Raw genomic sequence first — 202,790 nt, 5'->3', positions numbered from 1 at the left:
CTCCACCACCACCCCCTTCGGCCGGCCCGTCGACCCCGAGGTGTAGATCACATAGGCCGCACGTTCCGGCGGCAGCGGGCGCAACTGCTCACCGGCGGTGATGTTCCCCGCCTCGCGGGCCTGGCACTCGGCCTCGAGGGCGGGCGAGTCCAGCTCCACCGAAGGCGCGTTCCCCGGCATCCGGTCCACCAGATCGGCGCAGGTGAGGGTCACGGCCGGCCGTGCGTCGTCGAGGATGTGCGCGATGCGCTCGGCCGGATACTCCGGATCGATCGGCACGTACGCCGCGCCGGCCTTCCACACCGCCAGCAGCGCGACCAGCAGCTCCGCGGAACGCGGCAGCAAGACGGCGACGAAGTCCTCGGCACCGACGCCCCGGTCGATCAGTACGCGCGCCAGCCGGTTCGCCCGGGCGTTCAGCTCGTCGTACCGCAGCGCGGTGGACCCATCGGCCACCGCCATGGCGTGGCCGTTCGCGGCCGCCTGGTCCTCGAACCAGTCGAGGGCCGTTCCGTCGGGCAGCTTCGCGGCGGTGTCGTTCCACTCCACCACCACCTGGTGGCGGGTGCCCTCGTCGAGCAGCTCGACCTCGCCGAGCGTCCGCCCCGGTACCTCGAAGAGCTGGACGAGCATGCGGCGCAGCCCCTGCTGCCACTGCCGGACGTCCTCGGCGGTGTGCGTCCGGGCGTTGGCGTGCACGGTCACGTAGAGGTCGCCGCCCTTGTCGGGGGTGCCGTACACGTCGATCGCCACGTCGTGCACCTGGCCGTTCGCCAGCTGGTGCAGGATCGCCGGCGTGGTGCCGAACCGCACTTGGTGGTCGAACGGCATCAGGTTCACGGACAGGTGCCCCCGCGCGCCGCCCACGCCGAGCTCGCGGTACAGCTCCTCGCCGCGGAACCGCTGGTGCCGGAGCGTCGGCGCCAGTCCCCGGGACACCTGTTCCATGAGGGCGGGCAGGTCCGTGTCGCGTTCCACCGCCAGCCGCAGCGGCAGCACGTTCGACATCATGCCGGGCGTCGTCAGCGCGGCCCGGGTCGTGCGAGCGATCAGTGGCAGGTCGATCACGAGTGCGTCATCGCCCTGCCGCCGCTGGGCACAGGCCGCCACGACGCTCAGCATCACCACGCTCCAGCGCGAGCCGTGTGCCCGCGCGTACGCGCACACCGCGTCGGCAAGTTCCCGCGGCAGCCGCACCGTGTCCCGGAGCACCTGGTCGGAGGCCGCCGCCGCACCACCTCCCTGCCCCTCGGCGAGGAACCGGGCGGCGTTTCGCCAGTACGACCGGTCCTCGGTGAATCTGTCGGAGTCCTCGTAGTGCCGTTCCTCGTCCAGCAGGCGGTCCAGGCCACCGAACGGGCTGCCGCCCGGCTCGACAGCGGCGGCCAGAGCCGTGTAGAGGTCGGCCACCCGGCTCAGGTACAGGGTCTGTCCGAAACCGTCGAGCGTGATGTGGTGGTAACGGAAATAGAGGAAGGACCGCCGCTCGCCGACTCGGAACAGCACGTGCCGATAGCTTCGGTCGCGCCGCAGGTCCACCGGCTCGGCCAGGTCCGCGTCCATCCACTGCCGTGCCGCAGCGACCGGGTCGCCCGCGTCGCGCACGTCGACCGTCGTCACGGAATCGGCGGGTGCCGGCTGAATGATCTGGGTGATCTCGCCGTCCTGTTCGACGAACCGCGCACGCAGCGCCTCCGTCTCGTCCAGGGCCCGAGCCACCGCGCGGTGGAGAACGGCGGCGTCGAGGGCCTCGCCGATGTCCAGGAAGACGCCGCAGTTGAACCGAGGGCTGAGCGGTTGCAGTTGCTGTGCCACCCACACCTCACGCTGCGCGGCCAGCACACCACGACGCATCGAATGCCCTTCAGCCATCACACACTCCAAACGTTGCTGTGCCGACGCAGGCCTTACCGGCCGGCACCCGACACGGACATCGGCTTGACGGACCTCGACGGACCGGGGCGGGGATCCCTGCTCAGCCCGTCTTCGCCGGGACGCTTCCCGAGCTCGTGGGTCATGATCAGTCCTGGGCCGTGGCACGAGCCCAGGACGGGAAACACGGCGGCGACACTGTCGCCGCGCAGCCGGATCCCGCCGGGCGGATCGCAGCTCACCGGAGCCCGCTCGGGCCGCCGGGGTGGCATCTCGGTGACCTCGTGCTCCTCAAGCGTCCCGGCGCGGAATCCGGCGGGGCGAAGCGGACGGGGAACGGTGCCGGAGCGGCGGTCGTCCCGGCATGAGGGCAGGCCGGGAGTCCGGCCACGGATCCGGGTGGAGAAGCAGGTGACTGCCGCCCGCCCTGGAGTTCTTCGGTAACCGCAGTGACACGGCGACAGCGCGGCTCAGGTCGTGATCAGTGGACGTCCTGTATTCCAGCGAGGAACTGGCGTGAGGATGGAGGAACATGTCGCGCACCGGTCCCGCGGACGCGCGGTGGCGCAGAGATTCGGTTGATCTCCGCGCATCACTGACCCTTTCCATTCCTCCGGTCCTCCGCCTCACAGAAACAGTCCACGCATTGCCATCTCCCATGCACCACAAGATGACCGAAAAAACCGGACTTGAATTTGACGATTCAGACTCGAGCACTCATGAGCCTTTAACGGAATACTCGAAATAACTGCCGGATCGGAGGTTAGTCAAATTGATGATCACATGTCAACCCCTACCCCAGCCCGCAAGTTGGCAGCCTGAGATGGGGTTGACCCATGATCGTCGACCATGTGTCAACCCCTATTTCCGGCTGGCAAGTCGGCGTCCCGAGTGAGTGTTGACTACCGGCAACAGGCCAGGTAATTTGCGTTGCTGCACATCCACGACCCACTTTTCCGACTGCCGAAGCCGGCAGTGTAGAAGTGAACCCGCACCATCGTAATTACGGGCAGTCCGCGACTCATCGGGGAAATCCGATGCGTCGCCAGGCGTTAACGGAAGGCACTTCTGTGAGTAATCCGTTCGATGATGAAAACGGTCGTTTTCTGGTCCTGGCCAACGATGAAGGGCAGCACTCCCTGTGGCCCTCCTTCGTCGATGTCCCCAACGGTTGGACGATTGTTCATCAGGAGGGCACGCGCGAGGCGTGCCTCGAGTACGTCGAGAAGAACTGGACCGACATGCGGCCCAAGAGTCTGATCGACGCGATGAGTCAGCAGAACGCGTGAGCGCGGGTGCACGTCCGGCCCGCGGCGGCTTCAGCGAGTCGGCGCGGGCGCCGGGGCTCCGTCGGGAGCGCGCGCGAGCCGGAAGGACCCGGCCGTGAGCGAGGTGACGATCAGCACGCGGGGCCTCAGCAAGAGGTTCGGTGAGGTGACGGCGCTCGACGCCGTGGACATCGAAGCGCGCGCCGGGGCGGTCCTCGGCCTGCTCGGACACAACGGTGCGGGGAAGACGACCCTGGTCCACATTCTCTCGACGCTGTCACAACCCTCCGCGGGAAGTGCGACCGTCGCGGGGTTCGACGTCAGGACGCAGGGCGCGGAGATCCGCAGACGGATCGGTGTGACCGCACAGCACACGGCCGTGGACAACCGGCTTTCGGGTACGGCGAACCTGGTGTTGGTCGCGCGCTTGCTGGGCGCGCGGCCGAAGGCGGCACGGAACAGGGCGACGCAGCTCATCGAGGCGTTCGACCTCACAGCCGGCGCGAACCGACCGGCCAGTACCTACTCCGGCGGCATGCGCCGCCGCCTCGACCTGGCCATGAGCCTCGTGGCCGACCCCGTCGTGCTCTTCCTCGACGAGCCGACCACCGGGCTCGACCCGGTGAGCCGCGTCAACCTGTGGGAGATCGTGGAGGGCCTGGTGCGGCAGGGCACCGCCGTACTGCTCACCACCCAGGACCTCAACGAGGCCGACCGGTTGGCGGACCGGATCACCGTGCTCAGCAAGGGAAGGGTCGTGGCCTCCGGCACCACGGCCGAGCTCAAGGCGGAAACGGGTCGTCGTTCGGTGCACGTCTCGGTCGAACGGGACAGGCTCGCACGGGCGGCCTCGGCGCTACGGCAACACGGGTACCCGCCCACGGTCGAACAGCAGGGCCCGACCCTGGTGATCGGCGTGGACGCCTCGGCCGAGCTGGCGCGAATGGTGCAGATCCTGGTCGCCGCGGAGGTTCCGATCGACGGCCTGGCGCTGTCGGAACCAACGCTGGACGACGTGTACCTCGCGCTGACCTCGGCGGCCTCGGCGACAGCGACGGAATCGGGCTCCTCACCGCACACGCCGGTGGGTGTGTCATGACACGGGTACGGGTACGACCAGGAAACGAACGCCTCATGAGCGAGCACGGCGGCCGGTTCTCCCCGGCTACGGCACAGCCGCGCGAGCTGGCCCAACTGTGGACGTTGGCCGCACGGCAACTCCGGGTGATCTGCGGCGACGTGCGCATCGTGGCACTGTCGATCGTGCAGCCGCTCGTCATGCTGCTGCTCTTCACGCAGATATTCGGCCGGATGGCGAACCCCGACCTGTTCCCCGACGGCATCAGCTACACCGAATACCTGGTGCCGGCGCTGCTCATCACGACGGGGATCGGCACGGCCCAGGTCGCGGGTGTCGGATTCGTCCGGGATGCCGAGTCCGGCATCGAGCAGCGCTTCCGCTTCCTGCCCGTGCGTCCCCTGTACGTGCTCATCGCGCGTTCGGTGGGCGATCTCGCCCGGGTGGCGATCCAGCTGATGGCGCTGTTGCTGTGCGCCTGCTTCGGACTCGGCTTCGCCCCGGCCGGCGGCTTCTGGGGGATGGCGGCGGCGTTCCTGCTGTCGGTGTTCGTGTGCTGGTCGTTGGTCTGGGTCTTCCTGGCGCTGGCCGCGTGGCTGCGGAGCGTCGAGGTGCTGGGGAGCATCGGCTTCTTCGTGTTGTCCCCGCTGATGTTCGCCTCCAGCGCCTTCGTGCCACTCGAGGCGCTGCCCGGCTGGGTACGCCTCATCGCCGTGGTGAACCCGCTGACCTACGCCGTCGATGCGTCGCGGAACCTCGCACTCGGTTGGGAGGCGGGAGACTCGATCATCGGTGCGCTGCTCAGCGGTGCCGCTCTCAGCGCGCTGATGTGCCTGATCGCGCTCCGCGGATTCAGGCGTCCTCCGAACGAAACGAGAAGACCCCTATTCCGGCGATCGCGCGGCACTCCGTCGTCGGCGGAAGAGAAGGAGCAGGCCGGTGACCGTGACCAGGCAGACCAACACCCCCCAGCCGACCCGGCTGATGACCGCGCCGATCTCGTCGACAGAAGCGCGAACCAGCGCTCCTGACACCACGTAGAGCGTCGACCACAAGGCCGCTCCCGCCAGTGACGCCGGAAGGAACCTGCTGTAACGGACACCGGCCGCCCCCGCTGTCGCCGGGGTGAGCGTACGTACGACGGGCAGGAGCCTGGTCAGGAAGACGGACCACGCACCGTACCGGTTGAACGACCTCATGGCCCGGTCCCAGTGGTCCGTGCTCATCCTGCGCACCACGGGGAGGTCACGCAGCCGGTCTCCGTACCGCCTGCCGAGGACGTAGCCGACATGGTCGCCGGCGCTACTGGCGAACGTCACGGTCACGAAAAGACCTATGAGCGCCGCCGGGCTGTCCAGCGACGCCGCGAGCACGAGTACGACCGTCTCACCCGGGACGGCGATCCCTATGCCGAGACCCGACTCCGCGGCGGCGAACGCCCCGGACAAGGCCAATGTGACCGGAAGCGGGGCGGAGGACGACACCTCCAGAAAATCCTTCAGCCAGGACATCGCTTGCATGCACCCCCATCGAATGCGCCCGCCGGATGTGACGGCACGGGCGTGCCCGACCGTAACAGAAATTCCTGAAACGCCTCGGCGGTCGCATCGGCGCTCGTGTGCGGTCCGCTCCCGGCGCACGGCGCTCCGCGGAGAATTCCGACATGCAGGTCTCCGACCGGACTTCGGGAAGTTCCGCAAAAGCCGGTACCCCGAACGGGCAACCCCATGGGGCGAAGCCGGCTCCCCCTGCCGAATCGGATACGGATCGGCGCGTGTGGACAAATCGTCGCACTGCCGGGCGGTTCGGCCCCGCGCCGTCCGAAAGACCCGGGCGGATCAATTGCTCGCCGACAACGAAACCGGTCGGCAGAACGAGAAGGAACGCACTGTGAAAGGCACGACAGCTGGACGGCGCGGAATTTGCTCATGGCTGCCGGACAGTTTCGTTCACATGCTTGGTAATAGGTGCAACGGGAGGCAAGGAAAGTGACCGCTCCGAATATGCGCAGGCAATCTTCGTGGCTCAGGGCCTGCAACCGGGTGGCCCGGCCGCGGTGCCGACTGGTGTGCGCGCCGCACGCGGGTGGCACCGCTCACGCCTACCGGTCCTGGCCTGCGGCCCTGCCCGATGACGTCGAGGTGCTCGCGGTGCAGTACCCCGGCCGCCAGGACAGGCTGGCGGAGTTGGCCGCCGTCACGATGGACGACCTGATCCGGCCCATCGCCGACGCGTTGGAGCCCTTCGTCCTCGAACCGCTCGCGCTGTTCGGCCACAGCATGGGCGCCGCCGTGGCCTACGAGGTCACCCTGGAACTCGAGCGGCGGCACGGGCAGGTCGTCGACCTGCTGACCGTGTCCGGATCACGCGCTCCGCACCACCGCGAGGAGGAGGACCGCTACGCGCTGAGCGACGCCGACCTCGTCGAGGAACTGCGCCGCCTCGACGACTCCTTCGGCGACCTGCTCGCCACCCCCGAACTCCTCGACCTCGTCCTGCCTGCGATCCGCGCGGACTTCCGGCTCGTCTCACGTTATCTACGGACGCCGGCCCTGCCCGTGCGCGCCCCGCTGCTCGTCTTCGGCGGTACCGACGATCCGGACGTCAGCCCCGACGAGCTGAGCCGGTGGCGCACCTGCGCAGGCGGCGCCTTCGACACCCGGACGTTCCCCGGCGGTCACTTCTACCTCACCGAGGAACGGCGCGTCCTCGACGCCCTGGTCCCCTGGCTGCCCGGCCGGCACCCTGCCGGCCGACACGCTTCGTGACCCCGCCGGGCGAATCCCCGGCCCCGTGATTCCCACTCGACAGCGAGGCGCAGGCGACCACGAACCGTTCAGCGATCATCCGTCCGTCCCGGGACGGGTCCACCGGGAACATACCCGATATGGCCGCCGGCACTTGCAGCGACCACTACGGCCTGAATGTGATGAAGGCGGATGCGACGAGGAGGCGCGAAGCAATTGACCCAACAAGTCGTCATGCGGTCGCGGCATGCGACAAAAAGACTCGACCGGGCTATCTGAAATAAGGCATTGACATCGCATGGAGTGCCTGGCTACGCTTTCGGCGACCGCTGTCGACTGGTCCTTTTCCAAGTAATGAGGGCCCGTTCAAGGCATATTGGCGACAGGTATGCTGCGTGGCTCCTGGAGAGGTCCGTTCACTGGCATGACTGACGCGGCAAAAGTCCTTCTTCTTACGTGGACCAAAAGGCTGTACTGAGCTTTTTGCGACCTTGGCGCGGACTGTCCGGAATTCGGCCCGACCCGCTTTTCGTCGCGCGCTCGGTAATCCAATAGCTCATTTTCTGAACACCCGGCGCACCAGGCCATGAGACGGGTCTCCTGGATTTCGCGCGGGGAACTTTTCCAGCGGGGCCCGCTCGAGAAGCCCTGTCCGCCCGCTGGCGAGGGATTTCTGTCGAATCTCATTCCCGTCACCTGGAGGCTCGGATTCGTATGGTCGACATCAGTGAAGCGCGGAGTGTCCCTGAACTCCTGCGGCATCACGCGAGTTCGGAACCGGACCGCGAGGCGCTTCGCTACCTGCGCGACACGACGGGGACCGACGGGAGTCCGCTCACCTATGGGGAACTGGACCGCGCTGCCGCCGCCGTGGCGCGGCGCCTCTCCCGGAGCTTCGACACGGGCGACCGGTTGCTGCTCCTTCATTCCTTCGGCCCGGACTTCATCGTCGGCTTCCTCGCCTGCCTCTACGCCGGCATGGTCGCCGTTCCGGCGCCGCTTCCCGGTAGATACCGCCATGAGCGCAGACGGGTGCTGAGCATCGCCCACGACAGTGGCGCCGTCGCGGTGCTCACCGACGAGGCGAGCTCCACGGAGATCGACGAGTGGATGCGCGAGGAGGGCCTGGACGGCCTCTTCCTCATCCCCACGGACTGGTCCGCCGAGGAGCCCGGCCCTTTCACGCCGCCCGCAGGCCTCGGACACGAGACGCTCGCGATGCTCCAGTACACCTCCGGCTCCACGGGCGAGCCGAAGGGGGTGATGGTGACGCACGGGAATCTGCTGCGGAACGTCGGCGCGCTGAGCCGTGCTTTCGGCCTCGACGAACACACGAACTTCGGCGGCTGGATCCCTCATTTCCATGACATGGGCCTGATAGGGCTGCTGCTGCCCTCCCTCTTCCTGCGCGGCAAGTGCGTCCTGATGAGTCCGTCCTCCTTCATCCGGCGACCGCACACCTGGCTGAAGATGATCGACGACTTCGACATCATGTGGTCGGCGGCTCCCGATTTCGCCTACGAACTGTGCTGCCGACGGGTCACCGACGAGCAGCTCGGCGAGCTCGACCTCTCGTGCTGGCGCTACGCGGGCAACGGTTCGGAACCCATCCACGCCGGCACCATCACCGCTTTCGCCGAGCGATTCGCCGCTGCCGGGTTCCGGACCGAGGCCCTGGCTCCCTGCTACGGCCTCGCCGAGTCGACGGTCTACGTCTCCGGTACCCCTTCCGCCCGGATCACGGCGGTCGACGCCCAGTCGCTGGAGGACCACAAGATCGCCGAGGCCGCACCGGAGCGGCCCCACCGTTCCCTGGTGAGCTGCGGCGCGCCCGGAGACGTCGACCTCCGGATCGTCGACCCGCGGACCGGGAACCAGCTTCCGGCCGGCGCGGTCGGAGAGATCTGGTTGCGGGGAGACAGCGTCGCGGCCGGCTACTGGGACAACCCCTCGGCGACCGATGCGACCTTCGGCGGCGTCATCAACGGGGTGGAGGGCCGCTATCTGCGGACCGGTGACCTCGGCGCGCTGCACGAGGGAGAGTTGTACGTCACCGGCCGGATCAAGGAAATGATCACCGTGCACGGAAGAAACGTCTATCCGCAGGACGTCGAGCAGGAGCTGCGCGCCGCTCACCGTGAACTCACCGGCTGCGTCGGTGCCGTGTTCGCCCTCTCGGACACGGGTCCCGACCCGTCACTGATCGTGACCCACGAGGTCAAGGCAGGCATCGGCGCAGACCAACTAGAAGCGCTGGCCCGGGACATGAAGCAGACTGTGGCTCGCGAGATGGGCATGACCGCGTCGTGCATCGTCCTCCTGCGCCGCGGAACGGTACGCCGTACGACGAGCGGCAAGATCCAGCGCGACACGATGCGGACGCTGTTCCAGGACGGTGAACTGAAGCCCCTTCACACGCACTGGCACATGCCGAGGCAGCGCACCGAGGTCCGCGGGAGCGGATCGGCGCAGCGCCTGGCCGAGGAGTCCACGGTATGAGTCCCGAGACGACGGCGCCGCACCGCCTGCTCGGGGCGCTGCTGGACGAGCAGGCGCGTCCGGGCGGCCCCTTCTGGCCCGCCGCGCTTCGCGAACTGGACCAGGACGAAGCCTTTCCCGCAGAGGCGTGCCGGGTCCTCGACGAGTTCGGGCTGGCCGATCACTACGTGCCCGCCGCGTACGACGGGAAGCTCACCGACTTCAGCGAACTGATCCGGCTCATCCGCAGCGTCGCGCGCCACGACCTCACGGTCGCCGTCGCCCATGCGAAGACCCTCCTCGGCGCCGTCTCGGTCTGGGTGGCCGGGGACCGGGAACAGGCCGGCCGCCTCGCCCGACAGGTCCGCGAGGGGCACGTGGTGTCCTGGGCGCTGACCGAACGGGGACATGGCGCGGATCTCCTCGCCGGCGAGGTCACCGCGGAGCGAACCCCGGAAGGCTGGACGCTGAACGGGGAGAAGTGGCTGATCAACAATGCCACTCGCGCCCATCAGATCTGCCTGCTGGCCCGTACCGGCGAGGCCGGGGACGCACGCGGATTCAACCTTTTCCTGGTGGACAAGGACCGGCTCTCACCCGGCGGTTACACACACCTGCCGAAGATCCCGACGCACGGCATTCGAGGCGCGGACATCAGCGGCATCGGATTCACCGACGCGGCCGTCCCGGCATCCGCCCAGGTGGGTGCTGACGGCGCCGGTCTGGAGATCGTGCTGAAGGCGCTTCAGCTCACCCGGACCGTGTGTGCGGGGCTGTCACTCGGCGCCTGCGACCACGCGCTGCGGCTCACCACCGCGTTCGTGCAGGAACGCAGGCTTTACGGGAAGCTGCTCGTGGAACTTCCCCGCATTCGCCGGCTCCTCGCCGATGCGGTCGCGGACCTGCTGCTCATGGAGTCGGTGTCCATGCTTGCCGGGCGTGCCGTCCATGCGCTGACTCCGGAGATGAACGTGGTCTCCCCGGTGACCAAGGCGTTCGTTCCGAGCGCGGGCGACGCGATGATCGCGGAGCTCGGCGAGATCCTCGGAGTACGCGCCTTCTTCACCGACACCCACGCGGAGGGCATGTTCGCCAAGCTGGAGCGTGATCACCGGATCGCCGCGATATTCGACGGCAGCACGGCGGTGAACCGACATGCGCTCATCAAGCAGTTCCCGCTGCTGGCCAGGGCGAGCGCGCGCGGTGGCCACGCCGTGAAGGGCCTCGCGGCCGCCGCCACGCTCGACGTTCCGCTGGACCCGCTCGATCCCGGGGAACTCGTCCTCGCCCAGCACGGCGGCTGTTCGGTACTGGGAGGTCTGCCCGATGCTGTCGAGCGGATCCGTTCCCTGGTCCGCGCGGGCGCGGCGCCCGTCGGACTCGAGCAGCTCGCGGGGACGCTTCTTGCCGCAACGGCGGCGCTGCAAGAGCAACTCGCCACGCACCGGCCCGCGGCAGGCGCCGGGTCGGCAGCCGACTTCGACCTGGCCCGGCGCTACGAGCTCTGCTTCGCGGGAGCCTGCGCGATTCACCTTTGGTCACACAACGAGGCCGCGATGGGGGACAGTTCGCCGGTGTGGGCCGACGCCCGCTGGGTCCGGGCATGCCTGAACCGTGTCCTGCGGGCACTGGGCCGGCCCGTGGATCGGGAACCCGATGTGACCGACGCCCTGGTGGAGGAACTGGTACGCACGGAAGGACGCGGCATGACGTTGCTGTCGGGCATATGAGCGGCGAGAAGCTCGCGGTGGGGGACAGCCCGCAGAGCACCTCTTCGGCCGACGAGCTGGAGCGCCTGTTCGGCGACCCCTACGACGAGGGGAACCCGGTCGGCTACGCACCGGTCCTCGAAGCCGACGCCCACGCCGAGATGTTCGGTGACGGAGAGGCGCTGCTGGACGACTTCCGCCTGAACGCCGAGTTCGTTCCGGTCGAGTACGGCGGCCTCTTGTCCCGGCTCGACGATCTCGTCGAGGTCATGCGCGCGGTGTACCGGCGCGATCCCAGTCTCGGCCTCGGCTACGGGGCGAGCTCCCTGATCTCGTCGGTGAACGTCTGGACCGCCGGGAACCACGAGCAGCGCCGTCAGGTGGCGGACCTGTTGCTGCGGAACGGCAGGATCGCCGCGGCCTACCACGAGCTCGCTCACGGCAACGACATGGCGGGCACCGAGATGAACGCCGTGCCCACTGCCAAAGGCTGGTCCCTGAACGGCCGCAAGGAGATCGTCACCAACATCCGGCGCGCGGACGCCATGGTGCTGTTCACCCGGACCGGCCCGGGCAACGGAAGCCGGAACCACTCCCAGGTCTTCGTCGACAAGTCACACGTTCCGGCCGGGCACATCGACTATCTGCCCCGGTACAGGACCGTCGGAATGCGTGGTGTCCAGCTGGGCGGCGCGGTCTTCCACGACTGCCCTGTGGAATCGGGCGCTCTGATCGGGCGACAGGGGCAGGGGCTGGAGACAGCCATGAGGTCCTTCCAGATCACCCGGGCCACGCTGCCTGCGATGATGACGGGCATCCTCGACTCCGCCCTGCGCGCCACCATGCTTCACGTCATGGGCCGCACGCTGTACGGCAGAAGGGCCGGCGACCTTCCGCACGTCCGCTCGGTCGTCACCGGGGCGTTCACCGACCTGTTGATCTGCGAGGCGTTCAGCCTGGTGGCGGTCAGGGCGATCCATCTGCTGCCCTCGGCGTCCAGCCTCTACTCCGCAGCGGCCAAGTACGCGGTCGCGGGGGCTCTGCTCCGTGCCACGGACCGGCTGGCCTCCGTGATGGGCGCGGAGTTCTTCCGCCGCGACGGCCGGCAGGCGATTTTCCAGAAGCTTCTGCGGGACCTGAAACCCGCCGGCTTCGGCCATGCCGCGCGCGCCGCCTGCCAGACGACGATCCTGCCGCAGCTGGGCATTCTGTCCCGCCGCCCCGGCTCGCCGACCACCCCACCCGCCGCTCTGTTCCGGATCGACGCGGACCTTCCGCCCCCCGCCTTCGACGCGCTCGCGGTCAGTTCCCGGGGCAGGGACCCGTTGGCGTCATCGCTCGACGAGCTCTCGGACGCGCTGGCCGGGGAGGGCGGTGATCGGGTGGTGAGCGAACACGTGGCCCACCTGCGCGCCGAACTCCAGGAGATCCGGAAGAAGGCGGGCGGCCTCGCACCGCACGAACTCACCTTCACCGCGGACGCGGATTCGTACGACCTTGTCGAGCGCTATGTCAACGTTCTGGTCGCCGTCGGCTGCCTGCAGGTGTGGCGGCACAACCGGGGCGGTGACGACGGGTTTCTCGCAGAACCGCTCTGGCTGCACGCGGCGCTGAGCCGACTGCGAACCGGCTGGAACCAGCATGTTGTGGCCTCTCCATCGGTGGAGGACGGCCTGTTCGAGCAGATGTTGACGCGATTGACGGAAAACCGCAGCTTCGGCCTGCTGGGCCGTCGCCTGTACGGGGCGTGACCGGCGCGTCCCGCTTCAACTGGAACCAGGAGACCATCATGGAAGCAGCAGAGACTCCCCGAACGGCCACCGAACTCGGCGACTGGCTCACCCGCACGGTGGCCGACTACGTCAGGTGCGATCCGGCAGAGATCGATCCGGACGTGCCGCTCTCCGATTACGGCCTCGACTCGATCTCGGCGACCACGGTGTGTGCCGACATCGAGGACAACTTCGGTCTCCCCGTCGAAGTGACGCTGATCTGGGACCACCCCACGATAGGCAAGCTGTCGCATGCACTGGCCGAGGAGCTCGAAACCGCCGTCCGCTGACACCGTCAGAGTCCACGCGTATGCCCCGCCGATCCGGGGATCAGCCCCGGATCGGCGGGGAACTGGGTCGGGAATCCGCGTAAGGGGGACGAGGGGAGGCTCGCTGACACTCGACGAGTCTCCCCGACCGACTCGTAGCAGGTCGGGCCGGGCAACCGAGAGACCCCCCGCGCGCCCGTGGCCGCTCCGGCTGCCCGGTGCCCCGCAGCGGTCGTACGATGTGTCGGCTGTGAACGACAGATCGGGCCGACCGGCCGGCTGCCGGATCGCCGCCCCCTTCCGATGTGGAGTCGCTCATGACCACAGCGCGGGACCTGATGATCGTCGCCATCGACACACCGTCCACTCCTCCCGTGGGACGAGGCAACCTGTCGCTCACTCTCGCGGGAGCAGAGCTGATCGACCTTATTGACGCCGAGGCCCTCACCCTGGACGGCCACCGCGTCCTGCCGGGCCTGCCGCCTCACATCGATGACCGTCTGCTGCGTGAGGCCGCGTCCTCACTCGTCCGGCAGGTGCCCTACGAATCCGTCGAGGACTGGCTGTGGCGCCGGGGCCGCGACCTGGCAGCCGCGTATCTCGCCGCCCTGGAGGCGGAGACGCTGGTCACCCGGCCGCACGCCCACCGGGCGTTCCGGGAGGGGCGGCCGGCTGTGGCCGACTCGGCGGCCCGTCGACGGGCGGCGGATCGCTGGACGTCACGCGAACCGGTTCTGGCCGGCCTCGCGGCCGCCGCGGGCATCGGGGAACAGCCCGCCGACGACCTGGTCGACGAACTCGCCGACGACCAGGTCGTCACCGTACTGGCCGCGGTCAACGATGCTGTCATGGAGCTGGAGGCCGTACGACAGCGCAGAGCGATCGAAGATGCGGCCTTCGACAACATCTGGCGAGGTGGGTGACGCCTTCTCGGCAGGGGCCGGACATCTGACCCCGCCCCTGGTCGCCGCACAGACGGCACAGACGGCAATCGGGCAGGCGCCATGCGTAACGCCGACCCGCCCGGGACGGCAGCACCGTCTTTTCCGGCGCTGTCACGTGTGGAGTGCGTGGGTCTGTGACGGTGTGGCGGGGCCGGGTACGGTGCGGCGGGGCCGGGTGGCCGGTGAGAGCCGACGAGGCCCCTCCGTGCTGAACGGCCGTGCCCTCGAAGCCGGCCGACGGCCCCTCATACGCCGTCACATGTGGCCCGCCAGGTCAAGATCGTTACGGGCCTCGCTCGCCGTGGTGAACAGGTGCGCGGCGAACTCGGTGGCGTCGGACCGGCTGCAACGGGCGATGGGCATGGCGATGCTCAGCGCTGTCCGTTCCCCGTCGATCAGCCCGATCGACACCGCGAACGCAGCGACCCCGCTCTCGCTCTCTTCGAAGTTCGTACCGATTCCCCGGCGCCGGGTCCGTTCCAACTCCTCGTGGAGACGGCCGAGATCGACCCGCAGCTCGCGGCCTCGAGGTCCGGAGAGCGCGATGTGGTAGCGCGCGTCGACGTCGTCAGCCGGCAGGTCCGCGAGCAGGGCTTTGCCCGCCGAGGTCTCATGCGCGGGAAGCGTGACTCCGGTTCGCAGGCCGAAACGCAGTGCGTGGTTCGCTGCTTCAATGCCGTCGAGGTGATGAATCTCCGTTCCGACCAGTGTCGCGACATGCACCGTCTCACCGACACGCTCGAACAGCCGCTCCAAGTGCGGTCGCAACCTCTCACGCACCGACGGGATCCTCCGCAGTGCGCCGGGACGTAGGAACTCTGGGCCCGGGGCATACCGTTTCCCGGTTCCCTGCACAGCGAAACCGTCACCGACGAGAGTGACGAGCAGCCTCTGCGCCGTGGACGGGTTCACCTCCAGCGCGGTAGCGGCTTCGGTGACGCTCAGAGAGCCCTCCTCCGCCATGAGTTTGAGCAGCACCAGTGCTCTGTGAACGGACTCAACCCTACCCTGACCTGCTGTTTTGCTTAGCACGCAATTATGCTAGCAACTATTGCGTTGAGCGCAAAGGGTCGTTAGGTTTCCTACTCATGAGCGGGACGCAACATCCGTCTCCCGCACCGAAGTGCCGCACGCGTTCCGCACCACGAACCCGTCGGACACGCAAACCGGTCAACCCCACGCACCCCGGACGGCTCCACCAACGCCTATCTCCACTTGAACCGCGTGACGAAGGAGTCGCGATGAGTCAGCTCTCCGCCGGCGGGGCCAGACGCCCCCTGCGCCCCACGACCCCAGCTCCGCGGCAAGCCAAAAGGGCGGTCACCAGCGGAACATTCGGTTCCGCCCTGGAGTGGTTCGACTTCGCCGTGTACGGCGCGATGTCCGCCACCGTGTTCCCCGCGCTCTTCTTCAACGAGCTGGACCCCTCCATGGGACTGCTCGCATCGTTCGCCACCTTTGGTGTCGGGTTCTTCGCCCGGCCACTGGGTGGCGTGGTCTTCGGCCATCTCGGTGACCGGATCGGACGCCGCAACGTCCTGCTGACGACGTTCATTGCGATGGGTGTCGCCTCACTCATCATCGGCCTTCTGCCGCCGTACGCCGATATCGGGGCCGCGGCGCCGCTGTTGCTGGTCGTGATGCGTTTCATCCAGGGGTTCGCCCTGGGCGGCGAGGCAACCGGATCCCAGTTGATGGCGATGGAGCACGCGCCGGGCGACAGGCGGGCCTTCTACGGTGCGCTCATGGGAATGGGCTCACCGATCAGTCAGGTCGCCGCCAACCTGATCCTCGTGATCCTTTCCTCCACTCTCAGCGATCAGGCGTTCCTGTCCTGGGGCTGGCGTGTCCCGTTCCTCCTGAGCATTCTGCTCGTCACGGTTGGCATCTACATCCGTACCAAGGTCGAGGAGACGCCGGTCTTCGCCGAGGGGGCCAAGGAAGAGGCGGCGGGAAGCACCGGTCCCGTCGCGGTCGTCCGCACTCATGGGTGGACGATCCTGAGGCTGATCCTGGCCTACTCGCCGATCGTGGTGACCTTCTACGTCGTCAGCGTTTTCGGTCTGAGTTATCTGACCGGCCTGGGGCACACCCGCAGCGACACCTTCACGATCGTCATGATCTCGAATCTCCTGTCGGTGGTCGCCATCTGGTGGGGCGGTCGGCTCGCCGATGTGTTCGGGCGCCGAAGGATCCTCATGATCGGTTGCGCGGGCACGCTCGTGGCCGCCCTGATCTTCTTCCCGGTCGTCGACATGGGGAGCTTCCCGATCACCCTCGCCATGGTCGCGTTCGCCCTTGTCAGCGCGCAGTTCGGTAATGCGGGCCAGGGCGCGCTCTTCGCGGAGGCGTTCCCCACCAAGATGCGCTACACCGGTTCGGCACTGGCGTTGACCGGCGCGAACCTGATCTTCGCTGCGCCGGCCCCTTTCCTCGCCTCCTGGCTGACCGACCTCAGCGGGGGAAGGACGATCAGCATCACGATCTTCTGGGTGGTCACCGTAGTCGCCGCCCTCGTGAACCTGGCGCTGATGAGCGACTTCAGGACGCTCGAAGGCGATCGGCACCACTTCGACAAGACAGTCGCGGCAACGCCCGGAGGTGAACCGGTGGCTGTCACGCCCGCACAGAACCGGAACGGAGTGGCGCCGTGATCGTGGAAGAGCGTACGTACGTCCTGCACACCGGCGCGAAGCTCAGCGAGTACCTCGAGGCCTACGAGAACATCGGTCTCCCCGCGCAGAAGCCGATACTCGGAGGTTTCCTCGGCTACTTCGTGACGGAGTTCGGCACCCAGAACGAGCTGAACCACTTCTGGGCCTACAGCGATCTCGAGGACCGCAGGAGTCGCCGGGCGCGGCTCGCCGGGAACGAGCAGTGGCAGGAGTGCCTGTCGGTCATCCGCCCGATGATCATGACGATGTCGAACAAGATCATGTACCCGACCTCGTTCTCGCCCATTCGCTCATTGCCCGTCAGCAGCGACGACCCACACACCGCGTTCAACGAGAACTAGGAGAGGACGATGACCACCACCATTTCCCGAGCGGCGGCACATGGGAACAGCCGGCCGCCGGTACAGACGAGGACCGCCGTGGTCACCGGGGGCGCCGGCGGGATCGGCAGCGCGATCAGCCGCCGCCTCGCTGAGCGCGGCTACGGCGTGGTCGTCGCCGACATCGACGGGGCGGCGGCCGACTCCACCGCGCGCGCCCTGCCCGGGGTCGACGGTGCTGAACACCGCGGTTTCGGCGGCGATCTGACGTCCTCTTCGGTGAACCGGGAGCTTGCCGAGTTCGCGGCGGGGATCGCTCCGATCGGGGCCCTGGTCAACGCCGTCGGCATCTCACCCAAGAGGAACGGCTCGAAGATCCATTTCCATGAGCTCACCGACAGCGAGTGGCACGCGATCATGGCGGTCAACGTCACCGCGCCGTTCTTCCTGATCCGGGAGGCGTTCCCCCACATGCCGACCGACGGGACAGCCTGTGTCGTGAACCTGTTGTCCATCACCGCCAAGCTCGGCACCGGGAGTCCGGAGGGCGACAGCTGTCCGCCGTTCCTGCCGACGACCGCGGCCTACGGCGCGAGCAAGGCGGCGCTCCAGAACCTCACCGCGAGTCTCTCGCGCGAGCTCGCACCACGTCGGATCAGGGTCAACGGAGTGGCTCCCGGATTCGTGCGGACCCCGATGATGGGCGACGTCCCGGTGGACGAACGCCTCCTCTCGCAGGTGCCGATGAGGCGGTTCGCCCAGCCCGAGGAGGTCGCCGACGCGGTGGAGTTCCTCGTGAGTGACAGGGCCTCCTACATCAACGGCGCGAGCATCGACGTCAACGGCGGATGGGTCACGTGCTGACCTCCCCCGTCCCGGGGGCGGCACGGACCGCCCGCACAGCAGCAACCGGATCGTCGTCACACACGGAAGGGTGCATGGGATGACCGCGCCTGAAGAAGTATTCGACCTGGTGGTCGTGGGCTCCGGCATCGCCGGCCAGGCGACGGCCACCGCCGCGGCCGAGGCCGGTCTGTCGGTCGTCCTGCTCGAGAAGACCGACACGCTGGGCGGGTCGTCCGCCATGAGCGGAGGCTGGTTCGCCTTCACCGGAACCGACGAGCAGTCCGCGAAGGGCATCGAGGACTCGCCCGAGCTGTTCCTGAAGGACATGCTCGGCCTCGGCCGGAATCTCAACGACCCTGCTCTGCTGGAGGCGTACCTCGCTCACCAGGAAGCCACGTACCGCTGGCTGAAGGCTCACGGGGTGGTCTTCCGCGAGGTGGAGATCAGTTCCGGCCAGTCGGCACGCCGCAGTCACAACTCCGTCATCAAGGACGTCCTCGCCCTGCTGCGCGACGCCTGCACCGAGGCCGGCGGACAGACACGGCTCGAGCATCGCGCCATCCGCCTGACAACGGACACCTCCGGACGAGTGACCGGCGTGGTGACGCGGACACCGGCGGGCGAGGTCGTCTTCACCGGCCGTGCCGGCGTCGTGCTCGCCACCGGCGGTTTCAGCCGCGGCACGCAGCTGCTCAAGATCTTCGCACCCGAGCAGCTCGCGGCGATCCCCTACGGCGGCAAGGGCAACACCGGCGACGGACTGCGCATGGCGTGGAAGCTCGGAGCCGGTATGGCGGACATGTCCTTCGTCTCGGGAACCTACGGATCGCACCCGGAGACCGGCGAGGACTTCCACGAGTTGCTGACCGCGTACTACATGGGCGCGATCATCGTGAACAAGGACGGACGCCGCTTCACGGACGAGTCGCAGGACTACAAGACGCTCGGCCGCGTGGTCCTGGACCAGCCCGACGGCCTCGGGTTCGAGGTCTTCGACGCCAAGGTCCGCGCGCAGTCCCACCCGGGCATTCCACTCAAGGACATCGACATGGTGGAGGAACTCGGCCACCTCTACAGGGCCGACACCCTCCATGACCTCGCTGAAGCCGCCGGACTCGACCCTGCCGCGCTGCGGGAGACGGTCGACCGCTACAACGCCGCGGCCGCCGGTGCGGCCGAGGACGAGATCGGCCGCACCAGCCTGTGCAACGGCGTGGGCGAGCTGCTTCCGATCGACACCCCGCCGTACTACGCCTACCCGGCCAAGTCACTGATGACCACCACGTACTGCGGTACCACGATCAATGCCAACGGCCAGGTCGTGGACGTCGACGGCGACGTCATCGAGGGCCTGTATGCCGCCGGCGAAGTGACCGGTGGATTCCACGGTGCGGCCTACATGACCGGCACGTCGCTGGGCAAGGGCGCCGTCTTCGGCCGCATCATCGCCGCCCACGCGGCGGCCCGCACGGCCGAGGGGCGTCCGACCGATCGTTCGATGCGCGAGCATGCCCGCGCCAGCTGAAGGGACTGACAACATGATGAATGTCCACGACGTCCGCCGGTTCGACGTCGTCGTCGTCGGGTCAGGTGTGTCGGGGTCGGCCGCCGCCATGTCCGCCGCGCGCGCAGGGGCGCGAGTCGCCCTGCTCGAGAAGCTCGACACCTTCGGAGGATCCGCGGCGTTGTCGGCTGGCATGTTCTGGACCGCACCCGATCTGGATGCCTATCAAAAACGCATCCCGCTGGGCGATGTCCGGCTCGGTGCCCGGCTGATCGAGGACTTCCCGGAGGCTCTGGCCGAGCTGCGTGCCTCAGGCGCGCACGTGGCCGCCGAGCCCCAGCTCGACATCATGTCCTTCGGAATCGGCTACTCCACCGACATCAAGGCGATCCTCTCCTGGTGCCGGGACGAGGTCGTGGCCGTGGGCGGCGAGACGCGCGCCGGCGCCTCGGTCGTGGATCTCGTCCACGAGGGTCCACGGGTCGCCGGTGTCCTTGTCCGCGAGAACGACGGCCGGCTGGTCCGGTACGACGCCGACGCCGTCGTGCTGACCACGGGAGGATTCCAGGGAGCGAGCGACGAACTCACCCGGTACATCGGCCCGAACGCCGACCGGCTCCTCCTGCGCTCCAACCCCGGGAGCGTCGGCGACGGCCTGCGGCTGGCCCGCGGGGCCGGGGCCGGCGGGACGAAGGCGATGAGCACCTTCTACGGGCACCTCATCGGCTACCCGGTCAAGAGGTTCGAGCCCGAGGACTACCTACCCCTCTCGCAGTACTACTCCGGGTCCACGGTTCTCGTGAACCTTCGAGGTGAGCGTTTCGTCGACGAGACCCAGGGCGACGAACTGCTGAATCAAGCACTCACGTTCCAGCCCGACGCCCGGGGCATCCTCCTCTTCGACCACCGTGTCCGCAGCACCGAGGGCACCGAGGAGCCGTTCCCGGGGCTGGGCGTGACCGACCGTTACGCCAACGCGGTCGAGGCCGGTGCGACGCATGCCGAAGCAGGCACGCTCACCGAGCTGATCGATGCCGTGGCGGCATGGGGCATCGACGGTGAGAATCTCGCCGCAACCCTCGACCGGTACGAAGCGGCTGTCGCCTCGGGCGGAGGAGTCGCACGCGGAGTCCTGGTCGCCCCGACAGCGCGGGCACCGCAGACAGGCCCGTTCTACGCCCTGATGGTCCAGCCCTCCATCACGTTCACCTTCGGCGGCATCCGCACCGACGAACGGGGCCAGGCGCTCGACGCCGACGGCCGTCCCGTCCCCGGTCTCTACGCCGCCGGTGCCGATGTCGGAGGTCTGTCCAACTACGGCTATGCGGGCGGAATCGCGCCTGGCTACATCACTGGGCGATGGGCTGGGGCTTCCGCCGCCCGCACGACGGGCTACGAGGGCTCCGCGGCTGCCGCGGCCCTTTCGGCAGGCTGACGGTCGCGTCGCGTGACGGCGAGGAACTCCGCCGCCCCGGGTGCGGATCGGGCGTCGTGAAGGGGTCGGGGTACGGCCTGGTCATCCACGGCCGGCGGGTGGATTCGTTGGGCCGCACGGCCGTCATCCGGGCGCGTCGCCCGACGCGCCCGGATGAGATGGACGACAGAACCTGTCCTCGCATCCCAAAAGCAGAGGCCCTTCATGATCGTCAAGAAGCTGCACGAATCCGGCATCCGTGCCGAGCACGCCTACACCGCCGGCTTCATCTCCATCGGGATGTCCGTCATCACCTGGTGCGCTTCCCTGAGTCTGGAGAAGAAGGGCGAAGAACGCGCCGACCGCTTGGGCATCTTCGTCGGTGAGTGGGCCCCCACGTTCTTCGCCCTCGGTCTGGCCTTGTCCACCTATGAAAAGTGACGGCAGACATCGCACAGCGGCTTTGCAGGCCGTCGTGCAGTCGGTGTGACGGCGCCCCGCATGCCGACAGCGGTGTCCACCCCTACCGTGAGGGGAGGGGGAACGCCGCCGCGGGAGAGGAACCGTTCCATGCCGGTCACCGAGAGCCCGCTGCACGGACGGACAGCTGTCGTGACCGGAGCGGCACGCGGTCTGGGGGCGGCGATGGCCCGGGATCTGGCCGGCCGGGGGGCGAAGGTGGCGCTGCTCGGGCGTGAGGAGAGAACGCTGGCCCGGATCAGGGATTCCCTGCCGGGTATGTCCGAGTGCTGGGAAGTCGATGTCACGGACGACCGGAGCATGGCCCGGGCCGGGGCGGAAATCCGTGCGCGGCTCGGGCCTCCTTCCATCGTGGTCGCCAACGCGGGAGTGGCCGAGGGCGGCCCGTTCGCCGAGTCCGATCCCGCGGTCTGGCGCCGGGTGATCGAGGTGAACCTGATCGGCAGCGCCGTCACGGCCCGGACGCTCCTCACGTACCTGTTCGAGACCCAGGGCTACTTTCTGCAGGTCGCGTCGCTCGCGTCCATCGGTGCGGCGCCGATGATGAGCGCGTACTGCGCGTCGAAGGCGGGGGTCGAATCGTTCGCCCACTCGCTGCGGGCGGAGGTGGCCCACCGGCGTGTGGGCGTCGGGATCGCCTACATCAACTGGACGGACACCGACATGATCCGCGACGCCGACGAGTACGCGGTGCTGCGAGAGCTCCGTGGCCACATGCCGTCGCCGGCGCGCAAGGTGTACCCCGTCGAGTACGTGGCCGGCCGGCTGGTCACCGCGATCGAACGGCGCCGTCCGTCCGTCTACGTGCCCCGCTGGCTACGGTCGGCCCAGCTCGTGCGCGCCGCGATGCCTCCTGTGGTGACGATGCTGTCCCGGCGTGAACTGCCTCGTCTCGCCGCCGAGGAGCCGTTCGAGGCCACGGGTCTGCTCGGCGCCGGCGGCCGGGCCGACCAGGCCGGTTCCCCGCACCGTTAGAGCCTCCCGTTCGGATCATGCCGGGCTCACGGGCGCGGTCGGCTGAGAGCGGCAGGGCCACCGACGTGACCGTCGGGATCAGCGCCGGCGACCTCGTGTCGCGGGCCGGCACCGCCCGCCCGGTGCGCCGGACGGACCGGCTCACCGACATCGCACCGGTGCGTCGTCAGGAGCGCGCCCGAGGCGACATACCGCCATAGCACCCACGCCGCTGGGCCAGGGGAGTGACTGTCCTCCGGGACAGCCCCCATAACGGGCAGGAATCAGCGCATCCGCACAAGGGCACCCGGCAGAAGCACTGGTGTGCAGGTGACCGAGAGTGAGAAGAGGTTGTGTATGTGGGGACTCGGGCCCACCGTGGCCGAACCGATCGGGCCCGTCGACGGTCCGCTCACGGCCCTCGACGCCGTCCGCGCCGTCGAGGCGGAGCTCGGGCACGTCCTCGACGTGGGACTGTGCCGGGCCCGTGACGTGGACCCGCTGTTCGCGCGGGACGTCGCCGGCCGGGTCACCGCGTTCGTCCGGCGGGGCGGGAAACGGCTGCGCACGGCGTTCGCGTGGTGCGGCTGGCGGGCGGCGGGCGGCTCGGGCGACGCCACGGCGCTCCTGCGGACGGGAGTCGCGCTCGAGCTGGTGCAGGCGTGCGCTCTCATCCACGACGACGTCATGGACGGTTCGCCGCTGCGCCGGGGCGCGCCCGCGGTGCATGTCGACCTCGCCCGCATGCACCGCGCCGCGCGGATGACGGGTCCGCCCGAAGCGTTCGCGACATCCGTCGCGGTGCTCGCCGGCGACCTGGCCCTGGTCTGGGCGGACGATCTGCTGGCCGAGACGGCACTCGGCTCGCCGTGCGGCCCGCAGCTGTACCGCGAGTGGCGGGCGATGCGCGGCGAGATGGTCGCGGGGCAGTACCGGGACATCCACGCGCAGGCGGCCGGGTCGTCCGGCGTCGACGAGGCGGTGAGCATCGCCACGCTCAAGAGCGCCCTGTACACGGTCGAGCGCCCGCTGGCGCTGGGCGCGTCCCTGGCCGGCGCCGACGCGCGGACCCTGGAGGCGCTGCGCTCCGCCGGACGGTGTGCGGGGCTGGCCTTCCAGCTCCGCGACGACCTCCTCGGCGCCTTCGGCAACCCGGACCTGACGGGCAAACCGGCCGGTGACGACCTGCGGACACGCAAGCTGACCTACCTGCTCGCCGTCGGCCTCCGGCTCGCGGCCGCCTCCGGGGACGAGGAGGCGGCCGACGCGCTCGGCCCGCACGCCTGCGCCCGGTCGGACGACACCGTGGAGCGGATGAGGGCGGCACTGGAGCGGACCGGTGCGTGGACGGTCGTGGAAGCCAAGATCGCGGAGTTGGCGGCGACGAGCCTGCGGCACTTCGCGGGGGCCAGTGCGGACCCCGCCGTACGGCGGGAGTTCGCCGCGCTGGTCGAACGGGCGTCGGGCGTTGCTCCGGAGCGGACCGGGGAGGCCGCGTGAGAACGGTACCGGGGGCGACGGATCACGTCGTCGTGGTGGGTGCCGGGCTGTCCGGCCTCGCGTGTGCCCTGCATCTGCTGGGCGCCGGCCGCCGGGTGACGGTCGTCGAGCGGGATGCCGGTCCGGGCGGCCGGTCCGGCCGCGTGCGCCTCGGCGGCTACGAGATGGACACCGGTCCCACGGTGCTGACCATGCCGCACCTCGCCGACGATGCCTTCGCCGCCGTCGGCGACAGCCTCGCCCGGCACGTCGAGCTGACGGCCCTGCACCCGGCCTACCGGGCGTGCTTCGCGGACGGGACCTCCCTCGACGTCCACACCGACGGTGAGGCCATGGAGGCGGAGGTGCGACGGTTCGCCGGACCGGCCGAGGCGGCGGGCTACCGCGGGCTGCGGGAATGGCTGGAGCGGCTGTACCGGGCGCAGATGCGCCGGTTCATCGACACGAACTTCGACTCGCCCTTCCAGCTCCTGCACCCGGACCTGGCCCGTCTGGCGGGGCTCGGCGGCTTCGGACGGCTGGACCGCCGTATCGGCCACTTCCTCTCCGACCCCCGGCTGCGGCGCGTCTTCTCGTTCCAGGCGCTGTACGCCGGAGTCGCCCCGGCCAGGGCCCTCGCGGCCTATGCGGTGATCGCCTACATGGACACCGTGGCCGGTGTCTGGTTCCCCAAGGGCGGCATGCACGCGCTGCCCCGCGGCATGGCGGACGCGGCGGCCGACGCGGGCGCCGACTTCCGCTGGTCGTCCGAGGCGACCGCGCTGGAACGCTCGGCCGGCCGGGTGCGTGCCGTACGTCTGGCCTCGGGCGAGCGGATCCCCTGCGACGCGGTGGTGCTGACCTGCGAGCTGTCCGCGGCGCACCGGCTGCTGGGGCGGGCCCCGCGGCGCCCGGTGCGGCTGCGTCACTCGCCGTCCGCCGTGGTCCTGCACGCGGGGACCGACCGGACCTGGCCCGGTCTCGCCCACCACACCCTCTCCTTCGGCGCGGCCTGGGAGCGCACCTTCGACGAGCTGACCCGTTCGGGCCGGCTGATGAGCGACCCGTCCCTGCTGATCACCCGGCCGACGGCGCACGATCCCGCACTGGCCCCGCCGGGCAGGCACCTCCACTACGTGCTGGCCCCGTGCCCGAACACCGCCGTCGGGCCCTCCGCCGCCGCCTGGCGGGATCTGGGTCCGCGCTACCGCGACAGCCTGGTCGCCGAGCTGGAGCGCCGGGGCCTGGACGGGTTCGCGGACAGCGTCCAGGAGGAACTGCTGGTGACACCGCTGGACTGGACCGCGCAGGGGCATGCGGCGGGCAGCCCGTTCTCGGTCTCCCACACGTTCGCCCAGACGGGCCCGTTCCGCCCGCGCAATCTGGTGCGCGGCCTCGAGAACGTCGTGCTGGCCGGCTGCGGGACCACCCCCGGCGTGGGCGTGCCGACGGTGCTCATCAGCGGCAGGCTCGCCGCCGCGCGCGTCACCGGCGGCGTCCGCGGCAGTTCCGTCCGCACGGTCCGCACCCGTCCGGCACCGCGCGTCGCCCGTGCCGCCGCGGCCCCGGCCGAGGAAGGCCCCCATGACCCGTCGTGAACTGGACGCCGCCGGGATCATCGATCCCGCGCTGCGCGCCGCCTACACCCGCTGCAGACGGCTCAACGCCCGCCACGGCAGAACCTACTTCCTGGCCACCCGGCTGCTCCCGGTGGAACGCCGCTCCGCCGTGCACGCCCTGTACGGCTTCGCCCGCTGGGCGGACGACATCGTGGACGACCTCGACCGGCCCCGGGCGCCGGAGGAACGGGACCTGCTGCTACGGCGCCTGGAGAGCGACCTCGCCCACGGGCTGCGTACCGGCGGCGGGAACGAGCCCGTGGTCCGGGCCGTGGCCGACACCTCCGCCCGGTACGACATCGAGCACACGCTGTTCGCCGACTTCCTGGCCTCGATGCGCAGTGACCTGCACGTCACCGACTATCCGACCTACGCCGACCTGCGGACCTACATGCACGGCTCGGCCGCGGTGATCGGACTGCAGATGCTGCCCGTGCTCGGCACGGTCACCTCACGCGAGGAGGCGGCACCGCACGCGGCGGACCTCGGCGTCGCCTTCCAGCTCACCAACTTCCTGCGCGACGTCGGGGAGGACCTGGACCGGGGCCGCGTCTATCTGCCGGCGGACCTGCTCGCCGCCCACGGCGTGGACCGGCCCCTGCTGGAGTGGAGCCGCCGCACAGGGCGCCGCGACTCGAGGATTCGCGAGGCGCTCGTCGCCGCCGAGGCCATGACCAGGAAGGTGTACCGGGCGGCGGAGCCGGGCATCGCCATGCTCGACCCGCGGGTGCGCCCCTGCATCCGCACCGCGTTCACCCTCTACCGCGGCATCCTCGACGCGATCGCGGACCAGGGGTACACGGTGCTGCACCGCCGCGCGGTGGTGTCGCGCGGGCGCCGTGCGGCCACGGCCGCCGCGGGAGTCGTCCACATCATGCGTGCGCGGCGGCGCGCACGCGCCGCGGACCGGGCGCCCCGTGCGTCCCGCGCGGCACTCCAGGAGAAAGGACCCGTGCGGTGAGGGACCGAGCGAACCGGATCGGCTGGACACCGCCGTTGCGACGGCGGCGCCGGTCCGGCTGGGCGACGCAGACGCCGACCTGGCGGGAGGCGCGCCCCGCGCTGATCGCCGACGTCCTCAAGCGGGCGTCCGCCCGTCCGTCCGGAAACTGGTTCGTCGTCGGTGCCTCCCGGGACGTACGGGCCGGTGACCACCCGTACGGCAGGACGGTGGGCGGAGTCGAGGTCGTGCTGTGGCGGTCGGACACGGGCGAGCTGCGCGCCGGCCCGGGGGCCTGCCCGCACCTCGGCGCGCCCCTGCGCGACAGCCGGGTGGTGTGCGGCACGCTGGTGTGCCACTGGCACGGACTGACCCTGGACGGCGGCTCGTTCGCCGGCTGGGATCCGTACCCCGTTCACGACGACGGCGTACTGGTGTGGGTCCGGCTGGACTCGGTCGGCGGCGAGGAGCCGTCGGAGCGTCCCGTGGTGCCGGTGCGGCCGGCCGCGGGCAGCGTAGTGGACGCCGTGTTCACGGCGGTGGGACGGTGCGAGCCGCAGGACGTGGTCGCCAACCGACTGGACCCGTGGCACGGCTCGTGGTTCCACCCCTACTCGTTCGTCGACCTGACGGTGGTCCGGCCGCCGCGGGGCGAGGAGGACGACGCCTTCGTCGTCGACGTCTCCTTCCGGGTGACCGGCGGACTGGTGGTGCCGGTCCGGGCGGAGTTCACCGCTCCCGGCCCGCGTACGGTCGTCATGCGCATCACCGAGGGCGAGGGGGCCACGTCCGTGGTCGAGACCCATGCCACGCCGCTGACCGGCGAGGCCGACGAGCGGCCGCGGACCGCCGTGATCGAGGCGGTCGTCGCGGCCTCGGACCGGCGGGGTTTCGCACTGGCACGGGCCGCCGCGCCCGCGCTGCGCCCGTTGATGCGCCGGACGGCCGGCCGGCTGTGGCGCGACGACCTGGCGTACGCGGAGCGGCGCTGGGCGCTGCGCGGCACCGGACGGTTTCCGGGCTGAGCGCACGGCGGGAGGGCGGGCGGCGCCGCCCGCCCTCCCGCCGTGCGCTCGCGCGCCCCGGTTCCGGCCCCGGTCCCGGTCCCGGGAAGCCTCGTCGAGAGACGCGACCTCAGCGTCCGGCGAGGGCGCCGAGCGCCCGCAGCGCGGGTGAGCGGCCCGCCCGGGGAACCGTCCACAGCACCTGGCCCCGGACGCCCCGGTCGGCGAGCAGGGTGTTGGCGGCCAGGAAGCCGGTGGTGGCGGCGCGTTCCATCAGGGCCACGGGCAGGTCGCAGCGGATGGCGTCGCCGGCCAGTGTGACCCGGGGGTGCGGGGTGCGGACGGTGGGCCTGCGGGAGTAGGTGCCGACCGGGAAGAGCGGGCAGTCGGCGCGCCGTTCGTGGCGGGCGTCCACGATCCGTGCCCGCCGGGTCTCCGGGTAGACCTGGTGCAGGCTGTCGATCAGTCGGGTCTGCACCGTTTCGGGCTCCGCGTCGGCGGCGTAGGCGTGCAGTTCCACGACCGAGCCGCCGGTGCGGGCGGCCCAGCGGGCGGCCTCTCCCTCGTAGCGTTCCAGGACGCTGATGTTGTCGAGGCCGTTGTAGCCGCTGGTGCCGAGGAACCCGGCACGGTCGGCGCGGACCGGCCGGTCGAGCCAGAGCCGGGAGACGGTGAAGGGCGGGGCGGTGCGCAGGGCGGCGATGTCCTCGCGCCAGGCGGGGGTGCCCAGACCGGGTGACGCCGCGACGACGCCGCGCAGGGCCCCGGGGTCGAGGGCGAGCACCGCCGCCTCGTGACGGTCCGCGGTGGTGCCGGTCCGCACCTCCACTCCCCCACCGTCGCGCGGGTGGACGCCGTGCACGGGCGTGCCGGTGCGCACGGCCGTCCCGAGGCGCTGGAGGTACTCGCCGAGCGGTTCCCACAGTGCCTGGGGGAAGGGTTCGTCCGGCACGTCGAAGAGCAGGCCCTCGGCGGAGCCGAGGAAGTAGATGTGGAACATCAGCAGGAGTTCCGCGGCGGACAGTTCGCGCGGGTCGGCGAAGAAGCTGCGCGAGAACACCTCGAACGCCAGATGGTGCGCGGCTTCGGGGAAGCGGACGCGTTCCAGGAAGCGGGTCGCGCTGACCGAGTCGAAGCGCTCGTAGACCTCGGGCACGCGGACGTCCAGGAGGGGCAGCGCGGCCCGTGCGTCCATGGCGGCGAGGTCGCGCCAGCCGAAGGTGGGGCTCAGGGCGACGAACCCGAGGGCGCTGAACGGTGGTGTGCGCGGAACACGGGCGAAGCTGTCGGTCAGCCCTCCGCTGTGCCGTAGCGGGTAGTCGGGCAGCGGGCTGAGACGGTCGAGCGCGGGATCGGTACGCCGCAGGAGGCCGCGCAGGTTGTAGTACTGACGGAAGAAGGCGTGGAAGCCGCGGCTCATGGTCGCCTCGCTGCCGTCGGCGAGGCGGGTGCGCCATCCCGCGAGACGTCCGCCGAGCGACTCCTCGCGTTCGTAGAGCGTCACGCGGGCTCCTCGTTCGGCCAGGAGGGTGGCCGCCGCGAGACCCGCGATCCCCGCGCCGATCACGGCGACGCTCGGCGCGTCCGCGCGTGCGAACCGGTTCCGGCCGGGCGTGGGCATCAGGACTTCGGCCTTGCGGTCCCGGCCCCGCCGGGCGGTGGCGGTGGCGGTACGGTGCGGGGCGCTCATCGGGCGTGCTCCCCTGTCGCGGCAGAGCCGTTGCGGGCGAGGAAGGTGTGCACGATCCCGGTCTGCCGTCCGGCGACGGGGACGACCCGCACGTCCGTGAACCCGGCCCTCTCGAGACGATCGGCGAAGTCGGGGGCCGGGTCGAAGTCGAGGACGCTGCGCCACAGGTGGCGGCAGAGAGCACGGGCACCGCCGAGGGCGCCCGCGGGGACGATCACCCCTCGGCCCACGGCCGTCCACGGGGCGCGGTGGGCGGCCGAACCGCTGAGGCTGTACTCGTGGACGGCGAGGCGTCCGCCCGGTCGCAGCAGACTCCGGACGGTGGTCAGGACACCGTCCGGGCCGGTGACGTTGCGGAACAGGTGGGCGGCGAACACCGCGTCGTACGGTCCCTCCCCGGTGGTGGCCACTTCTTCGGCGGTCAGGTGCTGGAAACGGACGCGTGCCGGCCACGGTCTGGCCAGTGCGCGCCCGAGCATTCCCGACGAGGCGTCGACGGCCGTGATCCGGGCGTGGGGCGCGGCCCGCAGGAGGGCCAGGATGGAGGCACCCGTCCCGCACCCGAGGTCGAGGATGTGCGGCCCGGCTCCGGCCCGGGGCAGCCGGAACCGTCGCGCCGAACGCAGGAGACCGGTGCGGTAGCCGGGGTCGAGGGCTGTGAGGCGGTCGCAGGTGTGCGACGCGTGATCGAGGGCGCGTGCCAGGTCGCGGTCGCGCAGCAGTGTCATCGCCGGCTCTCTCCGATGCGTGAGGCGGGGTGGGTACGACGGGGCAGGAAAGGGACTTCGACGGCGGTCCGGAGCATGGGGCCGATGGGGGTGCGCAGGCCGATGCCCCACTCCTCCCGGGGTGAGGTGCCGCCGTCGAGGAAACGCAGCAGGCGTTCCGGCGGAACGCGGCGGAACAGGCCGGTGAAGAAGCCGGGGCCGTCGATCCGCCCGGTGTCCAGGGCCCGCAGCAGGACCGCGTCCATGGCCAGTGCCCGCCGCCCGTACGGTCGGGGCGCGGTCGCGCGGCCGTCGCGCAGGGCGGCGGCGATGGCCCGGCTCTGCCGTTGCACGGCGGAGAAGGTGTAGCCGGTCGCCGGGCGGGTGGCGCCGCCGGCGGCCCCGATGCGGAAGACGGCGTTCCCGGTGCGGCGGGGGAAGCGGGCGTCGGTCATCGGGATGACGCCCTGCTCCGCCGTTTCGACGGTGTACGTACCGAGCTTGAGGATGTCCCGGCTGTAGTGGCCCAGTGCCGCCTCGTACGCCGTCGTGGTCAGGGGGGTCCGGGAGAACTCGGTGTACTCGACGAGCGCCCTGTCGGGCGCCAGCGGCAGGACGTAGCCGAAGGCGAGCCCGTGGCGCGGCTGCGGCACGCGGAAGTCCATCAGGTCGGCGATCCCGGGATCGAACCGGTCGGTGTCCGTGCGCACGAACCAGCCGCGGAAGTGCTGGAGGAGGTGCGTCCGGGCCGGTGGCAGGGCGCGCAGCGGGCGGGAGTCGAACACGTGGCGGGCGCGGAGGGCCAGCGTCCGGCCGTCGGGTGCCGTGCACCGGACTTCCGCTCCGTCGGCCGTGTCGCACACCGCGTCCGCCGTCACGCGCAGGACGCGCGCGCCGGGCGAGCGGGCCAGCCGGGCGTGCGCCAGACGCTCGAACGCCGTGGAGCGGAGCATGCGGTAGCGCAGCGGGGACGGGTCCACGGTGATGCGGTCGCCGTCGGTGTCGTGGATCCGCAGCCGGGACCAGGAGGCTGCGACCGCTTCGTCGAAGTCACCGGTGCCGTCGTCCCAGTAGCACCAGGTCCGTTCGGGCGGCCGCCATGGACCGTCCGGTGGTTCCACCAGGGTCACGGTGGTGGAGCCGGTCGCCGTCAGGCACTGCGCGAGGCTGAGTCCGGACGCCCCTCCGCCGACGATGACGACATCGGACACCTCGTCGGGGACGTCGCGGCGGCGGCTCACCGGGCACGCCGTTCGACGACGGGTGTGCCGTCCGGGGCGGTGCGCAGCAGTTCGGCTTCCGCCGCCATCGCGTCGGCGACGGCGGCGACGATCCGGCGGTGGTCGCCTCCCTGGGGCATGGGCGGGGCGGTGCCCACGACGGGCCGGTCGGCGAAGCCGGTGTCCAGGTGTCCGGGCCGGATGTCCAGGACCCGGATGCCGGCGGTCCGTGCCTCGCGGCGTGCGGCAAAGAGCCAGGCGCTCAGCGCGGCTTTGGAGGCGCTGTAGTCGGCCATCCCCGCCTGCGGGCGCTCGGCGACCACGCCGGTGAAGGCGGCGATCAGGGAACCGGGTGCCATGAGGGCGAGCGCGGCGCGGAAGAAGGCGGCGGGTGCGAGGACGTTGATCGCCGTCAGATGCTCCGCGACCTCGTCCCCGACCTCCGCGACCCGGCCGAAGGCGACCGTTCCGAAGGCCGTCACGACCGCGTCCAGTCCGCCCAGAGCGTCGGCCGCGCCCTGCACGGCGCGGGCACAGGAGGCGGGGTCGTACGCGTCGAACAGGAGGGTCGGAGCATCCGCGTACGCCTGGGCGGCCTCGGCGAGGCGGGCCGGGTCCCGTCCCGCGAGCGCCGGGCGCGCTCCGCGGCCTGCCAGTTCCGCGGTGAGGGCACTACCCAGGACGCCGGTGGCTCCGGCCACCAGCACGCGCGCGCCGTTGATGTCCACGTCTCACTCCGGGTCGCAGGGGCAGGTCGGCGGCGTTCTGCGCCGCGCTGTTGATTCCATGGGCCGGACGCCGGTGGATGCGCCGGACGCGGTCCGACCCGGGTCAACCGGGCGGCAGGTCGTTCAGCACCTCCCGGGCGGCCCGCGTGCCGGACGCCAGCGCGCCCTGCACGGATCCGGTCGCCCGGTGGTCCCCGCACACGTACCGGCCCGTGGCGAAGCATGTCGTGCGGCTCAGCGGCCAGGGCGGCTCCATCGCGGGCAGTGCCCCGGCCACGGTGTACGCGCCGACCTGCTGCCAGTCGCTCGTGTCGGTGCCGTAGAGCTCGGACAGGCGCCGGCGCACCGCCCCGTCGGCCCCGGGCCGGTCGGCGCCCAGGACGGAGCTGGAGATCAGCGCGGTACCGGGCGGGGCGTAGGTGGGTGCCACCTCGGTGAGGACGCAGGTGTTCAGCACCGCACCGGTGCTGTCCACCTGCAGGGTCGGCTCGGCCAGGGGGGTGTGCGCGGCGGCGTGGTAGTACGTGGTGACCGTACGGCCGTCGGGCACGGCCAGGCCGGGCAGCAGACGGGCCGCGGTGGCGGCGTCCGTCGCCACCACGACGGATGTGGCCGGCAGCTCGCGGCCGTCCCTCAGGAGAACCCCCGACGCGGTGAGCGCGGTGACCGGTGTCTCCAGCCGCAGGACGCCGTCGGGCAGACCGTCGGCCAGCTGGGCGGGGACGGCGCCGATGCCGTCGGCGGGCAGGCAGAGCGTTCCCCTGACCATGCTGCGCCAGACCAGGTGGAAGAAGCGGGCGGAGGTCTCCAGCCGGTCCTCCAGGAACACGCCGGACAGGAACGGCCGCAGGATCTCCGTCACCGCCCCGGCCGACAGACCGGCGCGGAACAGGGCGGCGGCGGTCGAGCTGTCCGGACGCCGGGTGAGGAGTTTGGCGGGCAGGAGGGCGTCCCGCGCGGTGAGTGCCGCCATCGCGGCCAGGTCGCGGGCCGACAGGACCCGTCCGGGCAGCAGTGTCCCCGCCGACCTCGGCCGCCGGGTCGGATCGGCGAGGTGGACGGGGCCCGTCGAGGTGTGCGCGGTGATGCCCGGTGTGAAGGGCCTCAACCGCAGACTCCGCAGGTCGAGGCGCCGCTTCACCTGGGGATAGGAGGTGTTGAACACCTGGAATCCGCGGTCGAGTCGGAATCCGTCCCGCCGGTCGGTGCGCATCCGGCCGCCCACGCCGTCGGACGCCTCCAGCAGTGCCACCCGTCGCCCGGCGCGGCACAGGTCCAGGGCGCAGGCCAGGCCGGCGAGACCCGCTCCGACGACGACGGTGTCCACCATCCCGTGGTGCCGAGTGTTCATGTTCCTCTTCCTTCGCCGCGAACCCTCTGTGCGTCGAGGGCTGGGACGCGTCCTTCGGCCGCGTGCCCTTCAGCACGCCCCGCCGCACCCGCCTCGCCACGCCACGCTGCGGAACGCGTCGTCGGCGGGGCGTCGCGAGCGGTGGCGGGACCGGTCCGTCACCACGTCCGCACCCACCACGTCCACCCGAGCACGTTGCGTCCGGCAAGGCCAGGCGCCACCACGACCCGGTACCCGCCGAGCCCGCCGGATCACCTGAGCGCGACCGGCTCCACCGCCGTGACCGCCTCCGCGAGCCCCGGCGGACGCGGCAGCCCCGGCACGGTCTGCCCGGCCCAGCCGGGTCCGAGCGTCAGGACGACCGGTTTCCTGCGCGCAGCAGCGGCGAGAACACTTCGGCCGTGGACATGGCCGGATCCTGTAGCCCGCGCCGTTCGGGCGGCAACCGAATTACGATACGGAATGGGTGGTTCCCAGCCGGATCCCGCAGGTCCCCGATCTGGCCGAACTTCATGTCGTGCCCTAGGTGCCCCGGGCATCTAATGAAGATCGGCACGACGCATCCTTCGTCTGCGAGGTCTTCCATGACAGACCTGACCGAACTGTCCGAGCCCGTCTCCTTCCCCCAGGACCGAGCCTGCCCCTATCACCCGCCCATCGGGTACGAACCGCTGCGCACCGCCCGGCCACTGGCCCGCATCCAGCTCTACGACGGCCGCCTGGCCTGGCTCGTGACCGGCCACGCCGTCGCCCGCGACCTGCTGGTGGACCCCCGGCTGTCCACGGACCGCACACGCTCGGGCTTCCCCGTCACCACGCCCCGCTTCGCCGCCATCCGCGACCGCAAGCCGGCACTTCTGGGCGTCGACGACCCCGAGCACCGCACCCAGCGGCGGATGATGATCCCGAGCTTCACCCTCAAGCGCGCCACCGAGCTGAGGCCGCGCATCCAGGAGATCGTCGACGAACTGCTGGACGCGATGATCGCGCAGGGGCCGCCCGTCGACCTGGTGCGCGCCTTCGCGCTGCCGGTTCCGTCCATGGTGATCTGCGCCCTGCTCGGCGTGCCCTACGCCGACCACGAGTTCTTCGAGGAGCAGTCGAGGCGGCTGCTGCGGGGACCGACGGCCGAGGAGACGCAGGACGCCCGGGACCGGCTGGCGGCGTACCTGGAGGAACTGATCGACCACAAGCAGCGGCAGCCCGGCGAGGGCCTGCTGGACGAACTCGTCCAGCAGCGGCTGCGCGAGGGCGAGCTGGACCGCGAGGAGCTGACCGCGCTGGCGATGATCCTCCTGGTCGCGGGCCACGAGACCACGGCCAACATGATCTCCCTCGGCACCTACACGCTCTTGCTGCACCCCGACCGGCTGGCTGAACTACACGCCGACCCCTCGCTGCTGCCGGACGCGATCGAGGAACTCATGCGGATGCTGTCCATCGCGGACGGGCTGCTGCGGCTGGCCACCGAGGACATCGAGATCGCCGGGACCACGATCAGGGCCGGGGACGGCGTGGTCTTCTCCACCTCCGTCATCAACCGCGACGCGGACGTCTATCCGGCGCCCGACACGCTCGACTTCCACCGCTCGACCCGTCACCACGTCGCCTTCGGCTTCGGCATCCACCAGTGCCTCGGCCAGAACCTCGCCCGCACCGAGCTGGAGATCGCCCTGCGCACACTCCTCGAACGGCTGCCCGGGCTCCGGCTCGCCGCCCCGCCGGAGGAGATCCCCTTCAAACCCGGCAACACCATCCAGGGGATGCTGGAACTCCCCGTCAGCTGGTAAGAGGCTGCCGTCATGCACATCGAGATCGACAAGGACCGCTGCATCGGCGCCGGACAGTGCGCCCTGACCGCGCCGGGAGTGTTCACCCAGGACGACGACGGCTTCAGCGCCCTGCTGCCCGGCCGGGAGGACGGCGCCGGCGACCCGCTGGTCCGGGAGGCCGCCCGCGCCTGCCCCGTGGGCGCCATCACGCTGTCCGAGGACAAGTAGCGGGTCACGCCGACCGCCGGTCCGCTGGTCTGTTCTCGGCCCGGTTGTTCAGGCCCTTGTGCGAGCGGTGCTCGACCGACGACATCAGCCCGCGGTGCGCGACGCCGTGGCTCTTCAGCTTGTCGGTGACCAGCACCCGGGGCACCCGGCACTGCTTCTTCATGAGCTTGGCCAGGAAGCGCTTCGCGGCCTTTGCGCCCCGCCGGGACTGGAGCAGGATGTCGAGCACGGTACCGTCCTGGTCCACGGCCCTGCGGGTGCCGAATAATCATCCGCCCTGGTCAAGCGGCGTGTCGGTATGCGCGGAGGGTTCCGCCGAGTCGGTCTCGTCGGCGGATCTTCAGGTGTGTGATCTGTCCTGGTTCGGTGATCGGTTCGGGCAGTGAGCGGAGCGGGGCGGCTTGGCCCAGGGCCCGGTGAGGCCGGTACCTGCCTGATGCTGCCGGCCGTGACCGCCTTCATGGTCGCCGACGCGGTGAGATGACATGACATGGCCCACGGATCAGGCCAGCGACAGGAAGAGCTTCTCCAGCCGCGCCCGCATCTGGTCCCGGTCACCGGCAGCCTGGCCACCCTCGGCCATGCAGTGCTGCAACCCCGTCGCGATGATCGCGAACCCGGCCCGGTCCAGCGCCCGGGACACCGCCGCGAGCTGCGTGATCACCTCCTCGCAGTCCCGGCCCTCCTCGATCATCCTGATGATCCCCGCGATCTGCCCCTGCGCCCGCCGCAGCCGGTTGAGCACGCTCTTGAGCTCGTCGGCCGCCATCTCCAGCTCCACACTTCCTCCTCCATGGATACCCCCTACGGTATTCTAGTCCCGGCGCGCTTCCGGACAGAGATACGAAAGGCGACACCCCCGTATGAGCACCCTCGTCTCCATCCAGCCCGGCCAGGCCGCCGAGCGCCTGAGCACCTACACGGTCATCGACGTGCGCACTCCCGGCGAGTATGCCGCCGGCCACCTTCCCGGCGCCCACAACGTTCCCCTCGACCACCTGCAGACCGCCCTGCCCGCCCTCAAGGCCGCGGCCACCCGCGGCGAGCTGCTGCTGGTCTGCGCCTCCGGCAACCGCTCTGCCACCGCCTGCGAGCGGCTCACCGCGGTCGACATACCCGCCGCCACCCTCACCGGCGGCACCACCGCCTGGACCGCCCAGGGCCACCCCGTCGCACGCGACGAGGCCACGAAGGCTGCCTGGCCCATGGAACGCCAGGTCCGTCTCGCCGCCGGATCCCTCGTCGTCGCGGGCCTCGTACTCGGCTCCCGTTACCAGCCCGCCCGCTGGCTGTCCGCCGCCATCGGGAGCGGCCTGATCTTCTCCGCCGTCACCGACACCTGCGGCATGGCCGCCCTGCTGAGCAGACTCCCCCACAACCAGCCCCGCACCGACGACCTCGACGCCACTCTGCGGGCCCTCGGAGGCTGAGCGGATCTCCTCCTGCTCGACCGCGTCAGCGACAAGCCGGAAGCACCTCTCCGCAAGGCGGGACGGGCACAGTCCAGGTCCTCTGGACTCCCCCGACATGAATTTCGATCAACTCTTCGGCCACGGACGAGATGGGCCATGGTGTCGCGGCCGAACCGGCGGAACTTCAAGGTCTGCTGGAGACCGCGACACCTGGACAGGCCCGCAAGGCCGTCCGGGAGCTGGCGCTGATCGCCGACAAGGGCACGGCGATGCAACCGGCCGCCCGGTTCAGTCCCGTCGCGGACCTCGCTTCGGAGGAACTGCTGCGGCTCCGACCGAAAGCGGCCGACCCGGACGGCTTCAGCACGGCACACCGGCACCGGCCTTTCAGTGGGAAGGCCGGACCGAGCTGCGACTGCGTCTCATGACGTCACTGTCAGGTCTGCGGCATCTGACCATGCTCCGCACGCTGCACGTTGCCTAGGACGACGTGCAACGGCCCCACCGAGGCGACTCCAACCGGCCCCATTTCGTGGATGATCAGTGGAGATCAGACGTGCTGTGCCGGCTCCGGGGGCGGCTGGATTGGGACCGCTCCGTTGATGGGGCTCGTTGAATCCCTCACCGCAGGGTGCTCGGGCGACGGACGGGCCGGGCTCGCCCGAACACCTCACTCAGCAACTCGCGGGAGAAGCAACCGCCGGCAAACCGACGGTATTCACGATGCGGAGGTCGTCCTGGCCGGAACCTGCTGGATCCCGATCGAGGCCAAGATGAGGAAGGCGCCGAGGATCTGGGCCCCTCCCAGCAGCTTCGTCCCTACAAGGGTAGGCGCAAGGCCGGTTCTCGTGTGGGTTGCTGTGTCATGCCGTGGAGGTGAAGTGCCTCCTTCCACCTCGTGATGTCCGCGCGTCCAGCTCGTGATCGGCAAGGGGCCGGGTCCCGGCGCATGGCCCAGGGGCCCGTTGAAGGGACTCGGCGCTGGACGACGGGGAAAGCCCAGCCTGGGCGAATCCCGCATCCGGCGGCACAGCCGGCATGCCGCCCGCCCGTGCCTACGTCTCCGCCAACGGGTTGGGGACCGGCCGATAGCGGGCCGCCGCTCCGTCGGCTTTGGTCCAGCGCAGGAGGAGGTTGGTCTTGGCGGGGAGGGTGGGGGTGGTGAGGAGGGCCCGGGCCTCCGGGAAGGGGTGGCGGGAGAGTTCCCGGCGGGCTGCGGACCAGGGGGCGAAGCCCGGGTGGTGTTCGGTCAGGGCTGCGGCGATCTCCGTCAGGTGGTTGACGACCAGGCAGTACACCAGCCGTTCCCAGCCCGCCTCCCTGGTCACCTCCGGCAGGAGTTTCACGCCCTCGGCGTCCCGGTACAGGGCCTGTACGGGCATGCCGTCGGTGTCGACGGCGATCAGGGTGTTCTGCAGGTGGGCCTCGACCACGACTCCGTGCCGGGCGAAGGCCTTCAGCACCGGGGGGACGACCTGGGCCAGGTAGGCCTCCCACCAGGCGTCGGGGGCGGTGGTGGTGGCGAGCGGGTTGCCCTCGTAGTCCTCGACCAGGGCTGCGGCGAGGTGCGGGGTCGTGCCGGGCAGCAGGTGGCGGTGCAGGCCGTCGCGGACCAGTACGGCCAGTTCCTCGAAGGCGAAGTCCGCGGTGCGGTACCCGCGGTCGCTCAGCCAGGCCGCGGGGGCGTCAGGAGTGGCCGAGGCGGCGAACGCCTCGCTCGTGGCCCGGTCGGTTCTGATCAGCTTCAGCAGGTCGTGGCGCCACAGGCGGCGGATGTCGTTGGTGATGCGCACGTCCAGGCTGAACTTCAGGAACAGGTCGTGTGCGGGCGTGTACACGGTGCGGATCGCGGCCGTGGGCCATACCGGGAACGCGGTCGTGCCGAGCCTGATCAGGCGGCCGTCGGCGAACGCGGGGGCCAGGCTCCGGGCCGTCAGCTCCACCTGCCAGGGGTGGGCCGGCAGGAGGCGGTAGCCGGGCGGGACGGTGCCCAGCCGGTCCAGGGACGAGGTGTCGCCCTCCTCCACCACCGCGTCCTCGCGCAGTCCCAGCAGCGTCAGGGGGAAGCGGGCGTACGCCTCCGGCGCGTACGGCAGCCAGCTCGCCACGGGGCCGGTGCCGCGCGCCTTGGGGGCGGGGTGGTGGGGGTGGCCGGTGAGCAGGGATTGTTCGGAGCGCAGGTAGGGGTCGGTGGGTGGGGTGGCGCCTGCCCGTGCGGCGAGCAGCGCGGCCACCGCGTCGCGGCTGTCGGTCATCTCGGTCGGCAGTTCCTGGTTGGGCACGCCGGTGTACCGGCGCAACTCCTCGGCGACGAGTCTCACCAGTTCCGGGTGGCCGAGGCGACGCCACGTGCCGTCCTCCGCGCGTACCTCGGGTGCGGTGGGGCGCCGGGTGCCGTGGACCCGTAGCAGTCGGTCGGTGCCGGGCAGGCGGTAGGTGCCAAGGGCTCGCCCGTCCCGGTCCCGCTCCGCGTGCGGCACCGGTTGCGCGACCTCGCGCAGCAGGCAGTTCAGCAGCGGGGCCGCCGCGTACGCGTCGGCCTGGGTGGCCGGTCGGGCGGTTTCGTGGGCGCGGGGTGCCGCGTCGTCGTCTGCGGGTGGGGGCATGAGGTCCACGCGTTCCACTGTTTCCCTACGGTCTGTCCGGACGGGGACGATCAGTATGTCCGCGTGTCCGCCACGGCCCGACTGTTCGTTCCGCAGCACCTTTCGTACCCGAGGAGCCCGCCTGTGCACCGTCCCCCCACCGTCGAGACCGAAATCGCCGACGAGCTGACCGCCGTACGGCCCGCGCTGGTGCCCCGGTACGCGGCAGCGCTGCCGGGGGCCCGCGCGGCCGTGCTGACCCGGCTCTGGCGTGGTCTCGCGCACGATCCTCTGCCGTGGGTCGTGCGCCGGGAGCCGGACCGTGACGGGCTCACGCTGCGGCTGACGGACGGTCGTCGGCTGCGCGGCCCGCGCCCGGATCCGTATGCGACCGCCGGGTACGTCACCGCCGTACGGCTGGACGAGGTGGCGTACGGCGATCCCGCGCGGTTGATGGGGGGACTCGCCGTACCGCACTCGGCTGAATTCGCCGCCGAACTCGCGCACAGTGTGGCCTCGTTGGCGCTGTCCCGGGCAAACGTCCCGGAGGAGGGGAGGGAGGATGACGCGGGCGGGCGGGGCCGGGGTTCGGACTGGGAGTGGGAGCAGCGGGTGGTCGACGGGCATCCGTTCCATCCCAGCTGCCGTTCCCGGCCCGGGTTCTCGGTGGCCGAACAGCTGGCGTACGGGCCCGAGCACCGGCCCCTCGTGGAGTTGGGGCTGATCCCGGTGCCGGCCGGGGACTGTCTGGTGACGGGGGTCTGGCCGCAGTGGCTGCGGGACGGGGAGCAGGTGGTGATCCCGGTGCATCCCTGGCAGGCGGCTCATGTGCTCGAGCGGGAGCCCGCGGGGCGGATGGCGGCACATCCGCTGATGGCGCTGCGCACCCTCGCGCTGCCCGACGGGCCGCATGTGAAGACGGCGTTGAGTACGCGGCTGACGTCGTCGGTGCGGGACATCTCGCTCGGTTCGGTCGCCGCGTCCGCGGTGCTGTCGGAGTTCGGGGAGTCGATGGCGGCGCGGACCGGCGGGCTGTTGCACATCACCCGCACCCTGGGCGCCGCGGCGGCCGGTTCCCCCGATCTGGCGGCCGTGGTGCGCGAGTCGCCGCAGGAGTACGCGGCGGCCGGGGAGCGGGTGGTGCCGGTGGCGGCCCTGGCGGCGACCGGGCCGCCCCGTTCCCCCGCCTGGACGGCCCGGTTCGCGCGGCTCGCCCTGACGGTCGGGCTGCGACTGCTCGAACTGGGCGTGGCGTTGGAGGCGCACGGCCAGAACCTCCTGGTGGTGCTGTCGCCGGACGGGGAGCCGGTGCGGCTCGTCTACCGTGATCTGGCCGACCTGCGGATCAGCCCCGCGCGGCTCGCACAACACGGCATCCCCATGCCCGAATTGCCCGCCCGGATGGTGACGGATGACGAACGGGCCCTGCGGCGCAAGGTGTTCGGCTCTCTGGTGGCGGGTGCGCTGGCCGGTACGACGGGTTCCGGCCCGGCGCTGCGGGCCGCGCTGGAGAGCGTCGTACGGGATCTGCCGCGCACCCCGGACCTGGCGGCGCTGTGCGGCGAGCCGCTGCCCGCGAAGGCGCTGACGTTGATGCGGCTTTCGCCGCGGGCGGCCGGGGACGAATGGGCGGAACTGCCCAATCCCCTTCAAGACGAGCCTCTGTAGGGCCGGTCCTGGAGCCCCGCTTTTGGAGCAAGGCGTCCCTGGTCAATAGGATCCGCCGATGATCAGAAGAAAATGGCCGGCAGCGGGCGTCGGTGTCCTGCTCGCCGTTCTGACGGCAGGGCTCGCCTTCCCGTCCGCGGCGGCCGCCGGTGAACCCACGGGCCAGGACGCACCCCAGGTCGACCTCGTCCTCGATGTGAGCGGCTCGATGCGGACCCGGGACATCGACGGGCAGTCCCGGATGGCCGCGGCGAAGCAGGCGTTCAACGAGGTGCTGGACGCGACGCCGGAGGAGGTCGAGCTGGGGATCCGCACCCTCGGTGCCAACTACCCCGGCGACGACAAGAAGGAGGGCTGCAAGGACACCGCGCAGCTCTATCCGGTCGGCCCGCTGGACCGCACGGAGGCCAAGACGGCGGTGGCCACGCTGAACCCGACCGGCTGGACCCCGATCGGCCCCGCCCTGCTGAAGGCGGCCGATGACTTCAAGGGCGGCAACGGTTCCAAGCGGATCGTGCTGATCAGTGACGGCGAGGACACCTGCGCCCCGCTCGACCCGTGCGAGGTGGCCCGGGAAATCGCGGCCAAGGGCATCGGCCTGATCATCGACACCCTGGGCCTGGTGCCGAACGCCAAGCTGAGCCGGCAGCTCAGCTGCATCGCCGAGGCGACCGGCGGCACCTACACCTCGGTCGAGCACCAGGACGAACTCACCGACCGTGTCAATGAGTTGGTGGACCGCGCGGCCGAGCCGGTGGTGACGCCGGTCGTGACCGAGGGTGCCGCGTCCTGTGCGAAGGCGCCGACGCTGGAGTCGGGTCTCTACACGGACCGCGAGGAGTTCGGGCAGCAGCGCTGGTACCGCGTGGACGTACCGGCGGGCCAGGAACTGCGCGCGTCGGTGAGTGTGGCGGCGGACCGGGCGGTGAACCCGGACTACGGCGTGCTGCTGCGGGCCGTCACGGTGCACAACCGGGAGATCGTCCGTGGCGAGGCCGCGGGCAACGGCCGCACGGACGTACTGTCCACCGGCCTGCGCTACCCGAAGCCCGAACGGGACGACGACGACAGCGACAAGCCGGCCGTCGAGACGGTGTGCCTGGCGGTGACCAACTCGTTCTCGCCGGGCTCCGGTGTGAAGACCACGCCCGGCCTGCCGCTGGAACTGACCATCGATGTCGTGGAGGGCCCGGACGGGTCGAGCGACGTGGCCGCCTTCGGCCTGGGCCGAGGTTGGTGGCTGCTCGGCGCGCTGGTCCTCACGGGCTTCCTCGCCGGTCTCGTCTGGGGCTGGCTGTCACGCTGGCGGCTCGCGGTCTGGAGGACCAGCTGATGCGTATCACCCGCTTGTTGGGCGCCGCCCTGCTGACGTTCGGGCTGGCGGCTGCTGCCGCGGCCCCCGCCGCGGCCGACTCCACCCCCTCCCCCGGCGCGTCGTCCGAGGACGGCGCCGGACCGACCCGTGCGGGCACCTCGTTCCGTACCGCGACGGAGTTCGAGCAGGGGCGGACGGCCACGGCGCGTGCGTCCGTGGGCGACTACCTGTACTGGTCGTTCCCGGCGAGTACGGGGCAACGTCCCACCGTCGAGGCGTCGGTGAAGCTGCCCGAGACGCACGCCGCCGAGACCTGGCGGATCGACGTGTACGACGGTCTGCGCCGCCGGCAGGCCTGCCAGTACGGCGCCCAGACCCGCTCCGCGGCGGCCGACGCGGCCTCCGTAGAGCTGAAGTGCGTGCTGCGCACGGTCCGCGCCTGGTCGGAGCCGTGGGCCAACGACCCGCTGCCGGGCACGTACTACATCCGGCTCACAGCGGTGAACCTCTCGGCGTCCGACCTGGGCCAGTCGGTGGACGTCGAAGTCCGGGCGAACTCCAAGGAGATGGGCGGTGCGGCGGCGGTCGACGGCTCGCTCGCGGAGCCGCTGGTGCCGGGTATCGCGCTGCAGAACGCCGCGGACGACCAGGACGGCGACGGCGGCGAGAACGACTCGCCGACCGCCGTACTGGCCGACCTCAAGCCCGAGGACGGCTGGACCTCGGGCTGGTGGTCCAGCCGTTGGGTGTGGACCGCGGTGGGCGGTGTGCTGGCCGCGCTGGCCGGAGTCGCCGGCTACCGGCTGACGCGGGGAACGGGACGGCCGTCCCGGGTGCCGCCGGGCGTGTGACACCCAGCGGGACGTCCAGGAGGACGCCCAGCACGTGACGCTCCCAGGAGGCCCGCCCTGTGCGGGCCTCCTCCCGTTCCCGGCCTGGCTTCCCGTCCCCGGCCTGCCCCGTCCCCGGCCTGGTCTCCCGTTCCGGCCGTACCTCCCGTCACACCTCCCTGAGCGCCCTGGCGAGCGTGCCCTCGCCGCTCACCGCGACCCGCCCGTCGCGTACCGCGTCGGCGACGGTCGACTCCCCGCGGCTGATCGCCGTACAGGTGCCGGTGTCGAGGACCAGTACGGCGTCGGGTTCGCCGGGGGCGGGTCCGTCACCGTAGACCGGCCCGTCCTCGGCACCGACGCGCAGGTGGAACCGCCCCTCCTCCAGCCTGACTTCGACCAGGCCGCCCCCTCCCACGCCCTCACCCTCACCCGCACCCACGCCGTCCAGGGCGCGCAGCAGAGGCAGCGCGAACCAGTGCGCCCGCACCGCGTCGGTGGGCCGCCGCTCTCCCAGCGCCGCCTGCCCCCACGCGCCGAGCGCTTGCAGCACGGGCAGCAACGCGCGCCCCCGGCCGGTGAGTTCGTACACGTAGGCCGCACCGGGCGGGGGGAGCCTGCGCCGGGTGGTCAGCCCTTCGCGTTCCATGTCCTTCAGCCGCGAGGCCAGTACGTCCGTGCTGACGCCGGGGAGGTCCGCGTGCAGGTCGGTGTAGCGCCGCGGGCCGGCGAGGAGCTCGCGGACGATCAGCAGGGTCCAGCGGTCGCCGACGGCGTCGAGCGCGCGGGCGGCGGAACAGTACTGGTCGTAGCTTCGGCGAGGTGACATGCGACGCAGTGTAGACAAGTCGTTGGACTTTCCAAGCAGTCACTTGGTAAAACCAAGCAGGCAACACCGGATACCTGAGGGGAAGCGGCGCATGGAGTTCCGGCAGTCGAGCAAGCTCAGCGAGGTCTGTTACGAGATCCGCGGCCCGGTCATCGAGCACGCGAACGCGCTGGAGGAGGCGGGGCACAGTGTGCTGCGCCTGAACACCGGGAATCCGGCCCTGTTCGGCTTCGAGGCGCCGGAGGAGATCCTCCAGGACATGATCAGGATGCTGCCGCAGGCGCACGGCTACACCGACTCGCGGGGCGTCCTCTCCGCCCGCCGCGCGGTGGCCCAGCGCTACCAGACGCTGGGCGTGGAGGTCGACGTCGACGACGTCTTCCTCGGCAACGGCGTATCCGAACTGGTGTCGATGGCCGTCACGGCGCTGCTGGAGGACGGTGACGAGGTCCTTATCCCCGCCCCCGACTTCCCCCTCTGGACGGCGGTGACCACCCTCGCGGGCGGCAAGGCGGTCCACTACCTGTGCGACGAACAGGCCGACTGGTACCCGGACCTGGACGACATGGCGTCGAAGATCACGGACCGTACGAAGGCCGTGGTCATCATCAACCCCAACAACCCGACCGGCGCGGTCTATCCGAAGGAGATCGTCGAGGGCATCCTCGATCTGGCCCGCCGGCACGGCCTGATGGTCCTCGCCGACGAGATCTACGACCAGATCCTCTACGACGACGCCGTGCACCACTCGGCCGCCGCGCTCGCCCCCGACCTGGTCGTCCTCACCTTCTGCGGGCTGTCGAAGACGTACCGCGTGGCGGGCTTCCGCTCCGGCTGGCTGGTGGTCACGGGCCCGAAGCAGCACGCGAAGAACTACCTGGAGGGCCTGACCATGCTGGCCTCCATGCGCCTGTGCGCCAACGCACCCGCCCAGTACGCCATCCAGGCCGCGCTCGGCGGCCGCCAGTCCATCCGTGAGCTGACCGCCCCCGGCGGCCGTCTGCACGAACAGCGGGACGTGGCCTGGCGCATGCTCAACGACATCCCCGGCGTGAGTTGCGTCAAGCCCAAGGGTGCCCTGTACGCGTTCCCGCGCATCGATCCGGCGGTTCACAAGATCCACGACGACGAGAAGTTCGTCCTCGACCTGCTCCTGCGGGAGAAGATCCAGGTGGTCCAGGGCACCGGCTTCAACTGGCCCGCCTCCGACCACTTCCGCATCCTGACCCTCCCCCACGCGGACGTCCTGGAGACGGCGATCGGCCGGATCGGGCGCTTCCTGAGCGGCTATCGCCAGTAGCGGCCGGTCAGCCACGCCCCGGCCGTACACAGGTTTCCTGTACGGGGCCCGCCGGACCGCCGCCGGTGACTCCTCCAGTGACTCCTCGCCCCCACATGAGGACGCCCCGCCTCCTGCTGGAGACGGGGCGTCGGGTGTCGCGGCGGAGGCTTCAGGCCCGGCGGTCCGGGATGGCGAGGAGGGCTGCGGCGCTCAGGGCGGCGGCTGCGGCGAAGACGTAGAAGACCGTGGTCGGGCCGAGAGAGGCCGTCAGGATCCAGCCGCCGAGCAGCGGCGCCACGATCGCGCCGCCGCGCCCGAAGCCCGAGACGTAGCCGAGTGCCGTGGCCCGGATCGAGGCCGGGTAGCTGGACGCCACCCAGTCGTTGAGCACGGTCAGGGACGAATGGGCACCGACACCGGCGAGCGCGGTCAGACAGAGGACCACGACGGTGTTGCCGCCCAACGACAGGCCGACGACGGCGACCGCGGAGAGCGCCGCACTGCCGATGGTGACGAAGCGCGGGCCGATCCGGTCGGCGACGGCGGCGATGGCGAACGAGCCGATCACGGCGCCCAGATTGAGCACGAGCGTGAACTGCAGCGCCGAGCCGAGCGGGTAGTCCATCTCGCGCATCAGCTGGGTCAGCCAGGTGTTCAGGCCGTACCAGGCCAGGAGCACCGCGAAGTTGGCGACGACGAACAGCACGGTGGTGCGGGCGCGGCCGTCCGACAGCACGGAGCGGGCCGGTGAGGGGTTCTTCGCCTCGGCCGTCGGTCCGCCGGACGCGAGGCCTCCGCCGGACTCGGGGCTGCCGGCGGACTCGGGGCTGCCGGCGGACACCGTCGGGGGAGTGGCTCGGGGGTCGGGGGCATCGGCCGCTCCGGGCCGCGAGTCCGGCAGCAGGGCGTACACGCCGGCGAACACCAGCGTCGACAGCGCCGCGCCGGCACCGAACAGGCCGCGCCAGCCGAGGGAATCGCCCCACGCGGCGGCGGTGAGCGCGGCGAGCACACCGCCGACCGGAACGCCCGCGAGGACGATGGTCGCCACCAGCGCGGAGCGGCCGCGCGGTGCGTACTCCTTCGCGAGGGCCACACAGGACGGCATCACACCGCCCATGCCGATGCCGGCGAGCAGCCGGAAGAGGCCGAACTGCCAGGGCGTGGCGGCGACGGCACAGCCGACGGTGAACAGAGTGAAGATCACTCCCGACGCCAGCACGAGACGACGCCTGCCGAGACGGTCGGCGAGGGGCCCGCAGACGATGGCGCCGATGAGCATGCCCAGATAGACGAGGCTGCCGAGAGTTCCGGCGAGGGACTTGTCGAAGCCCAGGTTCGAGTCGGCGAGCATCGACGGCATCGCCACGCCGTAGACGATGAGGTCGAACCCCTCGACCGTGATCGCCGCCGTGCACAGGGCGACGACCGCACGGGTCAGGGCGCGGGTGCGCCGGTCCGTCGGGTCCGGAGCGGGGGGCCGGGCGGGAGCGGGTGCTTGAACATCAGTGGTCATGCGGCCACGTCCTGTCGCGGAGAGGTGGGGGGGGGAAGGGAGCCGGGCGGGCCGCGATGCGGAGCGCCGACACGGTGGGCGGCTCCGCAGACCCCGGTGTCCTTCCGGCGACAAACGAATGACCCATCGATGACCAGAATGGAAGCAGCCCTGTTACGCAGAGAGCAACAAAACTGTCCAATAGTTCCGCTCTGCGGTACAGAGGGAAGCATTTTTTTGCGCCACGGGCCTGCCGCCGTATCCTGCTCCCCGCTTCGGCCGTGTGCGTACGAGGACGCCGGCCGCCGGCCGCCGGCTCAGAGTGCCGCCTCCATGCGGCGCACCGCTTCCCCGAGCACAGCGGCCGCATCACCGAGGCGGGCGCGGGTGAAGCGCAGCGAAGGGGCCGAGACGATCATCGCCGCCACGGCGCGGCCGCCCGGCTCCCGCACGGCGGCGCCCACCGCGGAGATGCCGCGTTCGGTACCTCCGATATTGACGGCGTAGCCCCGCCTGCGGACGGTCTCGAGCGTGCGGTGCAGTGTCTCGGGATCGGTGTCCGCCTGTGCGGTGCGCCGGGTGCCGTAGATGTCGGCGAGTTCGGAGACGCCCAGGTCGGCGAGGAGCGCCTTGCCGCCGGCGGAGAGGTGCGCGGGCAGGCTCACGCCCGTGCGGCTGCCGACGCGCAGTGCGTGCGTTCCCTCGATGCTGTGCAGGATGCGCGCCTCGGCCCCGGTCCGGACCGCCAGGTGCACCGTCTCACCGAGCTGTCCGTTGAGCCACAGCAGGTGCGGCCGGGCGGTTTCCACGAGGTCGTACTCGGAGCGCTGGGACATCCCCAGGCGGTAGAGCGTGGGGCCGGGCCGGTACACCTTGTCGGCGCCCTGCACCGCGAAGCCGCGGCCGCGCAGGGTGGAGAGCAGACGATGAGCCGTGGACCTGGCCACACCCAGCTCGTCGGCAGCCTCGCTCAGCCGCACGCGCCCCTGCTTGCGGAGCAGGAGCAGCAGGGAGAGGGCGTTCTCCACGGATTCCAGGCCTTGCGCGGGCTTGCCGCCCGCGCTCCGCGGTTCCGCTCCGGGCCGCGACGTACGATCTGAGTTCTCCACAGCGGAATTCTACAACCGACTCATGGAGCGGCACGCATCGCGCCGAGGCTCCGGACGCCGGGAGTGTCAGTGTTCGGTCGTAGTCTTCGAAAGGGCCGGAAAGGCCGGCCGGGCGGTCGGGGACCGGGGGTGGGTGCGGTGACGAGAGCTTTGGGCGCGGGGCTGCGGCGGGTGGTGGAGGCGGCCGACCCGGTCAGTGGGCGGGTCAAGGGGACCGAGGCCCAGCTTGCGGGGCTGGTCAAGCGGGGGCTGGCGTTCCGGCACCCCCGTGCGCCGCACGATCACTTCCTGACGCCGGCGGGGCACCGGATACGAGAAGGGGAGGACGGCGCAGAGGGGCAGAGCGGCGCGGAGCCGGAGGGCAGGGCCTCCGGCAGTGGAGCCTCCGGCGGGGTGTTCGCCGCTCGGGCCGGCGGGGAGAAGGGTGCGGCCGAGGGCGGGGCCGCGCGCGTGCGTGAGGTGCGGAGTGCGTGGCAGGGGCTGCTGGAGTTGCGGCGCATGTCGCACACGGACGGTGCCACCGACCGGCCCTGCGGCTGGGAGCGCGGCCATCTGGTGCAGGCCGCCGCACTCGCCCTGGAGGCCGCCGGGCACCGTCCCGCCGGAGAGGACACCGAGGCGGGCGGGTACCGGGTGCGGGAGACACCGCAGCCGGAGGCCGTCGCCGTGTACGAGGCGGACGGCGAGGCGCTGCGGGCCTGCGCGGCCACTCTGGAGAAGGCCGGCTGGCAGGTCGGGGAGTACACGGAGCCCAGGACGCGGGCGCGTTATGTGCTGGCCTCCCCGCGACGTGTGTGAGGGCGCGTGCCAGGATCGGTGGTGAGTGCAGCGAATCGAGCAGGTGCGAAGGGGACGCAGTGAGCGAGCCGTTTTCCGTCCGGGTGACCGTGCGCGGATACGAGACCGATGTGCAGGGTCACCTCAACCAGGCCGTATACCTCAATTACGCGGAGCACGCGCGCTGGGCGCTGCTCCATGAAGCGGGGATCACGCAGTCCGTGCTCGCCGCGCGGGGCGTGGGACCGGTCGCCCTGGAGACGACCATCCGCTACAAGCGCGAGCTGCTCGCCGGCGACGAGGTCGACGTGAGCTGCGCCTTCACCTGGAGCGCCAGCAAGACGTTCCGCATCGAGCAGGTCATCACCAGAACGGACGGCACCGTCTCGGCCGAGATCTCGGCCGTCGGCGGCGTGCTGGACCTCAAGCTGCGCAAGCTGGTGCCGAGCCCGCAGGACCTCTTCCGGAAGCTGGCCAAGGAGCCGAGCCTGTTCGGGCTGTGAGCAGCTTTGGTAATATCGACGACTCTGCTGCTCAATTCGCCAGCCTCTTAGGAACAGCCACTCGGAGCGCCGGGCATGGCCGCGTCGCCGCAGGTCGCGGAGTGCGGTCCTGCGGCCCCGAGGAATTGTGCAGCAGAGTCATCGACGCGCGCCGCGAAGAGCTCCCGCAGTACGGTCTGACGATGGACGATCAATGGCCGTCGGCACTCGACCTCATGGCCCGGCTCGCAGGGCTGCGACCGCGCGAGCGGGGGGGGACGCGGGAAGTCCTCGCGAGCGAGAGCCGTCAGCATGCCTCGGTCTGGGAGAAACCCGCCGGCTGACCACGCATCGGCCGCCCTCTCCGCCGATGCCGAGCCAGGTTGTCGTCACTCGCGCCCGATCAGGAACACCTGGGGGTCGCTGTCCCCGTTCCCGGCGGTCGTCGGGTCCGCGCAGGCTTCCACCACGGCCGCCGCGCCCTTCTCGTCGGCGTCGCCGTGGATGCCGACGCACATCCCGTCGCCCGTCTCGGGGCGCAGCCGCCAGCCGTCGGTGCCCTCGGCTCGCTCGATGCCGAACCGCTGGGAATCGGCCGCACAGTCGTTCCAGGGTTCGAGCATGCTCTTGAAGGTTCCGTCGCGCAGGACGGTGAGGCAGCCCTTGTCGTTCCGGGGGTGATCCCACTGGATGCGGTAGAGGCCGTCGTCCTCCCGCAGGAGGTCGGTACGCGGGGGAACGGCCTGATCACAGGGCCGCTGGACCGCCACCACCTTGGCCTCGTCCCGCCTGCGCACCTCCCCTTCGGTCAGACACAGTTCCGGCGCCCGTGCGGGTCGTATGCGTGTCGGGCCCGGCGCGGGACCTGAAAGTACGGGGGTGGCCACCGGGTTCGTGAACGTCTCCGACGGCTCCTTGCCCTTGTCGTCGGCGGCCGGCGTGCCTCCGTCCTGCGGCAGCAGCACCAGGGCGCCGACCACGAGGAGGGCGACCGTGCCGAGAGAGGCGACGGCGGCGAGGCGGGCCGTACGGAAGCGGCTGCCGCCACCGGTCGGCGGATGCCCGTTCCGGCCGTCGGCCGTGGCGGCGCCGGACACTTCCCGGCCGTGCCGACCTGAGACGGAGGCGGACTGGGACCCGAGCCGGACGAGGGACTCGGAGCCGGACTCGGCGGCGGGCGCGGGCTGGGACGCGATCCGTTCCCGTGCCTCCAGCCATGCGGCCACGTCCTGTCCGGCACCGCACGCCCGTACCAGCGCCGCGGCGACCTCCGCGCGGGGCAGCGTGTCCCGTCGCAATATGTCCGCCACGGTGCTGCGCGCCAACACGTCTCCGTGCTCGGCAGCCCGCTGCTCCAGCCGGCGGAAGGTCAGTCCGCTGTGCTCCTTGAGCCGGCGCAACAGGGCGACGTCTCGGCCCTGGTCCGCGCCGCCCCGGGATCCAACTCCCCCATGATCGCCATGTGGCCATTTTGATCCCGGCCTTCACCGACGACAACCCCCGTCCCGGCCACACCGTACGCCCCGGCCGGAAGATCCGGACAAGCCGCTGACCAGCCCGGACACCCGTACGGCTGTCCGGGACACCGAAAGCCATTGCCGGAAGGGAACCCGTCCCCCAGGCTCGGTTGCTGTCGCGGCGCCCGGCCTCACGGCGGGGGAGGAGGACCGGCCGTCGTGCCCGGCCACCCCACCCGACCGTCGGACAGGAGTCGTCCCATGCCCACGCCCACGCCCACACCCATATCCATGCACCGCCCGCGTGCCCGTCGGCTCGTACCGGTCGCCGCCCTCGCCACCACCATCGGCACCGCGCTGCTGCTCGCCGGCATGGCCGAGCCGAGCTGGGGTGCCACCGCCGCCAAGTACCCGGGGCAGGTCAAGTGCCCCAAGGGCGACTACCAGTTGTGCATCAACGGCGGCCCGGGCGGCTTCACCGTCAGCGGCAGAACGTTCTCCGGCCACGCCAACGCGATCCTGCTGAGGAACGTCTCGAACGTCACGGTCAGCGGAAACACGTTCAAGAACCTCAGCGGCTCCACCGGATACGCCGGCGTCCATGTGAAGAACTCATCCGGCATCGTGATCCGGAAGAACACCTTCTCCGGGCTGCGCAACAGCGGGAAGATGCACGGCGTCTACCTGGTGCAGACCTCGGGCAGCAGTGTCACCGGCAACAAGTTCTCGTCGATCACCGGCGACCCCGTACGGATCAGGGACGGCAGCCGGAACAACACCGTGAGCGGGAACACCTTCACCAAGTCCGGCCAGTACGCCATGTTCAGCGAGTGGGGCCGGCTGGAGAAGGGCGAGGCCTGCGGTCGCGGCAACGTCTTCAAGAGCAACAAGTACGGAACCGGCTACTCCGGCAAGCGGCTCCCGCTGATCAAGTGGGGTGGCAGGGGCGGCGGCAGCACCGGCCTCAAACTCACCTGGAACAACTGCAAGAAGGCAAGCATCGTCAACAAGGGCGGCAACACCAAGCTTTAGAACCGATGTTGACGGCGTGCGTACGATGGAGAGGAAACGCGTCAACGCCCCGCCCCAGGCTGTGCGCCGGGTGGGCCGGACGGGGGAAGAAAGGTGCGTGCCCGATGACGGTCGGGCTCCTCTCCACAATTGCTGCCGCGTTCTACGGGGGCACGGTCTCGGTCCTCGCTCTCACTGCCACCTTTGCCCGGCGCCGCACGCTGCGGCATGAAGCGCGCCGCACCCTGGCCGTCCTGGTGCCGGGGAGGCCGGTGGAGCCGCCGCACGCAGGCGAGGTGACGGCAGACCCGAACGGCTGAGAGACGCGGAGGGCCACCAGGTTCTGGGAATCACCGGCCGTCGAGGCGGCGGCGCCACGGCGAACGCACTCCCGCTGGGTGGCCCTCGCCGTCCTGTGCGCCGGGACGCTGATGACGCCCCTGGACGGCAATCTCGACGGCCCCGGAAAGACCGGAACGAACGGGCCGTACCTGAAGTAGGCGGCACTGGGGCCTGGCGGGCCCGCCCGGAACAACTCGGGCGGGCCCGCTCGCCGTTCAGGATCTGCGCTCAGCCCTGCGCCACGATCGCGGCCAGCCGCTGGGCCTGCGCGCGGGTGGTGCGGGCGATCTCGTCCTCGTCGGCCGTGCGCAGCCGGCTGCCCTCCACGATCTGGCGGCCGTTGACGAACGACGCCGTGACCGGCGCCGCCGCACCGAGGACCAGCGCGGCCACCGGGTCGGCGATGGAGGCGTGGGCGAGGGTGTCCATCCGCCACAGCACCAGGTCGGCGAGCTTGCCCGGCTCCAGTGAGCCGATCTCCGCCGCCCGGCCCAGGACCTGGGCGCCTCCGTAGGTTCCCAGACGCAGTGCCTGACGTGCCGTCAGGGCGGTCTCGCGGTGCGGGCCGAGGCGGTTGACGAGCAGGGCGTTGCGCAGTTCGGTGTGCAGTTCGCCGGACTCGTTGGACGCGGTGCCGTCCACGCCGAGGCCGACCGGAACACCGGCCGCCAGCAGGTCGGGGACGCGGGCGATCCCGGCGCCGAGGCGGGCGTTGGAGGAGGGGCAGTGGGCGACGCCCGTCCTCGTACGGGCGAAGGCGGCGATGTCGGAGTCGTTCATGTGGACGCAGTGCGCCATCCACACGTCCTCGCCGAGCCAGCCGGTGGACTCGAAGTAGTCGGTCGGGCCCATCCCGAACAGTTCGTGGCAGAACTTCTCCTCCTCCACCGTCTCCGACCCGTGCGTGTGCAGTCGTACGCCGAGACTGCGCGCCAACCGCGCTCCCTGTCGCATCAGTTCGGTGGAGACGGAGAACGGGGAGCAGGGTGCCACGGCGACCTGGGTCATGGCGTCGAAGGAGGTGTCGTGGTGCTGTCGGACGGTCTCCTCGGTCGCGGCGAGGGCGCCTTCGAGCGTCTCCACTGCGAAGTCCGGGGGCAGTCCGCCGTCCTTCTCACCGCGGTCCATCGAACCGCGGGCCAGGGTGAAGCGCACGCCCATGTCGCGGGCGGCGCGGATGACGGCGCCGGACAGGTCCCCGGAGCCGCGCGGGAACACGTAGTGGTGGTCCATGGCGGTGGTGACACCGCCGCGGGCCATCATCGCGAGGGAGCCCCGGGCCGCGGCGTGCACCATGGGCTCGTCGATGCGCGCCCAGGTCGGGTACAGCGCGACGAGCCAGTCGAACAGGTTGTGGTCGGTGGCCAGGCCCCGGGTGATCCACTGGTAGAAGTGGTGGTGGGTGTTGACCAGGCCGGGCGTCGCCAGATGTCCGGTGGCGTCGATGCGGCGGACGACGTTTCCCAGGCCCTCGGGGGCCCTGCCCGCGCCGAGCGACTCGATGCGGTGGCCGGCGAGGACGAGGTACCCGGAGGCGTACTCGGTGTCCTTCGCGTCGACGGTCGCGATCGCGCAGTTCTCGATGACGATGCGCTGGACTGCTTCCATGGGTTCGTCTTTCTACGTCGTTCTTGTTCTCAGAGGTGGGTCTCAGAGGTTGGTGAGGTCCGCCGGTATGAGCGCCTCGCAGCCGTCGCGCAGGATCGTGGCCTCTATCAGGCCGTAGGGGCGGTCGGCGGCGAAGTACACGGCGCCGTCCGCACTCTCGTTGTCGAGTCCGAAGGGTTCCAGGTCCACCTGGAAGTGGTGGCGGTTGGGGAGGGAGAAGCGCACCTCGTCTATTTCCTCACGGTGCTCGATGATCTGCGCGCCCATCCGGTACATCGTCTGCTGGAGGGACAGGGAGTAGGTCTCGGCGAAGGCCTGGAGCAGGTGCTGCTTCGTCCGCTCGTAGGACGTCTCCCAGTCGGGCATCGGCCGCTCGTCGTCGGTCCAGTTGAACCGCCATCGGGCGGCGACCGAGGTGGCGAGGAAGCGGTCCCGGGTCTCCTTCAGGGTCGTGTACCTGTCCTTGACGAAGCCGTGGAACTCGGAGTCGGTGGAGTTCAGTACCGTCAGGTCCTTCAGGCCCGAGACGACCTCCCACCGCTCGCCGTCGTAGGTGACCTGCGTCAGCCGGGTCTCCTGGCCCTTGCGGACGAAGGAGTGCTCGCCGTGCTCCCGCTGGTGGGCGGGGGAGGTCGCGATCCTGTCCCAGGCGTACTCCTCGACGCGGATGCGGGCCCGGTGGATGGGCTCCTGGGAGGTGACGAAGTGCCGGGCGAGATGGATGCCGAACTGCTCGGCGGACTCGATGCCGTGCTCCTTGGCGAAGGCGAACACGGTGTTCTTGGTGGTGTCGGTCGGCAGGACGTTGGCGTTGGAGCCGGAGTAGTGGACGTCCTCCATGTCGCCGGACAGGGCGACGGAGACGTTCAGGTCCTTGATGTGGTGGGTGGCGCCGTCCCGCGTGATCCTGACGACGCGGTTCTCCGCCTTGCCGTACTGGTTCCGGCCGAGAATCGTGGGCATGTCTGCTAGCTCCCTCGGTATACGGAGTAGCCGAACGGGTTGAGCAGCAGCGGTACGTGGTAGTGCTCGCCCGGTACGACGGCGAACGTGATCGCCACCTCCGGGAAGAACACTCCGGTGCCGCTGTCCCGATGCGCGGGGGCGTCCTGCTGTGCCTCGGCTTGCCTGTCGGTGAAGTGCGGGGTGAAGTACGGCTCCACGTCGAAGTCGAGCCGTACGCGGGTGGTGCCCTCCGGCAGCGCCGGGAGGTCCTTGCATCGCCCGTCCGCGTCGGTCGCGGAGCCGCCGAGCGCCTGCCAGTGCGCCTCCCGGCCCGAGCGGGCGGAGAGCTGGACAGCGATGCCCCGAGCGGGGCGGCCGACGCTGGTGTCCAGGATGTGCGTGGAGACGGAAGCGGTGGTCTCGGTGCTCATACGGGCACTGCTCCTAGGGACGTCGGGGCTGCCGGTCCGCTTCGACGAGCCGGGCCAGGCGGATGCGGTTGATCTTCCCCAGCTCGGTGCGGACGGTCTCGCGTTCCCGTTCCGGTGTGTTGCCGAGGCGTTCCCTGGCCTCGTCGCGCATCTGCTCGCCGGTCCGGCCGGTGGCGCAGATGAGGAACACATGGCCGAACTTCTCCTGGTGGGCGAGGTTCAGCTCGAGCATCTCCGCCTTGAGCCGGTCCGGCGCGCAGGCCATGCCGCTCTGCTCCCGCGTCGAGTCCGGGTCACCGGGCCGGGGTCTGCCGATCGGCGGGTGCCCGGCCATCGCCTCGTCGAGGTCCGCCGCGGTCAGCCCGCTCATGGCGGCGTCGGCGGCGGCGTACAGATCGTCGACGGTCGTGTACGGGCGGTCGGCGAGCAGCCGCCGGGCCCACGCCGTGGAGGCGCACACCTCGTGGAGGGCGGCGAGGGCCGCGCTCTCCTCCAGGGCGTTGAAGCGGGCCAGGCCCTGCGGCGTGGAAGTGGACGTCACACAAACCTCCCCTGCCGGGAACGGCCGTCCTGCGGAACGGGCGTGCCGACAGCTAACGCCGCCCCGGACCGCCACGTCAACACTTTGTTGAAAGACGGGAGGGCCGGGCCACCCCTCGAAGACCTGCCGAAGACCTGCCGAAGACCTGCCGAAGCCCGTCAGAAGCCCTTCACGAACCCTTCTCCCGATTGAGGTAGTTGTAGACGGTGAAGCGGCTGACGCCGAGCGCGCCCGCCACCGTCTCGACACCGTGCCGGACGGTGAAGGCGCCGCGCGCCTCCAGGCTCCGTACGATCTCCTGCTTGGCCCTGCGGTCCAGGTCGGCAAGGGGTCTGCCGTGCCGGCGCTCCAGCGCGGCGAGGATGTGACCGAGGGAGTCGGCGAGCTGGGGCAGGCGCACGGCGACGGCGTCGGTGCCCTCCCAGGCGAGGACGACGTCGTCGGGACCGGCCTCGTCGGGCGGGAGCAGCTGCCCGCCCATGGCGTCGACGAGCGGCTTGACGGCGGCGATGAACGGCTCGTCCGCCACGCCGCTCATCCCTCGGCCTCCGCGATCACGTTGACCTGGAGCGAGACCCGGGTCGCGCCGGCCTCCAGGCTGCGGCGCAGCAGGGCGTCCACGGCGGCGAGGACCACGTCGGCGCCGCCCTCCGCGGTGTTCCCGAACGGCCCGACGTCCACCGAGTCCAGCGCGGCCCCCTCCACGACCTCCCGGGCCACCACCGCATGCGCGGGCGCCTCGTCCAGATCGAAGGGCTCGGTCGTGAACTCCACTCTCAATCGCACTGCGCCCCCACGGCATCGGCTCTGACCTGTGTGTTCCTGTCATCCCTCCGGCCGAGAGGGCCCATCCGGGGCGCATTCTCCCCGCAGAACACCGAACGCCCGGTCCACCGCTGCCCTGGTCCGTTTCCCCGGCTCGGAGGGAAGGTGGCTGTAGACGGTAAGGATCACCGCAGCGCCGGTGTGCCCCAGCCGCTCCGACACGACCTTAACGGACCACCTGCGGCGGTCGGCAGGGATGCGCAGGCATGCCGTAGGGCTGGGCGTCCGGTGCCCCCGGGGAAGTCGCCGTTGGGCTGAGCCGAGCCGGCCACCGCCGAGTGCACCTACTGGTACAACCACACCCGGTTCCACGGTGGGACAGGGCACATCCCGTCTGCCGAGTACGAAGCCGACCGCTACCTCAGCACCACAAAATCCCAGGTCACAACCAACATCTGAGATCTCTGTCAAACCCGGGACGGTTCATCGGGCGGAGCAGGGGGACGGTCACGTCGCCCGTGTGGTCAGTTCGGATCGGGGGTGTCCGGTGGGGGGTGGACAGTGATGTGCCGGATCGTGTTGGGGGGCTCGCCGCGGCGGACGGACCCGGGGGCGCGGGCGATCGGCCGCTTGGCGTGGGCGGCGGAGGACAGCTGCCAGGGGACACTGGTCACGGTGACGCCGGGGGTGAAGAGCAGACGGCTCTTGAGCCAGAGGGCGGACTGGTTGTGGAGGAAGTTCTCCCACCAGTAGCCGACGACGTATTCGGGGATGAAGACGGCGACGACGTCGTGGGAGCCGGCGCGGCGGATGGAGCGTACGTACTCCACCGCCGGTCTGGTGATCTCGCGGTAGGGGGACCGGAGGACCTTCAACGGCACCTGGATGTCGAAGTCGTCCCACTGCTTGCGCAGGGCGGCCAGTGACTCCTGGTCGACCGCGACGGTGACTGCTTCCAGACTGTCGGGCCGGAAAGCGCGAGCGTAGGCAAGGGCGCGCAGCGTCGGCTTGTGGAGGGTGGCGACGAGCACGATCGCCAGGACCCGGGACGGCGGCGTGCTCTCCTGGCGCGGGTCGGTCACCGCGAGTTCCGCGGCAGTCCGGTCGTACTGGCGGCGGATGCCGCGCATCATCAGCCACAGCAGGACCGCCGCGAGGACGGCCAGCCAGGCGCCCTGGGTGAATTTGGTGACCAGCACGATCACCAGGACCAGGCCGGTGACGGCGGCGCCGGTGGTGTTGATGGTGCGGGCCACTTGGTGGCGGCGGCGCGACGCGGGGTCGGTCTCGGTGCGCAGTGCGCGGTTCCAGTGCCGGATCATGCCGGTCTGGGAGAGGGTGAAGGAGGTGAAGACACCGAGGATGTAGAGGTGGATCAGGCTGGTGACGTTCGCCTTGAACCCGTAGAGCAGGAGTCCGGCGACGACGGCCAGGGCGAGGATGCCGTTGGAGAAGACGAGCCGGTCGCCGCGGTTGTGCAGCTGGTGGGGAAGGTAGCGGTGCTGGGCGAGAATCGAGGAGAGCAGCGGGAAGCCGTTGAAGGCGGTGTTCGCGGCGAGGATCAGGATCAGGGCCGTGGCCGCCTGGATGTAGTAGAACCCGAAGCTGCTGTTCCCGCCGAAGACAGCCGCGGCGAGCTGCGCGATGACGGTGCGCTGGGTGTGTGCGCCGCAGTCGGCCAGTCCGGTGAGCCGGCAGGGGTCGTCGGTGATGTGCACCTTGGCGACGATCGCGAGGGTGGTGACGCCGACGAACATGACGACGGCGATGGTGCCCATGGCGGCCAGTGTGCTCGCGGCGTTCTTCGACTTGGGCTTGCGGAAGGCCGGCACTCCGTTGGAGATCGCCTCCACGCCCGTCAGCGCCGTACAGCCGCTGGAGAACGCGCGCAGCACCAGCATGATCAGAGCCAGCCCCGCCAGGTCCGTGTCGCCGGGGTCGGGGGTGATGCCGTAGCGGGCGCTCTCGGCGACGGGGGCATCGCCCAGCACGTAGCGGAGCAGCCCCGTGCCGACCATGATCAGCACTCCGCCGATGAACAGGTACGTGGGGGCGGCGAACAACCGGCCGGACTCGCGCACGCCCCGCAGGTTCATCGCCGTCAGCAGGGCCACGAAGCCCAGCGCCATCAGGACGCGGTGGTCGGCCAGCGACGGCAGCGCCGAGATGATGTTGTCCACTCCGGAGGCGACCGAGACAGCCACGGTCATCACGTAGTCGACCAGCAGCGCGGCCCCTACCACCAGACCCGCCGAGGGGCCGAGATTGGTCGAGACGACCGTGTATGAGCCACCCCCGCCCGGATAGGCGTTGACGACCTGGCGGTATGAGAGCACCACCACCGTCATCAGCGCGACGACCGCGGCCCCGATCCACGGCGTGAAGTGCAGATAGGCCAGCCCACCGAGGGTGAGGACCAGCAGGATCTCCTGCGTGGCATAGGCCACGGAGGACAACGGGTCGGACGCGAAGATCGGCAGAGCGAGCCGCTTGGGCAGCAGCGTCTCGCTCAACTCCTCACTGCGCATGGCCCGCCCGATGACCAGGCGCTTCAGCATTTCGGTCACCCTCGGCACAGCGCGATCGTAGACCGGTCGCGCCGACATCGGCCCTGCCGACGCGCAGTCGGCGTACGCCACGTCGTATCCCCTGCGCGAGGGCCTCCCCCGATCATGGGTGCGGGGGCGGCGGGGTCTGCTGCCGATGGCGGAATCGCTTCTGCTGTTCTGCGCACAGCCTGGCGAGGAGAGGGAGGGCCGTGGGCGAGGTGCACCCTTGACAGCCACCGAGATCCCCGGACAGTCTTCCATCAAGCAGAAAAAAGATTTCTCGATACGGAATATCTCCACGGAAGCAAACGGAAGTGAAGGGAGCGCGGCCCCGATGCCAGGTGTCGAGTGGAGTACAGCCGCAGACCAGCGCTTCAACGTCAACCTGTCGATCCTCTTCACCGAACTCCCGCTCCTGGAGCGCCCCGCGGCGGCCGCCGCGGCCGGCTTCACCGCGGTCGAACTGTGGTGGCCCTGGGCCGACTCGCCGACACCGGCGCGGTCCGAGCTCGACGGGCTGAGCAAGGCGATCGAGGACGCCGGCGTCCGCCTCACGGGCCTGAACTTCTACGCCGGGCAGCTCCCGGGCCCCGACCGCGGCGCTCTGTCGTTGCCGGGTGAGGAGTCGGAGCGGTTCCGTGCCCATGTCGAGGTGGCCGCGGGCTTCGCCGAGTCCCTCGGCTGTACGGCCCTCAACGCGCTGTACGGCAACCGCGTCGACGGCGTGGACCCGGCCGAGCAGGACGCGCTCGCCCTGGAGAACCTCGCCCTCGCCGCCCGCGCAGCCGACCGGATCGGCGCGATCCTGCTGGTCGAGGCGTTGAACCGGACCGAGTCGCCGCTGTACCCGCTGGTGTCGGCGCCGGCTGCGGTGGAGGTCGTCGACCGGGTGAACGCGGCCACGGGGCTGGGCAACGCCCGGTTCCTGATGGACCTCTACCACCTGGCCATGAACGGCGAGGACCTGCCTGCGGTGATCGAGCGGTACGCCGCGAGGACCGGCCATGTGCAGATCGCCGACAGCCCCGGCCGCGGCGCCCCCGGCACGGGCTCGCTCCCGCTGGCGGATCTCCTCGGCCGCCTGCGCAAGGCCGGTTACGCGGGCTGGGTCGGCCTGGAGTACAAGCCCGGCGACCGGCCGAGCACGGAGGCCTTCGACTGGCTGCCCCGCGAGGCCCGTGCGGCCCGCGCCGCCCGCTGATCACCCTCGTACAGACTTGTGCAGAGAGGCACTCCCACCATGAGCGACACCCCCGACACCCTTCCCAGGATCGCCTGGATCGGCCTCGGCATCATGGGCTCCCCCATGTCCGAGAACCTGATCAAGGCGGGCTACGACGTCACCGGCCACACCCTGGAGCGGGAGAAGCTGGACCGGCTGGCCGCCGCGGGCGGCACCCCGGCCTCCTCCCTCGCCGAGGCGGTCCGGAACGCGGACGTGATCATCACGATGGTGCCCGCGTCCCCGCAGGTCGAGGCCATCGCGTACGGGCCCGACGGCATCCTCGAGAACGCGCGGCCCGGCGCCCTGCTGATCGACATGTCCTCGATCACCCCGCAGACGTCCGTCGACCTGGCCGCCGCTGCGAAGGACAAGCACGTCCGTGTGCTCGACGCCCCGGTGTCCGGCGGTGAGGCGGGCGCCGTCGAGGCGGTGCTGTCCATCATGGTCGGCGGTGAACAGGCCGACTTCGACGCCGCGAAACCACTGTTCGAGGTGCTCGGCAGGACCGTCGTCCGGTGCGGCCCGCACGGCTCCGGGCAGACCGTGAAGGCCGCCAACCAGCTGATCGTCGCCGTCAACATCCAGGCGTGCGCCGAGGCCGTGGTCTTCCTCGAGAAGTCCGGCGTGGACCTGGCGGCCGCGCTGGACGTCCTGAACGGCGGCCTCGCGGGCTCGACCGTACTGACCCGCAAGAAGGACAACTTCCTCGGCCGGAACTTCGAGCCCGGCTTCCGGATCGACCTGCATCACAAGGACATGGGCATCGTCACCGACGCCGCCCGCACCGTCGGCGCGGCCCTGCCCGTCGGCGCCGTGGTCGCGCAACTCGTCGCGAGCCTGCGCGCGCAGGGCGACGGCGGACTGGACCACTCCGCGCTGCTGCGCGCGGTGGAGCGCCTGTCCGGTACCCGGGTCTGACTGCCCCGAGACCTCCGGGGGCGCCGGCGCCGACATCTGTCCTGTCGCGCCCGGGACACCGGCACCACCCGGAACCCCAGAACCGGAACAGGCTCGCGTACGGCCCTTGGCAGGAGGTCGGTGCCGTACGCGGAGCCCGCGGTGGACTGCGCGCGACCCGGGACGAGGGTGCCCGCACGGGCCCCCGCGGGCAGGGCGAGGGCGCCGTGGCAGCGGGCGAGCCAGTGCGATGGTGAAGGCCGCCGGCGCTTCCCCTTCGACCGGAGGGGAGCAGCGCCCGGGGCCGTCGCACCTGCCACGGCCCCGATTCCGGTCCCCCGATCCCGTCCGGGGTGCGGATCCGCCCGGCGGGCAGCAGCCTGGAGACATGGCAGATCCCGCGGAGCATCCGCACATCGTGGTGCATTCCCCGGCGTTGGACGGCTCGCGCCGGGTCACCTCCGGCGACGAGACGCTGGGCGTCGCCTCGCACATCGACGACGTGGGCGAGATCCTGCGGCTCGCCGACCTCTACGTCACCGACGTCGAGGAGGCGGACCTCATCGAGTGGCAGGGTGGCGGCCCCGAGGACTGGCCGGGCCTGTCGGAGGAGCACCACGAGGCCTGAGCGAGCGTGCTTATACCTGAGCGAGCGTGTTGATCCACGTACGCATGCGCGAGGGTGCCATGGCGGCTGACCGGAGTGCGACCACGACCGCTCCACGGAAGCGGCCGTACGGTGGGGGTGCAGCGCATCGCGCAGGAGTCGCGGCGGGAGATCCGCTCGGTGGTGCGCGGCTACCGCACCACCGACCCGCACCCCGAACTCGCCGGTCAGGCCTTCAGCGTCCTGATGGATGTCGGCGCGTGCCACGGTTCCGTGGCGGTCTCCTCGAACTCGACGACGTTCCCTATGTCGTTGGTGGTCGACATGGCGATGTTGGTGACCCGCTCGAGGATGGCCTCGACGACGACCGGCACCCTGTGTTCCGCGGCGAGCTCCTTCGCCCGCTCCAGGGCCGCGCCCAGCTCACCGGGGTCGGTCACCCGGATCGCCTTGCAGCCGAGGCCCTCGGCGACCCGGACGTGGTCGACGCCGTAGACGCCCAGTTCGGGCGCGTTGATGTTCTCGAACTCCAGGCTGACCTGGAAGTCGATGTCGAACGCCCGCTGCGCCTGCCGGATGAGGCCGAGGTAGGAATTGTTGACCAGCACATGGATGTACGGGATCTTGTGCTGCGCCCCGACGGCCAGCTCTTCGAGCATGAACTGGAAGTCGTAGTCGCCGGACAGGGCGACGACCTGGGCTCTGGGGTCGGCCCTGGCCACGCCGAGTGCCGCCGGGACGGTCCAGCCCAGGGGGCCGGCCTGGCCGCAGTTGATCCAGTGCCGCGGGCGGTGGACGTGGAGCATCTGGGCGCCGGCGATCTGGGAGAGGCCGATGGTCGAGACGTACCGGGTCCCGGGGCCGAAGGCCCGGTTCATCTCCTCGTAGACGCGCTGCGGTTTGATCGGGATGTCGTCGAAGTGCGTACGCCGCTGGAGTGTGGCCCGCTTCTCCTGGGCCGCCGCCGCCCAGGCGGAACGGTCGGGCAGCCTGCCCTCGGCCCTGTGTTCCTTCGCGACCTGGACGAACAGCTCCAGCGCGGCGCGCGCATCGGAGGCGATGCCGTAGTCGGGGGCGAAGATCCGCCCGATCTGGGTGGGTTCGATGTCGACGTGGACGAACGTCCGGCCGGCCGTGTAGACGTCGAGCCGGCCGGTGTGGCGGTTGGCCCAGCGGTTGCCGATACCGAGGACGAAGTCGGCTTCCAGGAAGGTCGCGTTGCCGTAACGGTGCGAGGTCTGGAGGCCGACCATCCCGGCGTTCAGCTCGTGGTCGTCCGGGAGGACGCCCCAGCCCATCAGGGTGGGTACGACCGGTGTGCCGGTCAACTCCGCGAACTGCACCAACAGTTCGGGCGCGTCGGCGTTGATGACTCCGCCGCCCGCGACGATCAGGGGGCGCTCGGCGGCGTTCAGCATGCCGAGCGCCTTCTCGATCTGGGCGCGGCTCGCGGCGGGCTTGTAGACCGGCAGCGGCTCGTACGTGTCGGGGTCGAACTCGATCTCCCTCTGCTGCACGTCGATCGGCAGGTCGATCAGGACGGGTCCCGGCCGGCCGGAGCGCATGAGATGGAAGGCCTGCTGGAAAACGCCGGGAACCTGCGCGGCCTCGAGGACCGTCACCGCCATCTTGGTGACCGGCCCCGCGATGGCGGCGATGTCGACGGCCTGGAAGTCCTCCTTGTGGATCACCGCGGTCGGGGCCTGGCCGGTGATGCACAGGATCGGGACGGAGTCGCCGGTCGCGGAGTACAGGCCGGTGATCATGTCGGTCCCGGCCGGACCGGAGGTGCCGACGCAGACGCCGATGTTGCCCGGCCGGGTGCGGGTGTAGCCCTCGGCCATGTGCGAGGCGCCCTCGACATGGCGGGCGAGGGTGTGGGTGATGCCGCCGGAGCCCTTGAGCGCCGCGTAGAACGGGTTGATCGCCGCGCCGGGGACACCGAACGCGTCGGTGACGCCCTCGCGCTTGAGAATCTCAACTGCCGCTCGGGCAGCGGTCATTCGAGCCATGGAGTACTCCTGCTTCGACTGTCGGATGCGCACTCCCGTCGCGCCCCGCGGTGAGTGCCTCCCGCATCACCTTCCGCACCATCTTCCGCATTACGGAAAAGAAATTCTGCTATCTGGAAGAAATGTAGGCGGGTACGACGGAGGCCGTCAAGGGAGCGGTGTGCGTGCGGTCCGCGTGCCGGATACGTGCGTCACGAGAACGGCAACTGCCGGACAGGCCGGGGGCCCTGGGAGGACGATGGGGGCGCCGGCCTGAACTGATGACGTCGTCCGGGAACGGAAGTGGTGGGCCATGCCCGAGAGCGTGTCCGTGCGCTGTCCGGCCTGTCGGAGCGAGCACCGCTACACGGCGCCGCCGTACCCCTGCGCGTGCGGCGCCCCGGCCGACGCGCTGGACGCCACCCACTCCTGAGAAGCCCGAAAACCCGGGGACGCTCCCACCCCCGCCGTCCGATACTCGGCGCATGCGTACACACATCCGGCCCGCCGCCCCCGACGAGTTGTCCGCCCTCCAGGACATCGAACGGGCCGCCGGCGCCCCCTTCCGGGCCCTGGGCATGCCGGAGATCGCCGACGACCAACCGCCCGCCCTCGACACCCTCGACCACTACCGGCGGGCGGGCCGCTGCTGGGTCGCCGCCGACGAACGGGACCGGCCCGCCGCCTATCTGACCGCCGAACCGGTGGACGACGCGTTCCACCTCGAGCAGGTCTCGGTGCACCCGCGCGCCGCCCGCCGGGGCGTGGGCCGGTCCCTGATCGACCACGCCGCCGAGCAGGCCCGCGCGCAGGGCCTGAGCGCCCTGACCCTGACCACCTTCGCCGACGTCCCGTGGAACGCCCCGTACTACGCCCGCCTCGGCTTTCGCACGCTGGCCGAGGCCGAACTCACACCCGGTCTGCGCCGGATCCGCGCCCAGGAGGGCGAGCACGGGCTCGACCGGTGGCCGCGCGTGTGCATGCGCGGAAGCGTCCGAACGCTCCGCCGCCGGGGACGGACTCCTGAGGGCCTGCCCGGATCACGATCAGAGTGCTGACCGGATCGGCCGCTCCCCACCGCCCCACCGTTCAGCGCCGGGGACGTTCAGCTCGGCGATGAACATCGTCGGGGCGTCGTGGAGCGAGGTGCGGCACTCCTGCTGGACCGCCTCCGAAGTGACCCGCAGGTTGCCCATGACCATGCTGAACTGCCTGCACAGGTCAGGGGTCACCGGAAGTCCGCCTCTCGGTACTCGGCGTCGGAGCCCGCCGCCGTGGCTTCGCGCAGTTCGATGCGGCGGATCTTGCCGGAGACGGTCTTGGGCAGCTCGCCGAACTCCAGCCGGCGGATCCGTTTGTAGGGGGCGAGCACCTTGCGGGAGTGCTCGAAGAGCTCCCTCGCGGTGTCCGGGCCGGGCCGGTGGCCCTCCGCGAGCACGATGTACGCCTTGGGCACGGCCAGGCGCAGCTCGTCCGGGGCGGGCACGACGGCGGCCTCGGCGACCGCCTCGTGCTCCAGCAGGGCGCTTTCCAGCTCGAAGGGGGAGATCTTGTAGTCGGAGGCCTTGAACACCTCGTCGGCGCGCCCCACGTAGGTCAGGTAGCCGTCGGTGTCGCGGGAGCCGATGTCGCCGGTGCGGTAGTAGCCGCCCGCCATGGCCTGTGCGGTGCGGTCGGGGTCGCCGTGGTAGCCGGTCATCAGGCCCACCGGGCGGTTCGACAGGTCGAGGGCGATCTCTCCCTCGGTGGCGCCGGGCGCGCCGGAGACGGGGTCGAGGAGCTCGACCCGGTAGCCGGGCCCCGGGCGGCCCATGGAGCCGGTCCGCAGGGGCTGGCCGGGGCTGTTGGCGACCTGGACGGCGGTCTCGGTCTGGCCGAAGCCGTCGCGGATGGTGACGCCCCAGGCGCGCCGGATCTGTTCGATGACCTCGGGGTTGAGCGGTTCACCGGCGGCGACGGCCTCGCGCGGCGAGGTCTTCAGCCGGGACAGGTCGGACTGGATGAGCATGCGCCACACGGTGGGCGGGGCGCAGAAGGTGGTGACGCCCGCGCGGTCCATCTCGGTCATGAGCCGGGCGGCGTCGAACCGCGCGTAGTTGTGCAGGAAGACGGTCGCCTCGGCGTTCCACGGGGCGAAGAGGTTGGACCATGCGTGCTTGGCCCAGCCGGGTGAGGAGATGTTCAGGTGCACGTCGCCGGGTTTGAGCCCGATCCAGTACATGGTCGCCAGGTGCCCGACGGGGTACGAGGTGTGGGTGTGCTCGACGAGCTTGGGCTGTGCGGTGGTGCCCGAGGTGAAGTACAGCATCAGCGGGTCGTCGGCGAGGGTGGGGCCGTCGGGCGCGTAGTGCTCGGCGGCGCCGTAGGCGTCCTCGTAGGGCAGCCAGGCGTCGCCGGCGCCTCCGCCGACGGCGATCCGGGTGTAGTCGCCGGGCACCTCGTCGAACTTCGAGGTGTCGGCGGCGCGCGTGATCACGTGCCGGACGCGGCCCCGGTCGACGCGGTCACGCAGGTCGGCGGGGCCGAGCAGCGGGGTGGCGGGGATGACCACGGCCCGCAGTTTCATCGCGGCGAGCGCGGTCTCCCAGAGTTCGGCCTGGTTGCCGAGCATGACGAGCACCCGGTCCTCGGCGCGTACGCCCTGCTGCCGGAGCCAGTTGGCGGCCTGGTCGGAGCGGCGGGCGAGTTCGGCGAAGGAGAGCCTGGTCTGCTCGCCGTCCTCCTCGACGAGGTGCAGGGCGGTGCGGTCGTTGCCGTCCGCGATCACGTCGAACCAGTCGAGCGCCCAGTTGAAGCGGTCGGGGCGCGGCCAGCGGAAGCCCTCGTAGGCCGTGGTGTAGTCGTCGCGGTGTGCCAGCAGGAAGTCCCGGGCCCCGCGGAACTCCTCCGTCGCCGTCGCCGTTGTCATGTGTTCCCTTCCGTCGCCGTCGTCATGGGTGCTCCGTCCTCCTCGGTCCCGGACCTTGCCGGGCGGCTCTGTGTCATCGTCTAATCCGTGACGCAGGTCTCACTACCCCGAAAGGGGGTGTGGGCTCACTCGGGAGCCGTGACGGAGGGGCGAACAGGTGGCAGCCGAGCCGGGCGGGGAGGACCAACGCGGTGGCGGCCGAGCGGCTGGGAGTGACGGCCGGGACCGTGAAGGCGTCTCTGCGCTCGGCGATGCGCAAGCTGGGGGCGCGGACGCGTGGGGAGGCGGTGGTCTCCGCACGCGGGGCGGGGTGGTTGCCGTAGGTTTGCGGTGTTCTCGTGGGGTCGGCATTACCGGCGGTCCGGGGTTTTCGGCCGGTGTGCCGGGACTTTGGATTTCATCCGCGCGTCCGCTGTTAAATGCCTCACGACGTCGCCCCTCCGAATTCAACTGGCCCGATGCCTAATATTGGCCAGAACACGCCACAGGAGGGAGCGGTGACCGTGCGCCGGGACTTCAAGGATCCTGCCAGGTGCCGTCCCGACCTGGTCATCGGCAGGGAGGAGCCGTTCGCCGAAGCGCGCGAGCAGCTGGCCCGAGGGGGCAGCGTGCTGCTGCACGGGCCGGCCGGAATAGGTAAATCGACCGTGCTGCGGGCACTTGCGGCGGAAAACGCGGGCGGGGCGCCCACGGTGTTGCGCTGCTCCGCCACGGAGTCCGAATCCCACCTTCCGTTCCTGGCGCTGGCGGATCTGTTCGGTCTGGTCCTCGAGAGGGTCTCCGGTGCGCTGCCCGCCGCGCAGCGCACCGCTCTGGAGTCGGCGCTCACCGGACGCGGCGAGTCCACGCTCCAGCGGGACGGGCTCGCGCTGCGTCTGGCGGTGCTGTCCACCCTGCGGGCGCTGGCCGCCGAGGGGCCCGTCCTGCTCGTCGCCGACGATCTTCAGTGGCTGGACTCGGCCAGCGCGGAACTGCTGGGCTTCGCCGCCCGGCGCCTCGGCGACGCGCCGGTGCAGATGCTGTGCGCGGTGCGGACCGAGGGCACGGAGGGGCAGGAGTACGACCGTCATCTGCGGGCCTGCCCGCCGGACACGCGCGTGGTCCGGCTGGGCCCGTTCTCCCGTGCCCAGGTGTCCGCCCTGCTCGACCACCGCGGTTACACGAGTCTGTCCCGCACCACGGTCCGCGACATCCACCGCACCAGCGACGGCAACCCGCTGTTCGCGCTCGAACTGGGCCGTGCTCTGGCCGAGAGCACGGCCCGGCCGCGCCCCGGTGAGCCGCTGCCGGTGCCGACCTCGCTGCGTGCCCTGGTGCTCAGCCGGCTGGAGATGCTGTCGGACGACGCGCGCCGCACCCTGCTGGTGGCCAGTGCCGGTGCCCGCCCGACGCCGGCGCTGCTGCACGCGGCCGGCCGGGAACACGCCGAGGAGGAGACGGCCCAGGCCGCCGCGCTGGGGCTGCTGGCGACGGACCCGGAGGAGCCGGCGCTGCGGTTCGCGCATCCGCTGATCTCCGCCGCGCTGTACGCGGAGGCCCCCGCGCACGAGCGGCGGGCCGCGCACGCCGCGCTGTCCACGGCGGCCTCCGACCCCATCGAGCGGGCCCGGCATCTGGCCCTCGCCACGACCGGCACCGACCCGGAGGTGGCGGCCCGGCTCGCCGAGGCCGCCGCGCTGGCCCGCGACCGCGGGGCTCCCTCGGTCGCCGCCTCGCTGGGGCTGCTGGCCGCCCGCCGCACCCCGGCCGACAGTACGCCGGGCCCCGACGAGCGGCGGCTGCAAGCCGCCGAGGACGCCATCACCGCGGGCGAGGCGGATCTCGCCCGGGACATCGCGCGCGAGGTGCTGACCCGGGCCACGGTGCCCGCGGAGCGGGTCCGGGCGTGGATGGTGGTCATCGAGGCGGCCGGGCAGGCGCTCGGCGATGTCGACGCGGTCTTCCCGCAGGTGCTGGCCGACGCGGGCGACGACCCGCGGCTGCTCGCGCTGGTCCACTACCAGCTGGCCTGGCGGGAACTGGTGGTCGACGGCGACTTCGACAAGGCCCGGCGGGAGGCCGCGCACGCGGCGGACCTGGCGGCCCGGGGCGCGGACCGGCGCACCGAGCTGATGGCCCTGGCCTTCCAGTCGTCCACCGAGACCCTGATGGGCCACCCGGACGCCCCGACCACCATCAAGCGGGCCCTGAGGGAACCCCAGGACCCCTACGTGGCCTGCCACCACAACGGTGCGGGCACGGCCAGGTTCCGCTGGCTGCTCATGAGTGACCAGCTGCCCGAGGCCCGCAAGAGCATCACCGGGCTGCTGCGGGAGGCGCGGCGACGCGGCATGGTCGAGAGCGAGGTGCACTTCCTGCGCTTCCTCGCCGACACGGAGCTGCGTTCCGGGCACTGCGGCCGCGCCCTGGACCTGGCACGGGAGAGCCTGCGGCTGGCCCGGGACTCCGGAATCGGGGAGGGTGCCTCGGCGATGCTCGCCTCGCTCGCGGAGGCGTCCGGCGGGGACGTGGAGCGGGCGCTGGCGCTGGCGCGGGAGGCCGCCGACCACGCCGAGGTGGACGGCGACCAGATGTACCTCTCGCGCGCCCTGGCCGCCTTCGGCTATGCCCAGTCGGTCGCCGGGGACGCGGCGGGTGCGGTCCGTTCGCTGCGCCGGGTGCGGGAGCTGGAGCAGGGTATGGGCATCACCGACCCGGCGCGGGGCCGCTGGCACGGCGATCTCGCCGAGGCGCTGGTCCGGATCGGTGAGCCCGGCGAGGCGCAGGAACTCATCAACCTCACCCGGGGGCACGCGCTGCGGCTGGACCGCGCGGGCGTCCTCGCCGTACTGGACCGCGCGGAGGCCCTGGTGCGGGCGGCCCGCGGGGAGCACGAGGGCGCGCAGAAGCAGTTGACGTCGGCGCAGGACCGGCTGGGCCGGCTGGGGTACGGGCTGGAGGAGGCGCGGGCCGCGTTCGCGCTGGCCCCGCTGCGCGCCCGGCGCCCGGGGGCGGCCCCGGGTCGTGCCCCCTACGACGAGGCCGCCCGGCTGTTCCGGCGCTGCCGCGCGCTGCCCTGGCTGCGTCAGGTGGACGCGGCCGTGGCCGCCGGTCCGGTGGAGCCGGAGACGGTGCCCGCGGCCACCTCGGCGGCGCTGGACGGCCTCGCCTCGATGGAACGGCAGGTCGCCTCGCTGGTGATGGAGGGCGCCACCAACCGGGAGATCGCCGCCCGGCTGTTCATCAGCGTCAAGACGGTCGAGGCAACGCTCACCCGGGTGTACCGGAAACTGGGCATCCGGTCGCGGGTGGACATCGTCCGCCTGGCCGCGGGGCGCCGCACGAAGTGACCCCGGGGAGCGGGGTACGGCGGGCGCGGGGCGGCAGGGGTGCGATGACCTGGGTCGGGGTACGCGGGGTGGGTCTGCTCGGGGTCAGCGATGAGCACGGTGCCGGGCAGTACGGGGCGGGCGGGCGGGACCGAGGGTTTTCCCTGCCCAACTCCCTTAGGGGCTTCCCTCATTGGAGGCGCGCGCTCCGGCTCGTAGCGTAAGGGTGTGCCGCTCGCCGGGCACACGGGGACCGGTAGCCCGGCCCTCGTGCTGATCCCCCCACCCCGCGCGCCCCCACCGGCAACCGATGAGGAGACCGATGTACGGGCTCACCCGCAGTACGAAGGCCGCCGCGACCACCGCCGTGATCGCCGCCACCTGAATTCCTGAGTACCCCTCAGGTGATTGCCAGGGGGCGTTGCGGGCTTCCACGAGCAGCCCGCAACGCCCCCTATCCATGCCCCCCGTCACGTCATTGGCGTACTGCTCCGAAGCGGATGCCGTACGACGTGTCCGGGTGCATCACCCGGAGCATCCGCTCCCCCTCGGCGGTGATCTCGTCCCGCCGGGCCCTGGTGAGCGGACCGAAGGGCTCGACCACGAGGGCGTGTTCGTCCAGCCGCCACACCGTTCCTAGGCGGTGAGCAGGAGTGAGTCCTGACTCTCCGGCACGCCCCGAACGGTCTTGGGCGCACTGGTCCTCCGCTTTCGCGTCCTGGGCGGCGACACATATCACGTATGCGGTCCGTCTCAGGTGGGCGGAATCCCTACGACCCGGCCATGTGGGGGTGGCCAGAGGCGACGGGGAGGCCCCGAACCATCTCTCCGGTAGAACGGGGGCCCCGACTGCTGACGCCACACCCGGCGTCCCAGATCGCGCCGAGTACGTTACGCGCACCCAGTCAGGCACACCCACGAAACGTCGCGCCGTTCACTCAATCGTGCCCATGTGCACCAAAACGAGGTACTGGACCAGCAGTTGTGCACCCCCGCGAGGAAGCCGTCGACGAGCAGGGTGCGGTAGGAGATGTTTCCCCGAGCAGGGCTTCGCGCAGCTGCTTCATGGTGCGCGGTTCGGCCTCGACGAGGTCCCGGGCGAGGGCGGTCAGCCGGTCCAGGTCGACCCCGGTCAACCCCTTGCGGAAGGAGGCGAGTTCGCGGTCACGGGCGGGCTGCACCAGGGGACGCAGGGTGAGGCAGTCCTGGGCCGTGTGGGTGTGGATGGTCGAGCGCAGGGTGACGATGCGGACCACCGCGCGGTCGGCCATCGGCCGGGACAGCGCCTCGGGCGTGAAGCCGTCGAGCCGGGCGGCGAGCGCGTAGTACGGCGGCTTGACGTTCTGTGCCTGGAGCCCGACCAGATGCTCGACGGCCGCCTCCGCGGACAGCGGTGAGCGCCGCAGGAGCAACTGCCGGGCGAGGGTGGCCCGGTTCAGGGCCCGGGTGCCGAGCACGGTGGCCGGATCCTGCACCGGGGTGACGCTCCGCTTCGTCTTCGTCATATCCGCACGCTACCGAGGCTTGCGGCCACTTCCTGTCCGCAAGGTCCGGAACACCGCTACGAACACGACAGCTGATTCAGGACATTCCTTCGGGACGTGTAACACCGCGACGGGCACCGGACGCTGAGTTCTACGGGGCACGAGAAGCGGCCCCTTTTTTCATGCGTAGGCCAGTACCAGGAACAACCCCACAAGCGAAGGGCCTCCTCAGTGACTTCCCATCCCACCGGCACCGATCGCACCGATGGATCCGCCGGACCCGGACACGGTGTCGGCCCCGGAGACGGTTCCGGGCACGGAGCCGCATCCGGACACGTTCGTCTCCCCGTCTACGAAGGCCTGGTGCGCGAACTCGGGGACGTCCTGGCGGAGACCCGCGAGGTGGCCGAGCGCACGGCGCACCAGATGCGCCAGGTACTGCCGATACGCCCCCACACCCGGCCCGCGCCCGCGCCCGCGCCCTCGCCGGCCCCCCGGTGAACCCCGCGCCGACTGGACCGGACGGGTGACGCGCCCCCGGCGGGGCCGTCGGCCTGCCCTGATTCTCTAAGATCCCCCCGTGGCCACCTTCCATCTCCAGCGCACGGCACCCCTCCCGCTCGACGAGGCCTGGCGTCGGCTCACGGAGTGGCCCCGTCACGGGGCGGCGGTCCCGCTCACCCGGGTCACCGTGACCACTCCCCCGCCCACCGGTGAGGGCACGGTGTTCGTCGCCCGCTCGGGCCTCGGCCCGCTCGCCTTCGACGACCCGATGGAGGTGACCGTCTGGCAGCCCCCGGTCGACGGCTCCCCCGGCCTGTGCCGGCTGGAGAAGCGGGGACGCCTGGTCAGGGGCTGGGCGGAGATCGAGGTCCGCCCGGGACCGGGCGGCCGGACCCGCGTGCTGTGGCACGAGGACCTGCGGGTCCGCTTCCTGCCCGGCTTCTGCGACCCGGCCCTGCGGGCCGTCTCGCGCAGGGTGTTCGGCCGGGCGGTGAACACCCTGCTGCGGCAGCCGTGACGGAGGTGTCACCAGGAGGTGTCACCTGCTCTGCCGCGCCCGTGCCGATGCCCTTCTGTCACACCATCGAACCGATTCCGCCGGTGGACCCGGAGGCGTGATCGGGTTCGCGGTCGCGGTGGATCGGGGTGCGGGCGCCGGTGAGGGGGCCTCGGTATCGGTATCGGTATTGGCATCGGCCAGGGCCTGCCCGTCCCGGGCGGGTGCCCGGCGGCGGTGGGTGCGTCACACGGTTTTGGTGAGGTGTTCCGGGCGGACCGGTGTGCGGTTCAGCTCCAGGCCGGTCGCGTCCCGGAGGGCCGCGAGGACCGCCGGGGTGGACGACAGGGTGGGGGCCTCGCCGACGCCGCGCAGCCCGTACGGCGCGTGGTCGTCGGCGAGTTCGAGCATGTCGACGGGGATGACCGGCGTGTCGAGGATGGTGGGGATGAGGTAGTCGGTGAAGGAGGGGTTTCGCACCTTCGCCGTCTTCGGGTCGACGAGGATCTCCTCCATGACCGCCACGCCCAGACCCTGGGTGGTGCCCCCCTGGATCTGGCCGATGACGGACAGCGGGTTGAGCGCCTTGCCGACGTCCTGTGCGCAGGCCAGTTCGATCACCTTGACCAGGCCGAGTCCGGTGTCGACCTCGACGACGGCCCGGTGTGCGGCGAAGGTGTACTGGACATGGCCGTTGCCCTGGCCGGTGCGCGGGTCGAAGGGTTCGGTCGGCCGGTGCCGCCACTCCTCCTCCACCTCGACGGCCTCGTCCCCGAGGACGTCCACCAGATCGGCCAGTACCTCACCGCCGTGGGTGACGACCTTGCCGTCCTCCAGCAGCAGTTCGGCCGTCGTCCACGCCGGGTGGTACGAGCCGAACTTGCGCCGGCCCCGCTCCAGGACCTGCTCCCGGACCAGCTCGCAGGCATTCCTGACCGCCCCTCCGGTGACGTACGTCTGCCGGGAGGCGGAGGTCGAACCGGCCGAGCCCACCTGGGTGTTGGCGGGGTGGATGGTCACCTGGCCGATGCCCAGCTCGGTGCGGGCGATCTGGGCGTGGACGGTGACTCCGCCCTGCCCGACCTCCGCCATCGCGGTGTGCACGGTGGCCACGGGCTGCCCGCCGGCCACCTCCATCCGGACGCGTGCGGTGGAGTAGTCGTCGAAGCCCTCGGAGAAGCCGACGTTCTTGATGCCGACCGCGTAGCCGACGCCGCGCACGACGTCTTCACCGTGGGTGGTGTTGGACAGGCCGCCGGGCAGTTGGCGTACGTCGGCGCCCTCGCTGCTCTCCCACTGCCGCTCGGGCGGCATCGGCATCGCCTTGACCCGGCGCAGGAGTTCGGCGACCGGCGCCGGGGAGTCGACGACCTGCCCGGTGGGCATGACCGTGCCCTGTTCCATGGCGTTGAGCCGTCTGAACTCCACCGGGTCCATGTCCAGTCGTTCGGCCAGCTTGTCCATCTGGGCCTCGTAGGCGAAGCACGCCTGGACCGCGCCGAAGCCGCGCATGGCGCCGCAGGGCGGGTTGTTGGTGTAGAGGGCGAGGGCCTCGATCTCGACGTCGTCCACGACGTACGGCCCGACACCGAGGGAGGAGGCGTTGCCGACCACGGCCGGGGAGGCGGAGGCGTACGCTCCGCCGTCGAGCACGATGCGGCACTTGACGTGGGTCAGCTTGCCGTCCCGGGTGGCGCCGTGCTCGTAGTACAGCTTGGCCGGGTGGCGGTGGACGTGGCCGAAGAAGGACTCGAAGCGGTTGTAGACGATCTTGACGGGCTTGCCGGTGCGCAGGGCGAGCAGGCAGGCGTGGATCTGCATGGACAGGTCCTCACGGCCGCCGAACGCGCCGCCGACGCCGGCCAGGGTCATTCGTACCTTGTCCTCGGGCAGACCGAGCACGGGCGCCATCTGGCGCCGGTCGGAGTGGAGCCACTGGGTGGCGATGTAGAGGTGGACACCGCCGTCCTCCTCGGGGACGGCGAGCCCCGACTCGGGGCCGAGGAAGGCCTGGTCCTGCATGCCGAAGGTGTACTCGCCCTCGACGACGACATCGGCGCGCCCGCGGGCCCGTGCCACGTCTCCGCGCACGATCGGCTGGCGGTGGACGATGTTGGGGTGGGCGACGTGGCGGCTGTGGTCGTCGTCGCGGTGCTCGTGGACGAGGGGCGCGTCGGGGGCGAGCGCGGAGGCCTCGTCGGTGACGACGGGCAGGTCCCGGTACTCGACCCTGATCTTCGCGGCGGCGCGGCGCGCGGTCTCGGGGTGGTCGGCGGCGACGACGGCGACCGGCTCGCCGTGGTGGCGGACCTTGCCGTGGGCGAGGACGGGGGTGTCCTGGATCTCCAGGCCGTAGTGGCGCACCTCGGTCGGCAGGTCGTCGTAGGTGAGGACGGCGTACACGCCCGGCAGGGCGAGGGCCTCGGAGGTGTCGATCGAGACGATGTCGGCGTGCGCGACCGTGGAGCGCAGGATCTGGCCCCAGAGCATGTCCTCGTGCCACAGGTCGGAGGAGTACGCGAACTCGCCGGTGACCTTGAGGGTGCCGTCGGGGCGGAGGGTGGACTCCCCGATTCCGCCGCTGGCCGGGGCCCCCTGGGTGAGGGTGGAGGGCGCGCCGAGGGGGGTTCCGGCGGGTCCGGGTCCGGTGGCGTCCCGGGTCGGGGTGCGGGAGGGCCCGGAGCTGTGCTCGGTCATGGTCAGGTCCCCTCGGACTGGCGGGCGGCCGCGAGGCGGACCGCGTCCATGATCTTCTCGTAGCCCGTGCAGCGGCACAGGTTGCCCGACAGCGCCTCGCGGATGTCGGCGTCGCTCGGGCTGGGGTTGTGCTCCAGCATCTCGTCGGCGGCGACCAGCAGGCCCGGGGTGCAGAAACCGCACTGGACGGCGCCGGCTTCGATGAACGCCTGCTGGATCGGGGCGAGTTCGGCTCCCTCGCCGGTCTGCGATCCGGTGCCGTGGGCGCCGCCGGCTCCCTGGGCCCCGTGGGCCTGCCACCGCTGGGCCGCGTCGAGCGGGGTGCCGGTGGCGTCCGGGGCTGCCGTACCGCCCTGCGCACCGCCCCCGGCGGCGCGGGAGCGCTGCCGGGCGAAGTCGGCCAGCCCTTCGACCGTGACGATCTCACGGCCCTCGGCCTGTCCGGCCGCGACGAGGCAGGAGCACACCGGGACGCCGTCGAGGCGCACCGTGCAGGAGCCGCACTCGCCCTGCTCGCAGGCGTTCTTGGAGCCGGGCAGGCCGAGCCGTTCGCGCAGCACGTACAGCAGGGATTCGCCCTCCCACACGTCGTCGGTCTCCTGGGGCCGGCCGTTGACCGTGAAGTGGACACGCATCACACGGCTCCCTCGGTGGCGCGGCGGGTGCCGCGGTACGACTCCCAGGTCCAGGTCAGCGTGCGGCGGGCCATGACGCCGACCGCGTGCCGGCGGTAGCTCGCGGTGCCGCGGACGTCGTCGATCGGGTTGCAGGCGGCGGAGCACAGGTCGGCGAACTGCTTGGCCACCGACGGCGGGACGATCTTCCCGTTGTCCCAGAGGCCGCCCTCGTCGAGCGCCGCGTTCAGGAACTCCTCGGCGGTGGTGGCCCGTACGGGGGTGGGCGCCGCCGAGCCGATGCCGGTGCGGACCGTGCGGGTCTCGGGGTGCAGGGCCAGGCCGAACGCGCACACGGCGATGACCATGGCGTTGCGGGTGCCGACCTTCGAGAACTGCTGCGGTCCGTCCGCCTTCTTGATGTGGACGGCGCGGATCAGCTCGTCGGGCGCCAGCGCGTTGCGCTTCACGCCCGTGTAGAAGGCGTCGATCGGGATGCGGCGGGACCCGCGCACCGATTCGGCCTCGACCTCGGCACCGGCGGCGAGCAGCGCCGGGTGGGCGTCGCCGGCCGGGGAGGCGGTGCCGAGGTTGCCGCCGACCCCGCCGCGGTTGCGGATCTGCGGGGAGGCGACGGTGTGGGAGGCGAGGGCGAGGCCCGGCAGTTCGGCCCGCAGGTGTTCCATGATCCTCGTGTACGGGACGGAGGCGCCGAGCCGTACGGTGTCCTCGCCGACCTCCCACTCGGTGAGGTCGGCGATGCGGTTGAGGTCCATGAGGTACTCGGGCCTGCGGTGGTCGAAGTTGATCTCGACCATCACGTCGGTGCCACCCGCGATCGGCACAGCGGTGGGGTGCTCGGCCTTCGCGGCGAGCGCCTCCTCCCAGCCGGCGGGGCGGAGGAAGTCCATGACCGGCTCTCTTCTTCGTCTCGTGGATCGTACGGATCGAGCCAATCCGTGTGCGGCGGGCCCGGCTCGTTCATCGTTCATGAGGGGGGATTCACGCGGAGTGGGCTCAGTACACCGCCCGCTGCTCCACTCGGGTCAGTCACGAAAGACCTGAAGGAGTTGGCTGGCCAGCGGGGGCATCTTGTAGATTCATATGAAAAGAGGGTCTCAGTAGCCTCCTTGTTTTCCTCCGGAAACAACGGACACGTCCTCCGGGAACAACGGACACGGAAGACACGGAGTACACAGTCCGGGAGACGGCCGACCGTGCTGGATCGGCCACTCACCCGGGCGCTGCGCGGAAGGCCACCCGGGTGCCGTGCGGCAGGCCCTCCACGGGCCCTTCCACGGCCCATCGTAGACATCGGTACACATCGAGACAGGAAACGGCGGCGACGAGAATGCGGCTGCGCGCACTGCTGGAGACCGACGCGCTGGGGCTCGCGCTGCTCGGCGGCGAGGACGAGCTGGACCGCACCGTGCACGGGGTGATGACCACCGACCTGAGGGACCCCAGCCGCTACCTCTCCGGCGGGGAACTCGTGCTCAGCGGCCTGGCCTGGCGGCGGGACGCCGCCGACTCCGAGCCGTTCGTACGGCGTCTGGTACAGGCGGGGGTCGTCGCGCTGGCGGCCGGCGAGGCGGAACTGGGCGCTGTCCCGGACGACCTGGTCGTGGCCTGTGCGCGGCACCGGCTGCCGCTGTTCGCGGTGCACGAGTCGGTGGCCTTCGCGACGGTCACCGAACATGTCGTACGACAGGTGTCCGGCGAGCGGGCCGGGGACCTCGCGGCCGTGGTGGACCGGCACCGGCGGCTGATGACGTCCGGGCCGGCGGGCGGGGGCCCCGACGTGGTGCTCGACCTGCTCGGCACCGACCTGGACCTGCGGGCGTGGGTGCTCTCGCCCACCGGGCGGCTGATCGCCGGTTCGAAGACGGGGCCGCGGCTGCCCGACGACGTGTGCGTGCGGATCGCGGCGGAGCAGCTGGCGGCCGCCCGCAGCGGCCGTCCCGGACCGCACCGGGTGACCCTGGACGACCGGACGACGTACAGCCTCTTCCCGGTGCACGGCGGCGGGCCCACGGCCCGGACGGTGGCGGCCGCCGCGCAAGCCGCGCAGCCCGCACACGGCGGGCACGGCACACACGGCGGGCACGGCACACCGGTCTCCCCGGAGGTACGGGACAGCCGGGACGGCCGGGAGACGGTGCTGTCGGACTGGCTGCTGGTGGTCGAGGCGGACGCCGGGGACTGGGCCGAGGAGCGGCTGGACCTGCTGTACGGGGTCACCCAGCTGATCGTGGCCGAGCGGGACCGCCGGAACGCGGCGCGCACGGTACGGCGCCGGCTCGCGCAGGAGGTGCTGGAGCTGGTGCAGGCGGGCGCCGCGCCGACCGAGGTCGCGGCCCGGCTGCGCGTGGCGGCGCCGGTCCTGGTGCCCGGTCTCGGGGCCGCGCCGCACTGGCAGGTGGTCGTCGCGCGGGTCGACTGGGACGGCGGCGGGGCCGAGGGCGGCGCGGCGGCGCAGGCGCTGCTCGAGGAGATCCTGGTCGACCCGGCGTCGACGGGGTCCGAGCACTCCGACCGGATCGCGGTGGCGCACACCGGGGACGAGGCGGTCGCGCTCGTCCCGCTGCCCGCGGTGGCGAGCGAGCACGACGGGGCCGACGGGCGGGGACTTCTCGCCGACGCCCTGCTGGAGTCCATACGGGAGCCGCTGACGGCCGGTCTGGACGGCGACGGACGTCTCACCCTCGGGGTCAGCGCGGCCGTGCGCTCGGCGGAGGGGCTGCGCGGGGCCCTGGAGGAGGCGCGGCACGCGCGGCGCGTGGCCGCGGCCCGACCGGGCCGGGTCTGCGCGGCCGGCCACCACGAGCTGGCCTCGCACGTCCTGCTGCTCCCCTTCGTCCCCGACGACGTACGCCGGGCCTTCACCGCCCGTCTCCTGGACCCGCTGCGGGACTACGACCGGCGCCACCGCGCCGAGCTGATCCCCACCCTGGAGGCCTTCCTGGACTGCGACGGCTCCTGGACCCGCTGCGCCGCCCGGCTGCACCTGCATGTCAACACCCTGCGGTACCGGGTGGGCCGCATCGAGCAGCTGACGGGCCGTGACCTGTCCCGTCTGGAGGACAAGCTGGACTTCTTCCTGGCCCTCCGCATGAGCTGACGGCCCGGCGGGCACATGGCGGGGGTGGTGGGGGCGTGTGGCGGGGGTGGGGGCGCATGGCGGGGGTGGTGCGGTGGGGGGCGCGTGGCGGGGGTGGCGTGCGCTGAGAGTGTGCGCCGGTGAGGAGTCGCGGGCGCCGTCGGGCACTCCACCGTTCGTGCCCGTTGATCCACGACTTTGTGAAATCCTTCACCTACCCTCTTGGCCCGACCCCGTTGTTCGTGCTGAGATGCGGCCACCACTCAACAGCTCGATGGCGTGCTCGGGGAGGGCAACGTGGCGCACACCGCCATGTCTGGTAACGGAACGACCGCTGGTGACGATCCCCTCCAGACCGCGGTATGGCGGCTGCGCTCACGCGCCTGCTGGGCCGACGCCGCCGCCCTGCTCACCCCGGACACCGCGGCCGCCGCGCTGCAGCGGTCGTCGCTCCTGGTGGAGCGGTGCCTGTACACCGAGACGGGCTGGGCCGAGGCCGAGGACGCGCTGCGTACGGCCGAGGCGCTGGCCGACACCGACGACGAACGGGGCGCCGCCGCTTGTGAACGCGGGTACTTGGCCTACGCCGCCACCCTGTTCGCGGTGCGCGACCGGGCCGACGAGGCGCGCGCCGCGCTCGGGCGCGCGGCGGCGCTGATCCCTCCGGGGGCCCCGGCGCGGGCGCTGCTGGACTTCCGGCGCGGGCTGATCGCCGAGAACCTGGCCCACTCCCCGCAGTCGGCGCGTGCCGCGTACCGCCGCGCCCACGCGGGCGCCACCGCGCACGCCGACCCGTTGCTGCTCTCCGGCACTTGGCGTCACCTCGCCGGACTTGCCCTGCGGGAAGGCGAGTTGGTGGAGGCGCGGCACGGCTTCGCCGAATCTCTGCGGATCCGGGAGGAGTTGGGCTATCTGGTCGGCACGGCCCCGGCCCTGGTCTCCCTCGCCGACACGGAGACCGAGCCGGAGGCGTCCCGCCTGCGCGAGGAGGCCCGCCGACTGCTGCGTCTGCTCGGCGGCGTCCCCACCTGGCTGTCCCGCCAACTGGCCCCGCCGGCCCCGGGAGCGGCGACGGCGTAGGGACGCCCGCGGCTTCGGACCCCGTACCGCGTGTCGAGTGCGGCGGGGCGGGCCGGCGTTCAGACCGCGCCGGTGAAGTGCTCCCCCAGCAGTGACCGCACCGCGTCCTGGTCGCCCGCGATCAACGCGTCCAGCAGGGCCGTGTGCTGGTGGGCGTCGGTCACCAGTCCCACCCGGCCGAGAGGGCCGGGGGTGGTGCCGACCAGGGGCCACTGGGCGCGGCGGTGGAGGTCCTCGGCGATCCGGACCAGCTGTTCGTTGCCGGCGAGGGCGAGCACCGCGCGGTGGAAGACGCGGTCGGAATCGGCGTACGTGGCCCGGCAGCCGGAGGAGGCGGCGCGGATCGTGGCCTCGGCGAGGGGGCGCAGTTCGGCCCAGCGTTCGGCGGGCACCGTACGGGCCAGCCGCAGCACCACCGGGACCTCGATCAGCGCCCGGACCTCGGCCAGTTCGGCCAGTTCCCGGTCGCCCCGCTCGACGACCCTGAAGCCCCGGTTCGGCACGACCTCGATCGCGCCCTCCAGGGTGAGTTGCTGCATGGCCTCCCGGACGGGTGTCGCGGAGACCCCGAACCGCTCGGCCAGCACCGGCGCGGAGTACACCACGCCGGGCCGCAGGTCACCCGTCACCAGCGCGGTGCGCAGTGCGGCGAGGACCTGCCCGCGCACGGAGGACCGCTGGACGGGCGTCCGGGGCCGGGGAAGGACGGCGGCCGGTTCGCTGTGGGTGTGCTCGCCGCGTACGGCGTCGTCCCGACCGGGTGCGGTGTCGCCTTCCTGGCCCCGTACGCCGGACTGGGCGGGCAACCCGACCCTGCCCGCACCCGCGCCCGTGCGCGCGTTCACGCCCGCACCTGCGCCCATGCCCGTGCCGCCCTGTCCGGTCCCGGTGTCACCCGCCCCTGCGAAGCCCTTCGTGCCCTGCCTCACGGGGTCCTCCTCCGGACGTTTCGGTACTTGAGGTCATTACGGCGGCTTGTCAGTCGCTCGTCAAGCACCTTACGGGCACGGAGCCCGCGGTTCACATCTCAACGATCTTGGGTAAGGTGAGGCTTACCTTTGCCGGTTCGGCGTCGGGTCGGTTCGGCGAGACGTGAAGGGGTGGTCCCATGACAGTGCCCGGTTCGGCCGTCGCGGACGCGTACGCCCGCCTGGCGGAGGCCTTCCCGGCACTCGCCGTCACGGAACTCGCCGCCGACGAGGAGACACCCCGGGGCGGCACCTGGGTGTCCGCCGACGCTCTCGCCGAGGGGGACAGCGGTTCCGCCCTCGGCGCCTTCCTGTCCTGGGACGACAGCCAGGTGCTGCGGGACTACGGACAACAGGCCCGCCCCGACGTGGTCGCCAGCTTCGGCCTGCACCGCTACGCCTGGCCCGCCTGCCTGCTGATCACCGTGCCGTGGTTCCTGCACCGCCGCGTGCCCCGCTACCCCGTGACCCACGTCTCCTTCGACCGCACCGCCGCCGGACTCGCCGTGGGCCGCATGGCCGTACGCCCCGACACGTTCGCCTGCCTTCCCGACGACCCGGCGGCCGCGCTGCCCGGCGCCCGCGTGGTGGTGGACGAGGAGGCCCTGCGGGCCGAGGTGCGCGCCTCCGTCGCCGAGCACCTCGAACCCGTCCTGGCGGGCTTCGGCCCGAGGATGCGCCGTCGCGGCCGCGCCCTGTGGGGCATGGCGACCGACGAGGTCGTGGAGAGCCTGCGGTACATCGGCCGGCTGCTGGGCGAGGAGGAGCGGGCCCTGCGCGAGCTGGAGTTGCTGCTGCCGGGCGCCACCAAGCCGTACGTCGGCGCTGCGGGTTTCCGCCCGGTCACCGGGCCGGGCGGCGAAGCCACGCACACCCGGGACCGGATCAGCTGCTGCATGTTCTACACCCTGCGCCCCGACGACATCTGCGCCAACTGCCCGCGCACCTGCGGTGTCGGACAGGCGGGCGGCAGGGCGGCCACCGGAAAGGTCATCAGCATGACCACCGGCGACGCCATCATGCCGGTGGCGAAGGCGAGTTGACGCCACGTCGGGCGTCGGCACACCCGCGCGTCCGCTGAGCCGCGCCCGGCCCTGAAGCACCGCGAAGGTCACAGAGATTTCACGATTCCCTCACCTGTCGCAAGGTGTATTCACGGAACCACCCGTACGGGTAGTCTCATTCGAACCCAACCTCCGTCCCTCATGCGTCAGTTCGAGCAGAACGCCGCCTTGGGTACCCCCTCGCACTTCAATGGCGGCCACTTGCCCCGAAATCCCCTGAAGGACGGCGGGATTGGGCCACTATGGCGGGCGTTACGCCCTATCCCAATGCAAGGGACCCCTGGATGAGACTGACCGACATATCGCTGAATTGGCTGCTTCCGGGCGCCGTGCTGCTCCTGGGCATGCTGGCGGCGGTGGCGGTGCTCGCGCGCGGCAAGCGCTCCTCGGTCAAGGACACGAGCGCGGACGACTCGTGGGAGCGCAGCGAGGAGCGCCGCAGGCGCAAGGAGGCTCTGTACGGCACCGTCTCCTACATCCTGCTGTTCTGCTGTGCCGCGGTGGCGGCCGCGCTCTCCTTCCACGGTCTGGTCGGCTTCGGTGAGCAGAACCTCGGCCTGTCCGACGGCTGGCAGTACCTCGTGCCCTTCGGTCTGGACGGCGCGGCGATGTTCTGCTCGGTGCTCGCCGTGCGCGAGGCCAGCCACGGTGACGCGGCGCTCGGCTCCCGCATACTCGTGTGGACGTTCGCGTTCGCCGCGGCCTGGTTCAACTGGGTGCACGCTCCCCGGGGCATGGGGCACGCGGGCGCTCCGCACTTCTTCGCGGGTATGTCCCTGTCGGCGGCCGTGCTGTTCGACCGCGCACTGAAGCAGACCCGCCGGGCCGCCCTGCGCGAACAGGGCCTGGTGCCACGTCCGTTGCCGCAGATCCGCATCGTCCGCTGGCTGCGGGCTCCCCGGGAGACGTACCGCGCCTGGTCGCTGATGCTGCTGGAGGGCGTACGCAGCCTCGACGAGGCGGTCGAGGAGGTCCGCGAGGACCAGCGCCAGAAGGACGAGACGCGTCGGCGCCGGCGCGGCCAGGAGCGAGTGGAGCGGGCGCGGCTGAAAGCCATCAGCCGGGGCCACCGCGCCCTCGTGGGCGGCGGTGGCCACCCCATGGAGGCCCCGACGGTGGAGCGGGCGGACGACGTGGTGACCACGGAGCCTGCCATAGCGGCGCCGGAGGCCGTCCTGCCCGTACGCTCGCGTCCCTCCCTGCAGCCGGTACGCGGTGGTTCCGATCCGATGACCGTCGACCTCACCGCGGAGGACGACACCCAGGCGCTGCCGCGCCTGGACTCCCTCGAGCGCAAGCTCAAGGACCTGGAGCAGCAGTTCGGCTGACGTCGGCGGGGCGGGAGAGGGACACTGAACGGGACGGGGTGCGGCCGCACAGGCCGCGCCCCGTCCCGTTCAGCACGTCGGCGCCGGTGCTGGTGCCGGTGCACGCGTCAGGCGGCGTCCGCGTCGAGTTCGAACCAGACCGCCTTGCCCACCCCGTGTGCCCTGATCCCCCACGCGTCGGCGAGGGACTCGACCAGGACCAGTCCACGGCCGTGCGTACCGTCGTCGGTGTCCGGTACCCGCGGCCGGGGCTCGTGGTTCACGAAGTCCCTTACCTCGACCCGTAATCCCCGGGGTCCGACGGTGGCGGTGAGGACCGCCGCCCGGTCGGTGTGGACCAGCGCGTTGGTGACGAGCTCGGTGGCGAGCAGCTCGGCCGTCTCCGACTGTCCGGGCCTTCCCCAGTTCCTGAGCAGTTGTCGTAGGTCGTGGCGGGACTCGGGCACCGCCCGCAGGTCCGCGCGCCCCAGCCGGCGTCTCAGCTGTGCCTCCGGCGCCTGTTCCCCGCCCCCGTCGGCCGTCCCTTCCACGGTCGTCACCGAGCCGGTCCCGGCCGTGCCCGGGCACCCCCCTTGTGCCTGCCTTCTCATGGCCCCCGCCCGCGTTCCGATGTCGATTCCCCCTGCGGCTCGAACACGTCCCTGGGAATCCATGCCCCGTCACCCACGCGCCAGTCATGCGGCATCGTCAAGGCCGGTTATTGGCCGAACTTCAACGGCCACACACGTGTGCGAGGCCGTCCTCCCGACCCCCGTGGCGAGAGGACGACCCCGGCTTCGCGGTGGTCGTGCGGTCCGTTGCGGACCATGCCCTTCCGGGCGGTTTCTTCCGGACAGTGCCCTTTCCGGACAGTGGCCTTCCGGCGTCAGTACAGCTTGTTGACGGCCTTGGTCGTCGTCTTCTTGAAGGCGGCCACCGGGGCGTTGCCGAAGTCGCCCATCTGCCCCCAGCTCACGAGGGTGACCGTCCTGCCGTCCCGTCCCACCGACAGCAGGTGGATGTCGGTGGCGCCCCAGGAGGCGTGGGTGTGCAGCCCGTGGACCTGCGCGCCTTCCTCGACCGGCAGCGAGCCGTAGTACCGGCCCTCGGCCTCGAGTTCCGGGTCGGACTGCTCGATGCGGTCCGCGCAGGAACGGATCTTCTTGTTGATCAGGGCGGCCAGCGCCTTGCCCTTGGCGGCCGAGCCCGTCACGACCGTGGCCTGCACGGCGCCCGCGTCCAGCTCGGTGTGGAAGACCCGGTGCCGGTAGTCGTAGGCCGGGATACCGTCTTCGCCCAGACAGTAGGCGAGCTCGATCGGGAAACCGTCGGTGACGGGTCCCGCCGTCCACTCGGACGACGGGTGCGGCGGCAGCTGGGACGCCGAGAGGAACCTGGGCGTGGCGGCCTTCGCCTTCGGAGCAGCACCCGTGGCCGGCGCGGCTCCGGCCGGCCCGGTGAGCGGCGTGACGGCGGCGACGGTGATGATGGAGAGCGCGGCGGCCCGGGTGCGCATGGGCATGGGTGTCCCCCGTGAGGAGTGCGTGGTGGGATGCGGGTGCTGCCGGGATGGCCCGGATGGTCCGTCCGGTCCGGCCGGTGGCCGTCGGGGCGGCACCAGGAGCATCTGCCGTCCCGGGCGGCCGGCGCAAGCGTCGGTCGCCGGGAACGACGCCGGTACGCCGATCCCGGCGGTCCGCATGCCCTACCGGGTCTCCGCGAAGGACCCGGAGGTGCTGGAGGTGACCGCCACGACCGCGGGCTGCGACTGCCGCTGGTACCTGGAGCTGGACTGGTCCTCGGGCGGCCGCTCCGGCACCGTCCGGATCGACGACGACGGCCGTCCGTTCCGCACCAGCGGCATCAAGGGGCTGCCCCGCTACGAGTACGACACCTCCCACCGCCGCTGGACACCCCGCACGGGCTGAACGCCCACGCTTTCGGTCGACGCCGTTACGGGCGCGGAACATTCCGCAGGTTGGACCGTGCCATCTGCATCATCCGGCCGACTCCTCCGTCCAGCACGATCTTGGAGGCGGACAGGGCGAAGCCGGTCACCATCTCCTTGCTGATCTTCGGCGGGATGGACAGCGCGTTGGGGTCGGTGACGATGTCGACGAGGGCCGGCCCCTTGTGCTTGAACGCGGCCTTCAGCGCCCCGGCGAGCTCCTTCGGTTTCTCCACGCGCACCCCGTGGGCGCCGCAGGCGCGGGCGACGGCGGCGAAGTCGGGGTTCTTCAGGGCGGTGCCGTGCGAGGGCAGCCCGGCGACCAGCATCTCCAACTCGACCATGCTCAGGGAGGAGTTGTTGAACAGGACCACCTTCACCGGCAGGTCGTACTGGACCAGGGTGAGGAAGTCCCCCATCAGCATGGAGAATCCGCCGTCGCCGGACATCGACACGACCTGCCGTCCGCGGTCGGTGAACTGCGCCCCGATCGCCATGGGCAGCGCGTTCGCCATCGAGCCGTGGGAGAACGAACCGATGACCCGGCGGCGGCCGTTGGGCGAGATGTAGCGGGCGGCCCAGACGTTGCACATCCCGGTGTCGACGGTGAACACCGCGTCTTCGTCGGCGATTTCGTCCAGAACGGCGGCCACGTACTCGGGGTGGATCGGCACGTGCTTCTCCACCTTGCGCGTGTACGCCTTCACCACCCCCTCCAGCGCGTCCGCGTGCTTCTTCAGCATCCGGTCGAGGAACTTCCGGTTGTCCTTGGCCCGGACCCGTGGGAGCAGGCACCGCAGCGTCTCCCGCGCGTCGCCCCACACCGCCAGGTCCAGCTTCGAACGCCGGCCCAGGTGCTCGGGCCGCACGTCGACCTGGACGATCTTCACGTCGTCGGGGAGGAAGGCGTTGTACGGGAAGTCGGTACCGAGCAGGATCAGCAGGTCGCACTCGTGGGTGGCCTCGTAGGCGGCGCCGTAACCGAGCAGCCCGCTCATGCCGACGTCGTACGGGTTGTCGTACTGGATCCACTCCTTGCCGCGCAGCGCGTGCCCGACCGGGGACTTGATCTTCTGGGCGAACTCCATGACCTCGGCGTGCGCGCCCCTCGTGCCGGCGCCGCAGAACAAGGTGACCTTCTCGGCCTCGTCGATCATGTCGACCAGGCGGTCGATCTCGGCGTCGCCGGGGCGGACCGTGGGCCGGGAGGTGACGAGGGCGGTCTCGGCGGCCTTCTCGGGGGCGGCCTGGTCGGCGATGTCACCGGGGAGGGTGACGACGCTGACACCGGAGCGGCCGACCGCGTGCTGGATGGCGGTGTCCAGCAGCCGGGGCATCTGCTTCGGACTGGAGATCATTTCGCTGTAGTGGCTGCACTCGCTGAACAGCCGGTCGGGGTGGGTCTCCTGGAAGTAGCCGAGGCCGATCTCGCTGGACGGGATGTGCGAGGCGAGGGCGAGGACCGGGGCCATGGACCGGTGGGCGTCGTACAGCCCGTTGATGAGGTGGAGGTTGCCGGGCCCGCAGGAGCCGGCGCAGGCGGCGAGTCTGCCGGTGATCTGCGCTTCGGCGCCGGCGGCGAAGGCGGCGGTCTCCTCGTGCCGGACGTGGACCCAGTCGATGGCGGAGTTGCGGCGCACCGCGTCGACGACGGGGTTGAGGCTGTCGCCGACGACGCCGTAGAGGCGCTTGACTCCCGCGCGGGTCAGGATGTCGACGAACTGTTCCGCGACGTTCTGTTTGGCCATGGTTCCCAGGTGCCCCTTCGGTGTCCGTGAATCCCTGGATCTCCGTTCGGGTTCCATGGAGTCACACCCGGCGCGCTCACGCCTCCCAGACGGCGGCGGCCGTGCGGTCGTCCGCGTATCCCTTGACCCGTACCTGGGTGTCGGCGAGGAACGCGGCGAGGCCGGGCGGTTCGGGACGGGACCACCGCGTGGCCAGGTGGGCGCCGAGTTCGTCCTCGCCGCGCAGCGGGTCGGCGAGGCCCGGACTGCACAGCAGGAGGGTGTCGCCCCGGCGGGCGACGGACGTACGGAAGCGGAAGGGTTCCCGCGGAGGTTCGGGGGCGGGCTCGTAGGGGCTCGGGGGTGTCGGTATGCCGAGGTCCATGGTGAGCCGGTCGCCCTCGGGGGTCTCGGAGGGCGGCGAGCCGAAGCCGAGGACGGCCCCGCCCCTGGCCTCGGCGGCCTTCGGTTCGATGTCCTGCCATGCCCCGTCCCGCAGCCGGAACAGTCCGCCGTCGCCGACGCCGAAGAAGACGCGGGTCCGGCATTCGGGGTCCGCGGGCAGCAGCAGGCAGCGCAGGGTGGCCGCGTACGCCTCGGGTTCGAGGCCCTGCTCGGCGGCGCCCGCCCGGAGCCTGCCGAGGGTGCGGTCGGTGAGGCGGTGCAGCCCCGACTTGAGGTCGCCGCGCCGGCCGGCCCTGATGTCCTCGGCGAGGCGGGCGTGGCTGAGGCCCACCGCCTTGCCGATCCACCGACAGGCCTCGGCGGCCGCGCGGTGTGCCCCGGCGGCGCCCCGTACGCCGGTGGCGACCGCCACCAGCACCAGGGCCCGGTCCCCACTGCCGAACCGGGCGGTCAGCAGGGCGTCCCGCCGCAGTTCGCCCCGGTACCGCGCGGAGTCGCCACGTACGGAGGCGGCCCGCAGGGTGCAGGCTCCGTACCGGGCACCGTCGAGCACGGTGTCCGGGACCAGATCGTCCAGTTCGTGGGGGTCGGCGGCGGGCAGCGTGGTGGGCTCGGCGTCGTAGGTGGGCGGCCGGGAGCCCACATGGCCGCGCGGCGAGGGCGGCGGCTCCACGGGCTGGACGGGGCGCGGGGCGCGGGGGTCGGCGGGAGCGTCGGTGAACGTGGGGGCGTGGTCGGGTGGGGCGGGAAAGCCGGTCGCCGAGGTCGTACGGCCCAGCGGGGGCCAGGCCGGCGGTGGCCCTTCCCGCAGGCGGGGCGTCCGGCCACCGGGCTGCTGTGTGCCGGAGTGCTGTGTGCCGGGCGGCCGCACGGAAGGCGTCCCCTCACCGGGCACCGGCCTCGGAGCGGGTAACGGGGCGCCGGAGGAGCCCCCCGCGGAGGGCTCCACGTCCGCCGGGCCGTCCGCTGGGCCGCCGACCGCCTCGTTCACCGTGCCGGCCGCCGAGTCGAAGCGGTCGTCCAGGGAATCGGGTGCGGAGCCCGTGTCATCGGTGGCGCCGTCGTACAACTGCCCCCACCAGTCGTCCTCGTGACCGGTGGGCCTGCCTCCCTGCTCGCTCATACCTTGGATTGTCCACCGCGCGGGCCCGATGAAAACGGAGCATCGGGAAATCCGTTCCCGGCACCGCGCGGCACACGGCACACCCGCCACTGGAACACACGGAGGCACATCCGTTCGATGCGAGGGGGCGGTGCGAGTCCTCCGCACCTGATCTGCGTCTCCGGCCGTCCTCCGGCACCCTGGACAGATGGGAGCGTGGGACCTCCTGCTGACCGGACTGGTGATCCTGTTCGGTCTGTGCGGAGTACTGCTGCCCGGGGTGCCGGGGTCGTGGCTGGTGTGGGCCGCGATCATGTGGTGGGCGCTGAAGGACCCGCGGCCCGTGGCGTGGGGGGTGCTCGTCGGGGCGACGGCCGTCCTGTTCCTCTCCCAGGTGGTCCGCTGGACCCTGCCACCCCGCCGGCTGCGGGCCGGCGGCATCGACGGCCGGGTGCTGGCGTACGCGGGCGCGGGGTCGTTCCTGGGCTTCGTGCTGGTGCCCGTGCTGGGCGCGGTCCCGGGTTTCGTGGCCGGGGTCTACGCCTGCGAGCGGATCCGCCTGGGCCGCCACGGCGAAGCCGTGGCGGCGACGCGTACGACGATGCGCTCGGGCGGCTGGAGCGTACTGACCGAACTGTTCACCTGCCTGCTGATCACGGCGGCATGGCTCGGCGCGGTCATCCGGGGATGACCCGCCGGCCGACTGGTCGGCCGATCCACTGGTCCGCGCCTACGACCGGAGCGCTCCTTCGTGGGTGAGCAGGTGGACCTTGCGGTCCAGACCGCCCGCGTATCCGGTCAGTGACCCGTCGGCGCCGATCACCCGGTGGCAGGGGCGCACGATCAGCAGCGGGTTCGCGCCGATCGCCCCGCCGACAGCCCGTACGGCGGCCCTGGAGGCGCCGACCCGCGCGGCGATCTCGCCGTAGGACACGGTCGCCCCGTAGGGGACGTCGTCGAGCGCGGCCCAGACCTTCTCCCGGAAGGGAGTGCCGGCGGTGAGCAGCGGCAGCCGGAAGTCCTTGAGCTCACCGGCGAAGTACGCGGCGAGCTGCTCCTCGGCCGCGCGGAACGGCCCCGGGTCCTGCCGCCAGGCCTCCCGCACGCTGCGCCCGCCCTTCTGACCGGGCACGGAGAGCGAGGTCAGCGCCCCGTCCGGGCCGGCGGTGAGCAGCAGCGCCCCGAGGGGGCTGTCGACACTGGTCCAGTAGGTGTCCACGGCAGCCGCGCCGCCGGTCATCGTGCTCGTCGTCGTCATCGTGCTCGTCGTGGTGTGTGTCGTGGTGTTCATCAGTACTCCAACTCCCCTGCCGCGCGCAGGTGGTTCAGGGCGTATGAGCGCCAGGGGCGCCAGCTGTCGGGCAGGTCGGGGCCGGGCGGGGCCACGTCCGGATCGCCGAGGGCACGGGTGCGGATCCCGGCGATGGTACGGGCGTCCAGACCCGGAATGCCGCGCAGGGCGTCCGCGGCCGCGTCCCGGTCGGCGCCGGGGTCGAGCCGTACGGCGCCGTCGGCGAGGGCGGCGGTGAGTGCGCCCAGGGCGCCTTGGGGTTCGGTGCCGGCGAGGGCGGCCGGTTCGGGGAAGAGGTGGGTGAGGGTGCCGCAGGGGGCGTCGAGCGACTTGCCGCACCGCTGGACCAGCCGTGCGGCCTCGTCGCGGCCCACCAGGGCCCGTACCGCGAGTTCGTCGGGGTCGGCGGTGCCCGGCGAGCGCAGCCCCGGCCGGGCGGCGACCAGCGGGGCGAGCCGCGTGTCGGCGCCGAGCCGTTCGTCGACGGCGTAGGGGTCCGCGTCCAGGTCGAGGAGGCGGCGCAGCCGCTGTACGGCGGTGGTCAGGTCGCGGAGGTCGGTGAGGTGGATCCGGGCGTCGAGCCAGCCGCCGGGGTGGGCGCCGGAGCCGGTGCGCGCGGTGCCGGGGTGTTCGTCGACGGCGGTGATGCCGGTGCCGTACGGGAGCCTCAGGGTGCGCCGGTAGGTGCGGGTGCCCGGGGTGCCGGTGACGTCCTCGACGCCCTCGACGGCCTCGCGTTCCAGCAGGTCGAAGACGGGGCCGGGCTGGTACGGGCCGCGGTGGGCGAGGCGCAGGGGGATGCCTGCGGTGGGGGTGGCGGTGCGGCGGTCGGCCCGGCCGCCGCGGGGCGCGGCGGCCCGCAGCTCACTGGGAGTGGCGGCGTACACGGCGCGGACGGTGTCGTTGAACTGCCGCACGCTGGCGAACCCGGCGGCGAAGGCGATCTCGGTGACCGGGAACCCGGTGGTCTGCAGGAGTACGCGCGCGGTGTGTGCGCGCTGCGCCCGTGCGAGCGCGACGGGCCCGGCGCCGAGTTCGCCGGTGAGCTGGCGCTGCACCTGGCGGGCGCTGTAGCCGAGCCGTGCGGCCAGTCCGGCGACGCCTTCGCGGTCGACGACGCCGTCGGCGATCAGCCGCATGGCCCGGCCCACGACGTCGGCGCGGACGTTCCACTCGGCGGAGCCGGGGACGGCGTCCGGGCGGCACCGCCGACAGGCCCGGAACCCTGCGCCCTGCGCGGCGGCGGCGGTCGGGAAGAACCGCACGTTGCGCCGCTTGGGCGTGACCGCGGGGCAGCTGGGACGGCAGTAGATCCCGGTCGTCCCGACGGCGAAGAAGAACGCCCCGTCGAACCGTCCGTCCCGGCTGCGCACCGCCTCGTACCTGCTGTCCTCGTCCGTCACACCGTCCAGTCTCCGCCGGCCGGAGGGCCCCGGCTGGCGGAAAACGGACATGAAGGCGAGCGGCCGGCGGACAGGCCACGGACGGACGTGCGCCGCCGGAGCCGGAACCTGCCGGGGCGGACGCTAGAACTGCCTGCCACCGCCCCTCTTCGCCTCCATGGCGGCCCTGCCCACCGCCCCCTTGCGCTTCCAGTCCTTGCGGATCTCCGCGCGGAGGCGTGCGTCGGTCTTGGCGACGATGCGCCGGTTCTCCCGGAGCAGCTTGCGGTAGCTCTCCAGCCGGCGTTCCGGAAGGGCGCCGGTCTCGATGGCCTCGAGGACCGCGCAGCCCGGCTCGCTCTCGTGGGCGCAGTCGTGGAAGCGGCAGCCCTCGGCGAACTCCTCGATCTCGGAGAACACCTGGCCGACACCGCTGCCCGCGTCCCAGAGGCCGACGCCCCGCAGGCCCGGGGTGTCGATGAGGACTCCCCCGCCGGGCAGGGCGAGCAGGTTGCGGGTGGTGGTGGTGTGGCGGCCCTTGCCGTCGATGTCGCGGGTGACCCGTACGTCCATCACGTCCTCGCCGAGGAGCGCGTTGGCGAGGGTGGACTTGCCGGCGCCGGACTGGCCGATCAGTACGGACGTGCCACCGGCGGCGACCGCGGTGAGGACATCGAGCCCGGACCCCTCCTGCGCGCTGACGGCGAGCACCGGCACGCCGGGCGCGCTGGTCTCCACGTCCTGGACCAGGTGCCCCAGCGTCACCGGGTCCGGCACGAGGTCGGCCTTGGTGAGCACGACCACCGGCTGCGCCCCGGACTCCCAGGCGAGCGCGAGGAACCGCTCGATCCGGGCCAGGTCCAGTTCGCCGGCGAGTGAGACGGCGATGACAGCGTGGTCGACGTTGGCGGCGAGGATCTGCCCCTCGGACCGCTTGGAGGAGGTGGAACGCACGAAGGCGGTACGCCGCGGAAGGTACGCCCGCACATACCTCGGCGTACTCCCGGCCGGGTCGACGGCGACCCAGTCCCCGGTGCACACGACCCGCAGGGGGTCGTGCGGGGTGACGAACGCGGTGTCGGCCCGCACGGTCCCGCCCGCGGTGACGACATCGCACTGACCGCGGTCGACGCGCACCACGCGGCCGGGCAGCAGCCCTTGCGCGCCGTACGAGGAGAACACGGCCTCCCACTCCTCGTCCCAGCCGAGGGGAGCGAGAGGATGCGAGGAAGCCGACAGAGAAGAGGAGAAACTCAAGGGAAACCCTTCGAAGGGCGGCCCCGGCACCGCGCGTTACAGGCGCGGCAGGAGAAAAAGTGTCAGCCGAGGGCCACGGAGGTGGGATGAACGAACGTCCGGATGCGGGCAGCACCCATCACGGAGACAGTCATCGGTCACACCTCCCTTTCACCACACACCAACAACAGCAGCGGCCAACGGCCCTGCTCACTTCCGCGCCACAGCCTAGAGGCCCGATCACCCGGACGGCCAACCCTTTTCCAGCACCCGTCCTCGACCCACCACCCGGTGCGGGTACGCGCCTCACCGGACCCACGCCGCCCCTGCCACCCGCGGCACAGGATTCTCGCGATGAGACCTGAACCGCCCCGAGCTGATGCGCGGCGGCATGCGCCACCCCACGTAGCAGCGGCACACACTCCACATCCACCGGCCGACCTTCCGCAGATGAACGGGGGCTGTGGAGGTCGGCAGACATGGTGGGAGCCCCAGGTGCCCGAGGGCCGGCCGTATCGGCGATGGTGAGGGCGCGCCGCACGCCCGGCCCCGCCCGGCGAGTGCCGCCGGGCCCCGTCACCCGGTCGTGCAGGAGCTGCCGTTGAGGGTGATGTCGGTGGGCGGGGAGTTCTTTCCGGTCCAGGAGGCGAGGAAGCCGAAGGTGAGCTTTCCGCCGGCGGGGACCGTCCTGTTGTAGTCGGCGGCGGTGGCGGTGACGCGGGAGTCCTTCTGGCTCGCTTCGGCGTCCCACATCTGGGTCACGCGCTGGCCGTCCCGGAAGGTGAAGGCGACGTGCCAGGAGTCGAGGGGCGCTGTCGTGGTGACGGTCACGGTGGCCTGGAAGCCGTCGGGCCACTGGTTGCCCAGGTCGTACGTGGCATGGCAGACGGCCGGCTCCGGCTTGCCGGGCGCGGTGGTCCGGGGAGGGGAGGCCGTGGCGGAGGTGCTGCCCTGGGGGTCGGGGCCGGGACCGCGGTCAACGTCGTTGCCGGGGGCCGATCGGTCCGGGGTGCGGTCGTCCGGAGCGCCGTCGGCAGGTGGTTTCCCGGCGTCGGGGGGAGCGGTGTCCGAGGCCGAGGCGGGTGGGGCGCCGGGGCCCGCGGGCGGGTACAGGTCCGGGTCGGCCACCGCCTGGCGGTCGGCGTCGGGGCGGGTCGCGCTGTCGGCCTCCGCGCCGCCGAACTGCAGGAGGGAGACCGTGAGCGCGAGCCCCGACACCAGGACGGCGGCGACCATCAGTCCGTTGCGCGCGACCCGCGCCCGGTCCGATCCGCCGGCCGGGGCGCCGCCCGCGTCGGGGCCCTCTGGGCGGCCGGGGCCGAGGCGCGCCTCGGTCGCGCGGCGGCGGCGCTCCAGGTAGGCGAGGCCGCCCCAGCCGATGACCCCGCCGGTGAGCGCGACGGGCAGTCCGCCGCCGTGCAGCCGGAGGCAGGCCGCCGCCTCCGCGCACTGCACGCAGGTGGCGAGGTGCCGGGACAGGTCGTCGGGGGTGTCGATGGCGGGCGAGCGGGTGACGGCGTCCAGCAGCCGGGCGTAGCTGCGGCACTCCGCGTCCATCGGGGAGTCGAGGTGGTTGCGGTGGCAGCGGTCCCGGAACAGGCGGCGGACCTGGGCGAGTTCGTCGGCTACGGTGGCGGGGTCGAGGCCGAGCCGGCGGGCCACCAGGGACAGTGGCAGGGACTCCGCCTCGGCCAGCCAGAGCAGTTCGGCGTCGGCCTGCTGCAGATCGCGCAGCCCGCGCAGGGCGACCGGGCGGCTCAGCGGCGGGCCGGTGTAACGGGCGGCCTTGTCGGAGTGGAGCCACAGCCGCAGGTCGGGATCGAGCCGGTGTCCCTGGCCGGTGTCCTCCCAGTCCGCCGCGGTGGCGCGAACGGCAGCCAGCAGCAGGGGTATTCGGGGCAGCCGGGACGATCGGCGGCCGGTGCCGCGCACGGTGCTCGCCTCCGCCTCGCGCACCTCCCGTATGCCTTGTGCGAACGCTTCCCGCGCGAGTTGCGCGGCGGCGGTGGAGCCGGCCGTGCAGAGATCGGCGTACGAGAGCACCGCGTCCCAGCACTCCGAGAACAGTGCCGTCTCGGTGGCGTCCTGGGGGGCCGGCAGGTCGGGCATGAGTCTCCTGCATCCACGAACGAGGTCAACTCGCCACATTCGCGGCGCAGTTGGGGAACCCTCGGGGCGATGGACGAGCTTTTCACGGTCTCGACACAACTGACAAGCGCTGTCTCCGCTTTGGGCGGCACGGCGCTCGCGTACGCCCCTCGCGTACGCCCCTCGCCGGAGAATCCGCAAGGAAGGCCGGAACGTCCCGGTTCCGGCCTTCCTTGTTTCCCTCTGCTTCTCCGCTTCTTCCTCTTGAGCCGTCTCAGGCCCTCGCAACCCTCTCGGCGGCCCGCTCAGGTCTCACGCCTCGACGGGCTCCTGCGCCGGGAGGCTGTCCATGAAGGAGCTGACGGAGAACACCGCGCGACCCGGTCCGGGCTCACCGTAGCCGGGGGGTGAGGACAGGCCGAAGTCGTCCATCGTCGCGCGGTACGCCTCGAGCAGCCGGATGTGGTACTCCAGCGGCGCGCCCTGCGGGTTGGCCTTGCCGAGCGGGGTCGTCGGCTCGGGGCACCAGGTGGTGAAGCGGGGCGTGATGCCGTGCGACATGAAGAAACGCAGGCCCTCGGTGGTCGAGGCGATGGCCTCGTCGACGGTGGTGAAGCCGAACGGCTCGGCCATCTCCACGCCCGCCACGAAGTTGGGGATCACATTGCGCGCGCCGAAGATGTCCGCGGAGTCCAGGATGCGCTTGTGCCACTCGTCGCGGCCGACGTAGCGCTCCTTGCCGGGGCAGTACAGCTCGAACAGGCGGCGGTCCCACACCTCGTAGTTGGGGTGGTAGATCTGCACGCCGTAGTCCTTGAAGCGCTGCACATCGTCCCTGGGCAGCGCCTGGGCGACGACCTTGCCGATCCAGCGGCCGGGGAAGCGCTCCTCGATGGCCTTGGCGTAGTGCCCGTAGAAGTCGGCCTCGTCACGACCGGCGAGCGTCTTGGTGATCGCGCCGCCGGTCAGCGTGTAGGCGGTGGACACCTTCGCCGTGTCGTACCGGTCGATGATCTCCAGCGCCTCGAGGACCTCCTCGACGTCCTTGACCCCGGTGTAGGGGCGGCCGGCCGCCTTGTGCTGGCGCCAGTTGTGGTTGATGTCGCAGTACTGGCACTCCTCCTTGGCGCCGAAGTACTGGCAGACCCGGAAGACGGTCAGGTAGATCAGGTAACCCCACTGGATGGTCGGGGCCACCTCCATGACCGACTTCCCGCTGGCGAGGGTGTGCCGGTAGTACTCGGGCATCGGCGGCACGCCGACGTCCGAGATGCGCTTCCCGTCGAGGTAGAGCCCGAGCACGCCGTCCTCGTTCGCGGCGACCCGGTACGGGGAGGAGGGGTTCACCCGGACGGAGACGACGGTGCGGCGCAGGTCGTAGGGGCCGCCGGTGAGGATGATCTCCTCGGGCGGACGCCGGAGCGCGGCCTCACCCAGCTCGGGCAGGGTGCCGTGGTCGAAGGAGAAGATGAAGTACGACTTCGGTTTGACGTCACCGCTCTCGTTGTCGCTGAGGGCGGACGGATCGAAGGCGACCCCGCCCCGGAGCAGGTCCTCCTTGAAAACGGCCTCGCGCGGCACATGCGGGAACCGCTCCATCAGATCCTCGACCAGCGCGGTACGGCTGCCGCTGCCCATCCCGTGTCTCCTTCCGGCTCGGACGTACGACTCCCGGCTCGGACGTACGACTCCTCACGGTATGCCCCCGCCCCCCGGTCCGTGGTGCCGGGGCCCCGACGTGACCTGGGGCACTTCCCCGGACCCGCGAAAACAGTACGTTTTGCGGGCGTCTGCCGGCTTCGGTGTCGTGCGGGTCCCGGGCCGGTCCTCGCGGGAGGTGGCCGGGCGACACGTACCCCCGGCCCCGCGATAAATTCCGGCGGGGACCTTTCCGGTCCCGCACCTCGGGGAAGGACAACGGATGACCGGGACCGTGACCAACTGGGCGGGCAACATCACGTACGCCGCCAAGGAGCTGCACCGCCCGCACACCCTGGACACGCTGCGCGCGCTGGTCGCCGGGAGCAGCCGGGTGCGGGCCCTGGGCAGCGGGCACTCCTTCAACGAGATCGCCGAGCCGGGCGAGGCCGGCGTCCTGCTCTCGCTCGACGGCCTGCCCGCCCGGGTCGAAGTGGACACGACGGCCCGGACGGTACGGGTGGGCGGCGGCGTGCGGTACGCGGAGCTGGCCCGCCGGGTGCACGAGCGAGGGCTCGCGCTGCCGAACATGGCGTCGCTGCCGCACATCTCGGTGGCCGGTTCGGTCGCCACCGGCACGCATGGCTCCGGGGTCGGCAACGGCCCGCTCTCCTCGGTGGTACGCGAGGTGGAGCTGATCACGGCGGACGGTTCGGCGCTACGGATCGGCCGTGAGGACGAGGCCCGGTTCGGCGGTGCGGTCACCTCGCTCGGGGCGCTCGGTGTCGTCACGGCACTCACCCTGGATCTGGAGCCGGCGTTCGACGTCGAGCAGCACCTCTTCACCGAACTGCCGCTTGACGGGTTGGACCTCGCCGCCTTCGAGACGGTGATGTCGGCCGCGTACAGCGTGAGCCTGTTCACCGACTGGGCGGCGCCGGGCTTCCGGCAGGTGTGGGTGAAGCGGCGTACGGACCAGCCGCTGCCGGACTTCCCCTGGGCGGCGCCCGCGACCGAGAAGCTGCACCCCGTCCCGGGCATGCCGGCGATCAACTGCACGGAGCAGTTCGGCGTGCCGGGACCCTGGCACGAGCGGCTGCCGCACTTCCGCGCGGAGTTCACCCCGAGCAGCGGGGCGGAGCTGCAGTCGGAGTATCTGCTGCCGCGCCGATTCGCCGTCGACATGCTGCACGCGATCGACGGCATCCGGGAGACGGTCGCCCCCGTGCTGCAGACCTGCGAGGTGCGGACCGTGGCCGCCGACGGCCAGTGGCTCAGCCCTTCCTACGACCGGGACACCGTGGCCGCCCACTTCACCTGGGTGGCGGACACGCCCGCGGTGCTGCCCGTGGTCCGGCGGCTGGAGGAGGCGCTGGCACCCTTCGACGCGCGGCCGCACTGGGGGAAGGTGTTCACCACCCCGGCGGCCGGGCTCCGTGCCCGCTACCCGCGGCTGGGCGACTTCCGGGCCCTGGCCCGGTCGCTGGATCCGGAGGGCAAGTTCAGCAACGCGTTCGTGCGGGACGTCCTGGGCGACTGACCGTCCGACCGGCCCCGCCCCCTTCGTACAGCCCCTTTCCAAACCCCTTGTCGAACGTCGGCACCGGCCATAGCCTTGCCGCGCGCCGGTGCCGACACCGCCCGGCACAGCAGGGATGGGGGCACCTCCGGTGAAGCGCACCTCACGGGACATCCGTACCGCCAACCGCTACGAGGTGCTGCGCCAGATCATCGCCGAGTCCCCCGCCTCACGGCAGGAGCTGGCGGCCGCCACCGAGCTCAGTCTCGCGACGGTCGCCACCCTCGTCGGCGAGCTGCTCGACCTCGGCATGATCACCGAGGTCGGCTTCGAGGACTCGGCCGGCGGCCGGCCGCGCGGTCTGGTGGCCGTCGACGCGGCGGGTGGCGCCCTGATCGGCGTCGACCTCGCCGAGACGTACGTCCGGGTCGAGCTGTTCGACCTGGCGCTGAACGTGCTGGCCCGCGCCGACGAGAAGATGCGCCCCGGCGAGAACCGGCCCGAGCAGGTCGTGAACCATGTGGCCTCGGCGGTCGGCTCGGTGGTGGAGCGGGCCGGCATCGAGTCCGCCCGGGTGCTCGGGGCCGGGGTGAGTGTGCCGGGCCAGGTGGACCGCGCCACGGGCGTCTGCGAGTACGCGCCGAACTGGGACTGGCACGACGTGCCGCTGCAGGACCTCCTCGCCGAGCGGATCTCCCACCCGCTGTACCTGGACAACCCGTTGCGCGCCTGCGCGGTGGCCGAGCTGTGGTTCGGGGCGGCGCGCGGGCGCGGTGACGCGGTGGTGGTCAACCTCGGGACCGGGGTGGGCGCCGGGCTGGTCCTGGGCGGCGGGGTGCACCGGGGGGTCAGCAACAGCGCCGGCGAGTGGGGGCACACCACGCTCGTGCTGGACGGGCGCCCGTGCCACTGCGGCAATCGCGGCTGCGTCGAGACGTACACCGGTGCGCCGGGGATCATGCTGAACCTGCGGGAGGTGAGCCCGCACAGCCCGCTGCTGCGCCCCGACGACCAGACGGCCACGGTCGACGCCCTGGCACGAGGGGTGGCCTCGGGCGACCCGGTGGCGGTCGAGGTCCTTGAGAGCACCGCCCGTTACGTCGGTGCCGGGATCGCCGACCTGATCAATCTGTTCAACCCGGAGGTGGTCGTGCTCAGCAGCTGGGTCGCGGCCGCGTTCGGCGAGCCCCTGCTCGACGCGGTGCGCGAGGCCGTCACCCGGCACACGCTGCGCCGCCCGCTGGCCGCCACCCGGATCGTGCTCTCCCCGATTCCCACCGATCCGGTCTGCCTGGGCGCGGCGACGTTCGCGTTGGAGGGCGCGTTGCAGGCGGCGCGCAAGAGCAAGGGCACACGCGCCACCACACCCGCGCGGACCCGCGGCTCCGGCTCCGGCAGCGGCAGCGGCAGCGGCAGCGGCAGGCCGTAGCGTCCCTCGCACCACCCGCGTCCCGAACCTCAACGCCCCTGCCCCGTCGGCCTGTTCGTCATCCCGAACGGCGCGCAACGCTTCGTACGGGCTTTGTCCAACCCCTTGCCGAAGCCTTAGCCGAAGGTTAACGTCCGGCACCGCAGGCGTTTCCGCGCCCTCCGCCGCACCCTCGCCGGAAGCCGTTCACCGCAGATCCCGCTGCTCCGCGTGCACCGCCCCGCACCGCCCGTACCGCCGGCGCCTCCCGTACCGCCGGCGCCGCCCGCACTTTCCCGCACCCTCCTCGGTCACCCGCTCCGCCCGCCCCGCCTGCCTTTCGAGCCGTACTCGAGACAAGGACATCGACATGTCGGCATGGAGTACTCATTACTGGGACCGCCGTTCCGCACTGCGGGCGGCCATGGGTCTGGCTGCCGCCGGCGGGCTCGCCGCGTGCGGCGGCAACACCGGCCGGGACGGCGGGTCGGGGTCGGGCAAGCGCCTGGTCCAGTACTTCCACGCGTACGGCGAGGCCGGCACCGAACAGGCCGTCAGGCGCTACGCCAAGGCCTACAAGGAGGCCGATGTGGCCACGCAGTGGATCACGGGCTCCAACTTCGAGAGCAAACTGTTCGCCTCCCTGCTCACCGACAAGGCCCCGGACGTCTTCGAGTTCCATCCGCAGATCCAGCTCGTCAAGAGCGGCCAGGTGGCGGACCTGAGCGACCTGGTCGAGCCGGTCAAGGACGACTTCAACCCGGCGGACATCCGGTCGCACACGGTCGACGGGAAGATCTACGGCGTCCGGATGATCGACGACCCGCAGTTCTTCTTCTACCGCAAGTCGATGTTCGAGAAGGCGGGTGTCGGCGTCCCCACCACGCTCGACGAACTCCTCGCGACAGCTGCCGAGCTGACCACGGACAAGGTCAAGGGCATCTACCTGGGCAACACCCTGCACCCGATCGTCAACCCGATGATCTGGGCGTCCGGCGCCGACACCCTCGACGAGAAGAACGAGATCGCTTACCACACGGACGGAGTGGTCGGGGGCTTCCGTACCCTGCGCAAGCTCTTCACCAGCGGTGATCTGCTGCTCGACGCGCCGACCGACTTCTGGGACCCCTCCGCGCTCAACCAGGGGCTCACCGCCATCCAGTGGTGCGGCATGTGGGCGATGCCGCAGATGCAGCAGGCGCTCGGCGACGATCTCGGGATCTTCCCCTTCCCGAAGGTCACCGGCGCGGGCAAGCAGGCGGTCACCAACGGCGGCTGGTCGATGTTCGTCAACGCGAAGGGCAAGAACGTCGAGGCGGCCAAGGAGTACGTGAAGTGGCTGTGGATCGACCAGAAGGAATACCAGGAGGACTGGTCGCTCTCCTACGGCTTCCACATCCCGCCGCGCACCTCGATCGCCCGGTCCGCCGACAAGCTCAAGTCGGGCCTGCCGGCCGAGGGCGTCAGGCTGTTCAACGAGTTCGGGCACTTCGACAACATCGGCTGGACCCAGGCCATGATCACCGCCCTGGAGGACGTCCTCGCCGACTGCGTCCGCAAGGGCGGTGACCCTCAGAGCGCGCTCGACAAGGCCGACGCGACGGTCGACCGCGAGCTGCAGAAACTGTTCGGATAGACCGCGGACGGGCAGCGACGAGATGTCGACCACCACCGCGCGCGGTGCCGCCCGACCCGCCCCGGCCAAGGGCTCCCCCCGGCCGCGGCGGCCGCTGCGGACCAGCAGCACCTTCAACTTCTGGCTGTTCACCGGGCCCTTCCTCCTCGGCCTGCTGATCTTCGTCTACGTGCCGATCCTGTGGAGCGCGTGGCTGTCCTTCTTCGAGGCCCGGTTCACCGTCACGCCCAGCGTGTTCACCGGCTTCGAGAACTACCGGGTCATGCTGACGGACGACCAATTCATGGGCTCCCTCGGTACCTTCACGGTGTTCGCGGCGCTCATCGTCCCGACCACCTGGGCGCTGTCGCTGGCGCTCGCGCTCGCGGTGAACCGGCTGCGGTTCATGCGGGCCTTCTTCCGCTCGGTCTTCTTCCTGCCGACGGCGGTGAGTTATGTCGCCGCCTCGCTCATCTGGAAGATGTCCATTTTCAACGGGGTCCGCTTCGGTCTGGCGAACACCGTGCTCGGCATGTTCGGCGTGGACAACACCGCGTGGCTGGCCGACCCGAATCCGCCCTGGTACTGGCTGGTCATCGTGACCGTACGGCTGTGGCTCCAGGCCGGTTTCTACATGATCCTGTTCCTGGCCGCGCTGCAGAACATCCCGCGTGAGTTGTACGAGGCGGCCGCCATCGACGGGGCCGGGCCCAGCTGGCAGACGTTCCGGTACGTCACACTGCCGCAGTTGCGCGCGACCTCGACGGCCGTGATCCTGCTGCTGCTCGTGGCCGCCTACCAGGCCTTCGACGAGTTCTTCAACCTGCTGAACAAGACCACGTGGGGACGCCCGCCGCTGGTCGAGCTGTACTACAAGGCCCTGGGCGACAACCAGGACTACGGCGCGGGCAGCGCGGGCGCGCTGATCCTCACGCTGCTGATCTGCCTGGTGACGCTGTTGCAGGGCCGGTTCATGGGGTTCGGCCGGGGGGAGGACGCCAGGTGAGCGCCAGTGCGCCAAGGACGGCCGGCCCCGGGACGGGCAGGTCGTCCCGGTCCGAAGGGTCCGCGGGCAGCGGGCCGCGTCGGGGCGTTCACAGCGGGCGGTCGGGCAGGCGTGGCCGCCGGCGCGGCAGCGTGCTCGGGTCCGCGGGCCTGTACACCGCGACCTGCCTCGCCGCGCTCCTCTTCCTCGTCCCCTTCTACCTGATCGTCCGCAACTCCCTGTCCACCGATCCCGAGATCACCGGTGAGGAGTGGAGGTTCTTCCCGTCCGACATCCAGTGGGGCAACATCACCGAGCCGTTCGACGACCCGACGGTCGACTTCGCCCGGTCGCTCTGGAACTCGGCGGTCGTCGGGATCCTGCATACCGTCGGCACCCTGCTGGTCTGCTCGCTCGCCGGGTACGGGCTGGCCCGCATCCCGTACCGGCATGCCAACAAGGTCTTCTACGCCGTGCTGGGGACCCTGATGGTGCCGACGGCGGTCACCTTCGTGCCCAGTTTCGTGCTCGTGTCGTCCCTCGGCTGGGTGGACAGCTACCGGGGCCTGATCATCCCGGGCCTCTTCAGCGGTTTCACCTGCTTCCTTTTCCGGCAGTACTTCCTGGGTTTCCCCAGAGAGCTGGAGGAGGCGGCGCGGGTGGACGGGCTCGGCCACTGGGGCGCGTACTGGCGTGTCGTCGTCCCGAACTCGCTGAACTTCTTCGCCGCCATCGCGACGATCACCTTCATCAGCGGCTGGAACTCCTTCCTGTGGCCGCTTGTCATCGGCCAGGACCCGAGCGCCTGGACCGTCCAGGTCGCCCTCTCCTCCTACATGACCAACCAGACCGTCAACTTCCATCTGATCTTCATGGCCACGGCCATATCCATCCTGCCCCTGGTCTGCGTCTTCCTGTTCCTCCAGCGCTGGCTCGTCCAGGGCATCGCACAGACCGGCATCAAGGGCTGAGTCAGGAGACCGATGTCTTTGCGCACGACGGCGACCGACTACGTCGAGGACGTCTCCCCCGGCCGCGGGACCCTTCCCCCACGCGCCCGGTACGCGTCCTCGGACGCGGTGTCCCTTTCGTTGAACGGCAGTTGGCGGCTGCGTCTGTCGGCGACCGCGGACGCCGAGGACGACGCGTTCACCGCTCCCGGATATGACGCCGGCGACTGGGCGGAGGTGACCGTCCCCGGTCACTGGGTCCTCCAGGGCGACGGCGTCTTCGGGGCCCCCGCCTACACGAACCACCTCTACCCGTTCCCCGTCGATCCGCCGTACGTCCCCACCGAGAACCCGACCGGCGACCATTTGCGCGTCTTCGACCTGCCTCAGGACTGGCCCGCCCCGGCCGAGGGCGACGACGCCGTGCTGCGCTTCGACGGGGTCGAGTCCTGTGCCCGGGTGTGGCTGAACGGCACGGACATCGGGGAGTTCAAGGGGTCGCGGCTGCCGCACGAGTTCGCGGTCGGGGCGTTGCTGAAACCCGCCGGGAACGTTCTCGCGGTCCGCGTGCACCAGTGGTCGGCCGGTTCGTATCTGGAGGACCAGGACCAGTGGTGGCTGCCCGGCATCTTCCGTGACGTGACGCTGCTGCACCGGCCGGCGGGCTGCGCCGGCGACTTCTTCGTGCACGCCTCCTACGACCATGTCACCGGGGAGGGCACCCTGCGCGTCGACTCCGACACCGACGGGCGGGTGACCGTACCGGAGTTGGGCATCGATGTCGCGACCGGGGAGCCGGTGACGCTGCCGGTCGATCCCTGGTCGGCGGAGAGGCCCCGCCTCTACAGCGGGGTGCTCGCCACGGCCGGTGAACGCGTCCCGCTGCGGGTCGGGTTCCGCACCGTCGCCCTGGAGGACGGCCTGATCAAGGCCAACGGGAAGGCGGTCCTCTTCAAGGGAGTCAACCGGCACGAGTGGCATCCCGAGCGGGGCCGCGCGCTCGACGCGGACACCATGCGCGAGGACGTGCTGCTGATGAAGCGGCACAACATCAACGCCGTCCGCACCTCCCACTACCCGCCGCATCCCGCCTTCCTCGACCTCTGCGACGAGTACGGGCTGTGGGTCGTCGACGAGTGCGACCTGGAGACCCACGGCTTCGTCGAGCAGGACTGGCGCGACAACCCCACCGACGACGACCGCTGGACCCCCGCCCTGCTCGACCGTGCCGCGCGCATGGTCGAGCGGGACAAGAACCACCCGTCGGTCGTGATGTGGTCGCTCGGCAACGAGGCGGGCACCGGCCGCGGTCTGACCGCGATGGCCGACTGGATCCGCTCCCGGGACCCGGCCCGTCCGGTGCACTACGAAGGCGACTTCGACTGCCGTGACACGGACGTCTATTCACGGATGTATCTGCCGCACACCGATGTGGAGCGTGCCGCCCGCGGGCTCGACGGCGGCTCCCGGCGAAGGCGCCGGCTCCCGCTCATCCTCTGCGAGTACGCGCACGCCATGGGCAACGGCCCCGGCGGACTCGCCGACTACCAGGCCCTGTTCGAGCGGTACGACCGGCTTCAGGGCGGCTTCGTCTGGGAGTGGATCGACCACGGCGTCCGGCACCCCGAGCTCGGCTACGCCTACGGCGGCGACTTCGGCGAGGAGCTGCACGACGGCAACTTCGTGTGCGACGGGCTGCTGTTCCCGGACCGTACGCCGTCGCCGGGGCTGATCGAGTACAAGAAGGTGATCGAGCCGGTCCGGATCGAGGCCGGTGACGTGGCCGGCACCGTGCGGGTGACCAGCCGGTACGACGTCGCCGACCTGTCCGCCCTGGAGTTCACGTGCTCCCACCAGGTGGACGGGCAGCCGGCCGACACCCACCGGCTCTCCGTGCCACCGCTCGCCCCCGGGGAGTCGGCGGAGGTCAAGCTGCCCGAGGCGCCGGACGGCAGGGGCGCGGAGGTCCATTGGACGGTACGCGCCCTGCTCGCCGACGACACGCCCTGGGCGGACGCGGGCCACGAAGTGGCCTGGGGGCAGGGGACGGTGGCCCACCGGACAGCCGTGCCCGCCGTGGGGTCCGGGTCCGGCGTACGGCCCGTCGCCGACGACGACCGGATCACGCTGGGCCCCGCCTCCTTCGACGCCCGTACCGGCGCGGTGCACACGATCGCCGGTGTCGCGGTGGACGGGCTGCGCCTCGACGTGTGGCGGGCGACGACCGACAACGACGACGGCGCGCCCTGGCAGCCGGACACCCGGTACGGGCTGCTCTGGCGGGAGTGGGGACTGCACCGCCTGCGGCACCGGACGGTCGCCGTCGAGACGGGCAGTGGCAGTGCCGGTGGAGGCGACGGTGGAAGTGACGGTGAGGCGCTGGTCGTGCGGACACGAGTGGCCCCGGCCGGACGTGAGCCGGGGCTGCGGGTGGCGTACCGCTGGACCTCCGACGGCACCCTCGTACGGCTGGCCGTGTCGGTCGTACCGGAGGGCGACTGGACGGTGCCGCTGCCCCGGCTCGGGATCCGCTTCGGGCTGGAGGCCTCGGTCACCGAGAGCGCCCGCTGGTTCGGCGGCGGTCCCGGCGAGGCGTATCCGGACACCTCGGCGGCGTCGCGGCTGGGCCGGTGGGAGGCCGGCCTGTCGGACCTGCAGACGCCCTATGTCCGCCCGCAGGAGAACGGGGCGCGGGCCGACGTACGCCGGGTGGAGCTCGGCGGGCTCCGGATCGAGGGCGACCCCGAGTTCTGGTTCACCGCCCGCCCCTGGACGAGCGAGCAGCTCGACGCGGCCCGGCACCTCACCGACCTGGTCCCCGGTGACACGGTGTGGGTGAACCTCGACCACGCCCAGCACGGCATCGGCTCGCAGTCCTGCGGTCCGGGCCCGCTCCCGCAGTACGCGCTGAGGGCCGAGCCCGCGGAGTTCTCGTTCGTCTTCTCCGCGCGGCAAAGTTCCGGCTGAGGCAGGCGAGCGACTCACGCCGGGCGCGGGAACGCCTGCGCCCGGCGGTTGTCGTCCGTCCCGAGGTCCGGCCGGGCGAACAGCGCTTCCAGCAGGGGGTCCATGCCCGTCTCCGCGAAACTGCTGCCGCCCCCGGAGCCGGCAGCGCCGGCACCCTCCCCAGCGGTGTCCTCGTCGCTGTCCCCGCCCGTGCCGACATGATCGTCCAGCCAGGCCAGGGTCCAGGCGGCAGCCCGCCCGGCCGCCGCCGGGGTGAGGTCCGGCAGCCGCAGGAGGGCTTCGAGTACGAAGCGGGCCCGCCACTCGGACGCATGGTGTTCCAGCCAGGTCAGCGACCGGGCGACCGCCGCCGCGCGTTGTCCGCCGTGCGGCCGGGGAACGAGACGTGGGCGGCCAGGGCCCGTCCCGCCCTGCCGTCGGCGCCGTGGAAGCCGAGCCACCAAACGGCGAGGGCGGTGGCGTCGAGCGCACCCGTCGTGGGGCCCGGCTCGCTCACCGGCGTGACGGGGATGCGGCGGGCCTTCGGGGCCTGCCCGAGCCATGCCTGAAGGTCCGTCGGAGTCCGCTTGTCGCCGTCGCTCCGGATACGGATGCGCATGCCCGCTGCCTCTCCCCCGTGGATGCCCTGCCGCAAAGATCCGATGCCGGTCGAGCTGATCGCCTTCAGGGAGTGTCCTGTGCAGGAGGGGGCGGGCGGGCCGCCGCACGGCGTGTCCTGCCCGCGTACCGGCCCGCACGCCCCCGTGCCGGCCCGGCGGTGCGGGGCCGCCACGGGGGCGGGGGTGTGCGGGCCTTCGGGCCGGGGGGTGCGTCGGTCAGTGGTCCGCGCAACAGGGCGTGGGATCCGGGGACTCGAAGGGGACGAGGGTGCCGCCCCTCGCCGGCGTGGCGGCGAGGACGAGCTCGCCCTGCTGCCACTGCGGGCGGACGTGGTCCCGTGTCACCATCCGGGTTCCGGGGTCGGGCACGCCCGGTGCGCCGAGGACGGTCACGTGGTCGATCGCGGACCCCGCGACCAGTTCCGCGACCGCCATCGTGCCGGTGAGCACCGACGCCCCCGGGTAGACCACAGCCCGGCCGAACGCGTCGGGCAGGCCGGCCGACAGTTCTACGTGCCCGCCCGCCGCGAGCCGCTCCCACGCGGTGCGCAGGTACGGCTCCGACGGCAGGGACAGGGAGACGGCGACACGCGGGCGGTCTCCGCGCACCAGGTGCGTACAGCCGAACACCCCCTCCGGCAACTCCAGTTCAGCTGCCAGCTGTTGGAGGAGACGGTCGGCGCTCCGCAGGTCCCGGATGCCCGCGTCGACGGTGAGGGCGTGGGCGTGGGCGTGGGGTGTCACGCGGGCAGGACCCATACCGGGTTGGAGTAGAACCACAGGTCGCGCCAGGGGTCGGCGTCGCCGACGACGTCGATGGCGGGGCCCGCCGGGTCGACCTTGGCGCCCATCGCGCCGACGGCGGACCGGTTGCCGTCGGAGCCGCGCAGCCGGACGTACAGCGGGCGGTCGACGCGGCCGAGGTCGTACGTGACGCGGACCGTACCGGCCGTCCTGTCGATGTCGTACGAGCGGGTGACCTTCGCGGTGGGCGCGGTGAAGGTGTCCTTGTCGGCGACGGGGCCGGTGACGTCGCCCTGGATGACGTCCACGCGGGCCAGCTTCGGTATGAAGCCCGCCCAGTTGGTGCCGCCCGCGAGCGTCACGTCGGCGGTCAGGGTGACCTTGGTGCCCTTGCGGACGTGCAGCGCGCCGCCGAGGGTGGCCCAGCGGTCGCTGCCGGAGACCCGGACGTCGAGGCCGCTGACGAGCTGACCGTGGTCGACCCAGATGCGGCCGGCGCGGATGCCGTCCATGACGGCGGCGTAGGAGAAGCCGTCGGCGCCGACGTGGGTGCGGCTGTACTGGCCGGGCCAGTAGTCGCCCTGGGTGACGTCGATCTGCCCGTTGTACACGGGATCCGGGTAGCGGCCGTCGGTGGCGAAGTCGCCGCCGGTGCCGCGTGCGCCGGTGTCGGCGTAGACCTGGTGGGAGTCGGAGTTGGCGGTGATCCACCAGGGGCGGCCCTCGGCGAGGAGGCTGTCCCACAGGCCGCCGACGGTGGCGGTCATCCAGTCGAAGCCGCCCCAGGTGCGGTAGCTCTCCAGCGGGTAGCCGGCGAAGGAGTTGGCGCCGGGGTTGTTGTCGTAGATGCCGCGGGCGCGGCCCATGCCGAGGGGCTTGGGCAGACCGGCGGCCTGGTGGCCGGGGGCGCCCTCGAAGCCGACGGCGATCCGGTGGTTCTTCGGGGTGGCGTCGCGCCAGGCGCGGATCTCGTGCGGGGAGTCGACACCGCGCCGCGCCGGGTGGTTGGCGAGCATCAGGGCGTCGTCGATCGTGCGCCGTCTCACCTGCTCGGCGAGGAACTCCAGGCCCGCGACGGCGAGCGCCTCGTTGGCGGGGGTGGAGTCGGAGGTGCCCTGCACGCTGCCGTCGTAGTCGTTCTCGAACTGCTTGAGGACGGCGACCTCGTTGCGTCCGGGGTGGACGAAGACGGTGCCGTGCTCGGCGGCCGGGATGTTCCATTCCAGGCCCTGGAAGACCAGCGTGTCCTCGTGGGCGGCGCGGGCCTCCTTGATGTCCGGGTTCACCTTCTCCACGCCGATCCTGGCGTGCGTTTCGCTGCCGTGATCGGTGATGACCAGCCAGTCCATGCCGTGCTTGGCGCCCTGGCGGACCTGGTCGACGACGCGGTACTTGCCGTCGCTGCTGTACTGGGTGTGGATGTGGTGGTCACCGGCCAGCCACAGGAAGCCCTTGCCCTTGCCCCGGCCGCTGCCGCGGCTGTTCCCGCCGGACTGGGCGGGTGCGGCGGCCGCGGTGCTCGAGGACAGCACGCTGCCGGCCGCGAGGCCCGCGCCGAGCAGCCCGGCCCGGCGCAGGAGGGTGCGGCGCGACTTCTGCTCCGGGGAGAGGGCCTCGTCGGGCACGGAGGTGTCGAAGGCGGCGGGCAGCGGCGCCGTCGCCTCGTGCCGGTGGTCGTCTCCGTGGTGGTGATGGTGCGGCCCGTGCGCGTGACCGTGGCCGTGCGTGTGCCCGTGTCCCATATGAGTGCCTCCTGGGTGCCACCGGTGGGGGCGGCTGTCTCCGCGGCGCGATCACCCCGCGTGTGGAGGATCGGGGTACCGCGTGAACGTCGTACGACGTGGGGGTGAGCGGCACATGCCCCTGGTGCGGCGGCTCACCGCACCCGCCCGTCCGGTCGCACCGGGCCGCGGTCCGAACACCGCGGATCGCACACCACAAATGCCGTGTGGCGCACGGGAGTTTCCGTGCCCCGCGCCGGAGATGCGGTGCCGCGCACCGGCACAAGACAGGCGACAAGCACCCCCGTCACGCCCCCTCACGCACCGCCGTCACGCACCGCCGTCACGCATCGGGCGGCCGTGCCGGGTGTGAGACGGCGAAAACAGCGGTACGGACGTTGAGCAGGAGCCGTTTTCCTAAGATGGAACGAACGCGGACGTCATATGCCGTCCAACGGAAGGGGGATGAAGCACGCCTTGTCCCCACAGCAGCTCGGCCGCGGCCCGTTGCGGCCCACTCCCCCGGACGATCCCACTCCTTCCGGCCCGGACGACGGGACGTCCCGGCCGACCCGGTTCGTGGGCTGGCTGGGCGGGCTCGGATGCGCGGCGGCCGGATACGCCGTGTTCCAGTTCCTGTTCGAGGTGCTGCCCGACTCCGTCGACGGGGAGGCCGCGAAGTACCTGATCGCCTCGGTGAGCGGCCTCGGCACCGCGCTCTCCGCATGGCTCGCGGCGGCACTGCTGCGGGCCCGCACGACAGCGCCGGCACCGCGACCGCTGCCGCAGCCCGCGACCGGGACCACGCCCTCGGCCGGCAGCCAGGTTCCCGGCCCGCTTCCTCAGCTCTTCGCGGCCACCTACGACACGCTCGTCGGGGAGGTGTCGGTCGTCGAGGATCCGGAGCGCGGGTGGCTCGTCGGCTGGTCGCACTCACTGGGCGAGAGCTCCCCGTCCCGCCCCACCTCGGTCGGGACGGCGTACGGGATGCAGACCATGCTGGATCTGGGGACGACCGACGGACGCCTCTCCACGGGCGAACTCGCCGACACGCTCTGGCGGTTGCGGCTGCCGGACGGCGGCTGGTCGGCCCGGTCGCAGGGCGCACGGGCCCGGCCCGAGGTGACCGCGCTGGTGCTGGGCGCGCTGGCCCGCGCGGGGGCGTCCCGGGGCGGACGGCTGGCGCGCGAGGTGGACCTCTGCACGGCGGCCTTCACCCATGACACCGACCGCGCGGGACGCGAGTCGACCCACGTGATGACGACGGTGCTGCGCGGGCTGCTGCGCGCCGCGCCCGACTGCGACGCCCTGCCGGTACTGCGCGAGGCGCTCGTCGACGGGGCGGTGAGCGATCCGCACCGGAACCGTCTGCGCTGCTGGGGTTACCGGCTCGATCCACCGCCCCCGCACCCGTCACCGGTGCACACCGCCCAGGCGGTGCTCGCGCTCGACCGGGCGGCACGCGTCCTGGGCGAGAGCCCGGCCATGCGGGCCGCCCGAGAGGACGGTGTGCGCTGGCTGCTGTCCTGCCCCGACGCGGCGCACCACAACTGCCGGGACCTGGAGAACGGCCGCGACGAGGTGCGCCGTCCCCGCCCCGAGGACCCGGCACGCCACGAGGTGCTGAACGTACGGCACTTCACCGCGTCCTGGGTCGTGCGCGCCCTGCTGTGCCGGGGCTCGCTGGAGGTGGCCCGGCAGGACGGTCGGGAGGAGACCTGGCGGGAACTGCTGGACGGCGCGGCCGCCTGCGTACGCGCGGGGCAGCAGGACGGCATCTGGTCCTGGGCGCAGAGCGAGAACACGGAGCTGCGGCGCCCGCTGTGGATGACGTATCAAGGTGTGTCGGCACTGCGTGCCCACGCGGTGTGGACCTATCGCCCGGACGAGGCCGCTCCCGCCCATTGACGCGGTACGGGCTGCGCGTCAACGGGCGGGAGCCGGAAGAAACGGAGTGCGCATGGGTGGTCGGCAGGTCCTGGCGGCACGGCGGTTACTGGCCGAAACGCTGGACGGTACGTTGCCCGAGCGGGACCACGTGGCCGCTGCCTACGCGGTCGTCGACGAACTCGGCTCGCCGGACAGGCTCTTGGAGTTGATCGTCGAACTCGCCTGTGGCGAGGGCGATCCCGAGGCGGCGGCCCGGCTGTCGTACCGGCACGTCCTCGGCTTCGACAAGCTGCTGCTGGTCGACGCCGGCCCGCAGCACATGCTGCGCGCCCATGTGTGGCACGCGGGCGTGGGCGGCGCGGGCCGGGAGGACATCCACAACCACCGCTCGACGCTGGCCTCGCACGTCGTACGGGGCCGGCTGTGGACGGAGCTGTACGAAGAAGTGCCCGAAGGACGGGACGAGGAGCGGGCCGGTGCGCGGGGCGGCGGCATCGCGGCGGCTCGCTTCGAGGAGTCGCTGGCCGAGGGGTCGGCGGACTGGCTGCTGGCACCGGCGGGTCCGGCACGGCTGCGGCTGACGCACCTGGGCCAGTACGCGGCGGGCAGCACGTACGCCCTGCCGGCGCACACCCTGCACCGCGCCTGGTGCGACACGGAGGGCCCGACGGTGACCCTGTTCCTCGAGACGGGCAGTCAACGGCGCCGGCACACCGATGTGTTCACCCCGGGCGGGTCGCACGCGGGGGCGGTGCTGAAGGTGCCGATGGACGTACCGGGCTATCTGGAGTCGCTGAGCTCCCTGGCGGACCTGCTCAGGAGTCCGTGAACGCCTGCTGGACGATGTCCAGGTTGTAGTCGTCGATGTCGACGCCGGTCAGCTCGGACGGGCGGAGCCAGGCATGGTCCTGGTCCGGACTGGGCAGCGTGACGTCCTGGGACAGCGGGCGGACCAGGAAGTTCTCCTGCCAGTTCTTGATCTCGCGCCCGGCGTACTCGCTCAGGAAGGACGATTCGCCGACCTTGCGCACGATCTCACCGAGCAGGCCGGTCTCTTCCTTGAGCTCGCGCAGCGCACCGTCCGGGGCGCTCTCACCCGGTTCGAGCTTGCCGCACGGGACGCCCCACACCCGGGGCAGGAATCTCTCGTGCTCACTGCGGCGCACCAGAAGCACGCGCCCCTCGTCGTCCCTCACGACCGCTGCCGCAAGCCGTTTGTCGCCGGGGATGTCCATGCCCATGGTTCCTCGGTCCCTCGGTCTCTCGCCGGAGATGAGTACAAAGGTTCTGATACCCGCGAAAGCGTCAACCGTACCAGGGCCACCCGAGGGACGCAGTGGCGTCGGCCACGCCCCGTACGGAGTCCCTGCTCAGCGCCTGGATCTCCGCGTAGGCGGGTACGGTGCCGGTGGGCGCGCGGCCCTCCCGGACGGCGGTCGCGGCCTCCACCGCGGCACCCAGCGCCCGCCGGTACAGCAGGGACCCGAGGCTGATCCGGCGCACGCCGAGGCCGGCGAGCTGCGGAACGGAGGGGCCGGTGGGCGAGTAGAGGATGTTGAGCGGCGCGTCGAGCCGGCGCACCAGACCGGCGATCTCGCGGGGATCGGTGAGACCGGGCACGAACACACCCTGGGCACCGGCCTGTTGATAGGCGTCGAGCCGACGGAAGGTGTCCTCCCGCCTGCTGCCTCCGTCCGTGTCGGGACCGGCGGCCCAGTAGGTGTCGGTGCGGGCGTTGACGAAGAGTCCGGGGGCCGCCGCCCGCACCGCGGCGATCTTCGCGGCGTGCCGGTCCATGGGCCCGAGCCCGTCCTCCAGGTTGATCCCGACAGCACCGACGGCGTACAACTCGCTTGCGAAGGAGGCGACTTCGCCGGGGTCTTCACTGAATCCGTCCTCCGCGTCGACGGACAGCCAGTACGGTCCCGAGCCGAGGGTGAGGGCGAGCAGCAGCGTCTGCTCACGCGTCGCCGCCGCCCCGTCGGGCAGCCCGGCCGCCGCGGCGACGGCCAGGCTGGTGGTGCCGATCGCCCGGAACCCCTGCGCGGCGAGAGCGGCGGCGGAGGCGTGGTCCCAGGCGTTGGGCAGCAGCAGGGGTTCGTCGGCATGGTGCAGTCCGGCGAACCCGTTGACGGCGTTCCGTGCGCTCTCACTCATGCCGGAACGCTAGCCGCGGAATGCTTCGGCATCCGCCGAAGTGTGGGGGCACTCGTGAGGCGTGAGGGAGGCCTGGGACGCTCCGGTTCCGGTCGGAACGTCCCAGGGGCTTCATCCCCTCCTGACCCGGTCCTCGGGCACCAGATGCCCGAGGACGAGTTCGTCGCGGACCAGAGCCGCGTACCGTGTGGCGCCGTACTCCGAGGTATGGGTGTTGTCGCGTTTCTCGTCGTAGAGGTAAAGCGCCTTGGAGCCCTCCACGCCGAGGGATTCCACCAGCGCCTTGGTCCTGGCGGTGAGGTCGATCAGCGGTACGCCGGTTGCCGACGCGACGGCGCGGACGACCGCCGGGTGGTCGACGCCGAGCCCGTTGACGAGGAGGGCGGTGTCGTTGTTCAGGGTGCCGTCGGTGTTGAACCAGCGCCGCACGACGGGCGTTACGAGGACCGGTTCGCCGCCCTCGGCCCGCACGCCCGCCACCATGGTCTCGAGGTTGGCCCGGTAGGTCGCCTCGTCGGTGGTCTTGTCGTGTGGGCGGCCGGGGTGACCCGGATGTCGGCGAGCGCGGGGGCGCTGCCGCCGAGGGTGAGGTCGAGCCCGGGACTGCCGTCGGGGCCGGTGGGCTCGCCCTCGGGAGTGCGGACGTCGACGGTGAAACCCCGGGTGACCCGCTGCCCGGCCCCGGCGGGGGTCTCCGCGAGGAGCGTGCGTCGGGTCTCGCCGCCGATGGCGGTACGGGAGGCGGCCTCACCGCCGAGGCGGACCCGCACGTCGTAGGTACCGGGCGGGAGGTCGAAGTGGCAGGCGGTGGCGGTGCAGTTCTCGATACCGAGGGCCGGCCGGTGGTCCCGCGTATGAGCGGCGGCCGGGACGGACGACAGCCCGAGCCCTCCGGCGATCGTCGCGGCGGCCACCGCGCCTGCGGCGAAAGCCCCGGCCGGCCCTCTCCGACGCGTACTCATGTCCCGCGTGTCCACTGCTGGTTGTTCCCTCCGTTGCAGGTGTACGTGATGAGGGCGGCCGAGTTGGCGGTCGCGCCGCCGGACACGTCGAGGCATTCGCCGGTCGCCCGGGACACGAGGGACACGTAGGAGCCGGTGGTGGAGACCGACCACTGCTGGGCGGTGGCCGCGGTGGAGGCGGAGCAGTTCTCCTGTGTGACGGTGCTCGCGTTCTCCTGGAGGCACAACGAACTGTTGCGCACGACGAGTTGGTGGTATCCGTTGCCGACCGGCTTGAACCAGAACCGCTGGTTGCCGCCGCCGTTGCAGTCGTACTGCTTGATCTGGGCGCCCTGCCACAGCGACTGGCTCGTCACGTCGGCGCACTTCCCGCTGTGCCGGGCGATGAGCGTGTGGTACGTGGCGGAGGTCCCGGTGACCGTTCCGGCAGCCGTGTCGACGGTGATCTCGGGCGACCAGGACAGGGACATCGAGGTGGAGGACGGGAAGGTCAACGGCAGCCACACGTACCGGGAGTCGTTGACCCTGCCGCCGAAGGAGTTGCCCCAGCGGTCCCCGAGGTACAGGTAGGATGTGCTCAAGGATCCCTGTACCGGCAGGACGAACGCGGTCTGCGATCCGTAGGCGGTCGCGTCCCCCACGGTGCGCATCGACGACCAGGGACCGGCGAGGCTGGTGGCGGTGGCGTACTGCTGCTGGTTGGGGTTCCAGCCGGTGGCGCCGGAGGTCAGCATGAAGTACACGCCGCCCCGCTTGAACAGGGCCGGCGCCTCGCGGTGGCCGCCGGGCCACGGGTTGGCGACCAGGCTCGCGATGCCGGTGTGGTCGGCGGTCAGCCGGTAGACGTGCAGGTCGTAGTTCTCGCGGGCGGCCGAGATCATGTAGCCGGTGCCGTCGGTGTCGGTGAAGACGGTGATGTCGCGGGACATGTGCTGCCCCAGCGGGCGGAAGCTGCCCCGCCAGGTGTAGTTGCCGTCCACGGTGTCGGAGACGGCGACGGCGGCGCGGGCCTCGCCGTAGTCGGAGCCGTTCTCCTTGTGCATCCACATCACGAACGTGCCGGTGGCGGCGTTGTACATGACCTTGGGCCGCTCGATGTTGGCGGTGGCGAGTTCCGGGTCACTGGCCTGGGTGAGGACGTGGTTGCGGAACTCCCAGTTCTTCAGGTCGGTGGAGCGGTAGGCGTCGACGTACCGGAAGGTGTTGTCGTCGTTGCGGTGCTCGCCGAACCAGTAGTAGTACGCGCCGACCTTGATGATCCCGCCGCCGTGGGCGTGCACGGGTTTGCCTGTGACGTCGGTGAACTGGACGCCGTTGCCGATCGATTGCGGGGCGGCCTGCGCGGGCCCGGCGGTGACGAGGGCACCGGCGAGGGCGAGGCAGAAGGTGAGCAGAACCGCGTACAGGCGTCTCATGTCACACCCCCGTGCCCCTGGTCGTTCCGGTTCCGTCGGCCACGGGGATGCCGAAGTCCGGGGTGCCGTCCGGCTTCCAGCCGAGGGTCTGGATCCGGGTGTGGCGGTTCGGGTCGTGGAGCGGGTCCCCGTTGATCTCCTTGTACTGCCGGGCGTGGTAGACGAGGACGTCGCTGCGGCCGTCCTCGGCCACGGTGAAGCAGCTGTGTCCGGGGCCGTACTGCCGGGTCGTGTCGTTGCTGGTGAAGACGGGGACGGGCGACTTGGACCAGCTCGCGCTGTCCATGAGGTCACTGTCGTCGGGGGCGCTCAGCAGGCCCATGCAGTAGTTGGCGTCGGTGGCGCTGGCCGAGTACGTCATGAACACCCGGCCGTGACGCTGAATCACGTACGGCCCCTCGTTGACCCGGAAGCCGATGCGCTCCCAGGCGTACTCCGGTGTGGAGAGCCGCACTTGGGGCCCGGTCAGGGTCCAGGGGTCGGCCATCTCGGAGAGCCAGATGGCGGTGTTGTTGTCCATGCCGGGTTCGTGCTGGGCCCAGGCGAGGTAGTAAGTGCCGCGGTGGGTGAAGGTGGTGGCGTCCAGGGAGAAGGTCTCCCAGGCGGTCCTGATCCGCCCCTTCTCGACCCAGGTGCCCCGGAGGGGGTTGGGGTGGGCGTTCTCCAACACCCAGATGCGGATGGCCCACACGTCCTCGGCGGGCGCGGCGGCGAAGTAGATGTACCACTTGCCGGCGACCCGGTGCATCTCCGGCGCCCAGATGTGGGCGCCCATGTCACCGGTGGGGTGCGCCCGCCAGATGACGGACTCGGCGGCGCTTCCGAGCCCGTTCAGCGTGCGGGAGCGGCGCAGGATGATCCGGTCGTACTCGGGGGCGGTGGCGGTGAAGTAGTAGGAGCCGTCGGTGTGCCGGGTGATGTGCGGGTCGGCGCGGTTGCGGACGAGGGGGTTCGCGTAGGGAGCGGCCTTCGGTCTGTCTGCGGGGGCGGCCGCGTGGGCGCCACCGTGGGGGTGGTGGCGGCCAGGGCGCTTGCGGCGAGGGCGCCCTTCAGTAACAGCCTGCGGGCGGGGGGCGGTGACGAGCGGGACAGGTCGGGCAGGTCGTCGGCGGCGCGGCTCATGCGGTCTGCCTCTCACGGTGGGAGGATGCTCGCGATCACGGAATTGTTCGATATCACGAACAAGATCTGACATGGCGAACGTCGACAAAGTAAGGGTGTGTCACGGACAGGTCAACGGATCGCGCGGAACGAAGTCGTCCGCCCCCTCTCACCGGGGCCCGCTCCCCTACGCCGCCCGAGGGGCGAAGTGGCGCATCACGTCGCCTTCGGGCTGGACGATGCCGTATCTGCCCTCGGGGACCTCGTTCCAGGCGCCGGGCAGGTCCCCGAGCGGCTCCGACACGATGAGGCGGGTCTCCTCGGACACCTCACGCAGGAACGCCACGTCCGGATGGAGAGAGCGCAGCGTCTCCACCCGAGTGCTGTAGAAGAGCGAACGGGACGCCTTCCGGGTCGAGTAGCGGAACGCCCAGAGCCGTTGACCGTCGGTCACCGCGACCGTCATCTGCAGCGGGTACTCCACACCGTGCTCCCACCCGACCCGCTCCACCAGGCCCGCCATCCGGGCGACCGCCCCCGGCGGGTCCTGCTCCAGACCGAAGGTGAGCGCCAGGTAGAACATCAGCTCGGAATCCGTCGTCCCCTCGATGGAGAGGAAGAGTTCCGGATCGACCGCCAGGGCGAGGTCGCGCCGGATGCGGTCGAAACCCTCGATAGCGCCGTTGTGCATCCACATCCAGCGGCCGTACCGGAACGGGTGGCAGTTGGTCTCCTGTACCGACGAGCCGGTCGACGCCCGGATGTGGGCGAAGAACAGGGGCGAGCGGACATGGCCGGCGATCTCCCGCAGATTGCGGTTGCTCCAGGCCGGACCGATATCCCGGACGACCGCCGGAGTGTCGGCTTGGGGCCCGTACCAACCCACCCCGAACCCGTCGCCGTTGGTCGTCTCGACGCCCAGTTTGGAGTGCAGGCTCTGGTCGATCAGCGAGTGCTTCGGCCGGTAGAGGATGCTGCCGAGCAGGATGGGGGTGCCCGAGTAGGCGAGCCACCGGCACATCGTCCACCGCCTTCCTGACCGCGGATCGTCTCTCTTCAGGATCCCAGCCCTCCCGCACGGGCGCGCTGCGAGAGCTGCGAGAGCTACGAGGCAGGCGGGCGGACGGCATGCCCCGGCCTCCGGTTCGACTACCGTCGACGGTATGCGCGGTACCCCGTCCCTCACCGACGCCCTCGCGGAGGGCACGGTCGTCCTCGACGGCGGCATGTCCAACCAGCTCGCGGCGGCCGGGCACGACCTGAGCGACGAGCTGTGGTCGGCACGGCTGCTCGCCGAGGCCCCCGAGGCGATCACCGAGGCGCACCTCGCCTACTTCCAGGCGGGCGCGGACGTGGCGATCACCGCCAGTTACCAGGCCACCTTCGAGGGCTTCGCGCGACGCGGCATCGACCACGGCCGGGCCACCGCCCTGCTCGCCCTGAGCGTCGAGGCGGCCCGCACGGCGGCCCGGCGAGCCAGGGCGTCCCGTCCCCTGTGGGTGGCGGCGTCCGTCGGCCCGTACGGCGCGATGCTCGCCGACGGCTCCGAGTACCGGGGCCGGTACGGCCTGACCGTGGCCGAGCTGGAGCGCTTCCACCGCCCCCGCATGGAGGCCCTGGCCGCCGCGGAGCCCGACGTCCTCGCCCTGGAGACGATCCCGGACACCGACGAGGCCGAGGCCCTGCTGCGGATCCTGCCTGGTCTCGGCATCCCGGCCTGGCTGTCCTACTCGGCGACGGGTGACCGCACCCGCGCGGGCCAGCCCTTGTCCGACGCCTTCGCGCTCGCCGCCGACGTGGACGAGGTGATCGCCGTCGGTGTCAATTGCTGCACCCCCGAGGACGCCGACCAGGCGGTCGCCCTCGCGGCCCGTGTCACCGGCAAGCCGGTCGTCGTGTACCCCAACAGCGGGGAGACCTGGGACGCCGGGGCACGCGCCTGGACGGGCCGCGCCACGTTCACTGCCGAGCAGGTCACGGGCTGGCAGGAGTCCGGGGCTCGACTGATCGGTGGATGTTGCCGGGTGGGCCCGAGGACGATCTCGGCGATCGCTGCGACGCTACGGCATCCGGTGTAGCGAACTCGCACCAGACGACCTTCCCGGGGTCCCGCTCCCCCACTCCCCACTTGTCCGCCAACTCCCCCACCAGCAACAGCCCGCGCCCGCCCTCCCCCGGCTCCGACGCCTCCCCGGCCTCCGGTACGGCCGGCACGCCGCCCCCGCTGTCGTGCACCTCGACCCGCACACCACGGTCACCGGCGCCCTCGCCGTACGGCACCATCCGCAGCAGAAAGCCACGGCCCGGCGGCACACCGTGCACCAGCGCGTTGGTGGCGAGTTCGCTGACGCACAGCAGCACATCGTCCTCGCGCCCGCGCATGCCCCACTCCGCAAGCACCCGGCGCGCGAACGCCCGCGCGTCGGGCACGGACCGACGCTCACGCCGAAAGAACCGCTCAAGCGGGAGGGGAGCTTGCGACAAGGGTGAAGTTTCCTGATTCACAGGACGAGAGTCACGCTACGTGCCCATCCTGAAACAGTCCGCGCACCCGTACGTCCTGCATGTACGCCTGCGCGACAGTGAACGTACGCGCGCGGGTGGGGAGTTCGACCCTATGAGCACCACGGCAAGACCACGGTCCCGGTCACGCAGGAACGCGTCCGCGATGAAGATGGTGGGCGCCCTGCTCGCCACCTTCCGCGAGGCGGCGGGCCACACACAGCGCTCCCTGGGCGAACACTTCGTCGTGAGCGAGCAGCAGATCGCGTCGATCGAACAGGGCAGACGCCCCCTGAAGCCGGACCTCGCAGACCAACTGGACGACCTCCTCGATACCAAGGGCGCGTTGACGGCTGCGCTGGCTCACATGCCGGAGGTGGACCTGATTCCACTATGGGCGGAGGAGTATCTGGACAGGGAGCGGGAGGCCATCGCGATCTCTTGGTACGAGGGTTTCGCGGTGCCCGGCCTACTCCAGACTGAGACATACGCACGTGCCGTCTTCCACAGCCGCGTGCCGGTATACGACGAGGACGAGAGCGAGCAACTGGTGATCGCCCGCATCGAACGACAGGAGATCCTTCATCGCAGGTTGCCACCCACCACAAGCTTTGTCATCTGGGAAGCGGCGCTGCGCGACCAGTTGGGCGGGACAGCCGTACAGGTAGAGCAGTTGAGGAAGCTGCGTGAGTACGCCGATGTTCCAGCGGTCACCCTGCAGATCCTGCCACTTGGCCGCACTTCACATGCCGGGCTCGACGGTCCGTTCATTCTCCTGGAGACCCCCGAACACCAGCGGTTGGCCTACATGGAGACCCAGCGTGGCAGCCAACTGATTGCTGACCCCGAGGGGGTAGGGATCCTGACGCAGAAGTATGCGATGCTGCGGACGCAGGCCCTCAACACGGAGGACACGAGAGCCATGTTGGACCGTCTCCTGGGAGAGCAATGAGCGGCACCGCACTTGAGTGGTTCAAGTCCAGTTACAGCGGCAGCGAGGGCGGCGCCTGTCTGGAAGTCGCCTTCCACTGGCGCAAGTCAAGCTTCAGCGGCAGCGATGGCGGCAACTGCCTCGAAGTAGCCGCCCACCCCACCGCCATCCACATCCGCGACTCCAAGACCCCGGACGCCCCCCACCTCACCGTCACCCCTGGAGCCTGGACGGCGTTCCTGCCCTGACCGGTAATGAAAGCTGGCGCAGCGTAACTGTCAACTGCCCGACGAGCGGGTGAGCGCGCTCGAGGACGGACGCAGCACAGGCGTAAGCAACTGGTACGCGAGGTGTCCGGCAAGCTGGCGCACCTGCAACATGTCACCCTCAGCCCGAGCCGAATAGGCGACATCGCCCGCGCCGTCCTCGTCCTCAACGGCCAGTGGAAATGATCTCCGTTGAGAGAACCTCACTGGCCGGCCCGTTCTCCCCAGGGCTCGGCGCACGAGCCGGCTAACGCGCCACGCGGTAGCGGAGGTAGACGACTCTCGAGCTGAAGGCGCGGGTCTCGACCAGTTCGAGATCCACCCGGCGCTCGTGCTGGGGGAAGAACGGAATGCCGCCGCCGACCAGCACCGGGTAGACCCTGGCCCGGTACTCGTCGATCAGGCCCGACGCGGCCGCCTCGGCGGCGAGAGTCGCACCGCCGATCGCGATGTCGCCGTCCCCCGGCTCGGCTCGCAATCGCTCGATCTCCTCCGCCAGGCCGCCGGAGGCCAGGCGGGCATTGCCCTGCACCGCCGACAGCGTGGTGGAGAACACCACCTTGGGGAGCGCCTTCCAGACCGCGGCAAACTCGAGCGTTGAGAAGTCGAGCGATGGAATCTGGTCGACGGTCTCCCAGTACAGCATCGTCTCGTACAGCCGTCGTCCCAACAGGTGGACACCGGCCTTGCGCACCTCGTCGGTAGCGAAGCGAAAGACCTCCTCGTCGGGCGGCGTCCAGTCGAAGCCGCCGTCCGGCCCGACGACGTAGCCGTCCAGTGAGACGCCCATCGAATACGTCACGCTGCGCATCAGAAGTCCTCCTCGGTAACGGGTTCGACAGTACGACCGCCGGACGCCGCAGAACTCATCGCGACGCGCGGGATCCACTGGGTCGAGTCACCTCACGAGATCATTTCGTTGAGAAAACCTCAGTCAGCAGGCGAATGACACTTGAGTGCTCAGGTGAGCAGCGCAGGGACAGGAAGGGCTGAAGTGCTCACGCTTCTGGGTAGGTGTGTCACTTCTGGGGGCGCAGGCGCTCTTGGTGATCCGAAGAAGTGACCGCCGGGTTCGGGCTGCTCGGTGTTCTGGCGGATGACGGGCGGACGGCCTCCCGGACGGTCGGGGCGGCATAATCCGGGCGTGACTCTCACCGTGCGACAGCTCGCCCTGGCCACTCTGGACCGTCAGCTCCTGCTCGAACGCCGGCGCCTCGATGTGGCGGAGGCGGTCCGCCGGGTCGGCGCTCTGCAGGCGCAGACACCGGCGTCGCCGTACCTGGCGCTGTGGAACCGTGTGCGGGACTTCGCGCCCGAAGATCTCGACGCGGCGTTCGCGGACCGCCGGATCGTCAAGGCGACCCTCATGCGGATCACGTTGCACGCCGTCCACGCCGAGGACTACGCGTACTACCACGCCGCCATGCTGGGCACTCTGCGGGCGTCGCGGCTGCACGACCGCCGCTTCACCTCCACAGGGCTGACCCCCACCGACGCCGACGCGCTGCTGCCGAAGCTTGCCGGGTTCCTGGCGCGGGCCCGCACCGGCGCCGAGGTGGAGGAGGAGGTCACGCGGCGGTTCGGCGAGCACGCGCACCGCGTGTGGTGGGCGCTGCGGACGTACGCGCCGATACATCACGCGCCGACCGGCGGCCCGTGGTCGTTCACCCAGCCGAACGCCTACCTCGCAGCTCCCGGGGCCGCGTCTCGGGACACGGCAGCCGGGGTGCGGCGGCTGTTGCTCGCCCATATACGGGCGTTCGGGCCCGCGTCGGCCCAGGACTTCGCCCGGTTCACCCTGCTGGGGCGCCCAGCGATCACCCGGGCACTGCAGGAGCTCGGCGACCAGGTGGTGCGGGTGGCAGGTCCGGGCCGCGCCGCGCTGTTCGACCTGGCGGACGCCACGGTGCCCGCCGAGGACACCCCGGCGCCGCCGAGGCTGCTGCCGATGTGGGACGGCACGATGCTGGCCCACGCCGTCCCCGGCCGGGTCCTGCCCCAGGAATACCGGCCGTTGGTCGTACGGCGCAACGGCGACATGCTGCCCTGCCTGCTCGTCGACGGGCAGGTCGCCGGAGTGTGGCGCGCGGCTGACGGCGGGCTGGAACTGACCGCCTTCCGCACGCTCACCAAGGCCGAGTGGCACGGTCTGACCGAGGAGGCGGAGAAATTGTCCGCGCTGCTCGCCGACCGTGATCCCGCCGTCTACCGGCGCTACGGACACTGGTGGGACAAGGGGCTTCCCGGTGTCGAGAGCAGGATCGTCAAGGGCTGACCGATCAGAGGAACCCGGTGCGGGGAGCCGTGACCTCGATGGTGTCCTTCACCAGGGCGAGCGCGGCGCCCAGGGGACTCGAGCGTCCCCCGCTCACGATCACGTCGCCGGCATCGGGGCAGCCGAACACCACGGCCTTCTCCGGTCCGACGAGTGCGTGCAGGGGGTCGCCGGGCTCCGTCTCCTCCAGCCGGACACGGACAAGGTGAGGTTCGTCCAGGGAGGCGCTTGCCACGGCCCGCAGGCGGCGCGCCCAGGAGACCGCGTCCAGCGCCGCCCGGGAAGTTCCCTCGTCCACCGGCTCCGCCCGCACCTGTACGGACGCCGGGTCCCATCCCCAGGCCAGCGCTGCCAGCAGCCGCACCTTCGTGGCGGCATCCGCGCCGGACAGGTCGGACGACGGATCCGCCTCCGCGGTGCCACGACGCTGAGCCTCCCGGATCGCCTCACCCAACGAGTCGCCCTCGGCGAGGCGATCGAGGACGAACGTGGCGGTGCCGTTCGGGCAGGCCCGAATCGTCGTGCAGCCCAACCCGCGCAACGAGGTCCTGGCCAGGTCCCCCGCAGGCAGAGCGGCTCCCGTCGCCCCGGAGATCCTGATCATGCTGCCGGCCGCGCGGGCCGCTTCGTCGAGGTCCCGCCAGTGGCTGAGCAGGTGGCTCTTGGTGGCCGTGACCACATGGACCCCTCTGCGCAGGGCGATGAGAGCCTCCTCCGCGGCGTGCAGCCGGAGTTCGGGCGAGGACGGGATCGCTTGGACGAACACGCGGGCAGCGGTCCGGTCGAGCGTCTCCTCCAGCGAGACCGGCGGAGTCCACACCGAGCGGGGCGGCACCGGCTCGCCCTCGCGGAGCCGGCACTGCGCGGAACTCGCCCGTACGGCACCCACGCTCACCCGTACGCCGTGCCGGCGAGCAAGCTCGTCCCCCTGCCGCGCCAGGTACTCGACGAAGGCCCGGCCGACCGGACCGTATCCGGAGAGCACCACATCGGCCCGGCTCACTTCACCCATGCTTCCCTGCTCCTCTTCGACACCCCGTGCGGGAGACCAAGCCTCGCATTCCCCCGTGAGGTCACCGGGGAAGAACCGACCTCGCCGGGCGGCTTGGACCAACTCGGCAGCCATACCGGAGGTGGATGACCTCGGTTTGCTGGAATCCCGCCCCCTCAGCGCCCCCTCAGCGCCGCCTGAGCGCACCGTTGCGGCGCAACCGTCTGATGACGGAGCGGAGTTCCGAGGAAGTGGTGGGCGGGGGGTCTTCGGCGGCGTCAGCGGTGTCGGTGGTCCACAGGGCGAGTTCGCGGTCTCGTGGGCCGTATGCGGTGTGCGGCGTGCCGTTGCCGAACCTCCGCACCGGGTGCCCGGCATCCCAACGTTCCCACCCCGGCTCCCCGTCGGAGACGAACCGCACCCATGCGCCGTGCATCGCGTCGGACAGGGCCTGGGGTGCGCCCTCGCCCGCGAGTTTGCGTGCGTCGGGCTCGTCGCCGCTGTCGAAGACGAAGCCGAGTTCCAGGGCGTGGCAGGCGTCCATGCCGGGGCGGTGGGAGGGCCAGGCGAACTCGTAGACGTAGGAGGGGGCTTCGCGGCCGTCGGCGAGCCGGTGGAGCGGGATGCGCAGGAGGTGGTCGGTGACGAGTTGGCCGACGATCTCGGCGGTGCCGGCGTCCGGGCGCAGGGCGCGGTAGCCGCGCGGGACCTCGCTGCCGCAGTGGCAGCGGGCCATCGCACCGGCCAGGGCGACCGGGCCGAGCCGGTCCACTCGCTCCACGAGCCCGCCCGGTACCAGCCACAGCCGGTACTCGTCGCCGGTCCAGCCGGTGAGCAGGTCGACGCCGGGGGCGGCGCCGCCCTCGGTGAGTGCCTCCAGGGGGCCGCGCGGGACGAGGTCGCCGTCGGTGACGATGCCGAAGGCGGGTCCGCCGAGCACCGGGCTGCTGAGGCGTCCCACCTCGGCCTGGGTGCGCAGCAGCAGGTCGCGGTCGACGGCGGTGAAGGCTTCGGCCGTGGCGGGGACCTTCAGGCGGCCGGCCATGCGGCGCACCACCCGCCGTACCCTGTCGCGGTCGGACGCCTCGGGGGGCCCGCTCTGCAGGATCGCCCGCCGCACCAGGCCCTGGGCCTGCGGGGCGGCTATGAGCGCGCCGGCGCTGATCGCCCCGGCGGACTGGCCGCCGAGGGTGATGCGGCCGGGGTCGCCGCCGAAGGCCGCGATCGACGCGTGGACCCAGCGCAGGGCGGCAAGCTGGTCGCGCAGGCCCAGGTTGGCGGGGGCGTCCGGGAACAGGCCGTAGCCCTCGACGCCGAGCCGGTGGTTGACCGACACGAACACCACGCCGTCGCGGGCGAAGGTCTGCCCGTCGTACACCGGTACCGCCGAGGAACCCCTGGTCAGGGCCCCGCCGTGGAGCCACACCAGCACCGGCAGCCGGACCGGCGGAGCCGGGTCGGGAGTCCACACGTTCAGGTTGAGGCAGTCGTCGCCGGCCACGGACGGGTCGGACAGGTACTGGGCGAAGGCATCGGAATACGGTGGTTTCGGGGCCGTCGGGCCGAAGGCCCCGGCGTCGCGCACTCCGTCCCAGGGCTCCGGCGGGACCGGCGGCCGGAACCGGTGCGGGCCGAAGGGAGGTGCCGCGTACGGAATGCCCCGGAACACGGCGGTCCCGCGCTCCCACCGGCCGCGTACTACCCCGTACGGCGTCCTGACCACGGGGTTCGCCTGGCCTGCCGCCATCTGCGCACCAGCCCTTCGCCACGAGCCACGTCCACGCACCGGCACGGTCCGCCGGTTTCCCGAAGAGCACCACGTCGCTCCTCGGTATTCCTGCGCACGGTGACTCCTCCCCGGCGTGAACGCCGGAGCATCCTCGCAAGAGACAGGTGAAGGTTCTTCCCGCCGGGATGCCCCAGACCTACAGTAGGAAGCGCTTTCTATACGGTGGCCCTCGGCTGGGCCGGAGAGGTGAGGTCCCGATGGTCCGTGCGGGAGGTGCGGGAGGTGCGGGACGGACGAGCGTGGCGGCCGGGCCGACGCTGGCGGTCGTGGCCCGCGAGGCGGGGGTGTCGGTACCGACCGCGTCCAAAGTGGTCAACGGGCGTGAGGACGTCGCCCCGGACACCCGTCGCCGCGTCACGGAGGCCCTGGACCGGCTCGGCTATGTGCGACGGCCCAGGTTCGACGGGGCCAGGGCGCCTCGCATGGTGGACCTCGTGATGGCCTCGCTGGAGAGTTCGGGGTCCGGCGCGGTCCTCCACGGCGCGGAGGAGGCGGCGCACGACGCGGGCCTGGAGATCGTGGTGTCGGCGGCGCTGACCCGCAGCCGGTCCGGGCGCCCCGAGCGGGGCTGGCTGGACAAGCTGGTGACCCGCGGGTCGTCGGGGGTCCTGTTCAATCTGGCCGAGCTGGGCGCGCCCCAGTACGCCTGGCTGGATCAGCACCGCATCCCGTTCGTGATGATCGACCCGGTACTCGAACCCCCGCCGGGCGTCGTGTCGGTGGGCGCGGCGAACTGGCAGGGCGGGGTGACGGCGACCGAGCACCTGCTGTCCCTCGGCCATGAGCGGATCGCCGTCGTCGCGGGCCACCGGCACACCCTGTCCAGCGGTGCCCGCGTCGCCGGCTACCGCTCGGCCCTCGCCACGGCGGGCGTCCGGCACCGCGCGGAGCACGTGTGCCACGCCGGGTTCGACGAGGCCACCGCCCGCCGCCGTACGCACGAACTCCTCGATCTGCCCGAGCCTCCCACGGCCGTCTTCGTCTGCTCCGACCGGATGGCGCTCGGGGTGTACGAGGCCCTGGCCGAGCGGGGCCTGCGCGTGCCGGACGACATGAGCGTGATCGGCTTCGACGACCTCCCCGAGGCCCGCTGGCTCACCCCACCGCTGACGACGGTCCGCCAGCCCTTGTCCGAGATGGCGGCGACGGCCCTGCTCCTCCTGCTCCGCATCATGGACGGCCACCGCCCGGAGAGCACCCGCACCGAGCTGTCCACCCGCCTGGTCGAACGCGCGAGCACGGCACAGCCCCGCGACCCGTAGGCAATGGTCTCGGACGAGATGGCAGGCCGTCACTCACTCCATAGCACACCGGAACACGACCATGGGGCGCATCGCGGCACACTCAACCACCTTTCCGGCAAATCCTGTTATGTCGATCCACATGCCCTTATGTTGCTTGCGTGATGAACGACGCGGCGAGCTCCACGCCAAGTGCGTCGCCGGATACGAGCCCCCGGAGTGACGCCGATCCACCACGTCTCGCGTGGCTGAGGCGCGCGGCCCTGCGGGTTCGCGACGCTTCCGCAGGCGCCCGGGTGCTCACCTTGCTGCTCCTGACCGATCTCATGACCGTTCTGGGAGCGAGTGCCGTCTGGCTGGCGCTCGGTGGAGAACCTGCAGTGGTCGGTGTGGCGGCCGGGGCTCTGCTGGCTTTCGCCGCCGCCATGCTGCCACTCATCGGACGTCCGGGGCCGGACGGGACACCGCCGTTGTGGCCGCCCTTCGTCCTCGCGGTGATTCCGCTGGCCGTACTGGCCGTGGGGCTGCCGGCCTGGGGCACGTGGGCGCTGCTCGAGAACCGTCCCGTGGACGTCACGCATCGTGTCAGGCTCGACTCCGCACCTCCCCTGGTGCACGGCGACACCGTCATCGCCTCCGTGCACACCGACGCCCCGAAGCCTCGACTCATCATCACCTTCGACGTGGCCGCGCACGATCCTGCCGCTCCGGTGTGCACGCCCGGCAGCGAGCTGACCGTGACCTTCGCAGCGGGCGCCGGGAAGAACCAGGTCCGGACCGGAGCCCCCGGCACGGAGTTCACCTTCGCCCTGGGCCGAGGAATGACGGATATCAAGCTGTCCGTCCTGCTCCATGCGGAGCAGGACTGCAAACTGAACCTGTCCGTCACCTCGGCTCAACTGGATGTTTAGGAAAGCCACCCCAGTGACAGCCATGACACGCCCTCCGCATCGCCCGCACTCCCTCCGCTCCTTCGGCCACCGGTGCGTGAGGGTCACGGCAGCCGCCCTGCTGTTCACCGTCGCGGCCTGCGGGTGGACGGCGGACGGGTCGGACGAGGGCTCCTCCCTCACCGGCACCATCTACATCGGCGGCAAGAGCGACCAGCCGGGATTCAACCTCCACAGTGGACACACCGACCGAGGCTTCGAGGTCGACCTGGCCGCCTACCTCGGGAAGCAGATCGGTTTCACACCGAGGTTCCACGACGTGGTGTCCGCCAAGCGGGAGCAGGAACTCGTCGACAAGTCGTCGGCGCTGGTCATCGGCACCTACTCGATCACCCCGAAGCGGGACGAGCAAGTGGACTTCGTAGGGCCCTACTTCGCCACCAAACAGGGCTTCCTGGTCCGCGAGGACTACCAGGACATCAAGGCCGAGCAGGACGTGGCGAACAAGGTGATCTGCACGGTCGAGGGCTCGACGTCGGCCATCGCGGCGCTGCCCGGTGGCACCACACCGCACAGAGAGAGCGACTACTCGACCTGCGTGCGCAAGGTCCAGCAGGGCGATGTCGACGCGGTGTTCACCGATGAGGCACTGCTCTACGGGTTCGTGGAGCAGCAGAAGAACAGCAAGGTGCCGGTCAAGGTCGTTCCCGACGTCTCGTTCGGGAACATCAACAGGTACGGCATCGCGCTGCAGGAGGACCGTCCGGGAGACTGCCACAAGCTGCGGGACGCCCTGCGCGACTACCTCACCGAGGAGTGGGCCAGCGATGTCAAGGCCCAACTGCCCGCGCTGATCGCCGCCTATCCCGGTGACTGGGAGAACCGCTTCCGCCCCGACCCTCAGGACGTGAACACGTACTCCTCTTGCAAGCAGTGATCACCGGGCAGCCCAGGTGATGCCGCCGAGCAGGCGGGTGCGGAAGTCGCACCCCTCGCCGTTGGACTCCCGGACGGGCTCATCGACCGCTGGGGCCGGGTCACCCCTGGAGGAATTCGAGGTGAAAGTACGCAGCGGCCTGCCACCGATCGTGACAGCCCGGACGGCGCGCGGGATCGCGGGGCGTCCGGGGCTGTCCGATTCCTTCAAGACCGGGGGCCGGAACGTACCTACGGTGGCCCCATGAGTGCACGATTTGATGCCATCGGGTTGGTCGTCTCCGACATGGGCGCCTCGGTCGCCTTCTATCGGCGGCTCGGGTTCGCGTTTCCCGAGGGGGCCGAGAAGCAGGGGCACGTCGAGGCGGAACTGCCGGGCGGTCTGCGGTTGTTGATGGACACCGAGGAAGTTGTCCGGTCGTTCCACGCGGAGTGGGAGCCGCCTTCGGGCGGGGGGCGGACCTCGCTCGCCCTGCGGTGCGACAGTCCCGCCGAAGTGGACTCCATTCACGAGGAGTTGGTGGCGAGCGGCTGCCGGAGCGAGCTCAAGCCGTGGGACGCGGTGTGGGGGCAGCGGTACGCCACCGTACTCGATCCGGACGGCAACGGGGTCGATCTGTTCGCGCCGCTGGACGGATGATCCCGGGGTGGACACCGGGGCCGCAGCCGGCCGACCCCTGGCCCCACCCACTGCCGCCGCCATCTCGTCCCGGCAGCACCCGCAGGCCGTAGCGCGTTCACGAAGACGTCGGAAGTGCGGTACGGACACGCGGGTTTCACCTCGCATCCACCTCATGATTGACGCACCATCATATCCCCCCCACCTTGATCACCATAAAATGATCAAGGAAACGGCAAGGCCGTCCGCGCACCCGCTCCACGGATCGGGGCACGGAACGGCATGAATTGTCATGACCATGGGAGGAATCAATGAAGTTCGGACTCGACAAAAGACGCGTGGGTGCCGTCGTCGGTCTTGCGGCAGCGACCGTACTGGCGTCCAGCGCCAACGCCTGGGCCAACTGGCAGAGTTACATCGTGTCCTGGACCGACGGCAACAAGTCCAGCTCCTGGGATGACGAGAGCTACACCGAGGTTCGTTTCAAGAACTGCTTTGCCCAGTACTCGACCAACGACAAGGTCGTCGTCAAGGTGCAGCGCTACATAGCAGGTGTGCCGTACACCAGCTATGGCACGCACACCTTCACCAACTGCTTCACCGGCACCAACAAGGTGAGCGCCGGCGAGTGGACCGGTCTTGCCTCGGGCTCCTACAAGTTCGAGACCACTCAGGTCGCCCAGGGCAACAGCTGCTGCCTCCTCAACGTCGGCGTGGTCTACGTGGACACCACCAAGGCCGACAGCTGAGCGCGACCGTCATCGATCGGGCAGAGCTCCCCCGGGAGCTCTGCCCTCGTCACCCCCCTCACTCCAAGGTCCGCACTTGAGACTCCGCACCTCCCTGCGCAGCAGCAGCGCCCTGTGGGCTCTGCCCTTCGTCATCGCGCTCACCGTCCTGTACTACGTGATCTTCACGCGTGTCGTCATCGGCGACAGCACCTACGGCTATGCGCCGGCACTGGTCAGCAGCGCCCTGCGGCCGATCTACGCATTCACCTACGCGACGGCGGCGTGCCTCGGCGCATGGGAGGCCGGCCGACTGCGGCAGGCGGCTGTATGGGACCTGGCCCCCGCGCGCTCCCGCTTCCGGATCGCCGCGCTGGCACTCGTCCCTGTACTGGGCATCGTGTGGCTGATGCTGCTGCTCCCCGTCACTGTCGCACTCGTACGCAATGCCTCGCTGCCCACCGCGGCGAGCCTGGCCCCCCTCGCCATGGGCCTGTCCGTGAGCGCGGCCTACACGGTGATCGGATTCGCGGTGGGGCAGTTGCTGCGGCCACTGTTCGCCGCGCCGCTGACCGCCCTCGGCGTCTACCTGCTGGTCGGGTTCTCCGCCTCCACCGACAGCTTCTGGGTCCGGCACATCCTCGGCCAGTACCCGGAGATGATGACGTACGGGGAGCAGATCGTGCTCAGCACGCTGATTCCCCATCTCCTGCCCGCCTGCGGTGTGGCGCTGGCGCTGGCGCTGCTCTGGGTCTCGTGGGGGCACTGGACACTGCGATCACTCGTGGCCTGTGTCCTGGTGGCGGCGACCACGGGCAGTGCCTACAACTGGGTGAAGGACTGGAACTACAACCCGCCCATCTCCGCCGGCAACGTGACCTGGAGCTGCCAGGGCGAGTCGCCGAAGGTGTGCATGCCCGCCGACACCGCGAGCAGACTGCCGGCGGTCAGACGTGACGTGACGGCCGCTCTCACAGCCCTGGAGTCGGCAGACATCATCGCCGCGCCCCGCACCGTCGTCGACAGCATCGCCGACGGCCGTTACGGCCGCCGTTCCACCGACAGCACCTGGCGGATCCCCCTGACGGAGGGTGCGGACCACGGAAGGATCACCTACCTCATCACGCGCGCCGCCGTCCGCTATCCCTGCGCGGAACCCGACACCACGATCGCCAGGCAGGTCTACTACTGGGCCGCGACGAAGACCGGCACGGAGGACGCCTACATACAACGCCTGGAAACCGAGGGTGACTTCACCAGCGACAAGAAAAAGCAGTTGCAGAGCCAGGTCGGCGAGGTCCTCGCCCTGGGCAGGACCGTCCAGAACGACTGGTACGAACAAAACCTCGCGGCGGCCTGCGCGGGGCAGGCATGATCTGGTGGTTCAAGGCGAGGCAGGCCCACGTCTGTCTGCCCCTCGCCGTGCTCGCGCTGCTCGTCCTGGTCATGACTGTTCAGGACCTGCACATCGTCCTGCCCAGCTTCAGTCTGACCGGTGAGAACAAGCTGCCCCTCATGCTGTTCGTGCCGATACCGCTGCTGGCTGGTCTGATGATGTGTCTGGAGTCCAGGCTCCTGGCCGCCGAGCTGACCGGAGCGCGCAGGATCGCTGTCCTCGACCTCACCCTCAGCGTCGGCACCGTGGCCGTGGCACAGGTCGCCGGAGCGGCCGTCGGCCACTGGTACGACACAGTGCATCCCGAACAGCTCGGCCGCAACACGGCCTTCCTCGTCGGCCTGATGCTGTGCGGCCGGGCCCTGTGGGGCCAGCCTGCAGCCATGCTCCCCGTCCTGTGGGCCGCGGCCGTCACCATGGTCGGTTTCCGGAGTCCCCAGGACCCGTACCCCTGGACCGTCATCCCCGAAGCCTCCGGCACCTGGTACGCCACGACCGGTGCCGCTCTGCTGTTCCTCGTCGGCCTTGCCGCCCAGTTCTTCACCGCACGGAGAGTGTCATGACCCTGGAGCTGGTCTCCTGCACCTACGGCTACGGCCGCCGCAGGCCCCCCATCCTGAAAGACTTCAGCTACCGCCTGCCGGACGGCCTGACCGTCCTACTCGGCCCCAACGGAGCAGGCAAATCGACGCTGCTGAAGCTGGCAGCGTCGGTGACACGGCCCCGCAGGGGCACGGTGACCTTCGACGGACTGGACGCGGGCAGCACGCAGTACCGGCAGGCCGTGGCCTGGATGCCGCAGAACATCACCCCCATGCGCTCGCTCACCGCCCGCGAGTACGTCGCCTACGTCGGCTGGCTCAAGGGCATGAACCGGCGCGATGCCTGGGAGCAAGCGCCGCAGGCCCTCGCCAGGGTCGAACTGTCCGGTCAGGCCGATACGAGGACGAGCCGGCTCTCCGGGGGACAGCTGCGCCGGGTCGGCGTCGCCTGCGCCCTCGTCCACGGAGCCCGCGTCCTGCTCCTGGACGAGCCGACCGCGGGCATGGACCCGCGCCAACGCCGCGTCTTCCGGGACATCCTCGCCGAACTCACGCCGACGGTCAGGGTGCTGATGTCCACTCACGACGTCGCCGACCTCGCCGAGGAGGCGGACCAGGTCACCGTGCTGTACGGGGGCCGCATCGTGCACACCGGCGAGACCCGGGACTTCCTGGCCCACACCCCGCCCGACGCCGTTCCCGGCCGCGCTGCCGAGGCCGCCTACACCGCGATCCTGGAAGGCGACCTGGTACCCCGATTCGATGGATGAGCATGCGATGTCAAGGCCGTCCTGTGCGGCCTCTTCGTGTGTGCGGCGGCAATCAGTGCCTGCCCTAACTGCTAGCGGCGAGTAGTTCGCCCAGCGGCAGGCCCGTCAAGTCCCGTACCTCTCGGGTCAGATGGGCCTGGTCCGCGTAGCCGGTGCGGGTGGCCGTCTCCGCGTACGGGGTGCCCTTGCGGGCGAGGGCTCGGTGGAGGCGGAGGATGCGGGCCAGGGTCTTGGGGCCGTAGCCGAAGGCCGTCAAGGAGCGGCGGTGCAACTGGCGTGCGCTCAGGCCGAGTTCGTCGGCGGTCCCGGCGACCGGGCGGCCCGCGTCCAGGGCGGCCACGACACGTCGCAGTACCGGGTCGGGTGGGGTGGCGGCCTCGGCGGCCCGGCGCAGGGCCAGGTCCTCCAGGCCGCGTGCCGGGTCGGCCGCCGCGTTCACCCGGGCGGTCGCCCGGCGTACCTCCGCCGCCGGCCAGAGGTCCGTCAGGTCCGGCCGCCGGTCGCGCAGTTCGTGCGCGGGGACGCCCAGCAGGGCGGGGGCGGTCCCGGGGTGGAAGCGGATGCCCGCCCAGGGACTCGACGCGCTGCCCTCGGTGAGGTGGGCGTGGGTGTCGGGGCCCGCGACCAGCAGGCGTCCGTCGTGCCAGAGCAGGTCCATGCAGCCGTCGGGGAGCACCCGGCCCGCTCCGGTACCGGTCGGGGTGTTGGTCCACACGACCGCGTCCGGCAGCCGTGACGCCCGTTCGCTGTACACGTCGCCCAGGCTACGCGGCCCGGGTCCGCCACTCCTGCGGGCTGACGCCGTACGCCCGTTTGAAGGCCGTCGACAGGGCGAAGGCGCTGCCGTAGCCGACGTGGCGGGCGATCGCGCCGAGGGTGTCGTCCGTGTCGCGGAGGCGGTCCGCGGCGAGGGCGAGGCGCCAGCCGGTGAGGTACGTCATCGGGGGTTCGCCCACCCGTTCCGTGAAGCGGCGGGCCAGGGCGGCGCGCGAGACGCCGGCCTTCGCGGCGAGCGCGGCGACCGTCCAGGGGTGGGCGGGGTCGTCCTGGACCAGGCGCAGCACCGGGCCGACGACGGGGTCCCCCAGCGCCTCGTACCAGGCGGGCGGTGCCGCCTCGGGGCGGGCGAACCAGGCCCGCAGCGCGGCGATGACCAGCAGGTCGAGCAGCCGGTCGAGGACGACCTCCTGGCCGGGTGCGTCCCGCACGATCTCCGCCACGAGGACCGGGGTGAGCGGGCAGTCCCAGTCGTCGGCGGTGAGGAGGAGCAGGGGCGGCAGCGCGTCGAGCAGGCGGCCGCCGATCTCGCCCCGCATCCGGTAGGTGCCGATGAGCATGACCGTGGCACCGTCGGTGCTGTCGCCCCAGGTGCGGACGCCGAGGTCCATGACACCGTTCAGGGGGCGTCCGTCGGGGTAGTGGCACTCCCCGCCCGGCAGGATCAGCGCCTGCGGCGGGGTGCTGGGGTCGTCGGCGCAGGTGTACGGGTCGGGGCCGCGCGCGAGGGCGAGGTCTCCGGGGCGCAGCAGCCGCCGGTCGCCGCTGTCCGGCACCAGCCATGCCTCGCCGCGGACGAGGAGCATCACGGTCAGCGGGGCGCGATCCTCGATCCGGACCGACCAGGGCGGGTCGAAACAGGCCCGGATCATGAACGCACCACGGGCGCGGGGGCCTTCCAGCAGGCCGGTGAGAGCGTCCATGAGGCCAGCGTAGACGCGGGGCGGGCCGTGCCCCGGCCCGCTTACTTCTCGTCGTCCGGTGGTCCCGTCGACTCCGTACGGGAAGTGCGAGTGTGGCGGCCGGGCCGACGCCGGCGGTCGTGGCCCGCGCGACAGGAGTGGCGGTGCCGGCCGCGCCCCACCACGCCACACGCGTCCGCCACTTCCGTGGGCCGACCCCCGCGCGCCCGCTCGACGTCCCGCACCGGTCAGGCGGTTGCTGCGGGGCCGTCCCCGCCCGCCACGCACCCGTTGCCGTCCCGCTGGGGGAGGTGGAGGGTCGCCGTGCCGGTGACGGCCGGGCTCACCGGATCGCCGGGCCGGTGAGCGACCGGCCCGGGAACACGGACGTGCACCGGTGAGTCCAGTCCGGTCACCGCCACCGTCACCAGGGTGTCCGGTCCGTGGAAGGAGACGTCCGCCACCGTGCCGTGGGGAGCCCGGCCGGACGGTGCACCGAGGGTGAGCTGTTCGGGGCGCAGCACGACCGTTCCGGCAGCGCCGTCCACCGGGGTCTCCAACGGGATGCGGCCCAGGGCGGTGTCCGCGGTCGTGCCCCTGCCGGTGCCCGGAAGCATGACGACGCCACCGACGAAAGCAGCCACCCAGGGGTCGTCCGGCCTGCGGTAGACGTCCTGCGGAGTTCCGCACTGGGCCACTCTGCCCGCCCTGACGACCGCCACGAGGTCTGCCGTGGAGAGTGCCTCCTGCTGGTCGTGGGTGATGAGGACGCCCGTCGCCCCGGTGGACCTGAGCGCCGCGCGTACATCAGCCCGTACGCCTGCTCGCAGTCCGCTGTCGAGCGCGTTGAACGGTTCGTCGAGCAGGACGATCGCGGGTTCCGGGGCGAGCGCCCGCGCCAGCGAGACGCGTTGCTGCTGGCCGCCGGACAGTTCGTGGGGCATCCGGTCCCCGTAGCCGTGCAGGCCGACGAGATCGAGCATGTCCCCGGTGCGCCGACGGCGTTCGGCCGGGGAGGAGCCCGCCAGCCCGAACGCGACATTGCGCGCCACGCTCAGGTGCGGGAACAAGGCACCCTCCTGCGGCACGATGCCGATACGCCGTCGTTCCGGGGACAGGTGGGTGCCGGGTCCGGTGACGATCCGCCCGCCGATCTCGACCGTCCCCGCGTCCGCCCGCAGAAAGCCTGCCACGATGCGCAGCATGGTCGTCTTGCCGCAGCCCGAAGGCCCGAGGACGGCGGCCAGCCGCCCTGCGGGGACGGAGAGGTCGATCCCGTTCAGGACGGGGGCGCCGGGTCCGTAGGACTTGGTGAGCCCGGTGATCCGCAGGTCGGTCATGCGCGGTGCCTTCCGAGGAGGTACGAGGGAACGGCGGCGATCAGGATGAGGACGGCCGCGTACGGAGCGGCGGCGGCGTACGAGCCGGTTCCGGTCTCGGTCCACAGACGGGTCGCGAGGGTGTCCATACCGGTGGGCCGAAGCAGCAGGGTCGCCGGGAGTTCCTTCATGCAGACCACGAAGGTCAGGGCGGCGCCCGCGGCGATACCGGGAGCGGCGAGCGGAACCGTGACCTCACGCAGGACGCCCAGAGGCCCTCGTCCGAGAGAACGCGCGACGTCCTCCAGCACGGGCGGTGACTGAAGGACCGCTGCCCGGGTGGCGCCCACGGCGATCGGTAGGAACAGCACCGCGTAGGCGGCGACGAGCAGGGGCAGCTCCTGGTACAGCGGATAGGCGAACCGCACCGCGAGGAAGACCATCGCAAGGCCCACGGTGATCCCGGGCACGGCATGGCCCGCGTACGCGGCCTGCTCCAGCAGATGCGCGGCGCGGCCCCGATGGCGGGCGGCGAGCACGCCGACGGGAAGCGCCAGACACGTGGTGAGCGCGGCGCCGAGGGCCGCCACGAGCAGCGTGATCCCCCCGGTCTCCAGCAGCCCCCGCGGATCCCAGGTACGGGAGTTGCCGACCGCCAGCCAGTACCCGAGGGTCCCGGCCGGGAAGGCGACCCCGGCCGCGGCGACGGCCGAGCACCAGCCGAGTGCGGGCCACTTCAGTCGGCCGAGCGGGGCCGGGGACGCGGGCCTGGCCGTGCCACCGCCGGTCCGGGCATGGCCCGCACGGCCGCGGGTGCGCGCCTCGGCGGCGACCAGCAGCACGGTCATCAGGACGAGCACCACGCTGAGGGCGGCTGCGGGCGTACGGTCGAAACTCGCCTTGTACGACGTGTGGATGGCCCGGGTGAAGGTCTCGTAGCGCATGATCGACACGGCCCCGAAATCGGAGAGGACGTACAGCGCCACGAGCAGCCCGCCACCGGCCGCGGCCGGGCGGAGCTGCGGCAGGGTGACCCGACGGAACGTGCTCCAGGGCCCGTGGCCCAGGGCGCGCGCCGCTTCCTCCTGTGCGGGGTCGATACCGCGCAGCGCGGCAGCCACCGGCAGATACACGTACGGGTAGCTGACCAGGGTGAGCGCGAAGGCGGCCCCGCTGAATCCGGCGAGGTCGGGGCGCGCCGAGATCCAGGCGAAGGCCGCGACATAGCTGGGCACGGCGAGCGGCAGCGTGGCGAGCACCGACCACGCGCGCCGGCCGGGCAGCGCGGTGCGGACGGTCAGCCAGGCGAGGGAGACGCCCAGGACGAGGCAGGCGGCCACCACCACGGCGGCCAGACCGACGCTCCGGGCGAGCAGTTCCAGTGTGCGGTCGGTCGCGACGACGTTCCACGCGTACCCGGGACCTCGCTCCATGGCCCGTACGGCCAGGTAGACCAGCGGGAGCAGGGCCAGGGCCGCGGCTGCCGAAGCCAGGGCCAGCAGGAGGAGCGGCGGTCTGCGCCCGGCACGTCCGGGCCTGGACGGTGCGGGGGCGTCGTCCGGGCCCGGAGCGGAACGGGCGGGTGCCGGCGGGGCCTGGTGGCCTCGGGTACCCGAACTCTTCATACCGATCAGACCATCCCGGCTTCCTGGAGCATCTCCAGCGTCACCTGGAGGGACTCCAGCCGGCTCAGGTCGATCTCCGGCGCGTCGATGGACTCGAGCGGCGGAAGGTCGTCCTGGCTGGTGACTCCGGCGGCCAGCGGGTACTCGTGGGTCTCGTCGGCGAAGTAGGTCTGTGCCTCCTTCGCCAGGAAGAAGTCGACGGCCTTCTGCGCCACGGCGCTCTGGTCGCTGCCCTTGATGACCCCGACGCCCGCGACGTTGACGAGCGCGCCCGGGTCGCCCTTGGTCGGGAAGTGCAGCTTGGCCTTGAGTTTGTCCGCGCCCGCCTCGGCGGCCTTCTCGTACCAGTAGTAGTGGTTGATCAGACCGAGTTCGGCCTTGCCGTCGTCGACGGCGTCGAGGACCGCGCCGTTCTTCTCGTACACCTGAGGGTCGTTGGCCTGGAAGTCCTTCAGCCACTTGCGCGTGGCGTCGTCTCCCTCGAGGACCCGCATGCCGGTCACGAACGCCTGGAACGAGGCGTTGGTGGGCGCGTAGCCGACCTTCCCCTTCCATTCCGGCTTGGTCAGTTCGTGCACGCTGTCCGGTGCCTCGGCGACCTTGTCGCCGTGGTAGGCGATGACACGGACCCGCCCCGACACACCGACCCAGTCGCCGTTCTCCGCGCGGAACGCCTTGTCGACGGCGTCGAGGGACTTCTGCGGCAGCGCCGCGAGACGGCCCTCCTTGCCCAGGGCGCCGAGTGCGCCGGCGTCCTGCGAGAAGAAGAGGTCCGCGTCGGTCCTGTCACCCTCTTCGAGAAGCTGGGCGGCGAGTTCGGCACTGTCCCCGTAACGCACCTCGGCCTTGGCGCCGGTGGCCTTCTCCAGTTTCTCGATGAGCGGCGCGACGAGTTCCTCACTGCGGCCGGAGTAGACGACGAGCGTCCCTCCCTCGTTCTTCCCCCCGGCCTCGGTACCGGAGCCGGTTTCCCTGCCGTCCGAACCGCAGGCGGCCATCAGGGGGACGAGCAGGGCTGAGGCGGCGAGGGCCCCCACCGTGCGGAGGGAGGGATGTCTCATGTCGAAGCCTTTCCAAAGCATGGGTCATGATTATTTAAGGTTAGGCTTGCCTAATGAGGCAACTCTGTCCCGCTCTCCGTAACCGAACTGGGATCTGGTGCGTCCTGGTGGGATTTGTGAGAGCGGAGTCGTCTCCACCGCGCAGGGGTGAGCCGGCGAGCGGTTCCGGGCACGGGCAGCAGCCGCGACGCCGCCGAGCGGGTCAGTGCCCGCGGACAGGTCTCGGGCGCGGGGCGGGGCGGACGTGCGGCCTCACTTCTCCTCGTCCTCGGAGCCCTCACCGGTCCTCGGGTGGTGATGGCTGTTCTTCACGTGGGTGCGCAGGCGGGCCGCGACGTCCTCGGGGGGCAGGAAGCGGGACCAGCGTTCGGGGAACTCGGCGGGCATGTCGGGGTCGGCCTCGTCGTCGTCCACCGGGGCGGTGCGGGCGACGTACTCGGCGACCTGCGCCTGCCGCAGCCGTTCGTTCGCCTCGCGGGCGGTGGCGGTCGCGGCGGCCGGCCAGACCCGGTCGATCGCGGCGTTGACCGCGGCCCCGACGAGCACGGCGAAGGCGGACACGCCGATCCACAGCAGTACGGCGACGGGGGCGGCGAGGGAGCCGTAGATGGTGGGGCCCTCGATGGTGTTGGTCAGGTAGATCCGCAGCAGGAAGCTGCCGAACACCCACATGGCGAGGGCGACCAGCGCGCCGGGCACGTCCTCGATCCACGGGGACCGTACGGGCACGGAGACGTGGTAGAGCGTGGTCAGGAAGGCGACCGACAGCAGGATCACCACGGGCCAGTAGAGGATCTGTACGAGCGTCGTCGACCAGGGGACGACACTGACCACGGCGTCGGGGCCGGCCACCATGAGGGGCAGCGCGACCGAGCCGATCAGCAGGGCCACGATGAACAGCAGGAAGGCCATCAGCCGGGTCTTGACGATGCCGCGCACACCGTCGAGGCCGTACATGACGGTGATGGTGTCGATGAAGACGTTCACCGCGCGGGAGCCCGACCAGACGGCGAAGAGGAAGCCGATGGAGATGACGTCGGGCCGGCCGCCCTTCATCACGTCGTCCAGGATCGGCTCGGCGATCTGGCGCACGCCCCGGTCGGACAGCACGGTGCGGGAGGCCTCGAGGAGGTTGGTCCGCAGGCTCTGGGTGGTCTCGGCGCCGGTCCAGGTGTCGACGTAGCCGAGCAGGCCGATCATGCTGAGCAGCAGCGGGGGCACCGACAGCAGGGTGAAGAAGGCGGCCTCAGCGGCCAGGCCCAGGATCCGGTACTCCATGCAGGAATTGACGGTGTCCTTGAGCAGCAGCCAGACGGTCCTGCGTTTGGAGACATTGCGGTACAGGGCTCGGGCCCGGTGAAGTCGGCCGGAGGGCTCGTCGGGGGATTCGCTTGCTGGCTGCACAAACCAAAGGTATCCGTCGTGCCTGGTCGGCCTCACCCGAAGGGTCGCGAGGTGGTCGCGGGGTGATGCGGAGGGCTGCGCCGGGTAGGTTCGTGTTCATGGCAGGTACCACGCACACCGTGACCAACCAGGCGCCGCCGCTGGCGCAGTACGACGTGTTCACCGCCGACCGGGCGCTGACGGAGGCCGTCGAACGGCATCTGGACCCGTCGCTGCTGGCCGAGGGCCTGTCCGATCTGTCGGCGCTCGGACGCGCCTCCGGCTCCGCCCAGGTACAGGAATGGGGGGTGCAGGCCAATGAGAACCCGCCCCGGCTGCGCACCCACGACCGGTACGGGCACCGGATCGACGAGGTCGATTTCCATCCTGCCTGGCACCGGTTGCTCGGCAAGGGCGTCTCGGCGGGTCTGACGGGCGCGTGGGCGCGGCCGGGCGGGCATGTGCGGCGGGCGGCGGGGTTCGTGGTGTGGTCGCAGGTCGAGGCCGGGAACGGCTGCCCGCTGTCGATGACGCACGCGGCCGTGCCCGCCCTGCGCGCGGATCCGGCGCTCGCCGCCGAGTGGGAGCCGCGGCTGACGTCGGCGGTGTACGACCGGGCGCTGCGGCCCGCCCACGAGAAGCCCGGTGTGCTCTTCGGGATGGGCATGACGGAGAAGCAGGGCGGCAGCGACGTACGGGCGAACACGACGTCCGCGCGGCCGCTGGCCGAGGACGGGACGTACGAGCTGACCGGGCACAAGTGGTTCTGCTCGGCGCCGATGTCGGACGCGTTCCTGGTGCTGGCGCAGGCGCCCGGAGGGCTCACCTGTTTCCTGGTGCCGCGCGTGCTCGAGGACGGCTCGCGCAACGTGTTCCTGATCCAGCGGCTCAAGGACAAGCTGGGCAACCGGTCCAACGCGTCCTCGGAGGTCGAGTTCGCGGGGACGTGGGCGCGGCGGGTCGGGGACGAGGGGCGTGGCGTGCGCACCATCATCGGGATGGTGGCGGCGACCCGGCTGGACTGCGTCCTGGGCTCGGCGGGACTGATGCGGCAGGCCGTGGCGCAGGCGGTGCACCACTGCACGTACCGGGAGGCGTTCGGCGGCAAGCTGATCGACAAGCCGCTGATGCGCAACGTACTGGCCGATCTCGCCCTGGAGTCGGAGGCGGCCACCACGCTGGCGCTGCGGCTCGCCGCGGCCTACGACGACGGGAGCGAGCGGGAGCGGGCACTGCTGCGGATCGCGGTGCCGGCCGCCAAGTACTGGGTGACCAAGCGGTGCGCGCCCCTCGCGGTGGAGGCGGCGGAGTGCCTGGGCGGCAACGGGTACGTGGAGGAGTCGGGGATGCCCCGGCTGGTGCGCGAGTCCCCGCTGAACTCGGTGTGGGAGGGCGCGGGCAACGTCCAGGCGCTGGACGTGCTGCGCGCGCTGAGCCGGGATCCGCAGGTGCTGGACGCCTACCTCGGCGAGGTCGGGCAGGCACGCGGGGCCGATCACCGGCTGGACGCCGCGATCAAGGACCTGCTGACCGAACTGGCCGACCTGGAGGGTGCCGAGGGGCGCGCGCGGCGGCTCGTGGAGCGGCTCGCGCTGGTGCTCCAGGGCTCGCTGCTCGTGCGGTACGCGCCGCCGCAGGTCGCCGACGCGTTCTGCGCGGCACGGCTGGGCGGTGACGGGGGCATGGCCTTCGGGACACTGCCGCACACCCTCGACCTCGCGGCGGTGGTGGAACGGGCCCGGCCGCAGGTGTGAGACGACGAAGGGCTGCCCCGACGGCGGCTCGAGCGGGGCAACCCGGCCAGGACAAGCCGGTTTTGACGTCCCTGGCACGCCCACCCGGGTGTGACGCGGGGGTGGTGCTGCGCCGACACGGCACCACCCCCGCCGCACAGGCCCCTTGGAGCCGTGGACGCCGCTCGGGACGGCGTCGCTCAATTTTCAAGCAGTGCGGGGCGGTTCACCAGAGTTGCAGGGGGTTGCAACTTTCTGCTGTCTGTGTCCGCACTGAACGACCTCGCCGGGGGCGCACGGCACTATGGGACCGACGACCGCCAGAACGGATGAGGACATGTTCGGGGGCCCGGCCCGTGCCGTGACGGTGCGCGCCGAGATATCCAGGGTGCGGCGCTATCTGGGCGGTCTGCTGGAACACCGGCCGTACCGGTTCGCGCAGGGCGCCGAGGTCGACGTCCTGCTCCCGGACGACCCGCGTGACCTGCTGCCGCACTCGACGGCCCCGGCACTGGGCGGCCGCGAGCACCGGCCCACCACCGGCCTCTGAGGTCTGAGCCATCGGCCCTGACGCCCGAGCACAACACAGCACAGCACAGCACAGCAGCGCCCCTCGGGCCGAGTGTTCTGCGGATTTGCAGGGTCTTCGTCCCTCTGGGGGGTCGTCTGCCGTAGCATCGCTCCCCGGGCCACCCTCACCTGCTCCACGGTCGGACGGTCGGATCGCCGGACGCAGTTGGCCCGCCTCGGGAGGACGGTATGAAGCATCGCGGCAGACATCGTCGGCACCAGCGGGGCAAGGTGCTGCGGGCGACGCTGGCCGGGACCGCGCTCGCGCTCACCGCGGCGGCCACCCTGATCAGCACGTCGCAGGCCACCGACGCCGACGACCCCGGGGCGCTGAAGCCGCTCACCGCGCCCGCCGAGACCGCGCCGCTGCGGCTGTCCGAGGACCATGTGCCGCCGGAATGGCTCGACCGGCTCTCCTCCGAGATGGGCCGGCCCGTCGGCGTCCGGGCCGTGCTCGACGACACCGACGGTTCCCTGCGCGACGCGGGGTCCTGTACGGACGACGACAAGCGCGCGCTGCCCGTCGAACCCGCCGCCACGCGCGCGTACTGCTGGGACGGCGCCGACGTCGAGGGCTGGCGTCCCGGCGCCGTCACCACGTCCGGGGACGCGGACGACGACGGCCACTGGGGCCCCAGCCGGGTGGTGCTCTCCGCCTGGAGCCAGGGCGGCACCACGGCGGACGGTATCGCCGCGCAGGACCCTGCCGTGGTGGGTACCGGCGCGGGGCAGGGGCTCGCCCGGGTCGCGTTCATCGACGCCGGTGACCCCGCCGACCTCCGCTACACCTGGGCGCAGCTCGCCGTCCCGGTCGCCGAGGGACAGGACTACCGCGGACTGGTCTCCCCCGTGACGGGCATGGTCTGGTACCAGGACAAGCTGCTGGTCACCGCCGGGCGGGGGGACGGAAGAGCGCTGTACGTGTACGACGTGGACCGCGTCCAGCGGGCCACCGTGGACGGCTCGACGGTCGGGCGGGTGCCCGGTGGCTGGTCGGCGGCCGGGGCTCGGTATGTCCTGCCCGCCGTCGCCGCGTACCGGACGGCCGGCGCGGACGCCCCGCAGCCGGGCGGTATCTCCCTGGACCGCAGCACGGCGCCGGACAGCCTGGTCGCGCACGAGGCGGTCACCGAGGACCACGACGGGCCGACCCGCCTGTGGCGGTACGCGTTCGACGACGACAGGGCCCGCGCGGGGCTGCTGGCCACGGACCCGCTGCTGAAGGTGGACCCTGTCTCGGCGTACGAGACGAAGCTGACCCATGTGCGCAGTGTGCTGTCGTACGGGTCGGGCTGGTACCTGGGCCGGATGACCGGGACGCCGGACGAGCGCGGGACGCTGTGGCGGCAGGACACGGAGGGGGCCCGGCCCACCCGGTGCGGGGCGGACGAGACGCACCGCTGCTGGAGCGGCGCGTCGGCGTCCCTGTCCTACTGGCAGGAGACCGGCGAGGTGTGGTCCCAGTCCGGCCGCATGCTCTTCGCCCTGCCCCTGACCTCCGTCGACGGCTCTCTGGACTAGGGCCTGTCCGGTGGAACACGCCGGAGACGCGGGGTCCGGCACGCCCTCCCCCCAGCTCTTCGAGCAGGGGGTGCCCCCAGCCGTGTTGTCGTCGCTCTCCCCCACTCTCGGCTTTGCTCGAGCGGGAGGGGCCCCCGTCGCTCCGCATCGGCTCCCTCCTTCGACTTGATCCGCCGGACAGACCCCAGGTCCTGCACTCTCCGCGATACACAAACCGGGCATTCGACAGACGTCCGCGCCGGATGGTTCCCTTTCCGGCATGACGACCATCGCCGTGACCACATGGTCCCTGGAGCAGACCGCGCCCACCGATCTCCTGCCGGCCGCCGTGCCACAGGGGGACGTACGGGTCGTCCGCTCCGAGGTGCCGTCCCCGGAGTTCAGCCGCTTCCTGTACGCGTCGGTCGGTGGTGACATCCGCTGGACCGACCGACTGGGCTGGACGTACGCGCAGTGGCTGGAGCACCTCGACCGGCCCGGCGTGGAGACCTGGGTGGCGTACGACCGGGGGACGCCCGCGGGATACGTGGAGCTGGAAGCGCAGGACGACGGGGTCGTGGAGATCGTCTACTTCGGGCTGGTCCCGGCCTTCCGGGGCCGGCGCATCGGCGGGCACCTGCTGTCGTACGGCGTCGCGCGGGCCTGGGATCTGGCGGAGCGGTGGCCGGGCCGGAAGCCGACCAGGCGGGTCTGGCTGCACACGTGCAGCAAGGACGGCGAGCACGCCATGGACAACTACCGTCGCCGGGGCTTCCGGCTGTTCGACACCAAGGTCGAGGAAGAGCCCGAGATCGCCACCCCGGGCCCGTGGCCGGGAGCCCACCCGGCCTGAGCCCCGCGCACGCCCCGCATACGGGCCGCATACGGGCCGCGTACGAGCCGCGTATGAGCCGCGTATGAGCCGCACGACGTCCACCCCTCCTGAGCGGCGCGGACAGAACCGCCCGCGCCGCCTGTGGCCAAGTCCGCCCCTGTCTCTCATAACGAGACGAAGGTGCCCGCATATTGGACGAAGCTGGACTGAGTCCAGATCTCCGTGCCACGCTTCCGTCATGCCTGGAACGGGAATCGCCTTGGTGAGTCGGCGGCACGTCGACCTCGGCCGCATGTCCAGCGCCATCTGTCCGGCGCGCTGAGAGCACGTTCAGCAGCACCCGACAGCTCCTCTCCGGTCCGCCTCCGCTCGGTACCGCCCGGTTCCACTTCGCTTCACGAACTCCCGCGCGATGACCCGCATGGATGCCCATGCACCGTCATGCGCAGGTCAGAGCCGCATCCCCGTCTGTCCCGAAGGACGTATCAACCATGGCCGCCAGCCCGCAGAACCCTGCCGACGCGACCCCCCGCCGCAAGGTGAGCCGTCACCGCGGAGAGGGCCAGTGGGCCGCGGGACACTTCACACCGCTCAACGGCAACGAGCAGTTCAAGAAGGACGACGACGGTCTCAACGTCCGGACACGCGTGGAGACGATCTACTCGAAGCGGGGCTTCGACTCGATCGACCCCAACGATCTGCGCGGCCGCCTGCGTTGGTGGGGCCTGTACACGCAGCGCCGCCCTGGGATCGACGGCGGCCGTACCGGTGTGCTGGAGCCCGAGGAGCTCGAGGACGAGTACTTCATGATGCGGGTCCGCATCACCGGCGGACGGCTCACCACGGAGCAACTGCGCGCGATCGGCGAGATCGCCGAGACCTACGCCCGCGGCACCGCCGACATCACCGACCGGCAGAACATCCAGTACCACTGGATCCGCATCGAGGACGTGCCCGCGATCTGGGAGCGGCTCGAGTCGGTCGGCCTGTCCACCACGGAGGCCTGCGGCGACACCCCGCGCGGCATGCTCGGCTCCCCCGTCGCCGGTGTCGCCGAGGACGAGATCATCGACGGCTCGGCGGCGCTGGACGAGATCGCCCGCCGCTACCTCGGCGACCCGCGCTTCTCCAACCTCCCGCGCAAGTTCAAGACGGCCGTCTCCGGCTCCCCGCTGCTGGACGTCGCCCACGAGATCAACGACGTGTCCTTCGTCGGCGTCGTCCACCCCGAGCACGGTCCCGGCTTCGACCTGTGGGTCGGCGGCGGTCTGTCGACCAACCCCAAGTTCGGGGTGCGGCTGGGAGCCTGGGTGCCCGAGGCGGACGTGCCCGACGTGTGGGAAGGCGTCATCTCCATCTTCCGCGACCACGGCTACCGGCGGCTGCGCAACAGGGCGCGGCTGAAGTTCCTGGTCGCCGACTGGGGGCCGGAGAAGTTCCGCCAGGTCCTGGAGGACGACTACCTGGGCCGCAAGCTGATCGACGGTCCGGCGCCCGAGATGCCCGCGCAGCAGTGGCGCGACCACATCGGGGTGCACCGCCAGAAGGACGGCCGGTTCTACGTCGGCTTCGCGCCGCGGGTGGGCCGGATGGACGGCTCGCTGCTCACCAAGGTCGCCGCGCTGGCCGAGGACCACGGCTCGGGGCGGGTCTCCACCACGGCCGAGCAGAAGATGATCGTCCTGGATGTGCCGCAGGACCGGGTGGACTCACTCGTCGACGCCCTGGAGGCGCTGGACCTGCGGGTCGAGCCGTCGCCCTTCCGGCGCGGCACGATGGCCTGCACGGGCATCGAGTTCTGCAAGCTCGCCATCGTGGAGACCAAGGAGCGCGGCAGCGACCTCATCGACGAGCTGGAGCGCCGGCTGCCCGACTTCGGCGAGCCGCTCACCATCAATCTCAACGGCTGCCCGAACGCCTGCGCCCGTATCCAGACCGCGGACATCGGTCTCAAGGGGCAGCTGGTCACCGACGCCGAGGGCCGGCAGGTCAGCGGCTACCAGGTGCACCTGGGCGGCGCGCTCGGCCTGGACCCGGCCTTCGGCCGCAAGGTGCGTGGCCTGAAGGTCACCTCGGACGAACTGCCGGACTACATCGAGCGGGTCCTGAAGCGCTTCGAGGCGGAGCGCGAGGACGGCGAGCGGTTCGCCACCTGGGCGGCCCGCGCGGACGCGGAGGCCCTGTCGTGACGGCGGCGAAGACGGACCGGGAAGCCCTGTCGTGAGCGAGCGGGCCGCGCCGTTCTACTGCCCGTACTGCGGCGACGAGGACCTGCGTCCCAGCGAAGAAGGGCACGGTGCCTGGGAATGCGGGGCGTGCAACCGGGCCTTCCGGCTGAAGTTCCTCGGGCTGCTCGCCCAGGGGCTCGACCGGCCGGACACCGGACCTGAAACGGGAGAGGACCGAATATGACGGCGGTTCAGGAAGAGCGCACCACCGATGAGTTGAAGGCGCTGGCCGAGCGGGCGGGCCGCGACCTGGAGGACGCCTCCGCCCTGGAGATCCTCCAGTGGGCCGCCGAAACCTTCGGCCGACGGTTCTGCGTGACCTCGTCGATGGAGGACGCGGTGGTCGCCCACCTCGCCTCCCGCGCCCTGCCCGGCGTGGACGTGGTGTTCCTCGACACCGGCTACCACTTCGAGGAGACCATCGGCACCCGGGACGCCGTGGAGGCCGTGATGGACGTCAACCTCATCACGCTCACCCCGCGCCGGACCGTCGCCGAGCAGGACGCCGAGTACGGGCCGAAACTGCACGACCGTGACCCCGACCTGTGCTGCGAGCTGCGCAAGGTGCGGCCGCTGGAGGAGGGCCTGCGGGGGTACGTGGCCTGGGCGACCGGGCTGCGCCGCGACGAGTCCCCGACCCGGGCGAACACCCCGGTCGTCGGCTGGGACGAGAAGCGACGGAAGGTGAAGGTCTCCCCCATCGCCCGCTGGACCCAGGACGACGTGGACGCCTACGTCGCCGAACACGGCGTGCTCACCAACCCGCTGCTGACGGACGGTTACGCCTCGGTGGGCTGCGCCCCCTGCACCCGCCGCGTGCTGGAGGGCGAGGACGCCCGCGCCGGACGCTGGGCGGGCCGCGGCAAGACCGAGTGCGGACTGCACGGCTGACATGACCGAGCCCCCCACGCCCACCCGGCCCCTCACCCGGCCCCCCGCGCCCTCGGCGCCCCCCACGCCCTCTACGAACCAGGAGACCGACGTGACGACCGGAGCCACCGTCTGGCTCACGGGTCTGCCGAGCGCCGGCAAGACCACCATCGCCCACGAACTGGCCGGCCGGCTGCGCGAGCGGGGCCGCCGGGTCGAGCTGCTCGACGGCGACGAGATCCGCGAGTTCCTCTCCGCGGGTCTCGGCTTCAGCCGCGAGGACCGGCACACCAATGTGCAGCGCATCGGATTCATCGCCGAACTGCTCGCCCGCAACGGCGTCACCGCGCTCGTCCCGGTCATCGCGCCGTACGCGGACAGCCGGGACGCGGTCCGTGAGCGGCACGAGACGAACGGCACGTCGTACGTCGAGGTGCATGTGGCGACCCCGGTCGAGGTGTGCTCCGTACGCGACGTGAAGGGGCTGTACGCCAAGCAGGCCGCGGGTGAACTCACCGGGCTGACCGGTGTGGACGACCCGTACGAGGCTCCCGTCTCTCCCGATCTGCGCATCGAGGCGCAGCACCGGACCGTCCAGGAATCCGCCGCGGCGGTGCACGCCCTGCTGAGCGAAAGGGGACTGGCATGACAACCGTGGCCACGGTCGCGACCGGCGACGAGGGCACCGGCGGTGCGGCCGGCCCGTACGCCCTCTCCCACCTCGACGCCCTCGAGTCGGAGGCGGTGCACATCTTCCGCGAGGTCGCGGGCGAGTTCGAGAACCCGGTGATCCTGTTCTCCGGCGGCAAGGACTCCATCCTGATGCTGCACCTGGCCCTGAAGGCCTTCGCCCCGGCGCCGGTCCCGTTCTCGCTGCTGCACGTCGACACCGGGCACAACTTCCCCGAGGTCCTCGACTACCGCGACCGCGCGGTCGCCCGGCACGGGCTGCGGCTGCACGTCGCCTCGGTGCAGGACTACATCGACCGCGGTGTGCTGCGCGAGCGCCCCGACGGCACCCGCAACCCGCTGCAGACGGTGCCGCTCACCGAGAAGATCGCCGCCGAGAAGTTCGACGCCGTGTTCGGCGGCGGCCGGCGGGACGAGGAGAAGGCCCGCGCCAAGGAGCGGGTGTTCTCGCTGCGCGACGAGTTCTCCCAGTGGAACCCCCGCCGCCAGCGGCCCGAGCTGTGGAACCTCTACAACGGCAGGCACGCGCCCGGTGAGCACGTCCGGGTCTTCCCGCTGTCCAACTGGACCGAGCTGGACGTGTGGCAGTACATCGCCCGCGAGAACATCGAACTGCCGGAGATCTACTACGCCCACCACCGCGAGGTGTTCCAGCGGGGCGGCATGTGGCTGACCGCCGGCGAGTGGGGCGGCCCGAAGGACGGCGAGAGCGTCGAGAAGCGGCTCGTCCGCTACCGGACGGTGGGCGACATGTCCTGCACCGGCGCGGTCGACTCCGAGGCCGACACCATCGAGAAGGTCATCACCGAGATCGCCGCCTCGCGCCTCACCGAGCGCGGGGCCACCCGCGCCGACGACAAGCTCTCCGAGGCCGCGATGGAAGACCGCAAGCGCGAGGGGTACTTCTAACCATGAGCACGATCACGAGCGAGGCGCTCTCGGAGACCACCCTGCTGCGGTTCGCCACCGCCGGTTCCGTCGACGACGGCAAGTCCACCCTGGTGGGCCGGCTGCTGCACGACTCCAAGTCGGTCCTCACCGACCAGCTGGAGGCCGTGGAGCGGGCGTCGCTCAGCCGGGGCCAGGAGGCTCCCGACCTCGCCCTGCTCACCGACGGGCTGCGGGCCGAGCGGGAACAGGGCATCACCATCGACGTGGCGTACCGCTACTTCGCCACGCCGCGGCGCCGGTTCATCCTCGCCGACACGCCGGGCCATGTGCAGTACACCCGCAACATGGTCACCGGTGCCTCCACCGCGGAGCTGACCGTCATCCTCGTCGACGCCCGCAACGGCGTGGTCGAGCAGACCCGGCGGCACGCCGCCATCGCCGCCCTGCTGCGCGTGCCCCATGTCGTGCTCGCCGTCAACAAGATGGACCTGGTGGACTACGAGGAGGCCGTGTTCGCGCGGATCGCCGAGGAGTTCACGGCGTACGCGACGGAGCTGGGCGTCCCGGCGGTCACCGCGGTCCCGATCTCGGCGCTCGTCGGCGACAACGTCGTGGAGCCGTCCGCGCACATGGACTGGTACGGCGGGCCGACGGTGCTGGAGCACCTGGAGACGGTGCCGGTCAGCCACGACCTGGCGCACTGCCACGCCCGGCTGCCGGTGCAGTACGTGATCCGGCCGCAGAGCGCCGAGCACCCCGACTACCGGGGGTACGCCGGCCAGATCGCCGCGGGCACGTTCCGTACGGGCGACGAGGTGACCGTGCTGCCGTCCGGCCGGACCACGACGATCACCGGGATCGACCTGCTGGGCACGCCCGTCGAGGCCGCCTGGACGCCGCAGTCGGTGACGCTGCTGCTGGCGGACGACATCGACATCTCCCGCGGCGACCTGCTCGTCCCGAGCAAGGACGCGCCGGCCACCACGCAGGACGTCGAGGCCACCGTCTGCCACGTCGCCGACCAGCCGCTCACCGTCGGCCACCGGGTGCTGCTCAAGCACGGCACCCGGACGGTCAAGGCGATCGTGAAGGACATCCCGGCCCGGCTCACGCTGGACGACCTGTCGCTGCACCCGCACCCCGGCACGCTCGTCGCCAACGACATCGGCCGGGTGAAGATCCGTACCGCCGAGCCGCTGCCGGCCGACTCGTACGCGGACTCGCGGCGCACCGGTTCGTTCATCCTGATCGACCCGAACGACGGCACCACGCTCACCGCGGGCATGGCCGGCGAGTCCTTCGCCGCGCCGGACCCGGTCAAGGACGCGGCCGAGGACGACGGATGGGACTTCTGACCATGGAACTCCCCGCGCCTGAAATGTCTGCGACGGGACTGCCGATGACGTCGACGGGACTGCCGCCGGCGCGTCCCCTCGACGTCTTCGCCACCTTCGCCATAGAAGGCGGCCGGATCGGCGGCGGGCGTACGGGAAGCGGGCAGGGCGGGGTCGCACGATGTGCGTGACGTTCCCGGCGCACCGGGGACGCGCGTGCCGTTCGCGTGCCCTGGTCCCGCGCCGCCACCGCCGAGAACCCGCCGATCCCCCGGCCACGACCAGCTGAGTACGTGAGCGCCGGGCCCCCGAGAGGAACACCTCCCGTGCCTGCCACCCCCGCCGCCCCGCGCCGCGCGTTCGCCGTGACGGCCGCGCTGGTCCTGCTCGCCCTGGCCGGGTGCGGCTACGGCTCCCGGGCCAAGGAGAGCGCCGGCGCCGATATCGCGGCCGAGGGCGCACCCGCCGTCGACGACGCCGGTCTCGGCGCCAACTGATCCCGGAACCCCGAAGAAATGTCCCAGGAGGTGACGACCATGGCCACGACCCTCGTCCAGGCCGCCGACGGCACCGAGGCGGCCGCCCATGCCGCCCGGATCGAGCATGTCTCGAAGTCGTATCCGGGCCCGACCGGGCAGCAGCTCGTACTGGACGACATCACGCTCGATGTCGCACCCGGCGAGTTCGTCACCCTGCTGGGTGCCTCGGGCTGCGGCAAGTCCACGCTGCTCAACCTGGTCGCGGGCCTCGACGCGCCCAGCGTCGGCGCGATCAGCACGGACGGCCGCCCGGCGCTGATGTTCCAGGAGCACGCGCTGTTCCCGTGGCTGACGGCGGGCAAGAACATCGAACTCGCCCTGAAGCTGCGGGGCGTGCCGAAGGCCGAGCGGCGCGACCGGGCCGAGGAGCTGCTGGAGCTGGTCCGGCTGGGGGGCGCCCACGGCAAGCGGGTGCACGAGCTGTCCGGCGGTATGCGCCAGCGCGTCGCGCTGGCGCGCGCGCTCGCGCAGGAGAGCAGGCTGCTGCTGATGGACGAGCCGTTCGCGGCGCTGGACGCCATCACCCGGGACGTGCTGCACGACGAGCTGACCCGGATCTGGCACGAGACCCGGGTGTCCGTCCTGTTCGTCACGCACAACGTGCGCGAGGCCGTCCGGCTCGCGCAGCGGGTGGTGCTGCTGTCGTCGAGGCCGGGCCGGATCGCCCGCGAGTGGACGGTGGACATCGAGCACCCGCGCCGTATCGAGGACACCGCGGTCGCGGAACTGTCCGTCGAGATCACCGAAGAACTCCGTGGGGAGATCCGCCGACATGGCCAGCACTGACACGACCGCGAAGGGCGCGACCGCGAAGGACGCGAACGACCTCGCCGGTCTCGAGGCGGGGCTCGACGCGCTGGAGACGAGGCAGCAGGCCCGCAGGCCGTGGCGCCAGACCTTCGTCCAGAAGATCCTGCCGCCCGTCCTCGCCGTCGCCCTGGTGCTGGCCGTGTGGCAGGCGCTGGTCTCCTTCAAGATCGTCGACGATCCGTCCAAGCTGCCCTCGCCGGGCGCCGTGTGGAGCGTCGTACAGGACGCGTGGCTCGAGGGCGAGCTGCTCGGCTACATCTGGACCAGCGTCTCGCGCGGTCTGCTCGGCTTCTTCTTCGCGCTGCTGATCGGTACGCCGCTGGGGCTGCTGGTGGCGCGGGTGAAGTTCGTGCGCGCGGCGCTCGGCCCGATCCTGTCCGGGCTGCAGTCCCTGCCGTCGGTGGCGTGGGTGCCGCCGGCCGTGATCTGGCTGGGCCTGAACAACCAGATGATGTACGCGGTGATCCTGCTCGGCGCGGTCCCCTCGATCGCCAACGGCCTGGTCTCCGGCGTCGATCAGGTGCCGCCGTTGTTCCTGCGGGCCGGCCGCACGCTGGGCGCGACGGGGCTGAAGGGCACCTGGCACATCGTGCTGCCGGCCGCGCTGCCCGGCTATGTGGCGGGGCTGAAGCAGGGCTGGGCGTTCTCCTGGCGCTCGCTGATGGCCGCGGAGATCATCGCGTCGTTCCCGGATCTCGGCATCGGTCTCGGGCAGCTGCTGGAGAACGGGCGCAACGCGAGCGACATGGCCATGGTGTTCGAGGCGATCCTGCTGATCCTGACCGTCGGTATCGCCATCGACCTGCTGATCTTCAGTCCGCTGGAACGGTGGGTGCTGCGCAGCCGCGGCCTGCTGGTGAAGGACTGATCCGCTCATGCGCCCTCCGGTTCTTCTCGTCATCGCCCACGGCAGCCGCGATCCGCGGCACGCGGCGACCGTGCACGCCCTGGTGCGGCGGGTGCGGTCGCTGCGACCGGAGCTGCGCGTGGAAACCGGCTTCCTCGATTTCGACATCCCCTCCGTACAAGGGGTGCTGGACTCCCTCGCGGCGGAGGGCGTGCGTGACGTGGTGGCCCTCCCACTGCTGCTGACCCGCGCCTTCCACGCCAAGGCGGACATCCCGGCGGTCCTCGCGGACGCGGATCCGCGGCTGCGCATCCGCCAGGCGGACGTCCTGGGCCCGTCCCCCCTGCTCCTCGCCGCGCTGGAGCGCCGGCTGTACGAGGCGGGCCTCGCCCCCGCCGACAAGTCCTCGACCGGGGTCGTCCTGGCCTCGGCGGGGTCCACCGACCCGGAGGCGATCGCAGTGATCGCAGCAATCGCGCGGGAGTGGCGGCACACCGGTTGGTGCGCCGTGCGGCCTGCGTTCGCCTCCGCCGGTTCTCCCGGGGGGTTCCCCCGCACCGAGGAGGCGGTACGGGAGCTGCGTGCCCTCGGCTGCGAACGCGTCGCCGTGGCCCCGTACATCCTGGCCCCCGGCTTCCTCCCGGACCGCATCGTGCGGGGCGCGGCCCAGGCGGACGTCCTGGCGGACGTCCTCGGCCCGGCGCCGGAGGTGGCGCGGGTGCTGCTGGAGCGGTACGACGCGGCACGGGTGCCGGCGTTGTCGGCGGTGGGGGCCTGAGGCCGCCGGAGTGGCGGGGGCGGCTCAGCCGCCGGTCACCGCGTCCGAGTGGAACAGCGTCCCCTGGTGAAAGTAGAGCAGCCAGTCCCGGCCGGTGCGGCGCCACAGGGAGCTGCGGTGGGCGCGTCGGCCGTTGTGGTCCGTGTCGAAGGTGAGATGGACGGTGTCGGGCGCGAGCTGCGCGGCCTTCATCCGGGAGACGGTGCCGGTGGGGTCCCCCGCATCGTGTTCGCCGGCGAGCAGGGCGATGATCGCGTCGCGGTCCCAGACCCGTCCGGACGCGCCGACCTCCACGAACTCCGGATGCAGCAGTTCCCCGACGCGTTGGGGCGAGCGGCGCACCTCGGGGTCCAGCAGTTTCAGTTCGGCCTCGATGGCGGCGTCGGCGGCGGTGTACGGGTCAGGCACGGGTGAGCTCCATGAGCTTGACGACGGTGTTCCAGTTGCGGGTGGTGGCGAGGACGCCCTTGATGGTCCGGGGCCTGGCCAGGCGCTCGGCGAGCCGGGAGCGGCCCAGGCCGTCCGGGGCGTACAGGTACAGGGCGCGGTCGCCGAGGCGGAACTCCTCGGGCAGGTGGGCGGCCCGGTCGACGTCCGCGAAGCGGTCGGCGTCGACGGCGGCCGAGAAGTAGGTGACGTGGAGCTGCTTGGGCGCCAACTCGGCGGCCGGGAAAGGGCAGTCGTCGACGATCGCCCGCAGATAGGCGTGGTCTCGCACGATCACGTCGACGGCGAAGCCGAAGTGCCGCTCGATGGCCTCGGCGAGTTCGGCGGCCAGCGCGTCCTCGGCCGTCTCCCCGGCCGTGTCCGCGCCCGCGTCCTTGTCCCCCGGGCTGTCGCTCCCGGTGGTGAACACGGCCTGGCCGCTCTGGAGATGAGTGCGCACGGCGTCGTGGCCGAGGCCCTCCATCAGGGTGCGGAGTTCGGCCATGGGGACCTTTCTGCTGCCTCCCACGTTGATGCCGCGCAGCAGTGCCGCGTATGTCGTCGCCATCCGCACACGATAGGACGGCCGCCGTGCCCCGTGGGGGTGGGCACGACGGCCGTGTCCGCGCGGAGTGCGACAGCGCGGGCATCCTCGTGGCCGCCCCGCATATGGCCGCCCCGCATATGGCCGCCGCACACATGGGCGCCCCGCACCCTGATCATGCACCGGCGGGTAACCCCAATTAGATGTAGGGGTCCCCTCCTCCCCAGTGGGGAGGGGAGGAGGTCCGAGGGGATGAGTTCCGCGCCCGGAGCTTCACCGGTCAGCACGACGAGACGGTCTTATCCGGCCCATACCTTCGAACATGGAAGGCGGCGGCACAGGTCGCTGTCGTGCACGAGGGAGCGAGCCCGTCATGGGAAACGGAGATTCGCGGGTCAGGGGCTTCGCCGCCCGTGCCGGCGGCTGGAGCGCCCGGCACCGATGGGCGGCCGTCGGTATCTGGGTGCTGTTCGTGGTGCTGGCGATGGGGCTGGGTTCGGCGGCCGGCCGGGTCGACGTCGGCAACAGCGACCAGCTCAAGGGGGAGACGCAGACCGCCGCCCGGATCGTCGAGGACGCCGGGATCGAGGAGCCGGCCAGTGAGACCGTACTGGTGCAGGCCAAGGACGACGGCCTGACGGCCACGGACGACGAGTTCCGCGCCGCGGTCACCGCGGTCGTCGCGGCCGTCGAGAAGACCGGTCGGGTCACGGACGTGACCACGCCGTACGAGAGCGACACGATCTCGAAGGACGGGCGCAGCGCACTGGTCCAGTTCGACATGCGCGGCGACTCCGACACCGCCGGCGAGCGGGTCGAGCCGGTGCTGAAGGCCGTGGAGGAGGTCCAGAAGGACCACGACACGCTGCGGATCGAGGAGATCGGCGGCGCCAGCATGATGAAGACGTTCAACGACGCGTTCGGCGACGACTTCAAGAAGGCCGAGTACTCGGCGGTCCCGGTGGCCCTCGGCATCCTGCTGATCGCCTTCGGCGCGCTGGTGGCGGCGCTGCTGCCGGTGGCGCTGGCGATCACCGCGATCATGGCGACGATGGGTCTGATGGGCCTGGTCAGCCATCTGCAGCCGATGAGCGAGACCGCCAACTCCGTGATGCTGCTGGTGGGCCTGGCCGTGGGCGTCGACTACTGCCTGTTCTACCTGCGCCGCGAGCGCGAGGAACGGGCCGCCGGCCACGACGCGCAGACGGCGCTGCGGATCGCCGCCGCGACCAGTGGCCGGGCGATCGTCGTCTCCGGTGTGACGGTCTGTGTGGCCATGGCGGGCATGCTGTTCACCGGGATCGCCGAGTTCGAGGCGATGGGCCTGGCCTCGCTGATGGTCGTGGCGGTCGCCATGGTGGGCTCCGTGACCGTGCTGCCCGCGCTGATGTCGCTGCTGGGCGACCGGGTCGAGAAGGGCCGTCTGCCGTTCCTGCGCCGGCGCACCTCGGGCAGCGGCAACGACAGCCGGATCTGGACGGCCGTACTGCGCCGCGTCCTCGCCAAGCCGCTGCTCGCCGCCGCGGTGGCGACCGGCGCGCTGCTGGCGGTGGCCGCCCCCGCGGTCGGCATGAAGACCCAGAACCTCACGCTGGACCAGGAGTTCGGGGACTCGCTGCCCATCGTGGAGACGTACAACCGGGTCAACGAGGCGTTCCCGGGCGGCGCGGAGCCGGCCGAGGTGGTCGTCAGGGCGGACGACATCACCTCCCCGGAGGTACGGGCCGCGCTGGCCGACTTCCGTGAGCAGGCGGTGAGTTCGGGCGCCTCGCGCGGCCCGGTCGAGACGAAGGTGCACGAGGGGCAGAACGTCGCCTTCGTGTACGTTCCGCTGGTGGGCGGCTCCGACCAGGACAGGGCGGCCAAGAGCCTGCACACGCTGCGCGACGAGGTACGGCCCGCCACGCTGGGCACGGTGGACGGCCTCGAGGCGCCGGTCACCGGGCAGGTCGCGGGCTCCGAGGACTTCAACGACCAACTGGTCGGCTCGGTGGTCCCGGTCTTCGTCTTCGTGGTGGTCTTCGCCTTCCTGCTGATGCTGCTGTCGTTCCGCTCGCTGACGATCGCGATCACCTCGATCGTGCTCAACCTGCTGTCGGTGGGCGCGGCCTACGGCATCCTGGTCGCCGTCTTCCAGCACGGCTGGGGCGCGTCCCTGGTGGGCGCCGAGGGGGTCGGCGCGATCATCACCTGGCTGCCGCTGTTCCTCTTCGTCATCCTGTTCGGCCTGTCGATGGACTACCACGTGTTCGTGGTCTCCCGGATCCGCGAGGCCCGCCTGCGGGGCCGTACGACGCGGGACGCGATCCAGCACGGTGTGGTCACCACGGCCGGTGTCATCACCAGCGCCGCGGTCATCATGGTCGCCGTGTTCGGGATCTTCGGGACGCTGTCCATGCAGTCCATGAAGCAGATGGGGGTGGGCCTGGCGGCGGCGGTGCTCATCGACGCGACGATCATCCGGGGCGTGCTGCTCCCGTCGGTGATGGCGCTGCTCGGCGAGCGCAACTGGTACCTGCCGAAGTGGCTGCACCGGATGCCCGACCTGACGCACGACGAGTCGCCGGTGGCGAAGGGTGGCGTGGACCAGGCCTCGGGCCGGGACACGGGCAGGGACCACGGCGCGGACGAGGGCGAGCGGGTGCGTGTCTGATCCCTCGGCCGCGGTGAGAGCGTGAGAAGGGGCACGGCATTCCAGCCGTGCCCCTTCCCCCGTTCTCGCTAGCTCCGCTGCGGCAGCTCCGCCTCGATGAGGTCGGCCGCCCTGCGGGTGCCGCCCTCCTGGGCCATCCCGGCCCGGACCTCCTTCAGCCGGCGGGCGGCCTCCGGGTCGCCGACGAGGTCGAGGGCCGCAGTGCGCAGGGCCTCGGCAGTGGCCTCGGCCGTCGGAACGTGCCGGGCGACGCCGAGGTCCTGGAGCATGTCCGCGTTGCCGAACTGGTCCACGGCCTGCGGTACGGCGATCATCGGCGTGGCCGTGGCCAGCCCTTCCTGGCTGCCGCCGGCGCCCGCGTGGGTGACGAACAGGTCGGCCTGCTTCAGGATCGCGAGCTGCGGCACCCAGGACCGCACCTCGACGTTCGCCGGTACGTCGCCCAGCCCGGCGGGGTCGACGTGCTTGCCGATCTGGAGCACCAGGTGCCACCCGGGCAGGTCGCCGAAGGCCTTGACGCATTCCCGGTAGAAGCCGGGCTGCTTGGTGAACGACGATCCGAGCGACACCAGGGCGACCTTCTGCGCGCCGGCCGGCCGCTGCCACTCGCCCTCCGCCGAGCGGTCGCCCTGGCAGGCGCCGACGAAGCTGTACACGCTCTCGTCGACCCGGTCGGCGTTCGGCTGGAGCGCCTTCGGGATCAGGACGAGGGACCGGGCCGGACGGCCCACGAACGGGTCGGGATGTTCGGTGATCCCGTTCTCCTCCAGCCAGGCGTGGAAGCGGGCGTAGTAGGCCTGGCCGCGCTCGGTCCTGAGCGGTTCCTCCCACATCGGCTCGCCGACCTCCTTCTCGTATCCCTCCCAGGCGACGAGGTTCGGCGAGAGGGAGACCACGGGCACACCCCAGCGGTGGCCGAGCACGCGCGCCGGATACGAGGTGATGTCGTGCAGCACCAGGTCGGGGGTGTCCCCCTCGTACGCCTTGATCAGCTGCGGGAGTGCCTGGACGGCGTCCTCGAGGAACGGCTCCACGTTGTCCAGCAGCGTGCTGCCCCAGGCCTCCGGGTCGTCGTCGGGCCCGGGGAGGATGGAGTTCCAGAGCTTTGGCTCGGCCCCGGTGCCGGCGACCTTGTCCGCGAAGACCGGGGGGATCGCGTACGTCACCCGATGGCCGCGTGCCACGAGCTCGCGGATCACCTCGAGGCTCGGGTTCACGTGGCCGTGGGCGGCGATGGAGAACATGGCGATGTGAGCGGGACTGGTCATGCCCCGAACCTTAGGCGAGACGATACGTCTCGTGCAATCGAATATGGGTGCTCCCCGCACCGGTGCGCCAGGACGTGACTCCGCCGTCGCCTTCCCGCCCGCAGCTCGCCGCCGGCGGGCACCGCGCACGTCGTCGACCTGTGCGAATGGGAGACTGGCCGATGGGCCGGACACGGTCGGGTGAGCGGCACGGAGCGGGTGAGGACCCGGAGGCGGGCCGGATCCGGACCGGAACAGGCACGGGCACGGACACAGGCACGGACACAGCCACGGAGGCGGGCGGATGGACGAGGTACGGGCGCGGGACGTCCTGGCGGCGGCGGGCGTGCTGCCGGGGCGCGCGGCCGCCGGGGACGCACGCCTGCTCGCCCTGGGCGAGAACGCGGTGTTCGCCGCCGGTGACCTGGTCGTCAAGGTCGGCCGCGACAGCGGCCTGCTGGAGCGCGCCCGCCGGGAGCTGGCGATCGCGCTGTGGCTCGCCGAGGAGGGCGCTCCGGCGGTGCGGGCGGCCGAGTCGCGGGCCCTGCTCGTCGACGGCCACCCGGTGACGGTCTGGCACCGGCTGCCCGAACCGGTGCGGCCCGCCGAACCCGGGGACCTGGCCGCGCTGCTGCGGGTGGTCCACGCCCTTCCCGCTCCCGCCTTCGGGCTGCCGCCCCGCGAGCTGCTGGGCGGTGTGGAACGCTGGCTGCGGCTCGCGGGCGAGGTGATCGCCCCGCAGGACGCGGCGTATCTGCGTGAGCGGCGGGACGGTTTCGCGGCGGCCGCCGCGGCCCTGACACCCCACCTGCCGCCGGGCCCGATCCACGGGGACGCGCTGCCCCGGAACGTGCACATCGGACCGGACGGGCCGGTCCTGGTCGACCTGGAGACCTTCTCCACGGATCTGCGCGAGCACGACCTGGTGGTCATGGCCCTCTCCCACGACCGCTACGGGCTGCCGGCACAGGCGTACACGTCCTTCACCGAGATCTACGGCTGGGACGTGCGTGAGTGGGAGGGCTGCGCGGTGCTGCGCGGCGCGCGGGAGACGGCCAGCTGCGCCTGGGTCGCCCAGCACGCCCCGAGCAACCCGAAGGCCCTGGCCGAGTTCGAGCGCCGCGTGGCATCCCTGCGCGACGGCGACCCGACGGTCCGCTGGTACCCCTTCTGATCCGGTTCGCCACGCGGAGTCCGGTCGGCAGGTGCCCGTCCGCGGCAACCGCGCGGTGGGGGCGGTGGGGAAAGCCGCCGGCAGAGGCGGCTCCGCGCTCTCCCTAAGACGCTTGCCCGGGTGCGGTCCTGGACAGCGGCGCGGCCACCCGGTCGCCGGGCTCTCGCTCACGGAGGGCCTCGGCCGGCCCGGGTTGCCGGCTCCGCGGGATGACCGGCCAAGCCGACTCGACGACTGCCGTCGGGTTCGTGGTCCGCCGCAGATACGCCTGCAGAGAGGCCGACTGCTCGGCCGCCGCGCGCACCTGGAGCTCATGCAGGTCCGTCAAGGACATCATCCCGACGTGCCGGTGCTTCTCGCCCATGCGTCGCACCACACGGGCGGCAGCCACCGCGTCCGCCCTCGCGTCGTGCGCGTCGTCGAGCGAGACGCCGTAGTGCGCGCACAACGCGTGCAGGGCGCGCTTCCCCTTCCGATACTTGTCGACGTGCTTGTCGAGCACCAGGGGGTCGATGACCGGCGAGGGCACGCCGCCCAGTCGCTCAGTGATCGACTCCAGCCCGTACCGCCGGCACTCACGGTCCAGCAAGGACAGGTCGTAGCGCGCGTTCATCACGACCAGGGGTGTCCCCGAGCGCAGGACCTCGGCGACGGCCCGGGTGATGTCCTCGACCGCGGACGACGGCGGGACTCCGTGCTCGCGGGCATGGTCCGTCGAGATGCCGTGGATCGCCGAAGCCTGTTCGGGTATCGCCACCCCGGGATCGAGCAGCCAGGTCCGCTCCGCCGAGATGGTCCCGTCCGGCTCCAGTCGCACGACCGCCGCGGTGACGATGCGATCGGTCTCGACGTCCGTACCCGTGGTCTCCAGGTCGAAGGCCACCAAGGGCCCGGTGATCCAGCTCATCACACGGCCCCCGCCCCGGCGTGGGCAGGAACCCGGCATCCTGCCGGCGGACGAGACGCCTGGGGCAGGACTGAGGCGCGCGGATGAGACACGGCGCTGTGGACGACGGCCGGCACGCCCGCGCTCCGGTGACCGGTGAGGACGCCGGCGGTCGTGTCGGCGACCTGGTCGGCGGGGCCGCCCTCGGCCGACCGCCCCCTGCGCCCTTGCGGCACTCCGTCCCTGACCTCGATCACGACTCCCGTGACGATGCGTGCCTCGCGCGGGTCGGTGCCCGTCGCCTCCAGGCCGAAGCCGATCAGCGGCTCCCGGTGCCAGCCCATGGGTGGCCCCCCTTCTGTGTGGTGCGTTCCCCCAGTGGTTCCTACCTTCGCACGCACCACTGACAACCCGAGGGCCGCATTCCGTTTGTGATCACGGACAGTTCACGACACCGGGCGCGAATCCACCCACATCTGCTCGAACTCCTCGCGGTACGTGGGAAACAGTCCGCCTTCTTCGACCTCGTCCGGTTTGACCACCTTGCTGCCGTTGCGCAGTACCAGCACCGGTGCTTCCATCCCCCGGGCCCGGCGCAGATGGTTCTGCACCACGCCGACGCCGTCGGCGCCGTCCCCGTCGACGAGGTACGCCGTACAGCGGGGTGTCTCGTCGTACACGTGGATCTCGAAGGCACCCGGGTCGCGCAGCCGGGACCGCACCCGGCGCATGTGGAGGATGTTCATCTCGACCGCGCGGCCCAGCTCCCCGCGTTTGAGACCGAGTTCGCGCTCGCGGCGCTTGACCGCGCTGGAGGCCGGGTTCAGGAACAGCAGCCGCACCCGGCAGCCGGCCTCGGCGAGCCGCACCAGGCGGCGCCCGGAGAAGTTCTGCACCAGCAGGTTGAGGCCTATACCGAGGGCGTCCAGGCGGCGGGCACCGCCGAAGATGTCCTCGGCCGGGAACTGGCGCAGCAGTCGCACCCGGTCGGGGTGGACGGCGACCACGTCCGCGTACCGGTCGCCGACCAGGTCCTCCACCGCATCGACGGGCAGCCGGCGTGCGGACGGCACGTCCCCGTCCGCGCCGAGCATCTCCAGCAGCCGCGCGGAGGCCCGCTCGGCCTGGTTCAGCACCGCTTCGGACAGCGCCCGGTTGCGGGAGACGACATTGCGGGTCACCTCGAGCTCGTCCAGGGCGAGCTCGACGTCCCGGCGGTCGTCGAAGTACGGCTCGAAACAGGGCCAGTGCTGGACCATCAGCTCGCGCAGCTGTGGAAGCGTGAGGAAGGAGAGGACGTTGTCGTCTGCCGGGTCGAGCAGATAGCCCTTGCGGCGGCTGACCTCGCGCACCGCGACCGCGCGCTGCACCCACTCCTGCCCGGCGGGTCCTGCTGCGGCGACCACCCAGTCGTCGCCGTGGACGGGCTCGTAGACGGGCCGCAGCACGGCGGCCACGACCGAGCGCAGCCGCTGCTCGACGAGGTTCAGCCATATGTAGGCGCGGCCGGCCCGCTGGGCACGGGTCCGCACCTCGCGCCAGGCGTCGACGTCCCAGTCCAGGTCCGGCCCGATCGAGCCCGCATCCATCGGCCGCGCCAGGGACACCGCACCGGGCGGGACGTCCGTGGAGTTCCCCTCATGACCCTGGTCACCAGGGGGCAGCTCCAGCCCTCCCGAGCCCACCCGCGCACCGCCTTCCACTCCCCCGAGCACTCCCAGCCCCAACGATCAAGGAGAGTACTCCGCTTGCGGTGTGCGGTGCAGCCTGATGGCAGTGTCGTTTCTCAACTTCCGCCTTCCACACCACTGTTCTGGTATGCCCGTCTGCGGCGAGTGCACGAAGTCACAACACGCACACGGAGGTTGCGGCCGGGGCACCTGCGTGGAGATCCGCGAGGCCACGGAGAGACCACGTTGCACCGGCCTGCCCTTCTCCGACACGAAGGCGGCCCCACAGCGGCACGACAGCAGACCCGACAGCGGTATGACGACAACACGGCGACGGGACGACACGGCAACACTCCGGGCCAAGGCGCCCCACCGGCGCCGTACACCTGAAAGAGTCGTGTCCATGCAGGTCTGGCCTGGCGAGGCGTATCCCCTCGGTGCCACGTACGACGGCGCCGGCACGAATTTCGCGGTCTTCACGGAGGCCGCGGACCGAGCAGAGCTGTGTCTGTTGCACGACGACGGCTCCGAGACGGCGGTCGAACTGCGCGAGAGCGACGCGTTCGTACGGCACGCGTACCTGCCCGGCATCATGCCGGGACAGCGGTACGGCTTCCGTGTCCACGGGCCGTACGCCCCCGAACGGGGGCTGCGCTGCAACTCGGCGAAGCTGCTGCTCGACCCGTACGCGCGTGCGATCAGCGGGTCGGTCCGGTGGGGCGAGGAGGTGTACGGCTACCACTTCGACGCGCCCGACCGGCGCAACGACCTGGACTCCGCACCGCACACCATGACGTCGGTCGTGGTCAACCCGTACTTCGACTGGGGCGACGACCGGCGGCCCCGGACGGAGTACCACCACACGGTGATCTACGAGGCGCACGTCAAGGGTCTCACCATGCGCCATCCGGGACTGCCGGAGGAGCTGCGCGGCACTTACGCGGGCCTCGCGCACCCGGCGACGATCGAGCACCTGACCGAACTCGGCGTGACGGCACTGGAGCTGATGCCGGTTCACCAGTTCGTCAACGACCACCGCCTGGTGGACATGGGCCTGAACAACTACTGGGGCTACAACACCATCGGATTCTTCGCCCCGCACAACGCCTACGCGTCCTGGGGCGACCGCGGTCAGCAGGTGCTGGAGTTCAAGTCGGCGGTGAAGGCGCTGCACGAGGCCGGGATCGAGGTCATCCTCGACGTCGTCTACAACCACACCGCCGAGGGCAACCACCTGGGTCCGACGCTGTCTTTCAAGGGCATCGACAACCCCTCGTACTACCGGCTGGCCGACGACCCCCGCTATTACATGGACACGACGGGCACCGGGAACTCCCTGCTCATGCGGTCCCCGCACGTCCTCCAGATGATCATGGACTCGCTGCGGTACTGGGTCACCGAGATGCACGTCGACGGGTTCCGCTTCGACCTCGCGGCGACCCTGGCGCGGCAGTTCCACGAGGTGGACCGGCTGTCGTCGTTCTTCGACCTGGTGCAGCAGGACCCGGTGGTCTCCCAGGTGAAGCTGATCGCCGAGCCGTGGGACGTGGGCGAGGGCGGCTACCAGGTGGGCAACTTCCCGCCGCTGTGGACCGAGTGGAACGGCAAGTACCGGGACACCGTGCGGGACCTGTGGCGGGGCGAGCCGCGCGCGCTCGCCGAGTTCGCCTCCCGGCTGACCGGCTCGTCCGACCTGTACCAGGACGACGGGCGGCGCCCGCTGGCCTCGATCAACTTCGTGACCTGCCACGACGGCTTCACCCTGCACGACCTGGTCTCGTACAACGACAAGCACAACACCGCCAACGGCGAGGACAACCGGGACGGCGAGAGCCACAACCGCTCCTGGAACAGCGGCACCGAGGGTGACACCGACGACCCGGACGTGCTGCGGCTGCGCGCCCGTCAGATGCGGAACTTCATCGCGACGCTGATGCTCTCCCAGGGCGTGCCGATGATCAGTCACGGCGACGAGGTCGCCCGCACCCAGGGCGGCAACAACAACGCCTACTGCCAGGACAACGAGCTGGCCTGGCTCGACTGGCCCTCGGAGCGGGAGGGGCAGCGGCGCCGGAAGGGCCGGGACGAGCGGGAGAAGCACGGCGGCGACACCGGCGGGGAGGGCAGCGCGGACTGCGGCACGGACGGCAGTGACGACGTCCGCCTGCGGATGCTGGCCTTCACGCGCGCGATGGTGTGGCTGCGCAAGAACCACCCGGTCTTCCGCAGGCGCCGTTTCTTCCACGGACGGCCGGTCGCGGGCACCCACGACGACCTGTCCGACATCGCCTGGTTCACCCCCGAGGGGATGGAGATGACCCAGCGGGACTGGGACCGGGCGCGCGCCTCGGCGCTGACGGTGTTCCTCAACGGCAACGCGATCTCGGAGCCCGGCCGGCGCGGGGAGCGGATCACGGACGACTCGTTCCTGCTGATGTTCAACGCCTCCCCCGGCCCGCTGGAGTTCGTGGTGCCCGTCGACCACGGCCGGCAGTGGCAGGTGGTCGTCGACACCGCCCGCGAGGACGTGGTCCCACCGGGCACCGGCCCGAAGGTGCGGGCCGGCGCCCGGCTGTCCCTGACCGACCGGAGCCTGACGGTGCTCCAGCGGCCGGCGTGACGGACAGCGGCGTGGAGGGGGCGTGGAGGGGTGGCGCGGCCGGTGGCGCAGCAGCGGAGGGACTGTTGACAGGAAAGGCGGCAGGGCGGGTACTTAGATCTGCATGACCCCTGAGCGACCTGAGCCCGCGGTGCCCACCGCCACGTACCGGCTGCAGTTGCAGCCCGACTTCCCCTTCGCCGCCGCGGCGGCCGCCGTGCCGTACCTGGCCTCGCTCGGAGTGTCCCATCTGCATCTGTCGCCGGTCCTGGAGGCGGTGCCGGGCTCGCGGCACGGCTACGACGTGGTGGACCACGCGCGCGTGCGCGGGGAACTGGGCGGCGAGCAGGCGCTGCGGAGCCTGTCGCGCACCGCGCGGGAGCACGGTCTCGGCCTGGTCGTGGACATCGTCCCGAACCACATGGCGATGTCCCCGCGCCACAACCGGGTCCTGTGGGAGGTGCTGCGCGAGGGGCCCTCGTCGCGCCACGCGCGGTGGTTCGACATCGACTGGGAGGCGCAGGGCGGCCAGGTGCTGCTGCCGGTGCTGGGCGGACCGCTCGGCGCGGAGCTCGGCCGGCTGAAGGTGGACGGCGATGTGCTGCGCTACCACGACCACGCGTTCCCGCTGCGCGAGGGCACCGCCCACCTGCCGCTGCCGCAGCTCCTGGACGCCCAGTGGTACCGCCCCGCCTGGTGGCGGCTGGCCCGCACCGAGCTCAACTACCGCCGGTTCTTCAGCATCTCCGAGCTGATCGGCGTGCGAGTGGAGGACCCCGAGGTGTTCGAGGCCACCCACGCCAAGATCCTCCAGCTGCTGCGCGAGGGAGTCGTCGACGGGCTGCGGGTCGATCACCCGGACGGGCTCGCCGACCCGGACGAGTATCTGCGGCGGCTGCACGAGTCGACCGACGGCCGCTGGACCGTGGTGGAGAAGATCCTCGCCGACGGCGAGCCGCTTCCCGCCTCCTGGCCGGTCGCGGGCACCACCGGTTACGACGCCCTGCGGCACGTGGACGGCCTGTTCACGGACCCGGCGGGGGCCGGGGAACTGCTCGGCCAGTACCGGCGGTTCGCGGCACCGCAGCCGGACCGGGGCGGCGAGTGGGAGGCTACGGCGCGTCGGACCGCGTACAAGGTGCTCACGCACGAGCTGTCGGCCGAGGTGGACCGGCTGACCCGGGTCGCCCACCGCGTGTGCGCGGCCTCGCCCGAACCCGCGCTGCGGGACCGTGCGCCCTGGGCCCTGCGCACCGCGCTCGAGGAACTGCTGGTGCGGCTCGAGGTGTACCGCCCCTATGCCTCCGTGGACCCGGCCGGCGTGGTCACCGAGGAGGCCGCGGCCGGCGCCCGGCGCGCCTTCGCCGTCCCCGAGGAGGCCGGGGTGGTCGATGTCGTACGGGATCTGGTGCTCGGGCGGTACGGCGACGGGCCGGGGCAGGTGGAGTTCCGTACGCGGTTCGCGCAGACCGCGTCGGCGCTGCGGGCCAAGTCGGTGGAGGACACGGCGTTCTACCGCTACGTGCCGCTGCTGTCGGCGACGGAGGTGGGCCAGAACCCTGGCTCTCCGGCGCTGTCCCCGGAGCGGTTCCACGCGTACTGCGCGCGCGTGCAGCGCGACTGGCCGGCGACCGGGACCGTCGTCTCCACGCACGACACCAAGCGCAGCGCCGATGTGCGGGCCGCACTCCATGTGCTCACCGAGTGTGCCGGACGGTGGGCGGACGTCCTGACCGAGGTGACCCACGTCGGCGAGGGCGTACCGGACCCGCAGCTGGCGTGGGCGGCCTGGCAGACGGTGTTCGGACTGGGGCCGGCGGACCCGGAGCGGGTGACGGGTGCGCTGCTCAAGCATGTGCGCGAGGCGGGCCTGCACACGAGCTGGACGGAGCAGGAACCGGCGTACGAGGAGGCGGTGGCCCGGTTCGTGGCGGCGGGGCCGTGCGGGGCCACGGGCGAACGGGTCGCGCAGTTCCGGGCCTCACTGGAGCCGTACATCCACGCGAACGTGCTGGGCGCCGCCCTGGTCCATCTGACGATGCCGGGCGTGCCCGACGTCTACCAGGGCACCGAGTCCGAGTACCGGGCCCTGGTGGACCCGGACAACCGGCGCGCGGTGGACTTCCCGGCCGGGGCGGTGGGAGGCGACGACGGCGAGGACGCGGTCGGCAGCGGCAAGGCGGCGGTGACACGGGCCGCGCTGCGCTTGCGGGGGCGTCGGCCGGAAGTGTTCGGTGACACGGCGTCGTACGAGCCGCTGGCCGCCGAGGGGCCCGGGGCGGCGCACTGCGTGGCGTTCGTGCGGTCCGGTGTGGTGCTGACCGCCGTGACCCGGCTGTCGCTGCGGCTGACGGAGGCAGGTGGCTGGCGGGAGACTCGGCTGGCGCTGCCACCGGGCCGGTGGGCCGACGTGCTGGAGCCCGGACGGGAGTTCACCGGGCACGCGCGCGTGGCGGAGCTGTTCGAGCGGTCACCGGTGGCACTGCTGGAGCGCGCCGGAGAGCCGGGCGTGGCGTAGGACCCCGCCCGGGTGGAACACGGCGGTGCGGGTGCCGGTCATGTGCGCCGCGTGCGCCCCCTGGAGCCTCCCCCGTCGCACTCTTGACACCGGTCCGTGACCGTGGGGTACTGCGATGTGCGACGACGGGTGGTGGACGGGGGGTGGGTCTCCTGCCGGAGCTGCGCTACCCGACGGTGGCCGAACTCGTTTCCTCCTCCCGCGCACTGACGGTCCGACGGCCCGGCCTGTGCGTCCTGCGGCAGGTGGGACTCTCCCGCGCGGGGCGGCCGCTGTACCTGCTGTCCGTGGGCCACGCCCGGCGTGCCGTGCTGGTGGTCGCGGGTGCCCATGCCAACGAGCCGGCCGGCGGGGGCACACTGCTCGCGCTGGCCCGGCGGGTCGTGGCGGAACGGGAGCTGCGGGACGACACGTCCTGGCACTTCCTGCTGTGCGCGGACCCCGACGGGGCGAGCCTCCATACGGCGACGGAGCCGGACAACCTGTACGACTATCACTTGGGCTTCTTCCGTCCCGCCGGCCGGGAACAGCCGGAGTGGGCCCCGTCGGTACTGCCACCCGACCGGCTGCCGCCCGAGACCCTGGCCCTGACCGGGGTCATCGACGAGCTGCGGCCCTACCTCCAGGTGTCGCTGCACGGGACCGATCTGGGCGGCAGCTGGGTCCAGTTGACGAGGAACGTGCCGGGGCTCGCCGAGCCGTTCGGCAAGTCCGCCGCGGAGCTGCACATCCCGGTGGAGACGGGCGCCTCGGACGCGGCGGGCTGGCCGGCGTCCGGTCCCGGGGTGCGGGTGATGCCCCCGGCGGAGGCCGGGCCGGTGTATCCGAGCCTGCCGGACGACGCGCGGCACAGCACCTGGTACCGCACACACCGGTACGGCGGTCTGACGGCGGTCGTCGAGGTACCGATGTGGGCCGGTGGCCTGGTGGACGATCCGGAGCCGCATCCGGCTCCGGCCGAGGCGCTGCGGCATCTCGCGGACCGGCTGCTGCGGGACGCGCGCGAGGTGCGGCAGGTGCTGGAGGAGGCCCGGCCCGGGGCCATGGAGGGCGCCGGTACCGCCGGTGGTCCGCTGCTGCGGGCGGCCACCTGGGGGCTGGAGCTGGTCCCGGGGCTGGCCGGAGACCTGGTCCGTACCCGGCCGCCCGACGGCACCAGGGCGTACGTGGCCAGCGTGGACGCGTTCACGCGCCGGGTGCCGCTGCGGGCGGCGGCGATGCTACGGCGGGAGCTGCGGGAGAGCGACACGCACGCGGCGGCGCGTCTCGAGCGCCTGGTCGCCTTGTGGAGCGACTCGTTCGCCGTGCACTTCCGGGCCCGCCGGGTGCCCGTGGCACACCAGGTGGAGCATCAGGTCCGCACCGTCGTGGCGGCGGCGCTGCACGCCCGCGCGGGTACGGGTGCGGGAACGGGCTGAAGCCGCCCGCTCCCCCACCTCATGAGGGCTGCGGCCCGTCCAGGGCGAACACGGAGCCGGTCCGGGCCTCCATCGCGCACCGGTTCGAGAAGGTCTCCGTGTACTCGACCGGCTGTCCCCGCCACTGCCCGCGCGCGTGCGCGGTCACCGGGGCGTAGACCATCGGACAGTACGTGTCCCGGGCCGGGATGCCGGTGATACGCCCGTTCACCGCGGCGAGTTCCGCGCAGGCGTCGGCCGCGCGCGGGTGGCCCTGGGGCGGGTCGCAGAGGAGCAGGCGGCCGGGTACCGTGCCGGTCCGGGTCTCGCCCTGGTCGACGCCGAGGACGAGCCAGCTGTCGGAGGTGTCGGCGCCCCGGGGGCCCGGGTCCGCCTGCGCGGGGGTGGGTGCAAGGCAGGCGAGGAGGGCGGTCGCCGCCAGCAGCGCGCCCCGCACCGCTTTCAGTGAGGTGTACGTCATTCCAGATGCATCGGCACGACGGTGCCGGAACCCCAGCCCGGCTCACCCGAACGGGAAGGTGTGCCGGGGTGCCGCGCGGCCGGCTCGAACACGGCGACCACGACCCGCGCCTGGTACTCGACCTGACGTGCGACCGGGATCCAGCGTGTCTCGCAGGTGTCGCGGTGGTCGGCGCACCGCGCGTCGATGAGCCGGTCCAGTTCCGGCAGTACCCCGGCCGGATCGCGGCCGGCGGTCGTGACCAGCTGGTGCAGCAGTCCCGCGGGGCGCAGCGCCGGCCGACGGCCGGCGCTGGTGAGCGCCGTCAGCCGGGCGGTGTTCATGGGCGGGAGCGGGCGGACACCGCTGACGCCGGTGCCGGGGTCCCCCGTGCCGTGCCCGGCGCCAAGGAACCCGGTGCCACGGACTGTCCGGCCGTGCTCGGACGGTCAGTCCGCCGTGAGCCGGTACGTCATCCGCCCGAAGCCGATCTGGTCGCCCTCCCGGACGACGGCCGCGCCGACCACCCGACGCCCGTTCACTGTCGTGCCGTTGGTGGAACCGAGGTCCCGCAGCACCCACAGGCCGCCCTGCTGACGGAGTTCCGCGTGCGCGCGGGAGACCGTCTCGTGGTTGAGCCTCAGCCCGTTGGCGGGGTCGCGCCCTATGCGCAACGGGTGGGCGGTCGCCGGATGGGGCAGCAGCAGCTTCGGCAGCCGCTCGGCCCGCCATGCCCCGCGCAGCCGTACCGTGAACCCGGAGACCGCCTCCACGGAGGAGAACACCAGGCGCGAGAAGCGGCCCTCGGTGGGCAGGTCGGCGGTGAGCGGGACGAGTTCGTCGGAGCGCTGGGCCGCGAGCGCCAGCTCCATGCGCCGGATGAACGTGTCGTGGGACAGCCGCCCCACCGCGACGCCGTCCCGCAGTACCTTCAGCGCCTTGTCGCGCTCCATGTCGGAGAGCCGCGCGGGGTACGTATTGAACTCGAATGACGACGTCACGTTGCTGATTGTCGGCCAGCACGGGCCGGACTGTCCAGGAGACGACAGAAGCACCGCACGGCCGCCCCCACTCCTGAGGCGGCGACACCCGCCGCAAAGGGAACATTCACCGGCGGATCGATCTCCGATGCAGCACGATGTACGAGCTACGTCACGGTGAGCAGACGAAGGGGAACCGTCCGTGCAGTTCGAGGTGTGGGCACCGCAGGCCGGCGACGTGACGCTCCAGTGCGACGGCGTCACGCGCGCGTTGACGCGCGATCCGGAACGGGAGGGATGGTGGCGGGGTGAGGCGGACGCGCGGGACGGCTCCCGGTACGGCTTCGCCCTGGACGGTGGGCCGGTACTGCCCGATCCGCGCTCGCGCCGGCAGCCGGACGGGCCGGACGGGGAGAGCGCCGTCGTCGACCACGACGCGTTCGCCTGGCGCGCGGCCTGGGACGGGCGCCCGCTGCCCGGCGCCGTCCTGTACGAGCTGCATGTGGGCACGTACACGCGCGAGGGCACGTTCGACGCCGCCGCCGAGCGGCTGGAGCATCTCGCCGGGCTGGGCGTCACCCATGTGGAGCTGATGCCGGTGTGTCCCTTCCCCGGCCGTCACGGGTGGGGGTACGAGGGGGTCTCGCTATGGGCGGTGCACGAACCGTATGGGGGACCCGAGGCGCTGAAGCGCTTCGTCGACCGGGCGCACGCCCTGGGTCTGGGCGTCGTCCTCGACGTGGTGCACAACCATCTGGGGCCCTCCGGGAATTATCTTCCGCGGTTCGGCCCGTACTTCACCGACACCCACCACACTCCGTGGGGCGCCGCCGTCAACCTGGACGCCCCCGGCTCGGACGAGGTGCGGGCGTTCCTCGTTCAGAGCGCGCTGGCGTGGCTGCGGGACTACCGGATCGACGGGCTGCGGCTGGACGCGGTGCACGCGCTGGCGGACACGCGCGCCTACCCCTTCCTGGAGGAGCTGGCGGCGGCCGTGGACGCCCTGTCGGCCGACACCGGCCGACCGCTGTTCCTGATCGCCGAGTCGGACCGGAACGATCCCCGGTACATCACGCCCCGCGCGGACGGCGGCCACGGACTGCACGCCCAGTGGAACGACGACTTCCACCACGCCCTGCACGCCGCGCTGACCGGTGAGGCGCAGGGCTACTACGCCGACTTCGCGCGCGCCCCGCTCGCGGCGGTCGCCAAGACGCTCTCCGGCGGCTTCTTCCACGACGGCACGTACTCCTCGTTCCGCGGCCGGCGGCACGGGCGGCCCCTGGACCGTACGCGCATCGCCGGGCACCGCCTCCTCGGCTACAGCCAGACCCACGACCAGATCGGCAACCGGGCCCGGGGCGACCGGCTGGCCGCGCTGGTCTCCCCCGGCGTGCTGGCCTGTGCGGCGGCCCTCACGCTGACCGCTCCGTTCACGCCGATGCTGTTCATGGGCGAGGAGTGGGCGGCGGGCACGCCCTGGCAGTTCTTCACCGACCACACCGACGCCGAACTCGCCGAGGCCGTGCGCGACGGCAGACGGCGGGAGTTCACGGCGCACGGCTGGGCCGCGGCGGACGTGCCCGACCCGCAGGACCCCGCCACCCGCGACCGCTCCTGCCTGGACTGGTCGGAGCCGGAACACGAGCCCCACGCGCGCATGCTGGCCTGGTACCGGCAGCTCATCGCGCTGCGTCACGCGCAGCCGGACCTCACCGACCCCGACCTCGCCGACACCAAGGTGGTCTTCGACGAGGACCGGCGCCGGCTCGCCTTCCGGCGCGGGGACGTGCTGGTGGCCGTGAACCTGGCCGGTGAACCGGCCGCGATCGCGCTGGGCGCCCCGCACGCGCACGTACTCGCCGCCTGGGAGCCCGTCGGGGCACCGGGCGCGGACGGAGTGCTGCACCTGCCCGGCGAGTCCGCGGCGGTGCTGCAGCAGCAGTGAGCGCCCGGGGCGCCGACCCGCGGCACACGGCCGGGGGCACGTCCGCGACACACGTCCGCGGCGCACGTCCGGAGACACATCCGCGGGGCACGTCCACGGCACACGTCCGGAGGCACCTCCGGAGGCACATCCGCGGCACACGTCCGCGGCGCACGTCCACGGGGCACGTCCGGCGGAGTGTTTTCGGCGGGTCACGTCCGCCGGGGCAGGCGGCTCGGGCACGTGGCTATGGCATGTCGTCGGCGCTGCGGAGGTCCGTCACCCGCTCCAGCAGGATCGCCTCCCAGGCCCGGCGCAGCCGGACGCGCAGCAGCGGCGGCGGGCCGGTGCCCCCGCGGCCCAGTGCCTCGGCGAGGTGCAGGACCGCGTCGCAGCGGGCCAGCCACAGGCCGCGCAGACAGGGGCGGGCGCCGTAGCCGGCGAGGGTGGCGGCGCGTACGGCGGCCGGGGATCCCACGGCGAGGGCCAGGCCCGCGATGTCCTCGGCGGGGTCGCCGACCACCGCCCCGGCCCAGCCGAGGACCCCGCGCACCCGGCCCTCGGCGCTGACCACGAGATGCGCGCCCGTGAGGTCGTGATGGACGAGGACCGGCGAGCCGGACTGGGCGGTGAGCTGGACGGCGGCGGAGGGGGTGAGCTGCCGCAGGCGGTGGGGGGCGAACTCGTCGGCGGCGGCCAGCCTTTCGGCGGCCTCTCCGGCGGCCCGGCGCAGGTACTCCAGGGAACGCGGGGAGACACGCGGCACGCCGAACGTCTCCGCCTGCCGCACCGGTACCTCGCGCAGCCCGGTGAGCAGCCCTGCCAGATCGGTCTCACCGACGGCGGACACCCGGTGCTCCTCCGCCGACCCGCCGGACAGCCTGGTGTCCAGGGTGCAGATCAGGCCTGGTGCCCACTCGCCGTGCGCCACGCTCGACGGCACCGCGACCGGGATGTGCCGGCGGACGAGTTCCCGCAGTCGCAGCTCGCGGCGCCGGCGTGTGCTCGTCTCCCGGTCGAGTGCGAGGCGCAGCACCTGCCGGGTGCCGACCCACCAGGTGGCGGGCTCGGCGCCCTCGCCGACGGGCCGCACCTCCGGTCCGTCGGCGGTCTCACCGTCCCCCTCGTCCTTGAGGAGGGTACGGACCAGCCGGCGGACGGTGTCCGCGGTGGGTGTCGGTGCCTGGGTCATGGTCGCGCCGCTGCCGTTCGGTGGGCGGGGAGGGGACGTCGGGGCCGCTCAGTCCACTATGACCGTCTCCCCCTCCGCACGCTCCGTACGGGTAGGAGCCGCGTCGTCGGCGGCGGTGCGGGGCGCGGTGCAGGGCTCGGCACCGGGCGTGGTGCAGGACGCGGACGTACTGCCGGTCATCCGGGCCTCCCGGGGCAGGTGCAGGGGCTATGAGCAGCATCCTGCCCGGCGGGCGGGGGCCGCGCGAGCCGGTGTGCCGTGTTCGTCCGGCGTGTCACCGCGTCCGGTGCTCCTGGGGAGCGGCTCCGCTCACACACGAGCCGGCCATGTCGCACTGACGTGCCCCTTCGGATGCGGTCCCCCGGGTCGCGCCGGCTCCGGCGATACCACTTCCCGGTGCTCAGGTGACGAGGCCGGGGACGGCCGTGAGCTGCTGGAAGCCGCCGCCGCGGTGGCGCACCGTGAGGGCCACCCCGGCACCCGGTCTCGCCCGGACGACCGCGCCCGCCAGGTCGGCGGCCGTGTCGATCCGGGTGCCGTCGAAGGCGAGGAGCACGTCGCCCCGTACCAGGCCCGCCGAGAGCCCCGGACCCGGCACCTGCACGCCGACCACCAGGGCCCCCGGCCCGTTGTCGTCCACGACCTCCACGCCAAGCCTGGCGACGACGGGCGCGGACGCCGAGGCGGGGGCGGTCCCCGCCCCCGACGCCACCGACGGCCCGGGCGACCCGGACGCCCCGGGCGATCCGGACGGCACGTCAACGTCCGCGAATCCCGCCCTGCGCTGCAACCCGGCCAGTCCGTCCGCGCCGACGACCGTGACCCCCATCGCCCCGACACCCACTCCGGACAGCACCAGGACGGTGCCGAGGAGCATCGCGAGCAGTGTGGTGCTCAGTCGCCGCCCCCGCCGCCGTGCGGCATGCGAACGCGGCCGGCCGGAACCGCACCGGGCCCCGGGCCCGCCCCCGTTCCCTTCCCCGCTCCCGTTCCGGTCCGCGCCCCCGCCCGTGTCTCCGGTGCCGGCGCCGGTCGCCCCACGGCCGGGCATCGGCTTGGGTCGCAACGCAGTCTGTTCCATGGATCGCCTCCGCCGGAGTGCTACCCGGATCGACGGGGGCCGACGAGCCACGAAAGAGTGAGACTGACTTCCCCTCAGATACGGGTAATCATGGGCGCCGCGGGTGTGCGGTCCGGGAGGAAGCCGTGGGCCCGGCCCGAGAGCCACGCGTCCTTGTAGCGGTCCACGCTGCGGTGCCAGTGCAGGATGCCCGCCATCCAGTTCTGCAGGTCCAGCACATAGTCCCGCATGATCGCGCGTGCCTCCCGGGACAGTCCGAAGTCCTCATACAGCACGGGCAGCTCATGTGCCACAACATGCTCGAACTGGTCCAGGCGACGGCTCATCAGGTCATGGACGATGCCGAGCGCCGTCGGGTAGTCGCAGCCGAAGAAGTTCTGCACGACGAGGATCGCGTTGTGGATCTCGCCCTCGAACTCGATCTCCTTCTGGTACGAGAAGACGTCGTTGAGGAGGCAGGCGTAGTCGATCGCCGCGTTCTCCAGGGAACGGACCGGGCCGCTGCGGTAGACCTCCGGCGGGACGGCGGGGCCGTGGCCCACCCGGCACAGGCCGAGGGTGAGGTCGGAGCCGAAGGTCTGCCGGCGCATCTCCAGATAGTCGACCGGGTCGGGCACTCGGTGCACGATCTGGTTGCCCAGTTCCCACAGCCAGCTCTCGGTCATGACGTTCACGGCGTTCTTCAGCGGTACCCGTTCCTCCGGTGTCATGGCCGCGGTGGTGCGGCCCCACAGGTCGGCCAGGGCCCGTTCCATGGCGTTGGCCACCGGGGGCACCGGTTCGCCGTCGACGGGCATGCAGTCGGACAGGCGTGCCGTGGTCAGCCTGGCGGTGACCAGGTCCCGGCGGTGGCCGTAGACGAGTGGGTAGTAGTCGTCGCCGTAGGTGCCGAAGGCGAGCCACTGCGCGCTGAGGTCGAGGGCCTCGGGGGTGGCGTCCGGGTCGAGCCCGGCGGAGCACAGGGCGAGGTCATAGGCCTCGAGCTTGTCCTCGTCCCACACGCCTTCGCTCAGGATGCCCGTCCGGTGGCACCACTCGACGAGGGTGCTCCGGGAGGCGTCGAGGTGCGGGCTGAGCGTGAGCGGGAACGGCATGCGGATCTCGGGGATCAGGGACGGGCCGACCTTCTGGTACGGCACATGGGTGTGCGCCCGCAGCCTCGCCGCACCCGCGGCGGCGAGCAGTCCGCGCACGTCGGCGGCCGAGAAACCCGGTCCGGTCGGGCCCGCCCACGGGGCGGTCTCCCGCGCGCCCTCGTTCATGTACCGGCTGGAGCGCATGTGCCATTCGTGGCCGCCGGACTGCCAGTCCTGCAGCCCCTTCGCGTACGCCACGACGGCCATGACCTCGTGCGGGGCGAGGCCCTTCTCCAGAGCGACCGCGGGCACTTCGGTGAACGCGGTGTGCTCGAACTGGTGCAGCCGCGAGGTGAGGATGTCGTTGACGGTGTCGGCGGCCTGCTGGGTGGTGCAGCCGAAGAAGGTCTCCAGGACGAGGACGCCGTTGCTGTTCTCGCCCTCGTCCTCGACCTCGCGCTGGTAGGAGAACAGGTCGTTGCGCAGGTGCACGGCGTCGGAGAACGTCTCCATCAGCACCCTGAGCGGCCTGGTTCCGGCAACAGCGGCGGGCACTTCGGCGGTCGCGTACTCGACGAGCCCCGCCGACCATGGGGCGCCGCCCACCTTGCGGCGCATCTCGATGTACTCGACGGGGTTGGCGATCCGCCCCTCGTTGATGTTGGACAGCTCCCACAGCGACTCGTTGAGAAGGTGCTCCGTGGCGACGGCGAACCGGGCGCGCCAGTCCTCGGACATCGCGGGCACGGTGCGCGCCCACAGGTCGGCGAGGCCCGCCTCGACCGGGTTGCGCGGCTCGGGCACCGGGATCGCCGGGTCCAGCGGCATGAACAGCGGCAGCCGGTCCAGGTGGGCCTTGCCGCCTTCGCGGTCCTGGCTGCGTTTGAACAGTTCCAGGAAGTGGTCGTCGAAGAAGAAGACCCACACGTACCAGTCGGTGATCAGGGAGAGGGCGGGCCCGTCGCAGTCGGGGTGGGTGTAGGCGCAGAGCAGGCCGTAGTCGTGCGCGTCGAGATCGGCCTGCTCCCAGACTCCGGATCCCTCCAGCATGCCCATCTCGCGCGCCCACACCGACGAGTGGGCGCGGGCCTCCTCGAGATACGGGTTCAGCCGCGCGGGGTGCGGCAGGTAGAAGTGCGGAAGTACGAACGGCTGGGTCATGGCCCGGCACTACCCGTGGGCCCGTGCCGGCATCCACCGGCCCGGACATGATCACACCATCGCGTGAACCCTCCCTGAAATGCTGAAATGCCGGAATGTGGGGGTGCCGGTGCGGGAGTGCCGGTGCGGGAGTGCCGACTGCGCGACGCCGCCGCTCCGGTACGGACGTGCGGATCGCTACCGGGTCTATTCGCAGTGCACCGGGCTTCAGTTTGGTGGTGAAGCGAATCTTTGGCCTGCTCTGACCTCAACTGTGTGCACGGATCCGCACTGTTGGCCTCGGCCTGGGTCAGAGCGGCCGGTTCTGCTGCTCGATGTACTGCTTGACGATGCTGAGCGGTGCGCCGCCGACCGACCCGAGGATGTCAAGCCCGTACTTGGATCAGCGCGTGGGTGCCACCGGTGCGCCAGCGCTGTTCCTCGGCCGCGACCAGTGCCTTCTCCGTCGCGGGAGCCAGTCCGGTGACGACGTCGGACTTCAGGGTGCGCAGAGCGGCGACCGGTCCGGGGAAATAGCCGGTGACGTCGGTGAAGGGTGTGGTGGGCGGCCAGGTCCGGTCGCCCACCAGGCGACGGTAGTTGAGGTCGCCCTTGACGAGGGTGACCGCGGCCGGGGCGAAGTCGGCGCGGAGGTCGTCGGGCATCTCCTCGTACGGCAGCGGTGAGCAGGAGAACGGGTGGGCGCGGAGGGTGAGCCGGCCGTCGGAAAGGGCGTCCCAGAGCCTGCGCCCGTAACCGGCCGCCGCTCCCTGGGCCTTGACCAGCCGGCGCAGCGCGTCGACGACGTCGGCCGTCGTGGCGTCGGAGACGTAGTACGGGTACGGCTTGACGTGCAACACCACCCGGCCGATGGTTCCGTGGTCCAGCAGGTGGGCGATGAGCAGGAGATCGGGGACGAGTTCACGTCCGGCGTTGTCGGCGACCAGGACGAGGGTGCCCGCGCGGGAGGCGTCCAGCAGCGACCACAGTCTCTCGCTGTCGTCGGCGACCAGCGCGGGGACGGCTGCCGCGAGGTCGGCCCCCTCGGCGGAGAGCCGGAAGCCGAGGTCGGCGCGGTTGCCCCACAGGGAGCCGTGCAGCAGGGCCTGTCCCTGTTCGTCCGCGGGCCGACCGGCGAGGCCGTCGAGCGCGGCGAGTTCCTCGTCCGTCGCGGACGATTCGAGTTCGGCGCGTTTGGAGGGGCGGAAGGGGTCGATGCCCTGCCAGGGTCCGGGGCCGAAGTAGCCGACTGCTTGAAGCAGTTGGCGGTAGAACCAACTCTCGGACCACAGCCAGGGCACGTCGTACCAGGACTGTCCGGCATACGCGTCCATCCCCCAGGCCGCCCAGCGCTCCCGGTCGTGGGCGTCGGCGGGGAGGGGTTCGATCGTGCCCTCGGTGCAGTTGGCCAACAGGGCGTCGAGCGCGTGCTGTTGCTCAGGTTCGTACGGGAAGGCGTCGCGCACCTGCCGGATGATCGCGGGGTGCCGCTCGGCGAGCACGCTGTGCGGGAACGAGCCGGGCCGGTTGCCGAGGATCACGGGAGCGGTGGGGGTGTCGGGCATGCGGCTCACCGTAACGCGCGGCGCCGTGTGGCGGGATCGGCCGCACCGATGGGACGGAGGGGCCGGGGGAACCGCCCCGGCCGGGGACACCGGCGGGCCTGGCGGGAGCGGCGGCCGGGTGTCAGAAGGGGGCGATCTCCCGCTCCAGCCGTGCGGCCAGGCTGAGATAGCGGGCCCTGCGGGTCACCGGGACCAGCCCCCGGATGAGGATCTGCCACATCTCCGCGGTACGGCGGGGCTGCCGGGCGACGGGTTCCCGGGAGCGGCCCACGACGCGGGTGCCGATGAAGAAGCAGACGAGAGAGTGGGCCACGACGTCGATGTCGACCTCGTGATGGACGTCGGACTCCTTGACCGCGCCGACGAGTCGGGCGGTGACGATGTCCATCCACTCGGTGAACGGGTGACTGAGCGGCGGACGCGGCCGGGTGCCCCCGGTGGCAAGACGGAGCCCGGCCCGCAGGACGGGGTCCTCGGCCGACTGGCGGGCTATGCCGAAGGTGAGGCGCATCAGCGCCTCCAGGGAGGTATGGCCCCGGATCTCGGTGTCCTTGGCCAGTTTGCGGCAGGTGGCGGACTGGAGCTCCAGAATGGCGTGGGCCAGGTCCTCCTTTGCCGCGAAGTGGAAGTACAGGGCTCCCTTGGTGACTTGGGCGTGCTCGACGATGTCGCTGAGACTGGTCGATTCATAGCCCTGTCGGTCGAACAGATCGGCGGCGGCCGTAATGATCGTCGCGCGGGTCTGCTCGGCGCGTACCTGCCTCGCCATGGACTGAACTCCTGGGCCGAAAAGGAACGGGTCATGCCGTTTGTTTTCACCGCACGTACACAATAACTCACCCTGCGACTGCGCTCATCACACCGGTTCGCCCCGTGACGCGGCATACATCCGGCACATCAACTGCGGGCGCGGAAAGAAAACAGCGCGTCCGGTATCTGAGTGTGGCAGGTGTGCGGGCGAAAGAGAACGGCGAGCGGTCCCAAGGGGAACTCGTCACAACCAAAAGGGCTGTTACGCATGGCCGGGCGTCCGGTGGGCCGGGGGAGTGGGAAGGTGCGGAGCCGCCTGGCATCCCGCGCGAGGAGGCCCGGCCGTCCGGGTGCCGCATGCCGCCCGCGCGCACCCGTGAACACCCGGAAACCCGGGGGATGTTGATCGGCACCCGGCCGTCCGGACGCCGCGGAGCCGGTTCCGTACCGTCCACGCGGTTCGATGCACAAGGGTGCCTTCCGCCCCTGTCACCTCAGAACTCACCGTTCATCACAATGCGGCAGCATCGTCTCACTTCACGTGGCTGGTCACTTGACTACCAGTAGCAAGACGCGATTGGCTCCCGTCCCAGCGGGAGTCATCCAATCGGCGTACACGCCGCGGTTCCGCCCCTGCTCACGTCCCCTGTTCTCGTCCCCTCTTCTCTCCTCCAGCTCGGCGTACAGCGAGGTCCGCTCCCTCATGAACACTCGTCCCCCGGCCCATGGTTTCCCGAGACGGCCCGTCCGCCTCGCGGCACTGACGGCAGCCGTCGTCCTGATGGCGACCGGCTGTTCCGTCTTCGACACGGCCGACGACCCCTCGGATGCGAAGAGCGCGGGTGCGGCCGGCGACGGGATGAACGTCGTGATGGTCACGCACGGCGGTGAGAGGGACATCTTCTGGGACCGGGTGAAGAAGGGCGCCGAGGCCGCCGCCGCGAAGGACGGCATCAACCTGACGTATGTGAGCGACGCGGACCCGCAGGGGCAGGCCGAGCTCGTGCGCAACGCCGTCCGCGACAAGGTGGACGGCATCGCCCTGACGCTGGCCAAGCCGCAGGCGATGAAGGGGCCGGTGGAGGAGGCACGCAAGGCGGGGATCCCCGTCGTCGGGCTCAACTCCGGTATCGATGCCTGGAAGTCGTCGGGGCTGCTGGAGTACTTCGGCCAGGACGACGGCGTCGCGGGCCAGGCCGTCGGCAACAAGCTCAACGAGCTGAAGGCCAAGAACGCCCTCTGCGTCATCCACGAGCGGGGCAATGTCGGACTGGAGGCGCGCTGCGCCGGCATGCGGAAGACGTTCGACGGCAAGTTCGAGAACCTCTACGTGGACGGCTCCGACGAGCGCGCCGTCTCCGGCATCGTCACCGCGACGCTGCGGCAGGACCCGACCATCGACGAGGTCGTCGCCAACGGCGCGCAGTACGGCCTTCTCGCGGCCGAGGCCGCCAAGAAGGCGGACACCGGGGCGCGGGTCGCCTCCTTCGACCTCACCGAGGAGCTGGTGGACGCCGTCCGCGGCGGTGACATCCAGTTCGCCGTGGACCAGCAGCCCTATCTCCAGGGCTATCTCTCCGTGGACGCGCTGTGGTTGTACCGGACCAACGGCAACATCAGCGGCGGCGGGGTGTCGCCCGTGCTCACCGGGCCGGCGTTCGTCACGAAGACCAACGCGGCCGCGGTCGCCGGGTTCGCCACCAACGGCACCCGGTGACGGATACATCCAGTGAGGACGTACCCAAAGATTCGGTTACGAACAGGCCGTACGGTCACTTGCGCGGATAGCATCCTGCGCATCACCTGTGACGTACCGGACATACGTCCTCCCTACGCGTCCGCAGCCCGTCCCCCTCCTACACTCCGCCCGTATTTCCGATGATCCGACCGCTCTAGGACGACGATGTCTCCACGGACAGGTGCCCGGCGCCGTCTCGGCTCCATACGTCTCTCGCTGGTCCTCCTGGCACTGGTGCCCACCGTCACCCTCACCGCCATGTGGGGCGTGACGACGATCCAGATGTTCTCGGAGGGGCTGCGGCTCCGTTCCCAGACGGAGCTGAGCCGGTCGACCGGCGCGATGGGCACCGACGCGACCCTGGCGTTGCAGCGGGAGCGCGGGCTGACCGCCACCTGGCTGGCCTCGCCGAAGGACTCCCGGGCCGCCCTCGACGCGCAGCGCGAGAAGACCGACGCCGCGGTGGCGAGACTGGCCGGACAGGCCGACGCGATCGCCGAGGCACCGGCCCGCGTGTCGGACCCGCTGTACTCGGTGCTGGGTTCGGTGGGCAGCCTGGAGTACTACCGGAACCAGGTGGACAAGCCGAGCGACATCACCGCCGAGCAGGCGCTCGACCACTACTCCTCGATCATCCAGGACCAGATCCACGCCTTCCAGCAGCTGTCGCAGGTCGACGACGGCGACCTGACCTCCCAGGCCGGACCGCTGGTCTCGCTGGAGCAGGCGGCGGAAGTACTCTCCCAGGAGAACGCGCACCTCACCCTGGCCTGGCCGTCCGGAGAGCTCGAGGACGAGTCCTGGGCCACCTTCGCGGAGCTGGTCACCACCCGCCGCTGGCTGGTCGAGGCCCAGATCGTGCCGTTCCTGCGCGGCAGCACCAAGACACAGGCCGAGCGAATCCTGCAGAGTCCCGAGTGGCGGACCCTGCAGGAGGTCGAGGACGAGGTACGCGACTCCCGTCCCACGGCCGAGGACCGGAAAATCAGCCTGCCGGACGCGCAGAAGCGGTGGGACGCCGCTCTGGACAAGGTCGCACCCCAGTACGCCGCCCTGATCGAGGAACAGACCGGCGCGCTGCTCACCCGCAGCGCCGACGAGGCTCGCGGCATGCTGCTGACCGCGGCCTCGCTCAGCGCCGGCGGACTGATCGCCCTGCTGCTCAGCGTCGGCATGTCGTGGCGGATCACCCGCTCCCTGTCCCTCAGACTGCGCGGGCTGCGCATGGCCACCCTCAGCCTGGCCGAGGAGCGGCTGCCCGACGTGGTGGCGCGGCTGGAACGGGGCGAGAAGGTCGACGCCGAGTCGGCGATCACGCCCCTCGACTACGGCCACGACGAACTCGGCCAGGTCGCCCAGGCGTTCAACACGGCGCAGCGCACCGCGGTGCACACGGCGGTCGAACTCGCCGACACCCGGCGCGGTTTCCAGAAGGTCATCCTGGGCATCGCCCGCCAGAGCCAGAACCTGGTCAACCTCCAGCTCAGCAAGCTCGACCTGCTGGAGCGCACGCACACCGACCCCGAGGTCCTCAAGGGACTGTACGAACTCGACTCCACGGCCAGTCAGTTGCGACGGTACGAGGAGAACCTGGTCATCATCAGCGGTGAGCGGCCCGGCCGTTCGTGGAGCGAGCCGGTCGCGCTGATCGACATCCTGCGCAGCGCCGTCGGTGAAGTCGCCGAGTACCAGCGGGTGGAGGTGCACACCGACGAGGAGGTCGCGCTGGCTCCGCCCGCGGTGGCCGACGTCATCCACCTGCTGGCCGAGCTGATCGACAACGCGACGGTGTACTCGCCCGCGCCGATCCTGGTCGAAGTGCGCGCCGCGCTGGTGGCCAAGGGCCTCGCCGTCGAGATCGAGGACCGCGGCCTCGGCCTGTCGGAGGACGACTACGCCTCGATCAACACCCAGTTGGCCAGTCCTCCGCAGTTCGACGTGGTGGCGCTCGCCGACGACCTCCGGCTCGGCATGTTCGTGATCTCCCAGCTGGCCCACCGGCACGGCATCACCGTCACCCTGCGCCCGTCGCCGTACGGCGGGACGACCGCCATCGTGCTGATCCCGCACACCATCGTGGTGCGGGACGCCCCGGGCACACCCCGGGAGGCCACACCCGCCCTCGCCGGCGCGACGAACGGGCACCGCCGGGCGGACGGCACGGACAGCACGGACCCGGGGGCCCTCGGCAGCACCGCCACCGGCGTCGGGGAAGCCACGGACGCGGCGAACCCGACGCACGGGACCGACGGCACCGACCCGGCACCCGACACGCACACCGCGGACACCGGGAACACGCGGGCTCCCGGGGAAGCGCCATCGCTGCCGTCCCGGTCCGGGGCCTCCCAACGGATCTCCGCCCGCCCGGCCGCCGCTCCCTCGTCCGCACCCCGGGCGAACGGGCTCACACCTCTCCCCCGCAGGGTGCCGCAGACCAGCCTGGCCGCCGAACTCCGCGAGGAGGCGGTGATGCCGCCCGTCGAGGACGACGCCGCGAGCTTCACGGCGGAACACGCCGCCTCATCCCTCGCCGGCTTCCAGCGCGGCACGTCCGAGGCACGCGACGACGACAAAGACGCCCGTGCCGGTGCCGCGCCACCCACCGCGGGCGACGACGCGACGGAATCCTCCGGGGCACCCGCCGAGGCGCCGGCCCCCTCCCGAGAGCTCTCGACACCGCCCGCCGACCGCTGAACACCGAACGCCGAACGCCGAACGCCGAACGCCGAAGAAGGAACACAGTCATGACACGCCCCATACCCGCCACTCACACCCAGCTCGATCAGCTGCTGACCGGACTCGTGGAGCGGGTCGCCGACGTGAACCAGGCCGTGGTCCTGTCCGAGGACGGGCTGGTGGTCAGCAAGTCCACCGGGTTCCTGCGCGACGACGCGGAACGTCTGGCGGCCACCGCGTCCGGGCTGATGAGTCTCAGCAAGGGCGTCAGTATGGACTTCCGCGGCGGCCCGGTGCGCCAGGCGCTCATCGAGATGGCCAACAGCTATCTGATCCTCACCTCGGCCGGGCCCGGCGCCCATCTCGTGGTGCTCACCGGCCCGGGTGCGGACGTCGGCGTGGTCGCGTACCAGATGAACATGCTGGTGAAGAAGATCGGCGAGCACCTCAGCGCGGCGCCCCGGGGTACGACAGGCCCCTCCGACTCCGGCGCGTGAGGTGGCCGAAGGCGATGTCGGGGGCCGGCTCGTCCGACCGTTCACGCTGACCGGTGGCCGGACGCGGCCCAGCCGCGCCGACTTCACGCTCATCACGATGGTGACGACGGTCGAGCCCCAGCCCGTGGAGGCCGCCCGGCCGCAGCCCGAGCACACGCGCATCCTGCGGCTGTGCGCGGAGCCCCTCGCGGTGGCGGAGCTCGCGGCGCGCCTCGACCTCCCGATGAGCGTGGTCGTGATCATGCTCTGCGATCTGCTGGAGGCGGGCCGGATCACCGTCCGCCCGCCGCACCACGTCACCCGCACCAAACCGGACCTGGATCTGCTGCAGAAAGTGAGGGACGGCCTTGGCCGGCTCTGACATCACCGCTCCGGCGCCCACCGAGCGTCCGGCACCCGACACGGTCAAGATCCTGATCGCCGGGGGCTTCGGCGTGGGCAAGACGACCATGGTCGGCTCGGTCAGCGAGATCGCCCCGCTGCGCACCGAGGAACCGCTGACCATGGCGGGCCTCGGCGTCGACGACCTCGAGGGCATCGAGGAGAAACGTGCCACCACCGTGGCGCTGGACTTCGGCCGGATCACCGTCTCCGACGACCTCGTGCTGTATCTGTTCGGCACGCCGGGCCAGCAGCGGTTCTGGTTCATGTGGAACGATCTGTCCCTCGGCGCGCTGGGCGCGGTGGTCCTGATCGATGTGCGCAGGCCCGAGTCCAGCTTCGCGGCGATCGACTTCTTCGAGCGCCGGGGCATCCCGTTCGTCATCGCCGTGAACGGCTTCCACGGGGAGCACCCCTACCCGGTCGAGGACATCCGGGAGTCGCTGACGCTGCCGGAGGGCGTGCCGGTGCTGCTGTGCGACGCACGGGACCGGACGTCGTCCAGGGATGTGCTGATCGCCCTGCTGGACCGGCTGATCGCCGCCGCCACGCCGGCGGGGTGAGGCGCGGGTGGAACGCAGGTGGGGCGCGGCCCTCCGCGGACCGCGCCCCACCCCCTCGGGGAAGAATCGTCACCCCGGAGGAACCCTCGGCCGACGGAGCATCCGGGGACGGCCCGTCAGCCCAGTCCGGCCGACTCCAGCCAGGACTTCGCCACGTCCAGCGGGTCCTTCTTGTCCAGCTGGACCTGGGCGTCGAGGTCGAGCAGGGTCTGCGTGTCCAACTTGGCGGAGACCTCGTTCAGGGCGTCGACACCCTCCTGGGAAAGGGCGTCCTTGTGGACCAGCGGGGTCACATTGGCGAAACCGAAGAGGTTCTCCGGGTCCCCCAGGACGACGAACTTCTCCTTCACGATCGCCGGGTCGGTGGTGAAGACGTCCGCCGCCTGCACGGTGTTCCGGGTGAGCGCCGCCTGGGTCAGCGGGCCGCCCGCGTCCAGCGCCTTGAACGACTTGAACTCCAGCCCGTAGACGGACTTCAGGCCCTCCAGACCCTGGCTCCGGGTCTGGAACTCGGGCGAGCCGCCGATCACCAGCTCCGGCGCGACGTCCTTGAGGTCGACGAGGGTGGACGACGCCGTGAGCTTGTATTTCTTCGCCGTCTCGGCGTTGACGCCGACGGAGTCCTTGTCCTCGGCCGGCGACGGGTCCAGCAGCGTCAGCTTCTTGTCGAGCTTGGCCTTGACGGCGGTGTTGACAGCGTCGGTGGACTCCTGCTCGGCCTCGGGGTCGAGGTAGGCGAGGAGGGAACCGTTGTATTCGGGCAGCACGGTGATGGAGCCGTTCTTCATCAGACCGTAGGTCGTCTCCCGGCTGCCGATGTTGTGTTTGTAGGTGACCTTGAGGCCCTTGGCCCTGAGTGCCTCGCCGTAGATGTCGGCGAGCAGGGTGCTCTCGGCGAAGTTGTTGGATCCGACGACGACGGTGCCGGCTTCCGCCTTCTCCTCCTCGAGGGGATTGTCGGAGGTGTCGCCGGACGAACAGCCCGCGAGCAGGGCCGTCGCGGCGGTGAGCGCGACGGCCGCCGCACCGGTGTGCCTCGTCCTGGACCAGCTGCTCTTCGCGGTAGAAGTCATCCACCGATCCAATCCAGCCGCTTCACTCTCCGTCAAGCGCGGCCGGATCACGGTTGCCCCTCGGCTGTCATTCGGCGGGCCGCGCGGGGATCCTGCGCGCGGCCCTCTCGCTCCTGGCGCCTGCGCACCCCGGGCGACACCACGAATCGTCCCGCCGCCCAGAACAGCACGAGCGTGACGAGCGCCAGGACCGCCACCAGGGTGGCGCCGCCGACCACCTTCTCGTAGTCGCGCTGGTAGAGCCCGTCGATGATGTACCGGCCGAGGCCGCCGAGACTGACGTACGCGGCGATGGTGGCCGTCGACACGATCTGGATGGCCGCCGAGCGCAGTCCGCTGAGGATGAGCGGCAGCGCCACCGGCACCTCGACCTGGAAGAGGATCCGTGACTCGGGCATGCCCATGCCGCGGGCCGCGTCCACCGGGGAGGGGTCCACGGTGCGGACGGCCTCGTAGGTGGTCACCAGGATCGGCGGGACGGCCAGGACGACCAACGGGATCATCACGGGCAGCAGGCCGAAGCCGATCAGCAGGACCACCAGCACCAGCAGGCCGAAACTGGGCAGGGCGCGGGCGGCGTTGGCGACGAAGGCGAGCACGTTCCCGCCGCGGCCGGTGTGCCCGGTCAGCAGGCCGACGGGCAGGCCGATCGCGGCGGCGATGGCGAGCGCCAGCAGCGAGTACTGGAGGTGTTCGAGGAAGCGCTGCGGAATGCCGTCGTAGCCCTGCCAGTTGGCGCTGTCGCTGAAGAACGCGTGGGCGAAGCCGAAGATGTTCACCGGGCCCCGACCTCAGCTTCTTCGAACGGCCCTGGACCCACGGTGGACTTGGCCCTGGGCTGCGTACCGCGTGGCATCCAGGGTGTGAGCAGGACCCTGAGCAGGACCAGCAGGGCGTCGCACGCGATCGCCAGTACGGCCATGGTGATCACGGCGTTGACCGCGAGCTCGGGCCGGTCGTACTTCTGCGCGGCCGCGAGCAGGTTGCCGAGGGCGCCCTGGTTGCCGATCAGGGCGCCGACGCTGACCAGGGAGATGCTGGACGCGGTGGCGACCCGCAGGCCGGCGATGATGGCGGGCGCGGCGATCGGCAACTGCACCTGGGTGTAGCGCCGTACGGGGCCGAAGCCCATGGCGGTGGCGGCGGCGAGGGTCTCGTCCGGTACCGAGCGCACGCCGTCGACGATCGCCGGGATCAGCACCACCAGGCTGTACAGGGCCAGCGGGATCATCACGGTGAGTTCGGTCTGGCCGGTGTAGTCGATGAGGACGACGAAGAACGCCAGTGACGGGATGGCGTACAGCACGGTCGTCAGGCCGAGCACCGGCGGGTACAGCCAGCGGAAGCGGCCGCACAACTGGGCGATGGGCAGCGCGAGCAGCAGCCCGGCCACGACCGGGATCAGCGCCTCCCTCAGGTGCAGTCCGATCAGGCCGGTCCAGCTGTGCTGGAGGTCGCTGGGGATGGTGAAGAAGCCGCTCATCCGGCGACCTTCTCGTCGCCGGCGCGGCCCTCCTGGTGCGCGGTGCGGATGGCGTCGCCGATGGCCTGCTGGGAGACGACTCCCCGCACCCGGCCGGCGTCGTCCACGGCGACGGCCCAGCCGGTCGGGGAGAGCACGGCGCAGTCGAGCGCGACCCGCAGCGAGTCCACACCGGGCACGAACGGCCGCCCGTACGGCAGGAGTTGGTCGGCCCGGATGTCCCCGGCGGTCAGTCGGCGCGGCTCGGACCAGCCGAGCGGGCGCCCCTCGTCGTCGGTCACCAGGAGGTGGGCGGCGTCGGCCGCGCCGATCCGCTCGACGGTGGCGTCCGGCGGGATCACGGTGTCGGTGGCCAGTTCCAGCGCGGCGGTGGTGAGGAAGGAGAGCCGCCGGATGCCCCGGTCGGCGCCGAGGAAGTCCTCGACGAACGCGTCCGCGGGGTCGGAGAGCAGCTCGGCGGGCGGCGCGTACTGGGCGAGCCGGCCGCCCTCGCGCAGGACGGCGACCATCGTGCCGAGTTTGACCGCCTCGTCGATGTCGTGCGTGACGAAGACGATGGTCTTGCCCAGCTCCTCCTGGATCCGCAGGAGTTCGTCCTGGAGGCCCTTGCGGACCACCGGGTCGACGGCCGAGAACGGCTCGTCCATCAGCAGCACCGGCGGGTCCGCGGCAAGCGCCCGTGCCACCCCGACGCGCTGCTGCTGGCCTCCGGAGAGCTGGTACGGGTACCGCTTGGCCATGGCGGTGTCGAGGCCCACCCGCTCCATCAGCTCCGCCGCCCGCTCCCGGGCCCGCTGCTTGCCCCAGCCGAGCATGCGGGGCACGGTGGCGATGTTGTCGACGATGGTCCGGTGCTGGAACAGTCCAGCGTTCTGGATGACGTATCCCATGGACCGGCGCAGGGTGGTGACCGGCTGCCGCTGGATGTCCGCACCGTCGAGCAGGATCGTTCCCTCGGTGGGTTCGACCATGCGGTTGATCATGCGCAGGGTGGTCGTCTTGCCGCAGCCCGACGGTCCGACGAGGACGGTGATCGAGCGGTCGGGAATCTCCAGGGAGAGCCGGTCGACCGCCACCGTGCCGTCCGGATAGCGCTTCGTGACTGATTCGATCCGTATCAAGACGCCGAATGCCCTTCGGGTGGCTGGATTGTTCTGGCCGAGGTGGCCGCGCGCTGCCGCCGGTCGAGTGTAGACGGCGCCTTGGACATCTCCCGGGGAACGCCTCCCCCGCGCCCCGCGTCTCCGCGTCCTTGGTACGAACGGCCGCCGCACAGGCTTCCCCACTCCGCCGCCTGCCCCGCTCCCCCACCGGAAACCCCGCTGTTCGATCACCGTAGGGCCCCCCCGACGGGCAGGGCCGCCCCACGGACCGTTGGCACCACGACGGCGCACCGGCCGGTGGAGCGGGCAGCGCCCCTCACGGCCCCTCACGGGAATGCCGAAGGGCCGCCGGGGACGACGAATCCCCGACGGCCCCTCGCAGGCAGTGCGGTGTGCGGATCAGCCCTCGGCGGGCTGCAGCTTCAGTGAGATGCTGTTGATGCAGTACCGCTGGTCCGTGGGCGTCGCATACCCCTCACCCTCGAACACGTGTCCGAGATGCGAGCCGCAGCGGGAGCAGCGCACCTCGGTGCGCGCCATGCCGTGCGAGCGGTCCTCGACCAGTTCGACGGCGTCGGAGTCCCGCGGGTCGTAGAAGGAGGGCCAGCCGCAGTGCGACTCGAACTTGGTTCCCGAGGTGAACAGTTCGGCACCGCAGGCGCGGCACGAGTAGACACCCTCGGTCTTGGTGTCGGTGTACTCACCGGTGAAGGCGGGCTCCGTGGCCGCCTGGCGCAGAACGGCGTACTCGGACGTCGACAGCTCCGCGCGCCACTGCTCGTCCGGCTTCTCCACGTCGTACGACATGTGCGTCCAGCCCTTCCCCTACGTCTTCTGTTGCTGCTTGCTTCTGCCGGTACTTCACTTCGACAGACGGTCCAGGATCAGCGGGCCGAGGTCGGTGACGTCGCCCGCTCCCATGGTGAGAACCAGATCACCGGGCTTCGCCATTCCCGCGACGGCCTCCGGGATCTCCGTCCTGTCGTGCACCGGCGCCACGTCCGCGCCGGCCGCCCGTGCCGCGTCGATGATCAGCTCGCTGGTGACGCCGGGGATCGGGTCCTCGCGGGCCGGGTAGATGTCGAGGACGACCGAGGAATCGGCCAGGGCCAGGGCCTCGCCCATCTCCTTGCCCAGCTCCCGGGTGCGGGAGAAGAGGTGCGGCTGGAAGACGACCAGGATGCGGGCGTCGCCCGCGGCGGCGCGCATCGCCTCCAGGTCGGCGGTCATCTCGGTCGGGTGGTGCGCGTAGGAGTCGATGACCTGGACGCCCGCCGCCTCGCCCTTGAGCTGGAGGCGCCGGTTCACCCCGGTGTACGCGGCCAGCGCCGAGGCCAGTTCGGCGGCCGGGATGCCGAGCGCGACGCCCGCGGCGAGCGCGGCCACGGCGTTGTGCGCGTAGTGGCGGCCCGGGACGGAGACCGTGAAGGTGAGCGGGGTGCCCTCGAACTCGACGGTCACCTCGCTCTTCAGCCCCTGCGGGACGACCGACGTCACCCGCACGTCGGCGTCCGGCGACTCCCCGTACGTCACCGTCCGCACGGAACCGGCCGAACCGGCCGCGTCGCGCAGGCGCCGGGTCAGCTCCCGCGCGCCCTCGTGGTCCGACGAGATCACCAGGGTGCCGCCGGGCACGATCCGGCCGACGAACGTCTCGAAGGACTCGTGGATCTCCTCCATGGACGCGTAGGTGGCATGGTGGTCCAGCTCCACGTTGAGGATGATCGCGACCTCGGGCGCGTACGTGTGGAAGCTGCGGTCGGACTCGTCCGCCTCGGCGACGAAGATCTCGCCGTCGCCGTGCAGCGCGTTGGAACCGGGCACGTCCAGGTCGCCGCCGATGGCGTACGACGGCCGGCGGCCCAGCTCGGTCAGGGAGACGGCCAGCATCGAGGTGGTCGTGGTCTTGCCGTGGGTGCCTGCCACCGCGATCGGGCGCAGGCCGTCCATGAGGGCGGCCAGCGCGTCGGAGCGGTGGACCACGGGCACGCCCAGTTCGGCCGCGCGGACCAGCTCCGGGTTGTCCTCGCGGATCGCCGACGACACGACCACACAGCTCGCGTCGTCGGCCAGGTGCCCGGCGGCGTGCCCGATGTGCACGGTGGCACCCAGCGCGCGCAGCGCCTCGGCGGTGGCGGACTCCTTGGCGTCGCTGCCGGCCACCTTGGCGCCGCGCTGCGCGAGGATCTTCGCGATGCCCGACATCCCGGCGCCGCCGATGCCGATGAAGTGCGGTCGGTCCATGGCGGTAGGAAGGCCGGCTGCCATGCGTGTTTCTCCCCAGGGGTGACGAGTGGTGCGGGTCGTACGAGTGGTGCGACGAGCGGGACGACGGTCCTCGCGCCCTCGTGCGAAGGCGCCGCCCCAGCCTATGCCTTGCTGTGCGAGAACAGTTTCAGCACCGGCACCCCCACCTTGTGCCGGGCCCGGGAGGCCCAGTCCCGGTGGAAGAACTCCTCCACGTAGTGCGGATCGGTGAGCACGATCACCTCGTCCGCCCCGGCCTCCTGGACCATCGTTCTCAGCGCGTCCAGCGGGTGGGCCTCGATCAGCCGGCCCTCGGCCTCGTGACCGGCAGTACGCAGGGCCTGCAGGGACACCTCCAGGGCACGCTCGCCCATGGTCTCCGCTTCCTCGCCCTCGGGGGTCCCCCCCTCGCGGATGGCGTCGTCCAGCTCGCCGAGCGCCACGTCGTCGATGGCCCGCAGCAGCCGGTCCGCCTGCTCTCCGCGCGGCTGGAGCAGCACCTGGAAGGTGACCCCCTCGTCGCCGTGCAGGGTGGTGACGAAGTCCACGTCGGCGGACGTCAGGGCCTTCTCGATCATCAATACGCTTGTGAACACCAGGCGCCCCTTCTCCTCGGAGGGCCGCGGGCCCTCTTTCCCGTGGGCCGAGCCAGGCCCTGCGGAAACCATCCTGCCCCGTGTTCGCACGGGCACTGCCGGATTCAGTCTGCCCCTCACGGCATCAAGCGGAACGGAACATTCCGACGATTACCGGACCAGCGGTAACCGTCGATTCCATTTCCGGATATTTCCGGCCGCCGGGCGCGGTTACTTCCGGCCATACCTGGCCACGCCCGGTCACGGCCGGCCACATCTGGATCAGGACCGCGCGTACCGCGTGAAGAGGAAGCCGTCCTCCTCCAGCATCGACTTCAGCGTGAAACGCCGCGGAAGTGTCACAGAGGGGCCCCCAGCGATGCGCTGAGCGTCACCCGCGGTGAGCATCGGGGCGACGGTCAGGCAGAGCTCGTCCAGCACCCCGGCCGCCACCAGCTGCCCCAGCAGTCGCGGACCGCCCTCGGTCAGCAGCCGGGTGTACCCCCGCTCCGCGAGGGCCCGGACCGCACGCCCCGGGTCCACGCCTGCCCCCTCCCCGGCGGTCACGACCCGGGCCCCGGCCGCCTCGGCGGCTGCGACCCGGTCCGGGGGCGCGGCGGAGCCGGTCAGGATCAGGGTGGGCACCAGCGGGGAGGTGAACAGCGGCAGGGAGAAGTCCAGGTCCAGGCTCGCGGACACGACCGCGATCGCCGCCGCCGGCCCCTGCCCGGCCGCCTCCCGCGCCGCCACGAACTCGGCACGCGCGCGTGCCGGCCGGTAACCCTCCTGCCGAACCGTTTCCGCTCCGACGAGCACGACGTCCGCCAGCGCCCGCAGCGTGCCGAAGATCCGCATGTCGGCGGGGCAGGAGATGGGCTGTGAGCGGCCTTCGTGCTGAGCGGCACCGTCGAGCGTGGACACCATGTTGGCCCGCAGCCACGGCTTGTGGCCCTTGCCGGACCCCGAGCCTGCCCCCGTCTCCGTCTCCGTCTCCGTCTCCGTCTCCGTCTCCGTCTCCGTCTCCGGGTAGGCGTACGCGGCCGCCAGTTCGGCCAGGCTCCACTCCCGGCCGCCACCGCCACCGCCACCACCACCACGGACGTCGCCCCCGCCGTCGCCGGACGTACCGGAACTCACGCCGGGAGCTGCTGTTTCGTCGGTCACAGGGAACAGGCGTCGCATGACGTGCAGTGTTCCACGCCCCGTAGTATGAGTAAGCGTGTCGTCCTCCTCCCCCGCCGCCCGGCCCGGTGTCACAGCCGAAGCGGCCCCGCTGTCCCTGTGCGCCCGTGAGCCGTATGTCCCCGCGGACCGGCTCGTCGCCGAGATGGTGCCCCCGCCGCGATTCGACGCGGTCCGCTTCGGCACGTACATACCGGACCCGAACCAGCCCAGCCAGCCCGAGGCCGTGCATGTCCTCGAAGGCTTCGCGGCGGGGCTCGGCGGACCCGGGGCCGGAGGTTCCGGCAAGCGCAGGCTGTTCGGCTTCGGCAAGGCGGCGAAGCCCGCCCCGGCCGGCCCCCGCGGCGTCTACCTCGACGGCGGGTACGGCGTCGGCAAGACCCACCTGCTGGCCTCGCTCTGGCACGCCACCCCGGCCGAGCCCGCGCTGAAGGCGTTCGGCACCTTCGTGGAGCTGACCAACCTGGTCGGTGCCCTCGGCTTCCAGCAGACGGTGCGGACCCTCTCTGGTCACCGGCTCCTGTGCATCGACGAGTTCGAGCTGGACGACCCCGGTGACACCGTGCTCGTCTCCACCCTGCTCGGCAGGCTGGTCGAGGCGGGCGTCGCGCTCGCCGCCACCTCCAACACGCTGCCGGGCAAGCTCGGCGAGGGCCGGTTCGCCTCGGCCGACTTCCTGCGCGAGATCCAGGGCCTGTCGGCCCACTTCCGCGCCCTGCGCATCGACGGCGAGGACTACCGCCACCGCGGCCTGCCGAAGGCACCGCCGCCGTACACCGACGAACTGGTGACCAAGACGGCGTACGCCACCGAGGGCGCCTCGCTGGACAGCTTCGCGGAGCTGCTGGACCACCTCGCGAAGGTGCACCCCAGCCGGTACGGCGCCCTGGCCGACGGACTCGCCGCCGTGTGTCTCACCGGTGTCCGGCCGGTACCGGACCAGTCGACGGCGCTGCGTCTCGTCGTCCTCGCCGACCGGCTCTACGACCGCGAGGTACCCGTACTCGCCTCGGGGCTGCCGTTCGACCAGTTGTTCAGCGAGGAAATGCTGAAGGGCGGCTACCGGAAAAAGTACTTCCGGGCCATCTCCCGCCTCACCGCCCTGGCCCGGGACGCGGGCCGGCTCACGGGAACTCCGTAGCCGCTTCCTCGCCCGCCGACTGCATGACCTCACCCATGGCCCCGGCCGGGGCGGCGGGCATATCGTGACAGGAGTGACCGTAAACACGTGAAGCAGGCCTCTGACGGGAGGTCGTCATGGTCGAAGAGCTGCTCGCCGCGGCCGCCATAACCGGTGCCGCGGGCCTCACCTATCTCGCAGCGGCGGCGCGGGTGGTCAAGCAGTACGAGCGCGGGGTGGTCTTCCGCCTCGGCCGGCTGCAGGACAGGGCACGTTCGCCCGGATTCACGGTGATCGTTCCCTTCGTGGACCGGCTGCACAAGGTGAATCTGCAGATCGTCACGATGCCGGTGCCCGCACAGGAGGGCATCACCCGGGACAACGTGACGGTGCGGGTGGACGCGGTGGTGTACTTCAAGGTCGTGGACGCGTCCGCGGCGCTGGTCAACGTGGAGGACTACCGGTTCGCGGTCTCCCAGATGGCGCAGACCTCGCTGCGTTCGATCATCGGCAAGAGCGATCTCGACGACCTGCTGTCCAACCGGGAGATGCTGAACCAGGGCCTGGAGCTGATGATCGACAGCCCCGCGGTCGGCTGGGGCGTGCAGATCGACCGCGTCGAGATCAAGGACGTCTCCCTGCCCGACACCATGAAGCGGTCCATGGCCCGCCAGGCGGAGGCCGACCGCGAGCGCCGCGCCCGGATCATCAACGCCGACGCCGAACTCCAGGCCTCGAAGAAACTCGCCGAGGCGGCCCAGCAGATGGCGGACACGCCCTCGGCTCTGCAGCTGCGACTGCTCCAGACCATCGTGGCGGTGGCCGCGGAGAAGAACTCCACCCTGGTGCTGCCCTTCCCCGTCGAACTGCTGCGCTTCCTGGAACGGGCCGCCCAGCCACCGGCACAACAGGAACACGCCCTCGAGGAACCCGGACCGCCGGCCGGCCAGGGCGAAGACCTCGCCGAAACCGTGGACGGGGGCAAGGACAGGAACCGGCCCCCGGAAACCGATCGCCCGGTCCCGGACTTCGGGCGTCTGGCCACGGACACGGGTCTCGGTACGGGCTCCGGCCCCGTACCCACCCCGGCCCCGCCCCGCCCCGGACACGTGACGCGTGACGCGTGACCGCCCACGGACAGACGCGTGACACGTGCTCCACGCGTGGTTCCCGTGACTCACGGCAGGTGATAGACACGGCGGAACCACAGTTCCTGTCCGCCAGCAGGAAGGTTCCTTCATGTCAGAAACAGGCATGCCGGAAGCAGGGTCCGACACCGGACTCCTGCCCTCCACACGACGTCAACTGCTCGCCTGTTCCGGCGCTCTGGGCATCGGCATCACGTTCTCCGGCGCCCTCTCCGAGCTGTTCACCCCCGCTGCCGCCGCCGCGCAGCACCTCGGCCATCACGGCTACGGCCCGCTCGTCCCCGACCCCGACGGACTCCTCGACCTGCCGAAAGGTTTCCGCTATCGGGTGCTCTCCCGCGAGGGCGACCCACTGCGCTCCGGGGAGGGCCCCGTCCCCTCCCACCCTGACGGCATGGCCGCCTTCGCGGGCGGGCAGGGCCGCGTCCATCTGGTCCGCAACCACGAGAACCGTGCCGACGGCAGGATCCCGGTCCCGGTGGTCAAGGGCCTGACCTACGACCCGGAGGGTAAGGGCGGCTGCACGTCGCTGACCCTGGACTCCCGCGGCCAGGTGCGCTCGGAGCGGGTCGCGATCGCCGGTACGGCCGTCAACTGCGCGGGCGGGCCGACTCCTTGGGACACCTGGCTGACCTGCGAGGAGACCGAGGACAAGGCGGGCACCAACGGCTACACCAAGGACCACGGGTTCATCTTCGAGGTCGACGGCGCCGATCCGCGCCGCACGGGTGCCGTGCCGCTGACCGCGATGGGCCGCTTCCAGCACGAGGCGGTCGCCGTCGACCCGAAGCGGGGCGTCGTCTACGAGACGGAGGACGCCTTCGAACGACCCTTCGGCCTCTTCTACCGGTTCCTGCCCGACAAACCGCTGGGCGGCACCGGCTCACTGCGCGCGGGCGGCCGGCTCCAGGCGATGCGGGTGCCCGGGGTGCCGGACCTGTCCTCGGTCCAGGAGACGGGCATCCGCTTCGACGGCGTCGAGTGGGTGGACGTACCGGATCCGCCGGCCGCCGAAACACCCATCCGTCTGCAGGACTTCGGCACACGCGGCATCACGCACGCGCAGAAGCTGGAGGGCTGCTACTGGGGCGGGCGGTCGGTGTACTTCGTGTCGTCGTTCGCCCGCAGCGCGGAGGGTTCGGCCGGCGACCATTACGGGCAGATCTGGCGCTACGACCCGGACCGGCGCCGGCTGACCCTGGTGATCGTCTTCGGGCCGGACACCGACGTGCAGCTCCCCGGCGAGTCACCGGACAACATCTGCCTCGCCCCCGGCGGCGGCCTGATGGTCTGCGAGGACGGCGGCGGCGCGCAGCACGTCTACGGCGTCACCCGGCACGGCGAGGTGTACGCGCTGGCCCGCAACCGCCAGGCGATTACATCAGCCGCTACCGCGGCGGGGGGAACGCCCGAGGAGCCGGAGTGGGGCGAGTTCGCGGGCGTCACCTTCTCCCCCGACGGCCGGACGATGTATGCCAACTGCTACTCCCCGGGCACGACGTTCGCGGTCACGGGGCCCTGGCGGCAGTGACGGCACGGGCCGGCCGGGGCACCCTCCCCCGGCCGGCCCGGCCCCGGCGGTCCGTACGCGGCTCAGGCGGCCACCAGCAGGTCGTCCATCTGCCCGATCGACTGCCCCAGCCCCTCGACCATGCCCATCTCGGCCAGCTGCTCCATCTGCTCCCGGGCGTCGAAGACCGAGCGCAGTTCCATCCTGGTCCCGCCCTCATGCTCGCTGAGCGTCATCCGCACCGCCGTGGTCGGCATCTCGGGGTTCGGCTTGCCGTCCGGGCCGGAGAAGCCGTCGGTGAATTCGAGGGCGGTGGGCGGCGTGACCGTCGCGACCCGCCACCAGCCGCCGAACTTCTCGCCCTCCGGGCCGGTCATGAAGTACCTGACCTCCCCGCCCGGGGTGAGGTCGTGCTCCTCCACGGTCGCCGGGTAGGTCGGCGGCCCCCACCAGCGCTCCAGCTGCCGCGGGTCGGCCCACAGCTGCCACACCTTCTCGACCGGTGCGGTGAAGTCCGCGATCACGGTGAGGGTGAGCCGGTCGAGATCCTTGTCCACGCTCGTGACAGTCATCGTTCCTGTCCTTCCGTCGATTCCTTGTCGCCGGACCCTGCTGCGGTTCCGGCATCGGTTCCGGCATCGGTTCCGGCATCGGTTCCGGCATCGGTTCCGGCATCGTCCGCCAGCAGACCGGACATCCGGTCCACGCGCGCCCGCCAGGCCGTCTCCAGTTCGTCGAGGGCCTGCCGCGCCCTGCCCACCGCGTCGGGGTCGGTGCGCACGAGCTGCTCCCGGCCGCGGCGCTGCTTGGTGACCAGGCCGGCCCGCGCCAACACCGTGACGTGTTTCTGCACCGCGGCGAAGCTCATCGGGTACGCCTCGGCCAGACGTGACACGGACAGCTCACCCCGCACACAACGACGGAGTATGTCGCGACGCGTCGCGTCGGCCAGGGCGTGGAACAGCCGGTCCACGGTCTCGTCGGTCAATCCATCTACAACCATTTGGTTGTACGTTAGCCTCGCGCGCCCCGCCCCGCAAGCGGAAGACGGGAAAGCGTCGCACCACGGCTCGACCACCCGAGTGACACCCACCACACCCACTCGTGAACAAGAACAAATAACTCAACACCACTCATATCTTCATGTGGTGATCACACCGGTACGCCGAGCAGCAACTGTCTGCGCCCTCACCATCGTGCTCGCCGCCTGCGCCGCCCCCCCCCCCCCGCAGCGGCCACGTCCCACCCCCTCCGCCACCCCCGCGACACCGGCCCCGCGCCTGCCCACCCTGGCCCCGGGGCCGGCGGACCTGACCCCGGTCTTCGAGAACGCCCCCCGAAGCGCCGGGAAGACCGTCGCCCTCACCTTCGACGCCGACATGACCGCCGACCAGGGCCCGCGTGCGGCGGCGGGCGAGCGCTTCGACCATCCCCGGCTGATCGCCACCCTGCGCGCACTGAAGGTGCCGTCCACCGTGTTCATGACGGGGCGCTGGGCCGAGGAGTACCCGGACCAGGCCCGTTCCATCGGCCGGGACCCGCTCTTCGAGGTCGCCAACCACTCGTACAGCCACTACGCGTTCACGGACGACTGCTACGGCCTGCCGACCGTCGACCGGGACCGGATGCTCACGGACGTGGAACGGGCGTACACGGCCTTCCACGCGGTGGGAGTGGCGCACCCGATGCCGTACTTCCGCTTCCCCGGCGGCTGCTACGACCGCGAGGCGCTGAAGGCACTCGTCCCGGCCGGTGTCACCGCCGTGCAGTGGGACGTGGTCGGCGGTGACGCCTTCGCCACGGACGCCGACGCGGTGGCCCGGCAGGTCCTGGACGGAGTCCGCCCGGGTTCCGTCGTCGTCCTGCACTGCACCCGCAGCGCGGCCCCGGCGACCGAGTGCGCGGTACGGACGATCGTCCCGGAACTGCGCCACCAGGGCTACCGCTTAGTGAAGGTCTCCGACCTGATCGCGGCTGCGGGCGAACGAAGCTGAGCGTCCTACGCTGGAGGCATGCCCGAGAACGACTAATGCCTGACCGCCGCGACCAGGCCGCCAAAGGCCGAGGGGCCTCCGTACGCGGAGTGCGTGCTGTGCCGGGAGCCGACGGAGTACCCGGAGCCGTACAAGGGGATCACCATGTGCCCGGTGTGCATGGGGCCCCGTCCGAGCGAAGTCGAGAACCTGAGGGAGGCAGGAGGCAGGAGGCAGGAGGCAGGAGGCAGGAGGCAGGAGGCAGGAGGCAGGAGGCAGGAGGCAGGAGGCAGGAGGCAGGAGGCACAGCGTACGGCCTGCTCGGGCTGACAAAAGCACGGCACGGCTTGGCAGACTGGCGGGGTGGACAACGACCAGACCCATGACCGGACGCCCGCCGCCGCGAGCCCCTTCCGTTCCGAGCCCGGTGCCCGCGACGAGGCCCCCCAGTTCGTGCTGCCCCTGGTGGCGCGCATCGAGCGGTCGGCGCCCCCGGCCCGCACGGACGCGCTGGAGACGGCGGCCCGCGCGGTGCTGACGATGCTGGCGGACGAGCGGTCGGTGGGCGAGGGCGAGTGGGCGCAGGCGATGCGCGACTGGCAGGACGCCCGCATCCGCAAGGTGGTCCGCAGGGCCCGCGGCGCGGAATGGCGCCGCGCGGAGGCCCTGGCCGGCATCACGGTCACCGGCACGTCGGCCCAGGTCCGCGTCTTCCCGCCCGTCCCGCTGGACGGCTGGCCCAAGGACCTGGCCCGCCTCCAGGTCTCCGGCACCGACCTGGACGACTCTGGGCCCCCGCCCCCGGCGGACCCCACGGCCCCCGTCCTCTGGCTGAACCCCGGCCTCGACATGTCGGCCGGCAAGGCGATGGCCCAGGCGGGCCACGCGGCCCAACTGGCCTGGTGGGAATTGTCGGACGAGGAACGCACGGCTTGGCGGAAGGTCGGTTTCCCGCTCACCGTCCGCACCACGGACCCGTCCCGCTGGGACGAGTTGACGACCAGTGGCCTCCCCACGGTCCGCGACGCGGGCTTCACCGAGATCGCACCCGGCTCCTGCACGGTGGTCGCGGACCACCCGTCGCTGCGCTGACACCCCGGCTCGGTGTCAGTGGCGGCTGCGATGCTCGCGGCATGACTCCATGGAACCTGCTCGACCTCGACAGGGCCCTTCGCGCCTCCTGGGCCGCCGACACCTGTTCGCCCGACGATCAGGCCGAGGCCGACTGGCAGCCGGACAACCCGGCCTGGGGACACTGCGACATCACGGCCTTGGTCGTCAACGATGTCTTCGGCGGCGATCTCATGGTCGGCGAGGTGCACGTCGACGGGGCCCAGCGCGGCTTCCACTGGTGGAACCGGCTGCCCAGCGGTGTGGAACTCGACCTGACCCGTGAGCAGTTCCAGCGTGGACAGACCGTCGTGGCCGCCCGTGTCGTCGAGCGCCCGCCGGGCCCCCTGCCCCGCCGCTGGGAGGAATACCTCCTGCTGCGCGAGCGCGTCACCCAGCACCTCGGCCGACTCCCGGAGCCTGTCTGAGCGGGCCGGCGCCGGCCCGTCCGGCTGGGCGGGCCGCCCGAAGCCCGGTGGCAGTGGCGGACCCTCCTGCATTGCGCCAGTAGGCCGGCCGTTCACTGTGCTGCACCGGCGAGCAGCCGGTCATCCGAAGGAAAGCTGTCGTCCTCATCACCTCAACGTCCTACGGTGGCCTGATGAGGAACAGGCAACGCAGGTTGGCCCGGGTCTTCGCCCTGCCGACCCCGCGGGTCCGCGACCTCACCCCGGCCGCACCCGAGACGGAGGCCATGCCGGGCGGGAACGGCGCCGTCCCCAGCGCTTCCCCCTGCGGGCGGTCACTGCCATGATCCGACCATGGCCGAGACCACCCCACCCGTGTACCAGGCGCACTACGGCTGGGACCGCAGGACCACAGCGGTCGTGGTCCTCTCCACCGTCTTCACCGCGGTCCTGCTCTTCTCGGACGTGCCGCTGTACGCGCGCCTCCTGGGTCTGCCGCTCTTCGGCGTGGGCGGGCTGTTCATGGCGTACATGGCGATGAGCGGCAAGGTCGCGTTCCGGGTGGACGAGACAGGTGTGCTGCTCGGCGGGAACCCCGCCCGGTACGGGGCCACCACCGCCCATGTGCCTTGGGGCGACATCACCGGTGTGGTGCTCTGGCGGCAAACCGCAGGTGGCGCCCATGTGCCCTATGTCGGGGTCACCCGGCGCGAGGGCGCTCCGGCCCTGCCCGGGGACTCCCCGAAGGCCCGTGCCGTCCTTGGGCGCCTCGTTCCGGTGCCGGCCGGGGTCGTGATGACCTCCCGACCGGTGACCGGATGGCGCCTCGACCGGGACCGGCTGGTCGCCACCGTCGCCCACTTCGCGCCCGGCATCCCTGTGGGCGACCACTGGTAGTACGCGTACGTCCGGGCCGGACCAGAACGGCGGGCCCCGCCGCACGCGCTTTCCCGGCACCGCCCGGCGACTCCTTCGGGGAAGCTCAAATGTTGCTCTGGATGTGGCCGCGACACGGTTCGGGCGCGGACTTCGGGGCCATACCCCTGTCACGTCCGAGCGGACGTCCGGCGGGGGCCGACGGGGTGGCCGGTGGAGGAGGGGGACAGTGCCATGGAGCGACTGGGGACGGGTATCGGGTGGCGGCCGGAGATCGCCGGGGACGTCGAGCGGATGCCGGGGATCGACTGGGTCGAGGTGGTGGCCGAGAACGTGTGTCCCGGGCATCTCCCCGAGTCGCTGCTGCGGCTGCGCGAGCGCGGGGTGACCGTCGTGCCGCACGGGGTCGGGCTCGGGCTCGGCGGGGCCGAGCGGCCGGACGCGGGGCGGCTGGAGGCGCTGGCCGAGCGGGCCACGGCGCTCGGGTCGCCGCTGGTCACCGAGCACATCGCGTTCGTGCGGGCGGGTGGACCGCTCAGCGTCTCCCCTCGGCTCGAGGCCGGTCACCTGCTGCCGGTGCCACGCACCGGGGACGCACTCGACGTGCTGTGCGAGAACGTCCGGATCGCCCAGGACGCCCTGCCCGTACCGCTCGCCGTGGAGAACATCGCGGCGTTGTTCTCCTGGCCCGGTGAGGAGATGACCGAGGGCCAGTTCCTGTACGACCTGGCCGACCGCACCGGCGTACGACTGCTCATCGACGTGGCCAATCTGCACACCAACCACGTCAACCGCGGCGAGGACCCGGCGAGGGCGCTCGCCGAACTGCCCCTGGAAGCCATCGCGTACGTCCATGTCGCGGGCGGCGTCGAGCGGGACGGCGTCTGGCACGACAGCCACGCCCACCCCGTACCCCGGCCGGTACTGGACATCCTCACCGACCTCGCCTCCCGCGTCTCCCCTCCCGGCGTACTCCTGGAACGGGACGAGAACTTCCCCGAACCGGGCGAGTTGGAGCGGGAGCTGACGGCCATTCGGGAGGCGGTGGAGAAGGGGACGACCGCGCGGAGCACGGCACAGGCGAAGAGCTCCGGCTCCAGCTCCGGTTCCGGCTCCGGCTCCGGCTCCGTAAGGGAATCCGGTTCCTGCGAACCCGCGCGGCAGCGGGTGGCGCTCGCCCAAGCGGCGGTGCTGTCCTCGCTGGTCGCCGGGACACCCGTGCCCGAGGGGTTCGACCGGGTGCGGATGGTCGTGCAGGCGCGGGCGCTCGCCGCGAAGCGGGCGGATGTCGTCGCCAAGGTCGCGCCCGAGCTGCCGGTGATCCTCGGCGAGCGGTACCGGGCGGCCTTCCTCGCCCATGCCCAGAAGCGGCCGATGACCGGGGGCTACCGGCAGGACGCCCTGGACTTCGTCGAGCAGTTGCTGCTCGCCTCCGGGCAGTGGGAGCGGCAGGACGAGCAGGTGCCCCTGCGGGAGTTGCGGGAGTGGTGGCTGGAGCGGTCCGGGCCGATGCCGCGGTCGCGCCGGCCCGCGGTGCGGCTGGCGCGCGCCACGCGGCGGGTGCTGCTGCGGCGTTGAGGCCGAGGCACACGAGCCGGAGCGGGGCCCGGTTCCGGCACCCGGCCGGCCAAACGGAACGTCACATGCAGACAACACTCCGTCCGGATGGCGAACAGGGCATGGTGCTTTGGGGACCGTGTCGTCTACAAACAAGTCATGCTCTGGGTACTCCTCCTGCTCGTCTCGTGGGCCGTCGCCGGCGCCGCGTGCACACGGTTGTGCCTGGCCGCCGTACGCGCGGCGGCCGTCCACGACGTGGGTACGGCCGGGGGTGGGGGGCGTGAGCTGACCCTGTACGAGACGGCGTTCCTGTCCGGCGGCCCTCGGCGGGTCGTCGATGTCACCCTGGTCGCGATGGCGCGTCAGCGCCGGCTGCTGCTGGCCCACACCGGCTGGGCGACCGTGGTCGATCCGCTCGGGCGGGACGACATGGAGCGGTCGGTGATAGGGGTCATCGGGCCGGAGGGGCAGTCCCCCATCGCTCCGGTGCGGGCCGCCGCGGCGACGACGGACGCGGTGCGCGGCCTCGCCGACCGGCTGGAGCGGGCCGGGCTGGCCGTGCCCGACGGCGCGGCCACGACGATCGCCGACGGCGTACGGCAGGTGCGGATCGCCGCGCTGGCCGTGGCCGGACTGGGCGCCGCCGCACTGCTGGTGCCGGCCGCGTCGTATCTGCCGGGCCATCTGGTCGCCCTGTGGTTCGCGCTGCCGTTGACGCTGACCCTGAGCTGCCTGGTCATCGCGCGGATCGAGCTCCCCCCGCACACCCACTGGGCCTCCCCGGCCGGCCTGCGGCTGCTGGGCGCCCTCCCCCGGCGCTCGGTGAGCACCGGCGACGACGACCGTACGTATCTGACGTCGGTCGCCGTGCACGGCATCCGCGCGGTCGGCGAACCGGATCTGCGTGCGGCCTTCACCCACCGCGAGCACCACCTGGGCCACACTCCGGGGCACCGTCCGGGCGACGCCTTCGGCCGTCACCGCGCGGGGGACGACCCCGGTTCCGGCTCCGGTTCCGGGGGCGTACGGGAGCACTGACGGCGACACCCGCCGACGGTGCTTGCCCCGCCCTGCCCGCCGGACGAAGCATCCCTGGTGTCGATCGCCGTGCACCGAAGGGAACGTGATGAGAACTGCCGTCGTCCACGCGGCCGCCGGGTCCCTGCTGCTCACCACCCTGGCCGTCGCGCCGGCCGGGAAGGCGACGCCCGCCCGGCCGACGACCTGATCGAACCAGACCAGACCAGGCTCGACCAGACCTGAGCAGGCTTGGTCGAGCCTGATCGGGCCCACCCCGTTCAAGAACGGGCAGGCCCGGTCACCGGCACACTCGCTCAGGCGAGGCCCGCGACGAGCTCCGCGATGTCCTTGCGGCGGCCCGTGTAGAACGGGATCTCCTCACGAACGTGCATCCGCGCCTCGGAGCCGCGCAGGTGCCGCATGAGGTCGACGATGCGGTACAGCTCGTCGGCCTCGAAGGCGAGGACCCACTCGTAGTCACCGAGGGAGAACGAGGGGACCGTGTTGGCGCGCACGTCGGGGAAGCCACGGGCCATCTTGCCGTGGTCGGCGAGCATGCGGCGGCGGTCCTCGTCGGGCAGCAGGTACCAGTCGTAGGAGCGCACGAAGGGGTACACGCTCACATACGCGCGGGGCTCCTCGTCGGCGAGGAACGCCGGGATGTGCGAGCGGTTGAACTCGGCGGGCCGGTGCAGCGCCATGTTCGACCAGACCGGGAGCAGCGCACGGCCCAGCCTGGTGCGGCGGAAGAGGTTGTATGCCTCCTGGAGCTGGTCGCTGCTCTCGGCGTGCCACCAGATCATCAGGTCGGCGTCGGCGCGCAGACCGGAGACGTCGTACGTGCCGCGGACCGTGACGTCCTTGGCGGCGAGCTGGTCGAACAGCTCCTGGACCTCGTCGGCGTACCCGGCGCGGTCTTCGGGCAGCACGTCCTTCAGCTTGAAGACGGACCAGAGGGTGTAGCGGATGACCTCGTTCAGGTCCTTGGCCAGCTTGCCCTTGTTCGGGATCCGGTCGGGTGCGGGGGTGGTGACGTCGTCGCTCATGTCCCTTATTCTCCTGCTCCTCCGTAGAGGGTTTTTCACCGGGTGGCG

The 202,790-nt window shown here is 71.4% G+C and carries 175 protein-coding genes and 12 pseudogenes; 102 read left to right on the top strand and 85 right to left on the bottom strand.

All coding sequences use genetic code 11. The annotated features are described in order from the left end of the window. Nucleotides 1-1,872: condensation domain-containing protein (locus ACFPZI_RS27135; protein WP_381368063.1), on the bottom strand; the 1,872-nt coding region annotated here is incomplete at its 3' end. Between the two features lie 1,070 nt (nucleotides 1,873-2,942). Between ACFPZI_RS27135 and ACFPZI_RS27130 the strand changes: the two genes are divergently transcribed. The 3 genes from ACFPZI_RS27130 (at nucleotide 2,943) to ACFPZI_RS27120 (ending at nucleotide 5,249) form a co-directional block, all read left to right on the top strand. After that, on the top strand, nucleotides 2,943-3,161 hold the full coding sequence (locus ACFPZI_RS27130; RefSeq protein WP_381368107.1) for an MbtH family protein: 219 nt from the start codon (nucleotides 2,943-2,945) through the stop codon (nucleotides 3,159-3,161). Nucleotides 3,162-3,255: 94 nt separating this feature from the next. Next, entirely contained in the window at nucleotides 3,256-4,239 is a 984-nt protein-coding gene (locus tag ACFPZI_RS27125) for an ABC transporter ATP-binding protein (protein ID WP_381368060.1), read from the top strand. A gap of 35 nt (nucleotides 4,240-4,274) precedes the next feature. After that, complete coding sequence (locus ACFPZI_RS27120; RefSeq protein WP_381368057.1) at nucleotides 4,275-5,249, top strand: ABC transporter permease; 975 nt, start codon at nucleotides 4,275-4,277, stop codon at nucleotides 5,247-5,249. Nucleotides 5,250-5,300: 51 nt separating this feature from the next. On the opposite strand, the pseudogene ACFPZI_RS27115 reads toward ACFPZI_RS27120, so the two are convergent. Continuing rightward, nucleotides 5,301-5,729 (bottom strand): annotated as a pseudogene (locus ACFPZI_RS27115) (DedA family protein); the annotation flags it as partial. Nucleotides 5,730-6,284: 555 nt separating this feature from the next. Here ACFPZI_RS27115 and ACFPZI_RS27110 point away from each other — a divergent pair. The 6 genes from ACFPZI_RS27110 to ACFPZI_RS27085 all read left to right on the top strand — a co-directional run bounded on the left by ACFPZI_RS27110 (nucleotide 6,285) and on the right by ACFPZI_RS27085 (nucleotide 14,116). Continuing rightward, a complete protein-coding gene (locus ACFPZI_RS27110; RefSeq protein WP_381368054.1) occupies nucleotides 6,285-6,986 on the top strand; it encodes a thioesterase II family protein in 702 nt (233 codons plus the stop codon). A 693-nt stretch (nucleotides 6,987-7,679) separates the two neighbouring features. Continuing rightward, the gene (locus ACFPZI_RS27105; protein ID WP_381368051.1) at nucleotides 7,680-9,464 is read left to right on the top strand and encodes a fatty acyl-AMP ligase; all 1,785 of its coding nucleotides are present in this window, start codon (nucleotides 7,680-7,682) and stop codon (nucleotides 9,462-9,464) included. Continuing rightward, nucleotides 9,461-11,173, top strand: a complete 1,713-nt coding sequence (locus tag ACFPZI_RS27100) for an acyl-CoA dehydrogenase family protein (RefSeq protein ID WP_381368048.1) — start codon at nucleotides 9,461-9,463, stop codon at nucleotides 11,171-11,173. The genes ACFPZI_RS27105 and ACFPZI_RS27100 overlap by 4 nt, the downstream gene beginning before the upstream one ends. After that, nucleotides 11,170-12,903 carry an acyl-CoA dehydrogenase family protein gene (locus ACFPZI_RS27095; RefSeq protein WP_381368045.1) on the top strand — a complete coding sequence of 578 codons (1,734 nt, stop codon included), beginning with the start codon at nucleotides 11,170-11,172 and terminating at the stop codon, nucleotides 12,901-12,903. The genes ACFPZI_RS27100 and ACFPZI_RS27095 overlap by 4 nt, the downstream gene beginning before the upstream one ends. Beyond that, entirely contained in the window at nucleotides 12,900-13,214 is a 315-nt protein-coding gene (locus ACFPZI_RS27090) for an acyl carrier protein (RefSeq protein ID WP_381368043.1), read from the top strand. Before ACFPZI_RS27095 ends, ACFPZI_RS27090 begins: the two co-directional genes overlap by 4 nt. Nucleotides 13,215-13,510: 296 nt before the next feature. After that, nucleotides 13,511-14,116: a GPP34 family phosphoprotein gene (locus ACFPZI_RS27085; RefSeq protein WP_381368040.1), complete on the top strand. Its 606-nt coding sequence runs from the start codon at nucleotides 13,511-13,513 to the stop codon at nucleotides 14,114-14,116. Between the two features lie 276 nt (nucleotides 14,117-14,392). Here the strand turns inward: ACFPZI_RS27085 and ACFPZI_RS37320 are convergent, their stop codons facing one another. Beyond that, nucleotides 14,393-15,169 carry an IclR family transcriptional regulator gene (locus ACFPZI_RS37320; protein ID WP_461111491.1) on the bottom strand — a complete coding sequence of 259 codons (777 nt, stop codon included), beginning with the start codon at nucleotides 15,167-15,169 and terminating at the stop codon, nucleotides 14,393-14,395. Nucleotides 15,170-15,378: 209 nt separating this feature from the next. Between ACFPZI_RS37320 and ACFPZI_RS27070 the strand changes: the two genes are divergently transcribed. The 11 genes from ACFPZI_RS27070 to ACFPZI_RS27020 all read left to right on the top strand — a co-directional run bounded on the left by ACFPZI_RS27070 (nucleotide 15,379) and on the right by ACFPZI_RS27020 (nucleotide 27,393). Then, the gene (locus tag ACFPZI_RS27070; RefSeq protein WP_381368037.1) at nucleotides 15,379-16,791 is read left to right on the top strand and encodes an MFS transporter; all 1,413 of its coding nucleotides are present in this window, start codon (nucleotides 15,379-15,381) and stop codon (nucleotides 16,789-16,791) included. Next, nucleotides 16,788-17,153, top strand: coding sequence for an NIPSNAP family protein (locus tag ACFPZI_RS27065; protein WP_381368034.1), 366 nt, complete (start codon nucleotides 16,788-16,790; stop codon nucleotides 17,151-17,153). The genes ACFPZI_RS27070 and ACFPZI_RS27065 overlap by 4 nt, the downstream gene beginning before the upstream one ends. Nucleotides 17,154-17,162: 9 nt before the next feature. Continuing rightward, nucleotides 17,163-17,996, top strand: a complete 834-nt coding sequence (locus ACFPZI_RS27060) for an SDR family NAD(P)-dependent oxidoreductase (RefSeq protein ID WP_381368031.1) — start codon at nucleotides 17,163-17,165, stop codon at nucleotides 17,994-17,996. 79 nt (nucleotides 17,997-18,075) lie between these two features. After that, complete coding sequence (locus ACFPZI_RS27055) at nucleotides 18,076-19,503, top strand: FAD-dependent oxidoreductase (protein WP_381368028.1); 1,428 nt, start codon at nucleotides 18,076-18,078, stop codon at nucleotides 19,501-19,503. A 13-nt stretch (nucleotides 19,504-19,516) separates the two neighbouring features. Further along, entirely contained in the window at nucleotides 19,517-20,917 is a 1,401-nt protein-coding gene (locus ACFPZI_RS27050) for an FAD-dependent oxidoreductase (RefSeq protein ID WP_381368027.1), read from the top strand. Between the two features lie 204 nt (nucleotides 20,918-21,121). Beyond that, nucleotides 21,122-21,337 (top strand): hypothetical protein, encoded by a 216-nt coding sequence (locus tag ACFPZI_RS27045; protein WP_381368024.1) that lies wholly within the window; start codon nucleotides 21,122-21,124, stop codon nucleotides 21,335-21,337. A gap of 129 nt (nucleotides 21,338-21,466) precedes the next feature. Beyond that, on the top strand, nucleotides 21,467-22,351 hold the full coding sequence (locus ACFPZI_RS27040; RefSeq protein WP_381368022.1) for an SDR family oxidoreductase: 885 nt from the start codon (nucleotides 21,467-21,469) through the stop codon (nucleotides 22,349-22,351). Nucleotides 22,352-22,687: 336 nt separating this feature from the next. After that, on the top strand, nucleotides 22,688-23,830 hold the full coding sequence (locus ACFPZI_RS27035) for a polyprenyl synthetase family protein (protein ID WP_381368019.1): 1,143 nt from the start codon (nucleotides 22,688-22,690) through the stop codon (nucleotides 23,828-23,830). Then, a complete protein-coding gene (gene crtI / locus ACFPZI_RS27030; RefSeq protein ID WP_381368016.1) occupies nucleotides 23,827-25,407 on the top strand; it encodes a phytoene desaturase family protein in 1,581 nt (526 codons plus the stop codon). Before ACFPZI_RS27035 ends, crtI begins: the two co-directional genes overlap by 4 nt. Further along, the gene (locus tag ACFPZI_RS27025; protein WP_381368013.1) at nucleotides 25,394-26,389 is read left to right on the top strand and encodes a phytoene/squalene synthase family protein; all 996 of its coding nucleotides are present in this window, start codon (nucleotides 25,394-25,396) and stop codon (nucleotides 26,387-26,389) included. Before crtI ends, ACFPZI_RS27025 begins: the two co-directional genes overlap by 14 nt. Beyond that, on the top strand, nucleotides 26,386-27,393 hold the full coding sequence (locus ACFPZI_RS27020) for a DUF5914 domain-containing protein (RefSeq protein ID WP_381368010.1): 1,008 nt from the start codon (nucleotides 26,386-26,388) through the stop codon (nucleotides 27,391-27,393). The genes ACFPZI_RS27025 and ACFPZI_RS27020 overlap by 4 nt, the downstream gene beginning before the upstream one ends. A gap of 109 nt (nucleotides 27,394-27,502) precedes the next feature. Here ACFPZI_RS27020 and ACFPZI_RS27015 read toward each other — a convergent pair whose 3' ends face one another. The 5 genes from ACFPZI_RS27015 to ACFPZI_RS26995 all read right to left on the bottom strand — a co-directional run bounded on the left by ACFPZI_RS27015 (nucleotide 27,503) and on the right by ACFPZI_RS26995 (nucleotide 33,068). Then, complete coding sequence (locus tag ACFPZI_RS27015) at nucleotides 27,503-29,062, bottom strand: FAD-dependent oxidoreductase (RefSeq protein WP_381368007.1); 1,560 nt, start codon at nucleotides 29,060-29,062, stop codon at nucleotides 27,503-27,505. Continuing rightward, on the bottom strand, nucleotides 29,059-29,790 hold the full coding sequence (locus ACFPZI_RS27010) for a class I SAM-dependent methyltransferase (protein ID WP_381368004.1): 732 nt from the start codon (nucleotides 29,788-29,790) through the stop codon (nucleotides 29,059-29,061). Before ACFPZI_RS27010 ends, ACFPZI_RS27015 begins: the two co-directional genes overlap by 4 nt. Beyond that, nucleotides 29,787-31,010 carry a lycopene cyclase family protein gene (locus ACFPZI_RS27005; RefSeq protein ID WP_381368001.1) on the bottom strand — a complete coding sequence of 408 codons (1,224 nt, stop codon included), beginning with the start codon at nucleotides 31,008-31,010 and terminating at the stop codon, nucleotides 29,787-29,789. Before ACFPZI_RS27005 ends, ACFPZI_RS27010 begins: the two co-directional genes overlap by 4 nt. After that, complete coding sequence (locus ACFPZI_RS27000; RefSeq protein WP_381367997.1) at nucleotides 31,007-31,717, bottom strand: SDR family NAD(P)-dependent oxidoreductase; 711 nt, start codon at nucleotides 31,715-31,717, stop codon at nucleotides 31,007-31,009. Before ACFPZI_RS27000 ends, ACFPZI_RS27005 begins: the two co-directional genes overlap by 4 nt. Before the next feature lie 103 nt (nucleotides 31,718-31,820). After that, nucleotides 31,821-33,068 carry an NAD(P)/FAD-dependent oxidoreductase gene (locus ACFPZI_RS26995; protein WP_381367994.1) on the bottom strand — a complete coding sequence of 416 codons (1,248 nt, stop codon included), beginning with the start codon at nucleotides 33,066-33,068 and terminating at the stop codon, nucleotides 31,821-31,823. Nucleotides 33,069-33,652: 584 nt separating this feature from the next. On the opposite strand from ACFPZI_RS26995, the gene ACFPZI_RS26990 reads away from it, so the two are divergent. Both ACFPZI_RS26990 and ACFPZI_RS26985 read left to right on the top strand, forming a co-directional pair. Then, nucleotides 33,653-34,858, top strand: coding sequence for a cytochrome P450 (locus tag ACFPZI_RS26990; protein ID WP_381367991.1), 1,206 nt, complete (start codon nucleotides 33,653-33,655; stop codon nucleotides 34,856-34,858). A gap of 12 nt (nucleotides 34,859-34,870) precedes the next feature. Further along, nucleotides 34,871-35,068: a ferredoxin gene (locus ACFPZI_RS26985; protein WP_381367988.1), complete on the top strand. Its 198-nt coding sequence runs from the start codon at nucleotides 34,871-34,873 to the stop codon at nucleotides 35,066-35,068. Between the two features lie 13 nt (nucleotides 35,069-35,081). On the opposite strand, the pseudogene ACFPZI_RS26980 reads toward ACFPZI_RS26985, so the two are convergent. Both ACFPZI_RS26980 and ACFPZI_RS26975 read right to left on the bottom strand, forming a co-directional pair. Beyond that, nucleotides 35,082-35,321, bottom strand: a pseudogene (locus ACFPZI_RS26980) (DDE-type integrase/transposase/recombinase); the annotation flags it as partial. A gap of 249 nt (nucleotides 35,322-35,570) precedes the next feature. Beyond that, nucleotides 35,571-35,849, bottom strand: a complete 279-nt coding sequence (locus tag ACFPZI_RS26975) for a metal-sensitive transcriptional regulator (protein ID WP_381367985.1) — start codon at nucleotides 35,847-35,849, stop codon at nucleotides 35,571-35,573. An 82-nt stretch (nucleotides 35,850-35,931) separates the two neighbouring features. Between ACFPZI_RS26975 and ACFPZI_RS26970 the strand changes: the two genes are divergently transcribed. Beyond that, nucleotides 35,932-36,498 (top strand): rhodanese-like domain-containing protein, encoded by a 567-nt coding sequence (locus ACFPZI_RS26970; RefSeq protein ID WP_381367984.1) that lies wholly within the window; start codon nucleotides 35,932-35,934, stop codon nucleotides 36,496-36,498. Nucleotides 36,499-36,629: 131 nt separating this feature from the next. Next, nucleotides 36,630-36,908 (top strand): hypothetical protein, encoded by a 279-nt coding sequence (locus ACFPZI_RS26965; RefSeq protein WP_381367981.1) that lies wholly within the window; start codon nucleotides 36,630-36,632, stop codon nucleotides 36,906-36,908. Between the two features lie 627 nt (nucleotides 36,909-37,535). On the opposite strand, the gene ACFPZI_RS26960 is transcribed toward ACFPZI_RS26965, so the two are convergent. Then, on the bottom strand, nucleotides 37,536-39,104 hold the full coding sequence (locus tag ACFPZI_RS26960) for an IucA/IucC family protein (protein ID WP_381367978.1): 1,569 nt from the start codon (nucleotides 39,102-39,104) through the stop codon (nucleotides 37,536-37,538). A gap of 105 nt (nucleotides 39,105-39,209) precedes the next feature. On the opposite strand from ACFPZI_RS26960, the gene ACFPZI_RS26955 reads away from it, so the two are divergent. Genes ACFPZI_RS26955 through ACFPZI_RS26945 form a run of 3 tightly spaced genes read left to right on the top strand, consistent with a single transcriptional unit; the run spans nucleotide 39,210 to nucleotide 42,899 of the window. Then, nucleotides 39,210-40,733 carry an IucA/IucC family protein gene (locus tag ACFPZI_RS26955; protein ID WP_381367976.1) on the top strand — a complete coding sequence of 508 codons (1,524 nt, stop codon included), beginning with the start codon at nucleotides 39,210-39,212 and terminating at the stop codon, nucleotides 40,731-40,733. 58 nt (nucleotides 40,734-40,791) lie between these two features. Further along, entirely contained in the window at nucleotides 40,792-42,066 is a 1,275-nt protein-coding gene (locus ACFPZI_RS26950; RefSeq protein ID WP_381367973.1) for a VWA domain-containing protein, read from the top strand. After that, the gene (locus ACFPZI_RS26945; protein WP_381367970.1) at nucleotides 42,066-42,899 is read left to right on the top strand and encodes a hypothetical protein; all 834 of its coding nucleotides are present in this window, start codon (nucleotides 42,066-42,068) and stop codon (nucleotides 42,897-42,899) included. Before ACFPZI_RS26950 ends, ACFPZI_RS26945 begins: the two co-directional genes overlap by 1 nt. Nucleotides 42,900-43,047: 148 nt before the next feature. Here ACFPZI_RS26945 and ACFPZI_RS26940 read toward each other — a convergent pair whose 3' ends face one another. Then, complete coding sequence (locus ACFPZI_RS26940) at nucleotides 43,048-43,707, bottom strand: winged helix-turn-helix transcriptional regulator (RefSeq protein ID WP_381367967.1); 660 nt, start codon at nucleotides 43,705-43,707, stop codon at nucleotides 43,048-43,050. Nucleotides 43,708-43,798: 91 nt separating this feature from the next. Between ACFPZI_RS26940 and ACFPZI_RS26935 the strand changes: the two genes are divergently transcribed. Further along, on the top strand, nucleotides 43,799-45,007 hold the full coding sequence (locus ACFPZI_RS26935; RefSeq protein ID WP_381367964.1) for a pyridoxal phosphate-dependent aminotransferase: 1,209 nt from the start codon (nucleotides 43,799-43,801) through the stop codon (nucleotides 45,005-45,007). 151 nt (nucleotides 45,008-45,158) lie between these two features. On the opposite strand, the gene ACFPZI_RS26930 is transcribed toward ACFPZI_RS26935, so the two are convergent. Together ACFPZI_RS26930 and ACFPZI_RS26925 are read right to left on the bottom strand one after the other, a co-directional pair. Further along, nucleotides 45,159-46,505 (bottom strand): MFS transporter, encoded by a 1,347-nt coding sequence (locus ACFPZI_RS26930; protein ID WP_381367962.1) that lies wholly within the window; start codon nucleotides 46,503-46,505, stop codon nucleotides 45,159-45,161. A gap of 296 nt (nucleotides 46,506-46,801) precedes the next feature. Beyond that, a complete protein-coding gene (locus ACFPZI_RS26925; RefSeq protein ID WP_381367959.1) occupies nucleotides 46,802-47,593 on the bottom strand; it encodes an IclR family transcriptional regulator in 792 nt (263 codons plus the stop codon). A gap of 138 nt (nucleotides 47,594-47,731) precedes the next feature. On the opposite strand from ACFPZI_RS26925, the gene ACFPZI_RS26920 reads away from it, so the two are divergent. The 3 genes and pseudogenes from ACFPZI_RS26920 to ACFPZI_RS26910 form a co-directional block, all read left to right on the top strand. Next, a complete protein-coding gene (locus tag ACFPZI_RS26920; RefSeq protein ID WP_381367956.1) occupies nucleotides 47,732-48,391 on the top strand; it encodes a hypothetical protein in 660 nt (219 codons plus the stop codon). Nucleotides 48,392-48,450: 59 nt separating this feature from the next. Continuing rightward, on the top strand, nucleotides 48,451-48,873 hold the full coding sequence (locus tag ACFPZI_RS26915) for an acyl-CoA thioesterase (protein ID WP_381367953.1): 423 nt from the start codon (nucleotides 48,451-48,453) through the stop codon (nucleotides 48,871-48,873). Between the two features lie 194 nt (nucleotides 48,874-49,067). Beyond that, nucleotides 49,068-49,196, top strand: a pseudogene (locus tag ACFPZI_RS26910) (SAM-dependent methyltransferase); the annotation flags it as partial. A 45-nt stretch (nucleotides 49,197-49,241) separates the two neighbouring features. On the opposite strand, the gene ACFPZI_RS26905 reads toward ACFPZI_RS26910, so the two are convergent. Next, complete coding sequence (locus tag ACFPZI_RS26905; protein WP_381367951.1) at nucleotides 49,242-50,252, bottom strand: helix-turn-helix domain-containing protein; 1,011 nt, start codon at nucleotides 50,250-50,252, stop codon at nucleotides 49,242-49,244. Between the two features lie 318 nt (nucleotides 50,253-50,570). On the opposite strand from ACFPZI_RS26905, the gene ACFPZI_RS26900 reads away from it, so the two are divergent. Next, entirely contained in the window at nucleotides 50,571-51,341 is a 771-nt protein-coding gene (locus ACFPZI_RS26900; RefSeq protein ID WP_381367948.1) for a right-handed parallel beta-helix repeat-containing protein, read from the top strand. A 104-nt stretch (nucleotides 51,342-51,445) separates the two neighbouring features. Then, nucleotides 51,446-51,640, top strand: coding sequence for a hypothetical protein (locus ACFPZI_RS26895; RefSeq protein WP_381367945.1), 195 nt, complete (start codon nucleotides 51,446-51,448; stop codon nucleotides 51,638-51,640). A gap of 250 nt (nucleotides 51,641-51,890) precedes the next feature. Here ACFPZI_RS26895 and ACFPZI_RS26890 read toward each other — a convergent pair whose 3' ends face one another. The 7 genes from ACFPZI_RS26890 to ACFPZI_RS26860 form a co-directional block, all read right to left on the bottom strand. After that, the gene (locus tag ACFPZI_RS26890) at nucleotides 51,891-53,270 is read right to left on the bottom strand and encodes an 8-oxoguanine deaminase (RefSeq protein ID WP_381367942.1); all 1,380 of its coding nucleotides are present in this window, start codon (nucleotides 53,268-53,270) and stop codon (nucleotides 51,891-51,893) included. A gap of 42 nt (nucleotides 53,271-53,312) precedes the next feature. Then, a complete protein-coding gene (pucL, locus tag ACFPZI_RS26885; protein WP_381367939.1) occupies nucleotides 53,313-54,233 on the bottom strand; it encodes a factor-independent urate hydroxylase in 921 nt (306 codons plus the stop codon). 5 nt (nucleotides 54,234-54,238) lie between these two features. Next, the gene (uraH, locus tag ACFPZI_RS26880; protein WP_381367937.1) at nucleotides 54,239-54,646 is read right to left on the bottom strand and encodes a hydroxyisourate hydrolase; all 408 of its coding nucleotides are present in this window, start codon (nucleotides 54,644-54,646) and stop codon (nucleotides 54,239-54,241) included. 13 nt (nucleotides 54,647-54,659) lie between these two features. Beyond that, nucleotides 54,660-55,187 (bottom strand): 2-oxo-4-hydroxy-4-carboxy-5-ureidoimidazoline decarboxylase, encoded by a 528-nt coding sequence (gene uraD, locus ACFPZI_RS26875; protein ID WP_381367934.1) that lies wholly within the window; start codon nucleotides 55,185-55,187, stop codon nucleotides 54,660-54,662. A 169-nt stretch (nucleotides 55,188-55,356) separates the two neighbouring features. Then, entirely contained in the window at nucleotides 55,357-55,725 is a 369-nt protein-coding gene (locus tag ACFPZI_RS26870) for a helix-turn-helix domain-containing protein (protein WP_381367931.1), read from the bottom strand. Beyond that, nucleotides 55,722-55,973 carry a YkoF family thiamine-binding protein gene (locus ACFPZI_RS26865; protein WP_326755635.1) on the bottom strand — a complete coding sequence of 84 codons (252 nt, stop codon included), beginning with the start codon at nucleotides 55,971-55,973 and terminating at the stop codon, nucleotides 55,722-55,724. The genes ACFPZI_RS26870 and ACFPZI_RS26865 overlap by 4 nt, the downstream gene beginning before the upstream one ends. Before the next feature lie 503 nt (nucleotides 55,974-56,476). Beyond that, a complete protein-coding gene (locus ACFPZI_RS26860) occupies nucleotides 56,477-58,510 on the bottom strand; it encodes an APC family permease (RefSeq protein ID WP_381368101.1) in 2,034 nt (677 codons plus the stop codon). Nucleotides 58,511-58,835: 325 nt separating this feature from the next. Between ACFPZI_RS26860 and ACFPZI_RS26855 the strand changes: the two genes are divergently transcribed. The 3 genes from ACFPZI_RS26855 (at nucleotide 58,836) to ACFPZI_RS26845 (ending at nucleotide 61,251) form a co-directional block, all read left to right on the top strand. Continuing rightward, entirely contained in the window at nucleotides 58,836-59,702 is an 867-nt protein-coding gene (locus ACFPZI_RS26855; protein ID WP_381367928.1) for a TIM barrel protein, read from the top strand. Between the two features lie 39 nt (nucleotides 59,703-59,741). Beyond that, on the top strand, nucleotides 59,742-60,644 hold the full coding sequence (locus ACFPZI_RS26850) for a 2-hydroxy-3-oxopropionate reductase (protein ID WP_381367925.1): 903 nt from the start codon (nucleotides 59,742-59,744) through the stop codon (nucleotides 60,642-60,644). 367 nt (nucleotides 60,645-61,011) lie between these two features. After that, nucleotides 61,012-61,251 carry a hypothetical protein gene (locus tag ACFPZI_RS26845; protein WP_381367922.1) on the top strand — a complete coding sequence of 80 codons (240 nt, stop codon included), beginning with the start codon at nucleotides 61,012-61,014 and terminating at the stop codon, nucleotides 61,249-61,251. Between the two features lie 206 nt (nucleotides 61,252-61,457). Here ACFPZI_RS26845 and gcl read toward each other — a convergent pair whose 3' ends face one another. Next, the gene (gene gcl, locus ACFPZI_RS26840) at nucleotides 61,458-63,242 is read right to left on the bottom strand and encodes a glyoxylate carboligase (RefSeq protein ID WP_381367920.1); all 1,785 of its coding nucleotides are present in this window, start codon (nucleotides 63,240-63,242) and stop codon (nucleotides 61,458-61,460) included. A 464-nt stretch (nucleotides 63,243-63,706) separates the two neighbouring features. On the opposite strand from gcl, the gene ACFPZI_RS26835 reads away from it, so the two are divergent. Next, on the top strand, nucleotides 63,707-64,279 hold the full coding sequence (locus tag ACFPZI_RS26835) for a GNAT family N-acetyltransferase (RefSeq protein WP_381367917.1): 573 nt from the start codon (nucleotides 63,707-63,709) through the stop codon (nucleotides 64,277-64,279). Here ACFPZI_RS26835 and ACFPZI_RS26830 read toward each other — a convergent pair. Next, nucleotides 64,268-64,453: a hypothetical protein gene (locus ACFPZI_RS26830; RefSeq protein WP_381368115.1), complete on the bottom strand. Its 186-nt coding sequence runs from the start codon at nucleotides 64,451-64,453 to the stop codon at nucleotides 64,268-64,270. The genes ACFPZI_RS26835 and ACFPZI_RS26830 overlap by 12 nt on opposite strands. Beyond that, complete coding sequence (locus ACFPZI_RS26825; RefSeq protein WP_381367914.1) at nucleotides 64,450-66,129, bottom strand: AMP-binding protein; 1,680 nt, start codon at nucleotides 66,127-66,129, stop codon at nucleotides 64,450-64,452. Before ACFPZI_RS26825 ends, ACFPZI_RS26830 begins: the two co-directional genes overlap by 4 nt. 173 nt (nucleotides 66,130-66,302) lie before the next feature. Here ACFPZI_RS26825 and ACFPZI_RS26820 point away from each other — a divergent pair. After that, a pseudogene (locus ACFPZI_RS26820) lies at nucleotides 66,303-66,452 on the top strand (response regulator transcription factor); the annotation flags it as partial. Between the two features lie 174 nt (nucleotides 66,453-66,626). Continuing rightward, nucleotides 66,627-69,458 carry a helix-turn-helix transcriptional regulator gene (locus ACFPZI_RS26815; RefSeq protein ID WP_381367911.1) on the top strand — a complete coding sequence of 944 codons (2,832 nt, stop codon included), beginning with the start codon at nucleotides 66,627-66,629 and terminating at the stop codon, nucleotides 69,456-69,458. Nucleotides 69,459-69,912: 454 nt separating this feature from the next. On the opposite strand, the gene ACFPZI_RS26810 is transcribed toward ACFPZI_RS26815, so the two are convergent. Then, complete coding sequence (locus ACFPZI_RS26810) at nucleotides 69,913-70,068, bottom strand: hypothetical protein (protein ID WP_381367909.1); 156 nt, start codon at nucleotides 70,066-70,068, stop codon at nucleotides 69,913-69,915. A 361-nt stretch (nucleotides 70,069-70,429) separates the two neighbouring features. Next, nucleotides 70,430-70,942 (bottom strand): annotated as a pseudogene (locus ACFPZI_RS26805) (DNA glycosylase AlkZ-like family protein); the annotation flags it as partial. A gap of 342 nt (nucleotides 70,943-71,284) precedes the next feature. Between ACFPZI_RS26805 and ACFPZI_RS26800 the strand changes: the two are divergent. Together ACFPZI_RS26800 and ACFPZI_RS26795 are read left to right on the top strand one after the other, a co-directional pair. Next, the gene (locus ACFPZI_RS26800) at nucleotides 71,285-71,422 is read left to right on the top strand and encodes a hypothetical protein (protein WP_381367906.1); all 138 of its coding nucleotides are present in this window, start codon (nucleotides 71,285-71,287) and stop codon (nucleotides 71,420-71,422) included. A gap of 79 nt (nucleotides 71,423-71,501) precedes the next feature. After that, entirely contained in the window at nucleotides 71,502-71,942 is a 441-nt protein-coding gene (locus ACFPZI_RS26795) for an SRPBCC family protein (protein WP_381367903.1), read from the top strand. A 225-nt stretch (nucleotides 71,943-72,167) separates the two neighbouring features. On the opposite strand, the gene ACFPZI_RS26790 is transcribed toward ACFPZI_RS26795, so the two are convergent. From ACFPZI_RS26790 to ACFPZI_RS26780, 3 genes are read right to left on the bottom strand one after another with little or no spacing between them, the layout of a single operon-like run. After that, nucleotides 72,168-74,618, bottom strand: a complete 2,451-nt coding sequence (locus ACFPZI_RS26790) for a xanthine dehydrogenase family protein molybdopterin-binding subunit (RefSeq protein ID WP_381367900.1) — start codon at nucleotides 74,616-74,618, stop codon at nucleotides 72,168-72,170. A 2-nt stretch (nucleotides 74,619-74,620) separates the two neighbouring features. Continuing rightward, nucleotides 74,621-75,253 (bottom strand): (2Fe-2S)-binding protein, encoded by a 633-nt coding sequence (locus ACFPZI_RS26785; RefSeq protein ID WP_381367897.1) that lies wholly within the window; start codon nucleotides 75,251-75,253, stop codon nucleotides 74,621-74,623. Beyond that, nucleotides 75,253-76,143, bottom strand: coding sequence for an FAD binding domain-containing protein (locus ACFPZI_RS26780; protein WP_381367894.1), 891 nt, complete (start codon nucleotides 76,141-76,143; stop codon nucleotides 75,253-75,255). Before ACFPZI_RS26780 ends, ACFPZI_RS26785 begins: the two co-directional genes overlap by 1 nt. A 440-nt stretch (nucleotides 76,144-76,583) precedes the next feature. Between ACFPZI_RS26780 and ACFPZI_RS26775 the strand changes: the two genes are divergently transcribed. Beyond that, entirely contained in the window at nucleotides 76,584-78,353 is a 1,770-nt protein-coding gene (locus tag ACFPZI_RS26775; protein WP_381367891.1) for a PucR family transcriptional regulator, read from the top strand. A gap of 276 nt (nucleotides 78,354-78,629) precedes the next feature. Further along, a complete protein-coding gene (locus tag ACFPZI_RS26770) occupies nucleotides 78,630-79,412 on the top strand; it encodes a hypothetical protein (protein ID WP_381367888.1) in 783 nt (260 codons plus the stop codon). Between the two features lie 59 nt (nucleotides 79,413-79,471). Here ACFPZI_RS26770 and ACFPZI_RS26765 read toward each other — a convergent pair whose 3' ends face one another. Then, a complete protein-coding gene (locus ACFPZI_RS26765) occupies nucleotides 79,472-80,275 on the bottom strand; it encodes a GntR family transcriptional regulator (protein ID WP_381368098.1) in 804 nt (267 codons plus the stop codon). Between the two features lie 245 nt (nucleotides 80,276-80,520). Here ACFPZI_RS26765 and ACFPZI_RS26760 point away from each other — a divergent pair, with 245 nt between their 5' ends. Both ACFPZI_RS26760 and ACFPZI_RS26755 read left to right on the top strand, forming a co-directional pair. Then, the gene (locus tag ACFPZI_RS26760; RefSeq protein ID WP_381367885.1) at nucleotides 80,521-81,423 is read left to right on the top strand and encodes a (2Fe-2S)-binding protein; all 903 of its coding nucleotides are present in this window, start codon (nucleotides 80,521-80,523) and stop codon (nucleotides 81,421-81,423) included. Nucleotides 81,424-81,728: 305 nt separating this feature from the next. Next, complete coding sequence (locus ACFPZI_RS26755; protein ID WP_381367882.1) at nucleotides 81,729-82,772, top strand: DUF2637 domain-containing protein; 1,044 nt, start codon at nucleotides 81,729-81,731, stop codon at nucleotides 82,770-82,772. 107 nt (nucleotides 82,773-82,879) lie between these two features. Here ACFPZI_RS26755 and ACFPZI_RS26750 read toward each other — a convergent pair whose 3' ends face one another. After that, nucleotides 82,880-83,302: an ATP-binding protein gene (locus tag ACFPZI_RS26750; RefSeq protein WP_381368095.1), complete on the bottom strand. Its 423-nt coding sequence runs from the start codon at nucleotides 83,300-83,302 to the stop codon at nucleotides 82,880-82,882. A gap of 335 nt (nucleotides 83,303-83,637) precedes the next feature. Further along, on the bottom strand, nucleotides 83,638-84,273 hold the full coding sequence (locus ACFPZI_RS26745) for a hypothetical protein (protein WP_381367879.1): 636 nt from the start codon (nucleotides 84,271-84,273) through the stop codon (nucleotides 83,638-83,640). A 118-nt stretch (nucleotides 84,274-84,391) separates the two neighbouring features. Between ACFPZI_RS26745 and ACFPZI_RS26740 the strand changes: the two are divergent. Further along, nucleotides 84,392-84,679, top strand: a pseudogene (locus ACFPZI_RS26740) (transcriptional regulator); the annotation flags it as partial. A 25-nt stretch (nucleotides 84,680-84,704) separates the two neighbouring features. Here the strand turns inward: ACFPZI_RS26740 and ACFPZI_RS26735 are convergent. Continuing rightward, nucleotides 84,705-86,447 (bottom strand): pyruvate dehydrogenase, encoded by a 1,743-nt coding sequence (locus ACFPZI_RS26735; protein WP_381367877.1) that lies wholly within the window; start codon nucleotides 86,445-86,447, stop codon nucleotides 84,705-84,707. 76 nt (nucleotides 86,448-86,523) lie between these two features. Beyond that, nucleotides 86,524-87,954 (bottom strand): protein phosphatase 2C domain-containing protein, encoded by a 1,431-nt coding sequence (locus ACFPZI_RS26730; RefSeq protein WP_381367874.1) that lies wholly within the window; start codon nucleotides 87,952-87,954, stop codon nucleotides 86,524-86,526. Between the two features lie 187 nt (nucleotides 87,955-88,141). Between ACFPZI_RS26730 and ACFPZI_RS26725 the strand changes: the two genes are divergently transcribed. Next, nucleotides 88,142-88,624, top strand: a complete 483-nt coding sequence (locus tag ACFPZI_RS26725; protein WP_381367872.1) for a DUF456 domain-containing protein — start codon at nucleotides 88,142-88,144, stop codon at nucleotides 88,622-88,624. 39 nt (nucleotides 88,625-88,663) lie between these two features. On the opposite strand, the gene ACFPZI_RS26720 is transcribed toward ACFPZI_RS26725, so the two are convergent. The 5 genes from ACFPZI_RS26720 to ACFPZI_RS26700 all read right to left on the bottom strand — a co-directional run bounded on the left by ACFPZI_RS26720 (nucleotide 88,664) and on the right by ACFPZI_RS26700 (nucleotide 95,568). Then, nucleotides 88,664-89,191, bottom strand: coding sequence for a methylated-DNA--[protein]-cysteine S-methyltransferase (locus ACFPZI_RS26720; RefSeq protein ID WP_381368092.1), 528 nt, complete (start codon nucleotides 89,189-89,191; stop codon nucleotides 88,664-88,666). A 32-nt stretch (nucleotides 89,192-89,223) separates the two neighbouring features. Beyond that, nucleotides 89,224-90,678, bottom strand: coding sequence for a bifunctional transcriptional activator/DNA repair enzyme AdaA (locus tag ACFPZI_RS26715; RefSeq protein ID WP_381367870.1), 1,455 nt, complete (start codon nucleotides 90,676-90,678; stop codon nucleotides 89,224-89,226). Between the two features lie 72 nt (nucleotides 90,679-90,750). Then, a complete protein-coding gene (rsgA, locus tag ACFPZI_RS26710) occupies nucleotides 90,751-91,863 on the bottom strand; it encodes a ribosome small subunit-dependent GTPase A (RefSeq protein ID WP_381367867.1) in 1,113 nt (370 codons plus the stop codon). Between the two features lie 555 nt (nucleotides 91,864-92,418). Next, nucleotides 92,419-93,951 carry a cellulose binding domain-containing protein gene (locus ACFPZI_RS26705; protein WP_381367865.1) on the bottom strand — a complete coding sequence of 511 codons (1,533 nt, stop codon included), beginning with the start codon at nucleotides 93,949-93,951 and terminating at the stop codon, nucleotides 92,419-92,421. 291 nt (nucleotides 93,952-94,242) lie between these two features. After that, a complete protein-coding gene (locus ACFPZI_RS26700; protein WP_381367862.1) occupies nucleotides 94,243-95,568 on the bottom strand; it encodes a radical SAM protein in 1,326 nt (441 codons plus the stop codon). Between the two features lie 283 nt (nucleotides 95,569-95,851). On the opposite strand from ACFPZI_RS26700, the gene ACFPZI_RS26695 reads away from it, so the two are divergent. The 6 genes from ACFPZI_RS26695 (at nucleotide 95,852) to ACFPZI_RS26670 (ending at nucleotide 105,012) form a co-directional block, all read left to right on the top strand. Beyond that, nucleotides 95,852-97,108 (top strand): FAD-binding protein, encoded by a 1,257-nt coding sequence (locus ACFPZI_RS26695; RefSeq protein WP_381367859.1) that lies wholly within the window; start codon nucleotides 95,852-95,854, stop codon nucleotides 97,106-97,108. 130 nt (nucleotides 97,109-97,238) lie between these two features. Further along, complete coding sequence (locus ACFPZI_RS26690; protein WP_381367857.1) at nucleotides 97,239-98,516, top strand: ROK family transcriptional regulator; 1,278 nt, start codon at nucleotides 97,239-97,241, stop codon at nucleotides 98,514-98,516. 349 nt (nucleotides 98,517-98,865) lie between these two features. After that, entirely contained in the window at nucleotides 98,866-100,131 is a 1,266-nt protein-coding gene (locus ACFPZI_RS26685) for an ABC transporter substrate-binding protein (RefSeq protein ID WP_381367854.1), read from the top strand. Nucleotides 100,132-100,153: 22 nt separating this feature from the next. Beyond that, a complete protein-coding gene (locus ACFPZI_RS26680; RefSeq protein ID WP_381367852.1) occupies nucleotides 100,154-101,116 on the top strand; it encodes a carbohydrate ABC transporter permease in 963 nt (320 codons plus the stop codon). A gap of 131 nt (nucleotides 101,117-101,247) precedes the next feature. After that, the gene (locus ACFPZI_RS26675; protein WP_381367849.1) at nucleotides 101,248-102,066 is read left to right on the top strand and encodes a carbohydrate ABC transporter permease; all 819 of its coding nucleotides are present in this window, start codon (nucleotides 101,248-101,250) and stop codon (nucleotides 102,064-102,066) included. Nucleotides 102,067-102,078: 12 nt separating this feature from the next. After that, entirely contained in the window at nucleotides 102,079-105,012 is a 2,934-nt protein-coding gene (locus ACFPZI_RS26670; RefSeq protein WP_381367846.1) for a glycoside hydrolase family 2 TIM barrel-domain containing protein, read from the top strand. 328 nt (nucleotides 105,013-105,340) lie between these two features. Here the strand turns inward: ACFPZI_RS26670 and ACFPZI_RS26665 are convergent, their stop codons facing one another. The 3 genes from ACFPZI_RS26665 to ACFPZI_RS26655 all read right to left on the bottom strand — a co-directional run bounded on the left by ACFPZI_RS26665 (nucleotide 105,341) and on the right by ACFPZI_RS26655 (nucleotide 108,097). Then, nucleotides 105,341-105,610 carry a hypothetical protein gene (locus ACFPZI_RS26665; RefSeq protein ID WP_381367843.1) on the bottom strand — a complete coding sequence of 90 codons (270 nt, stop codon included), beginning with the start codon at nucleotides 105,608-105,610 and terminating at the stop codon, nucleotides 105,341-105,343. Between the two features lie 217 nt (nucleotides 105,611-105,827). Beyond that, nucleotides 105,828-106,355 carry a hypothetical protein gene (locus ACFPZI_RS26660; RefSeq protein WP_381367840.1) on the bottom strand — a complete coding sequence of 176 codons (528 nt, stop codon included), beginning with the start codon at nucleotides 106,353-106,355 and terminating at the stop codon, nucleotides 105,828-105,830. After that, on the bottom strand, nucleotides 106,352-108,097 hold the full coding sequence (locus ACFPZI_RS26655; protein ID WP_381367838.1) for a PHP domain-containing protein: 1,746 nt from the start codon (nucleotides 108,095-108,097) through the stop codon (nucleotides 106,352-106,354). The genes ACFPZI_RS26660 and ACFPZI_RS26655 overlap by 4 nt, the downstream gene beginning before the upstream one ends. A gap of 444 nt (nucleotides 108,098-108,541) precedes the next feature. On the opposite strand from ACFPZI_RS26655, the gene ACFPZI_RS26650 reads away from it, so the two are divergent. Together ACFPZI_RS26650 and ACFPZI_RS26645 are read left to right on the top strand one after the other, a co-directional pair. Beyond that, nucleotides 108,542-109,984: a prenyltransferase/squalene oxidase repeat-containing protein gene (locus ACFPZI_RS26650; protein ID WP_381367835.1), complete on the top strand. Its 1,443-nt coding sequence runs from the start codon at nucleotides 108,542-108,544 to the stop codon at nucleotides 109,982-109,984. Nucleotides 109,985-110,036: 52 nt separating this feature from the next. After that, nucleotides 110,037-110,795 (top strand): hypothetical protein, encoded by a 759-nt coding sequence (locus ACFPZI_RS26645; RefSeq protein ID WP_381367832.1) that lies wholly within the window; start codon nucleotides 110,037-110,039, stop codon nucleotides 110,793-110,795. On the opposite strand, the gene ACFPZI_RS26640 is transcribed toward ACFPZI_RS26645, so the two are convergent. From ACFPZI_RS26640 to ACFPZI_RS26615, 6 genes and pseudogenes are all read right to left on the bottom strand, one after another. Then, the gene (locus ACFPZI_RS26640) at nucleotides 110,782-111,201 is read right to left on the bottom strand and encodes an NUDIX hydrolase (protein ID WP_381367829.1); all 420 of its coding nucleotides are present in this window, start codon (nucleotides 111,199-111,201) and stop codon (nucleotides 110,782-110,784) included. The two genes, ACFPZI_RS26645 and ACFPZI_RS26640, sit on opposite strands and share 14 nt — an antisense overlap. 70 nt (nucleotides 111,202-111,271) lie before the next feature. Beyond that, nucleotides 111,272-112,123: an isocitrate lyase/PEP mutase family protein gene (locus ACFPZI_RS26635; protein WP_381367826.1), complete on the bottom strand. Its 852-nt coding sequence runs from the start codon at nucleotides 112,121-112,123 to the stop codon at nucleotides 111,272-111,274. A gap of 111 nt (nucleotides 112,124-112,234) precedes the next feature. Further along, a pseudogene (locus tag ACFPZI_RS26630) lies at nucleotides 112,235-113,085 on the bottom strand (SGNH/GDSL hydrolase family protein). Next, nucleotides 113,082-114,500: an RICIN domain-containing protein gene (locus ACFPZI_RS26625; protein ID WP_381367823.1), complete on the bottom strand. Its 1,419-nt coding sequence runs from the start codon at nucleotides 114,498-114,500 to the stop codon at nucleotides 113,082-113,084. The pseudogene ACFPZI_RS26630 and the gene ACFPZI_RS26625 overlap by 4 nt, the downstream one beginning before the upstream one ends. Before the next feature lies 1 nt (nucleotide 114,501). Then, nucleotides 114,502-115,638, bottom strand: coding sequence for a glycoside hydrolase family 43 protein (locus ACFPZI_RS26620; protein ID WP_381367820.1), 1,137 nt, complete (start codon nucleotides 115,636-115,638; stop codon nucleotides 114,502-114,504). A gap of 150 nt (nucleotides 115,639-115,788) precedes the next feature. Continuing rightward, on the bottom strand, nucleotides 115,789-116,622 hold the full coding sequence (locus ACFPZI_RS26615) for a class II glutamine amidotransferase (RefSeq protein WP_381367817.1): 834 nt from the start codon (nucleotides 116,620-116,622) through the stop codon (nucleotides 115,789-115,791). 142 nt (nucleotides 116,623-116,764) lie between these two features. Between ACFPZI_RS26615 and mmuM the strand changes: the two genes are divergently transcribed. Beyond that, entirely contained in the window at nucleotides 116,765-117,679 is a 915-nt protein-coding gene (mmuM, locus tag ACFPZI_RS26610; protein ID WP_381367814.1) for a homocysteine S-methyltransferase, read from the top strand. Here the strand turns inward: mmuM and ACFPZI_RS26605 are convergent. Then, entirely contained in the window at nucleotides 117,576-118,031 is a 456-nt protein-coding gene (locus tag ACFPZI_RS26605; RefSeq protein ID WP_381367811.1) for an ATP-binding protein, read from the bottom strand. The genes mmuM and ACFPZI_RS26605 overlap by 104 nt on opposite strands. Before the next feature lie 238 nt (nucleotides 118,032-118,269). Here ACFPZI_RS26605 and ACFPZI_RS26600 point away from each other — a divergent pair, with 238 nt between their 5' ends. Both ACFPZI_RS26600 and ACFPZI_RS26595 read left to right on the top strand, forming a co-directional pair. After that, nucleotides 118,270-119,055 carry a Scr1 family TA system antitoxin-like transcriptional regulator gene (locus ACFPZI_RS26600; protein WP_381367808.1) on the top strand — a complete coding sequence of 262 codons (786 nt, stop codon included), beginning with the start codon at nucleotides 118,270-118,272 and terminating at the stop codon, nucleotides 119,053-119,055. Next, a complete protein-coding gene (locus tag ACFPZI_RS26595; protein ID WP_381367805.1) occupies nucleotides 119,052-119,282 on the top strand; it encodes a DUF397 domain-containing protein in 231 nt (76 codons plus the stop codon). Before ACFPZI_RS26600 ends, ACFPZI_RS26595 begins: the two co-directional genes overlap by 4 nt. A gap of 265 nt (nucleotides 119,283-119,547) precedes the next feature. On the opposite strand, the gene ACFPZI_RS26590 is transcribed toward ACFPZI_RS26595, so the two are convergent. Continuing rightward, nucleotides 119,548-120,111, bottom strand: coding sequence for a dihydrofolate reductase family protein (locus tag ACFPZI_RS26590; protein WP_381367803.1), 564 nt, complete (start codon nucleotides 120,109-120,111; stop codon nucleotides 119,548-119,550). 333 nt (nucleotides 120,112-120,444) lie between these two features. Between ACFPZI_RS26590 and ACFPZI_RS26585 the strand changes: the two genes are divergently transcribed. After that, nucleotides 120,445-121,575, top strand: a complete 1,131-nt coding sequence (locus ACFPZI_RS26585) for a winged helix DNA-binding domain-containing protein (RefSeq protein ID WP_381367800.1) — start codon at nucleotides 120,445-120,447, stop codon at nucleotides 121,573-121,575. 4 nt (nucleotides 121,576-121,579) lie between these two features. On the opposite strand, the gene ACFPZI_RS26580 is transcribed toward ACFPZI_RS26585, so the two are convergent. Continuing rightward, nucleotides 121,580-122,587: a homoserine dehydrogenase gene (locus ACFPZI_RS26580; RefSeq protein WP_381367797.1), complete on the bottom strand. Its 1,008-nt coding sequence runs from the start codon at nucleotides 122,585-122,587 to the stop codon at nucleotides 121,580-121,582. 166 nt (nucleotides 122,588-122,753) lie between these two features. Beyond that, nucleotides 122,754-124,313 carry a carboxylesterase/lipase family protein gene (locus ACFPZI_RS26575; protein ID WP_381367794.1) on the bottom strand — a complete coding sequence of 520 codons (1,560 nt, stop codon included), beginning with the start codon at nucleotides 124,311-124,313 and terminating at the stop codon, nucleotides 122,754-122,756. A 239-nt stretch (nucleotides 124,314-124,552) separates the two neighbouring features. On the opposite strand from ACFPZI_RS26575, the gene ACFPZI_RS26570 reads away from it, so the two are divergent. The 8 genes from ACFPZI_RS26570 (at nucleotide 124,553) to ACFPZI_RS26535 (ending at nucleotide 131,477) form a co-directional block, all read left to right on the top strand. After that, the gene (locus ACFPZI_RS26570; RefSeq protein ID WP_381367792.1) at nucleotides 124,553-125,617 is read left to right on the top strand and encodes a LacI family DNA-binding transcriptional regulator; all 1,065 of its coding nucleotides are present in this window, start codon (nucleotides 124,553-124,555) and stop codon (nucleotides 125,615-125,617) included. 284 nt (nucleotides 125,618-125,901) lie between these two features. Then, entirely contained in the window at nucleotides 125,902-126,507 is a 606-nt protein-coding gene (locus ACFPZI_RS26565) for a hypothetical protein (protein WP_381367789.1), read from the top strand. A 76-nt stretch (nucleotides 126,508-126,583) separates the two neighbouring features. Continuing rightward, nucleotides 126,584-127,423, top strand: a complete 840-nt coding sequence (locus tag ACFPZI_RS26560) for a transporter substrate-binding domain-containing protein (RefSeq protein WP_381367786.1) — start codon at nucleotides 126,584-126,586, stop codon at nucleotides 127,421-127,423. A 243-nt stretch (nucleotides 127,424-127,666) separates the two neighbouring features. Continuing rightward, nucleotides 127,667-128,062 carry a VOC family protein gene (locus tag ACFPZI_RS26555; protein ID WP_381367783.1) on the top strand — a complete coding sequence of 132 codons (396 nt, stop codon included), beginning with the start codon at nucleotides 127,667-127,669 and terminating at the stop codon, nucleotides 128,060-128,062. 290 nt (nucleotides 128,063-128,352) lie between these two features. After that, entirely contained in the window at nucleotides 128,353-128,790 is a 438-nt protein-coding gene (locus ACFPZI_RS26550) for a hypothetical protein (protein WP_381367780.1), read from the top strand. Between the two features lie 76 nt (nucleotides 128,791-128,866). After that, nucleotides 128,867-130,144, top strand: a complete 1,278-nt coding sequence (locus ACFPZI_RS26545; RefSeq protein ID WP_381367777.1) for a DUF7224 domain-containing protein — start codon at nucleotides 128,867-128,869, stop codon at nucleotides 130,142-130,144. Further along, a complete protein-coding gene (locus ACFPZI_RS26540) occupies nucleotides 130,141-130,728 on the top strand; it encodes a hypothetical protein (protein ID WP_381367775.1) in 588 nt (195 codons plus the stop codon). Before ACFPZI_RS26545 ends, ACFPZI_RS26540 begins: the two co-directional genes overlap by 4 nt. Further along, nucleotides 130,725-131,477 (top strand): ATP-binding cassette domain-containing protein, encoded by a 753-nt coding sequence (locus ACFPZI_RS26535; RefSeq protein WP_381367772.1) that lies wholly within the window; start codon nucleotides 130,725-130,727, stop codon nucleotides 131,475-131,477. Before ACFPZI_RS26540 ends, ACFPZI_RS26535 begins: the two co-directional genes overlap by 4 nt. A gap of 64 nt (nucleotides 131,478-131,541) precedes the next feature. On the opposite strand, the gene ACFPZI_RS26530 is transcribed toward ACFPZI_RS26535, so the two are convergent. The 6 genes from ACFPZI_RS26530 to ACFPZI_RS26505 form a co-directional block, all read right to left on the bottom strand. Continuing rightward, the gene (locus ACFPZI_RS26530; protein WP_381367769.1) at nucleotides 131,542-132,231 is read right to left on the bottom strand and encodes a helix-turn-helix domain-containing protein; all 690 of its coding nucleotides are present in this window, start codon (nucleotides 132,229-132,231) and stop codon (nucleotides 131,542-131,544) included. Nucleotides 132,232-132,241: 10 nt separating this feature from the next. Further along, nucleotides 132,242-133,177: an AraC family transcriptional regulator gene (locus ACFPZI_RS26525; protein WP_381367766.1), complete on the bottom strand. Its 936-nt coding sequence runs from the start codon at nucleotides 133,175-133,177 to the stop codon at nucleotides 132,242-132,244. Nucleotides 133,178-133,404: 227 nt separating this feature from the next. Continuing rightward, on the bottom strand, nucleotides 133,405-134,496 hold the full coding sequence (locus ACFPZI_RS26520; protein ID WP_381367763.1) for an ABC transporter ATP-binding protein: 1,092 nt from the start codon (nucleotides 134,494-134,496) through the stop codon (nucleotides 133,405-133,407). Further along, on the bottom strand, nucleotides 134,493-136,100 hold the full coding sequence (locus ACFPZI_RS26515) for an ABC transporter permease (RefSeq protein WP_381367761.1): 1,608 nt from the start codon (nucleotides 136,098-136,100) through the stop codon (nucleotides 134,493-134,495). The genes ACFPZI_RS26520 and ACFPZI_RS26515 overlap by 4 nt, the downstream gene beginning before the upstream one ends. A 5-nt stretch (nucleotides 136,101-136,105) precedes the next feature. Then, on the bottom strand, nucleotides 136,106-137,161 hold the full coding sequence (locus ACFPZI_RS26510) for an iron ABC transporter substrate-binding protein (RefSeq protein ID WP_381367758.1): 1,056 nt from the start codon (nucleotides 137,159-137,161) through the stop codon (nucleotides 136,106-136,108). 252 nt (nucleotides 137,162-137,413) lie between these two features. Continuing rightward, entirely contained in the window at nucleotides 137,414-138,565 is a 1,152-nt protein-coding gene (locus ACFPZI_RS26505) for a YihY/virulence factor BrkB family protein (RefSeq protein WP_381367755.1), read from the bottom strand. A 98-nt stretch (nucleotides 138,566-138,663) separates the two neighbouring features. On the opposite strand from ACFPZI_RS26505, the gene ACFPZI_RS26500 reads away from it, so the two are divergent. The 14 genes and pseudogenes from ACFPZI_RS26500 to ACFPZI_RS26435 all read left to right on the top strand — a co-directional run bounded on the left by ACFPZI_RS26500 (nucleotide 138,664) and on the right by ACFPZI_RS26435 (nucleotide 152,169). Then, the gene (locus ACFPZI_RS26500; RefSeq protein WP_381367752.1) at nucleotides 138,664-140,298 is read left to right on the top strand and encodes an acyl-CoA dehydrogenase family protein; all 1,635 of its coding nucleotides are present in this window, start codon (nucleotides 138,664-138,666) and stop codon (nucleotides 140,296-140,298) included. Nucleotides 140,299-140,611: 313 nt separating this feature from the next. Then, nucleotides 140,612-140,827: pseudogene (locus ACFPZI_RS26495) on the top strand (transcriptional regulator); the annotation flags it as partial. Nucleotides 140,828-141,036: 209 nt separating this feature from the next. After that, nucleotides 141,037-142,368, top strand: a complete 1,332-nt coding sequence (locus ACFPZI_RS26490; protein ID WP_381367749.1) for a hypothetical protein — start codon at nucleotides 141,037-141,039, stop codon at nucleotides 142,366-142,368. Between the two features lie 259 nt (nucleotides 142,369-142,627). After that, nucleotides 142,628-143,200, top strand: a complete 573-nt coding sequence (locus ACFPZI_RS26485) for a GNAT family N-acetyltransferase (protein WP_381367746.1) — start codon at nucleotides 142,628-142,630, stop codon at nucleotides 143,198-143,200. Between the two features lie 473 nt (nucleotides 143,201-143,673). Next, entirely contained in the window at nucleotides 143,674-145,371 is a 1,698-nt protein-coding gene (locus ACFPZI_RS26480) for a nitrite/sulfite reductase (protein WP_381367743.1), read from the top strand. A 31-nt stretch (nucleotides 145,372-145,402) separates the two neighbouring features. Further along, nucleotides 145,403-145,594, top strand: coding sequence for a hypothetical protein (locus ACFPZI_RS26475; RefSeq protein WP_381367741.1), 192 nt, complete (start codon nucleotides 145,403-145,405; stop codon nucleotides 145,592-145,594). Then, nucleotides 145,591-146,301: a phosphoadenylyl-sulfate reductase gene (locus tag ACFPZI_RS26470; RefSeq protein WP_381367738.1), complete on the top strand. Its 711-nt coding sequence runs from the start codon at nucleotides 145,591-145,593 to the stop codon at nucleotides 146,299-146,301. Before ACFPZI_RS26475 ends, ACFPZI_RS26470 begins: the two co-directional genes overlap by 4 nt. Before the next feature lie 91 nt (nucleotides 146,302-146,392). Further along, nucleotides 146,393-146,929, top strand: coding sequence for an adenylyl-sulfate kinase (gene cysC, locus ACFPZI_RS26465; RefSeq protein ID WP_381367735.1), 537 nt, complete (start codon nucleotides 146,393-146,395; stop codon nucleotides 146,927-146,929). Nucleotides 146,930-146,934: 5 nt separating this feature from the next. Continuing rightward, nucleotides 146,935-147,879, top strand: coding sequence for a sulfate adenylyltransferase subunit CysD (gene cysD, locus ACFPZI_RS26460; protein WP_381368089.1), 945 nt, complete (start codon nucleotides 146,935-146,937; stop codon nucleotides 147,877-147,879). A 2-nt stretch (nucleotides 147,880-147,881) separates the two neighbouring features. After that, a complete protein-coding gene (locus ACFPZI_RS26455) occupies nucleotides 147,882-149,216 on the top strand; it encodes a sulfate adenylyltransferase subunit 1 (protein WP_381367733.1) in 1,335 nt (444 codons plus the stop codon). A gap of 305 nt (nucleotides 149,217-149,521) precedes the next feature. Continuing rightward, nucleotides 149,522-149,692: a hypothetical protein gene (locus tag ACFPZI_RS26450; RefSeq protein WP_381367731.1), complete on the top strand. Its 171-nt coding sequence runs from the start codon at nucleotides 149,522-149,524 to the stop codon at nucleotides 149,690-149,692. Between the two features lie 39 nt (nucleotides 149,693-149,731). Then, entirely contained in the window at nucleotides 149,732-150,520 is a 789-nt protein-coding gene (locus ACFPZI_RS26445) for an ABC transporter ATP-binding protein (protein ID WP_381367728.1), read from the top strand. After that, the gene (locus tag ACFPZI_RS26440) at nucleotides 150,507-151,412 is read left to right on the top strand and encodes an ABC transporter permease (protein ID WP_381367725.1); all 906 of its coding nucleotides are present in this window, start codon (nucleotides 150,507-150,509) and stop codon (nucleotides 151,410-151,412) included. Before ACFPZI_RS26445 ends, ACFPZI_RS26440 begins: the two co-directional genes overlap by 14 nt. A 7-nt stretch (nucleotides 151,413-151,419) precedes the next feature. Then, nucleotides 151,420-152,169 (top strand): sirohydrochlorin chelatase, encoded by a 750-nt coding sequence (locus ACFPZI_RS26435; protein ID WP_381367722.1) that lies wholly within the window; start codon nucleotides 151,420-151,422, stop codon nucleotides 152,167-152,169. 24 nt (nucleotides 152,170-152,193) lie between these two features. On the opposite strand, the gene ACFPZI_RS26430 is transcribed toward ACFPZI_RS26435, so the two are convergent. Both ACFPZI_RS26430 and ACFPZI_RS26425 read right to left on the bottom strand, forming a co-directional pair. After that, nucleotides 152,194-152,577, bottom strand: coding sequence for a nuclear transport factor 2 family protein (locus ACFPZI_RS26430; RefSeq protein WP_381367720.1), 384 nt, complete (start codon nucleotides 152,575-152,577; stop codon nucleotides 152,194-152,196). Then, nucleotides 152,570-153,163 carry a DUF1697 domain-containing protein gene (locus tag ACFPZI_RS26425; RefSeq protein ID WP_381367717.1) on the bottom strand — a complete coding sequence of 198 codons (594 nt, stop codon included), beginning with the start codon at nucleotides 153,161-153,163 and terminating at the stop codon, nucleotides 152,570-152,572. The genes ACFPZI_RS26430 and ACFPZI_RS26425 overlap by 8 nt, the downstream gene beginning before the upstream one ends. Before the next feature lie 349 nt (nucleotides 153,164-153,512). Between ACFPZI_RS26425 and ACFPZI_RS26420 the strand changes: the two genes are divergently transcribed. Next, on the top strand, nucleotides 153,513-155,792 hold the full coding sequence (locus tag ACFPZI_RS26420; RefSeq protein ID WP_381367714.1) for an MMPL family transporter: 2,280 nt from the start codon (nucleotides 153,513-153,515) through the stop codon (nucleotides 155,790-155,792). Between the two features lie 68 nt (nucleotides 155,793-155,860). On the opposite strand, the pseudogene mgt reads toward ACFPZI_RS26420, so the two are convergent. Beyond that, nucleotides 155,861-157,103: pseudogene (mgt, locus tag ACFPZI_RS26415) on the bottom strand (macrolide-inactivating glycosyltransferase). A gap of 240 nt (nucleotides 157,104-157,343) precedes the next feature. Here mgt and ACFPZI_RS26410 point away from each other — a divergent pair. Then, nucleotides 157,344-158,213, top strand: a complete 870-nt coding sequence (locus ACFPZI_RS26410; protein WP_381367711.1) for a phosphotransferase enzyme family protein — start codon at nucleotides 157,344-157,346, stop codon at nucleotides 158,211-158,213. A 103-nt stretch (nucleotides 158,214-158,316) separates the two neighbouring features. Here ACFPZI_RS26410 and ACFPZI_RS26405 read toward each other — a convergent pair whose 3' ends face one another. The 3 genes and pseudogenes from ACFPZI_RS26405 to ACFPZI_RS26395 all read right to left on the bottom strand — a co-directional run bounded on the left by ACFPZI_RS26405 (nucleotide 158,317) and on the right by ACFPZI_RS26395 (nucleotide 160,814). Then, nucleotides 158,317-159,120: a 3'-5' exonuclease gene (locus tag ACFPZI_RS26405; protein ID WP_381367708.1), complete on the bottom strand. Its 804-nt coding sequence runs from the start codon at nucleotides 159,118-159,120 to the stop codon at nucleotides 158,317-158,319. Nucleotides 159,121-159,317: 197 nt separating this feature from the next. Beyond that, nucleotides 159,318-159,443: pseudogene (locus ACFPZI_RS26400) on the bottom strand (3'-5' exonuclease); the annotation flags it as partial. Between the two features lie 102 nt (nucleotides 159,444-159,545). Next, a complete protein-coding gene (locus ACFPZI_RS26395) occupies nucleotides 159,546-160,814 on the bottom strand; it encodes an SAV2148 family HEPN domain-containing protein (RefSeq protein ID WP_381368086.1) in 1,269 nt (422 codons plus the stop codon). Nucleotides 160,815-161,172: 358 nt separating this feature from the next. Here ACFPZI_RS26395 and glgX point away from each other — a divergent pair, with 358 nt between their 5' ends. The 3 genes from glgX (at nucleotide 161,173) to ACFPZI_RS26380 (ending at nucleotide 167,304) form a co-directional block, all read left to right on the top strand. Continuing rightward, nucleotides 161,173-163,389, top strand: a complete 2,217-nt coding sequence (gene glgX, locus ACFPZI_RS26390; RefSeq protein ID WP_381367705.1) for a glycogen debranching protein GlgX — start codon at nucleotides 161,173-161,175, stop codon at nucleotides 163,387-163,389. A 103-nt stretch (nucleotides 163,390-163,492) separates the two neighbouring features. Further along, nucleotides 163,493-165,886, top strand: coding sequence for a malto-oligosyltrehalose synthase (gene treY, locus ACFPZI_RS26385; RefSeq protein WP_381367702.1), 2,394 nt, complete (start codon nucleotides 163,493-163,495; stop codon nucleotides 165,884-165,886). A 143-nt stretch (nucleotides 165,887-166,029) separates the two neighbouring features. Next, complete coding sequence (locus tag ACFPZI_RS26380) at nucleotides 166,030-167,304, top strand: M14 family zinc carboxypeptidase (protein WP_381367699.1); 1,275 nt, start codon at nucleotides 166,030-166,032, stop codon at nucleotides 167,302-167,304. A 19-nt stretch (nucleotides 167,305-167,323) separates the two neighbouring features. On the opposite strand, the gene ACFPZI_RS26375 is transcribed toward ACFPZI_RS26380, so the two are convergent. From ACFPZI_RS26375 to ACFPZI_RS26365, 3 genes and pseudogenes are all read right to left on the bottom strand, one after another. Beyond that, nucleotides 167,324-167,764, bottom strand: coding sequence for an SSI family serine proteinase inhibitor (locus ACFPZI_RS26375; RefSeq protein ID WP_381367696.1), 441 nt, complete (start codon nucleotides 167,762-167,764; stop codon nucleotides 167,324-167,326). Continuing rightward, nucleotides 167,761-168,108 (bottom strand): annotated as a pseudogene (locus ACFPZI_RS26370) (dehydrogenase); the annotation flags it as partial. The gene ACFPZI_RS26375 and the pseudogene ACFPZI_RS26370, both read right to left, overlap by 4 nt. Nucleotides 168,109-168,192: 84 nt before the next feature. Further along, nucleotides 168,193-168,744 carry an FHA domain-containing protein gene (locus tag ACFPZI_RS26365; RefSeq protein ID WP_381367693.1) on the bottom strand — a complete coding sequence of 184 codons (552 nt, stop codon included), beginning with the start codon at nucleotides 168,742-168,744 and terminating at the stop codon, nucleotides 168,193-168,195. A gap of 181 nt (nucleotides 168,745-168,925) precedes the next feature. Between ACFPZI_RS26365 and treZ the strand changes: the two genes are divergently transcribed. Continuing rightward, nucleotides 168,926-170,671: a malto-oligosyltrehalose trehalohydrolase gene (gene treZ / locus ACFPZI_RS26360; RefSeq protein ID WP_381367690.1), complete on the top strand. Its 1,746-nt coding sequence runs from the start codon at nucleotides 168,926-168,928 to the stop codon at nucleotides 170,669-170,671. A gap of 226 nt (nucleotides 170,672-170,897) precedes the next feature. On the opposite strand, the gene ACFPZI_RS26355 is transcribed toward treZ, so the two are convergent. The 6 genes from ACFPZI_RS26355 to ACFPZI_RS26330 form a co-directional block, all read right to left on the bottom strand. Next, a complete protein-coding gene (locus tag ACFPZI_RS26355; RefSeq protein ID WP_381367687.1) occupies nucleotides 170,898-171,842 on the bottom strand; it encodes an aminoglycoside phosphotransferase family protein in 945 nt (314 codons plus the stop codon). A gap of 48 nt (nucleotides 171,843-171,890) precedes the next feature. Next, nucleotides 171,891-172,022: a hypothetical protein gene (locus ACFPZI_RS26350; protein ID WP_381367684.1), complete on the bottom strand. Its 132-nt coding sequence runs from the start codon at nucleotides 172,020-172,022 to the stop codon at nucleotides 171,891-171,893. 220 nt (nucleotides 172,023-172,242) lie between these two features. Continuing rightward, nucleotides 172,243-172,719 carry a PDZ domain-containing protein gene (locus ACFPZI_RS26345; protein WP_381367681.1) on the bottom strand — a complete coding sequence of 159 codons (477 nt, stop codon included), beginning with the start codon at nucleotides 172,717-172,719 and terminating at the stop codon, nucleotides 172,243-172,245. Between the two features lie 278 nt (nucleotides 172,720-172,997). Continuing rightward, nucleotides 172,998-175,160 carry a germacradienol/geosmin synthase Cyc2 gene (gene cyc2, locus ACFPZI_RS26340; protein ID WP_381367678.1) on the bottom strand — a complete coding sequence of 721 codons (2,163 nt, stop codon included), beginning with the start codon at nucleotides 175,158-175,160 and terminating at the stop codon, nucleotides 172,998-173,000. 365 nt (nucleotides 175,161-175,525) lie between these two features. Next, nucleotides 175,526-176,704, bottom strand: a complete 1,179-nt coding sequence (locus ACFPZI_RS26335; RefSeq protein ID WP_381367675.1) for a damage-control phosphatase ARMT1 family protein — start codon at nucleotides 176,702-176,704, stop codon at nucleotides 175,526-175,528. 121 nt (nucleotides 176,705-176,825) lie between these two features. After that, complete coding sequence (locus tag ACFPZI_RS26330) at nucleotides 176,826-177,473, bottom strand: ScbR family autoregulator-binding transcription factor (RefSeq protein WP_381367673.1); 648 nt, start codon at nucleotides 177,471-177,473, stop codon at nucleotides 176,826-176,828. A 684-nt stretch (nucleotides 177,474-178,157) separates the two neighbouring features. Between ACFPZI_RS26330 and ACFPZI_RS26325 the strand changes: the two genes are divergently transcribed. The 5 genes from ACFPZI_RS26325 to ACFPZI_RS26305 all read left to right on the top strand — a co-directional run bounded on the left by ACFPZI_RS26325 (nucleotide 178,158) and on the right by ACFPZI_RS26305 (nucleotide 183,309). Next, complete coding sequence (locus ACFPZI_RS26325; protein WP_381367670.1) at nucleotides 178,158-179,171, top strand: substrate-binding domain-containing protein; 1,014 nt, start codon at nucleotides 178,158-178,160, stop codon at nucleotides 179,169-179,171. A gap of 186 nt (nucleotides 179,172-179,357) precedes the next feature. Then, nucleotides 179,358-181,886 (top strand): sensor histidine kinase, encoded by a 2,529-nt coding sequence (locus tag ACFPZI_RS26320; protein ID WP_381367667.1) that lies wholly within the window; start codon nucleotides 179,358-179,360, stop codon nucleotides 181,884-181,886. Nucleotides 181,887-181,936: 50 nt separating this feature from the next. Continuing rightward, nucleotides 181,937-182,365: a roadblock/LC7 domain-containing protein gene (locus ACFPZI_RS26315; protein ID WP_381367664.1), complete on the top strand. Its 429-nt coding sequence runs from the start codon at nucleotides 181,937-181,939 to the stop codon at nucleotides 182,363-182,365. A gap of 1 nt (nucleotide 182,366) precedes the next feature. Further along, on the top strand, nucleotides 182,367-182,726 hold the full coding sequence (locus ACFPZI_RS26310) for a DUF742 domain-containing protein (protein WP_381367661.1): 360 nt from the start codon (nucleotides 182,367-182,369) through the stop codon (nucleotides 182,724-182,726). Next, nucleotides 182,713-183,309: a GTP-binding protein gene (locus ACFPZI_RS26305; RefSeq protein WP_332431568.1), complete on the top strand. Its 597-nt coding sequence runs from the start codon at nucleotides 182,713-182,715 to the stop codon at nucleotides 183,307-183,309. The genes ACFPZI_RS26310 and ACFPZI_RS26305 overlap by 14 nt, the downstream gene beginning before the upstream one ends. A 116-nt stretch (nucleotides 183,310-183,425) precedes the next feature. On the opposite strand, the gene ACFPZI_RS26300 is transcribed toward ACFPZI_RS26305, so the two are convergent. From ACFPZI_RS26300 to ACFPZI_RS26265, 8 genes and pseudogenes are all read right to left on the bottom strand, one after another. Then, complete coding sequence (locus ACFPZI_RS26300) at nucleotides 183,426-184,382, bottom strand: ABC transporter substrate-binding protein (RefSeq protein WP_381367658.1); 957 nt, start codon at nucleotides 184,380-184,382, stop codon at nucleotides 183,426-183,428. A 116-nt stretch (nucleotides 184,383-184,498) separates the two neighbouring features. Then, nucleotides 184,499-185,161 (bottom strand): annotated as a pseudogene (locus tag ACFPZI_RS26295) (ABC transporter permease); the annotation flags it as partial. Then, the gene (locus tag ACFPZI_RS26290; protein WP_381367655.1) at nucleotides 185,158-185,865 is read right to left on the bottom strand and encodes an ABC transporter permease; all 708 of its coding nucleotides are present in this window, start codon (nucleotides 185,863-185,865) and stop codon (nucleotides 185,158-185,160) included. The pseudogene ACFPZI_RS26295 and the gene ACFPZI_RS26290, both read right to left, overlap by 4 nt. Further along, nucleotides 185,862-186,986 carry an ABC transporter ATP-binding protein gene (locus ACFPZI_RS26285; RefSeq protein WP_381367652.1) on the bottom strand — a complete coding sequence of 375 codons (1,125 nt, stop codon included), beginning with the start codon at nucleotides 186,984-186,986 and terminating at the stop codon, nucleotides 185,862-185,864. Before ACFPZI_RS26285 ends, ACFPZI_RS26290 begins: the two co-directional genes overlap by 4 nt. A gap of 381 nt (nucleotides 186,987-187,367) precedes the next feature. Next, a complete protein-coding gene (gene msrB, locus ACFPZI_RS26280) occupies nucleotides 187,368-187,775 on the bottom strand; it encodes a peptide-methionine (R)-S-oxide reductase MsrB (RefSeq protein ID WP_381367649.1) in 408 nt (135 codons plus the stop codon). Between the two features lie 54 nt (nucleotides 187,776-187,829). After that, nucleotides 187,830-189,236 carry a UDP-N-acetylmuramate--L-alanine ligase gene (gene murC / locus ACFPZI_RS26275; RefSeq protein WP_381367646.1) on the bottom strand — a complete coding sequence of 469 codons (1,407 nt, stop codon included), beginning with the start codon at nucleotides 189,234-189,236 and terminating at the stop codon, nucleotides 187,830-187,832. Between the two features lie 101 nt (nucleotides 189,237-189,337). Continuing rightward, nucleotides 189,338-189,811, bottom strand: coding sequence for an indole-3-glycerol phosphate synthase (locus ACFPZI_RS26270; RefSeq protein ID WP_381367643.1), 474 nt, complete (start codon nucleotides 189,809-189,811; stop codon nucleotides 189,338-189,340). A gap of 261 nt (nucleotides 189,812-190,072) precedes the next feature. Continuing rightward, entirely contained in the window at nucleotides 190,073-190,972 is a 900-nt protein-coding gene (locus ACFPZI_RS26265; protein WP_381367640.1) for a pyrimidine reductase family protein, read from the bottom strand. A gap of 37 nt (nucleotides 190,973-191,009) precedes the next feature. Between ACFPZI_RS26265 and zapE the strand changes: the two genes are divergently transcribed. From zapE to ACFPZI_RS26250, 3 genes are all read left to right on the top strand, one after another. Further along, nucleotides 191,010-192,113, top strand: coding sequence for a cell division protein ZapE (zapE, locus tag ACFPZI_RS26260; RefSeq protein ID WP_381367637.1), 1,104 nt, complete (start codon nucleotides 191,010-191,012; stop codon nucleotides 192,111-192,113). A 116-nt stretch (nucleotides 192,114-192,229) separates the two neighbouring features. Further along, nucleotides 192,230-193,219 (top strand): slipin family protein, encoded by a 990-nt coding sequence (locus tag ACFPZI_RS26255; RefSeq protein WP_381367634.1) that lies wholly within the window; start codon nucleotides 192,230-192,232, stop codon nucleotides 193,217-193,219. A 127-nt stretch (nucleotides 193,220-193,346) separates the two neighbouring features. Continuing rightward, nucleotides 193,347-194,771, top strand: a complete 1,425-nt coding sequence (locus tag ACFPZI_RS26250) for an alkaline phosphatase PhoX (protein WP_381368083.1) — start codon at nucleotides 193,347-193,349, stop codon at nucleotides 194,769-194,771. 62 nt (nucleotides 194,772-194,833) lie between these two features. On the opposite strand, the gene ACFPZI_RS26245 is transcribed toward ACFPZI_RS26250, so the two are convergent. Beyond that, complete coding sequence (locus ACFPZI_RS26245; RefSeq protein WP_381367632.1) at nucleotides 194,834-195,322, bottom strand: SRPBCC family protein; 489 nt, start codon at nucleotides 195,320-195,322, stop codon at nucleotides 194,834-194,836. Next, a complete protein-coding gene (locus ACFPZI_RS26240; protein ID WP_381367630.1) occupies nucleotides 195,319-195,753 on the bottom strand; it encodes an ArsR/SmtB family transcription factor in 435 nt (144 codons plus the stop codon). Before ACFPZI_RS26240 ends, ACFPZI_RS26245 begins: the two co-directional genes overlap by 4 nt. A gap of 145 nt (nucleotides 195,754-195,898) precedes the next feature. Here ACFPZI_RS26240 and ACFPZI_RS26235 point away from each other — a divergent pair, with 145 nt between their 5' ends. From ACFPZI_RS26235 to ACFPZI_RS26205, 7 genes are all read left to right on the top strand, one after another. Then, a complete protein-coding gene (locus ACFPZI_RS26235) occupies nucleotides 195,899-196,744 on the top strand; it encodes a polysaccharide deacetylase family protein (RefSeq protein ID WP_381367627.1) in 846 nt (281 codons plus the stop codon). 342 nt (nucleotides 196,745-197,086) lie between these two features. Further along, nucleotides 197,087-197,815, top strand: a complete 729-nt coding sequence (locus tag ACFPZI_RS26230; protein WP_381367624.1) for a peptidyl-tRNA hydrolase — start codon at nucleotides 197,087-197,089, stop codon at nucleotides 197,813-197,815. 41 nt (nucleotides 197,816-197,856) lie between these two features. Further along, nucleotides 197,857-198,261 carry a YunG family protein gene (locus ACFPZI_RS26225; protein ID WP_381367621.1) on the top strand — a complete coding sequence of 135 codons (405 nt, stop codon included), beginning with the start codon at nucleotides 197,857-197,859 and terminating at the stop codon, nucleotides 198,259-198,261. 173 nt (nucleotides 198,262-198,434) lie between these two features. Beyond that, nucleotides 198,435-198,587: a hypothetical protein gene (locus tag ACFPZI_RS26220; protein ID WP_381367619.1), complete on the top strand. Its 153-nt coding sequence runs from the start codon at nucleotides 198,435-198,437 to the stop codon at nucleotides 198,585-198,587. 7 nt (nucleotides 198,588-198,594) lie between these two features. Beyond that, on the top strand, nucleotides 198,595-199,137 hold the full coding sequence (locus ACFPZI_RS26215; protein WP_381367616.1) for a hypothetical protein: 543 nt from the start codon (nucleotides 198,595-198,597) through the stop codon (nucleotides 199,135-199,137). A gap of 213 nt (nucleotides 199,138-199,350) precedes the next feature. Beyond that, nucleotides 199,351-200,694: an MbnB/TglH/ChrH family RiPP precursor modification enzyme gene (locus ACFPZI_RS26210; protein ID WP_381367613.1), complete on the top strand. Its 1,344-nt coding sequence runs from the start codon at nucleotides 199,351-199,353 to the stop codon at nucleotides 200,692-200,694. A gap of 138 nt (nucleotides 200,695-200,832) precedes the next feature. Next, nucleotides 200,833-201,714, top strand: a complete 882-nt coding sequence (locus ACFPZI_RS26205) for a TIGR04222 domain-containing membrane protein (RefSeq protein WP_381367610.1) — start codon at nucleotides 200,833-200,835, stop codon at nucleotides 201,712-201,714. Nucleotides 201,715-202,010: 296 nt separating this feature from the next. Here the strand turns inward: ACFPZI_RS26205 and hemQ are convergent, their stop codons facing one another. Further along, entirely contained in the window at nucleotides 202,011-202,742 is a 732-nt protein-coding gene (gene hemQ / locus ACFPZI_RS26200; RefSeq protein WP_381367607.1) for a hydrogen peroxide-dependent heme synthase, read from the bottom strand. Nucleotides 202,743-202,790 lie beyond the last annotated feature (48 nt).

This window comes from Streptomyces chlorus (assembly GCF_042655885.1).
Taxonomy (GTDB): Bacteria; Actinomycetota; Actinomycetes; order Streptomycetales; family Streptomycetaceae; genus Streptomyces; species Streptomyces chlorus.
Note: the sequence above shows the minus strand (reverse complement) of the source record. Positions and strands in the feature narration are given on the sequence as shown.

What these genes read in the sequence shown, in the direction of transcription:
- ACFPZI_RS27120 (WP_381368057.1), top strand. Translation starts at nt 4,275, where the DNA reads ATGAGCGAGCACGGCGGCCGGTTCTCCCCGGCTACGGCACAGCCGCGC.
- ACFPZI_RS27105 (WP_381368051.1), top strand. Translation starts at nt 7,680, where the DNA reads ATGGTCGACATCAGTGAAGCGCGGAGTGTCCCTGAACTCCTGCGGCAT.
- ACFPZI_RS27100 (WP_381368048.1), top strand. Translation starts at nt 9,461, where the DNA reads ATGAGTCCCGAGACGACGGCGCCGCACCGCCTGCTCGGGGCGCTGCTG.
- ACFPZI_RS27095 (WP_381368045.1), top strand. Translation starts at nt 11,170, where the DNA reads ATGAGCGGCGAGAAGCTCGCGGTGGGGGACAGCCCGCAGAGCACCTCT.
- ACFPZI_RS27085 (WP_381368040.1), top strand. Translation starts at nt 13,511, where the DNA reads ATGACCACAGCGCGGGACCTGATGATCGTCGCCATCGACACACCGTCC.
- ACFPZI_RS27070 (WP_381368037.1), top strand. Translation starts at nt 15,379, where the DNA reads ATGAGTCAGCTCTCCGCCGGCGGGGCCAGACGCCCCCTGCGCCCCACG.
- ACFPZI_RS27060 (WP_381368031.1), top strand. Translation starts at nt 17,163, where the DNA reads ATGACCACCACCATTTCCCGAGCGGCGGCACATGGGAACAGCCGGCCG.
- ACFPZI_RS27055 (WP_381368028.1), top strand. Translation starts at nt 18,076, where the DNA reads ATGACCGCGCCTGAAGAAGTATTCGACCTGGTGGTCGTGGGCTCCGGC.
- ACFPZI_RS27050 (WP_381368027.1), top strand. Translation starts at nt 19,517, where the DNA reads ATGATGAATGTCCACGACGTCCGCCGGTTCGACGTCGTCGTCGTCGGG.
- ACFPZI_RS27045 (WP_381368024.1), top strand. Translation starts at nt 21,122, where the DNA reads ATGATCGTCAAGAAGCTGCACGAATCCGGCATCCGTGCCGAGCACGCC.
- ACFPZI_RS27040 (WP_381368022.1), top strand. Translation starts at nt 21,467, where the DNA reads ATGCCGGTCACCGAGAGCCCGCTGCACGGACGGACAGCTGTCGTGACC.
- ACFPZI_RS27035 (WP_381368019.1), top strand. Translation starts at nt 22,688, where the DNA reads ATGTGGGGACTCGGGCCCACCGTGGCCGAACCGATCGGGCCCGTCGAC.
- ACFPZI_RS27025 (WP_381368013.1), top strand. Translation starts at nt 25,394, where the DNA reads ATGACCCGTCGTGAACTGGACGCCGCCGGGATCATCGATCCCGCGCTG.
- ACFPZI_RS27015 (WP_381368007.1), bottom strand. Translation starts at nt 29,062, where the DNA reads ATGAGCGCCCCGCACCGTACCGCCACCGCCACCGCCCGGCGGGGCCGG.
- ACFPZI_RS27010 (WP_381368004.1), bottom strand. Translation starts at nt 29,790, where the DNA reads ATGACACTGCTGCGCGACCGCGACCTGGCACGCGCCCTCGATCACGCG.
- ACFPZI_RS26995 (WP_381367994.1), bottom strand. Translation starts at nt 33,068, where the DNA reads ATGAACACTCGGCACCACGGGATGGTGGACACCGTCGTCGTCGGAGCG.
- ACFPZI_RS26990 (WP_381367991.1), top strand. Translation starts at nt 33,653, where the DNA reads ATGACAGACCTGACCGAACTGTCCGAGCCCGTCTCCTTCCCCCAGGAC.
- ACFPZI_RS26985 (WP_381367988.1), top strand. Translation starts at nt 34,871, where the DNA reads ATGCACATCGAGATCGACAAGGACCGCTGCATCGGCGCCGGACAGTGC.
- ACFPZI_RS26970 (WP_381367984.1), top strand. Translation starts at nt 35,932, where the DNA reads ATGAGCACCCTCGTCTCCATCCAGCCCGGCCAGGCCGCCGAGCGCCTG.
- ACFPZI_RS26965 (WP_381367981.1), top strand. Translation starts at nt 36,630, where the DNA reads ATGGGCCATGGTGTCGCGGCCGAACCGGCGGAACTTCAAGGTCTGCTG.
- ACFPZI_RS26950 (WP_381367973.1), top strand. Translation starts at nt 40,792, where the DNA reads ATGATCAGAAGAAAATGGCCGGCAGCGGGCGTCGGTGTCCTGCTCGCC.
- ACFPZI_RS26945 (WP_381367970.1), top strand. Translation starts at nt 42,066, where the DNA reads ATGCGTATCACCCGCTTGTTGGGCGCCGCCCTGCTGACGTTCGGGCTG.
- ACFPZI_RS26940 (WP_381367967.1), bottom strand. Translation starts at nt 43,707, where the DNA reads ATGTCACCTCGCCGAAGCTACGACCAGTACTGTTCCGCCGCCCGCGCG.
- ACFPZI_RS26935 (WP_381367964.1), top strand. Translation starts at nt 43,799, where the DNA reads ATGGAGTTCCGGCAGTCGAGCAAGCTCAGCGAGGTCTGTTACGAGATC.
- ACFPZI_RS26930 (WP_381367962.1), bottom strand. Translation starts at nt 46,505, where the DNA reads ATGACCACTGATGTTCAAGCACCCGCTCCCGCCCGGCCCCCCGCTCCG.
- ACFPZI_RS26900 (WP_381367948.1), top strand. Translation starts at nt 50,571, where the DNA reads ATGCCCACGCCCACGCCCACACCCATATCCATGCACCGCCCGCGTGCC.
- ACFPZI_RS26895 (WP_381367945.1), top strand. Translation starts at nt 51,446, where the DNA reads ATGACGGTCGGGCTCCTCTCCACAATTGCTGCCGCGTTCTACGGGGGC.
- ACFPZI_RS26890 (WP_381367942.1), bottom strand. Translation starts at nt 53,270, where the DNA reads ATGGAAGCAGTCCAGCGCATCGTCATCGAGAACTGCGCGATCGCGACC.
- pucL (WP_381367939.1), bottom strand. Translation starts at nt 54,233, where the DNA reads ATGCCCACGATTCTCGGCCGGAACCAGTACGGCAAGGCGGAGAACCGC.
- uraH (WP_381367937.1), bottom strand. Translation starts at nt 54,646, where the DNA reads ATGAGCACCGAGACCACCGCTTCCGTCTCCACGCACATCCTGGACACC.
- ACFPZI_RS26870 (WP_381367931.1), bottom strand. Translation starts at nt 55,725, where the DNA reads ATGAGCGGCGTGGCGGACGAGCCGTTCATCGCCGCCGTCAAGCCGCTC.
- ACFPZI_RS26860 (WP_381368101.1), bottom strand. Translation starts at nt 58,510, where the DNA reads ATGCTGAAGCGCCTGGTCATCGGGCGGGCCATGCGCAGTGAGGAGTTG.
- ACFPZI_RS26855 (WP_381367928.1), top strand. Translation starts at nt 58,836, where the DNA reads ATGCCAGGTGTCGAGTGGAGTACAGCCGCAGACCAGCGCTTCAACGTC.
- ACFPZI_RS26850 (WP_381367925.1), top strand. Translation starts at nt 59,742, where the DNA reads ATGAGCGACACCCCCGACACCCTTCCCAGGATCGCCTGGATCGGCCTC.
- ACFPZI_RS26845 (WP_381367922.1), top strand. Translation starts at nt 61,012, where the DNA reads ATGGCAGATCCCGCGGAGCATCCGCACATCGTGGTGCATTCCCCGGCG.
- gcl (WP_381367920.1), bottom strand. Translation starts at nt 63,242, where the DNA reads ATGGCTCGAATGACCGCTGCCCGAGCGGCAGTTGAGATTCTCAAGCGC.
- ACFPZI_RS26835 (WP_381367917.1), top strand. Translation starts at nt 63,707, where the DNA reads ATGCGTACACACATCCGGCCCGCCGCCCCCGACGAGTTGTCCGCCCTC.
- ACFPZI_RS26825 (WP_381367914.1), bottom strand. Translation starts at nt 66,129, where the DNA reads ATGACAACGGCGACGGCGACGGAGGAGTTCCGCGGGGCCCGGGACTTC.
- ACFPZI_RS26790 (WP_381367900.1), bottom strand. Translation starts at nt 74,618, where the DNA reads ATGACCGAGCACAGCTCCGGGCCCTCCCGCACCCCGACCCGGGACGCC.
- ACFPZI_RS26785 (WP_381367897.1), bottom strand. Translation starts at nt 75,253, where the DNA reads ATGCGTGTCCACTTCACGGTCAACGGCCGGCCCCAGGAGACCGACGAC.
- ACFPZI_RS26780 (WP_381367894.1), bottom strand. Translation starts at nt 76,143, where the DNA reads ATGGACTTCCTCCGCCCCGCCGGCTGGGAGGAGGCGCTCGCCGCGAAG.
- ACFPZI_RS26775 (WP_381367891.1), top strand. Translation starts at nt 76,584, where the DNA reads ATGCGGCTGCGCGCACTGCTGGAGACCGACGCGCTGGGGCTCGCGCTG.
- ACFPZI_RS26765 (WP_381368098.1), bottom strand. Translation starts at nt 80,275, where the DNA reads ATGGGCGCAGGTGCGGGCGTGAACGCGCGCACGGGCGCGGGTGCGGGC.
- ACFPZI_RS26760 (WP_381367885.1), top strand. Translation starts at nt 80,521, where the DNA reads ATGACAGTGCCCGGTTCGGCCGTCGCGGACGCGTACGCCCGCCTGGCG.
- ACFPZI_RS26755 (WP_381367882.1), top strand. Translation starts at nt 81,729, where the DNA reads ATGAGACTGACCGACATATCGCTGAATTGGCTGCTTCCGGGCGCCGTG.
- ACFPZI_RS26745 (WP_381367879.1), bottom strand. Translation starts at nt 84,273, where the DNA reads ATGCCCATGCGCACCCGGGCCGCCGCGCTCTCCATCATCACCGTCGCC.
- ACFPZI_RS26735 (WP_381367877.1), bottom strand. Translation starts at nt 86,447, where the DNA reads ATGGCCAAACAGAACGTCGCGGAACAGTTCGTCGACATCCTGACCCGC.
- ACFPZI_RS26730 (WP_381367874.1), bottom strand. Translation starts at nt 87,954, where the DNA reads ATGAGCGAGCAGGGAGGCAGGCCCACCGGTCACGAGGACGACTGGTGG.
- ACFPZI_RS26725 (WP_381367872.1), top strand. Translation starts at nt 88,142, where the DNA reads ATGGGAGCGTGGGACCTCCTGCTGACCGGACTGGTGATCCTGTTCGGT.
- ACFPZI_RS26720 (WP_381368092.1), bottom strand. Translation starts at nt 89,191, where the DNA reads ATGACGACGACGAGCACGATGACCGGCGGCGCGGCTGCCGTGGACACC.
- ACFPZI_RS26715 (WP_381367870.1), bottom strand. Translation starts at nt 90,678, where the DNA reads ATGTCCGTTTTCCGCCAGCCGGGGCCCTCCGGCCGGCGGAGACTGGAC.
- ACFPZI_RS26705 (WP_381367865.1), bottom strand. Translation starts at nt 93,951, where the DNA reads ATGCCCGACCTGCCGGCCCCCCAGGACGCCACCGAGACGGCACTGTTC.
- ACFPZI_RS26700 (WP_381367862.1), bottom strand. Translation starts at nt 95,568, where the DNA reads ATGGGCAGCGGCAGCCGTACCGCGCTGGTCGAGGATCTGATGGAGCGG.
- ACFPZI_RS26695 (WP_381367859.1), top strand. Translation starts at nt 95,852, where the DNA reads ATGACCGGGACCGTGACCAACTGGGCGGGCAACATCACGTACGCCGCC.
- ACFPZI_RS26685 (WP_381367854.1), top strand. Translation starts at nt 98,866, where the DNA reads ATGTCGGCATGGAGTACTCATTACTGGGACCGCCGTTCCGCACTGCGG.
- ACFPZI_RS26680 (WP_381367852.1), top strand. Translation starts at nt 100,154, where the DNA reads ATGTCGACCACCACCGCGCGCGGTGCCGCCCGACCCGCCCCGGCCAAG.
- ACFPZI_RS26670 (WP_381367846.1), top strand. Translation starts at nt 102,079, where the DNA reads ATGTCTTTGCGCACGACGGCGACCGACTACGTCGAGGACGTCTCCCCC.
- ACFPZI_RS26665 (WP_381367843.1), bottom strand. Translation starts at nt 105,610, where the DNA reads ATGCGCATCCGTATCCGGAGCGACGGCGACAAGCGGACTCCGACGGAC.
- ACFPZI_RS26655 (WP_381367838.1), bottom strand. Translation starts at nt 108,097, where the DNA reads ATGGGACACGGGCACACGCACGGCCACGGTCACGCGCACGGGCCGCAC.
- ACFPZI_RS26650 (WP_381367835.1), top strand. Translation starts at nt 108,542, where the DNA reads ATGAAGCACGCCTTGTCCCCACAGCAGCTCGGCCGCGGCCCGTTGCGG.
- ACFPZI_RS26645 (WP_381367832.1), top strand. Translation starts at nt 110,037, where the DNA reads ATGGGTGGTCGGCAGGTCCTGGCGGCACGGCGGTTACTGGCCGAAACG.
- ACFPZI_RS26640 (WP_381367829.1), bottom strand. Translation starts at nt 111,201, where the DNA reads ATGGACATCCCCGGCGACAAACGGCTTGCGGCAGCGGTCGTGAGGGAC.
- ACFPZI_RS26635 (WP_381367826.1), bottom strand. Translation starts at nt 112,123, where the DNA reads ATGAGTGAGAGCGCACGGAACGCCGTCAACGGGTTCGCCGGACTGCAC.
- ACFPZI_RS26625 (WP_381367823.1), bottom strand. Translation starts at nt 114,500, where the DNA reads ATGAGACGCCTGTACGCGGTTCTGCTCACCTTCTGCCTCGCCCTCGCC.
- ACFPZI_RS26615 (WP_381367817.1), bottom strand. Translation starts at nt 116,622, where the DNA reads ATGTGCCGGTGGCTCGCCTACTCGGGCACCCCCATCCTGCTCGGCAGC.
- mmuM (WP_381367814.1), top strand. Translation starts at nt 116,765, where the DNA reads ATGCGCGGTACCCCGTCCCTCACCGACGCCCTCGCGGAGGGCACGGTC.
- ACFPZI_RS26600 (WP_381367808.1), top strand. Translation starts at nt 118,270, where the DNA reads ATGAAGATGGTGGGCGCCCTGCTCGCCACCTTCCGCGAGGCGGCGGGC.
- ACFPZI_RS26595 (WP_381367805.1), top strand. Translation starts at nt 119,052, where the DNA reads ATGAGCGGCACCGCACTTGAGTGGTTCAAGTCCAGTTACAGCGGCAGC.
- ACFPZI_RS26590 (WP_381367803.1), bottom strand. Translation starts at nt 120,111, where the DNA reads ATGCGCAGCGTGACGTATTCGATGGGCGTCTCACTGGACGGCTACGTC.
- ACFPZI_RS26580 (WP_381367797.1), bottom strand. Translation starts at nt 122,587, where the DNA reads ATGGGTGAAGTGAGCCGGGCCGATGTGGTGCTCTCCGGATACGGTCCG.
- ACFPZI_RS26575 (WP_381367794.1), bottom strand. Translation starts at nt 124,313, where the DNA reads ATGGCGGCAGGCCAGGCGAACCCCGTGGTCAGGACGCCGTACGGGGTA.
- ACFPZI_RS26570 (WP_381367792.1), top strand. Translation starts at nt 124,553, where the DNA reads ATGGTCCGTGCGGGAGGTGCGGGAGGTGCGGGACGGACGAGCGTGGCG.
- ACFPZI_RS26555 (WP_381367783.1), top strand. Translation starts at nt 127,667, where the DNA reads ATGAGTGCACGATTTGATGCCATCGGGTTGGTCGTCTCCGACATGGGC.
- ACFPZI_RS26550 (WP_381367780.1), top strand. Translation starts at nt 128,353, where the DNA reads ATGAAGTTCGGACTCGACAAAAGACGCGTGGGTGCCGTCGTCGGTCTT.
- ACFPZI_RS26540 (WP_381367775.1), top strand. Translation starts at nt 130,141, where the DNA reads ATGATCTGGTGGTTCAAGGCGAGGCAGGCCCACGTCTGTCTGCCCCTC.
- ACFPZI_RS26535 (WP_381367772.1), top strand. Translation starts at nt 130,725, where the DNA reads ATGACCCTGGAGCTGGTCTCCTGCACCTACGGCTACGGCCGCCGCAGG.
- ACFPZI_RS26525 (WP_381367766.1), bottom strand. Translation starts at nt 133,177, where the DNA reads ATGGACGCTCTCACCGGCCTGCTGGAAGGCCCCCGCGCCCGTGGTGCG.
- ACFPZI_RS26520 (WP_381367763.1), bottom strand. Translation starts at nt 134,496, where the DNA reads ATGACCGACCTGCGGATCACCGGGCTCACCAAGTCCTACGGACCCGGC.
- ACFPZI_RS26515 (WP_381367761.1), bottom strand. Translation starts at nt 136,100, where the DNA reads ATGAAGAGTTCGGGTACCCGAGGCCACCAGGCCCCGCCGGCACCCGCC.
- ACFPZI_RS26510 (WP_381367758.1), bottom strand. Translation starts at nt 137,161, where the DNA reads ATGAGACATCCCTCCCTCCGCACGGTGGGGGCCCTCGCCGCCTCAGCC.
- ACFPZI_RS26500 (WP_381367752.1), top strand. Translation starts at nt 138,664, where the DNA reads ATGGCAGGTACCACGCACACCGTGACCAACCAGGCGCCGCCGCTGGCG.
- ACFPZI_RS26490 (WP_381367749.1), top strand. Translation starts at nt 141,037, where the DNA reads ATGAAGCATCGCGGCAGACATCGTCGGCACCAGCGGGGCAAGGTGCTG.
- ACFPZI_RS26485 (WP_381367746.1), top strand. Translation starts at nt 142,628, where the DNA reads ATGACGACCATCGCCGTGACCACATGGTCCCTGGAGCAGACCGCGCCC.
- ACFPZI_RS26480 (WP_381367743.1), top strand. Translation starts at nt 143,674, where the DNA reads ATGGCCGCCAGCCCGCAGAACCCTGCCGACGCGACCCCCCGCCGCAAG.
- ACFPZI_RS26470 (WP_381367738.1), top strand. Translation starts at nt 145,591, where the DNA reads ATGACGGCGGTTCAGGAAGAGCGCACCACCGATGAGTTGAAGGCGCTG.
- ACFPZI_RS26455 (WP_381367733.1), top strand. Translation starts at nt 147,882, where the DNA reads ATGAGCACGATCACGAGCGAGGCGCTCTCGGAGACCACCCTGCTGCGG.
- ACFPZI_RS26445 (WP_381367728.1), top strand. Translation starts at nt 149,732, where the DNA reads ATGGCCACGACCCTCGTCCAGGCCGCCGACGGCACCGAGGCGGCCGCC.
- ACFPZI_RS26440 (WP_381367725.1), top strand. Translation starts at nt 150,507, where the DNA reads ATGGCCAGCACTGACACGACCGCGAAGGGCGCGACCGCGAAGGACGCG.
- ACFPZI_RS26435 (WP_381367722.1), top strand. Translation starts at nt 151,420, where the DNA reads ATGCGCCCTCCGGTTCTTCTCGTCATCGCCCACGGCAGCCGCGATCCG.
- ACFPZI_RS26425 (WP_381367717.1), bottom strand. Translation starts at nt 153,163, where the DNA reads ATGGCGACGACATACGCGGCACTGCTGCGCGGCATCAACGTGGGAGGC.
- ACFPZI_RS26420 (WP_381367714.1), top strand. Translation starts at nt 153,513, where the DNA reads ATGGGAAACGGAGATTCGCGGGTCAGGGGCTTCGCCGCCCGTGCCGGC.
- ACFPZI_RS26410 (WP_381367711.1), top strand. Translation starts at nt 157,344, where the DNA reads ATGGACGAGGTACGGGCGCGGGACGTCCTGGCGGCGGCGGGCGTGCTG.
- ACFPZI_RS26405 (WP_381367708.1), bottom strand. Translation starts at nt 159,120, where the DNA reads ATGAGCTGGATCACCGGGCCCTTGGTGGCCTTCGACCTGGAGACCACG.
- glgX (WP_381367705.1), top strand. Translation starts at nt 161,173, where the DNA reads ATGCAGGTCTGGCCTGGCGAGGCGTATCCCCTCGGTGCCACGTACGAC.
- treY (WP_381367702.1), top strand. Translation starts at nt 163,493, where the DNA reads ATGACCCCTGAGCGACCTGAGCCCGCGGTGCCCACCGCCACGTACCGG.
- ACFPZI_RS26375 (WP_381367696.1), bottom strand. Translation starts at nt 167,764, where the DNA reads ATGACGTACACCTCACTGAAAGCGGTGCGGGGCGCGCTGCTGGCGGCG.
- ACFPZI_RS26355 (WP_381367687.1), bottom strand. Translation starts at nt 171,842, where the DNA reads ATGACCCAGGCACCGACACCCACCGCGGACACCGTCCGCCGGCTGGTC.
- ACFPZI_RS26350 (WP_381367684.1), bottom strand. Translation starts at nt 172,022, where the DNA reads ATGACCGGCAGTACGTCCGCGTCCTGCACCACGCCCGGTGCCGAGCCC.
- ACFPZI_RS26345 (WP_381367681.1), bottom strand. Translation starts at nt 172,719, where the DNA reads ATGCTCCTCGGCACCGTCCTGGTGCTGTCCGGAGTGGGTGTCGGGGCG.
- cyc2 (WP_381367678.1), bottom strand. Translation starts at nt 175,160, where the DNA reads ATGACCCAGCCGTTCGTACTTCCGCACTTCTACCTGCCGCACCCCGCG.
- ACFPZI_RS26335 (WP_381367675.1), bottom strand. Translation starts at nt 176,704, where the DNA reads ATGCCCGACACCCCCACCGCTCCCGTGATCCTCGGCAACCGGCCCGGC.
- ACFPZI_RS26330 (WP_381367673.1), bottom strand. Translation starts at nt 177,473, where the DNA reads ATGGCGAGGCAGGTACGCGCCGAGCAGACCCGCGCGACGATCATTACG.
- ACFPZI_RS26325 (WP_381367670.1), top strand. Translation starts at nt 178,158, where the DNA reads ATGAACACTCGTCCCCCGGCCCATGGTTTCCCGAGACGGCCCGTCCGC.
- ACFPZI_RS26320 (WP_381367667.1), top strand. Translation starts at nt 179,358, where the DNA reads ATGTCTCCACGGACAGGTGCCCGGCGCCGTCTCGGCTCCATACGTCTC.
- ACFPZI_RS26315 (WP_381367664.1), top strand. Translation starts at nt 181,937, where the DNA reads ATGACACGCCCCATACCCGCCACTCACACCCAGCTCGATCAGCTGCTG.
- ACFPZI_RS26300 (WP_381367658.1), bottom strand. Translation starts at nt 184,382, where the DNA reads ATGACTTCTACCGCGAAGAGCAGCTGGTCCAGGACGAGGCACACCGGT.
- ACFPZI_RS26290 (WP_381367655.1), bottom strand. Translation starts at nt 185,865, where the DNA reads ATGAGCGGCTTCTTCACCATCCCCAGCGACCTCCAGCACAGCTGGACC.
- msrB (WP_381367649.1), bottom strand. Translation starts at nt 187,775, where the DNA reads ATGTCGTACGACGTGGAGAAGCCGGACGAGCAGTGGCGCGCGGAGCTG.
- murC (WP_381367646.1), bottom strand. Translation starts at nt 189,236, where the DNA reads ATGGCAGCCGGCCTTCCTACCGCCATGGACCGACCGCACTTCATCGGC.
- ACFPZI_RS26265 (WP_381367640.1), bottom strand. Translation starts at nt 190,972, where the DNA reads ATGCGACGCCTGTTCCCTGTGACCGACGAAACAGCAGCTCCCGGCGTG.
- ACFPZI_RS26255 (WP_381367634.1), top strand. Translation starts at nt 192,230, where the DNA reads ATGGTCGAAGAGCTGCTCGCCGCGGCCGCCATAACCGGTGCCGCGGGC.
- ACFPZI_RS26250 (WP_381368083.1), top strand. Translation starts at nt 193,347, where the DNA reads ATGCCGGAAGCAGGGTCCGACACCGGACTCCTGCCCTCCACACGACGT.
- ACFPZI_RS26245 (WP_381367632.1), bottom strand. Translation starts at nt 195,322, where the DNA reads ATGACTGTCACGAGCGTGGACAAGGATCTCGACCGGCTCACCCTCACC.
- ACFPZI_RS26240 (WP_381367630.1), bottom strand. Translation starts at nt 195,753, where the DNA reads ATGGTTGTAGATGGATTGACCGACGAGACCGTGGACCGGCTGTTCCAC.
- ACFPZI_RS26225 (WP_381367621.1), top strand. Translation starts at nt 197,857, where the DNA reads ATGACTCCATGGAACCTGCTCGACCTCGACAGGGCCCTTCGCGCCTCC.
- ACFPZI_RS26220 (WP_381367619.1), top strand. Translation starts at nt 198,435, where the DNA reads ATGAGGAACAGGCAACGCAGGTTGGCCCGGGTCTTCGCCCTGCCGACC.
- ACFPZI_RS26215 (WP_381367616.1), top strand. Translation starts at nt 198,595, where the DNA reads ATGGCCGAGACCACCCCACCCGTGTACCAGGCGCACTACGGCTGGGAC.
- ACFPZI_RS26210 (WP_381367613.1), top strand. Translation starts at nt 199,351, where the DNA reads ATGGAGCGACTGGGGACGGGTATCGGGTGGCGGCCGGAGATCGCCGGG.
- ACFPZI_RS26205 (WP_381367610.1), top strand. Translation starts at nt 200,833, where the DNA reads ATGCTCTGGGTACTCCTCCTGCTCGTCTCGTGGGCCGTCGCCGGCGCC.
- hemQ (WP_381367607.1), bottom strand. Translation starts at nt 202,742, where the DNA reads ATGAGCGACGACGTCACCACCCCCGCACCCGACCGGATCCCGAACAAG.